We start from the raw sequence: 177,954 nt of genomic DNA, 5'->3' as shown, positions 1-177,954 counted from the left end.
GTGAGGCTTGACCATATAACACCCAAGCAATTTGCGTCGAAAGGCCAGATTGCGGTGTGTGAAGACGCAATGAACCGAAAGTTCGAGATTTCACAAAACACCGACAGCTGTCACATACCCAATTTGCTGAAGCGAGGCCCGCTGGCCACGACTCAGTACCCGAATTTCTTGACGACCATAGAGCATTGGAACCACCTGATCCCATCCCGAACTCAGCAGTGAAACGATGCATCGCCGATGGTAGTGTGGGGTTTCCCCATGTGAGAGTAGGTCATCGTCAAGATTAAATTCCGAAACCCCATTTGCGAGAGCAGATGGGGTTTTGTTTTGCACGGTCGAAAAGTGCGGAAAGATGCACGACAAATTTGCACAGTTATTTCTGAACCAGACCACTAGAATAGGCACCTAACCTTTTTTAGAGTCAGAGCCCTATCTATGCCGGATCCGGTTGATGCCCTTGAGGTGTCGGATTTACCACTGGACAACTTGTTGGCATGCCATGAGTGCGACTTGCTGATGCGCAAACCCGTGCTCGCCCTCGGTGAAAAAGCCCAATGCCCGCGTTGCGGTTATGAGCTCTACGCTCACCGCCATAACGTCGTTGAGCGCAGCCTCGCCCTGGTACTCGCCGCGCTGTTGCTCTACGTCCCGGCGAACTTTCTGCCCATCATGCAGCTCAATCTGCTCGGGCAGTCCTCAGAGGACACTGTGTGGAGTGGCGTAGTCGGTCTATTCGATACTGGGATGCAAGGCGTCGCCGCCGTGGTGTTCCTATGCAGCATGGGTATTCCGCTGCTCAAGCTGCTTTGCCAGCTGGCGGTGCTGCTCAGTATTCGTTGGAAGATCGGCCGTAGTTACGGCCTGCTGCTGTACCGCATTTACCACCATATGAAAGATTGGGGAATGTTGGAGGTCTACTTGATGGGCGTACTGGTGGCGATCGTGAAACTCGCCGACATGGCCTCAATCACCATCGGCCTGGGTCTGGTCTGCTTTGTCAGCCTATTAATGGTTCAGGTTCTGCTTGAGGTGGTGATGTCGCCGCACCAGATCTGGCAAGCACTGTCAGGGGAAGATGATCATGCGGGCGATTGATGCGGGCATTCTGATTTGTACTGAATGTCACGAGCTTAACAAACAAGAGCCTGACACCGATGAGCAAACCTGCACGCGATGCGGTGCGCTGATCCATGCCCGTCGCCCCAACAGCCTCATCCGTACCTGGGCCTTGCTGATCACGGCGGCCATTCTGTATATCCCCGCCAACCTGTTGCCGATCATGACCGTCAATTCCCTCGGCCAGGGCGAGCCCAGCACCATCATGGCCGGAGTCATCCAACTGGTGCAGCACGGCATGTTCCCGATTGCGGCTGTGGTGTTCATCGCCAGCATCCTGGTGCCGACGTTCAAGCTGGTGGGCATTGGCCTGTTACTGTTCTCGGTTCAACGTCACCAACCGCTTTCCGCGCAGCAGCGCATTATCATGTACCGCTTTATCGAATTCATTGGCCGCTGGTCCATGCTGGATATCTTCGTGATCGCCATTCTGGTGGCGGTCGTAAACTTTGGACGGCTTGCCAGCGTCGAGGCCAACCTTGGCGCCGCAGCGTTCGCCAGTGTGGTGATCTTGACGATGCTTGCCGCAGTAACTTTTGATCCCCGACTGATTTGGGATAACACGGAGTCGGACGACGACCATGAGTGATTTGCCTAAAGCTAAAACCCGCCCGGCCTCCAACTGGTCAGCCATTTGGGTTCTTCCCCTGATTGCCTTGATCATCGGTGGTTGGCTGGGGTGGCGTGCCTATTCCCAGCAGGGTATTGAGATCCAGGTGCGCTTTGAAAGCGGCGAAGGCATCCAGGCCAACAAAACCGAAGTGGTCTACAAAGGCATGTCCGTGGGTAAGGTCAAGACCCTTGCCCTTGACGACGAGGGCAATAATCGCGGGGTGATTGCCACCATTGAGATGAACAAGGATGTCGAGCAATACCTCAAGACCAACACGCGTTTCTGGCTGGTCAAGCCCAGTGTCAGTCTTGCCGGTATCACCGGCCTGGAAACCCTGGTCTCGGGTAACTACATCGCCGCCAGCCCCGGTGACGGTGAGCCCACACGCAAATTCAAGGCGCTCTCCGAAGAGCCGCCTTTGTCCGACGCCAAGCCTGGCCTGCACCTGACCATCAAGGCCGACCGCCTTGGCTCGCTCAACCGTGGCAGTCCGGTGTTCTATAAGCAGATACAGGTCGGCCAGGTCAAAAGCTACTTGCTCTCCGAGGACCAGAGCACCGTTGAGATCAAGGTCTACATCGAGCCGACCTACGCCAACCTTGTGCGCAAACACACCCGTTTCTGGAACGCCAGCGGCATCAGCATCGATGCCAATCTCTCCGGCGTGAAGGTGCGCAGTGAATCCCTCTCCAGCATCGTCGCCGGCGGCATTGCCTTCGCCACGCCGGAGAACCGCAAGGACAGCCCGCCGACCGATCCGAGCCTGCCGTTCCGCCTGTACGAAGATTTCGACGCGGCCGCTGCCGGTATCAAGGCCAAGGTCAAGCTCACGGACTTCGAAGGCCTGCAGGCCGGTCGTACACCGGTGATGTACAAAGGCATTCAGGTGGGCAGTCTGAAAACCTTGAAGATCGACCCGGACCTGTCCAGCGCCAACGCCGAGCTGACCCTCGACCCCTTGGCCGAAGACTACCTGGTTCAGGACACCCAGTTCTGGGTGGTCAAACCTTCCATCTCGCTCGCCGGCATTACCGGCCTGGAAGCCCTGGTCAAGGGTAATTACATCGCCATTCGTCCTGGCGACAAAGGCAGCGCCCCGCAACGCGAATTCGTCGCCCGCGCCAAGGCGCCGCCGCTGGACCTGCGTTCCCCGGGCCTGCACATGGTGTTGTTCACCGACAACCTCGGCTCCCTGGATGTCGGCAGCCCAATCCTCTACAAACAGGTCAAGGTCGGCTCGGTGCAGAGCTACCAGTTCTCGCGCAAGAACAAGCAGCTGGTGATCGGCGTTCATATCGAGAAGGAATACGAAAACCTGGTTAACGGTTCGACACGTTTCTGGAATGCCAGCGGCGTGACCCTGACCGGCGGCCTTACCGGTGGTATCCAGGTGAAGAGTGAGTCCCTGGCCAGCCTGATGGCCGGCGGTATTGCCTTCGAAACGCCGCAGCCGAACGTACCACTGAAAAAGCGCATTCCACGATTCCGCTTGTTTGCCGACCGTGAGGCGGCCAATCAGCATGGCACACTGGTAACCATCAAAGTCGACCGTGCTGACGGTATGCGTCCGGGCACACCGGTACGTTTCAAAGGCCTGGATGTGGGCAAGATCGAGAGCGTAGACCTCAGTGCCGATATGCAATCGGTGCTGCTCAGCGCACGTATTACCCAAGTAGCGGATCGCATCGCGCGCGTCGGCAGCCAGTTCTGGGTGGTCAAGCCAGAACTGGGCCTGATGAAAACCTCCAACCTGGAAACCCTGGTCACCGGGCAATACATCGAGGTGCAGCCGGCCGTGAAAAACGCCGGTCCGCAGAAGAGTTTCGTCGCACTGGCCCAACCCCCTGAAGCTGTCCGTCAGGAGGCTGGCCTGAGCCTGACACTCAGCGCCGCACGCCGTGGCTCGTTGAAGGAAGGTGTACCGGTGACCTACCGTGAAGTCACCGTGGGCAAAGTGACCGGCTACGAATTGGGCCAGACCGCCGACCGCGTGCTGATCCACATCCTCATCGAGCCCAAGTACGCGCCGCTGGTACGCAGTGGCAGCCGCTTCTGGAACACCAGCGGCTTCGGCCTCGACTTTGGCCTGTTCAAGGGCGCGACGGTGCGTACCGAATCCCTGGAGACGCTGGTGGCCGGCGGTATCGCCTTTGCCACGCCAGACGGCGAGCGCATGGGCAACGCCGCGCGGCCGCAGCAAACCTTCCCGCTGTTCGACAAATTCGAAGAGGAATGGCTGACCTGGGCACCGAAAATCCCACTCGGCAAATAAAGCTACAAAAAAGGCCGCGATCCAATGGATCGCGGCCTTTTTACATTTCAGCGCAAAGCGTCAGACTTCATCCAGTTCCGGCTCATCCGCCTGCACATTCACTGTCGCCTTCACCACATCATGGCGACGGATGTACTTCCAGTCCGCCTCATCGATGTAGATCCCGTTCGGCCCGCTGCCGCCTTCCAGGTCGATTGCTACCTGGGCAGACACCTGCGGCTTCACACTGGCGAGGATCGGCACAAAGCCCAGCTGCAAACTGGTTTCCAGCAACGCCGCCTGGTTCTTCTCATCGATATCCGCTGCTTCGTCGAGGTAGTACGGCAAGCGCACACGCCCGGCCTGGTCACGGTCCATCAAGTGCAGCAACAAGTACATGTTGGTCAGCGCCTTGATGGTCATGGTGGTGCCGTTGGACGCTGCGCCATCGATGTCGGTGTGAATCACCGGTTGACCGTGTACCTTGGTGATCTCGAAGGCCAGCTCGAACAGGTCCTTGAGGCCCAACTGGTTATGGTTGGCGGCCACCAGGCGGGCAAGGTATTCCTTGGCCTCTTCGTTCTTGTTGTCCTGCTCGGCACTTTGGCTGAGATCGAACACCGACAGGGTTTCGCCTTCTTCGTACTGGCCAGCACTGTGGATGATCTGGTCGATATGCTTGAGGGCTTCCTTGTTCGGCGCGAGCACGATGCGGAAGCTCTGCAGGTTGGACACCTGACGCTTGTTGATCTCGCGGTTGAACAGCGCCAGCTGGTGTTCCAGGCTGTCGTAGTCGCTGCGGATATTGCGCAGGGTTCGCGCAATGTCAGTGACCGCCGCGCGGCGCGCCTTGCCCAGTGTCAGCGCCTCATCGGTGCGGTGCGCATAAGCGTTGATCAACAATTGCAGACGACGCTCTACATCATCCTCGCTGTCGAACTTGGCCACGCCCTTGAGGCGCACCTGAGCATACAGCGCCTCGATCTGCCCATCGGCACGCAGCAAACCCTGCCAGCTGTCCTGATAGTCATTGAGCAGCGGCAGCAGGTTATCCATGGAGTCATCGACCGGGTCCATGAACGGCGTGCCGAACGGCAGGTCCGCCGGCAACAGTTGCCGACGGCGCAAGGCGTCATCCAGCGTGCGTTGCTTGGCTTCCATATCGCCGATCTGCCGGCCCACCAGTTGTAGCTTGGCGGACAGTTGCTGCACGCGTTCGGTAAAGGCGTCACTGGAACGCTTCAACTCATCCTGGGCCGCTTCCATCTGCGCCAGGTTTTCCAGTTTTTCGCCTTCCTCGGCACTCAGGGTTTGCGCGCGGCGGAAGTCTTCAAGAGCTTTTTGCGCATCCAGCACTTGCTGGTACAGCGCTTCGGTCTGGGTCTTGCTCGCAGCGCGGTCGGAGGCCACGGCTTGCTGGGTTTTCAGCTGCTTGAGTTCTTTCTCCAGGCGTTCCTTTTGGTCGCGCAACGCCGCGCGATCCGCCAGGGCCTGCAGCGCCGGTGGTTCGATGTGGGAGATGTCGATGGACAGCCCCGGCACTTCAAAACGCTCGCCCTTGAAGCCATCGAGGATCTGCTCCAGGGATTTGACCCACTGGCCGTCCTCGTCCAGGGTGATGCCGTGTTCACCCAATGGCAGGCTGAACAGCGAGCTGTTGAACAAGCGCATCAGGCGCTCGACGTCCTGCTGCGAAAACTCTTCGCGCAGCTTGGCATAGCTGTTGTTGTCGGCGTGATCAAGCTGCTGCTTGACCGACTTCAAGCGTTTTTCCAGGTCGCGCAGACGCTCGTCCAGATCCTCGGCGCTGAACTGCCGCGACTGCGCCAGGGCGCCCGCCAGTTCATCGTGAGCATCCTTGGCCGCCAGCAGTTGCTGCTCCAGCACCTTGACGTCATCCACCAGGGCAAAGCGATGCTTGAGCACCGACAACTCGCCCAGCCAACGCTGGATGCCGCTGATTTCCCGCTCCAGGCGCATCAGCTCCTGGGTGCCGCCGCGCTGGTCGTTCTGCAGTGCGTCCTGCTCGTTGCGGTAGTGCTCGGCCTGGATGGTCAGCTCTTCCTTGCGCGCACTGGCATAGTCCGACCAGGTGCCGAGCAGCGAATCCAGCAGCGGCGACAGGCGATGCAGCTTGCCGCGCAGGATGTCGCGCTGGCGAACGCCGTTGGCCAGGGCTTCCACCAGCGGGCCGGCTGCGACCAGGGAATTGTAGTCCTGCTCCATACGTCGTACGTCGCGGAAGGCTTCTTCGCACGCTGCGATGTAATCCACACTACCCGAACGCAGGCTGTGCTCGAACGCATCGAGGAACAGCTGCTTGAGCTTGGCCGCGGTGATTTCGCGCATGTGCAGCAGGTTGATAAACAACGCGCGGAAGGTTTTCAGGCTTTGCTCACTGGTGGAGCGCAGCGGGATCAGGGTCAGGTCCAGCGGGATCGACGTATGACCACCCACCAGCAAACGGCGCAGTTCATCCGGCTTGAGTTCGTAGGCTTTCAGGCCTTCGCGCTCAAGGTTGGTGAACAGCTCCTTCTGACGCAGGCAGGTGTCGTTTTTCTGATAGTGGGCCAGGTCCAGCTTGCCGGCATAGGCAAAGAACTGGTGCCCGAAACCGCCGCCCGGGCCACGCCCGACCACGCCTATTACGTGGGGGCCATGGGGCAGGGAGACTTCCACCAGGATGTAGCTGGTGTCGGTGGCGAAGTAGAAGCGCCGCGATTGCTCCAGGGTGTACTTGCCGAAACTCATGTCCGACATGCGCGCCAGGATCGGGAACTGCAAGGCGTTGATCGACGCGGATTTACCCAGGTTGTTGGCGCCATACACCGACAGCGGTTCTTCCAGCGGGAACAAGCCCAAGCTGTAGCCGGCGGTGTTCAATAGGGCGAAGCGGCGGATGCCGTAGCGTTCCTTACTCATGCGTCGGTCTCCTGTTCTTCGGCAATGGCGCGGGCCAGTGCGTCTTCTTCGCTTTCTTCCGCGAAGTCACTCAAGTCCAGCGGGTCATCGGTCTTCAGCAGCTTCTCATCGCTGTCTTCGTCGATGATCACCGGTGCCGGCAACGGCAACACGCTGTGCACGCTGGCCGCGAGGTCACGGTCTTGCTGCACCGACAGGCACACGTCGAGGAAGCGGTGCATCGGTGGCAGGAAGCGGTAGATACCGTTGTCTTCGCTGGCAAAACCCAGCTGGGTCATGCGGCGCATGATTTTTTCTTCGAGTTCTTCCTGGGTCTGCACTTCGGCCTGGATAAACAGGTCGCGGTACTTTTCCAGCAGGGACGGCAGTTCATCGCGGCCGAGGCTGCCACCGTCGAGCACGGCGATCGGGTCGCGGCCCTGGTCGGCCAGGTGCTCGACGATGATGAAGGTGAACAACGCCAGACGCTGGGCGGTCTTGTTGACCTGCGCACTGGCAATCGCGGAGTCCGGTACGAAGTAGTAGAAGCCACGGGTATCGCACACCAGCTCAAAGCCCAGGGCCTTGAACAGCGTGCGGTACTGGTCCTGGAAGTTCGACAGTTGCGCGTACAGCTCGGGGTCGCGGCGGCTGACGTGGTAACCCTTGAACAGCTCGCGAAAGATCGGCGCCAGCTGGGACAGTTCGGATAGATCAAGATGCATGAGGTGTACTCGCAGAATGCTCGGCGGCGTCGGTGCCGGCCGGGAGCAGGGCGAATGAGCGCAGGCTGACCTGGTGCTCGTGTGTGTGGTAGTCGCGGCGTTCCAGGCGCTCGCGCTTGAAGCGTTTCTCCCGCGATAGCCGCGAGAACCAGTACAGCAATTCGTCGGTGGCACCGTCCGGTTCCTGCTCCAGCAGCCAGGTCATCAGGTCCGGCATCGGCAGTGCGTCTTCGCAGCGCTCGAGCATTTCCTTGACCGTCCGCGGTGCGCGCTGGGCTTCGCCCTTGTGGGACTTGTGCGCCTTGGGGAACCGGGCCGGTTTCGGCTCGAAGTTTGCCAGGGCATACACATAGGCCTCGACCTGGCTGGCACTGCCGAGGAAGGTGCTTTGCGGTCGGGTAAACATCGGCATCGCCGCCTGCGGCACCGCGTCCAGGCCTTTACGGCGGATGGCCGACAGCGCCAGCGCCGCACCGCGGGTCACGGCGTTGTGCCGACGCGCTTCTTCGCGCAGCGGCAACAGCAGCTCGCGGGCATGCCGCAAGGTCAACTGGGCGCTGGTCTGCATTTCGAGGATGCGCGCGTGGGTGCGCAGCAGCATGTCGTCGTCCACCAGGTGGCCGAGGCGCTGTTGCTCGGTGAGCATGCGCAGCAGCACGTTTTCCACCTTGCGCACGCCTTGCTCGAAGGCACCGTCGGCGTTCACCAGCTGGATCATCGGTTCGACGTACTCGTCCCAGGTCGCCAGGACTTCGGCGTAACGCTGGCGCAGCGGGATCTGCCGGTCGCTGGTCTTGGCACGGTCGGCCACGGCCGCGAGGGCCTGTTCGTCGTTGGCGAGTTTTTTCAGTACGTCGCGTACGCGCATGTCCAGCAGGCGCAGTTGGCGGGCCAGGTCGTGACCATCACGGATGTCGAAGGCATCCTGGATATAACCGGCCAGGCGCTCCAGATGGCGCAGGTAGGCTTCGATTTCCAGGCACAGGCCAAGCCGGTGCTCCTTGCGAAGATAAGCCAGGAAGTCGTGGATCTGCGCATTGAGCTCGAAACGGTTCGGGCTCTTGGCGACAGGCACCAGGATGTCCAGGCGAATCCACACGTCCAGCAGGCTGGTGATGTCCTGGGGCGTGCTGTCCAGTTGTTGGGCGGCCAGTTGTGCGCGCAGCTCGCCGAGGCTCAGGGTGCCTTGGTCGAAGTGTTCGCACAGTGGCTCAAGTAAGGCCCAGTGTTCGGCGAGGGCGCGCAGGACGCGCTTGGGTTCGATCATGGGAATGGCCGGCTGGTTGGCGATTAAAAGTCGCGATTGTACTGCATCAGGCGCGGGATTTATCCACAGCCGGTCAGTGCACAGTGGGCGATTGTTACCGAACAGCGGTAGAATCCCCGCTCTTTACTTATCCACAAGTGGCCGAGCTGTGCTTATCGAGTCCCGACGTCGCGCTTACTTGACCGCCATGCAGGTGGTCAACTGGCTGCCCCGCACCGAACTGCCGTTCGCCGCCCCGTCGCGGCCCGAGCTGTTAGAGGCGCTTGAACCCTATGAGGCGTTCGAGGTTTCGGGGGAGGAGGCGGCTGCACCGGTGGCCATGGTCAAACCCGTACTGGAAGCTCGTCCTGCGGTTGAACGCGTCAAGGTCGAGGTGCCGCGCCCGGGGCCAATGGCCAAGCCCGTGGTGGCCGAAGCGGCTGCGCCGGTTGCCAAGGCCCCCGTGGTGCCGCCGCCACGCTTTGCCCTGCAGTTATTGCGGGCCGGGCGTTGCCTGCTATTGGTGGAGTTACCCACCGGCGAACGCTTCCAGACCCGCGACCCCGCCTACATGCTGCTCAAGGACATGCTGCGCGCCGCCGGCCTGCCCGACAGCCCGCAAATCGTCGGCGACCCGGTCCGTTGGCCGCTGCTGGTACGCGGCACCATGGACCAGGGCCCGGAAGCGGCGCGGGATTTCGTGCAAGGCTTCGTCTCGGCACGCCTGGAGGACGAACCCTGCGTGTGCCTGTGGCTGATCGGCCTGCCCGCCGTACGGTTTGCCGGTGAAGCGAACGCCGAAGCCTGGTACCGCGAACTGCAGGTCGAGGGCCTGGGTTCTGTATGGGCCCTGCCGGGCCTGGAATTATTAATGGAAGAGCCACAGCGTAAGGCTGATGTCTGGCAAGCCATGCGCCGGCTGATGGCGCGCTGGAAAACAACCGATGAGTGAGGCTTTATCCTTCCGCCCGATGACCGAGGCCGACCTCGACGCCGTGCTGAAAATCGAATACGCGGCGTTCAGCCACCCCTGGACCCGCGGGATCTTTCTCGACGGGCTGGGCAAGTACCAGATCTGGCTGATGTTCGAAGGCGAGCAGCAGGTGGGCCACGGCGTGGTGCAGATCATCCTCGATGAAGCGCATTTGCTGAACATCACCGTCAAGCCGGAAAACCAGGGCCGTGGCCTGGGTCTGGCACTGCTGGAACACCTGATGTCCCGCGCCTATGCCGCCAACGCGCGGGAATGCTTCCTGGAAGTGCGCGACAGCAATACCGGCGCGTTCCGCCTGTATGAGCGCTATGGCTTCAACGAGATTGGGCGTCGCCGGGACTACTACCCGGCTGTCGGCGGGCGCGAAGATGCGGTCGTCATGGCCTGCACCCTGATCGATTAAGCACACGAACCAATGTGGGAGGAGGGCAAGTCGAATCGTCGCACCGCCCCTCCCACATCTGGAGTTGCGCAGTGTCAGCGGTTTCCGTCTACCGGGTCCAGATCAGCCAGTTCCGCTTCATCCAGGCCATTGCCGCCGCCAATGTCATCTTCATCGACAATGCTCAAGTCAAAATCCGCCGGGTTGTCTTCGCCCGCCTCCCGAGCATCCCGCGCACCGTCTTCATGGATCAGGGTTTCCGGGCTCATATCATCATCGGTCGACTCATGATCCGCCGTTGAAGCCCCGGTCATTCCGGCCTCGCGCACCCGTTCGTCGGGCATCAGCTGTTCTCGCTCGCCACGGGGGATCTCATTGCCAATCTCCGCCGTCGGTTCTTCCTCGTCAAAATCCAGCTCGCGCATCGAGCCCATGCGGTCTTCGTTGTCGTCAATCGGTTCGGGCTGTGTAGCGCCGTAGGGACGTCGTGATTCAGTCATGGCCAATCCTCATACTGTGGGGCTTATAGTGTGTGGACAGGCATGGCCCCCCAAGATTCAAGTAATTGCCCGCCGGCTATCTTTATCATCGGCGTGACCCGGACGGGCGGTCGTCTGTCAAAGCTGCGCATCATTCCTGAGGCTTTCCCTGATGAACGAACTACAAGACCTGCTTGATAACAACGAACGCTGGGCGGATGCGATCAAACAGGAAGATCCCGAATTCTTCGCCAAGCTCGCCCGCCAGCAGACCCCTGAATACCTGTGGATCGGTTGTTCCGATGCGCGGGTACCGGCCAACGAGATCGTCGGCATGCTGCCCGGTGATCTGTTCGTACACCGCAATGTGGCCAACGTGGTGCTGCACACTGACCTCAATTGCCTGTCGGTGATCCAGTACGCCGTCGATGTGCTCAAGGTCAAACATATCCTCGTCACTGGCCACTATGGCTGCGGCGGCGTGCGCGCCTCGATGCAGGACCGCCAGTTCGGGCTGATCGACGGCTGGCTGCGCACCATCCGCGATCTCTACTACGAAAACCGTGACGTGCTGGCCCAGTTGCCGACCGAAGAAGAACGCGTGGACCGCATGTGCGAGCTGAACGTGATCCAGCAGGTGGCCAACGTCGGCCACACCAGCATTGTGCAAAATGCCTGGCACCGTGGGCAGAGCCTGTCGATCCACGGCTGCATCTACGGCATCAAGGACGGCCGTTGGAAGAGCTTGAACACCACCATCAGTGGCTTCGAGCAATTGCCGCCGCAGTATCGCCTGCGTCCGTTGGGCGAAGCCTAAGGCCGTTTGCGTTTGCGCCAACGGGTCATGAACGCCTGGCCCTCGGCGTTCAAACACTCTGTGCTGCCGGTGATCCAGCCCCGGCAGTTCAGTTCGCCGCATTGGCAGGCGAACTGTCGGAACAAGGTGTCCTCGGTACTGGCGTAGTCCAGAGTCAGCGGGGCGCCGGCGGGGATGGGCTGCACGGTCCAGAGTTCCAGGTAAGTGGTGTCGAAAAACACATTCGGGTTGCAGGAGTGTCGCAGCAGGCCGCAGAACCAGCTGTCATACAGGTGGATGCGGGCGGACAGCTGCAGCGTACGTGGGCGCCGCTCGTTCACGGCGTAACCGGACACCCGGGCAATGCGGACGCGGCCGTCAAAATCCACGCGAGCCCTGACGCCGCCGTCGCGCTCAACCTTAAAGTGCTTGGCCGAGGGATAGCCCTGTTCAACGCGCAGTGTCTTGAACGGGTACAAACCATCACTCACAGCGGTTTTAGCCTGGTCCATGGCTTGAGTTTTCATAACTCTCCTTGGTTAGGCTGCATCGACCTGCGGATGGTGGCTGACTACCAGTCTTGCAGCGGATGGGCCCGGCTCAAGACTCGCTGAACGTGGAGCCGATTTCTACTGTCAACTTTGACAGTAGAAATCGGATTTTTTTGCTGTCTACAGCGCAGGCGCCGTGATGCTGGGGGCGGGGGCTGCGTTCTTCAGCTGCTTGAGCTGCGTCTTGATCGAAGGCGTGGCGCATTTGGCGTTCGCCTGTTCCGGGGTCAGGTTGCGCACCGAGGTGTAGAACAATTCGCAGGTCTGTTCTTTGCGCGTGACCTGCCAGGTGTTCATGCAGGCCTTGAGCAGCACATTCGGATCGCTCGCGGGTTTCTGACCCATTCCGGCCTGCCAGCAGGCGGCGCTCAAGTCCTGGCCCATCACTTTCAAGCCGGCTTCGTCGGCTTTCTGCTCGTTACCGTCATAGGTGTCCGGGCTGGCCGCGTACCAGATGTAGCTGGGGTGGTTGGCGCCCAGCACCGATACGGTCCTGCCCGCGGCAGGGCTGATCTGTGCCAGGCCCAGCACACCCACGGTTTGCCCGTATTGCTGCTTGATCCAACTGCGCACCGGCGCGCCGAACGCGACCATTGGCAGCGAGCCGTTGGGGTGCAGGCTCAGTTCGCTGACCATGCGGGTCTGGTAGTCGGTGAAGTAGCCGTAGACGTTCTCCAGGTCCTTGCCCGCATTGGAAGGGGCGGCGATGGGGGCGATATCGATGATGGTCTGGTAGGCCGGGGTTTCAGTGGCCGGCACGCCGTTATCGGTGAGCAGGCTGGCCCAGCGGTCGGTGGTGGCCGACTCCAGGTAATCCTGGGCCTGGGTCAGCGAATAATCCGGCGGGAAATGCAGCAGCTCGATGCTCTTGCGGTTTTCCAGGGCCATGCCCAGTGGCAGGAACAGGTACCAGTTGTACGCCCACTTGCCGTCGCTGTTGAGTCTGCTCGCGCCCTGGTAGGCCAGGTCCGCGGTATTGAGCAGCGCGGTCAGGGGCTGGCCGTAACTGTCGGGTACACCGCTGAAGGTCGCTGCGAGCTGCCCTTCATGGTTCTTGACGCTGACCTTGGCTCGGCTGTAGCCATCGCGCTGCAGGCTTTGGTTCAGGTAGTGCTCGGCGGTCTGCTCCAGCGTCCATGGCCGAAAGCAGATCACATTGCAGTTATTGGGGTAAGCGAACAACTGGGTCACCCGTTGAGTGCTGCCCAGCGGTACTTCGATGTCGGCGTGTACGACCGCACTGGCCATCAGTGCGGCCAGGGTGAAGGACAACCTGGTCGGTTTGAACATACTTGATTCCTTGTCAGCGAAAGCCCGTCTGCGCGGGGTGAAAGCCCACCTCCTCACAGTAGCGGTTGGCCAGGAAAACCGCGTGCTAAATCGCCAGGCATGTCGCTATTGGATAAGCGTCCTACACGCTGAACTGCAACGCGTTGCTCAAATCCCCCATGGGTTTCTGGCCCCGGGCAATCATGGCGTCATCGCGTTGCTTGAGCCCGTCCAGGGTCTCCAGCTGGAAGACCCGCGTTATCAAGCGCAGGATCGACGCGGTGTCGTACACCGTATGGTCCACGGTGCCTTTGCGCGCGAAGGGCGAGACCACCAGCGCCGGAACCCGTGTGCCTGGGCCCCAGCGATCGCCTTTGGGCGGGGCGACGTGGTCCCACCAACCGCCGTTTTCATCGACGGTCACCACCACCACCATGTTTTTCCACTGCGGGCTTTCCTGCAGCACCTTCAAGGCGCGGACGATATGGCGGTCGCCCGACGCCACGTCGGCGTAACCGGCGTGCATATTCAGGTTGCCCTGGGGCTTGTAGAAACTCACCGCCGGTAGCTTGCCGGCCTGGGCGTCGGCGAAGAACTTATTGGTGCTCGCCTCATCGCCCAAACCGCCGTCGCGCAGGCGCTTGTCACGCTCGGCACGGTTCTCGGGGCCCTGCTGCTTGAAATAGTTGAACGGCTGGTGGTGGTACTGGAAGTTGGGGATCTTCGGGATACCGCCCGAATCCTTGAACTGGTCCAGCGTTGCCTGCCATGCCCCGGCGTACCACGCCCAGTCGACGTTCTTTTTCGACAACTTGTCGCCGATATGTTCGTGGGTCTGCGGCACCAGCACGTTGGGCAGGTCGGCTTTTGCGTAGTCCGGGTTTTCCGGGTCACGAATCCAGGTCGGCCAATACGGCGGCGCCAGGGTGTTCACGCCGTAGCCGTCCGGGGTCAGCGCGCTGGGGCCGAACTGCGGCGGGCCGGTCATGGCGCTGGCCGGGGATTTATCCAAGGGCTTGAGACGCGGGTCGGTGGGGTCATCGCTTTGCAGCGTGGCGATCTGCGCCTTGGCCACCGACTGCGCGGCATTCGGGTAGAACGGCGCGGTGGCGCTGATCAGGTATTGATGGTTGAGGAACGAGCCACCAAACGCGCCCTGGAAGAAGTTATCGCAGAGCACAAACTCCTTGGCCACATCCCACAGGCGCAGGGAATAACGGCTCTGGGCGTAATGGCCCATGACCAGGCCACCGGAGTCTGCCCAGGCGACGAAACCGTCGTTCTTGCCGCCGTTGATCTGCATCTGGTTCTGGTAGAACACGTGCCACAAGTCGCGAGTGACGAGGCTCAACGGCAGGTCTTCAGCGTTCGGGCCCTTGAGGGCGAACGGCGCGTTGGGCAGGTTTTCCTGGAATTGCACTTCGCTGGGGTAAGTCACCCCGTCCACGCTTTGCGGGCCCACTTGCAGCACACCGCCCCAGGCCGGGGGCAGGGTGGTCAACAGGCTGCCGTCGCGGTCGCGTTGCTGTGTGTCGGCGGCAGAAAGCGCCGACAGCGGTTTCTCAACGCCTGGGAAGTCCGCAAACAGATTGTTGAAGCTGCGGTTCTCGGCATAGATCACCACCACGGTCTTCACCTGGTCGTGCAAGGCCTTGTCCAGCTCCTGAGGCGTGAGCGGCCGCGCCACTGGCTTGCCGGGCGCCTCACTGCTGTTGCCGCAGGCACTCAAGGTCGCGCCAACCCCCAACACCGCCGCGCCCCCCAGGAAGCGCCGACGGCCGGTGTCTACCGGCGGTTGGGCCATGGAATCAGGGGAAGGGCGGTCTTCGTGATCATCACTCATTGCGGGGAGTCCTGGCTGGCGAGATGTTGCAAGATATTTCGCAGGACGGTATCAATGCAATGTGACGGAATTAAGGCAGCTGCAAGCTATGAGCCTCAAGCTTCAAGCTTCAAGCTTGAGGCTTGAGGCTTGAGGCTTGCAACTGATCCTACGGCATGACGGGCGGCAAATACTTCAATGTCGTCCCCAGCGCCCACAGCAGGAACAGCACCAACGGTGTGTGCACCAGCAACTGTACAAACGAAAACCCGATCAAATCCCGCGCCTTCAACCCCAGCACTCCCAGCAACGGCAGCATGTAGAACGGGTTGATCAGGTTCGGCAGCGCCTCGGCCGCGTTGTAGATCTGCACCGCCCAGCCCAGGTGGTATTGCAGGTCATTGGCCACTTGCATCACATAAGGCGCCTCAATGATCCACTTGCCGCCGCCCGACGGGATAAAGAAGCCCAGCACCGCCGAGTACACGCCCATCAGCAGTGCATACGTGTCGTGGGAGGCGATGGACGTGAAGAAGGTCGAGATATGGTGCGCCAGGGTCTGGCCGTCGCCGCCCTTGACCACGGTCATCAGCGCCGCAATCGAGCCGTACAACGGGAACTGGATCAATACGCCGGTGGTGGTCGGCACTGCACGGGCCACCGCATCGAGGAAGCTGCGCGGGCGCCAGTGCAGCAGGGCACCGACCATGATGAACAGGAAGTTGTAGGTGTTCAGCCCCGAAATCGCGCTGATCGCCGGCTTGGTCGAGAACTCATGGAACAACCAACCCGCCGCCAGCAATGCCAGCAGAATGGTCAGCAACGGGCTGTGTTCCAGCCATTCGCCGGGGCGGCCCGGTGGTTGCAGCTTGGGCAGGTTGAAGGCCGGGTCGACGCCACAGGCCTTGGCGTCACGGGCGCTGTTGGGGCCGGGCGCGGTGGCGTAGGCGATGATCAGCGACACCACTATCAGCGCCAGCAACAGTACGCCGGATTGCCACAGGAAGATGGTGTCGGTAAACGGGATCACCCCGGTGATCGACAGGATCGACGGAGGCAAGCTGGCCGGGTTGGCCTGCAATTGTGCGGCTGATGACGACAACCCCAGCGCCCACACCGCGCCCAACCCAAGATAGGCCGCCGCACCCGCAGCACGGTAGTCCATGCGCAAATCCGTACGACGGGCCAGCGCACGCACCAGCAAGCCACCGAACACCAGGGACAGGCCCCAGTTGAGCAATGACGCCACCATGGAGATCAACGCGACCCACGCCACGGCGGAGCGGCCGTTCTTCGGGATACGCGCCAGGCGGTCGATCAGCTTGACCGCCGGTGGCGAGCTGGCGACCACGTAGCCACCGATCACCACGAAGGCCATCTGCATGGTGAACGGGATCAGGCTCCAGAACCCGTCGCCAAAGGCCTTGGCGGCTTCGCTCGGCGCGGCGCCCATGCCCAGGGTCGCCACGGCGACGATGATCACGGCGAGGGCGGCAAACACCCAGGAGTCGGGGAACCAGCGCTCGGCAAAGTTCGAGCAGCGCAGGGCAAAGCGGGCATAGCGGCTTTCTTCGATAGCATCGGCCACGAGTCTTTCCTCTTGTAGTTATTATGGTGTCGGCAATTTTTCGGCATGTTCCTCCTCGGCCATTGATATGGGAATGCAGTTATCTTCATCGATCCATGAGGAAAACAAATATATCTGCCGCGATTGCCATCAACCGGCTCAGCTCATAACCTGCACGCCATTTTGTTTGTCTGCCGAGCCTCAACATGACTGCCACCTCTGTTCCACAGGCGCAGCGTTTTTCCCGCTCCGACTACAAGACCCTGGGCCTGGCCGCCCTGGGCGGAGCCTTGGAAATCTACGACTTCATTATCTTCGTGTTCTTCGCGCTGACCCTCAGCCAACTGTTCTTCCCGCCGGAAATGCCCGAGTGGCTGCGCTTGCTGCAAAGCTTCGGCATCTTCGTCACCGGTTACCTGGCGCGCCCGCTGGGCGGCATCCTGATGGCGCACTTCGCCGATCATCTGGGGCGCAAACGTGTGTTCAGCCTGAGCATCCTGATGATGGCGTTGCCCTGCCTGCTGATCGGGATCATGCCCACCTACGCACAGATCGGTTATTTCGCACCGCTGATCCTGCTGGTGCTGCGCGTGCTGCAGGGCGCGGCGGTGGGCGGTGAAGTACCCAGCGCCTGGACTTTCGTCGCCGAACACGCACCGCGCAACCATCGTGGTTATGCCCTGGGCTTCCTGCAAGCCGGCCTGACCTTCGGCTACCTGCTCGGCGCCCTCACCGCCACGCTGCTGGCGCAGGTCTTCACCCCGGCCGAAATCCTCGACTACGCCTGGCGCTTCCCCTTCCTGCTCGGCGGTGTGTTCGGCGTGATCGGCGTGTGGCTGCGGCGCTGGCTCAGCGAAACCCCGGTCTTCCTCGAAATGCAGGCTCGCCGCCAGGCCGCCGCCGAGCTGCCGCTGCGCACCGTACTGCGTGACCATCGCGCCGTACTGTTGCCGGCGATGATCCTCACCTGCGTGCTCACCTCCGCCGTGGTGGTGCTGGTGGTCATCACCCCGACCATGATGCAGAAAACCTTCGGCATGAGCCCCAGCCACACCTTTGCCTTGAGCGCCCTGGGCATTGTCTTCCTGAATATCGGCTGCGTCCTCGCCGGCCTGCTGGTAGACCGCATCGGTGCCTGGCGCGCGGTGCTGGTCTACAGCCTGCTGCTGCCGGTGGGTATTTTCCTGCTGTACGCCAGCCTGATCAGCGGCGGCATCTGGCTTGGCGCGGCGTACGCTGTGGCGGGCTTGAGTTGCGGGGTGGTGGGCGCGGTGCCATCGGTGATGGTCGGCCTGTTTCCGGCGCAGGTGCGGGTGTCGGGAATTTCCTTCACCTACAACATCGCTTACGCACTGTGGGCGAGTACCACGCCGCTGATGCTGATCGCGCTGATGCCGACCAGCCCGTGGATTTGCGTGGGGTATTGCGTGGTAATGGGCGCGGTGGGGGTGGTGTGTGTGGCGCTGTTTGGCAAGCGCCACACCTTGGCGGCCTGAAGGTCAGGTCAAGAAGTGCCACAGCACCAGCGTACCTACCAACCCGACCACCGAAACAATCGTCTGCAACACCGACCACACCCAAATCGTCTGCTTCAGCTGCAAGCCAAAGTACTCGCGCACCATCCAGAACCCCGCATCGTTGACGTGGCAGAAGAACACCGAGCCGGCGCCGATCGCCAGTGCCACCAGTGAGCTTTGTGTCGCCGCCAACCCGGCCATCATCGGTGCGAGGATGCCGGCGGTCGTGGTGGTGGCGACCGTGGCCGAGCCGGTGGCCTGGCGAAGGGCCACGGCGATCAACCAGGCCAGCAGCAGGTACGGCATGTGCGCGCCTTCGGCGACTTTGCTGATGGTTTGGCTGACGCCGGCATCCAGCAAGGTTTGCTTGAGGCCGCCGCCGGCGCCGATGGTCAGCAGCAATACGGCGATGGGGGCAAGGGCCTTGCGCAGGGTGTTGCCGACCTCAGCGCGCGGCATCCCGGCGGCCCAGCCCAGGCAGATCACGGCGGCGATCACTGCCAGGCCCAGGGCGATCAGCGGTTCGCCGAGGAATTTCAGGGTCAGGCCCACGCTGCTTTCCGCTGGCAGCGCGACTTTGGCCAAGGTGCTGCCGAGCATCAGAATCACCGGCAACAGAATGATCAGCAATGACACGCCAAAGCTCGGCTGGCGCGGGGCCTTGGGTGGGGCGCTGAACAACGCGCCGATGTCGGCCGGCTCATCCACATGCAGGCGCTTGGACAGCCAGTTGCCATAGAGCGGCCCGGCGAGGATCACCGCCGGCACCGCCAGGCAAAAGCCCAGCAACATGGTCAGGCCCAGGTCGGCGTGCAACGCGCCCACCGCAATCAGCGGCCCCGGGTGCGGTGGCATCAAGGCGTGCAGGGTGGTCATGCCCGCCAGCGCCGGGATGGCGATTTTCAACAGCGGCTGGTTCGAACGTTTGGCCATCACAAAGATGATTGGCACCATCATCACCAGGCCCACTTCGAAGAACAGCGGCAGGCCGATCACCATCGCCACCAGCGCCATCACCCATGGCAACGACTTGCCCTTGCCCAGCCCGAGCAGGGTGGTGGCGATGCGGTCGGCCGCGCCGGATTCCGCCATCAGCGCACCCAGCATCGAGCCCAGGGCAATGATGATCCCGGCCTCACCGAGGATCGCCCCGGCGCCCTTGCTGAAGGCCTTGGCCACCTCTTCCGCTGGCAGTCCGGCGCCGACCCCGGCGATAAAGGTGCCGATCAGGATCGACAGGAACGGCGGCAACTTGGTCGCGCTGATCAGCACGATGATGCTGGCGATGGCCAGCAGTACGCAGAGCATGAGGCGGGTGTCGTGAACCATCCACGCGGCAGTCGATAGCGCCAAGGCGAGACTCCTTATCGAACAGGTTGGGAAAATTGTTTCTTTTTGTTTCCTGCCCCAAAAGCATACCTGATAACACCCGCCCCAGAGCCATTGCTGTCGGATTTGTAATCTTTGCTCCACCGCCCTGATAAGTCGCGCCCGCTACATTTTCCCGGCTTTTACTTTATGGGCGTGGAACTCTCGTTATGGCAATTTCCGTTAGAAAGCTACTGGGGGCGACGCTGTTGTGGGGAGCTGCCAGCATTGCCCAGGCGCAAACCCTCACCCTCGACGCGGCCCTGCAAACTGCCTTCGCCAACAACCCTGACCTGGCGGCTGCGCAATGGGACATCGAGATCGCCGCGGGCGGTCGCCAGCAGGCCGGGCTGATCCCCAATCCGGTGGCGTCCTGGGATGCCGAAGACACACGTCGCGATACGCGCACCACCACCCTCAAGCTCAGCCAAACCCTGGAACTGGGTGGCAAGCGCGGTGCCCGCATTGACGTGGCGACGCGTGCCCAGGACGCCGCCGCACTGGCCTTGGAACAGCGCCGCAACACGTTGCGAGCCGAGGTGATCGACGGCTATTACGGTGCCCTGCGTGCCCAGGAACGTCTCGACCTGGCGCAACGCTCCCTGGCGTTGGCCGAGCGCGGCCTGGTGGTCGCCAACGGCCGCGTGACTGCTGGCAAATCCTCACCGGTGGAAGCCACGCGGGCCCAGGTGCAGTTGTCGGAGATCCGCCTCGAATTCAACCGCGCGCAAATGGGCCTCACCGACGCCTATCGCCGCCTGGCCGCCAGTACCGGCAGCGCGGCGACCGACTTCCAGGCCGTCGCCACGCCAAGCCACTCCACACCGCCGTTGCCGTCCGCCACGCACCTGTTGGCTCGCCTTGAACAGACCGCCGAACTGCGTCTGGCCGAACTGCAGATTGTGCAGAACGAAGCCAGCGTGGGTCTGGAAAAAGCCCAGCGTATTCCCGACCTGGATGTGTCCATTGGCAGTCAGTACGACGCCAGTGTGCGCGAGCGGGTGAACCTGGTCGGCGTATCGATGCCGATTCCGTTGTTCAACCGCAACCAGGGCAACGTACTTGCCGCCACGCGCCGTGCCGATCAGGCTCGCGACCAGCGCAACGCTGCTGAATTGCGTTTGCGCACCGAAACCCGCCAGGCCCTGGACCTGTGGCAAACCGCGAACAGCGAAGTCCGCGCATTCAACCAGCAGATCCTGCCCGCCGCCCAAAGCGCGGTGGACAGCGCCACCCGCGGCTTCGAGATGGGCAAGTTCAGCTTCCTCGACGTGCTCGACGCCCAGCGCACCCTGATCGCGGCGCGCACCCAATACCTTGCGGCCACCGCCCAGGCCACCGATGCCTGGCTGCGCATCGAACGGATTTACGGCGACCTCGCCCGGTTTTGATTTTTTCTGGAGTGCCTTATGAACAAACGACACGGCGTGGCGCTTGCCGTCGCCTTGGGCCTGATGCTGTCCGGCGTGGCCAACGCCGAGGAAGAAGAAGGCACGCTCGAGCTGACTGAACAACAAATCCAGGCCGCCGGCATCGAGCTCGCCGAGGCCCGACCCCGGTCGATCAGCACATTGCTGACGCTGCCGGGGGAGGTGCGTTTCGACGAAGACCGCACCTCGCATATCGTCCCGCGCGCGGCCGGTGTGGTGGAGTCGGTGAAGGTCAATCTTGGCCAGGCGGTGAAGAAGGGCGAGTTGCTCGCGGTGATCTCCAGCCAGCAGATTTCCGACCAGCGCAGTGAACTGGCTGCCAGCGAGCGTCGGGTTGAACTGGCGCGTATCACCTTCCAGCGTGAACGCCAGTTGTGGCAGGACAAAATCTCCGCCGAGCAGGATTACCTGCTGGCGCGCCAAACCCTGCAAGAAGCCGAAATCGCGCTGAACAATGCGCGCCAAAAAATGACCGCGCTCAGCGGCAACACCGTGCTGGCCGGCGGCAATCGTTACGAACTGCGTGCGCCGTTCGCAGGCGTGGTGGTGGAAAAGCACCTCGGTGTCGGCGAGGTGGTGAGCGAGACCAGCAACGCCTTCACGCTGTCTGACCTGTCCCAGGTGTGGGTCACCTTCGGCGTATTTCCCAAGGATTTGAACAAGGTCCGGCTCGGCAAACCGGTGAAAGTCAGCTCCACGGAAATGGGCACCGATGTGCTGGGCACCGTGGCCTATGTCGGCAATTTGCTCGGCGAGCAAACACGTACCGCCACCGTGCGTGTGACGGTGCCCAATCCCGACGACGCCTGGCGCCCAGGACTGTTCGTCACCGTGCAATTGGCCACCGACACCTACCAGGCCAAGGTCACCGTGCCGCAAACGGCGATCCAGACCGTCGAGGAAAAACCCTCGGTCTTCGTACGCACCCCTGACGGTTTTATCACCCGCCACCTCGAGCTTGGCGCCAGTGAAAACGGCTACGTCGAAGTGCGCCAGGGCCTGGAGGCCGGTGCTCAGGTGGCCACCACCGGCAGCTTCATCCTCAAGTCCGAATTGGGCAAGGGCTCGGCCGAGCACGCCCATTGATCCTGCGAGTGATTTCCCATGTTTGAGCGCCTTATCCAATTCGCCATCGAGCAGCGCATCATTGTGCTGCTGGCGGTGCTGTTGATGGCCGGTGTCGGCATTGCCAGCTATCAGAAACTGCCCATCGACGCGGTGCCCGACATCACCAATGTGCAGGTGCAGATCAACTCGGCGGCGGCCGGTTTTTCGCCGCTGGAGACCGAGCAGCGCATTACCTTTCCCATCGAAACCGCGATGGCCGGCTTGCCGGGGCTGCAGCAGACCCGTTCGCTGTCACGCTCCGGCTTGTCCCAGGTGACGGTGATCTTCAAGGACGGCACCGACCTGTTCTTCGCCCGCCAGTTGGTCAACGAGCGCCTGCAGGTTGCCCGCGAGCAATTGCCTGTGGGGATTGAAACCGCGATGGGGCCGATTTCCACCGGCCTCGGGGAAATTTTCCTGTGGACCGTGGAGGCCGAGGAGGGCGCACGCAAGGACGACGGCACGCCCTACACGCCGACCGACCTGCGGGTGATCCAGGACTGGATCATCAAGCCGCAACTGCGCAACGTGCCCGGTGTGGCCGAGATCAACACCATCGGCGGCTTCGCCAAGGAATACCAGATCGCCCCCGACCCCAAGCGCCTGGCGGCCTACAACCTGACCTTGAACGATCTGGTCACGGCGCTGGAACGCAACAACGCCAACGTCGGCGCCGGCTACATCGAGCGCAGCGGCGAGCAATTGTTGATCCGCGCGCCGGGGCAGGTGGCGTCCATCGACGACATCGCCAATATCGTCATCACCATGTCCGACGGCACACCGATCCGCGTGCGCAATGTCGCCCAGGTCGAGATCGGCCGTGAGCTGCGTACCGGTGCCGCCACGGAAAACGGCCGCGAAGTGGTGCTGGGCACGGTGTTCATGTTGATCGGAGAAAACAGCCGCACCGTGTCCCAGGCGGTGGCTTCCAGGCTCGAACAAATCAACCGCTCGCTGCCCGAAGGCGTGGTGGCGGTGACCGTCTACGACCGCACCAATCTCGTCGAAAAAGCCATTGCCACCGTGAAGAAAAATCTCTTCGAGGGTGCGCTGCTGGTGGTCGCGGTGCTGTTCCTGTTCCTCGGCAATATCCGCGCGGCGCTGATCACCGCGATGGTGATTCCCCTGGCGATGTTGTTCACCTTTACCGGCATGTTCACCCACAAAGTCAGCGCCAACCTGATGAGCCTCGGCGCGCTGGACTTCGGCATTATCGTCGACGGCGCGGTGGTGATCGTCGAGAACGCCATCCGCCGCCTGGCCCATGCGCAGCAGCGCCATGGGCGCCTGCTGACCCGCAGCGAGCGCCTGCACGAGGTGTTCGCGGCGGCCAAGGAAGCGCGGCGTGCGCTGATCTTCGGGCAACTGATCATCATGGTCGTGTACCTGCCGATCTTCGCCCTCACCGGGGTGGCCGGGAAGATGTTCCACCCCATGGCGTTTACCGTGGTAATCGCGTTGTTGGGGGCGATGATTTTGTCGGTGACCTTCGTGCCCGCGGCGATTGCGCTGTTCGTGACCGGCAAGGTCAAGGAAGAAGAAAACCTGGTGATGCGTACCGCGCGACGGGCCTATGGGCCGGTGCTGGATTGGGTGATGGCGCGCCGGCCACTGGTGTTCGGCTTGGCCGTGCTGACCATTGTTGCGTCGGGCGTGGTGGCCAGCCGCATGGGCAGTGAGTTTATTCCCAGCCTCAGCGAGGGCGACTTCGCCCAACAGGCCCTGCGCGTGCCCGGCACCAGCCTGACGCAATCGGTGCAGATGCAGCAGCAACTGGAAAAAACCTTGATGGCCCAGGTGCCGGAAATCGAACGGGTCTTCGCCCGTACCGGTACGGCGGAAATCGCCTCCGACCCGATGCCGCCGAATATTTCCGACAGCTACGTGATGCTTAAACCGAAGGCGCAATGGCCGGACCCGAACAAATCCCGCGAAAGCCTGATCGCCGATATCCAGCGCGCCAGTGCGATTGTGCCGGGCAGTGCGTACGAGTTGTCGCAACCGATCCAGCTGCGTTTCAACGAGCTGATTTCCGGGGTGCGCAGTGATGTGGCGGTGAAGGTATTCGGCGACGACATGGCGGTGCTCAACACCACCGCCGCAGACATTGCCGAGACCTTGCAAGGCCTCGATGGCGCTTCGGAAGTGAAGGTCGAACAGACGTCCGGTCTGCCGGTGCTGACCATCAATATCGACCGTGACAAAGCCGCGCGCTTTGGCCTGAATGTCGGCGATGTGCAGGACACCATTGCCGTCGCCGTCGGTGGGCGCCAGGCCGGTACGCTGTATGAAGGTGACCGGCGTTTCGACATGGTCGTGCGCTTGTCCGACGCGCTGCGTACTGATATCGACGGCTTGTCGCGGCTGTTGATTCCAGTGCCGGCGCTGGCCGGGAATGCGGCGGGGCAGTTGGGGTTCATTGCGTTGTCCCAGGTCGCCAGCCTGGACCTGGTGCTCGGCCCGAACCAGATCAGCCGCGAGAACGGCAAGCGCCTGGTGATCGTCAGTGCCAACGTGCGCGGGCGGGATATGGGGTCGTTCGTGGAAGAGGCCGAGGCGGCGATCACGGCGCAGGTGAAAGTGCCCGCGGGTTACTGGACCACCTGGGGCGGCCAGTTCGAACAGTTGAAGGAGGCTGCCGAGCGTTTGCAGATCGTGGTGCCGGTGGCGTTGCTGCTGGTGTTCGGGTTGCTGTTCATGATGTTCAACAACCTCAAGGACGGGTTGCTGGTGTTTACCGGGATTCCGTTCGCGTTGACCGGCGGGATCATGGCGCTGTGGTTGCGCGATATTCCACTGTCGATCTCGGCAGGCGTAGGCTTTATCGCCTTGTCCGGCGTGGCGGTGCTCAACGGCCTGGTGATGATTGCCTTCATCCGCAACCTGCGCGAGGAAGGGCGTTCGCTGTCGGTGGCTATCCACGAGGGCGCGCTGACCCGCCTGCGCCCGGTATTGATGACCGCGCTGGTGGCCTCCCTGGGGTTTATCCCCATGGCCCTGGCCACCGGCACCGGCGCCGAAGTGCAACGTCCGTTGGCGACGGTGGTGATCGGCGGGATCATTTCTTCTACCTTGCTGACCTTGCTGGTGCTGCCGGCGTTGTACCAGTGGGCCCATCGCCGTGAAGAGGAGGCTGCCTGAGTTCTTTAAAAGCACCGCAAAACAATGTGGGAGGGGGCTTGCCCCCGATGGCGGTGGGTCCGTTGATACATGTGTCAGCTGACACACTGCTATCGGGGGCAAGCCCCCTCCCACCCTAGACCTGCGCTGTTTTCAGGTGCAGGGGAAACACCAGGCTGAACCGTGTAAACCGGCCTGGCTGGCTGCTGACGTCGGCGTGCCCCTGATGCAGCTGCATGATCGACTGCACAATGGCCAGCCCCAGCCCCGTGCCACCTTCGGCGCGGGTACGGCTGCTGTCGGCGCGGTAGAAACGTTCGAACAGATGCGGCAGGTGGTGGGCTTCGATGCCACGCCCGGGGTTGCCCACCGACAACGCCACGCTCTGGTCGTAGGTCTCCACCAGCAGCAGCACGCTGGAGCCTTCGGGCGTATGGCGGATGGCATTGGACAGCAGGTTGGAAATCGCCCGCTGGATCATCAGGCGATCGCCCGTCACCCAGGCGTCGCCGCGCAGGCTGAGGGTCACGTGTTTATCTTCGGCGCTGAGGGCGAACAGCGCCATCACCCGTTGTGCTTCTTCGCCCAGTGACACCGGGCCAAACCCGGCTCGCGCCGCCGGATGGCTGACCTGGGCCAGGAACAGCATGTCGGAGACGATGCGCGACAGGCGTTCCATTTCCTCGGTGCAGGATTCCAGCCCCGCCTTGTACTCCTCCGAGGGCCGTTCGCGGGACAGGGTCACCTGGGCCTTGCCCATCAGGTTGGTCAGCGGCGCGCGCAGTTCGTGGGCGAGGTCGTCGGAGAACTGCGACAGCTGCTGCACACCGGCGTCCAGGCGACGCAGCATTACGTTGATGCTTTGCGCCAACTCGCCCAGCTCCTGGGGCAGGTTGTCGATGGACAAACGGTGGGTCAGGTCCTGGGTCGTTACCTGGGCCGCGACATGGCTGAACTGCTTCAACGGTGCCAACCCACGCTGCACCAGCCACCAGGCGCCCATGCCGATCAAGACCAGCAGCATCGGCAGGGCGATGAGGGTAGCGCGCAGGTAGGCACTCAGCAGGGCCTGGTCATCCCTGCGGTCCAGCGACAGCAACACCCGTACGCGCTCGCCGCTGGCCAGGCGCATCAGGCTGGAGGCACTGAGTACCTGGTTGCCGTCCTGGTCTTGCCAGTTGAGGTAACCGAGGGTTTCCCGGGGGGAGAAGTCGGTCAGCAACGGTTCCTGGGGTTTGGCACCGACACTGAGCAGCACCGCGTTATCGGGTGCGGTGCCGACGATGGTCAGGTAGAAATTGTCGTGGCCCATCACCAGGTCCAGCAACGAGTGGGGGCGGGCTTTGATTGCGTGGGTGTCCAGGCCCAGCGCGAGGCTGTGCTGGAGCTGTTCCATCTTGCTTTCCAGGCCTTTGCGCGCGAGCTTTTCCAGCTCATGGGTCAAGGCCAGGTAGGCCAGGGTCGCCAGCAGCACCACCAGCCCGGCGCCCATGAGGCTGACCGTCAGTCCCAGGCGCATCGACAGGCTGCTGGTCCTCATTGGCGCGCCTCCAGCACATAACCCACGCCGCGAATGGTGTGGATCAGCTTGACCTCGCTCTGGTCATCGACCTTGCCCCGCAGGCGGCTGATGGAGACCTCGACCACGTTGGTGTCGCAGTCGAAATTCATGTCCCACACCAGCGAGATGATCTGCGTGCGGGTCATCACCTCGCCGGCCTGGCGCATCAACACATGCAGCAGGGCGAACTCCTTGGTGGTCAGGTCGATGCGCCGGCTGCCGCGATAGGCGCGATGGCGGCGCGGGTCCAGCTCCAGGTCCGCGACGCGCAGCACATCCGGCAGCGGGATATGTTCGCTGCGGCGCAGCAAGGTGCGTACACGGGCCAGCAGTTCGGGGAACTCGAAGGGTTTGACCAGGTAATCGTCGGCGCCCATGTCCAGGCCCTTGATCTTGTCGGCCAGGCGGCCACGCGCGGTCAGCATCATCACGCGCTGGTTGCCGTCCCGGCGCAGTTGTTCCAGTACTTCCCAGCCGTCGGTGTTGGGCAGGTTCACGTCGAGGATCACCAGTTCGTAGGTGTGCTGCCGGGCCAGGTGCAGGCCGTCGATGCCGCTGGCGGCGCAATCGACGACGTAGCCACTTTCGGTCAGGCCTTGCTGCAAGTAATCGGCGGTTTTCTGCTCGTCCTCAACCACAAGGATACGCATGGGGATTTACCTTCAAGGAAAACGAAAGGAGATGGCCTCATAGAGGCTTGAATAGGCTGTAGGAAAACTCTGAAGCCTGAAGTAGCTTTAGGGTCAAGCCGTGTCAGGCCGGTGCGACGATTCGTCACTGGCCGGGCACGCAAAAAAAACGCCCCGGCTGGGGCGTATAAAATTCATCTCTGTTCCAAAGGAGCTACACAAAAGCCGCAGAGATGAGAGGTGTTCGATGCGCAGTATAAAAAGTGCAACTTAACGAGAAGGTGAGGCCGATATTACAGTTCTGACAGACTTCAACCTGTGAAGAGGTGTAGGGCATCGGCAAGTGAATGTAAGCGCGTCTTAAAGAATCGCCAGTGGGTATTCGACAATGACGCGGACTTCTTCAAGGTCGGACTCGAATGAACTCGAGCGCACGGTGGCCTGGCGCAGTCGCAGCGATAAATCTTTCAAGTTGCCGCTTTGCACCACGTACTTGGCTTCGATATCCCGCTCCCAGCGGCGTTGGTCGGTGAGCGGGTCGCCGGCGGCATCGCGGCGCATATACACCGCGTTGGCGTTGCTGTAGTCGGCGCCGGTACCCTTGCCGTAGCGGGTCATGAACGACAGGCCGGGAATGCCGAATGGCTGCATGTCCAGGTCGTAGCGCAGCATCCACGAGCGCTCCTTGGGCGAGTTGAAGTCGCTGTACTGGATCGAGTTGTTGAGGAAGATCGAGTCCGACTGACGCAGGTAATCGAAGTCGTCATCGCCGTTGTTGCGCTGGTGCGACACGGCCAGGCTGTGGGCGCCCACCTTCACGCCGAGCCGGGCGCTCCAGATGCTGTTATCGAATTCACCCAGCAGCTTTTTGCCTTCGTCCACGGCCTTGTAGTAGTTGATGTCGCCGAACAGCGAGACGTCTTCGTTCAGCGGGTAACTGGCGGCGCTGCCGACGTAGTACTGGTCCCAGGCGTCCTTCAGGCGGCTGCTGTACAGGCTCAGGCTCAGGTGTTTGTTCACGGTGTAGTCGCCGCCGAAGTAGCCGATCCAAGGTGAATCGACCGGGCCGGCGTAAAACGTTGCGAACCCTTTGTTCATGCCGCTTTCGTTGGGTTGGCTCATGCCGCTCAAACGCCCGCCCTGCAAGGTCAGGCCTTCCAGGCTGGTGTTCTGCAGGGTCACGCCACGGAAGCTTTCCGGCAACACCCGCGAATCGCCGTAGGCCACCACGGGGGTCAGCGGGAACACGTCGCCGGCCTTGATCACCGTGTCCAATACCCGCAGTTTCGCCGCGCCGCCGACCTTGCTGTAGTTGTCTTCGGGATGGTTGTTGCTGTCCACCGGCAGCACACCGAACGAGCCCTTGCCGCCGCTGCGGCCGGTGCCCGAGTCGAGTTTCACGCCGACCATGGCGAAGGCGTCCAGGCCAAACCCCACGGTGCCCTGGGTAAAGCCGGATTCGAATTTACCGATCAGTCCCTGGGCCCAGGCTTCGGAGTAGCCGTTACCGGTGGGGCTGGACTGGCCCTTGCGGTCATCGCGGTTGAAGTAAAAATTGCGCGCCAGCACGTTTACGCTGCTGCCTTCGATAAACCCTTCAGGTTTGTCTTCCGCGGCCACGGCTGCCAGGGGCAATGTGGCGATCAGTGAAAGGGGAAGGGTGTAGTAACGGATCCACATGTTTCGCTCCTCGGTGTTGGCAGTTATCAGCTTCTTATGGAGGCGGGCGTTCTTATTGATCGGGCCCGGGCTGATAGTTGCAAACCGTGGATAACGATTGGGTGGCGTGAACATTACAATTCTGGAAGCTCGTCGCCACCTAACAAATAAGTAATGTTCTGGTGAACATCGCGTCAGGGTTGGTTCGTTAGTCTCGGTACTGAACTTTCAGTCGAGGAACAGGTGATGAACTTTTATAAAACCGCTCTGGGTGTATTAACGGCCGTCCTGTCTTTCGGTGCATTAGCCGAAGGCGGCGGTGATCGCACCTTTGCCCTGATGATGGAGCGCAATGAAAAGGCCATGGCCGATTACGCCGTGAGAAACGGCAAGCCGGTGCCCCAAGTGCAGGCGTATCGCTATGGGATGAAGCTGGACATTGCCAAGGTGGTCAACGTGACGCCGCCGATCCGCGCGTGCAATACCGTGCCTTCGCGCATGACCTATGAAGACTCCAGCGGCAAGCTCACTACGCTGGAGTATCAAGTCATGGGCGTGTGCCGGAATAACGGCAGTTAGATTTGTTGGCGCTCAACGCCTAGGACAATTCGCTAACCAACTGTCGAGCTGATCCATAGGGCTGACGCTTGGGGTATCGTAGGTTTTTTCGTTTGAAGAGCCGATCCTCCATGAGCCCTACTCACTGCCGCCCCGTTCCGCTGTCCAAGGCCTACCGTTTGCTCAATCACGGGCCAACCGTGCTGGTGAGTGCGGCCCACAACGGCCAGCGCAATATCATGGCCGCCGCCTGGGCTATGCCGCTTGATTTCGAACCGCCGAAGGTCGCTGTGGTGTTGGACAAGGCCACCTGGACTCGCCAATTGCTGGAAGGCGCCGGCAGCTTCGTGCTGCAGGTGCCCTGTGTGGCCCAGGTCGACCTCGTGCAGACGGTCGGCAATACCACCGGCACCGAGCGTGACAAGTTCGCCGCTTATGGCCTGCAAACCTTCAGCGGTGAACACACGGAGGCGCCGTTGCTGGAAGGCTGTGTAGCCTGGCTGGAATGCCGCTTGCTCCCCGAGCCCCACAACCAGCAGGCCTATGACCTGTTCCTCGGCGAAGTGGTTGCGGCCTATGCCGACGAGCGTGTGTTCAGCGAAGGCCGCTGGCACTTCGAAGGGCATGATCAATTACGCACCTTGCACCATGTGGCGGGTGGGCATTTCCTGAGCATCGGCGAGCCCATCGATGGGCATTCGCTATAAGCGTACTCAGCGCCCGAGCATCTTCACCCATCGCGACGGCGGCATACCGTAGGTGCTGCGAAATTGCCGGGTCATATGGCTCTGGTCGGTGAAGCCGGCGGTCAGCGCCGCGTCCACCAGCGACTGCCCCTGTGCCAGCAGACTGCGCACCAGGTCCAGCCGGCGCATCGTCAGGTAGCGGTAGGGGCTGGTGCCGAACAGCACGCGAAAATCCCGCGACAATGCCCAGCGATCGCGGCCGGCGTGGTCGGCCATTTCGTCCAGGGTGATGCTGCGGCCCAGGGCGCTGTGGATAAACTCCCGGGCGCGCTCGGCGGCGACGTAATCGAACGCCTTGCGGCTGACGATGGCGCCCGCGGCGTTGCTCAGCGCGTGGGCCAGGTCGAACATCGCATCCTGTTCCTGCAACGGATCGATGGGGTTATCCAGGTTTTGCAGCAGCACATCGCTGGCGCGGAACAGCCTGGGGTCAGTGGACAAGCCGCCGGGGATAAACGGCAACGGCTTGCCGCCAAGGATCTGCTGGATCAGCGACGGCTCTACGTAAATCATTCGGTACTTGAAACCCTCGTCACTGCCGGCGTGACCGTCATGGGTCTCATCGGGGTGAAGCACCATGGTGGTGCCAGGCAGACTGTGGATCATGTCGCCGCGATAGTGAAAACTCTGCACGCCAGACAAGGTACGCCCGATGGCATAAGTGTCATGGCGATGGGGGTCGAAGGCGAAGCCGGCGAAGTACGCCTCGATACGGTCCAGGCCGCTGGCATGGGGGGCACGGTGCAGCCAGTCGAAGTTGGGGGTTGGTTTGCCCATGGTGGCTTGTCACAAAAAGAGGTGGAAACACGTTAACCCAGTCTGCATCCCTTGTCTGCCGGGGTCTTGTACGATTGTGCAGGTGGCGGGCGAGGTCTATGCTCCTTGCTCGTGCCCTGCGCTGATGGAACCGCCCAATGGAATTTATCAACCCTGCCTACGTGGCTCCCCTGGTCTCGCTGGCCCTGCTGTGGACGGTGGCGGTGGTGACGCCGGGTCCCAACTTCTTCAACACGGCACAGTTGGCTGCCAGTTGTTCGCGCCGCCATGGCGTGGTGGCTTCGGCGGGCGTGGCCACCGGCACGATCATGTGGGGGCTGGCGGGTGGCCTGGGCATCAAGTCGCTGTTTACCGCTGCGCCCATGTTGTACCTGGCGTTCAAGATCATCGGCGGCTGCTACCTGATTTACCTGGGGCTGAAACTGTTCAAGCGCTCGGCGCCGGCGATGGGCCAGAGCCTGTTGCCGGATGTACCCCGGCGCTCGCTGTTTTCCGCCTGGCGCCTGGGGTTGCTGGGCAACCTGTCCAACCCCAAGGCCGCGTTGTTCGTCGCCACCATCTTCGCGTCCACCATGCCACTGTCGCCATCCCCCGCGCTGCTGGCCCTGGCGGTGATCACCATGGCCAGCTTGTCGTTCAGCTGGTATGCCTGCGTGGCGCTGGTGTTTTCCAGCGAGCGCATGGCCAACCTCTACAGTCGTTCGCGCAAGTGGCTCGACCGTTTTGCCGGCGGTTGCTACGTGCTGTTCGGCGCCCATCTGGTAGCGAATCGCTGACCGTCCGTGGTAAGAAGCCTTACTTTCAACAGTGAGGCCGGGTCATGAGCAAGGTGCGGGTAGGGATTATTTTTGGTGGCCGTTCGGCCGAGCACGAAGTCTCGTTGCAGTCGGCGCGCAATATTGTCGATGCACTCGACCGCACACGCTTCGAGCCGGTTTTGATCGGCATCGACAAGGCCGGCCACTGGCACCTCAACGACACCTCGAACTTCCTGATCAACCAGGAAAACCCGGCACTCATCGCCCTCAACCAATCCAACCGCGAACTGGCGGTGGTGCCCGGCAAGGCCAGCCAGCAGGTGGTGGAAACCTCCGGCAACGGCCTGCTGGCACACATCGACGTGATCTTCCCCATTGTCCACGGCACCCTTGGCGAAGACGGCTGCCTGCAAGGCCTGTTGCGCATGGCTGACCTGCCTTTCGTCGGCTCCGACGTGCTCGGCTCGGCGGTGTGTATGGACAAGGACATCAGCAAACGCCTGCTGCGCGATGCCGGCATTGCGGTGACACCGTTCATCACCCTGACCCGCAGCAACGCCGCGCGCACTTCCTTTGACGCGGCGGTGAATAAACTCGGCCTGCCGATGTTCGTCAAACCGGCCAACCAGGGTTCTTCGGTGGGCGTGAGCAAGGTTGGCAACGAGGTCGAGTACCACGCCGCCGTTGAACTGGCCCTGGGTTTTGATCAAAAGGTGCTGGTGGAATCGGCGGTCCAGGGCCGGGAAATTGAATGCGCCGTGCTGGGCAACGAAAACCCTGTCGCCAGCGGCTGTGGCGAGATCGTGGTGAACAGCGGCTTTTACTCCTACGACAGCAAATACATCGACGGCCAGGCGGCCCAGGTGGTAGTGCCGGCCGACATCAGCCATGAATCCAGTGAGCGGATCCGCCGCTTGGCCCTTGAGGCGTTTGAGGTGTTGGGGTGCGCAGGGTTGGCGCGGGTCGATGTGTTCCTGACCGACGATGGTGAAGTGCTGATCAACGAAATCAACTCACTGCCCGGCTTCACCCGCATCAGCATGTACCCCAAGTTGTGGCAGGCAGCGGGCATGAGCTACAGCGAGCTGGTGAGCCGGTTGATTGAGCTGGCGTTGGAGCGGCATGCGGGGCGGAAGGGGTTGAAGATCAGCCGTTGAACGGATGGGGTTAATACCTGTGGCGAGGGAGCTTGCTCCCGTTGGGCCGCGAAGCGGCCCCAAAAATGGGACTGCTGCGCAGTCCAACGGGAGCAAGCGCCCTCGACACAAGGGGGCGTAGCTTCGTCAGGAGCTGCGAGCAATCCACGAATAAATCAACGTCTTCGCTTCCTCCGGCTGATGCGTCCTTCTGCGGTAGCTGGCAAACGTCGGCGACGTACAGTAGGTGCAGACCTCGCTCACGTCGATCTGCTCACGCTTGACGCCCGCCGCTTGCAGCAGCAACAACCCATACCCGCTCAAGTCAAACCACGCACTGCCTGCTTGCCTTGCATGGGGCGGATTGATTTGCGGGGACCGCAGCGGTGCCGGTTGCACGAAGCGCCACGGTGCCTGGGCGTGTTGCCACAGGTGCCCTTGGTCACTCTGGAACTCGGCGATAAAGCCTTCGCTCACTTCATAACAGCACGGCTTGATCGAGGGGCCGATAGCCACTTGCAGCTGGTCGGCTGCAATCCCTTCGGCGGCAAAGCGCTGCATGACGTTGGCGATAATCCCGCGTTGCAACCCCTTCCAGCCGCCATGGACTGCGGCCACCCGTTCGCCCGTTATCGACGCGAACAGAATGGGCAGGCAATCGGCGGTGATCACCGCGATCGGGTGAGCGTGGTGCGTCAACACACCATCGGCCTCGATCGTATTGGCCACCTGGCCCGCCTGCCATTCAATCACCGAGGCGCTGTGCACTTGTTTGCAGATGAATACTTCATCCGGGCGCAGTGGGTCATCGATCGAACAGAAACCGTGGTTGATGCCAGGGATGGCAGCGAGATTTTCAGCCTGATGCAAGGGATCACCTCCGTTCAATAAAGTCAGTCGCCGAGCGCTTCGCCTTCGCGCCGAGGGTCCGCGCCGCCGCTGAGCGACACCTTACCCTGGGCGTCCCGCTTGAGCACGATGGCCTGGATGCCGCTGGTCATGTCGATCTCGCTCAGCTCATGGCCCTTGTCCTTCAACACCTGCTTCAGGCCTGGGCTGAACAACCCGGCCTCCAGCTCGGTTGCCCCATTGCGGCTGCCGAAGTTGGGCAGGCCGATGGCGGCTTGCGGGTCGAGGTTCCAGTCGAGCATCGCCACCAGGGATTTGCTCACGTACTCGATGATTTGCGAGCCGCCCGGCGAACCGAGCGTGGCCAGCAATTCACCGCTCTCGCGGTCGAACACCAGGGTCGGCGCCATGGCCGAGCGCGGGCGTTTGCCGGGTTGCACGCGGTTGGCGACTGGCTGGCCGTTTTCTTCGGGGATGAATGAGAAGTCGGTCATCTGGTTATTGAGCAGGAAGCCCTGGACCATCACATGGGAACCGAACGCGGCTTCCACCGTGGTGGTCATCGACACGGCGCCGCCCAGGTCATCTACGGCGACGACTTGTGACGTGGAGATGCGCAGCGGCGAACGGTCCGGCGCGTACGCGACTTGAATACCGGCCGGTCGGCCTGGCTTGGCGATGCCCATGCTGCGCTCGCCGATCAGTGTGGCACGCTGTGCCAGGTAGTTCGGGGCCACGAGGCCGGCCACCGGCACCGGTGTGAAGTCCGCATCGGCCACGTACAGCGCGCGGTCGGCAAAAGCCAGGCGACCGGCTTCGGCAATCAGGTGCACGGCCTCGGGCGTGGGCTCAAGCCCGGCAGGCGAGGCGTTCTTTATCGGTGTCATCGGCGCAATCGCCAGATGCGGGTCGCGGGCTTCCAGGGCCTGCAATGTGCCGAGCATCTGCGCGACCGCAATCCCACCTGAGGACGGCGGCGGCATGCCGCAGATTTTCCAGCGTTTGTAATCGGTGCACAGCGGCGCGCGTTCCTGGGCGGCGTAGCCCTTGAGGTCGGCTTGAGTCAGGCTGCCGGCATTGCGGTTGCCCTGTACCTTGCGCGCAATCTCATCGGCAATCGGCCCGTGGTACAAGGCGTCCGGTCCTTCCTTGGCAATGCGTTTGAACACAGCGGCCAGCGCCGGGTTTTTCAGCCGTGTACCGGCGGCTTTTGGCGTGCCATCGGCATTCAGAAAGTAGGCTGCCATCTCCGGCGATTGAGGGATAAAGCGGTCAGCGGCGATCAGGCTGTGCAAGCGCGGTGAAATCGCGAAGCCCTGCTCCGACAAACGAATCGCCGGTTCGAACAGCTTGGCCCATTGCAGGCGGCCGGTCTTCCTATGGGCCATTTCCAGGGCCCGCAGCACCCCGGGCGTGCCCACCGAACGCCCGCCGATCTGCGCGTCGGTGAAGGCCATCGGCGTGCCGTCGGCCTTCAGGAACAACCGCTCGGTCGCCCCGGCCGGAGCCGTTTCCCGGCCGTCATAGGCGTGCACGTTTTTTCCATCCCACAGCATGATGAACGCACCGCCGCCAATGCCGGAGGATTGTGGTTCCACCAGGGTCAACACCGCCTGCATCGCAATGGCAGCGTCAATCGCCGAGCCGCCCTGGCGCAACATTTCGCGTCCGGCCTCGGCCGCCAGCGGGTTGGCGGCGGCGGCCATATGGCGCTCGGCATGGCGGGTGCTGAGGTCGGTGCGATAGCCCGAGCCCAACTCCGGTGCCGGTGGCTGTTCGTTGACCGGGGTGTGACAGGCAGCCAGGGTCAGGGCTGCCGCCATGAGCGATAGGTGGCGACGGGAAATCGAAAACACGTGCTGAACTCCGTTCATTGTGCGAATGATCTGTTGTCCTTGGGGCGCTGCGGTTTACAGGTAAATCGTGCCTTGCATGTACAACACTGCCTTGCCGGAAATAATCACGCGGTCGCCCTGCAGCTCGCAGTGCAACTGGCCCTTGCGCTGGCCCCCTTGCTCGGCCGTCAAGTGCGACTTGCCCAGGCGCTCGGCCCAGAACGGTGCCAGCGAGGTGTGTGCCGAGCCGGTGACCGGGTCTTCATCGATCCCCACATTCGGCCCGAACCAGCGTGAAATAAAATCAAACCGGGTGCTCTTGGCGGTGACTGCAATCCCGCGCTTGGGCAGGCCCTTGAGCCGCGCAAAGTCAGGCGTCAACGCGGCGACCTGGGCTTCGTCGTCCACCAGCACGATGTAGTCATCGGTGCTGAACACGTCGGCACTCTCGATCCCCAGGGCACTCAACATTCCAGCGGGCGGTTCGCAACGCTGTGGTTGCCGGGCGGGGAAGTCCATCGCCAGTTCATCGCCATTGCGCGTCACCCGAAGCTCGCCGCTGCGGGTGGCAAAGCGCAGTACCTGGGGTGCATCCGCCAGCGCGTGAATCAACACCCACGCCGTCGCCAGCGTGGCATGGCCGCACAGGTCGACTTCGACTTGCGGAGTAAACCAGCGCAACTCGTAGAACCCATCGCGGGGCACGAAGTAGGCGGTTTCGGAGAGGTTGTTTTCGGCGGCGATATGCTGCAGTTGCTCGTCGGGCAGCCACTCGGTGAGCGGGCACACCGCGGCAGGGTTGCCGCCGAAGGCATGTTGGCTGAAGGCGTCGACTTGGTAGATGTCCAGTTTCACCGTGAAGCACTCCGTGCGTGGGGGAGGCTGGACACTAACAGTGGTAAGTGAGTGCGTCAAAAGCGGCCTACCCCGGGATAGGCCGTGTGGCTCAGGCAATCAGAAGTCCCAGCGCGTGGTCAGCATGAAGTGACGTGGTGCGCCGTAGATGGCGGAGTTGTAGAAGCCCACGTTGGTGTAATAGGGCTTATCGAACACGTTATTGAGGTTCAGCGTGGTCGACAGGTTTTTCGTGAATTGGTAGCGCGTCATCAGGTCCACCACCCAGTAGGATTCCTGGGAAAATTTCTCGGTGGTGTCTTTGGGGCTGTTGTAGATGTCCTGCCACACCGTATTCTGCCAGCGCAGGCCACCGCCGACGCTGACTTTGTCCAGCTCGCCCTTGAGCTTGTAGATCGTGAACATGCTCACTTGATCCTCGGGCTCGAAGGTCGAGATTTTTTTGCCGGCGTCGTCGCGTACCACCTTGTGGGTGTAGCCACCCTGCAACTGCCAGCCTGGAGCGATCTCGCCGGACAGCTCCAGTTCGTAGCCCTTGGTCGTCGCGTCGGTGCCCTTGAAGGCAAAGTTGGGCGGTGTCGGGGTCTGGTTGTTGTACGCATCGTCGGGCAGGGAGCGGTTGCTTTCCTTCACCTCGAAGTACGCCAGGCTGGCGTTCAGGCGACCGTCGAGGAACTCACCCTTGAGGCCCACTTCATAGTTCTCGCCTTCGTCCGGGTCAATCAGCTTGCGGTTACGGTCGAGGTTGTAGCTTTCCTGGGGCATGAAGACATCGGTGTAGCTGACATAGGCCGACAGGTTGTCCGTGAGGTCATAGATGGCTCCGGCATAGGGAATGAAGCGTCCGGTTTCACGGTAGGTATCGGTACTGCCGGTCAGGGTGTAGTCGACCACGCGCCCGCCGAGCAACAGTTTCAGGTCGTTGGTGAGGTTCCAGCGGGTGGTGAGGTACATGCCGGTCTGGCGAATGGTGTCGTCGGTGACTTGGGAGGCCACGCCCCAGTCGGGCTTGGCCAGGTTGCCATGCCAGTTGACGTAGTCGACCAGGTTGGCGGTGGGGAAGGTTTCGTCCCAATAGCCCTTGCCCTTCCAGTGGGCGGTGCTGATGGATCCACCGATCACCAGGTCATGTTCACGCCCGAGGAAATTGAACGGGCCGCTGATATACAGGTCGGCCGAGTCGCTGGTGGTTTCGCCCTTGTAGCGCTGGGCGTTGATATTGGCGGTGCCGTCCGCCGCCGGCTGGTAGAACTGGATCGCACCCATCTGGGCGTCGTAGCCGTTGAGCTTGTGGTCCAGTTGCAGTTTGGTCACCCAGCCGTCGCCGAGGTCGTGCTCCAGGTTCGCGAACACCGTGCGGGTGTATTGCTGCCAACTGCTCCAATCAGTGGCATTGCTGAAGGAACGCTTGGCATTGTTCAACTCGCCGGCATGGTTGAACAGCGGGAAGCTGCCGGACCAAGTGGAGCCTTTGGGTTTGCTGTCCTGATAATCGGCGCCCACGGTGAGCAAGGTGTCGGGTGACAGGTCGAATTCGAGAATGCCGTAGAACACCGAGCTTTTGTTCGAGTAGCGGTCGATCCACGACTTGTTGTCCTGATAGGCCGCCACCGCACGCCCACGCACATTGCCGGTTTCGGTCAGCGGGCCGCTGACGTCCACTTCCGTGCGGTAGTGATCCCAGGTGCCCGCCGCCGTGGTGATGTGGCCGAGAAATTCCGCCGTAGGCTTCTTGCGCACCAGGTTGATGGTGCCGCCCAGGGAACCGGCGCCGCTGAGCAGGCCGGAGGCGCCCTTGAGCACTTCGACCCGGTCATAGATCGCCATGTCGCTCAGGGTGTTGCCCGCCGAATAGGCCACGTTGCGCACGGCCGAGGGAATACCGTCGTACTGGAAATTGTTGATCGAAAAACCGCGCGAGTAGTAATTGCTGCGGTCGGTGTCGTAGGCCGACACGGTAATGCCAGGGGTATGGCGCATCACGTCGTCGACACTGTCGAGGGCGAAGTCATCCATGTGCTGGCGCGTGACGACACTGATGGACTGCGGCGTTTCACGCGGGGTCAGCACCAGGCGCGTGGCCGTGGCGATGGTGCCCGGGGTGTAGGAGCCGGTGCCTTCGGTGACGGTGCCCAGTTGGTTGCTGATCACGGTGGTGGTGCCCAGTTGCAGGGCCGCGCCGGGTTGTGCGGTGCGGGTCAGTATGACTGCGTTGGGACCATTGAGCTCGAAGCTCAGGGACGTGCCTTTGAGTAACTGGGCCAGCGCCTCCAGGGCGGTCATGCGGCCGCTGACGCCAGGCGACTCGACGCCTTGGGCCAAGTCCGCCGCATAGGCAATTTGCAGCCCGCTCTGCACACTCAATTGATCCAGGGCATTGACCAGCGACTGACGCGCTATGGCAAAGCTGCGGGTATCTGCTGCTTCACGAATGGCCGGCTTGCCCGCCGGTTCCACGGCAACCGCAGTGCTGCACGCCAGGCAGACGGCAAGCGCAAGGATGCTACGGGCGTGGGTCGGATTGAGTGCTGGAAAGTGCATGTGAGCCCCGTTAGAAATAGGAATGATTTGCAAAGGCAAAGTTCTTGACGGGTTGAAGCTTCGAAAGCCGTAAAACTTTTTGCGACGGGGTCAGGGGCTCTGTATCAGCGAATAATCAGGATGCCACCCGGCAGGCGCTGGATGTGGGTGGAAGTGACTCTACTCAACGCCTGCACGATCGCGTGGGGGTCATCCAATTGGTAATTGCCGCTGACCCGCTCACCGGCAGCGGTATCGTTCAATAGCAGGATCGGTGAGGGGTAATAGCGACGGATCTCTGACAACACCTGTGCCAGCGGCGCGTTCTGGAACGACAGCCGTCCGTTGATCCAGGCCATCTGCTGTTCGCCACCTTCCAGGGACAGCGGTTGCAGATGCCCACCCAGCAACTGTTGCCAGTTGCCCGCCTGCAACAGGCTCTGTTCGCCCTTGCGGTTGGCGAAGCGCACCTGGCCTTGTCGCACGGCGACGGTGACGCCCGCGTCACGCTGGCTGACGCTGAATTGCGTGCCGACTACAGTCACGCTGGCCTCGGCGGTTTCGATGCTAAGAGGGCGCTCTGAGTCGTGTGCGGCTTCGACGTAGAGCTCGCCGCGCAGCAGCTTGATGCGGCGATGGGCGCCGTCGAAAGCGATACTGATGGCGCTGTGGCTGCCCAGCACGATGTGCGAGCCGTCCTCCAGGTCAAAGCGTTCCAACTGCGCAACGTCGGTCATGTGGTCAGCCTGCAGGCGCATCGGCACATCGGTCATCCAACCGATGCCCAGCGTGATCAACACGGCAGCGGCGACAGCCATAAAGCGTGTCTTGCGGTGCGTGGCGACTTGCGGGGCAGGGGGCAATTCCAGGTCGCCGGCGAGGTTTTTCAAGGCTTGCTCGAAGGCGCGGCTTTCCCACATCGCGGCCAGTTCCGCATACGCCGTGGCGTGCCGGGGATCCGCGTCGCGCCACTGCTCAAAGCGCTGGCGGGTGATGGGGTTGCGCACCGTCTCATCGCGCTGGGCGAACCAGTCGGTCGCCTGCTTACGTATGGCATCGGGGGTGTCGGCGCGATCAATCATGGTAGGTCGTTTGCTTGACGCAGGCAGTGAGGGCTTGGCGCAGATCTTTTTCCACCGTGCTCAACGACACCTGCAGGCGTTGGGCGATCTCGCTTTGGGACAGGTCATGCAATCGATGCAATACCAGGATTTGTTGCTGGCGTTTGGGCAAGGTAGCGAGCACCTGTTGAAACTGCAGCAGTTGTTGTTGGCCCTGGGCCTGGCTCTCCGGACCGGGTGCCGTGGTGGGCACCTCGACAACCAGGCTTTCGGCCAGATGACACTCATAGCGCCTTTTACTGCGCACACTGCGCAGATGATCAAAGGCCAGGTACTGCGCAGTTTGATAAAGAAACGGCTTCAAGTGTTCGATAGGGCGAGCGTACAGCGCTTTCGCCACCTTCAGGTAGGTTTCCTGGGCCAGGTCCTCCGCCTGGCTCGAACAGCCGACGACGCGCGACAGCATACGGATTAACGCACGGCGCTGCCCGATAAAAACGGCGCTGAGTTTTTCCTGATCCCCTGGCGTCCCTGTCTCCATGGCCCCGATACCCTGCTGCGGCGTTGCGCGAATAGCAGGCATACTAATGAGAAGTGGTCTCATTTGATAGGGTGGCGGGTGATTTGTTTGGAGAGCAGTCCTGCCGGGCATGTCATGGGTTCGACCGGCGCGTCAGCCCAGCCGCAATACCATAGCTCCACTGGCAATGATGCAGGCAGCCATGATGCGGCGGCCGGTCAGCCGCTCTTTGAGCACCAGTGCCGAGATCACCACGCCGAACAGAATGGAGGTCTCCCTGAGCGCCGAAACCGTGGCGATCGGTGCCGCCGTCATTGCCCAAAGTGCCAGGCCGTAGGACACGACGGTGCCGAAGCCACCGATAACACCTGGGCGCCAGTGGCGCGCCAGATAGCGGCAGAATTCGCGCCGCCTGACGGCAAATGCCCATACCGCAAGCGCGAGGCCGGTGAGCAGGAATATCCACAGCGTATAGGCCGCCGGGGCGCCGGATTTGCGCACACCCACACCGTCGATAAGGGTGTAGCCGGCGATGACCGCCGCGTTGACCAGCGCCAGGAGCATCCCTTTTCGCTGACCGATGCTGGGGGCGGCAGCCATGCTCAAAATGCCGATGCAGATGATGGCAATGCCGAGCCAGGCAAATGAGGACAAGGATTCGGACAACAGCCCCACGCTCGCTGTCGCCACCAGCAACGGCGCGGTGCCGCGCATGATCGGGTAGGTCTGGCTCATGTCGGCAATGCGGTAAGTCGAGGCGACCAGCACGAAATACACCACCTGCAAAATCACTGACGCGCCGATGAAGGGCCAACTTTCCTTGGCCGGCAGTTCCAGAAACGGAATGACCGTCGATGCGATCAGCGATGCAATGGACGCGATCATGCAGGTGGTCAGCAGCTTGTTGTCACCGCCCTTGACCACGGCATTCCAAGTAGCGTGCAACGCAGCGCCCAGCATGATGATTGCGAACACATCAAGGCTCATGAAGGGATGTCCTATGGGGCTCGGTTCTGTATCAAGGAGGTGGGGGCTGCGAGTATGCCCCAGGCACTTTCTTCAAGGCATAAAAAAACGCGCTACCTTTCGGTAAGCCGTTATCAGTAGAGGGTTACGCGTCAATTGAGGGCAAATGCTGTTCGATTACGCCTGGTCGCCCCATGCCCGGATATGTTTCAACGCCAGGCGTTATCGAGTAGCCCTGAATGAGATTTTTGCTCAGAACACCTGCAACAGTCGAACGTTGATGCGGGCGCTTTCCTTGAAGCCATTTTCCACCTCAAGGTCGCGCCCGAGCGCCACCAGCACCTGCGTCTTCGGGCGGATGAAGTAACTGCCACCCACGCTGATTTTTCGTTGCCGAGCTTCGTCGTCGCTGTCAACGCCATTGACTCGGGTCTCACCGCCCCAGGTCTGCGACAGGCCGACGAAAGCGTTGGCTCCGGGGGTGAACTGGTAACGCAAATATCCCTGCCCCTGGTAGAGCTGTTTCTGCTTGAGCGTGTCGCCGGCAGCGCCGTAGTTGTCGTTCTTGCCGTGGAACATGACGTCGCCGGTCAAGTCGACATACCAATTGTCGGTCAGCCCTTTGACGAAACCTACCTGCAAATCAAACTTCCAGCGGTTTTCCCCCAGATTGAGCGCGCGGTCGTGGCTATAGCTACCCGTTGGAAGGTACAGATAGGGTGCTATGGCTAGATAAGTGCGAGACGCTGAGTCGTTGATCAACCAGACTGGTGCGGCCAGGATAACGTCACCTACCCCGCTGGTCTTGCCCAGTGCACTCGTGTCGCGCCCGGCATCCAGCCGGCCAAACGGTACCAGGATCTGGGGGCCTACCGTCAGCCCGCCAATCGTGGTGTAGTGCACCAGCCTCCCGATACCGACATCCGAGACCAGCCGAGGATCCCGCGCCGTCTGCCGTCCCTGGGCATAGAGTTTGTTGCGCTCGGCATGCTGCAGGTACAGCAACCCCGCCGTCGTACCCTCCGGCGCCGGGACGAAATCACCGATGTCCACATCGATGGCGCGCGCGGTCATCGGCACCATCGTGATCATCGGTAGACAGGCCAAGGCCAATACCTTGTTCATGCTGCTCAGGGGCGAGTGAGTACCGGCCTTTGACACGTGGCCGGTCCTGCGGGCGACGCTGGAGAATGCTTGGGTCATTACGGAAGTCCTCTCTCGAGTAGTCATCTGTCATTGATCGGCCGGCGAAGTGCGGCGACACAGGACAGCGCGGCAGTGCGCATGACAACGATAGGGGGGACGCGCCCCAAGTCGCTTTGTTGGGGCGGTCATTCGTTGTGCTGGGAAGGACAGCTGCTCGGCGCTTACGCCTCGTGGCACGGGGGCCGCTTCAACTGCGTGCCTCTGCACCGGCCATGGCGTCGTAGGTCGGCGAGCGCAGCAGCGCATGGAGTTGCCGGCGGCGGACCCCCATGTTGCCGCCGTCGTACAGGGGAAAACACAGCGCGTCCTGCATCAGGCCGGCCAACGGGTAGAGGTCGGTGTAGGCATCGACACCGACAACGCGCATGGCATCGTAGACAGCCTGAACGCACAGTTCCGAACAGTGAACCTTGGTGATGATGGCCAGTTCGCGGCTGCGTCCCTGGGTGATATCAAGCTGGTGACAGGCTTTCCAGGTCAGGTAGCGCGCGGCCTCGATGTGCATCTTGATGTCGGCCAGCATGAAGCCAACGTTCTGGTGCTCAATCACAGGCACCGTGCCGGAGCGCTTGTCGGTGCGGGCAAACTTCAAGGCGACGTCGAAGGCCGCGCGCATCACACCTACGCAGGCCGCGCCGATGAGCGCCGCAGTCCAGGAGAAGGCATCTTCCACCATGGCAATGCCATCGCCCGGCTTGCCCACAATATTGGCCGCCGGCACGCGCACATTGTTGAAATGGATGCGCGGCGAGATCGTCGCGCGATGGCCGACGGTATCGAGAAAGCCCGCGATCTCGATGCCCTGGGCGCTGCCGGGCACCATGATGACCGCCAGCGATTGCTGCGGCGGCAGGGCCGCATCGGTGCGGCATATGACGCTGTACAGGTGCGCGCCTTTACCGTCCCAACCGGTACCGTTGGTGGTGTAGTGCTTTGCGCCGTTGATGACCCATTCGTCGCCTTCGAGGCGGGCGAATGTCTGCACGCCGGCGGAGGGGTCGGGGCTGTCGTAGTTAGCGCCGCCGGTGACCTCAGTGAAGGCCAGGGCGGCCAGGCGCGAGCCATCTTCGACGAAGTCCGGCAGGAAGCGGCGCTTCTGCTCCTCGGTGCCGTGGTGCAGCACCGCGTGCAAACCCAGACCGGTGCCCAGCAAGGCCGAAGGCAAGTTGACGTCGGCGGCGGCGAGTTCTTCGGCAGCCAAGGCAAAATCCAGCGTGGTCAGGGCGCTGCCGCCGAACGAGGCGGGCAGCAACGCCTTGATGAAGCCGGCGTCGACCATTGCATCGTAGAACGGCTGCGTGGCGTAGAACCGGTCTTCCGGTCGCGCGATTGGGGCGATGGTGGGGGCGACCTTGCTGAGGACTTCGGCGGCGAAGGTTCGCGCGCTTGCCTGTAAAGCCTTCTGTGATTCGGTGAGCTGGAAATCGATAGCCATGGGAAGCGACCTTTCTTGCGGTGGGTTAGGTAACGGACGACCCATCGTAGGCAGCCGGACTGCCTCGGTCTCGCTGGAGCGTGCAAGCCCAATTGACGATTTGCGCAAGGGCACCGGGCTTTCCCGACGGAGGTCGTGCCTTCTGCAGAAAGAGCCTATGGCGCGTGAATGCCCTTGGTTCTGGCGCGGACTTTGCGTCTTTCTGCCGCAGGTCACATGGGTTCAGTCCTGCGCCTGTTTATCCGGCGAAAACTGCACCGGCATGACGCATTCGCATTCCCGTCGTGCACAGCGCAGGCACAAGCGAAAATGCCGTGCCAGGGTGCCTGCAAGCCCATCAACCGACGACTTGCCTTTGCGTGCAAGACCAGTTGACGATCTGTGCAACAGGAGTAACACATGACACGTCTGAGCGGCCCGCCATACCGTGACATTGGCTCAGAAATCAGTCGCATGCTTGCGCTCGCGATGATTGTCTTTTGCGCCACTGAGGGGTGACCGCAGGATGCAAATCTGGACTACCGAAGCGTGCGTGCAGCGCGAAAGATTCAGCTACTGGCGTGAGGTCCTCTGCGAGGCCTTCGTCTCGCTCAATCCCATCCTCAAGCAAGAGCATGCAGGATCGGACTTCACGGGCGAGGTGAGCTCCCGGCCCCTCTCCATGAGCGCGCAGACCCGCGTGTTTTCCCGTGCGCAGTTCGTCCAACGACGCTGGGATGAAATCCGCCGCAACCCGGTCGAGTTCTGCTTCGCGAACTTCCAGTTGGAAGGGTCATGCGTGGTACGTCAGGATGGGCAGGAGACACTGGTGTTGCCCGGTGACTTCTCCGTCGTGGACTCCACGCGTCCCTACTTTCTCGATTTCAGGGAAGATTGGCGCGTGCTGTCATTCCGTATACCCAGGGAGCAACTGGTGTCCAGGCTCGCGGCACCGCGCCAGGCGACAGCGCGCTGCGTCAGTGGACAAGCGGGACTTGGATTGGTCGCGGCTCGCTTCGCCCGCTCACTTGAACAGATGGACGCCAGTGTCGGCCTACAGGCGCAGCATGGGCTCAGCGCCGCGCTCAACGGTGTCATCGCCGTCGCGCTGGGCGCCACGCTGGAGGCGCAGGAACAGGACCGGGTGCCGGTGCGGACAGCCTTCCGCCAGGCGGTCGAAACCTATATAGCCGATCATTTATCTGAACCCGGGCTCGGGCCGGACCTGCTTGCGGCGCGATTCAAGGTCTCGCGCCGGACACTCTATGGCCTGTTCGAGGAAGAGCCATTTTCCGTCAGTGGCCTGATCCGGGAGCTGCGCTTGCGGCACAGCGCGCGCGATCTCTGCAGTTCCGGTCATCCTGGCGTGCTCGCCGTAGCGCTGCGCTGGGGATTTAACGATGCCTCGCATTTCTCCCGGTTGTTCAAGCAGCGGTTCGGGATCTCCCCGCGCGGACTTGCAGCCAGCGTCGAAGGTGAAGCCAAACCAGGAACGAACAGTTTTGGATCGGTCCAGGATCTTCTGATCAGGTGAAGACAAGGTTCAGGAACTACAAAGGCGATCAAGGTGCGAGGTGCCGGGATGGGATGGGATGCGGCGCAGGGTGACCCGCGTTCATCTGTTGGTAGTCCCCGTTCATCACGGCGCGTTTCGCCATGAATATGGAGCCAGCGGTACTCCCCGGACTGACTTGTGGGGGCTATTTCTGAAAAGCATCAACTACCTCCAGTTTTGCTCACGAGGTGTTGAGGTCGTTCTCGCTCTTGATGCCCCGAGCATTGCGGTCTTCGAATGCCCGGGGACAGTCTGGCTTGGACTGGCGTCTGTCGACTCAGGCGGTCTGGTACAGACGGCGCTCGACCAGCCTGCTGTTACGCAGGCGATGCGTTGCCTTGGCACCGGCCAGCACGGCCAGGTCCAACAGCGGTTCGAGGATGACGACGGTCATGTAGGCACTGCCGAAGGTCAGGACTGACAGTGCGTTCTCTGCCGTGAAGCCCTTCCCGTAGAAGGCCCAGAAGGCAACCCAGGCGACGATGCCTGACTGGAAGGCCGTCGACAGGCCCAGTGCCTGGCGATAGCCCAGATCAACATAGGGCGTGTTTGGCGCGATGATACGCCGCGCCAGGGCAGCAACTGCCAACAGCGGTACCAAAAGGGTGGTGACGTTCATGCCGTACTGCGGCAGGTCGAATGGGGCGAAGAACAGCCCCTGGATTAACAGCCCCAAAGCGAGACCTACTGCTGCAGGTGCTGCACCGAACAACAGGAACAGCGTCGAGCCGAGTATGAGATGCACCTCCGAGACGCCAACCGGATGATGCGGTAGCAGTTCAAAGAAGCCAAACACCAGCGCCGTGGCGGCGGCGGCGCGAACTACCAGCGAGACGGCACCTCGTTCGCCAACGGCGTCCGCAACGAGTTTGACGGTGTAGGTGCCGACGCTTGCGGCGGTAACATAGCTCAACCAGAGTTTTCCGGCTTCCACGAGGCCAGGTTCGATATGCATGACGATGACTCCTTGGCCGCCTCTGCGGCTTGCTAGGTAAAAAAGGACAACAAAAAACTGCTCCTCCCTCAGTTAGAGGCTCGGCTGATCGCCACGGGCTCGCGATGCGGCAGATGCTCACCGGTGTGCCCGTGGGCCGGTGGACAGCTTGCATTGAGCAAAACCACCGGTTGTCCATGGGGAGTATTCAGGTAGGCCTGCCTCCATTCCTCGCCCCGCTGGACGATGTCCTCCATCCCGGTCAGGCCGAGGGTGGTGACCATTCTTTCCATGGCCGTGATCCATTGCCGGTAATAGGCGTCATTGACGCTTTCTCCGGGTTGCGCCGGGGCAGTCTTGATCTCTTCGCTGAATACCTGCACCCAGTCCTTCCAGGGGAACACGCCGGCTTGGTGCAAGTGCACCAGCAGGGAAAAAGCCTGAGCCTGCCAAGGCTTGTCGAACACCGGGCCTTCATCGTCGAGAGGGAGGCCGACCGCCTTGTAGTCGTGGCGCATGCTCGTGTTCATACGGCCTCCAGGTAGTTGTCCCATAGGTCGATGCACACACTGTCCGGTCGCCGTACTCCCCACAATTCCTCGGCACTGAAGCGTACGGCATAGACCTGCTGCGGCTGTTCGCCCAAACCGTGGGCCATCGTGTCCGGGGTAGCGAACGCGCCATGTGCAATCACGATTGTGCCGACCTTACCGCGCGCGTAGCGTGGCAGCCGGGTGTGATTGGTTGGGTTGAGGCACTTCGTCCGCACCCGGTCACCGACTCGGAATTGGCCGGGGACATCTTCTTTTGCCCGCGACGAGGCGCCGCCGAGCACTACGGCGTCGACGATGTCCGGAGTCAACACCGTGACGGGCTGTGTCGGTGGGGTTGGTTTGGCCGTACCCTGCAGTTCGGCGGTGCTGATGATGCCCTTTTCTGTCAGCAGGGTCTCGAAGGCGTGCAGCCAGTGCTCGTAGTAGCTCGACTGCAGGTATTCGGCCGGCTTCATGCGTTCGATGGCGTGGCGGAATTCGTCGACGTTGAAGTACCCGCCGACGAAGAGCGAGGCGAAGAGCGGAAAAACCCTGCGCTCCCAATCATGATGAAAGATGGGTTCGTGCTCTTCCGTGAGCACTGGGCCGAAGCCATGCATGCCGCCCAGGTCGTGTATACCATTCATGGGTTTTCTCCTTTTCAGGTTCAGGCTACTTGATCCGGATTCTTAGGCAGTCCGGTGCCGATCATGGCGTCGCGAGTCACGAGTTCGACCAGTTGTTCCTCGTTCCAGCCATCAGTACCCGCCGGACGTTCCGGCAATACCAGATAGCGCAGCTCAGCGCTGCTGTCCCAGACGCGAACTTCCTTGTCATCAGCAATCGTCAGACCGAACTCCGCCAGCACGCCGCGCGGGTCAATGACTATCCTCGAGCGATAAGGTGCGGACTTGTACCAGACCGGTGGCAGACCCAGGGTCGGCCACGGGTAGCAGGAGCACAGTGTGCATACCGTCACGTTGTGCACGGTCTGGCTGTTCTCCACGACCACCATGTCTTCACCCTGAACACCAGAAAAGCCCAACTCGGCGATGGCTGCGGTGCCATCTTCCAGCAGCCTGTGTTTGTACAGAGGGTCGAACCAGGCTTTCGCTATTACCTGGGCGCCGTTTCTCGGGCCGACCTTGTGTTGGTAGGTGTCCACCAAAGCATCCATGGCTACGGGATCGACCAGGCCCTTTTCCGTCAGCAGGGACTCGAGCGCTTTGACGCGTAGCGCTATGGCCTCCGGTGGCTCAGTGTGGTCGTGATCGTGATGATGTTCGTGCGTATGACTCATGTCTTTGCCCCCTCTGAAGTTGGTGAAATCGCTCCCTGCATTACTCGACGAGTGCAGCAATACCAGTATCCTGCGCCAGCTTTTTCACAGGTTACTTCCCTCGTTTCGGCCAAATTACCCCAACGCTTTTCATTCCTTTGGCGGGGTCCATTTCGGGGTGTGCGAGTACTACGTCGCGGTAGGAGGGGCTACCAATCACGGCGGGTTTAAACTTGATCAGAAAGTCATTGACCTCTTTGCGCAGGTCCGGTGCCAGATCGTAGTCGTTGTAGCATTCCTCAAGACAATCGAGCACGGCTTGCCAGTGCACCTCGGTAAGACCCATTCCGCGATGCGCGGTGACCATGTCCCTACCTCGGTATTTGGCGCTGCCACCCCAATGTTCAGAAAGGAAATCGACAAAGTTGATGTGTTCCTTCTGGAATGTTGATTCGGACATGTGGGCCCAGATATGGCCGATAGCGGGATGTCCCATGGTCTTCCTCAAAACTGCACCTGCGAACTGATAAATGACGTCGTAGCCCCCAAGACGCGCATAGAGGGAGGGCTGTTGTTCCACGGATGGTTGCTGGTCGGTCATGATGCGGTTTCTCCGTTTCGGCTGGGGACGATCTCATTCGCTCAATGTCGTGTTCCGCACGGTTGATAAAGGGCGCGAGAACTGGCGACGAATCCAAATTAGAGCTGCTGTCGAGCGCACGCTTTGCTGGCAAGGACAATCGTTTGGTCTGGACGGACAACGGCTTAGAAAAACCGTGCTTGCAGCAGATGCAGAATGCTGACATCGGAACTGGTCCTGCGACCATGGGTGTAGATATCGTCCGTGACTGGGGTTCTTTTATTTCTGTCTTGACCGGACGGTTCGCTGTTCTAGATCGCCGTGGACGTTGGTGTTTTACGATTGCTCCCATTCCATCGGCGTTGCAGCACCAAGGTCCCGAGTTGCAGCAGGTAAGTGGCAAATTCTTCGGGTGCCATGTCCCATCTGTGTAAAAACCAGGATGAATCGGATAGTCGCTGCTGTTCTCGTAGATGCATGAGACACCTCGTCATTTGTGTTTTTAGGGACACGGCATGGAGTGAACATTATCTAGGGGAGATGAAGTGTGCTTGGCTCGAATGGACAACCGTTTGGTTAAAAAGGACAGGTATAGATGTCCGGCATGCCAGTGGGCAGCGATGGTGCGGGTGGGGAGGGATAGACAGGGATAAACGGCCAGACACAAGAAAGCCCGCACGAGGCGGGCTTCTTGAGGTGATTCATAGACTGCTGTAGACATCTATGGATCGGTACTTGGTGGCTACACAGGGACTTGAACCCCGGACCCCAGCATTATGAATGCTATGCTCTAACCAACTGAGCTATGTAGCCAAGTGGCGCGCATTATTCGCGTAGAACGGGAATGCGTCAAGCATTTATTTTGAATTTTTATCTACGCTTTCAATTGTTTATCGGAAATGAGCGAGTTGGGCGACGAGTGGTTGCTGATTCGCTTCTCCTGTGAAGAGACGCCCATGTCGCCGAGCAATCTTCGACCGCCGCGCAAACCTGCCCGCCGCTCCTGCTGGCAGCTGGATTGATCGCCCGAGAGGCTTGGGGCTGATGTCCGGTGTTGGTGGGATCGGTGCGGTACTGTCAGGAGGCTGGGCGATCTGCCTGGCACGCACGAAAGAGGTCTGGTTCGGTTGGGCAGATATCCCTGTCGCCCAACGCTTGGCCAGTCAGCCGGATTTACGATTGAAACGGATTCTGGGTGGCGCGCTTGAGCTGTTCGCGTGCGCGCGACAATCGCGAGCGAACGGTGCCGATGGGGATGTCCAGTATGTCGGCTGTGTCCTGATAGCTGCCGTCGGTTTCCAGCGAGGCGTACATCGTCTTGCGCATTTCAGCCGGCAGGTGATCAATGGCGCTCAAGGTGTTCTCCAGGCGGCGGTTGATCTCAAACTCCCAATCCAGATTGTTGTTTTCTTCCTGTCCATGCCACAACGATTCATCAAATTCGCAATGCACGGGTTTGGCATACATGCGCCTGAAGTGGTTGCGAATCAGGTTTTGTGCGATGCCGCACATCCAGGTACTGAGCGAGGCGTTACCGCAGAAACGCTCGCGGTTGCGCCAGGCCTCCAGGTACGTCAGTTGCAGAAGATCATCCGCATCTTCGGGGTTGAGTACGCGCTTGTGAATGAAGCGCCTGAGTTTTTTCTGCTGGTCGTCTGTCAGGTGATGCATGAATTGAGGCGAGCTGCCAACGAGGTGAGCTAAAGCTTCAATGGGGAGATTCATGTTTTTTTTCCTTAGGGTAGACGCAGTCGAGCGGGTGTCGACAGGTCCCCTTAGCACTCCCTGTGCCAATTGAAAAAAATACATAACTATATGATTTACATATATAAATATTTTTAGCTGGTGGATTTTTATGCAGTGATTTGCATGGGGCGCTGCAGGCTTTTGCAAGTTTTTTCAAATTCGTAGTGAGCACGGATTTTGATGGAACTGCATGGGGAGACGTTGCCACACAGGGAAACACTCTTCCTGTACTGGCGTGTCCATGGAACAAGTATCCCGTAAAACAACTGACCCTCGTAACGATGTGCGAACCCACCCCTCTGAGGGTGAAGCGGTTGTCAGCCATGCCTCAGCGCAAGTGCACGCATCCGCGAAGGGTATCGATGAGCTTGCACATCTGTTTGGTCAGGAGGTGGAGCTCAACAGCCGGGCGCTGAGCGAACGGAAGATGGCGGTACGCGTGCTCCCGGCCGAGCAGCTTGTGCAACTTTATGATCAGTTGGGCCATCCGGCCAAGAAAACGCTGGCTTTCCTTTCACTGCTCTTCAGGCAGCAATTGCAGGACAGACCTACTGTCGAAAAATTGCTGAAGCTTGCGGACGGAGACCCGGCGCGCGCGTTCGTGGTGCTCAAGCATGTGGTGGCCAAGGCAGACAGCGAGGGCCGCCCGTCCGACACTACGTTGGCGCGCGATGCAATTGCCAAGCTTGAGGCTCGTTTCAAAGGGGAGATCCAGGCCGGCCTGAACATTGCCTTGGCATTGCAGTCGGCCGGGGTCGACCCGCAGGAGCGCCAGGCACTGCGTGTGCTCTACTATGCCAGTGTGGTCACGCGCCAGTCCCTGTCGACGATGATGCAGGCTTTGCTGGGTGTATACGGTGGTGAGCAGTTCCACGTCGGGCTCAAGGTGATGCGTAAGGCTTTGGCGGATGACATTGCGGCCTCCGTGTCGTCAATGCCCACACCCCTGTTGCGCACTTTGCTGCTGGGCCTGCGGGATTGCGGGCAGTTGAGCAGCGTATTGGGCGGTTGTCAGAAGCTGATCCAGCGCTTGAGTATCGAGCATAACGCCGTGAGCTTGTTGCAACGCCTGCTGGGGTATGCCGGTACCGGTATCGCTGTCGATGAATTGCTGCGGTTGGGGGACGAACTGGGAGGCGGTCCGCTTGACCGTCAACTGATGTCCCTCAATGCCCTTTACCCTCTGTTTCAGCAATTTCCCCTGGCATTGTGGTCCGAAAAGCGAATACGCCTGGAAACCCTGCAGGTCCTGCTGACGGTGATCGATGAACTGGACCGCACCTTGCGTGGACCCACACGGTATGCCGGTGAACCGAGGCTGATGACGTGACCGCTCTGTCGGCCATCAACCGTGGGTTGCTCAAAGTGGCACAACGCGCCGAGGTGCTGGGCGCCGTGGTGGTCATGGCCATCGTATTCATCTTTATCGTGCCGTTGCCCACCTGGCTGGTGGATATTCTGATCGCCCTCAATATCTGCATTTCGTGCCTGTTGATCGTGCTTGCGCTTTACCTGCCGGGCCCCCTGGCGTTTTCTTCGTTCCCCTCGATCCTGCTGTTGACCACCATGTTTCGACTGGCCCTGTCGATTGCAACCACGCGTCTGATCCTGCTGGAGCAGGATGCGGGTGACATCGTCGAGGCCTTCGGTAATTTCGTGGTGGGGGGCAACCTGGCGGTGGGGATGGTGATTTTCCTGATCCTGACCCTGGTTAACTTCCTGGTGATCACCAAAGGCTCGGAACGGGTTGCCGAGGTTGCGGCGCGGTTCAGCCTGGACGCGATGCCGGGCAAGCAGATGTCCATCGACAGTGACTTGCGTGCCGGCCTGATTGACGGCACACAAGCGCGGGACAAGCGCGAGCAGTTGTCCCGTGAGAGCCAGTTGTTCGGCGCGATGGACGGGGCCATGAAGTTCGTCAAGGGCGACGCTATCGCGGGGTTGATCATCGTCGTGGTCAACCTGTTGGGCGGCTTCTCTACGGGCATGTTCCAGCACGGATTGAGCGCTGCTGATTCAATGGCGTTGTATTCGGTGCTGACTATCGGCGATGGCCTGATTGCACAAATTCCGGCGCTGCTGATCTCCCTGACCGCCGGCATGATCATCACCCGCGTGGCGCCGGAGGGGCGTAAGGGCATCAGTAACATGGGCGCCGAAATTGCCCGGCAAATGACCAGCGAGCCCAAGAGCTGGGTCATCGCTTCGGTGGGCATGCTCGCGTTTGCGATAGTGCCCGGTATGCCGACCGGGGTATTTATCCTTATTTCGCTGATAACCGGCAGCCTTGGGTATTACCTGATGCGCCAGCGTCAGCGACAGGCAGAGCCCGCGGCCGCAGTCGCCGAAGCCGTGCGTCCCGAAGAGAACGGAAAAGAGGACTTGCGCGGGTTTGATCCGTCGCGCCCTTACCTGTTGCTGTTCCCCCCGGTTTTGCGTGGGACGCCTGAGGTGACGGAGCTTATTCATGGGATTCGCCAGTCCCGAAATGCACTGGTTGCCAATATCGGCCTGACCCTGCCGCCCTTCGAAGTCGAACTCGATGACTCGCTGGCCGCCGACGAAATGCGTTTTTGTGTGCATGAAGTGCCGATGGTCAAGGCCTCGGTTGTCAACTATCTGGCCGTTGAGCGTAACGCCTTGACGGTCGAGCCCGAGCATGGAATAGCCGGGCTGGCTGAGCGTGATGAACAGGACTGGGTCTGGCTGGCACCGGATGATCCACTGCTCGATGACCCGCAATTGGAACGCTTTACCGCGACCAGTCTGATCATCGAACGCATGAAGCAGGCCATGATGCTCAGCGGACCGCAGTTCCTGGGGATCCAGGAGAGCAAGTCGATCCTCAGCTGGCTGGAGCACAACCAGCCGGAACTGGTGCAGGAACTGCAACGAATCATGCCGCTGTCGCGCTTTTCGTCGGTGTTGCAACGCCTGGCCAGCGAGGGCGTGCCGCTGCGGGCCGTACGGCTGATTGTCGAATCGCTGATCGAGTATGGCCAGCATGAGCGTGAGCCGGAAGCATTGGCCGACTACGCGCGTATTGCGCTCAAGGCGCAGATTTTCCATCAGTACAGCGAGGCCGACGGCCTCCATGCCTGGCTGCTGTCACCGCACTCTGAAAACATCCTGCGTGAGGCATTGCGACAGACCCAGACCGGGGTGTTTTTTGCGCTTGACGATGAGCACAGCGCTGCGTTGATCAGCCTGCTCAACCAGGCCTTTACCTTAAGAGCCAAGAGCAAAAGTGTGCTGTTGGTGGCGCAGGACCTGCGAAGTCCCTTGCGTACCTTGCTGCTGGAAGAGTTCAACCATGTCCCGGTGCTGTCGTTTGCCGAGTTGGGGAGCTCTTCCAAGGTCAAGGTGCTGGGGCGCATTGACCTGGGCCAGGACGAGCTGATGCGTGGTGCGGTGGCATGAGTATTCGGCCATGGCCAGCGTGGAGATTGCGATGATGTTTGAGTTAAGGGTGCTTGATGGGCTGCGCCAGGGCGCAGCGTTGCCGTTATTTGGGGAGCGGTGGAGTATTGGTGCGCACGCGGACGCTGACCTGATGTTGAACGATCCGGGAGTCGTCGAGCAGCATGCGTGCCTGCGGTTTATCGACGCCAACTGGTTGGTGCAGGCCGAAGCCGGACTGTTGCGAGACCCCGAAGGCCAGGTACTGGCGCAGATCGCCAGACTTGAACTGAACGTGCCATTTACAGTGGGGGGGGTGCGGCTGTGCGTGACCTTGGCCGAGCAACCCTGGCCTCAACCCGCAGCCCCTGCGCCGGTAGCGCCGGTAGTGCCGCTACCGGCCGATGTGCCTGCGCAGGCGATGACGTTATCGTCAATCTCGCCCTCCCAGCAGAAGCGCCTGATCAGTCTGGTGCTGGTGGTGACGGTAATCATTGTGGCAGTGGGCATGGTCTCCACTGGGGAGCGTGAGGCGCAGGCTTCGCTGATGCCGCCCGCGGTGCAGAAACAGGAATTGGCTTCGTCTTTTGAAGTACGCCAGCAGTTGTTGAAGATGCTCAGCGAGCGTGAGTTGAGTCAGCGGGTCACCTTGCAAGTGATCAATGACCAGGTGGCGCTCAACGGAGAAGTCTCACAGGACGAGGTGGAGCTGGTAGCGCGCATGCTCAGCCGTTTTGGCGAGCAATTCGACAGCTCGGTGCCGGTGATCAGCCGTGTGCGTGTGCGCGACGGCACACTGCCATTCAGGATTGTGCAAATCGTCGGCGGGCCGAATGGTCACGTGGTCCTGGAAGAAGGCAGCCGACTGTTTGTGGGCGACGAAGTGGAAGGGCTGCGGCTGGTGCTGATCGACAACGGCAAAGTGGTTTTTGATGGTGCGCAGCGTTACGAGGTGCGCTGGTGAGTGCGGAACTGCAAGCTCGTCTGGACGCCTGGCAACAGCGTCAAGCCCAGTCACTGAGCACCTTTGCACCGGTGACGATGCGTGGCCGAATCCAGCGCGTCAACGGCATGCTGCTGCAGTGCCGGCTACCCCAGGCGCGTATCGGCGATTTGTGCCAGGTGGAAAAAAGTCCGGGCGACTACATGCTCGCCGAGATCATCGGCTTCGATCAGCAGGATGCGGTGCTCAGTGCCTTGGGTAATTTGGAAGGCGTGCGGGTAGGCGCTGGAGTGGAGCGCCTTGGGGTATCGCATCGAGTCCAGGTCAGCGAGGCCCTGTTGGGCCAGGTGCTGGATGGCTTCGGACGGCCGATTACGGGGCAGGGCGTGAGTGCGTTTGTCGAGGCTGACTTACCGGATACCAGTGCGGTGTTGTGTGAAGCGCCGTTGCCCACCGAGCGGCCGAGGATTAACCGTGCACTGGCCACCGGCGTGCGTTCGATCGATGGCCTGATGACGATTGGCGAGGGGCAGCGTGTAGGCCTGTTCGCCGGGGCCGGTTGTGGCAAGACCACCCTGCTGGCCGAGATCGCGCGTAACGTCGAGTGCGATGTCATCGTGTTCGGCCTGATCGGCGAGCGGGGGCGGGAGCTGCGTGAGTTTCTCGACCATGAGCTCGATGACCAGTTGCGCGCCAAGGCGGTACTGGTGTGCGCCACCTCCGATCGCTCCAGCATGGAGCGCGCCCGAGCCGCGTTCACGGCCACGGCATTGGCCGAAGGCTTTCGGCGCAAGGGGCAGCGGGTATTGCTGCTGATTGACTCCTTGACCCGTTTCGCCCGGGCCCAGCGTGAGATCGGCCTGGCTGCCGGCGAACCCCTGGGGCGCGGAGGTTTGCCTCCTTCGGTATACAGCCTGCTGCCACGACTGGTGGAGCGCGCCGGGTTGACGCGTGACGGTGTGATCACCGCGATCTATACGGTGCTGATTGAGCAGGACTCCATGAACGATCCGGTGGCCGATGAAGTTCGCTCGCTGCTCGATGGGCATATCGTGCTGTCCCGCAAGCTTGCCGAGCGTGGGCACTACCCGGCGGTGGATGTGTTGGCAAGTCTTTCTCGGATCTTGAGCAACGTCGCGGAGCCGGAGGACATCCAGGCGGGTACTGCATTGCGACGGTTGTTGTCGGCGTACCAACAGATCGAGCTGATGCTCAAGCTGGGGGAGTATCAACCCGGCAGCGATGCCCTGACCGATCTGGCGGTGGATAGCCGTCAGGCGGTCGACGGGTTCCTGCGTCAGGACCTGCGTGAGCCTACGCCGATGTTGACGACGCTGGAGCAACTTAAGGAGCTGACCGCCCATGTCCCATTCTGATGTGCTTCTCGGCGAGGTCGAGACGCTGCGGCGCCTGCGCAGGCACAGGGCTGACCGCGCCGAGCGTGCCCTGCGTGAGGCCAAGCGCGCCCAGCAGGCCCTGCTCGTGGATATCCAGCAGGCTAAGGATGTGCTTGAGCAGACTCGGCAGGAGGAGGCTCGGCAAAGTGCTGAATTGCTCAGTCAGCATCAGGGGCAGGTGCTGAGCCTGAAGGCCTTGAAATCCTGGGGCGCGCAGGAGCGCTCCCTATCTGCCAGTACTCAGCGGGAGATAGGCCAGTTGGAGGCATTGCGGGGACAGCAGGGGGAAAGCGAAAGTCGGGTTGGCAGTGCCCAGAAACACGTCACGGAGTGCCTGCGGCAGGTGGAAAAACTCCAGGAGTTATCCCTCTTACTGGCTCGGGAGCCGACATGACCCAGGTTTCAAATAAACCCACTGAGCGTCCGCGCCAGCGCGAGCCGCGGGAGGAGCGTGAGCCGGGGGCCACGACAGCCGTGTCCATGGAACTCGGGCGATTATTCACTCAATTTTTTACTGGAGACGATGGCGGCGCTGGTGCGGGGACTGCCTTGTCGGGCAAACAGGCGTCCGCCGGTATAGCCCTGATCGAGGCGCTTGCCGAGCAACTGGCGCCTCGTGTGCAGGCTGCGTCGCAGTGGCCGTTGCAGGCGGTGCTGTACTTGCCTCGCCTGGGGCGGATCAACGCCAGCGTGCGCCGCGAGCAGGGCGCCTGGACGATCGAGCTGGAGGCAGAGCAGGACGCTACGGCGCGCTGGCTTTGCGGTGTACGCCAACAGTGCGAGGGTCGATTCGCGGGAGCGCTGGGGCTGCCGGTGAACTTGCTTATGCCCAGCGTCGGTTGCGCATGCTGATGCCGGCGCTGACCTTTCCCTTGATTAATAGCGATACGGTTGCCGCGCGCCGTCGATTGGGGCGCGGCCTGCGCCTGCCGTTCACGGTGGCCGGGCAGGCCGGCGAGTTGCTGATTGAGCCCGGGCGTGCCCCAGCTGGCGGCAAGGCTTTGTGCTTTGAGACGGTGTGTGGCGTGCTGGCGCTTGTAGAAGCAGGGCCGTTGCTCAGTTTGATGGGGGAGTGCCCGGTGACCCTGTCCCAGGTTGGCAACGATCCGGACTCCTGGTTCTGGGCCTTGTACCAGTACCACATGAGTCCCCAGGTGCGGGCGCTGCTGGGTTATGTGCGCTTGCTGGAAACGGATCGCCCCAAGGGATTTGGCTGCCGGCTCAGTGTGACCCAGGGGGCGTCCCGGGTTGAAGGCTACCTATGGTTGACCCCCCAAAGTTTCCTGGCCTTGTGTGAGGCAGGGTCTTGGCGCGCCACTGCGGCAGCTTTGCCGACGCCGTTTCAACTGGCAATCGCCGTGACCCTGGGCCGCGTGCAGTTACCGATTGCGCAGGTGCGCAGCCTGCGTACCGGTGATGTGCTGGTGCTCGGCCCGTATTTTTTTTCCGCCCAAGGCAGCGGCTACGTGCAGGTTGGCAGGCAACGTTTGCATGGCCGCATTGACGATGACACCGGGCCGTTGTGCCTGACGCTTACTTCTATCGAGGACTCGTCTGTGGACGAAAATTTTGCAGCGCCCCATTACTCGGAGCATGAGGATGATGAACCGGTCGTGGATGTATTTGGCCACGAACCATTCGATGAGTTGAGCATGGCGCTGAATGTGCGTTGTGGAACGCTGAACCTTACCTTGGGCGAACTGCGTAACCTCGCGCCCGGTTCGGTGTTGGGCATTAGCGGTTACGCTCCCGGCATGGCCGGCCTGTATTACGGCGATCGGCCGATTGGCCAGGGGCAGTTGGTGGAAGTCGATGGGCGCCTGGGGTTGCAGTTGTCTCGCGTGATGTTCGGCCGATGAGTTTGCAGGGGATAGACCCCCTCATTCTGGCGGTATTCCTGGGGGCATTATCGCTGATGCCCATGCTGCTGATCGTCTGCACATCGTTCTTGAAGATCGTCATCGTGCTGATGATCACCCGCAACGCCATAGGTGTGCAGCAGGTACCGCCCAGCATGGCCATCAATGGCATCGCGTTGGCGGCCACGCTGTTCATCATGGCACCAGTGGGCTATGAGATCGCCGAGAGCGTCAAGGCATCGCCACTGGACATGAGTAACGTGCAAACGTTTCTGCAGACGGGCAATGAGGCCATCACACCGTTACGCGCATTCATGCTGCGCAATGTGGACCCGGATATATTGACGCATCTGCTGGAAAACACCACGCGCCTCTGGCCTCCACAAATGGCGCAGGAGGTGCAACGCGAAGATCTGATCCTGGTGATTCCGGCTTTCGTGTTGTCCCAGCTGCAGGCAGGGTTCGAGATCGGCTTCTTGATCTATATCCCCTTCATCGTGATCGACCTGATTGTTTCCAACCTGCTGCTGGCGCTGGGCATGCAGATGGTCTCGCCGATGACCATTTCCCTGCCGCTCAAATTGCTGTTGTTCGTATTGGTGTCGGGTTGGTCACGGTTGCTCGACAGCTTGTTCCTTTCCTATCTCTGAGTGGCGTATGGACCCGATTGTGCTGTTCAAGCAGGGCATGTTGCTGGTGGTGGTGCTGTCGGCACCGCCATTGATTGTGGCGGTGGTGGTGGGGGTGATGGTGTCTCTGGTGCAAGCATTGATGCAGATACAGGACCAGACGCTGCCTTTTGGCATCAAGCTGGTGGCGGTAGGGGTTACGTTGATCCTGACGGGGCGCTGGATTGGCGTGGAGTTGATCCAACTGATCAACTTGACCTTCGAGATGATTGGCCGCTCGGCCCGGAACTGAGGCCTCGCCCGTGTTGGCTTATCTTGATTTCCTTCCCAGTCTGATGATCGGCATGGCGCGAATCTACCCGTGCGGAATACTCGTGGCGGCGTTCTGTTTCCAGCATATACGCGGCATGCTCCGGCACATCCTTGTGATGGTCATGGCGCTGATGCCCGCGCCGGGTATTCATGCTGCGTTGACGGAGCAGGATTACTCAGCGTTTGTGCTCGCTGCATTGGCGCTCAAGGAGTTGGCGCTGGGAGTGTTGCTGGGGATGTTGCTTGCGATGCCGTTCTGGCTGTTCGAGTCGGTGGGGGCTTTGCTCGATAACCAGCGCGGAGCCTTGGCCGGTGGTCAGCTCAATCCTTCACTGGGGCCGGATGCGACGCCGATAGGGCATTTGTTCAAGCAATTGGCGATTTTTCTATTGATGGTCACCCTGGGGTTAGGCGCGTTGACTCAGGTGATCTGGGACAGTTACCTGATTTGGCCACCCACCGTATGGTTCCCACTCCCGGCGGCTGATGGCATGAGCGTATTTGTCGGCCTGCTGGGCGATACCTTCACCCATATGATGCTCTACGCTGCTCCCTTTATCGCGGTGCTGCTGTTGCTGGAGTTCGGCATCGCACTGCTGGGGGTCTACAGTCAGCAGCTACAGGTGAGTACGCTGGCGCCACCGGTCAAGTGCCTGGCGGGGATCGGTATTCTGCTGTTGTATTTTGCGCTGCTGCAGGACTTGATCGTGGGGAGTATGAGCCAGCTGAGTGACCTGAAGCACTCGCTGGGCCTTTTATTCAAGGCTCCGATGCCATGAGTGACTCGGGGGAAAAAAAGCACCCGGCGTCAGCCAAGAAGCTGCGTGACCAGCGCCAGAAAGGCCAGGTCGCTCAAAGTCAGGATGTGGCCAAGTTGATGGTGCTGGCGGCCATCAGCGAGATCGCCTTGTTCACCGCCGATACCAGCTTGCAACGTTTCCAGCAATTGATGGTGTTGCCGATCTCACGCCTGGACCAGCCCTTTGTACGGGCGTTGGAAGAAGTGCTGATTGAAGGCCTGGTGGTGTTCTTCTCATTCGGCCTGCTGATGGCCGGTGTGGCGATTGCTATGAAGCTGATCGCCAGTTGGATGCAGTTCGGATTGCTGTTTGCACCCGAGGCACTGAAGCTCGATTTCAATCGCCTCAACCCGATCAGCCAATTTAAACAATTCTTTTCTGCCCAGTCGCTGATGAATCTGTTGATGAGCATCGCCAAGGCGTTTCTTTTGGGGCTGATCGTATTCCTGGTGGTCTGGCCCTCTCTTGGGACGTTGATCAACCTGGCCAACAGCGATCTGCAAAGTTACCTCCTGGCATTGATCGCCCTGTTCCGCTATCTGCTGCATGCCTGTCTTGCATTGTTACTGGTACTGGCGGTTATCGATTTCACCTTGCAGAAGTACTTCTTCGCCAAGCGCATGCGCATGACCCAGGTCGAGGTCGTCAAAGAGTACAAGGATATGGAAGGCGACCCGCATGTGAAGGGCCAGCGCCGCGCGCTGGCGCAGCAATTGGCCCAGGAGGAACCGAAGGTCAAGCTGCCCAAGCTGGAGGAAGCCGACATGCTGGTAGTCAACCCGACCCACTTTGCTGTTGCCCTGTATTACCGCCCGGGCAAGACGCCGCTTCCGCTGCTGATCAGCAAAGGTACGGATGCCGTCGCCCGCCAGTTGATTGCGCAGGCGAAGGCCGCCGAGGTGCCGGTCATCCAATGCGTATGGCTGGCTCGCTTGCTCTATACCAAAGCGTTGGGAGCAAGCATTCCCCGCGAATCCTTGCAGGCTGTGGCACTGATCTATCGCACCTTGCGTGAGCTTGATGATGAAGCCAAGCGCGAAACGCTGGAATTGCCTGAGTTGGAACGTCGCTGATCAGCAGGTGGCGCGTGTGTCCAGGGCTTGGAGATTGGCCAGGGAAAGCATCCGGCTGAGGATTCCGTCGAGCGCATCGTTTGCAGCCGGCAGCGCGTGCCAGATTACCAAGGCATCCTGCGCGTCCAGGTAGATAAAACAACCATCGAACACCACGGCAAGCTCAAAGCGCCGCTCCAATACCTGCTGCAACTGCCCAGCCTGTAATGCTGAACGAGCGACGTGCAAGGCCATGCCCGGGCGTTTGCCGGCGTGCAGTGCACACGCTTTGATACCGGGAGCGAGCATCAGGTGAGCGGCAGCGCCACTCACCAGATTGTCCAGAAATACCTGGCGTTGATTGTCGGGCATTTCCTGGCGGCTCATCGTTCCAGCGAGATAGTCTGGTAATCCGCACGTTCCCCGGCGGGACCAGGCTCGGCACGCATCTGCGGTGGCCACCAGATCACCATCTTGTCCTTGCTCGATTGTGGGCGTGAGCAGGAGTCGCCCTTGCAGGTGGGCGTGCAGCCGGCGACAAGCAGTGCCGTTGCGATCAGGGTGACGCACAATAAGCGGTGTTTCATGGCGTGGCCTTCTGAGCAGGAGTAATCAAGGAGGGGCGGGGCACGCTGAGGTGTTCGTCCTTCACCACCGGGCGCATGGCGATAAACACCTCGGCTTCTTCACCCGGCTTGAGCCAGGCGCGCGGCCACACGCTGACGGCCAGGGTCTGCGAGTTGCTGCATTCCTTTTCGTCGATACGCACGTGGCGTTTGACCTGGTTGCGCAGGACCACTACCGCTACGTTGTAGTCCGGTGCCGCATACCATTGGCTGCGTTCGGTGTTCAGCGCGAGCAAGTCGCGGGTGCTGCACAAACTGTCCAGCCCCAGGGGCATTGGTGCCGCCTTGAAGGCCTTGGGCACTTTCCCGCTAACCATGTGCGCCAGGGTACTGATGATGTCGCTGCGCTTGATTACCGGCTGGTGAGGGCTGTAGCGCCGCGCCAACGGTGCGAGGGCTGCCTGCAATTCGACCTGGTCGGCCTGGGGCAGGTAGCGCGACGGATCGGCCTGGTCACCGATGACGCGCGGCGTGAGGATGAACAGGCGTTCACGTCGATTGTTCTGCCGTTCTGTCGAGGAAAACAGCGCCTTGCCCAGTAGCGGGATATCACCCAATAGGGGGACTTTGTTGCGCTTGTCGCTGCTTTCGGTGACGTGGAAACCACCGACCACCAGTGAGCGCTTTTCCGCCATGACGGCCTGGGTGCTGACCTTGCCTCGGCGTACATCGAGGTTGCCGGGAGTGGGGTTGGTTTCGTTGAAATTGCCATCTTCGATATCCACCGCCAAATGGATCTGGTGGCTGCCACGGCTGGTGATGACACGGGGGACCACCTGGAAGCTGGTGCCCACGGTGACCGGTAAAATGGTTGCATTCTCCCGGCCGGGGGTCAGGTACTGGGTGCGGTTGAAGTCGATGACCGCCGGTTGGTTTTCCAGGGTGAGCACCGAGGGGTTGGAGACCATGCTTGCCAGCCCCTTGGCTTCCAGCGCGCGTATATCTGCGTAGAAGCGCTCACGGTTCTCAATCGACACCTGCGAAGAGGTGCCCGGTGCCATATTGACGCCGCCACGGAATCGGCTGTTCTGAAACCCCCAGTTCACCCCGAACTCTCGCAATTGCGTGCGCTCGATATCGAGAATGATCGCGTCGATTTCCACCAGTTTGCGCGCGACATCGAGTTGAGTGATCAACTCTCGATACATGCCCTGCCGCTCAGGCAGGTCATAGATCAGCACAGTGTTATTGCGTACATCGGCTTCGACGCGAACCCTGCTGGGTGAGACCGGGGCTCGCGAGGTGAGTGTCGGGAGCGGATCCAACGGCCCGGTGTTAACGTTTGTACCCAGCATCTGCCCCAGTAAGGGGTTGCTCAATCGGGGAATGTTCGGTACGAGCGGCGCAGGCTGTGACGGGGAGGGTTGGTTCAGACTGTTGAGGGTCGAATTGGAACGCGGCTCCAGCAATCCACGCAGAATGCTGGCCACCCCCGGAATAGTGAGCTTCTCGCCGCGGTAATCCACTTGACGATCCGTCGCATTGGCGAATTTAAGCGGGAAACTCAGCACGCTCTGCTTTTCATCCGGAGAGCGGCGCTGGGTACTGAACTGTTTGATCTGCTCGATATAGCGTCGAGGGCCCGAAACCAGTACCACGCCGTCCTCGGGTAACTCGCCCCAACCGAAACGGCTATCGAGCAGGCCAATATCGGTGAGCGCTTGCTTAAGGTCGGCAATGGTCTCGGAAGAAACCTCCAGGCGCGCCGAGTCTTGCTGGTCCAGCGTGCTGATATAGAGGGTGTTGTTGTACAGGTACCATTGGAAACGGTGTTCTACCCCCAGCCGGTCGAGCATCGACTGCGGGGTATTGGCGCGAATCTTGCCGTTTACGTTGCCTTCCAGCAGGCCCTCGATATGTAGTTGTGTCCCAAAGGTCTGGGCGAAATCCTCCAGCACTTCCCGGAGGGGCTTATGTTCAGCTTCATAAGCGTAGGCGGTGTTTTTCCACTCGGGGGGGATGGCCGCCAGTGTGTTCCCTGCTGGAATCAGCAGCCAGGAAAGCAGGATAGCGTTACGCCAGGGAAATCCCTTGGGCGAAGCACGGCGTAAGCGACTGTGCTCGTGGTTCTTGTTATGCATTGCCGGTTCTCTGGTTAGTACGACAGTGAGCGTAGTGAGGTGGGTTTGAGGTTTTGGGGGGGGCGAGCAAGGCGCACGACTGTGGCGCGCCAGGTGTCGCGTTGGTTCAGCAGGGCTTCAAGGTAGCCGAGTACGTATGCCTCTCCCTGCCCACCTGGCAGTTTCTGGATCAACCACAGCTCACCGCTGTCCGCTTTTTGAGCCAGTGCGCCATGGAAGTGATTCAGGCTGGCAGCGCCCAGGCACATCCAGCGCTGCAAGGTGGCGGTGTCTGGGCGAGTCAAGGTCAGTTGAACACTCAGCACCAAAGCGTCTCCCTGACGATTCAGCATGATTTCGTCATCGCCCTCAAACAAACGGAGTTGTTCTTTGCCGCTGATTAACCAATCACGGACTAACGCTTGCATATTATTGGAAACTTTCAAAAGTGCTTTTGAGCAACATATGCGAAACACGCGTATGTTCCAGATATGCCATCTGGGACACGGTGCTCTTTACTGCAAGCTCATAAAATAACTTTGCATCAGCCTGCTCTTGAGATGTGAGGGCCCAGTGCTGTTTATAAAGTCTGTGGGCATTTTTGGCGTTTTTAGAAAGCTCCTCTGGAAGATTGTTGAAAATACTCATTAGTTACCCTCTTTATTATGTGGAGGTGCATGGGTTAATAAGATTTTGTCAAGGCTCGTTGTCGGTAATGCAAAGCGGATGCAATTAAATGTCTATCCGGTAGTCTCTCCCATGATTGAAAAAGGCATCGAGCATTGAATTCCAGCTGATACGGAAATCACCCTCGTCGGTTTTCAATACAAGTGTCTGAGCAGGGATTGTTTCGTCGTGGTGAAGCTTCCAGAGCGTGGCTTTGTGATGGGCGAGATACTGTTTTACCTCCTCAAAGTCTTGGGGGTGACAGAGAAGAGCCGCGTCGATCTCCTGAATCTGGTCCGCCAGCAATTGCTTCAGCAGGGCTGACAGCCGCTGAGGGGCTACCGTTTCGCCAAGCAGGCGTCTAATTGCTTGGTTGGTGATCGATGTTGCGTACTCCTCCAGGTTGTCACACATCGCTTGACGGTCACGTTCCCAGCGTTTGAATTGGGCGTCTGCACGTTGCCAGACATCCAGGGACGCCTTTTCCAGCAGAAGTTCGCACTGTCTCTCTGTCTGGTTTATCAGTTCATCGGCCTGTGCCTTGGCGTGGCTGATGAGCTGGTTGGCGTGCTCCCAGTTTGCAAGCTCCTCCCGGGGGATCAGGCAACGTGACAATCCCGAAGCATCCCTGGGCAATTCAACGGTGTATCGACATAACATCTCTGTTTTCCTTACGCGTTCGAGTCAAGGGACAGAGGGGCATTTGCCGATGTCGTCACGCGCCAGACTACGGCTTGCCAGAGCGTGTTCAGTCGGCTGCTTGAGTTTTCGAGTGAGATATTACTTTTCTCAACCGCACATACGCGGTTCCGGGGGAACCGCAATCGAAGGCGCTGCCACGTATCGGGTTCTATCCAGCTGGAAAGCAATTGCAGCGGATCAGCATCGGGCGACAGCATGGTAGGGGGCAGCGCCTTGGACAAACGCATGCACCACAGATGCTGACTTTCGCTCAACGGCGGCGCGGCCTCGGGATTGAACGTGCCGTGAACCAGTGTCAGCGCCAGGTTCAGTTGCTCCGTGGATGCGAGGGCCAGGCGAAGTACGGTGGGGTGGGGGGCCGGAGGCAAGCACGCGGCAATGCCTGTGAGACCATCCGGGGCGGAACGTCTGCTGTGATAAAGCACGCTAATTGAAGTGTACTTGTCACCTCTCCAGTCCTCGTGAGCGTGCTCCCAGGGAAACGCCCACCATTCAGCCCAGGCCAGGCGTTCACTCATTGAATGATCGAATCTAGGCGTCATGAGCTGGGCCAATCGGTTCCTGCGCTACTTGCGGCCCTCGCAGAAGAGGCTGACGTCGATTGAGCAGGAACAGTGTACCGGCCACGGATGACAACACGCCGAGAAGTGCCGCGATAACGCTACCTCGCCAAAAACCGAGATCATCGCTGGGCACCAGGAACGGGCCGAAATAAACCAGCCGTTGCTGCTCCTGATAAGTGGCAGCAGGCACAAAGATCACGCTGAGTTTCTGCAGGTTATCCACGGCTGTGGTCATGCCTGGAATGCTGCTCGCTACCATCCTGCGAACGCGTGCGCGGATATTATCGGGGTCCAGGCGTGGGTCATGCTTAATGAAGACTGATGCGGATGCAGGCTGGACCGGTTCCCCTGGCGCGATGCGTTCCGGCAATACCACGTGTACCCGGGCAATAATCACCCCGTCAATGTTGGACAAGGTGGCTTCTAGCTCTTGGGACAAGGCATAGATGTAGCGTGCCCGTTCTTCCAGTGGGGTAGAAATAACCCCTTCCTTGCGAAAGGTATCGCCCAGCGTCGTCCGCGCCATTCTAGGTAGCCCTGCGGCTTCCAATGTACGTACGGCGCGTCCAATATCGGTGGCGTTGACCGCCACGACGACACCGTCTTTGGCCGGGATTTTTTGGGCGCGAATATGTTTATCTGCCAATTCCGCGACCACCTCATTGGCTTCTTGCTCAGAAAGTTGCCGATGAAGTTCAACGCGGTCGCTGCAACCGTTTAACGTGCATACAAGAATAAAAAGCAGGGCGGCGGGCAGGGATTTAATCATGTTCACTATTGCATGTTACAGATTTTGTCGATGCATTGGCTTGTCTTGCCAAGGCTCTTTACTAACAGTTGGGTAGTGAGCGCCACATTAGAGAGTTCGCGCGGGTACTCTCTGAATTTTTCAGAGTCCATGCCTTTACTTGATGATTTCAGCGCCCGCGCGAGGCGGATTTTTTTATTTTCGATATAACTTGAATGCTCCGCCAGCATGGCTAATACAGCAGGGGGGGCGACGGCAGGCGTGCTGGCTTTCGAGCCTTCGAGCATTGACGCGAAGAAACTTACATCCGTGCTGGATATTGAGTTTTTCTGTGTAACATCAATGCCTCCGCGACGCTTATTCAGCGTTGAAAAATCAAATGCTTCTATCTGCATGTAGGGCCTGCGGTATGGGGGGCTGAAGCAGGTTGGTGATAATGGCGAATGCCGCATTTGCGATTTAAGCTCATATGGTACCTCCCCGGCTAATGAGCCAAGGAGGTGGTCCTGTTAGGCGCGGATTTCTTTAGCCGCGGCATACAAGCCTGCCTTCCTCCTTCCCTCCATAGTCTTTTCGAAAGTTTCTTTTGCGACTGCATCTGCGAGATCAGAGGCTCCCTCAGCAGCACCACCACCTCTAGCTCCCTGATTGGCACCATCGAGCAAAGGGGGGGTGTATTTGTTTGAATCGTACAAATTACTAGCGGATATACCAGCCATAATAAGACTCCGATCTTGATGTTTTGAACGTTGATTCACTTGTCATGAGTCAAGCTTCGTGGATGTCTGGAACTTTTTGTAACTTGAACCAGGCTGTGAGTAGGTGGCTCATGGGGCTAAACCGTTCCAAATAGGTTTGTGGCTATTTGTTTCTATATATGTGGTTTTTGAGTTGGATGGATGGAATTTACTGAATATTTAACAGTTCCCTTTGTCTTCAGGACAGTGGAATGTCCAATTTCTTCATCCTGTAGTACAGCGTGCGTTTTGCCATACCCAATTCAACCGCCACGGTATCCACGCAATACAGGTGGCGGTGCAGCGACTCTTCAATCAAGGCTTTTTCAATGTGCTGCAGGCGTGTCTTAAGGCTCACCTGGGCATCCTGCAGCTCGCTCACCGAGGTTGAAAACGGTGGCAGGCCCAGCACGAACCTCTTGGCCGTAGAACGTAACTCCCGAACATTACCCTGCCAGGTGTGGCACAGCAGTTGTTGCAGCAGCCCGTCGGTGGGCGGCGGGGCAGTGCGTTTGAACCGGTGGGCTTCCTGCTGAATCATCTCCAGGAACAGCGGGATGATGTGCTCTCGCCGATCACGCAAGGCTGGAAGCTGGATGTTGACGACATTCAGACGGAAGTACAGGTCGCGCCTGAAGGTTCCGAGTTCGACCATCTGGTGGAGCGATTGTTGGGCAGACGCGATCACACGCATGTCCACCGGGATGAAGCGGGTTGAGCCCAGGCGCTCCACCCCCCGCGACTCCAGCGCGCGCAGCAGTTTGGCTTGCAGGTTCAACGGCATGCTATCGATCTCATCGAGGTACAGGGTGCCGAGATGGGCTGCCTCGATAAAACCGGCACGGGACTGGATGGCGCCGGTATAGGCACCGCTGTTGACGCCGAACAATTGGCTTTCGGCGAGGCTATCAGGAATAGCCGCACAATTGACCGCGACAAAATTGCCCCGCCGTGTCGATAGGCGGTGAACCCGCTGCGCCAGGGTATCTTTGCCAGTGCCGGTTTCTCCCAGCAACAGTATGTCTATATTGAGGGGGGCCGTGCTGCTCAGTGTGTTTTCAATATCCGTGTCTTCGAAGAGTGAAGTATCTTTTTCATTTTCTCCAAGGGTGGAGACCGACATCGAAGAGTTCTTCATTATCGCTCGACTTCAGTGTTGAGAGGACAGTCTATGCTCGTCAATCAGGAATGAGGGTATAGAACTTATACTGGGATATTGACGTAAGTGTGGGCCGGAATAATGTAGGAAAATCCCGGCATTATTGAGGTTAAATTGTGCAACTGCCTGGCTGCATTAAAGGCGGGGGGGTAAGTAGGGGAAGTCTGGTAGTGAAGTGTGAACGATGCTTGTCCTATGTTAGGAAGTTTCACCCCAAAAAAAGCCGATGCAGTGCATCGGCTTTTTTATTTGTCGTAGACTTCGCAGGTAGCGTTTACACGTTAAAGCGGAAGTGCATCACATCGCCATCTTTAACAATGTATTCCTTACCTTCCAAACGCCATTTACCCGCTTCCTTGGCACCGGCCTCACCCTTGAACTGGATAAAGTCGTTGTAGGCGATCACTTCAGCGCGGATAAAGCCTTTTTCAAAGTCGGTGTGGATCACACCGGCAGCCTGTGGCGCAGTGGCGCCGACTTTTACGGTCCAGGCGCGGACTTCTTCGACACCGGCGGTGAAGTAGGTCTGCAGGTTGAGCATTTCGTAGCCGGCGCGGATCACGCGGTTCAGGCCAGGTTCTTCCAGGCCCAGGGCCTCAAGGAACATGTCTTTCTCTTCGCCGTCATCCAGCTCGGCGATTTCCGCTTCGATCTTGTTGCACACCGGCACCACGATAGCGCCTTCTTCGTCGGCAATAGCCTTGACCACGTCGAGCAAAGGGTTGTTCTCGAAGCCGTCTTCAGCGACGTTGGCGATGTACATCACAGGCTTGGTGGTCAGCAGGTGGAAACCCTTGACCACGGCCTTCTCGTCAGCGCCCATGGTCTTCATCAGGCTGCGTGCCGGCTTGCCCAGGGTGAAGTGCGCGATCAACTGTTCCAGCAGGCCTTTCTGGACCACTGCGTCCTTGTCGCCGCCTTTGGCGTTGCGCGCGACTTTCTGCAGTTGCTTCTCGCAGCTGTCGAGGTCGGCGAAGATCAGTTCCAGGTCGATGATCTCGATGTCGCGTTTCGGGTCGACGCTGTTGGAGACGTGAATCACGTTCTCGTCTTCAAAGCAGCGGACCACATGGGCGATGGCATCGGTTTCACGGATGTTGGCCAGGAACTTGTTGCCCAGGCCTTCACCTTTCGACGCGCCGGCTACCAGGCCTGCGATGTCGACGAACTCCATGGTGGTCGGCAGGATGCGCTTGGGATTGACGATGGCCGCCAGTGCGTCCAGGCGCGGATCGGGCATCGGCACGATGCCGCTGTTGGGTTCGATGGTGCAGAAGGGGAAGTTCTCCGCCGCAATACCGGACTTGGTCAAAGCGTTGAACAAGGTGGATTTGCCGACGTTGGGCAGGCCGACGATGCCGCAATTGAATCCCATGGTGTTTCCCCTCGGAAAAAAGTCAGGCCTTCTGGCTGTGCAGGTTTTTCATCGCGCGGTTCCATTCACCGGCGAAGATATCCGGCAGCACGCCGAGGGCAAAGTCGATGCTGGCATCGAGTTTTTCCTGTTCGGCGCGTGGCGCACGACCCAGGACGAAATTTGAAACCATACTGGCGACGCCTGGGTGGCCAATGCCGAGCCGCAGGCGGTAAAAAGTATTCTGATTGCCCAACTGCGCGATGATGTCGCGCAGGCCATTGTGCCCACCATGCCCGCCGCCTTGCTTGAGCTTGGCAACGCCGGGTGGCAGGTCCAGTTCGTCATGGGCCACCAGGATTTCCTCGGGTTTGATCCGGAAGAAGCCCGCAAGCGCCGCGACAGCCTGGCCGCTGCGGTTCATGTAGGTGGTGGGAATCAACAGGCGAACATCCTGACCCTGATGCGAGAAGCGTCCGGTCAGGCCAAAATATTTGCGATCGGCCACCAGGTTTACACCTTGTGCGTGGGCGATGCGCTCAACAAAAAGGGCCCCCGCGTTATGCCGGGTCTGTTCGTATTCGGCGCCTGGATTTCCCAGGCCAACGATCAGTTTAATGGCAGTCACGACAGGGGCCCTTCCTTTGGAGTTGTGGATAACATCGCCTGACCTGAGTGCGGCGAAAGTGGACGACAGGAGCTAACTTATCCAGAGATAAACTTCGCGTTATCGCCCGCTTTCTCGCTACGTTTCGGTCCGCGATGTTTCCTCAAGCTCCGGCAATACAGAGTGAATTACTCTGCAGCGCCTTCTTCAGCTTCTGGAGCAACGCGTGGAGCGTGTACGTTTGCAACAGCTTTGTCATCACCGTGAGCCAGTGCAACGAACTCAACGCCTTTAGGGGCCTTGAGGTCGGACAGGTGAACGATGTCGCCGATTTCCAGAGCCGACAGGTCGACTTCGATGAACTCAGGCAGGTCTTTCGGCAGGCAGGTCACTTCGATTTCAGCAACAACGTGCGAGACTTCGCCGCCTTTCTTGACCGGAGCTTCTTCACCCACGAAGTGCACAGGTACGATAGCGGTCAGTTTCTGACCTGCTACGACGCGTACGAAGTCAGCGTGCAGCACGTGGCCTTTAGCTGGGTGACGTTGCAGGGCCTTGATGATGACGTTCTGCTTTTTGCCACCAACGTTCAGCTCGATGATATGGCTGTAGGCCGCATCGTTTTCGAGCAGTTTGGCAACTTCTTTAGCCAGCATGCTGATGGATTCAGGGGCTTTGTCGCCACCGTAAACTACAGCTGGAACCAGGCTTGCGAGACGACGCAGGCGGCGGCTCGCACCTTTCCCCAGGTCGGAACGCACTTCAGCATTCAGAGTAAAATCGTTCATGTTGTATCTCCAAAATAACCACATTCGCCCCAGCGTTTGCGACCAGCGCTAAAGGCGATATGGGCAAAAAAGCCCCGCCCCAACAATATGCTGGGGCGGGGCGCTTTTCGTCAGTGAGGTGTTCCGAAGGTTTGACCCTTAGCGGAACATCGCGCTGATCGATTCTTCATTGCTGATGCGGCGAACCGCTTCGGCAACTACCGGTGCGATATCCAGTTGACGGATACGCGCACAGGCTTGAGCAGCGGCGGACAACGGGATGGTGTTGGTCACCACCAGTTCGTCCAGCACGGAGTTCTCGATGTTCTCGATCGCTCGGCCCGACAGCACAGGGTGTGTGCAGTAGGCGAAGACTTTAGCTGCACCGTGCTCTTTCAAGGCTTTGGCCGCGTGGCACAGGGTGCCGGCGGTGTCGACCATGTCATCAACCAGAATACAGGTACGCCCTTCGACATCACCGATGATATGCATCACTTCAGAGTGATTGGCTTTCTCGCGGCGTTTGTCGATGATCCCGAGGTCCACACCCAGGGATTTGGCAACAGCCCGTGCACGCACGACGCCACCAATGTCCGGGGATACGATCATCAGGTTTTCAAAGCGCTGGTCTTCGATGTCATCCACCAATACGGGGGAGCCGTAGATGTTATCTACCGGAATATCGAAGAACCCCTGGATTTGGTCAGCGTGCAGGTCAACCGTGAGCACACGGTCGATACCTACCACGGTCAGCATGTCAGCAACGACTTTCGCGCTGATAGCCACACGTGCGGAACGCGGACGGCGATCCTGGCGGGCATAACCAAAGTAAGGGATTACAGCTGTGATTCGAGTCGCTGAGGAGCGGCGGAAGGCATCAGCCATCACGACGAGTTCCATCAGGTTATCGTTGGTCGGAGCGCAGGTCGGCTGGATAATGAAGACGTCTTTACCGCGGACGTTTTCATTGATCTCGGCTGTAATTTCGCCGTCGGAGAATTTACCGACAGAGATGTCACCGAGAGGGATATGCAGCTGACGTACGACACGTCGAGCCAGATCGGGGTTGGCGTTCCCCGTAAAGACCATCATCTTGGACACGCGCAGTACCTAGAGGCTGAGGGTAACCTGGATGAGTATTAGAAAATGGCAGGGGCGGCTGGATTCGAACCAACGCATGGCAGGATCAAAACCTGCTGCCTTACCGCTTGGCGACGCCCCTGTATCTGTTGCAACGAGTACCCAGTACTCGATTCCTTTTAGAGCAGACTTTGCAGCTTGCGATGCAACATCGAAACGTTGCTTCCCTTTGCTACAAACCCTGTAAGGGTCTCTGTAAGAAGGGCCGAGACTTTATCAGCTTCAGCTTTGCTTGGGAAGCCCCCAAACACACAACTTCCAGTTCCGGTTAATTTTGCTTCGGTAAATTTACCTAACAAATTCAAAGCGTTACGTACCTCTGGATAACGCCTTGCTACAACCGGTAAGCAGTCATTTCGACTGTTTCCCTTGGGAACGGGGCGCACTTTAATGGGAGGAGAGTTACGTGTCAACAGCGGATCTGAAAAAATTTCTGCTGTACTTACAGATACTTGCGGGACAAGCACGACATACCACGGCTCTTCGGGGTATTCCGGGGTGAGTTTTTCCCCCACACCCTCAGCAAAAGCGGCGTGTCCACGCACGAAAACCGGGACGTCGGCGCCCAGCGTGAGGCCCAGCGCAGCCAGGCGATCATGGTCCCAGCCCAGTTGCCACAGATGGTTCAGACCCAGCAGTGTGGTCGCGGCATTCGAGCTGCCGCCACCGATTCCGCCACCCATGGGCAAAATCTTATCGATCCATATATCGATGCCCTGGGAACAGCCGGACTGCTCCTGGAGTTTTTTCGCGGCCCTCACGATCAGGTTGCTGTCGTGGGGCACGCCTTCGAATTCAGTGTGCAACTGGATCACGCCATCGTCGCGCAGGGCGAAGGTGAGCTCATCGCCGTAGTCGAGAAATTGAAACAGCGTCTGCAACTCGTGATAGCCGTCTTCACGGCGACCGAGGATGTGCAGCATCAGATTGAGTTTGGCCGGCGAGGGCAGGGTCAGTCTTTCTACGGCCACGTTATTGCCCCAACTTGCGCGGTTGCCAGTCCTTGATCACCAGCGTGACGTCAAGGTCGGTGCCATGCAGCTTGATGCGCTCTGGCAGCCAATAACCGCCCTGTTCCACGTAGCTGAGGTACTCGACCTGCCAGCCATCCTGTTCCAGCGTGGCCAGGCGACTGTCACCGTTGAGGCTCAGGCGGCTCTTGCTGTCCGGCGCGGGCAAGCCGCGGACCCACCACACCAGGTGCGAGACAGGCAGTTTCCAGCCAATCTGCTCTTCCAGCAGCGCTTCGGGCGAGGTGGCCTCGTAGCGACCCTGGTTGGCGACTTCGAGGCTGACTTGTCCCGGGCGACCGGTCAGGCGCGCGGCGCCACGCCCCAAGGGGCCGGACAAGCGAATGTCGTAGTAATCCTGGCGTTGCAGCCAGAACAAGGTGCCGCTGCCGGAATCTTTCGGTGCGCGGACCCCGACTTTGCCTTCGATCTGCCAGCCGTCGATGCTGCCGAGCTGATCCTTGTGCTGCTTCCATTGCGCCGGGTTGCCCTGGCCCTCAACGGATTCGCGGGCACCGAAGCCCGCGCAACCGGCGAGCAGGGCGATGAAGCTGAAAACGATAACGTGGCGCAAGAACATAAGCTTAAAGGGTCTCGGATCCGGTCAGGCGCTTGATGGTGCCGCGCAGGATGGGGCTTTCGGGTTGTTCCTTGAGGAATTTTTCCCAGATCTGGCGGGCTTCGCGCTGCTTGCCATTGGCCCACAGCACCTCGCCCAGGTGTGCAGCGACTTCCTGGTCGGGGAAGCGCTCCAGGGCCTGGCGCAGCAAGCGTTCGGCTTCGTCGAGGTTGCCCAGGCGATAGTTCACCCAACCCAGGCTGTCGAGTACCGCCGGGTCTTCCGGGTTGAGCTTGTGCGCCTGCTCGATCAATGCCTTGGCTTCGTCGTAGCGCGTGGTGCGGTCGGACAAGGTGTAGCCCAGGGCATTCAGGGCCATGGCGTTGTCCGGGTCGCGCTTGATGATCAGGCGCAGGTCTTTTTCCATCTGCGCCAGGTCATTGCGTTTTTCCGCCTGCATGGCGCGGGTATACAGCAGGTTCAAATCGTCGGGGAATTGCAGCAAGGCCTGTTGCAGCACCTTCCAGGCGCGCTCGCCCTGATTATTGGCTGACAAGGTCTCGGCCTGGATCAGGTAAAGCTGGATCGCGTAGTCCGGTTCGGCATCCCGCGCAGCGGCCAGGCGTTTTTCTGCCTCATCGGTACGCCCGTTGCTCATCAGGATGTCGGCCTGGCGCAGTTGGGCCGGCAGGTAGTCGTTGCCTGGGCCGACCTGTGCGTATTCGAGCAGGGCGGCCTGTGGGTCGCTGCGCTCTTCAGCGATGCGACCCAGGTTCAGGTGCGCCGAGTCGACATGGCTTTCGCGCTCGATCAGCTCTTCCAGGTAACCCTTGGCCTCGTCCCAGGCCTTGGCTTCCAGGCACACCAGCGCCAGGGAGTAACGCAGTTCATCGTCATCGGGGTATTGCTGGAGCAGGTTGGCGAACTGCACTTTAGCGTCCTCCATGCGGTCCTGCTCCACCAGCGTGCGCGCGTAAGTCAGGCGCAGGCGCTTGTCGTCCGGGTATTTCTTGATGCTTTTTTCCAGCAGTGGAATCGCTTCCTTGCCGCGGTTGAGGTTCTGCAGCAGGCGCGCGCGCAGCAGAATCGGCGCGATCTCGCCGTCTTCCGGCGGGTTCTGTTCCAGCAGCTTCAGTGCGGCTTCGGCTTCATCATCCTGTTGCAGCAGCAGGGCCTTGCCGAATATCAGTTGACTGTTCTTCGGGTGTTTTTGCAGCAGGCGGTCGAAACTCTTCATCAGGCCATTGCGGGTGTCCTGGTCGGTGTCGGCAGCCGACAGCGCGAGGAAGTCGAAATGGGTGTCGCCCTTGCCTTGCAGGACTTTCTCCATATAGACCATGGAGTCGTCATAACGCCCGGCCCGCGCCAATTGAATGGCGGCTGCCCGCTGGGCTTCCAGATCGTCCGGCGCGTTCTTTGCCCAGATCAGCGAAGTATCCAGCGCGGCCTGATCGGCCCCGAGGTACTCGGCAATGCGGAACGCCCGCTCGGAAATTCCCGGATCCTGGGTGTTGATGGCCTGGGTCACGTAGTTATCCAGCGCAATATCGAAGCGATTGCGCTGGCCGGCCAGTTCCGCACTGAGCAGGCTGAACACCGTTTCTTCACTGAACGAGGAATAAACCTTGGGCTTTTCAGGGGCGGGTGTGCTGTCTTCCACCGGCGGTGTACCGTCCGGCGACACGGGTGCCATGGCCTGGCAGCCGCTGAGGAAGACAAAAGCAAGGAGCAACGCGGAAGATCTATTCATATAGGAAGAGGACGACTAACCTGCGGTCGGATCATCATGACACAAGCCTTCGGCCAAACATAACCGAGTCTCAGTTGATGCCTTTATAGACACAAGGCATTAGGACAATAGACGACGGTGGTTGTTCTGAATCTTTCGAAGTAGGACAATTGTCGGCTTCCCGACATCATCAGCGATATTGAATGGCCTTCCTCGCACTCGGTATTAACCACAAGACTGCTTCCGTAGACGTGCGCGAGCGCGTGGCGTTTACGCCAGAGCAGTTGGTTGAGGCCTTGCAGCAGCTCTGCCGTCTCACCGACAGCCGCGAAGCTGCGATCCTTTCGACCTGCAATCGCAGTGAGCTTTATATAGAGCAGGAACATCTCTCGGCGGATGTGGTACTGCGCTGGCTGGCCGATTATCACCATTTGAGCCTCGAAGACCTGCGCGCGAGCGCCTATGTGCACGAAGACGATGCGGCAGTTCGTCACATGATGCGCGTGGCATCCGGCCTCGATTCGCTGGTGTTGGGCGAGCCGCAGATCCTGGGCCAGATGAAATCCGCCTACGCCGTGGCGCGCGAGGCCGGCACCGTCGGTCCGCTGCTGGGCCGTCTGTTCCAGGCCACCTTCAATTCCGCCAAGCAGGTGCGCACCGACACCGCCATCGGTGAAAACCCGGTGTCCGTGGCGTTTGCCGCCGTCAGCCTGGCCAAGCAGATTTTCAGCGACCTGCAGCGCAGCCAGGCGCTGTTGATCGGCGCCGGTGAGACCATCACCCTGGTTGCCCGCCACCTGCATGACCTGGGCGTGAAGCGTATCGTGGTCGCCAACCGTACCCTGGAGCGCGCCAGCATTCTCGCCGAGCAGTTCGGCGCCCATGCGGTGCTGCTGTCGGACATCCCGGCCGAACTGGTGCGCAGCGATATCGTCATCAGCTCCACCGCCAGCCAGCTACCGATCCTCGGCAAGGGCGCGGTGGAAAGCGCACTGAAACTGCGCAAGCACAAGCCGATCTTCATGGTCGACATTGCCGTTCCCCGGGATATCGAGCCCGAAGTCGGCGAGTTGGACGACGTTTACCTCTACAGCGTCGACGATCTCCATGAAGTGGTCGCCGAAAACCTCAAGAGTCGCCAGGGCGCTGCCCAGGCGGCTGAAGAGATGGTCAGCGTCGGTGCCGAAGAGTTCATGGTGCGCCTGCGTGAGCTGGCGGCGGTGGACGTGCTCAAGGCGTATCGTCAGCAGGGCGAACGCCTGCGTGATGAAGAGTTGATCAAGGCCCAGCGCCTGCTCGCCAACGGCAGCAGTGCCGAGGAAGTGCTGATGCAACTGGCCCGCGGCCTGACCAACAAGTTGCTGCATGCGCCCAGCGTACAATTAAAAAAACTGACTGCCGAAGGCCGCCTCGATGCGCTGGCCATGGCCCAGGAACTCTTTGCCCTCGGTGAGGGCGCGCCCAGCTCTTCGGATAAAAAATCGCAATGAAAGCGTCACTGCTCAATAAACTGGACGTGCTCCAGGACCGTTTCGAAGAACTGACCGCCTTGCTCGGCGACGGCGAAGTCATTTCCGATCAAACCAAGTTCCGCGCCTATTCCAAGGAATACGCCGAAGTTGAGCCCATTGTGGCCACGTACAAAAATCTCACCAAAGTGCAGGCCGACCTTGAAGGCGCCCAGGCGTTGCTCAAGGACAGCGACCCGGATATGCGTGAAATGGCCGTGGAAGAAGTCCGCGAGGCCAAGGAAAAGTTGGCCGAGTTGGAAGGCGACCTGCAGCGCATGCTGCTGCCCAAGGACCCCAACGACGGGCGCAATGTGTTCCTTGAAATCCGTGCCGGTACCGGCGGTGATGAAGCGGCGATTTTCTCCGGCGACCTGTTCCGCATGTATTCGCGTTATGCCGAGCGTCGCGGTTGGCGGGTCGAGATCCTGTCCGAGAACGAAGGTGAGCACGGCGGCTATAAAGAAGTCATCGCGCGGGTCGAAGGCGACAATGTCTATGGCAAGCTGAAGTTCGAGTCCGGTGCCCATCGTGTGCAGCGGGTTCCCGCGACGGAATCCCAAGGTCGCATCCACACCTCGGCCTGCACCGTGGCCGTGTTGCCCGAGCCGGACGAGCAGGAAGCCATCGAGATCAACCCGGCCGACCTGCGGGTCGATACCTACCGCTCGTCGGGCGCCGGTGGCCAGCACGTCAACAAGACGGATTCGGCGATTCGTATCACCCACTTGCCGTCGGGCATCGTGGTGGAGTGCCAGGAAGAACGTTCCCAGCATAAGAACCGTGCACGGGCCATGTCCTGGCTCTCGGCCAAGCTCAATGACCAGCAGACCAGCGCTGCCGCCAACGCGATTGCCAGCGAGCGCAAATTGCTGGTGGGCTCGGGCGACCGCTCCGAGCGCATCCGTACCTACAACTTTGCCCAGGGCCGGGTCACCGACCACCGGGTCAACCTCACCCTTTACTCCCTGGACGAGATTCTCGCCGGTGGCGTGGATGCGGTGATCGAGCCATTGCTCGCCGAATACCAGGCCGATCAGCTGGCGGCGATAGGTGAATAAATGACCATTATCGCCAGCCTGTTGCGCGCCGCCGACCTGCCCGACTCGCCCACGGCGCGCCTGGATGCCGAGTTATTGCTGGCGGCGGCCTTGGGCAAGTCCCGCAGCTACCTGCACACCTGGCCGGAAAAAATCGTCAGCAGCGAACACGCCCTGGTGTTTGCCGGCTACCTGCAACGCCGCCGCGCCGGCGAGCCGGTGGCCTATATCCTCGGTCAGCAAGGTTTCTGGAAGCTGGACCTGGAGGTCGCGCCCCACACGCTGATCCCGCGTCCGGACACCGAACTGCTGGTAGAAGCGGCCCTGGAATTGTTACCGGCCACACCGGTCAAGGTCCTCGACCTCGGCACCGGCAGCGGCGCCATCGCCCTGGCCCTGGCCAGCGAGCGTCCGGCCTGGCACGTCACGGCCGTCGACCGCGTGCTGGAAGCCGTGGCGCTGGCCGAACGCAATCGCCAGCGTCTGCACCTCCATAACGCCACGGTGCTCAACAGCCATTGGTTCAGCGCCCTGGCAGGCCACGCCTACGACCTGATCATCAGCAACCCGCCCTACATCGCCGCCAACGATCCGCACCTGGTGGCGGGCGATGTGCGTTTCGAGCCGGCCAGCGCCTTGGTGGCGGGCCATGATGGCCTGGATGACCTGCGGTTGATCATCGCCCAGGCCCCGGCCCATCTGAACGCGGCGGGTTGGCTGCTGCTGGAGCACGGTTACGACCAGGCTGGCGCGGTGCGCGACCTGTTGCTGAGCCAAGGCTTCGAGCAGGTGCACAGCCGCATCGACCTTGGCGGTCACGAACGTATCTCCCTGGGACGCCGGCCGTGCTGACCGATCAGGAGCTGTTGCGCTACAGCCGACAGATTCTGTTGCAGCATGTCGATATCGACGGCCAATTGCGCCTGAAAAACGGCCGTGCGTTGATCGTCGGCCTCGGTGGCCTGGGTGCCCCGGTGGCGATGTACCTGGCCGCCGCGGGGGTTGGTGAATTGCACCTGGCGGATTTCGACACCGTCGATCTCACCAATCTGCAACGCCAGATCATCCATGACACCGACAGCGTCGGGCAGGCCAAGGTCGATTCGGCCATGCGCCGCCTGAGCGCCCTCAACCCCGAAATCACATTGGTCGCCCACCCCATCGCGCTGGATGTCGATACCTTGGCGGCGGCGGTGGCGGGTGTGGACGTAGTGCTCGATTGCAGCGACAACTTCTCCACCCGCGAGGCCGTCAATGCCGCCTGCGTGGCGGCGGCCAGGCCATTGATCAGCGGCGCGGCGATTCGCCTTGAAGGGCAACTGTCGGTGTTCGATCCACGTCGTGCCGAAAGCCCCTGCTATCACTGTTTATACGGGCACGGCAGCGACACTGAACTGACCTGCAGCGAAGCGGGCGTGGTAGGCCCACTGGTGGGCCTGGTCGGTAGCCTGCAAGCCCTGGAGGCCCTGAAACTGCTGGCGGGTTTCGGCGAGCCGCTGGTAGGTCGCTTGTTGCTGATCGATGCGTTGACCACACGTTTTCGCGAACTGCGGGTCAAGCGTGATCCCGCTTGCAGTGTCTGCGGGACGCAACATGGGTAAGGACGCGCCAATCGGTGTGTTCGATTCCGGCGTCGGCGGCTTGTCGGTGCTGGCTGAGATTCAGCAATTGCTGCCCCATGAGTCCCTGTTGTACGTGGCCGATTGCGGGCATATCCCCTACGGCGAGAAAACCCCGGCGTTCATTCTTGAGCGTTCGCGGTCTGTCGCCGAATTTTTCCGCGAGCAGGGCGCCAAGGCTTTTGTGATCGCCTGCAACACCGCAACCGTGGCGGCCGTCGCGGATTTGCGCCAGGACTACCCCGATTGGCCCCTGGTGGGCATGGAGCCTGCGGTCAAACCCGCCGCGGCGGCCACGCGCAGTGGCGTGGTCGGGGTGCTCGCCACTACCGGTACCCTGCAAAGCGCCAAGTTCGCCGCGTTGCTCGATCGGTTTGCCACCGATGTGCGGGTGATCACCCAGCCGTGCCCGGGCCTGGTGGAGCTGATTGAGACCGGTGATCTGGACAGCCCGGCCCTACGTCAGTTGTTGCAGGGCTATATCGATCCGCTGCTCAGCGCCGGCTGTGACACCATCATCCTCGGCTGTACCCACTATCCCTTCCTCAAGCCGCTGCTGGCGCAGATGCTGCCCGCCAGCATCATCCTCATCGACACCGGCGCTGCTGTCGCGCGTCAGCTCATGCGTTTGCTCGGCGAACGCGACCTGCTGGCCCTCGGCGATCCTGAGCCTGCACAGTTCTGGACCAGTGGCGATGTGTATCACCTAAGAAATATCCTACCGACACTATGGAAACATTCTGCAGTTGTGCGAAGCTTCGGGTCGTGAAAATTTCGTGAAATGTCGCTGAACTTCTGAGTGTGCGTCAGCTTCTATAGCGAGATGGCCTGTAAAAAATCATACAACTTCGTTTTCAAAGGACTGTTTCTTATGAAGCGCTTGTTCTGTTTGGCCGCGATTGCGGCCGTAGTGGTGGGACACTCTGTTTCGGCCCAGGCTGCAGGCCTGGAGTTTGGGGTGGGCAGCACCAGCGATTCGACGTTGACCTATCGACTGGGCCTGACCTCGGATTGGGATAAAAGCTGGATGCAGAGTGACGTCGGTCGCCTGACCGGCTATTGGAGCGGCGCCTATACCTACTGGGAGGGTGATGACCGTGCAGGCGCCAGCAGCCTGTCGTTCTCGCCGGTATTTGTGTATGAGTTTGCCGGCCAGTCGGTCAAGCCCTACATCGAAGCCGGGATTGGCGTGGCAGTGTTTTCCCGTACCAAGCTGGAAGACAACAACATCGGCCAGGCTTTCCAGTTCGAAGACCGCCTGGGCTTTGGCCTGCGCTTCACCGGTGGGCATGAAGTCGGCATTCGCGCCACGCATTACTCCAATGCCGGGATCAGCAGCAATAACGATGGTGTAGAAAGCTACTCGCTGCACTACACCATGCCGCTGTAATTCCCAGGAACGCTGCAAGACAGTGTGGGAGGGGGCAAGCCCCCTCCCACATTTTGATCGTCATCAGCCTTCAGATCAGCGGTATGCCGTGGCGATGCCTTCGCGTTCGGTCAGGCACTCCGGTGCACCCATCTCGAACTCCCTACAGATCAGCGGCCGACGCTCGTAGATCGTGCACATCATCGTGTCCCGATCCAGTGCCGCGCACCAGCCGTCGTCCAGGCGCAGCATCACTTCACCGCCCCAATCGTCAGTGTCGATATAGCGCTCCGGCACGCCGGTGTCGGTGATCAGCATCACTTCCAGCTGGCAGCAGCAGGCCGCGCAGGTCGAGCAGGTGACGGCGGGTTCGGTGATTTGAATGTGGGGGATGTTGGTCATAGGCGCGCAGTGTAAGGCAAGCGGGTGACGCAGGTGTGAAAGGTCTGACAGGCGTCAGCGCGCCAGCCGGTGCAGTCCGACGAACACCACCGTCCAGAGCAGCGCCAGCCCCGTCATGGTGGGTAACAGTGGGTAGCCAAAATGCACGCCCGCCAACTGGCTGCCGGCGTAATACGACAACGGCCCGCCGATCGCCCCCAATGCGGCCGCACGCCACCAGGGCCGTGCACTCCAGGCCAGGCAATGGCGCAGGGTGGTGGCCAGTACCGCCCACAGCAGGATCAGCCAAAAGGGAATCAGCGGTCCGGGCTCGCTGAAGTGAAACACCCCCAGGCTGCGCAGCAACGTATCCAGTACCGTGCCCAGCAGCGTCACGCGGATAATCAGCGCGCCGTCGGTGGCCCACGAACTTATCCACAGCAGGTGGATTGCCAGCACCGCCAGTCCCACCAGCAACCAAGGGCTGTCGCCACCGAGTACGCAGGCAAACCACCCGCACTGGAACAGCACGGCATTGGCCAGTGGTTTAAGCACTGAAGCGCCCGAGCAACGGAGGGTTGATGGCCGACGGTTTGGCCAACAGCAATTGCGCCGTGCCAATAGTGCGTTCCATAAAGCCGCCCTCGCAGTAGCACAGGTAGAACTCCCACAACCGCAGGAAATATTCGTCGTAGCCCAACTCCGTCAGGCGGCCGTGGGCGTGGCGAAAGTTCTCGTGCCACAGGCGCAGGGTTCGCGCGTAGTGCAGGCCGAAGTCCTCCATGTGCAGCAGGTTCATGTCGGTGTCGCGGCTGACGATATGCAGCATGTTCTGCACACTGGGCAGGGCGCCGCCGGGGAAGATATAGCGCTGGATAAAGTCGACGCTGTTCTTCGCCTGCTCAAAGCGTTGCTCACGGATGGTGATGGCTTGCAGCAACATCAGGCCATCACGCTTGAGCAGGTGCGCGCACTGCTTGAAGTAGGTCGGCAGGAAGCGATGGCCCACCGCTTCGATCATTTCGATGGACACCAACTTGTCGTACTCGCCGGTCAGGTCGCGGTAGTCCTGCAGCAACAACGTGACCTGGTCTTGCAAGCCCAGGGCCGCGACGCGTTTTTCGGTGTAGGCGAACTGCTCTTTGGACAAGGTCGTGGTGGTGACCTTGCAGCCGTACTGCTGCGCCGCATACAGCGCCATGCTGCCCCAGCCGGTGCCGATTTCCAGCAGATGATCGGTGGGTTTGAGCGCGAGCTTCTGGCAGATGCGTTGCAGTTTGTTCAGTTGCGCCTGTTCCAGGCTGTCGTCGGGTGTCAGGAACTGCGCGGCCGAATACATCATGGTCGGGTCGAGGAACTCTGCGAACAGCTCATTGCCGAGGTCGTAGTGGGCGGCGATGTTTTTCTGCGAGCCCTTGCGCGTGTTGCGGTTGAGCCAGTGCAGGCCTTGGGTCAACGGCCGCGCCAGTCTCGCCAGGCCACCCTCCATCGCGTCGAGCACGTCCAGGTTACTCACCATCACCCGCACCACTGCGGTCAGGTCCGGGCTGCTCCAATACCCATGGATAAACGCTTCGCCGGCGCCGATGGAACCGTTGGCCGCCACCAGCCCCCATACCGCCGAATCGAGGATCTGGATTTCCCCCAGCAGGTGCGCTTCCCGTGCGCCGAATACCTGGCGCTCGCCGTCCTCGATCACCACCAACTGGCCATGGCGCAGTTGGCTGAGTTGGCGCAGCACGCCCTTGCGCAGCAACGCACTGGTCATGCCGTTGACGTTCAGGCGGTGGGTCTTGACCGATAAGCTAGGGGATTTCATGGCGTCGATCCTTGGTGTACCCGACAGCTGTGTGAGAGGCGCCGTCGGCGGCCTGATGGGGAAAAATCGGTGTGCGCTTGAGCAACAGGCGCAGGGCCTGCCAATAAATGGCCAGGCAGGTCTTGGCGGTCATCCACGGAAAGCGCCACAGGTAACGGTGCAGGCTGGCGCGGTTCAGCGTTTCCCTGTGCAGGCTCAAGGTGGCGTCGAAGACTTTCACCTCGCCCTGCCAATCGGCCATGTGCACGCCGAGCCTGGTGGCGGGCGGGCTGAAGCTCATGCGGTATTCCAGGTCGCGCGGCAAAAACGGCGACACGTGAAACGCCTTGGCCACGGCGAAGTGCTGGTGCTCCTGCGCACCGAGGGCCTGGGCCGGCAGCACGTAGTGATAGCGCTCGCGCCATGGGGTGTTGGTCACTTCGCACAGGATCGCGGCCAGTTGCCCATCGGCCTCGAAGCAGTAGAAGAAACTCACCGGATTAAAAGCCAGGCCCCAACTGCGAGCCTGGGTCAGCAGGCAGATAACGCCCAGGGGTGTATGCCCCAGGGCCTTGCCGACTTCCTGGCGCACGGCATCGCTCAAGGGCATGCCGTGGCGCGTAAATTCACGCAGGTAGTCCTGCTGGCGAAAACCGAAGGGCGCCAGTCGGCTTGCGCCGGCCAGGGGCGACAGCCCGAGCACTTGGTCTTGTTCGCTTAAGTCCAGGTACAGCAGGCCGATGCGGTAGCGAAAGGCGTGGGCCTTGGGTGCAAACCGCCGATGGGCGATCCAGCCGCTGTACAGGGCGCTGTTCACAGGCTTTCCCCGAAGGCTTCGGCTACGCGCAGGGCGCTGACGACGCCGTCTTCATGGAAGCCGTTGGCCCAATAGGCGCCGCAGTACCAGGTATGGCGTGTGCCGTTCAGCTCCTTCCAACGCGCTTGTGCGGCCACGGCGGCCAGGCTGTATTGCGGGTGGGCGTAGGTATAGCGCGCGAGGATCTTCAGCGGGTTGATCATCGACGTCTGGTTGAGGCTGACGCAAAAGGTGGTGGCGCTGTCGATGCCTTGCAGGATGTTCATGTCATAGGTGACCGCGGCCTGGGTCTGCGTGTCGCCGCTCAGCCGGTAGTTCCAGCTGGCCCAGGCCAGTTTGCGCTCGGGCAGCAGCCGCGTGTCGGTGTGCAGCACCACGTCATTGTCGGCGTAGGGCAGGGCGCCGAGGATCTCCCGCTCGGCCTGGCTCGGGTCGCCGAGCAGGGCCAGTGCCTGGTCGCTGTGGCAGGCGAACACCACCTTGTCGAAGGCTTCGGTGCCGGCGGCGCTGTAAATGATTACGCCCTCTGCGTCACGCTCGACCAGATGCACCGGGCAGTCGAGGCGGATCTGCTCGCGAAAGCTGCGGGTCAGCGGTTCGATATAACGGCTGGAGCCACCCTCGATCACGCACCACTGCGGCCGGTTGTTCACCGAGAGCAAACCGTGGTTCTTGAAGAAACGCACAAAGAACTGCAACGGGAAATCCAGCATGTCCGCCAGGGACATCGACCAGATCGCCGCGCCCATCGGTACGATGTAATGCCGGATAAACCGTGGCCCGTAGCCCCCGGCTTCGAGGTAGTCACCCAAGGTCATCCCGGCGCTGATGCGCTGTTCTTGCAGGTCCAGCGGGGCCTGGCGATTGAAGCGCAGGATGTCGCGCAACATGCCCCAGAAGCCTGGCGAGAGGATATTGCGGCGCTGGGCAAACAGGCTGTTGAGGTTGTTGCCGTTGTACTCGAAGCCGCTGCCCTGGTCGCACACCGAAAAGCTCATCTCGGTGGGTTTGAAGGTCACGCCGATCTGCCCCAGCAAGCGGATGAAGTTGGGGTAGGTCCAGTCGTTGAACACGATGAAGCCGGTGTCCACGGCATAGGCTTTGCCTTCGACAGTGACGTTGACCGTGTGGGTATGCCCGCCGATACGGTCGCCGGCTTCGAACAGGGTGATGTCGTGGCGGCGGCTGAGCAGGTAGGCACTGGTCAGGCCGGCGATACCGCTGCCGATAATGGCGATCTTCACAGGTCGTCCTTTTTCGGTGGCGGGCTGCGCAACATGCGTTTGCCGATGATCAATTGCGCGCGGTTCGGCAGTTTCGACAGCGGCCACAGCGTGGCGATAAACAGCGCTGGGAAGGCGATCTCCAGCGGGCGTTTTTCCAGCTTGGCGAAGATATGCCGCGCGGCCTTGTCGGCTGGCCAGCTCAGGGGCATGGGGAAGTCATTGCGCTCGGTGAGTGGGGTGTCGACGAAGCCCGGGCTGATCACCGTGACATCAATGTTTTCGGTCGACAGGCTGATGCGCAGGGATTCGAACAGGTAGCGCAGCCCGGCCTTGGACGCGCCATACGCCTCGGCCCGTGGCATCGGCAGGTAGGTCACGGCGCTGGCGACGCCCACTAGGTGTGGTGTGCGCCCGGCGCGCAACAATGGCAGCGCCGCTTCAATGCAGTAACTGCTGGCCAGCAGGTTGGTGCGCACCACGTGTTCGATAATCGAAGAATCGAATTGCCTGGCGTCGACATATTCACAGGTGCCGGCGTTGAGGATGACGGTGTCGACCGAACCCCAGGCCGCGCCGATGTGCTCACCGATCTCGCGCACGGTCTGGCTGTTGGTCAGGTCGCCGGCCACCACCAGCACCTGGCCGGGGTAACGTTGGGCGAGCGCTTCCAGCGGGCCTTTGGTGCGTGAACTGAGGGCCACGTGGGCGCCGCTGTTGAGCAGCTCCACGGCCAGCGCAGCACCGATGCCACTGCTGGCACCGGTCAGCCAATAACGACGGGGCGGCAGTGCGTTCATCCCACTCTCCTTTTCAACCAACTGACGACCCCGCCCAGCACGGGAAGGTGTTCGTACAACAGCGCGCCCGCATCGAAGTAATCGCGGTGGCGATACACCTTGTCACGCCACATCAGGTGCGAGCAGCCTTCCACGTAGATGACCTTGCCCTTGCCCAGGCGCGGGTGGCAGAAACTCATGTTCCAGCGCAGGTAGCCTTCGCCTTCGGCCACCTGGTCGAAACCATGGAAGTCGAAGCGCAGCTGGCTGACGTTGCTGTACAACTCGGCGAAATACGTGTGCAGCGCGGTCAGTCCATGGACTTCATGCAGTGGGTCAGTGAACGCGATGTCCTGGCTGTAGAGGCTGTCGAGCAGCTGCAGATTGTGCTTGTCCAGCGAGGCAAAGGCCTGGGCGAAGCGGCGCAGGAAGTCACTCATGTTCGGCGACCTCCTGGCGTGAAGGCAGGTTGCGAAAGGCTGCGAGGGCGCGTTCGCGGGATTTTTTCAGGTCGACAATCGAGCGCGGGTAATCCGCCACGCCAAACAGGCCGCCGAGCGCTTGCGGGTTGTGCACTTCCTTCTTGTTCAGCGTGGCCAGCTCCGGCAGCCAGCGCTTGATAAACACGCCGTCGCCGTCGAATTTTTCCGACTGGCTCAGCGGGCTGAAAATCCGGAAATACGGCGCCGAATCGGTGCCGGTGGATGAACTCCATTGCCAGCCGCCGTTGTTGGCGGCGAGGTCACCGTCGATCAGGTGGCGCATGAAGAAGCGCTCGCCTTCGCGCCAGTCGATCAACAGGTTCTTGGTCAGGAACATCGCCACTACCATGCGCAGGCGGTTATGCATCCAGCCGGTTTCCAGCAACTGGCGCATGGCGGCATCGATGATCGGCAGGCCGGTGCGCGCCTGTTGCCAGGCGGCGAGGTCCTCGGGCGCATCACGCCAGGCCAGGGCTTCGGTCTCGGGGCGGAAAGCGCGGTGACGGGAGACCCGTGGGTAACCGACCAGAATGTGCTTGTAGAACTCACGCCATAGCAACTCGTTGATCCAGGTGATGGCGCCGATGTCGCCGCTTTCGAACTCGCCCTGGTTGGTTTGCAGGGCGGCGTGCAGGCATTGGCGCGGCGAAACCACGCCGGCGGCCAGGTAGGCGGAGAGCTGGCTGGTGCCGGGCTTGGCCGGAAAATCCCGTTCGTCTTTGTAGTAGCTGATCTGCTGGTCGGCAAAGGCGTCGAGGCGGCGGCGGGCTTCGTCTTCGCCGGCGGGCCAGAGGGCGCGCAAGGTGTCGCTGGGCGGTTCGAAGCCGTCGACCTGTTCGGGAATCGGATCGCTCTTGAGCGTGAGCGCGGCTTGGGCCTTGGGCGTTACGACCCGACGTGGCAGGGCGCTGTGCAGGCGCGCGTAGCAGACCTTGCGGAACTGGCTGAACACCTGGAAGTAGGTGCCGGTCTTGGTCAGCACGCTGCCCGGTTGGAAAAGCAGTTGGTCCAGGTAACTATGGAACGTCACGCCGCCGGCTTCCAGCGTCTCAGCGACAGCTGCATCGCGACGGCTTTCATGGATGCCGTATTCCTCGTTGACGTGCACCGACTCTACGGCCAGTTCCCGGCACAGTTGACTCAACACGGCGGGAACCTGATCCCAGTCAGCGGCATGGCGGATCAGCAAGGGAATGTTCAGGGTGCCCAGGGCCTGGCTCAAGTGCTGCAGGTTGCGCAGCCAGAAATCCACTTTGCAGGGTGCATCGTCATGGGCCAGCCATTGCTCGGGCGTGACCAGGTACACGGCCGCCACCGGGCCTCGCTGGCAGGCCGCGGCCAGGGCGGTGTTGTCGTGAAGGCGCAAGTCGGTGCGCAGCCAGATCAAGTGCATTTAGATAAGTCCACGCTGGAGCAGGAGCTGTTGGGCCGACAACGGGTCTTCGGCCACGAACAATTGCGCAATGTCTTGGGTTAATACAGCCAGCTCGGCCTGGTGGATGCAGACCGTGGGGCCGACGAGCAGTTTTGCGCAATTGACGCCAGCCAGCAGTTTGCTCAGTGCCGGCAATTGCAGGGCCTTGCTCGAATACAGGAGCACGGCACGCGGTTGCAGGTGTTCCGCCGCCAGGGCCAGCTCGCCGGTGGGCAACGGCCAGTCGAAGACCTCCACCGGGCAATCGGCGCTGCTGGCCAGCCAGGCGCTGAGCCACAGGTGCGGCTCCAGGGGCAGGTCGGAGTGGTTGACCAGCAGCAGCGGCGCGCCGTGCAACTGCCGGTTGTTGTGGTAGATGCGTGCACCGAACTTGCTGCGCAGCCAGGACAGGAAAAACACCCGCTCCATCTGTGCGCCAAACTGGCCTTGCCAGCGCTGTTCCAGCTCCTGCAGCAACGGCAGCAGCAATTGCTCGCACAGGGTGCGCGGCGGGTACAGCGCCATCGCCTGGTTAAACACATCGTCCACCCGGCGTTCGGCCAGCTCGCTGACGGCCTGCACCAGGTTCTGGCGCAAGGCTTGCCATTCGTTCTCGACGGCATCGGGAAGGGCTTGGGCGGAATCGATCAGGCCTTTGACCTGGCTGACCGGTACGCCGCGATTGAGCCAGGTGAGGATGGTGTGGATGCGTTGGACATGGTCGGCATTGAACAGCCGATGGCCCTTGGGCGTGCGCTGGGGCACGATCAGGCCATAACGGCGTTCCCAGGCGCGCAGGGTCACGGCGTTGACGCCGGTCTGGCGCGCCACTTCGCGGATCGGCAGCCAGCCGTCTTCGAGGGCTTGGGCGATGTCTGCGCCGGGTTCGTCTTGCAAGATAGCGGTCATGACGCTTTTCATGGTTTAGATCGCATTCCGCAGGCTGAGATTTTCCGGGTGCGGCTGCAAGTAGGCCTGTTGCGCGATGTAGCGGTCCGGGTGTTGGCGAAAGTGATGCTTGAGCAGGGTCAACGGCACCACCAGCGGCACGATGCCCTGGTGGTACTGGCCGATGACCGTCTGCATTTCCTGTTTGTCATCGGCGCTAATGGTCTGCTTGAGGTAGCCGCTGATGTGTTGCAGCACATTGGTGTGGGTGCCGCGGGTAGCGCACTTTTTCAGGCCGGTCATCAAGTCGCTGAAATAGCAGGCGCCCAACTCGTCGAGGTTGACGTCCTTGGCCATGCTGCCGAGACGGTGGCCCAGGCTCTTGTAATGCATCAGGCTGTGGGCCATCAGCAAATACTTGTAGCGCGCGTGAAAAGCCAGCAGGCGGTGGCGGGTCAGGCCCTCGGCCAGCAGTTGCTGCCAACTGGCGTAGACGAAGACGCGGGTCAGGAAGTTTTCCCGCAGTACCGGGTCATTCAGGCGGCCATCTTCTTCCACAGGCAGGTTCGGGTGGCGCGCGCAGAACGCCTGGGCGTAAATGCCACGCCCGCCGCCCTCCACCGGCGCTCCGTTTTCACGGTAGACCTTGACGCGTTCCAGGCCGCAGGACGGCGACTTCTGCATGAAGATGTAGCCGCACAGGTCGGTGTGTTCGGCGGCCATTTTGCGGCCGTATGCGTCCAGCGGCGCAGTGACGTTCAGCTCGCGGTGTACGGTGCCGACGGCCTGGGGCTGTTCGGCATCGCCCACCAGGCGAATGGTTTCACGGGGGATACCCAGGCCGATCGCCACTTCCGGGCACAGCGGCACGAAGTCGAAGTACTCGGCGAGGACCTCGCTGCATAGCTGGGATTGCTTGTGACCGCCATTGAAACGCACGTTTTCGCCCAGCAGGCAGGCGCTGATGCCAATCTTCGGCTTGATGGACGGTGTGCTGGGCATGGCCAAACCTCTGCAAGATTCCTGTACAAGATCTGAAATCTGTACAACTAAATCTCATCATAGGTTTGATGCTGTACAAGTCAAATATTTTGTACAAGTATTTGCGCGGGGCTATTTCCAGCCGATTTGCCAAGCCTCGGCATTTTGCAGGGTTTGCCAGGCCAGGCGCTGGGCGCGCAGGGTCATCACGGCTTGCAACTCGATTTCCAGCACTGTGCCGTCTTCGTCACGAAACAGTTCGGTCACCAGAAAGTGTTTTTCCTTGTTGCGGGGCCGGGCTGCCGTCCACTTCGACAGCAGCAATTTGGCCGGGTTGATGCGGTTCATTGCAGGTGCTCGATCAACCGTCGCGCGGCTTCCTGGCCACTGAGCCACGCCCCTTCCACGCGCCCCGAGAGGCACCAGTCGCCACACACGTACAGGCCCAGGTCGGCGTCGGCCAGCACCCCGAACTCATGGGCGGCTGACGGCCGTGCGTAGAGCCAGCGGTGGGCCAGGCTGAAGGACGGTGCGGGCATGGCGCTGTGCAGCAATTCGGCGAAGGCGCCGTGCAGGTGTTCGATCACCGCGTCCTTGGACAGGTCCAGGTGGGCCTTGCTCCAGGTGCTGGTGGCATGCAGCACCCAGGTGTCGAGGGTCGTATCGCGCCCGGGCTTGCTGCGGTTGCGCGCCAGCCAGTCCAGCGGGCTGTCTTGCACGAAGCAGCCTTCCATGGGGGTATCCAGGGGCTTGTCGAAGGCCAGGGCAATGGCCCAGGTCGGGTCCATCTTCACGCCGGCGGCGGCACTCGCCAATTTGGGCGCTGCCGCCAGCAGGGCCGTGGCCTGGGGGGCGGGCGTGGCGATGATCACATGGCTGAACGGGCCGTGGTTTTCGCCGTCGGCATCCAACAGGTTCCAGTGTTGTTTGCCTTGGAACACCTCGGTGATCCGGCAGCCGAACTCCACCGGCAGGTCATCTAGCAGGGCGCGGGTGATGGCGCTCATGCGCGGCGTGCCGACCCAGCGGATCTGTTCATCGGGGGAGGGCGTGAGTTGGCCGGACTTGAAGTTGTACAGCTGGGGCTTCCATTGCTCGGCCCAGCCGTTGCTTTGCCAGCGCTGCACTTCGTTGACGAAGCGTCGGTCGCGGGCGGTGAAGTATTGGGCGCCCATGTCCAGTGCGCCGGCGTCGCTGCGTTTGCTGGACATGCGACCGCCGCTGCCGCGGCTTTTATCGAAGAGTTGTACAACGTGCCCGGCGTCTTGTAACGCTCGGGCGGCGGAGAGACCGGCGATGCCGGTGCCGATGATCGCGATGGGGACAGTCATGGGAGGCCTCGTTTTACCGTTGGGTACAGGCTACGCCGACACCAATAGCTGTACAATATTATTTTTTGGTATAAGTTTTGGCGTACCTGATCGCTTGGCGTGACCTATGGTTAAGCATGAGGCTTAAACAAAAGTCACGCTCGATTACAAATTGATCCCTGCTTATAAAATAGACTAGTGATCGGCGGCGAACGTTACATGAGGAGCGTCCCATGCATATTTTGCTGACCGGCGGTACCGGCCTGATCGGTCGTCAACTCTGCCAACACTGGATTGCCCAAGGTCATCGCCTGACGGTGTGGAGCCGCCATCCTGAGGACGTCGCACGGTTGTGCGGTGCAACGGTGCTGGGCGTGAGTCGTCTGGAGGAGGTGATTGGCGCGGTAGACGCGGTGGTCAACCTGGCGGGTGCGCCGATTGCTGACCGTCCCTGGACCCACAAACGCAAGGCGCTGCTCTGGAGCAGCCGCATCGGCTTGACCGAAACCCTGCTGGCCTGGCTCGAAAGCCAGGCGCAGAAGCCGGCGGTGCTGGTTTCCGGTTCGGCGGTGGGCTGGTACGGCGACGGTGGCGAGCGCGAACTGACCGAAGCCAGCGGGCCGGTACAGGACGATTTTCCCAGCCAACTGTGCATCGCCTGGGAAGAAACCGCCCAACGTGCCGAAGCGATGGGCATCCGCGTGGTGCTGGTGCGCACCGGCCTGGTACTGGCGGCCGAGGGCGGCTTTTTGTCGCGCCTGTTGCTGCCGTTCAAACTCGGGCTGGGCGGGCCTATCGGCAACGGGCGGCAGTGGATGCCGTGGGTTCATATCAAGGATCAAATCGCCCTGATTGATTTTCTTCTGCACAAGGATGACGCCAGCGGTCCTTATAATGCCTGCGCGCCGCACCCAGTGCGTAACCGCGAGTTCGCCAAGACATTGGGCCAGGCGCTGCACCGCCCGGCGTTCATGCCGATGCCGGCCTTTGCGTTGAAGGTGGGTTTGGGCGAGTTGTCCGGCTTGTTGCTGGGCGGCCAGAAAGCAATGCCCGAACGCCTGCTGGCGGCCGGTTTCACTTTCCAGTTCACTGAGTTGCGTGCGGCCTTGGACGACGTTTCCAGCCGCCGCTAAGAGATAGGATGTTGCATGACGGATCACGCGTTGTTACTGGTCAACCTGGGTTCACCGGCGTCCACTTCGGTGGCCGATGTGCGCAGCTACCTCAATCAGTTCCTGATGGACCCTTATGTCATCGATCTGCCGTGGCCGGTGCGGCGCTTGCTGGTGTCGCTGATCCTGATCAAGCGCCCCGAGCAATCGGCCCACGCTTACGCCTCGATCTGGTGGGACGAGGGCTCGCCGCTGGTGGTGCTCAGCCGTCGCCTGCAACAGCAGATGACCGCGCAATGGACCCAGGGGCCAGTGGAGTTGGCGATGCGTTATGGCGAGCCTTCCCTGGAAACGACCCTCACGCGGTTGGCCGCCCAAGGTATTCAAAAGGTCACCTTGGCGCCCTTGTACCCGCAATTTGCCGACAGCACCGTGACCACGGTGATTGAAGAAGCTAGGCGCGTGGTGCGTGACAAAAAGCTCAACGTACAGTTCTCGATCCTGCAGCCATTCTATGATCAGGCGGAATACCTCGACGCGTTGGCCGCCAGCGCCCGACCTTATATAGACGCGCATTACGACCACTTGCTGCTGAGCTTCCACGGCTTGCCCGAGCGCCATCTGACCAAGCTCGACCCGACCGGCCAGCATTGCTTCAAGGATGCGGACTGCTGCAGGAACGCCTCGCCTGAGGTGCTCGCGACCTGCTACCGCGCGCAATGCTTCAGCGTTGCCCGCGACTTCGCCGCGCGCCTGGGCTTGCCCAACGACAAATGGTCAGTGGCGTTCCAGTCGCGCCTGGGCCGTGCGAAGTGGATCGAACCCTACACCGAGGCACGCCTGGAAGCGCTGGCCCGTCAAGGGGTGAAAAAGCTGCTGGTGATGTGCCCGGCGTTTGTTGCCGACTGCATCGAGACCCTGGAAGAAATCGGTGATCGTGGTCGGGAGCAATTCCGCGAGGCGGGCGGTGAGGAGTTGGTGCTGGTGCCGTGTTTGAATGACGATCCGCAGTGGGCGGCGGCGCTCAATACCTTGTGTGAAAGAGCCCCGCTTTCGCTGTAATCACGTCATCCAACTGTGAGAGGGGCTTAACCCCTCTCACGTTTTTGATTGTGTTACAGGTTGAGGGTCAGGCTGACGGTGAGGTTGCGCGGTTCGCCGGGATTGACCCAGTAATTGCTGTAGGACCGCTCGTAGTACTTTTCATCAAACAGGTTGTTGAGATTCAGGCCCACGGTGACGCTCTGCGTGGCCTTGTAATGGGCCAGCAAGTCGACGGTGTGGTAGGCGGGCAATTCAAAGCGGCTGCCCGCTTCACCCGAGCGATCCCCCACATAGGTGAACGCCGCGCCCAGGTCTGAACCGCGCAGCGCGCCGTCCTGGAATTCATACACCCCCAACAGGCTGCCGCTGCGCTTGGCTACGCCGAGGATGCGGCTGCCCGCAGGAATGGCTTTATCACCCTTGGTCACTTCGGCGTCGATGTAGGCAAGCGCGCCGATCACGCGTACGGCATCGGTCAGTTGTCCTGTCAGTTGCAGGTCGAAGCCCTGGCTGCGTGCCTTGCCCATGGCGCGGTTGGTATTGGTGGCCGGGTCCAGGGCCAGCACGTTTTCCTTTTCGATATGGAAGGCGGCGAGGGTGGTGCTGAGGCGGTCGTCGAACAGCTCGCTCTTGATCCCCACCTCGTAGCCCACGCCTTCTTCGGGCTTGAAGGTGTTACCGCTGGCGTCCAGGCCGCTGTTGGGCTTGAACGAAGTGGAGGCGTTGGCGAATACGCCAACCTCTGGTGTCAGTTGATACAGCAGGCCGGCGCGCTGGGTAAGTGCGTCGTGGGTTTGCCGACTCTTGGCGTGGTTGCGGGTGAAGTCGTCGGTGCTCTGTTCGAAATGCTCGAAGCGCGCGCCGACCATGCCGCGCAAGCGGTCGGTGAAGATGATCTGGTCTTGTAGGTTCAGCGCCTGGCTTTTGGTCTGTTCGAAGAAGTCGGTGCCGGAACGTGCGCCATTGGGTTTGGGCTGGCCGTAGACCGGGTTGTAGAGGTCGATGGCGTAGGGGCTGCCGGCAATGGCGGTGACGCGCTCCTTCTTGCGGTAGTCCTCGTATTCGGTGCCGACCAGCAATTCATGCTGCCAACTGCCAAGGTCGAACAGACCGCGCAGTTCCAGTTGGGTGATGCTGTCGTGCCAACCCATGGAACGTTCGCGGTAACGGCGGTTGAGGGTGTGGCCGTCGGCGTTCAGCGCGCGGTTTTCCGAGGCGTCGCCCCACAGGCTGCCTTGCTTGTAGTGGCTGGCCAGGCGCAGTTTCCAGGCGTCGTTGAGATGATGCTCGAGGGTCGCCTGGATGCGGTTGTTGTGGTTGTCGATATCGCCGTCGTTGGGTTCGCCGAGGAAGGTGGAGCGTGATACGCCTGGGGCATCGACGATGCCCCGGTCGAAGGTGGAGCTGTGGCGTACGAATTCGCTTTCTACCAGCAGGTGGGTGTCCGGGTCCAGCTGCCAGCTGAATGAGGGCGCGACGAATACGCGCTTGCTCTCGACGTGATCGCGGAAACTGTTGTTGTCCTCCACTGCCAGGTTGACCCGCGACAGCAGGTCGCCCTCGCTGTCCAGCGGCGTATTGATATCGACGGCAGTGCGATAACGGTCCCAACTGCCCGCGCTGGTTTGCACGGTGGTGAAGGCTTCGGGCTGGGGCTTTTTGGTGACGATATTCACCGTGCCACCGGGATCACCGCGGCCGTACAGGCTGGCGGCGGGGCCCTTGAGTACTTCGATGCGCTCGATATTGGCCGCGTCCGGCGTGCTCGGGTAGCCGCGGTTGGCGCTGAAACCGTCCTGGTAGAACTCCGACGTGGTGAAGCCGCGCACGCTGTATTCGTAGAGGGTGAGGCCGCCAAAGTTGTTCTGCTTGGACACGCCGCCGGCAAACTCCAGGGCGCGTTCCACGTTGGTGCTGCCCAGGTCCGTGAGTACCGAGGCGGGAATCACACTGATGGATTGTGGGATGTCGCGCAGGGCGGTATCGGTTTTAGTCGCGCTGGCAGAGCGGGTGGCACGGTAGCCTTTGACCGGGCCGGTGGCGGATTCATAGGCGTCGGTGGTGACGCTGATGCTCTCCAGCTCAACGGTATTGTCTTCGGCAAAGGCGGGATCCAGCAGAAAACCCAAGGCTAGGCCAGCCAAGGGGACAAACGTTCGAGACGGCATGATAGAGCGTTCCAATAGCGATATTGAAACAATATAACATGACTGATGAGAATGGATTCGCTTTGAAATATGAGCTTACAGGTACCCGCGAACGGGTACCTGGCGAGGTGGTTTATTCCTCTTCCTTGACCGGTGCAGGGGGTGGACGCAGGCCGATCTCCGCCAGCAGCTTGATCTCTTTACCGTTGCGCATCACCTGGATCGCCACCTTGTCGGTCGGCTTGATCCGCGCCACCTGGTTCATCGACTTGCGCCCATCGCCGGCCGGTTCGCCGTTGATGCTGAGGATCACATCCCCCAGTTGCAGGCCGGCTTTCTGCGCCGGGCCATCGCGGAAAATCCCGGCAACCACGATGCCTGGGCGCCCGGTCAGGCCGAACGACTCGGCCAGTTCCTTGGTCAACGGCTGTACTTCGATCCCCAGCCAGCCGCGAATTACCTGGCCGTGCTCGATGATCGACTTCATCACTTCCATCGCCAGCTTCACCGGGATCGCAAAGCCGATGCCCTGGGAGCCGCCGGACTTGGAGAAAATCGCCGTGTTGATGCCGGTCAGGTTGCCATTGGCATCCACCAGTGCGCCGCCGGAGTTGCCCGGGTTGATCGCCGCATCAGTCTGGATAAAGTCCTCGTAGCTGTTCAGCCCCAGCTGGTTCCGTCCGGTGGCGCTGATGATGCCCATGGTCACCGTCTGGCCCACCCCGAACGGGTTGCCGATGGCCAGTGCCACATCACCCACCCGCAGCCCATCGGAGCGGCCGAGGGTGATGGAAGGCAGGCTTTTCAGATCGATCTTCAGGACCGCGAGGTCGGTTTCCGGGTCGCTGCCCACCACACGGGCGAGGGTTTCGCGGCCGTCACGCAGGGCCACCACAATCTGGTCGGCGCCGGTAGTCACGTGGTTATTGGTGAGGATGTAGCCTTCGGGGCTCATGATCACCCCGGAACCCAGGCTGGACTCCATGCGGCGCTGTTTGGGCCCGTTGTCACCGAAATAACGGCGGAACTGCGGGTCTTCAAACAACGGATGGGCCGGCTTGTTGATGACCTTGGTGGTGTACAGGTTGACCACCGCGGGAGCGGCGATGACCACCGCGTCCGCGTAAGTCACCGGGCCTTGCACCACCGAGCTGGTCTGGGGCGCCTGTTGCAGGTTCACATCAAGGCTGGGCAAGCCCACCCACTGGGGATAACGCTGAATAATCAGCATCGCGATCAGCACGCCAGCCAGCAATGGCCATCCAAAAAAACGCAGTGCCTTGAGCATCAAGTAAGTCCTGACAGGTTGCAGGGGGCGGGAGAGCGCCCATAATGTCGCGCATTATACGAGGCTGCGAGCGCCTCGGAACGGGATATTTAGGAGTCTTTTATGGCCGTCCCCCTTACCACCCTCGTCGAGGAAGCGGACCGCTACCTCGGCAGCGCAAAGATTGCCGATTACTGCCCCAATGGCCTGCAGGTCGAGGGGCGGCCGCAAGTGATGCGCATCGTCAGCGGCGTGACCGCCAGCCAGGCCCTGCTGGACGCGGCCGTCGAAGCCCAGGCCGATTTGATCCTGGTGCATCACGGTTATTTCTGGAAAGGCGAAAACCCCTGTATCACCGGCATGAAGCAACGCCGCCTGAAAACCCTGCTCAAGCACGACATCAGCCTGTTGGCCTACCACCTGCCACTGGACCTGCACCCCGACGTTGGCAACAACGTGCAACTCGCCCGACAGCTGGACATCACCGTCGAAGGCCCGCTGGACCCGAGCAACCCCAGGATCGTCGGCCTGGTCGGCTCGCTCGTCGAACCGCTGTCACCCCGCGACTTCGCCCGGCGTGTGCAGGACGTGATGGGCCGCGAGCCGCTGCTGATCGAAGGCAGCCAGATGATCCGCCGCGTCGGCTGGTGCACCGGTGGCGGCCAGGGTTACATCGACAACGCTATCGCCGCGGGCGTCGACCTGTTCCTGAGCGGTGAAGCCTCCGAGCAAACCTTCCACAGCGCCCGGGAAAACGACATCAGCTTTATCGCCGCCGGCCACCACGCCACCGAGCGCTACGGCGTACAGGCGCTGGGTGATTACCTGGCGCGGCGCTTCGCCCTGGAGCATCTGTTCATCGATTGCCCCAACCCGATTTGATGGCCAAACCTTGGGGCATATTGATATACCGTTTCGATCTAGCTGGCGCCCTGAATAGAAGAAGGTGCTGTGCTAGCATGCCCCGCTCTAACACGGCCCGCTGGCCGTCCATAAGATCGTTTTTCCGTGAGTAACCATGGTCGACAAACTGACGCATCTGAAACAGCTGGAGGCGGAAAGCATCCACATCATCCGCGAGGTCGCCGCCGAGTTCGATAACCCGGTGATGCTCTACTCGATCGGTAAAGACTCCGCCGTGATGCTGCACCTGGCGCGCAAGGCCTTCTTCCCGGGCAAGCTGCCGTTCCCGGTGATGCACGTCGACACCCGCTGGAAATTCCAGGAGATGTACAAGTTCCGCGACAAAATGGTCGAAGAGCTGGGCCTGGACCTGATCACCCACGTCAACCCGGATGGCGTGGCGCAGGGCATCAACCCGTTCACCCACGGCAGCGCCAAGCACACCGACATCATGAAGACCGAAGGCCTCAAGCAGGCCTTGGACAAGCATGGTTTCGACGCCGCCTTCGGCGGTGCCCGTCGCGATGAAGAGAAATCCCGTGCCAAAGAGCGCGTGTACTCGTTCCGCGACAGCAAGCACCGCTGGGACCCGAAGAACCAGCGCCCGGAGCTGTGGAACGTCTACAACGGCAACGTCAACAAGGGTGAGTCGATCCGTGTGTTCCCGCTGTCCAACTGGACCGAGCTGGACATCTGGCAGTACATCTACCTGGAAGGCATCCCGATCGTGCCGCTGTACTTCGCCGCCGAACGCGATGTCATCGAGAAGAACGGCACGTTGATCATGATCGACGACGACCGCATCCTCGAGCACTTGTCCGACGAAGACAAAGCCCGAATCGTCAAAAAGAAAGTACGTTTCCGTACCCTTGGCTGCTACCCGTTGACGGGCGCGGTGGAGTCCGAAGCCGAGACGCTGACGGACATCATTCAGGAAATGCTCCTGACGCGAACTTCCGAGCGCCAGGGCCGTGTCATCGACCACGATGGTGCCGGCTCGATGGAAGATAAAAAACGTCAAGGCTATTTCTAAGGGGCTGTCATGTCGCATCAATCTGATTTGATCAGCGAGGACATCCTCGCCTACCTGGGCCAGCACGAGCGCAAGGAAATGTTGCGCTTCCTGACCTGTGGCAATGTCGACGACGGCAAGAGCACCCTGATCGGGCGCCTGCTGCACGACTCCAAGATGATCTACGAAGATCACCTGGAAGCCATCACCCGTGACTCGAAAAAGTCCGGCACCACCGGTGACGACATCGACCTGGCGTTGCTGGTCGACGGCCTGCAGGCCGAGCGTGAGCAGGGCATCACCATCGATGTCGCCTACCGCTACTTCTCCACCGCCAAGCGCAAATTCATCATCGCCGACACCCCCGGCCATGAGCAGTACACCCGCAACATGGCCACCGGTGCCTCCACCTGTGACCTGGCGATCATCCTGATCGACGCGCGCTACGGCGTGCAGACCCAGACCCGTCGCCACAGCTATATCGCCTCGTTGCTGGGCATCAAGCACATCGTGATCGCCGTCAACAAGATGGACATCAATGGCTTTGACCAAAGCGTGTTCGAGTCGATCAAGGCCGATTACCTGAAGTTCGCCGAGGGCATCGCCTTCAAGCCGAGCACCATGGCATTCGTGCCGATGTCGGCGCTCAAGGGCGACAACGTGGTGAACAAGAGCGAGCATTCGCCCTGGTACACCGGCCAGTCGCTGATGGAGATCCTCGAGACCGTAGAGATCGCCAACGACCGCAACTACACCGACCTGCGTTTCCCGGTGCAGTACGTCAACCGTCCGAACCTGAACTTCCGTGGGTTCGCCGGCACCCTGGCCAGCGGCATCGTGCACAAGGGCGACGAAGTCGTGGTGCTGCCGTCGGGTAAGAGCAGCCGCGTCAAATCCATCGTCACCTTCGAAGGTGAGCTGGAACACGCCGGCCCAGGCCAGGCCGTGACCCTGACCATGGAAGACGAGATCGACATCTCCCGTGGCGACCTGCTGGTGCATGCCGACAACGTGCCGCAAGTGACCGACGCCTTCGACGCCATGCTGGTGTGGATGGCCGAAGAACCGATGCTGCCGGGCAAGAAATACGACATCAAGCGCGCCACCAGCTATGTGCCGGGTTCCATCACCAGCATCGTGCACCGTGTGGACGTGAACACCCTGGCCGAAGGCCCGGCGAGTTCGCTGCAGTTGAACGAGATCGGCCGGGTCAAGGTCAGCCTCGACGCCGCCATCGCGTTGGATGGCTATGACAGCAACCGCACCACCGGTGCGTTTATCGTCATCGACCGCTTGACCAACGGCACCGTGGGCGCGGGCATGATCATCGCACCGCCGATCACCCACGGCAGTGCGGCGCATCACGGCAAGTTGGCCCATGTCGCCACCGAGGAGCGCGCCCAGCGTTTCGGCCAGCAACCGGCCACCGTGTTGTTCAGCGGCCTGTCGGGCGCGGGCAAGAGCACCTTGGCCTATGCGGTCGAGCGCAAGCTGTTCGACATGGGGCGTGCGGTGTTCGTGCTGGATGGCCAGAACCTGCGTCACGACCTGAACAAGGGCTTGCCCCAGGACCGTGCCGGGCGTACCGAAAACTGGCGTCGTGCCGCTCACGTGGCGCGTCAGTTCAACGAAGCCGGCCTGCTGACCCTGGCCGCATTCGTCGCCCCGGATGCCGAAGGCCGTGAACAGGCCAAGGCGCTGATTGGCAGCGACCGCCTGCTGACCGTGTACGTACAGGCCTCCCCGCAGGTGTGTGCCGAGCGTGATCCGCAGGGCTTGTACGCGGCGGGTGGGGATAACATCCCTGGCGAATCCTTCCCGTACGACGTGCCGTTGAATGCCGACCTGGTAATCGATACCCAGGCCCTGTCACTGGAAGACAGCGTCAAGCAAGTGCTTGAACTGTTGCGCCAGCGCGGCGCGATCTAAATCTCGCTGCAGTCAAATGTGGGAGGGGGCTTGCCCCCGATAGCAGTGTGTCAGTCAGTACATCTGTCACTGATCCACCTCTATCGGGGGCAAGCCCCCTCCCACATTTTGTTCATCATTTGTCTGGAAAATCTTTGTGAAGTCGGTCCAGCAACGCATCCTTGGTTTCCCACAGCTGGTTGATCCACCCCTGGAACGCCAACCGATACTCCCCATCCTGCTCATAATTCCTGCCGATAAACTCGGCCGGAATCTGCACCTCTTCAAACTGCACCACAACCTCCTTCACATTCCCGCACAGCAGGTCCCAATACCCAGGACGTCCGCCAGGGTAGTGAATGGTCACATTGACCAGTGATTTCAGCTGTTCCCCCATGGCATCCAGCACAAACGCGATACCACCCGCCTTGGGCTTGAGCAGGTAACGAAACGGCGACTTCTGCTGCGCATGCTTGCCCGGTGTAAAACGCGTGCCTTCGGCAAAGTTGAAAATACCCACCGGGTTGTCGCGAAACTTCGCACAGGTCTTGCGAGTGGTTTCCAGGTCCTTGCCTTTCTTCTCCGGGTGCTTTTCCAGGTAGGCCTTGGTGTAGCGCTTCATGAAGGGAAAGCCCAGGGCCCACCACGCCAGGCCAATCACCGGCACCCAGATCAACTCCTGCTTGAGGAAGAATTTCAGCGGGCGAATCCGACGATTGAGCACGTATTGCAGGACCATGATGTCGACCCAGCTCTGGTGGTTGCTGGTCACCAGGTACGAGTGCTGGTAGTCCAGGCCTTCAAGACCTTTAAGGTGCCAACGGGTGCTGCGCACCAGGTTCATCCAACCCTTGTTGTTGGTGACCCAGGCTTCGTGGGTGTGGTTCATCAGCCATTCGCTGAAACGCTTGGCGAAGGGCAGCGCCTTGAACAGCGCCACGATAAACAGGAACGAACACAGCAGGATCGTATTCAGCGCCAACAGCAGCGAAGCGATCACCCCGCGTACGGCGGCAGGTAGAAAATCCAGCATTTAGATATCCATAGGTCGGTTGGCGGCTTGGATCGCAGTCAGCGCGATGGTGTACACGATGTCGTCGACCTGGGCACCCCGTGGCAGGTCGTTGACCGGTTTGCGCAGGCCTTGGAGCATCGGCCCCAGGCTGACGCAATCGGCGCTGCGTTGCACGGCCTTGTGCGTGGTGTTGCCGGTGTTCAGGTCCGGGAACACGAACACGGTGGCTTTGCCGGCGACCAGGCTGTCGGGGGCCAGTTGGCGGGCGACGGTTTCGTTGGCGGCGGCGTCGTATTGCAGCGGGCCGTCGATCAGCAGTGAGCTTTGCTGTTCATGGGCGAGCAGGGTGGCTTCGCGGACTTTCTCCACTTCCTCACCGCTGGCCGAGTCGCCGCTGGAGTAGCTGATCATCGCCACACGCGGAGTGATGCCGAAGGCAGCCGCCGAGTCGGCGCTTTGCAAGGCGATTTCCGCCAGTTCGGCGGCACTGGGGTGCGGGTTCATCACACAGTCGCCGTAGACCAGCACCTGCTCGGGGAACAGCATGAAGAACACCGACGACACCAGGGTGCAGCCCGGTGCGGTCTTGATCAACTGCAGGGCCGGGCGAATGGTGTTGGCGGTGGAGTGGATAACCCCGGAAACCAGGCCGTCCACTTCATCCAGTGCGAGCATCATGGTGGCGATCACCACGGTGTCTTCCAGTTGCTGCTCGGCCATCGGCGCATTCAGGCTCTTGCTCTTGCGCAGGGCAACCATGGGCTCCACGTAGCGCTGGCGAATCAGGTCCGGGTCGAGAATCTCCAGGCCTTCGGGCAATTCGATGCCCTGGGCGCGCGCGACGGCTTCCACGTCAGCCGGCTTGGCCAGCAGCACGCAGCGCGCGATGCCCCGGGCCTGGCAGATAGCGGCGGCTTGCACGGTCAGCGGCTCGCTGCCCTCGGGCAGCACAATGCGTTTGTTGGCCGCCTGGGCGCGCTGGATCAACTGGTAGCGGAATACCGCCGGTGACAGGCGCATCTCCCGTGGCGTGCCGCAGCGCTGGTGCAGCCAGCGCGCATCGAGGTGGCTGGCGACGAAATCGGTGATGATCTCCGCGCGCTCGCGGTCATCGATGGGGATTTCCTTGTTGAGGTTGTTGAGCAGGTTGGCGGTCTCGTAGGAACCGGTACTTACCGACAAAACCGGCAGCCCAGCCTGGAACGCGCCGCGGCACAGCTCCATGATGCGCGGGTCGGGCAGTGTGTCGCTGGTCAGCAGCAGGCCGGCCAGGGGCACGCCGTTGATCGCGGCCAGGCTGACGGCGAGGATGATGTCGTCACGGTCGCCGGGGGTCACCACCAGCACGCCGGGCTTGAGCAGCTCCACGGTGTTACGCATGGTGCGGGCGCAGATGATGATCTTGGTCATGCGCCGGGTTTCGTAGTCGCCGGCGTTGAGGATCTGCGCGCCCATCAGGTCGGCCACGTCGCGGGTGCGCGGCGCGTTGAGTTCCGGCTGGTAAGGAATGCAGCCGAGCAGGCGGAAATCACCGCTGCGCAGCAAGGGCGAATGCTCCTTGAGGCGCGCCGAGAAGGCTTCCATGCTTTCGTCGGTGCGCACCTTGTTCAGGATCACGCCGAGCACTTTCGGGTCTTTCGGGCCGCCGAACAACTGAGCCTGCAGTTCCACGCGGCCGGAGAGTTCGGTGAGCACTTCGTTTTCCGGGGCCGAGACCAGGATCACTTCCGCATCCAGGCTCTTGGCCAGGTGCAGGTTGACCCGGGCCGCATAGCTGGCGCTGCGGGTCGGTACCATGCCTTCGACGATCAGCACGTCCTTGCCCACGGCGGCTTGCTGGTAAAGGGTGATGATTTCTTCGAGCAGCTCGTCGAGCTGGCCGTCGCCCAGCATGCGTTCCACGTGAGCCAGGCCTAGCGGCTGTGGCGGCTTGAGGCCATGGGTGCGAGCCACCAGCTCGGTGGAGCGCTCAGGGCCGGTATCGCCGGGATGTGGTTGGGCAATCGGCTTGAAAAAACCGACTTTCAGGCCGGCTCGCTCAAGGGTGCGCACCAGCCCAAGGCTGATAGAGGTCAGACCCACACCAAAATCGGTGGGCGCGATAAAAAAAGTCTGCATGCGAATTCTCTGGAGGTGCATGGCTTCGGTGGCGCCCTATGGTTGAGTGCCTACCGGGAATCAGGCGCCAAGGTTATCGTTATTCGGGCGCTTGCGCACACCAGCCGCAGGCAAAGGGCTGGCCTATTTTTTCCAGGCGCTGCGCGGCGTCGAGTACCCAGGCGCGAGACTGCCATGGCGGCTGGTGGCGCAGGTGCTGGGTGTGGCCGCAGGACAGCCCGGCAACCCAGTGACCCTCCTCGTCCTGATGGAAACCGATGACCAAGGATGCCGTTGATCGGCCCCGTCCGTCCGGGTTCTGTTCGCTTTCGGGCAAATCCTTGTTTAGACTTGTCCGTTCTTCATTCTTATGCAAAAGGTCTCGCCCCATGACGATCGCCGCTAACAAGGCTGTCTCCATCGACTATACCCTGACCAACGACGCTGGTGAGGTCATCGACAGCTCAGCCGGCGGCGCGCCGCTGGTCTACCTGCAAGGCGCAGGTAACATCATCCCAGGCCTGGAAAAGGCTCTGGAAGGCAAGAGCGTTGGTGATGAGCTGACCGTTGCCGTAGAACCTGAAGATGCCTACGGCGAATACTCCGCCGAACTGGTCAGCACCCTGAGCCGCAGCATGTTCGAAGGTGTTGATGAGTTGGAAGTGGGCATGCAGTTCCACGCATCCGCGCCGGACGGTCAAATGCAGATCGTCACCATTCGTGACCTGGACGGCGACGACGTCACCGTCGACGGCAACCATCCTCTGGCTGGCCAGCGCCTGAACTTCCAAGTGAAGATCGTTGCCATCCGCGACGCTTCCCAGGAAGAAGTGGCCCACGGTCACGTCCACGGTGAAGGCGGTCATCACCATTGATTGATGTTTTGATCAAGTGGTAGCAAAAACGCCCCGACTGGTTCGGGGCGTTTTTTTGTGCGCTTGAAAATCTCTACCGGATACCCCCGCCACATTTTGATCGTGGTGTATTTTCAGGCACAAACAAAAATGCCCCAGACCTTTCGGTACGGGGCATTTCTTAACTGTTTCGCAACCGGGGTTGCGTTGCAGTTGCTACCACTTAGGCTGCAGCAGGAACGCTCAGAGCCTTGATGTGGCCATTCAGGCGGCTCTTATGACGAGCGGCCTTGTTCTTGTGGATGATGCCTTTATCGGCCATACGGTCGATAACTGGCACAGCCAGAACGTAAGCTGCTTGAGCTTTTTCAGCGTCTTTGGTGTCGATGGCTTTAACTACATTCTTGATGTAGGTACGAACCATGGAACGCAGGCTGGCGTTGTGGCTGCGACGCTTCTCAGCCTGTTTTGCACGTTTTTTGGCGGAAGGTGTGTTGGCCACCGTCGAGCTCCTCGAAAGACTTTTTAGGAAATAGCAAACAAAATAGGCCGCGAATCATGCCGATGACTTGATGTGTTGTCAAGGCCGGCTGATGCGAACTGCTGAGTGGTCGATCTGAAGAGGCGGGTGATTTATTTCCGGCGCTTGACCTGTAAACTCGCGAGCTTTGGCGCTGTGCTGTTGCAGGCGCGCAGTATCGCATAAGTAGGCGCTTAGTTCGCCTGCTCTTTATCTATAGGCGCAAACTCTTTCAATGAATCTGCTCAAATCGTTGGCCGCCGTCAGCTCTATCACGATGATCTCCCGGGTTTTGGGGTTTGTGCGTGACACCCTGCTGGCGCGTATTTTTGGCGCCAGCATGGCCACGGATGCGTTCTTTATTGCGTTCAAACTGCCCAACCTGCTGCGGCGGATCTTTGCCGAGGGCGCGTTTTCCCAGGCGTTCGTGCCGATTCTGGCCGAGTACAAGACCCAGCAGGGGGAGGAGGCGACCCGTACCTTCATTGCCTACGTCTCGGGCCTGCTCACCCTGGTGTTGATGCTGGTGACCCTCGTCGGCATGCTCGCCGCGCCCTGGGTGATCTGGGCCACGGCGCCGGGTTTTGCCAATACGCCGGAAAAATTCGCGCTGACCACTGACCTGTTGCGGGTGACCTTTCCTTATATATTGCTGATCTCGCTGTCATCCCTGGCCGGTGCGATCCTCAACACCTGGAACCGTTTCTCGGTGCCGGCGTTCGTGCCGACGCTGCTTAACGTCAGCATGATTATCTTTGCGCTGTTCCTGACACCTTACTTCGATCCACCGGTCATGGCCCTTGGCTGGGCCGTGCTGGCCGGTGGCCTGGCGCAATTGCTCTATCAACTGCCGCACCTGAAAAAGATCGGCATGCTCGTATTGCCGCGCCTGAACCTCAAGGACACCGGCGTCTGGCGCGTGATGCGCAATATGTTGCCGGCGATCCTTGGGGTGTCGGTGAGCCAGATTTCCCTGATCATCAACACCGCGTTCGCCTCGCTGCTGGTATCCGGCTCGGTGTCGTGGATGTATTACGCCGACCGCCTCATGGAACTGCCGTCCGGCGTACTGGGCGTAGCCCTCGGCACCATTTTGCTGCCGACGCTGGCACGCACCTATGCCAGCAAGGATCGCCAGGAATACTCGCGCATCCTCGATTGGGGCCTGCGCCTGTGCTTTGTGCTGGTGCTGCCGTGCGCACTGGCGTTGGGGATCCTGGCCGAGCCGCTGACAGTGTCGCTGTTCCAATACGGGCAATTCGATGCCCATGATGCGTTGATGACCCAGCATGCGCTGGTGGCCTATTCCGTCGGCCTGCTCGGCATCATCGTGATCAAGGTGCTGGCGCCTGGCTTCTACGCCCAGCAGAACATCCGCACGCCGGTAAAGATCGCGATCTTCACTCTGATCGTCACGCAACTGCTCAACCTGGTGTTTATTGGTCCGCTGGCCCACGCCGGCCTGGCCCTGGCCATCAGTGCCGGTGCGTGCATCAATGCCGGCCTGCTGTTTTATCAGCTGCGCAAACAACAGATGTTCCAGCCTCAGCCTGGCTGGGGCATGTTCGCCCTCAAGTTGCTGGTGGCGGTTGCGATGATGTCGGCGGTATTGCTCGGCCTGATGCACTTCATGCCGGCCTGGGATGAGGGGCATATGCTGGAGCGCTTCATGCGCCTGGGCGTGCTGGTCGTGGCCGGCGTGGTGGTGTACTTCGGGATGTTGCTGCTGCAAGGCTTCCGCCTGCGGGATTTCAATCGCAAGTCGTTGAGCTAGAGAGTTTGCCGCGATAAAACGGTTGTTTTATCGATTCGATCCATTTGCCCTGCGCTGTTGCCTGTCGTCCGGGGCCGGGTGTGGTTATAATCGACCACTTTATGAGCAAGAAGCGCGTTATGCAGCTGGTTCGAGGTCTCCACAACCTGCGCCCTGAGCATCGGGGCTGCGTCGCCACTATTGGCAACTTTGACGGTGTTCACCGTGGCCACCAGGCTATCCTGGCCCGGCTGCGCGAGCGTGCGGTCGAGTTGGGCGTACCCAGCTGCGTGGTGATATTCGAGCCGCAGCCGCGGGAATATTTCACCCCGGAAACGGCACCGGCACGTCTGGCCCGTCTGCGGGACAAGCTGCAACTGCTGGCCGAAGAAGGCGTGGACCGCGTCCTCTGCCTGGCTTTCAACCAGCGTTTGCAAAGTCTCAGCGCTGCCGAGTTCGTCGACCGCATACTGGTAGACGGCCTGGGCGTACAGCATTTGGAGGTCGGCGACGACTTCCGTTTTGGCTGCGACCGGGTCGGGGATTTCGAGTTCCTGCAACACGCCGGTATCACCCAGGGCTTTACCGTCGAAGCCGCGCAAACCGTCGAACTGGACGGCCTGCGCGTGAGCAGCACCCAGGTGCGTAACGCCCTGGCCGCTGCCGACTTCGCCTTGGCCGAGCGTTTGCTCGGTCGCCCGTTCCGCATTGCCGGGCGGGTTCTGCACGGCCAGAAGCTGGCGCGCCAACTGGGCACGCCAACCGCCAACGTGCAACTCAAGCGCCGCCGTGTGCCGCTGACCGGGGTTTACCTGGTGAGCGTCGACATCGACGGCCAATCGTGGCCGGGAGTCGCCAACATAGGCGTCAGGCCCACGGTTGCAGGTGATGGCAAGGCCCACCTGGAAGTTCATCTGTTGGATTTTGCCGGTGATCTGTATGACCGGCGTTTGACGGTGGTTTTCCACCAGAAGCTGCGTGAAGAGCAGCGTTTCGCCTCGCTTGAGGCGTTGAAAACGGCGATCAATGCGGATGTCGCCGCCGCCCGTGCACTAGCCGCACCTAGCGCCCATCGCTAACCGAAGAGCCTTAAATGACCGACTATAAAGCCACGTTAAACCTTCCGGACACCGCCTTCCCAATGAAGGCCGGCCTGCCACAGCGCGAACCGCAGATCCTGCAGCGCTGGGACAGTATTGGCCTGTACGGAAAGTTGCGCGAAATTGGCAAGGATCGTCCGAAATTCGTCCTGCACGACGGCCCTCCTTATGCCAACGGCACGATTCACATCGGTCATGCGCTGAACAAGATTCTCAAGGACATGATCCTGCGCTCGAAAACCCTGGCGGGTTTCGATGCGCCGTATGTCCCGGGTTGGGACTGCCACGGCCTGCCGATCGAACACAAGGTCGAAGTGACCTACGGCAAGAACCTGGGCGCGGATAAAACCCGCGAACTGTGCCGTGCCTACGCTGCCGAGCAGATCGAAGGGCAGAAGTCCGAGTTCATCCGCCTGGGTGTGCTGGGCGAGTGGGACAACCCGTACAAAACCATGAACTTCAAGAACGAGGCCGGTGAAATCCGTGCCTTGGCCGAAATCGTCAAGGGCGGTTTCGTGTTCAAGGGCCTCAAGCCCGTGAACTGGTGCTTCGATTGCGGCTCGGCCCTGGCTGAAGCGGAAGTCGAATACGAAGACAAGAAGTCCTCGACCATCGACGTGGCCTTCCCGATCGCCGACGATGCCAAGCTGGCCGAGGCCTTTGGCCTGGCAAGCCTGAGCAAGCCCGCGGCCATCGTGATCTGGACCACCACCCCGTGGACCATTCCCGCCAACCAGGCGCTGAACGTGCACCCGGAATTCACCTACGCCCTGGTGGACGTCGGTGATCGCCTGCTGGTGCTGGCCGAGGAAATGGTCGAAGCGTGCCTGGCGCGCTACGAACTGCAAGGTTCGGTGATCGCCACCACCACCGGTTCCGCGCTGGAGCTGATCAACTTCCGTCACCCGTTCTATGACCGTCTGTCGCCGGTGTACCTGGCTGACTACGTCGAGCTGGGTTCGGGTACGGGCATTGTTCACTGCTCGCCTGCCTATGGCGTGGACGACTTCGTGATCTGCAAGAAGTACGGCATGGTCAACGACGAGATCATCAACCCGGTGCAAAGCAACGGTGTTTATGTGCCGTCGCTGGAGTTCTTCGGCGGCCAGTTCATCTTCAAGGCCGACCAGCCGATCATCGACAAGCTGCGTGAAGTCGGTGCGCTGATGCAAACCGACACCATCAAGCACAGCTACATGCACTGCTGGCGCCACAAGACCCCGCTGATCTACCGCGCCACCGCGCAATGGTTCATCGGCATGGACAAGGAGCCAGCCAGCGGCGATACCCTGCGTGTACGCTCGCTCAAAGCCATCGAAGACACCCGGTTCGTCCCGGCCTGGGGCCAGGCGCGCCTGCACTCGATGATCGCCAACCGTCCGGACTGGTGCATCTCCCGCCAGCGTAACTGGGGCGTGCCGATCCCGTTCTTCCTCAACAAGGAAAGCGGCGAGCTGCACCCACGCACCGTCGAACTGATGGAAGTGGTGGCCCAGCGTGTCGAACAGGAAGGCATCGAAGCCTGGTTCAAGCTGGACGCCGCCGAGTTGCTGGGCGACGAGGCACCGCTGTACGACAAGATCAGCGACACCCTGGACGTATGGTTCGACTCGGGCACCACCCACTGGCACGTGCTGCGCGGCTCGCACCCGATGGGTCACGAGACCGGCCCGCGTGCCGACCTGTACCTGGAGGGCTCCGACCAACATCGGGGCTGGTTCCACTCGTCGCTGCTGACCGGTTGCGCCATCGACAACCACGCGCCATACCGCGAGCTGCTGACCCACGGGTTCACCGTCGACGAGACGGGCCGCAAGATGTCCAAGTCGCTGAAGAACGTGATCGAGCCGAAAAAGATCAACGACACCTTGGGCGCCGACATCATGCGACTGTGGGTGGCGTCGACCGATTACTCCGGCGAGATCGCCGTGTCGGACCAGATCCTGGCCCGTAGCGCCGATGCCTACCGCCGTATCCGTAATACCGCGCGCTTCCTGCTGTCGAACCTGACCGGTTTCAACCCGGCCACCGACCTCCTGCCGACCGAGGAAATGCTCGCCCTGGACCGTTGGGCCGTGGACCGTACCCTGTTGCTGCAGCGCGAGTTGCAGGAGCACTACGGTGAATACCGCTTCTGGAACGTGTACTCCAAGATCCACAACTTCTGTGTGCAGGAGCTGGGTGGTTTCTACCTCGACATCATCAAGGACCGCCAGTACACCACCGGTGCCAACAGCAAGGCCCGCCGTTCGGCGCAGACCGCGCTGTACCACATCTCCGAAGCGCTGGTGCGCTGGATCGCACCGATCCTGGCCTTCACCGCCGACGAACTGTGGGAATACCTGCCGGGCGAGCGTAACGAGTCCGTCATGCTCAATACCTGGTACGAAGGCTTGACCGAGCTGCCGGCCGACTTCGAACTGGGCCGCGAGTACTGGGAAGGCGTAATGGCCGTCAAGGTTGCGGTGAACAAGGAGCTGGAGGTTCAGCGTGCGGCCAAGGCCGTCGGTGGCAACCTCCAGGCCGAAGTCACCCTGTTTGCCGAGGAAGGCCTGACTGCCGACCTGACCAAGCTGAGCAACGAGCTGCGCTTCGTGTTGATCACTTCCACAGCGAGCCTGGCACCGTTTGCCCAGGCACCGGCGGATGCCGTGGCCACCGAAGTGCCGGGCCTCAAGCTCAAGGTGGTCAAGTCGGCCTTCCCTAAGTGCGCCCGCTGCTGGCACTGCCGTGAAGATGTCGGGGTGAACCCTGAACATCCGGAAATCTGCGGTCGTTGCGTCGACAACATCTCCGGTGAAGGCGAGGTTCGCCACTATGCCTAATGCAGCCAGTCGTTTCGGACGCCTGGGCTGGCTCGTACTGAGCGTGCTGGTCCTGGTCATCGACCAGGTCAGCAAGGCTCACTTCGAGGGCTCCCTGGAAATGTTCCAGCAAATCGTGGTGATCCCGGATTACTTCAGCTGGACCCTGGCCTACAACACCGGCGCCGCCTTCAGCTTCCTGGCTGACGGCGGCGGCTGGCAGCGCTGGCTGTTCGCCCTGATCGCCGTGGTGGTCAGTGGGGTGCTCGTGGTCTGGCTCAAACGCCTGGGCCGCGATGACACCTGGCTGGCCATCGCCTTGGCCCTGGTGCTGGGCGGCGCCCTGGGCAACCTGTACGACCGTATTGCCCTGGGCCATGTGATCGACTTCATCCTGGTGCATTGGCAGAACCGCCATTACTTCCCGGCGTTCAATTTTGCCGACAGCGCCATCACCGTCGGTGCAATCATGCTGGCGCTGGACATGTTCAAAAGTAAGAAAACCGGAGAGACCGTCAATGACTGATCAGGTATTGGCTGAGCAACGCATCGGCCAGAACACGGAAGTCACCTTGCATTTCGCACTGCGCCTGGAGAATGGCGACACGGTCGACAGCACGTTCGACAAAGCCCCGGCGACCTTCAAGGTCGGCGACGGCAACCTGTTACCGGGTTTTGAAGCGGCACTGTTCGGTTTCAAGGCTGGCGACAAGCGCACCCTGCAGATCCTGCCGGAAAACGCCTTTGGCCAGCCCAACCCGCAAAACCTGCAGATTATCCCGCGTTCGCAGTTCCAGGACATGGACCTGTCGGAAGGCCTGCTAGTGATCTTCAACGATGCGGCGAATACCGAACTGCCCGGTGTGGTCAAAACCTTCGATGACGCGCAGGTAACCATCGACTTCAACCACCCGTTGGCCGGTAAAACCTTGACGTTCGACGTTGAAATCATCGACGTTAAAGCTCTTTGATCAACGCCCCGATCTAAAATGTGGGAGGGGGCAAGCCCGCTCCCGCCTTTGGTCGCCATTGTCAGTTCAGTAGCATCAACTCTGGCCCAAGCGCCAGACACGAGGCACAGCATGCAAATCAAACTCGCCAACCCCCGTGGCTTCTGCGCCGGTGTGGACCGGGCGATCGAAATCGTCAACCGCGCCCTGGAAGTCTTCGGGCCGCCGATCTATGTGCGCCATGAGGTCGTCCATAACAAGTTCGTGGTCGAAGACCTGCGTGCACGTGGCGCCATCTTTGTCGAAGAACTGGAGCAGGTGCCGGACGACGTTATCGTTATCTTCAGCGCCCACGGTGTTTCCCAGGCCGTACGTACCGAAGCGGCCGGTCGTGGCCTGAAAGTATTCGACGCCACCTGTCCGCTGGTCACCAAGGTACATATCGAAGTCGCGCGCTACAGCCGTGATGGTCGCGAATGCATCCTGATTGGCCATGCCGGTCACCCGGAAGTCGAAGGCACCATGGGCCAATACGACGGCAGCAATGGTGGCGCCATCTACCTTGTGGAAGACGAAAAAGACGTCGCCAGCTTGCAGGTTCACAACCCTGAGCGTTTGGCGTTCGTGACCCAGACCACCTTGTCCATGGACGACACCAGCCGCGTCATCGACGCGCTGCGCAGCCGCTTCCCGGCCATTGGTGGGCCACGCAAGGACGACATCTGCTACGCCACCCAAAACCGCCAGGATGCAGTCAAACAGTTGGCCGATGAATGCGATGTAGTGCTGGTGGTCGGCAGTCCTAACAGCTCCAATTCCAACCGCCTGCGCGAATTGGCCGAACGCATGGCGACACCGGCGTACCTGATCGACGGTGCTGAAGATATGCAGCGCAGCTGGTTCGATGGTGTCGAGCGTATTGGCATCACGGCGGGCGCTTCGGCCCCGGAAGTCCTGGTGCGCGGCGTTATCCAGCAGTTGCATGCATGGGGGGCTACGGGCGCCGATGAGTTGGCCGGTCGTGAAGAGAACATCACTTTCTCCATGCCCAAGGAGCTGCGGGTTCGCTCGCTGCTCTGAATGCCAGGGTGCCGGAGTAACTTCGGCACAATGCCTGTTCGGCTCTATCGCTGCGCAGGCTGATGCGCCCACTGGGCGCCAGCACCACCTGGTACAGGCTGTTTGCCGAGTCCGCGGCGCATATATGTACAGTGCCCGCACGAAAACCTCCCCCAGCAAATACTGGCTCGCCCAATCCGCTGAAGCGTACCTGGCTTTTGACCGGTCCATTCCCGACGATCGGCACCCGTCCGCTGCCCTGGCGCTCCAGTAACACCGGGTTGTCGTCGTCCAGATGGCCACGCCCGCTTACATCCAGCACGACCCGCCAACCCCGGCTCCAGTCATCGTCCAGTGCGTGGATGACCACCGCACGGTTACGCGTGATGGCTTCAGTGCGTGCGAAGCGAAATCCATTTGTCAGTGATTGCGCCGCGCTTTGTCGCTGCTGTGATTCCAGCAGGCCGATGAAACTGGGCGTAGCCAGATGCGCCAGGATGCCGCTCACGATCAGTCCGAGCAGCAGTTCGATCAGGGTGAAACCTCGTTGCTCCATAGGCCGTCCCTCCGTGGGCGCGTGTACATACAGGGTTGAAACATAGGTATAGCGTCCGGCTCGGAGTGTCGAATGATGGCCTTTATGTCCAAAGTATTTCCCTTTGTTCCGTAACCGGCGCCGGCGAAAAAGCGACGCTAGTCTTGGGGGCGCAGCAGGGTTTTCCTGCTTTTTTCGGCCCTCGACACGGATGACGACGGTAATGCCTGCCTGCCTGAAAACCTGTTTCTTCCCGACTTTTCCTCGGTGCCAAATCGGCATGACATTGATCGAAGTGCTGGTGGCGGTGCTGATTCTCGCCATTGGGCTGTTAGGTGCAGTGATGCTCCAGCTCAACGCCCTCAAGTACACCGACAGTTCGAGGATGACCAGCCAGGCCAGTTTCATCGCCTACGATATGCTCGACCGAATCCGTGCCAATTCCGGTGCCGACTACTCGTTGCGTCGTGGCGCTCGAGCGCCGGCCAGTACCGCGACCACCAGCGTGCGTGACGTGGACCTGCATGATTTCGAGGCCAATATTCGCGGTTTTGCCGGGGAGAGCGGCAAAGGCTCTGTGGCGGTCAGTGCAGATGAAGTGACTGTCAGTATCAGTTGGGATGACAGCCGGGGTGCAAACACGCCTGGCGCGCGGGAAACCTTCACCCTGACCAGTCGCATCGACAATGAGCCGGGGGTGATGCAATGAGGCATCGGGTTAGAGGTTTCAGCCTGGTGGAATTGTTGCTGGCCCTGGCCGTCGGTTTGGTGCTGGTGCTTGGCGGGAGCCAGGTGCTGATCAATTCCCGAGCGACCCACGCCAGCCAGCAGGCGGCCATGTTGCTGCAGGATGATGCGCGGTTTGTGCTTGGCAAGATGATCCGGGATATTCGCCAGGCGGGCATGTTTGGCTGTTTGGCCCCGGCCTTTATCGAGAATGCCCCGCCAGCCTTTGAAAGGCCAGTCAGCTGGAATACCGGGGGCAGTTCAAAGTCGCTGACGCTGGTCACTGCCGATGTGGGCGGCGGCAGGCCTGACTGGACGGTGCTCTCCGACTGCACTGCTGGTGCCCAAGCCTATTCAGGCAGCTCACCTGCGCCTGCTCCCGGGCAGATTCGTTTTGCGATTCGGCAACTGACCTACACCTTCGAGGCGGGCCAGTTGAAAGTCAGCACGCTTGCCGCGCCGGCCAAGGCTGTGTTGGTGGATAACGTACGGGCTTTCGATGTCAGTTTCGGCGTGGCTGCCAGCCCGTCGTCAGTTCGGGTTGTGCGTTATGACGCTATCCCGACCGATGAGTCCTTGATCCGCAGTGTGCGCATCCGCATGACGTTGCAAGACCCGACGGGGCGGGTAAAAGATCAAACCTACAGCGTCGTGGCGGCGCTGCGAAACCGTGTGGGCTAGGGCGACCATGGTGTTTGCCGGGGGTGTTTCTTCGCGGCAGGGGGGGATGGTCCTGCTGATAAGCCTGGTGTTTTTGCTGTTGTTGTCGTTGATCAGCCTGTCTTCGATACAGGGGGCGGTCACCCAGCAAAAGATCACCGGTAGCCTGTGGCACCGCAACCAGTCGCTGCAAACCGCAGAAAGTGGTTTGAGGCTGGGAGAGCAAGGTGTGAGGCGAAAGGGCGCAGCCTTGCCGCAGTGTCAGTCGATCGCTGCCTGTGGGCCACCGGATGAAGCGTTTTCGGTGGTGGGTGCCGGGCCCCATCCTGTGTCATCGGTTAACTGGGTTGCCATCAAGGGTGGGCTCTACGGTATTCAATCCCTGGGGCCGGGTGTAGGGCTGCCGCATGTGCCGCCGCAAACCCTGGCGACGTTGTACCGGATAACAGCGGTCGGGCTCAGTGGCCAATCGCGCACGGTATTGGAGAGCGTGTATGCGCGGGTGGAGGAGGAGAGTGGCTCGCGATTTCGGCGGGTTTCGTGGCGGCAACTTCAATAAGGAGCAATGGAATGGGCATGGACAGCCAGGGTTTTACCCTGATCGAGCTATTGATCGCCGTAGCGATCATCGCGTTTCTGGCAGGAATCGCTTATCCCGGGTACACCGGCCATGTGAAAAAGGTCTATCGCGCGGAAATCGTCGCGCTGTTGACCGAGCAGGCTCAGCACCTGGAGCGGTTTCATATGAGGAACGGCACTTTTATTGACGCAAGCGGCGTCAGTACGGGCAATGATCGCTATAGAATCACCGCAGCGTTGAACCCTCAGGATTTCTACCTGGTTGCTACACCGGGCGCCGATTCGGTGATGGCCGGCGACCCTTGCGGTGACTTCAGCCTGGACAGCAGCGGTGCGCGTGGCAATCCGGGTGCGGCACCTGAAATGTCGCGCCAGACATGCTGGGGGCAATGATGAGGGTGCTGGATGATTGGGCGCCGGGCGCGTTTATTCCTATTTATCGACTGGATCAAATGATGGCTAAGCAACAGCAAGTGGTGATTGTCGGTGGCGGGGTCATCGGCTTGTTGACGGCGTTCAATCTGGCGACCCAGGGGCAGGCTGTGATCCTGCTGGAGCGTGCCGGTGTGGGGCAGGAGTCGTCATGGGCGGGCGGAGGCATTGTTTCGCCACTGTATCCGTGGCGCTATAGCCCGGCGGTCACAGCGTTGGCCCATTGGTCCCAGGATTTTTATCCGCAACTGGCTGAGCGGCTGTTTGCCGCTACCGGTGTCGACCCGGAGGTCCATACCACGGGGTTGTACTGGCTGGACCTGGACGATGAAGCCGAGGCGCTGGACTGGGCTGCTCGTGAAGGGCGGCCTTTGAGCAAGGTCGATGTGTCTGCCGCCCATGACGCGGTTCCTGTCTTGGGTGGCGGGTATTCCCAGGCGATCTATATGGCCAACGTGGCCAACGTGCGCAACCCGCGCCTGGTCAAATCCCTGAAGGCCGCGCTATTGGCCCTGCCTGCCGTCACCGTTCACGAACAGTGCGCAGTGACTGGTTTTGTTCTGGATGGCGGCAACGTAGTGGGCGTGGATACGGCAGAGGGACCGATTCTGGGGGATCAGGTGGTGCTTGCCGCGGGGGCGTGGAGCGGCGAATTGCTCGGCACACTGGGCTTGGCGCTGCCGGTAGAGCCGGTCAAGGGGCAGATGATTTTGTACAAATGCGCGTCGGACTTCCTGTCGAGCATGGTCCTGGCCAAAGGGCGTTATGCAATCCCTCGACGCGACGGGCACATCCTCATCGGCAGCACGCTGGAACATGAGGGGTTCGACAAGACGCCCACCGACAGCGCGCTGGAAAGCCTCAAGGCCTCGGCTGTGGAACTGATTCCCGCCCTGGCCGACGCCGAAGTGGTGGGGCATTGGGCCGGCTTGCGGCCCGGCTCGCCGGAGGGCATCCCCTATATCGGCCGGGTACCCGGCTTCAACGGGCTGTGGCTCAACTGCGGGCATTACCGCAACGGGTTGGTCCTGGCGCCGGCATCGTGCCAGTTATTTGTCGATTTGCTACTGGAGCGTGCGCCGATCATCGATCCGGCACCCTATGCCCCCGAAGGTCGGATCAACGCTGGATAGACTTCGGTCCTTGCTCCAGATGCGCCTGGGTGCAATACCACTCCTGGCGCGAACTCAGGGCGCGATCCTGCGGCAAGTGCACACCGCAGTGTGCGCAGCGCACCATCAACGCAGCGCCGGGCTCGCTGGTGCGTTGCTGCCTGGCGGTCGGGCTTTTGAATTTGCGCCAGAACCATACCGCGGCAGCAATAACGGCAATCCAGAACAGAAGACGAAGCATGATGGGCGGTTTCTCGATAAGGAATGCGCCAGTTTAGCCAAGGACGTGGCAGGCGCACAGCGCAATAATCCTTGCCCATAAAAAAGGAGCCCCGAAAGGCTCCTTTTTGCGTTGCGTCGACAGGCTCAGTCGAACACACCGAAGGTCATGTAGCTGAACCACGAGCGGTCCTGGTTGTTGCCCAGGGCCTGCGGCTCTTCTTCTTCGATCACGTCGCCGTTCTCGTCGTGCGGCTTGAGGTCCGAAGGAATGGCTTCCTTGGCATCCTGGAACTGCTTGATCACGTCCTGGTTGGCGCGAGTTTCGCCCGGCGGCAACGGCGGACGCGACTCGATCAGGCCCAGGGTGTACTTGCTCAGCCACGAGCGGTTGTCCGCTTCGGCAACCTGAGGCACGAACTGGCCGTCTTTCAGGCTCGGGTGATCAGGGTAGTTGAGCTTCAGGGTTTCCAGGCTGGTGCTGGCCAAGTCGTCCAGGTGCAGGCGCTGGTAAGCTTCGGTCATCACCGCCAGGCCGTCACCCACGGATGGGGTTTCCTGGAAGTTTTCCACGACATAGCGACCACGGTTGGCGGCAGCTACATACGCCTGGCGGGTCAGGTAGTAGTGGGCCACGTGGATTTCGTAGGAAGCCAGCAGGTTGCGCAGGTAGATCATGCGCTGCTTGGCGTCCGGCGCGTAGCGGCTGTTTGGGTAGCGGCTGGTCAACTGGGCGAACTCGTTGTAGGAGTCGCGAGCGGCGCCTGGGTCTCGCTTGGTCATGTCCAGTGGCAGGAAGCGCGCCAGCAGGCCAACATCCTGGTCGAACGAGGTCAGGCCCTTCATGTAGTAGGCGTAGTCCACGTTCGGGTGTTGCGGGTGCAGGCGGATGAAGCGCTCGGCAGCGGACTTGGCAGCCTCCGGCTCGGCGTTCTTGTAGTTGGCGTAGATCAGCTCAAGCTGGGCCTGGTCGGCGTAGCGCCCGAACGGATAGCGCGACTCCAGGGCCTTCAGCTTCGCTGTGGCGCTGGTGTAGCTATTATTGTCCAAGTCTTTCTGTGCCAGTTGGTACAGCTCGACTTCGCTCAGGTTTTCGTCGACGACTTCCTTTGTTGACGAGCAAGCAGCAGTCATGGCGAGGATGGCGATCAGCAGCAGGTGTTTCACTTGCATGGCGGCTTGCGTCCCTATGACGGCCGCTGTCTTGGGCGGGGCCGTCCTGTTATGATGAGCGCCCCGTTGAAAGCCTCGGGGCAAAAGACGCCGTATTTAACCACAAGCGCGCAGCCGAAACCAAAGGCTGTGCCACGCCTAGTCTGAGCATGTCCGATAAAATTGAACTTCGCGCAGAGGTGCCGTCCGAATTGGGCGGCCAACGCCTCGATCAAGTCGCCGCACAATTATTCGCTGAGCACTCGCGCTCGCGCCTTTCCGCCTGGATCAAAGACGGCCGCCTGACTGTGGATGGAGCGGTTATCCGCCCGCGAGACATAGTCCATGGCGGTGCGATTCTTGAGCTGACTGCCGAGCAGGAAGCCCAGGGAGAATGGGTCGCCCAGGACATCGAGCTGGACATCGTCTATGAAGACGACGACATCCTGGTCATCAACAAACCCGCAGGCCTGGTGGTTCACCCGGCGGCCGGGCACGCTGATGGCACCTTGCTCAATGCCCTGTTGCACCACATCCCCGACATCGTCAACGTGCCGCGTTGCGGCATCGTGCACCGTCTGGACAAGGACACCACTGGCTTGATGGTGGTGGCCAAGACCATTCAGGCGCAGACGCAACTGGTTACGCAATTGCAGAGCCGTAGCGTCAGTCGTATCTACGAATGCATCGTGATCGGTGTGGTCGTGGCTGGCGGCAAGATCAATGCCCCGATCGGTCGCCACGGCCAGCAGCGCCAGCGTATGGCGGTGATGGAAGGCGGCAAGCAGGCGGTGAGCCACTACCGCGTGCTGGAGCGTTTCCGTTCCCACACCCATGTGCGGGTCAAGCTGGAAACCGGTCGTACCCACCAGATTCGCGTGCATATGGCCCACATCAACTTCCCGTTGGTGGGCGATCCGGCCTATGGCGGCCGCTTCCGCATTCCGCCTGCGGCGAGCCAGACCATGGTCGAATCGCTCAAGACGTTCCCGCGCCAGGCCTTACATGCACGTTTCCTGGAGCTGGACCATCCGACGAGCGGTAAGCGCATGAGCTGGGAATCGCCACTTCCAGACGATTTTGTCTGGTTGCTGTCGCTGCTCAAGCAGGATCGCGAGGCGTTTGTCGGATGAATGACTGGCTGATTCCTGACTGGCCCGCGCCTGTCGGGGTGAAAGCCTGTGTGACTACCCGTACGGGCGGCGTCAGCCAGGCGCCGTTCGACAGCCTTAACCTGGGCGATCACGTTGAGGACAGCCTTGAGGCCGTCCTTGAGAATCGTCGTCGCCTTACCGAAGCCTTCGATATTCAGCCGGCCTGGCTGCGCCAGGTCCATGGCGTGGATGTGGTCGAGGCCGACCCTGGCCGCACCGCCGAAGCCGACGGTAGCTGGAGCAGCACCCCCGGCATCGCCTGCACCGCGATGACCGCCGATTGCCTGCCTGCGTTGTTCTGCAACCGTGCCGGCACTCGTGTGGCTGCGGCCCATGCCGGTTGGCGTGGGCTGGCGGCGGGCGTGCTGGAGGCAGCCTTCGAAAGCCTCAATGCAGAGCCCTCGGACATCCTGGTATGGCTGGGCCCGGCGATTGGCCCGCAAGCCTTTGAGGTTGGCCCTGAAGTGCGTGAAGCCTTCATGCAGCACCTGCCGACAACTGCCGAAGCCTTTGTACCAAGCCTCAATCCAGGCAAATTCATGGCCGACATCTATCAGTTGGCCCGCCTGCGCCTTGCTGCGCGGGGTGTCACCGCTGTTTATGGTGGTGGCTTCTGCACCGTGAGCGACCCACGCTTCTTTTCGTACCGGCGCAGCCCCCGCACCGGACGTTTTGCCTCCCTTGTCTGGCTTGAACGCTAGACTCTGCTGATCTGGGTCAACGCTGATCCATATCAACCGCCGCTCGCTTGAATCTTCCAGAATCCACCCCATCTATAAGGGTATCTGGCAGGTTTCTTCATTCAGGATGTTTTATAGCTCCGGCCTGCTCAAAAGGAAGGTGACTAATGCGTATTGATCGTTTAACCAGCAAATTGCAGTTGGCCTTATCGGACTCCCAATCCTTGGCGGTGGGTCTTGACCACCCGGCCATTGAGCCTGCGCACTTGATGCAGGCACTCCTGGAACAGCAAGGTGGTTCTATCAAGCCCTTGCTGATGCAGGTGGGCTTTGATGTCAACAGCCTGCGCAAGGAGTTGAGCAAAGAGCTCGACCAACTGCCGAAAATCCAAAACCCTACCGGCGACGTGAATATGTCGCAGGATCTGGCGCGCCTGCTTAACCAGGCCGACCGCCTGGCCCAGCAGAAAGGTGATCAGTTCATCTCCAGCGAACTGGTGCTGCTCGCCGCCATGGACGAGAACAGCAAGCTTGGCAAGTTGTTGCTCGGCCAAGGTGTGAGCAAGAAAGCCCTGGAAAACGCCATCAACAACCTGCGTGGCGGTGATGCGGTTAACGACCCTAACCACGAGGAGTCGCGCCAGGCCCTGGACAAGTACACCGTCGACCTGACCAAGCGTGCCGAAGAGGGCAAGCTTGACCCGGTGATCGGCCGTGACGATGAAATTCGTCGCACCATCCAGGTTCTGCAGCGTCGCACCAAGAACAACCCGGTGTTGATCGGTGAACCTGGCGTGGGTAAAACCGCGATTGCCGAAGGCCTGGCCCAACGCATCATCAATGGTGAAGTGCCGGACGGCCTTAAAGGCAAGCGCCTGCTGTCCCTGGATATGGGGTCATTGATCGCCGGTGCAAAGTTCCGCGGTGAATTCGAAGAGCGCCTGAAATCCCTGCTTAATGAACTGTCGAAGCAGGAAGGGCAGATCATTCTGTTTATCGACGAACTGCACACCATGGTCGGCGCCGGTAAAGGCGAGGGCTCCATGGATGCTGGCAACATGCTCAAGCCCGCCTTGGCGCGGGGTGAACTGCATTGTGTCGGTGCTACCACGCTTAACGAATATCGCCAGTACATTGAGAAAGATGCGGCCCTTGAGCGGCGTTTCCAGAAAGTCCTGGTGGAAGAGCCGAGCGAAGAGGACACCATCGCGATCCTGCGGGGCCTGAAAGAGCGCTACGAGGTCCACCATAAAGTGGCGATCACCGACGGTGCGATCATTGCGGCGGCCAAGTTGAGCCATCGCTACATTACCGACCGTCAATTGCCGGACAAGGCCATCGACTTGATCGACGAAGCGGCCAGCCGCATTCGCATGGAGATCGACTCCAAGCCGGAAGTGCTCGACCGCCTTGATCGTCGCCTGATTCAACTGAAAGTCGAATCCCAGGCCCTCAAGAAAGAAGAGGACGACGCGGCCAAGAAACGCCTGGAAAAACTCCAGGAGGAAATCGTCCGCCTGGAGCGCGAGTATTCGGACCTCGAAGAAATCTGGACCTCGGAAAAAGCCGAAGTACAGGGCTCTGCGCAGATCCAGCAAAAGATCGAGCAGTCGCGCCAGGAGTTGGAAGCCGCACGTCGTAAAGGCGACCTGAACCGCATGGCTGAGTTGCAGTACGGGGTGATCCCGGACCTGGAACGCAGCCTGCAAATGGTCGACCAGCACGGTAAGGCTGAAAATCAGCTGTTGCGCAGCAAGGTGACCGAGGAAGAAATCGCCGAAGTCGTGTCCAAGTGGACCGGCATCCCGGTGTCGAAAATGCTCGAAGGCGAGCGTGACAAGCTGCTGAAGATGGAGCACCTGTTGCACCAGCGCGTGATCGGCCAGGAAGAGGCCGTCGTGGCGGTGTCCAACGCGGTACGGCGTTCCCGCGCCGGCTTGTCCGACCCCAACCGTCCGAGCGGCTCGTTCATGTTCCTCGGCCCGACCGGTGTGGGTAAGACCGAGCTGTGCAAGGCCCTGGCCGAGTTCCTCTTTGATACTGAAGAGGCCATGGTACGGATCGACATGTCCGAGTTCATGGAGAAACATTCGGTGGCTCGCCTGATCGGGGCTCCACCAGGCTATGTGGGCTACGAGGAGGGCGGTTACCTGACCGAGGCCGTGCGGCGTAAGCCTTACTCGGTGATCCTGCTGGATGAGGTCGAGAAGGCTCACCCGGACGTGTTCAATATCTTGCTGCAAGTGTTGGAAGATGGACGACTCACGGACAGCCACGGGCGCACTGTGGACTTCCGCAACACGGTGATCGTGATGACCTCCAACCTGGGCTCTGCGCAGATCCAGGAACTGGTAGGTGATCGTGAGGCCCAGCGTGCTGCTGTAATGGATGCATTGACCACGCACTTCCGCCCGGAATTCATCAACCGGGTCGACGAAGTGGTGATCTTCGAGCCATTGGCGCGGGATCAGATCGCGGGCATCACCGAGATCCAGTTGGGGCGTCTGCGCGGTCGCCTGGCGGAACGCGAGTTGTCGCTGGAGCTGAGCCGCGAGGCGTTGGACAAGCTGATCGCGGTCGGTTACGACCCGGTGTATGGCGCACGGCCTTTGAAACGTGCGATCCAGCGCTGGATCGAGAACCCGCTGGCGCAGTTGATCCTGTCGGGCAGCTTTATGCCGGGCACCAGCGTCGAGGCGACTGTGGAGAACGACGAAATCGTCTTCCACTGAGCCCGGAATGCACTGCAATAAGAGAAGGCCCTGCATCCCAGGGCCTTTTTTTTCGATAGGGCGTTGAACTGTAAGGCAAAGGCTTGTAAAGTGCGCCCCGCAGCAACGTCAGCCCACGGGTTTCTTCTCCCCAAGAAGAAATCAGAAAGAAGCGCAAATCATTGTCTTAAAAGCAATTTAAAGGGTTGACAGGGGTTTTTAAGATTGTAGAATAGCGCGCCTCAGAGACGCTAACGTAGCGATACGGACAGGGTCGAAGAGAAGGTTACACAGCAGTAAAAGTTGTACTTTGAAATATGTAGTTCCGTGATAGCTCAGTCGGTAGAGCAAATGACTGTTAATCATTGGGTCCCAGGTTCGAGTCCTGGTCACGGAGCCAATTTCAAACCGGGGTATAGCGCAGTCCGGTAGCGCGCCTGCTTTGGGAGCAGGATGTCGGGAGTTCGAATCCCCCTACCCCGACCATATTTGGGTCGTTAGCTCAGTTGGTAGAGCAGTTGGCTTTTAACCAATTGGTCGTAGGTTCGAATCCCACACGACCCACCATTTTTGAGACCAGTTAACGCTGGAATCGAATCTTAAGATCAGAGGCCAAAAGCGCTGATCGAAGAAGGCGACTGAAAGGTCGCCTTTTTTTTACCGGGGTATAGCGCAGTCCGGTAGCGCGCCTGCTTTGGGAGCAGGATGTCAGGAGTTCGAATCCCCTTACCCCGACCATATTAAAAATCCTCGTATCGAAAGATGCGGGGATTTTTTTTGCCTGGAATTATCTCAAGTCCAACACACAACCAATGTGGGAGGGAGCAAGCCCCCCACATTGGCCAGTCCCACAAGGGACTCTGTTGTTAGTGAAGCTTCAGGCGTGGTTCAGTCCCGCGTCCGATCTTGCTGCCCAACATCAGCATCGCCGTGCGGAAGAAGCCATACAGCGCCATCTGGTGCATGCGGTACAGCGACACATAGAACATCCGCGCCAGCCAGCCTTCCAGCATCACGCTGCCGGTCAGGTTGCCCATCAGGTTACCCACCGCCGAGAACCGCGACAGCGAGATCAGCGACCCATAGTCGGTGTACTTGTACGCCGGCAGGTCCTTGCCCTCGATACGCAGTTTCAATGACTTGGCCAGCAAGGAGGCCTGTTGGTGCGCGGCCTGGGCCCGTGGCGGCACATTGCGGTCGGTGTCCGGTTGCGGGCACGCGGCGCAGTCGCCAAAGGCGAAGATGTTTTCATCGCGGGTGGTTTGCAGCGTCGGCAGTACTTGCAGTTGATTGATGCGGTTGGTTTCCAGGCCATCGATGTCCTTGAGGAAAGCCGGGGCACGAATCCCGGCGGCCCACACCTTGAGACTGGCAGGAATGACCTGGCCACTGCTGGTGATCAATGCGTCGGCGGTCACTTCGCTGACCGCTGAGTTGGTCAGCACCGTCACCCCGAGCTTTTCCAGGGTTTTATGCACAGGCCCGCCAATCCGCTCCGGCAAGGCAGGCAGTACACGAGGGCCGGCTTCGATCAGGGTGATGTGCATGTTTTCCGGCTTGATGCGATCCAGGCCGTACGCAGCCAGCTCGTGGGCCGCGTTATGCAGCTCTGCGGCCAGCTCGACGCCCGTTGCGCCCGCACCGACGATGGCGACGCTGATCTTTTCCACCACATCGGTCTGCCCGGCATGGGCGCGCAGGTAGTGGTTGAGCAGCTGTTGGTGGAAACGCTCGGCCTGCTTGCGGGTATCGAGGAACAGGCAGTGCTGCGCCGCGCCCTCGGTGCCGAAATCGTTGGTGGTGCTGCCTACCGCAATCACCAGGCTGTCATAGCCCAGCACGCGTGCAGGCACCAGTTCGCGGCCTTCTTCGTCGAGGGTGGCGGCCAGCTGGATTTTCTTCTGCTCACGGTCGAGCCCGCTCATGCGCCCCAGTTGGAACTCGAAGTGGTTCCATTTGGCCTGGGCGACGTAATTGAGTTCGTCTTCCGAAGAGTTCAGTGAGCCGGCAGCGACTTCGTGCAGCAAAGGCTTCCAGATATGGGTGAGGTTGGCGTCCACCAGCGTGATGCTGGCGGTGCCGCGCTTGCCCAGAGTCTTACCCAGGCGGGTAGCCAACTCCAGGCCGCCGGCGCCGCCGCCGACGATAATAATACGATGGGTCATGGGGGTATCTCGCAAGGCTAAAGGAAATCGGAGCAGTTACCCTCGCGAGCGCCAGGCAGCTCATAGCGTCAGGTAACTCAAAAGGCGGCTGAGCAGGCCGAGCCCGATCACCACCACCAGCACCACACCAAGGAGCAGCCACGGCCGGAAAGGCTTGCGCTCGACTCGGTTCTGGGAGAGTTGCAGGTACTCTTCGACATGCTGTTGGTCGTCGGGGTTCAGGCGGCTGGTCATATAAGGCCTCGTCAGGTAGACGTTGCAAAAGGGCGCCACGTTACAGTGGGGGATCAGAGGCTGATGCCCACGTCGAACACTATGCTGCGCCCCAGGTTGTTGCGCAAGAAATCCGGCGCGTCCGGGTGGGCGAACAGCACCCGGGCAAATGTCGGCCCCACCAGCGACAGCGAGCGCCAGCCCTGGCGCAAGTATTCGGTGGGCGGTGGAAAGTGGCTGTTGAGGTCGAGCACTTCGCGCTTGAGGCTGGTGAACGCGACGATATCCAATTCGCCCAGGTCCATCCCGCGCTCTTTGTAGTTATGGGCCTTCTTGCGCAACGTGGGCGCCAGGCGCAGCAGGAATTCATGGGCGGGGATGCGCCGCGGCTTGGCTTCGCGCCGTACCAGCTGGCTCAGGGAGAATGCACTGCGTCGACGCAATAGTTCGTCACGCCATTCGTCGTTCAGGCGGCGCCCTTCATCCAGCACGAAAAACACCTCGAAACTGGCATCGCGAAACAACACATCGGGCGGTTCTTGCCCGGCGGGGTGAAACTCTTCGGCGCGATAGGGCACATTCAAGCCTTGCAACAGGCGCTGGCAGACCCAACGCTCACGCTCCCATTTGCGGGCATTGGACAGGAACGCATTGGCTTGTTCGGCCGCTACGGTGAGCAGGCGCAAGTAATCTGAGTCATCCATGCCTGCAGCTTAGCGTCCAAATGATGACCGCAGGAAGTCCTGCTGCAAAAGCCAGGGTGTAGACTGGCCTTTCAAGCGTAATTCCCCCCATATGAGGAGCGTGCGGTGAAGTGTCTGGTGGTGCTGTTGCTGAGTGTTTTACCGGTATGGGCGCAGGCTGTTGAAGTGGGCGAGCGCCTTGCTCCCTGGACTTTGCTCGATCAATTCGACCAAGCCTATACCCTCGATAACCAGGCACGGATTCTGTTGGTGGCGCGCAGCATGGACGCGGCCAAGCTGGTCGACGCGGCGCTGCAAGGCCAACCTGCAGGCTACCTCGAAGCGCGGCATGCGGTGTTCGTTGCTGACATCCAGCGCATGCCTCGACTGATCGCCAAATTGTTCGCGGTACCGGCCATGCAATCCTACAACTACCGGGTCATGCTGGACCGTGATGCACGTATCGCCCCGCGTTATCCCGCGGCGGCGGATAAAGTGTTGTGGCTGCAGTTGGATAACGGTAAGTTGGTTTCCCAACATGAATACGGCACCGCTGTCGAATTGCGCCAGGCCCTGGAGCAGGTGAAGCCGTGATCAGTGCCGCAGTGCTGGCGCCCACAACCCTCGGCATCGGCTGGCTGTTGTATGCACCTGTACTGCTGTGGGCGATCCTGCGTTCGCCCTGGGTGGAGTTGTTTGCCGACCGGCGGCGCCAGCATTTGCTGTTCGGTACGGTGTTCGCGCTGTTCATGTTGTGGCTGGTAAGACGGGATTTCGACACCGGTGTGTCCTACCACTTTATCGGTATGACCGCCGTAACCCTGCTGTTGGATTGGCCCCTGGCCATAGTCGGTGGTTTTGCCGCCCAGTTCGGGTTAATGCTGCTTGGACGCCAGGACCTGGCAGCCCTTGGCATCAATGGCCTGCTGCTGGTCGTGCTGCCGGTGCTGGTCACCGAGGGCTGTGCGCTTGTGGTCGAGCGAGCGCAGCCACGCAATCCCTTCGTGTATATCTTCTGCTCCGGTTTTTTTGCTGCCGCACTGTCTGCCTTGGTTTGCCTGCTGCTGGGGTTGGGATTGTTGTGGTTCGACGGTCGTTTTGCCATGCCGGAATGGCTGGAGGATTTCGTCGGCTACCTGTGGTTGATCATCTTCCCCGAAGCCTTTATCAACGGCATGGTGATCAGCGCCCTGGTGGTGTTTTGTCCGGAATGGCTGGAGACATTCAACCGCACACGCTACCTCTCGGCACCCTGGAAGGATGACGAATCGCAGCGTTGACCCAGATCAAATCCCGCGCAGCCGAGCAGGCCCATGCTCTGCGAAATTTTCCTAGGCAAGGCGGGAGCACGAATCATGAGTGTGTACGAGTGGGCACGGCAGGAGTTGCGCAGGAGCCAGGATGCGGCACAGGAAATCGGTTTCGACCCGGGCTTGACCCTGCGCGCCATGCTCAGCGCGGTGGTGCAGCAGAGCAAGGGCGTACGCAGCTTCGAAGACCTGGCCGACGAGCTGCAATACCTCGCAGAAAACCTCGACGACCAGCAGGAATACGCCTTTATGCGGCCTTAGTGGCGTGGCGGCAAGTCTTCGGAAAACAGCTCGTCTTCGGCATCCGGCGCCACGGGAATCTTGTGTTCCTCGGCGGCCCACGCGCCCAGGTCGATGAGTTTGCAACGGTCCGAGCAGAACGGCCGGTTGGGGTTGGCTGCATTCCATTCCACGGGTGCACCGCAGGTTGGGCAGTCGACGGTCAAGGGTTGGCTCATGATCGGCCTCCACGCAAAGTAAGGTAAAAGTGGTGCAGTCGCTCGACCTCGCTGTGCAGCCAGGCGAGGTCCTGGTCATTGACCAGCACGTCATCGGCATGGTTCAGGCGGTCTTCACGGCTGGACTGTGCCTTGAGAATTGCCTGAACCTGTTGTTCGCTGATGCCGTCGCGCTGCAGGGTACGCTGAATCTGCAGCGATTGCGGCACGTCGATCACCAGGATGCGCTGGGTCATGCTGTACTGACCGGATTCGATCAGCAGCGGGGACACCAGGATCGCGTAAGGCGAGCGGGCGCGAGCCAGGTGACTGCGAATCTCCTCGCCAATCAACGGGTGCAGCAACGCTTCCAGCCAGCGGCGCTCTTCGGGCACCTCAAAGATCAGCTTGCGCAACGCGGCGCGGTCCAACTGGCCGTCAGGCTGCAATACGCCAGCACCAAAATGCTCGGCGATGCGGGCCAGCGCCGGCCGGCCGGGTTCGACCACCCAGCGCGCGGCGTGATCGGCGTCCACCAGGTCAATGCCCAGGTCGATAAAGTGCTGGGCTGCCGCACTTTTACCGCTGCCGATGCCACCGGTGAGGCCGAGAATCCAAGGTGTTGCAACAGGAGAGGTCATCTGAAACCGACAGACTGCAAATAGAAGTCGGTTATTTGACCACCCCAGAGCAATGCAATCCAGCCGGCAATTGCCAGATACGGACCAAACGGCATCGGCGTGGACGCCAGGGTCTTGCGCAGGCGCATCAGGATCAACCCGACAAACACCCCCACCAGCGACGACATCAACAGTGTCATCGGCAATATCTGCCAGCCGCCCCAGGCGCCGAGCAAGGCCAGTAACTTGAAATCACCGTGGCCCATGCCGTCTTTGCCGGTGGCCAGCTTGAACAGCCAGAACACGCTCCACAGGCTCATATAGCCGATCACGGTGCCCCATAGTGCGTCGGGTAATGTCGTCAGTAATCCGAAGCTGTTGACGATCAGCCCCAGCCACAGCAATGGCAGCACCAGCACATCAGGCAGCAACTGGTGGTCCGCGTCGATCAGGCTCATTGCCAGCAACCCCCAACTCAACACCAGCACCGCTGCGGCCTGCCAGCCAAAGCCGAAATGCCAGGCGACCCAGGCCGAGATCAACCCACAGGCGAGTTCCGTGAAAGGGTAGCGGGGGCTGATGGCTCCCTGGCAATGGGCGCAGCGCCCCCTGAGCATCAGGTAGCTGAGCAGTGGGATATTTTCCCACGGCCGGATGGGATGGTCACAGTGTGGGCAGCATGAGTTGGGGTGCATCAGGTTGTAGGTCGGCCCGCCAGGTTCGGCAGGCAAACCGAGCACTTCATGGGCCTGGGCACGCCATTCCCGTTCGAGCATTTTTGGCAGGCGCCAGACCAGCACGTTGAGGAAACTGCCGACGATCAGCCCCAGTACCAGCGCGATGGTGACAAAGGCCAATGGGTGCTCGTTCAGCAGCAGGCTCAAAATGCACTCCCCAGCTGGAAGACCGGCAGGTACATGGCGATGACCAGCGCGCCGACGATGCCCCCCAGCACCACCATGATCAATGGCTCCATCAGGCTGGTGAGGTTGTCGACCTGGTTGTCCACGTCAGCCTCATAGTGGTTGGCGACCTTTTCCAGCATGTGTTCCAGGGTGCCCGACTCTTCGCCGATCGCCGTCAGTTGGATTGCCATGCCGGGAAACAGGCCGCTGTTGAGCATGGATTGATTCAGTTGCATGCCGTTGGATACATCGTGACGCATATGTTCGATTGCCTGTTTGAACGGGTCGTTTCCCACGGCGCCGGCGACTGAATCCAATGCCTGGACCAGTGGAACACCGGCGGCGAAGGTCGTGGAGAGCGTGCGGGCGTAGCGGGCCACGGCGGATTTTGTCAGCAGTTTGCCTGCCAGGGGCGCTTTCAACAAACCTGTGTCCAGCCAGTAGCGAAAGCCCGACGAAGCCCGATAGGCCTGGCGCAGCCCAGCGGCTCCCGCGACTATGCCCAATACCAGCATCCACCATGCGTGCTGCATGAACGCCGACAGGGCGATCACGTGCAAGGTAAATGCCGGCAGTTTGCCGTCGACTCCGGCGAACAGGGCCTGGAACTGCGGTACCACGTGGACCAGCAGTATGCCGGTGACCAGGCTGGCAACCACCAGGACAGCAATGGGGTAGGTCATGGCCTTTTTGATCCTGGCCTTGAGCTGTTCACTCTTTTCCCGGTGGATCGCCACCCTTTCCAGCAGTGTCTCAAGCGCCCCGGCCTGTTCGCCGGCGGCCACCAGGTTGCAGTACAGCTCATCGAAATAACGCGGTTGTTTGCGTAATGCCTCAGCCAGGCTACTGCCGGCGGCGATCGCCTGTTTAAGTCCCAGCACCTGCTCACGCACAGCGCGATTGTCGACGCCTTCGCTGATGATGTCGAAGGCTTGCAGGAGTGGAACCCCAGCCTTCAGCAGCGTAGCCAGTTGACGCGTGAACAGCGTGATGTCAGTCGCTTTGACTGATGGGGTGAGGCTTGGCAGGAGCGGGGATTGCTTGCGCACACGACCGGGGCTGATCCCTTGCTGGCGCAGTTGTGCCTTGACCAGGGCTGCGTTGTGCCCCTTGGTTTGCCCGGACACCCTGCGCCCTTTGCGGTTGATGCCTTCCCAGGCGTAAGTCGTTGAAGCGTTGTCCATGTCGCGGTTCCGCATACAGGCTGTCGAAGATTTATAGCTTAGTCAGGTGACGGATTCGGGCATGCCGATGGCGCAGGATAAAAATGTCAGAATGTGCGTCTTGAGCGCGATTGGCCGCTTGCGGGTGAGTACACTGGCGCCGTTGCAAAAACGGGGTGCAGGACGCGCCTTGTCATGAGTTCTATTCGGGAGAGTGAATGTGATACGTCAGAAAGGCTTTACCTTGATCGAGTTGTTGATCGTCGTGGCAATCATCGGCATTTTGGCCACCATCGGCCTGCCCATGTACACCACCCACCAGGCCAAGGCCAAGTTCACTGCCGGCCTGGCCGAAATTGCCGCGTTGAAGGCCGGTTACGAAGACACCATCAACCAGGGCACCGTACCTACCGTGGCCTTGATCGGCGGCACCAGCCCTACGGCCAACTGCAAGATCGATGTGGCAGGCGATGTGGCCACGGGGGCGGGCTCCATCAGCTGTGAAATACTCGACGCACCGGCACCGGTGCTGGGCAAGACCATCACCCTGGTCCGCAGCGCCGCCGGCTGGAAGTGCGCGACGACCGCTGAAGCGAAATATGCCGGCAAGGGCTGCGGCGCCGACGGGGCATAACTGCTAAACCATCCACAGGGAAGTAGAGGTGGCCGATGGTGTTATCCGTACAGCAGCGAGGCGGTGTTTTCCTGGTAGCAGCGGTGTGCCTGTTGAGTGTCGGGATTTGTGCGCCGTTCGGCGGGCATGATCTACAGCGTGTCATGCAAATTGCCATCGGGTTTTGCGCGGTGCTGTATGGGTTATCGGTTACTTCCACTGAACCTTGGGTAGACAGGCCCACTGCCTGGGGCGTGGTGCTGGTTGTGGGGCTGGGCGTGCTGTCGTCGGCGCTGGCCCATCAGCCGCTGTGGGCGCTTACCGAAGTGGCGCTGTTTGTCAGCTGCGCGGCGATTGCCGTCGCCTTTGCCCTGGTTCGTCGTCACGGCGGCGAGCCTTTGGATCGCGTGCTGATCCTGGTTGTGGTGTTGCTGTGCCTGATCAAGTCGCTCCAGTATCTGTATGCCGGTACGCTGGCGTTCACCAGCGGCGAGCGCATACTGGATCCTGACCGACTGCTCTCCGGCTTTTCCAACAAGCGTTTCTACGGACAGTTTCAGACATTTACCTTGCCATTGCTGGCGCTGCCTTTGCTGATACCCAATGTCTCCCGCGCCTTGCGGGGGATGGTGTTTGCGTTGCTGTGTGTCTGGTGGCTGATAGCAATCAGCGGCGGTACGCGGGGTACCTGGCTTGGCATGGGCGTGGCGGGCGTGGTGTTGGCGCTGCTTGGGCCATGGGGGCGTCGCTGGCTGGGCTGGCAATTGGTCGCGGTGTCGGTTGGGCTGTTGCTGTATTGGCTGATATTCACGGGGCTGGCGGGTTACCTGGGGATTGAGCTCACCAGTGATGCCGCAGATCGCCTCACCACCTCGCTGTCGGGACGGGGCCCGATCTGGTGGCAGGCGTGGCATATGCTCGTCGAGCGACCGTGGCTTGGTTACGGACCGATGCATTTTGCCGATATTGCCAACAGGATTGCCGCTCATCCCCATCAGGCGATTCTGCAATGGGCCAGCGAATGGGGTGTGCCCTCGGCGCTGTGCGTGGCGGTGTTGGCATGGCGAGGCGGCTGGACCACCTTGGCTGTGCTGCGCGAGCGAGCGCTGTCCGCCGCGCGGGTTGACCTGCTGCGCTTGTGCCTGTTTGCGGCGTTGGTGGGGGCGCTGGTGCAGTCCATGGTCGATGGCGTGATCGTGATGCCCAACTCCCAGGTCTGGTTGGCGCTGGTGGTGGGCTGGCTGATGGCGCTGCATGAGTTGCGCGTGCCAGCAAGCGCTGCGCTGCCGTTGGCGCGGAACCTATGGAAAGCCTTGGGTGTGTTGGCCGTTGGTCTGTTGGTATTTATCGCGGTGCGTGATGTGCCTCACCTCCAACAAGCCCAGCAGCAGTACCAGGACCGCAAAGGTAATTACCTGCAACCACGCTTCTGGGCTCAGGGGGTGATTGTCCGTTGAAGGGTGCAAGTTGCCGGACGCCCAATGCGGTGCTAGCTTTAGCCCACCGCCCGTGTAGCTCAGTTGGTAGAGCAGCGCACTCGTAACGCGAAGGTCGCAGGTTCGATTCCTGTCTCGGGCAAAAAGGCAATACCGCTTCAAAGGCAATGTTTTCAGATGATCCCAGAATGGTTCTGAAGGCCAGACGAGTTGGCACGTGTGCCCGCTCTTTTGTATCTGCGCAACCTTGATGACCCAGATGCATCCCCATTCCTCGATCTAAGAGAACGACATGACCACGACTGAAATGACCCAGGAAGTTCGGCATCAAGCAGCCCTCGAAAAATACCTTGAGGAATCGCCGCAGCTCAAAGAAGAGATCAAGGACCTGAGCGCCGATGATCAGCGCGACCAGATCCAGTGGGCGTTTGAGGACGAGGCCGAGAGCCAGGGCTTCCAGCCTTGGGAACTGACCCTCAAGTACACCTCGACGCCGGAAGAGTTCGAAGCGGCACGGTTGGCCTTGCACAAAGAGGCGGCCGAGGTGCTGGGTGTCGAATGGGAAGAGTATTGCGAGATGAATGACCTGGTCGTTTAGACGCTGCTGCAAGTTTCAAGCTGCAAGTTGGAACGCAGCCCTCTTGCAGCTTGAAGCTCACCGCTTGCCTCTCCTCAGATACTGAGGCGCATCGACAAATCCACCGCCTTCACATCCTTGGTCATCGCACCAATGGAGATGTAGTCCACCCCCGTCTCCGCGATAGGCAGCAGGGTGCTTTCATTGATCCCGCCGCTGGCTTCCAGCTTGGCCTTGCCGCCGTTCAGGCGCACGGCTTCACGCATATCTTCCAGGCTCAATTCGTCGAGCATGACGATGTCGGCGCCCGCCGCCAGCGCTTCGCGCAGTTCGTCCAGGCTCTCCACTTCGATTTCCACCGGCTTGCCGGGTGCAATCTTGTGGGCGGCGCTGATGGCTTGGGCAATCCCGCCGCTGGCAGCGATGTGGTTTTCCTTGATCAGGAACGCGTCATACAAACCGATACGGTGGTTGTGGCAGCCACCGCAGGTCACCGCGTATTTCTGCGCCAGGCGCAGGCCGGGCAGGGTTTTTCGAGTGTCCAGCAGCTTGACCTGGGTGCTGGCGACAAAATCCGCCAGGAACCGGGCGCGGGTGGCGACCCCGGACAGCAACTGCAGGAAGTTCAGGGCAGAGCGCTCGCCACTGAGCAGCGAACGCGCCGGCCCCTCCAGATGGAACAGTGCCTGGTTGGGGCTGACACGTTCGCCGTCGGCCACCTGCCAGTGCACGGCGACCCGTGGGTCCAGTTGGCGGAATACGGCATCCACCCACGCAGTGCCGGCGATGACGGCGGCGTCGCGGGTAATGATGGTGGCCGTGGCCAGCCGTTCGGCCGGGATCAACTGTGCGGTGATGTCGCCGCTGCCGATGTCTTCCAGGAGTGCGCGGCGCACGTTGGCTTCGATTTCGGCGGTGAGGTCGGCAAGACGGAGGTTCGGCATAACAGGCTCCACAAACAAAGTGTCCCGATTATAGGGGCAGCGTGCGTTTGAACCCAGGCTCACCACTCATTTACAGCGCAATGTCAGAGTTTGCTGGCGCAAGGGCACTCATTTGCAAGATAATCTCGCGCCTTGCAATTGGCGTCATAGCTTTGACGTCCTGGTGATAACCGGTTATCCACAGCCTTATTGGGCCTGTACCCGATCTTTCCCCAACGCTTTACCGCCGTTTCAGGAGGCCAGGATGCACAATGACGGAAAGGTGGTGCCAATCAACAAGGCACAAGCCACGCCATCGCCGCTCGCGCGCCTGCCGGTGGTGGTGCTGCAGGTTCGCGACAAGGCGGCGCAGCAGTTGCAGCAGGGTTTACAGGAATTGTTCGATAACGCCGACGACACCTTGTTCGAAATGGCCGACAAGGCCCGCAGCAACGTGGACCACCATATCTTCTTTGAAGCCATGCGCGACCTGCGCCTCAAGCGCAAGAATTTCGAGCGCGTGTTCATGGAGCGGCTGTTCGAAGCCTTTGGCAACCTGGGGCTGGCGGGCCGTGGTGAACTTCAGTTGGTGCCGGTGGTGTCCTATGACGCGGCCTCAGGCACGTCCAAGGATGACCTGGAAAAAGCCGTCGCGCTTGAGGCCATGCTGGGCCGGGTGCGCCACCGCGACGGCCTGGCGCTGGCGCAACTCACGGCACGCTTGAGTGCCTTGCTCGGCAATCGCCTGGACGACAGTGAGAACCCCCTGGGTCCGGCGCTGCTGTGCGAGTTTTTCCTGCGTGCCGGGCGTAGCCTGGGCGTGGAGATCCGCGTCAAGCTGATCATGCTCAAGCTGTTTGAAAAGTACGTACTCAGTGATGCTGACCAACTGTACGGTGAAGCCAATCAGCTGCTGGTCGCGACCGGCGTGTTGCCGGAACTCAAGGCCGCGCCGTCCCGCCGCCCCTGTGGCCGTGCCGCCCGTGATCATCAGCGTGAAGAGGTATTGCCGAGCACCGACCAACACGTCGACGAAAATGGCCAGCAAGCCTTCAGCGCCTTGCAGGCGTTGTTGACCGTCGTGCGCGGTAGCGTGTCGCCTACCCTTGAAGCCAGTGCCGAACCCCAGCCCATCGCCACCCGCGATCTGCTGCGGCTGTTATCCCATTTGCAGCAGTACGTCCCGGAGCCGGAAGCCGAGGATGATTTCGACCTGCGTAACCAGCTCGAGCAGTTGCTCACCCGTGTCAGCGTCAAGAGTGGCAAGTCGCGGGTGGTGGAGGATGCGGATGAAGATGTGATCAACCTGATCGCCCTGCTGTTCGAATTCATCCTCAATGACCGCGCAGTGCCGGACGCCTTCAAGGCCTTGATCGGCCGCCTGCAGATCCCGATGCTGAAAGTGGCGGTGCTGGACAAGAGCTTTTTCAGTCGCCCCGGTCATCCGGCTCGGCGCCTGTTGAATGAAATCGCTACCACCGCCATGGGCTGGAGCCCGGTCGATGACTTCCAGCGCGACAGCCTGTACCTGCGCATAGAGCAGGTGGTTCAGCGTTTACTCAATGAGTTTGTTGAAGATCCGGCGATTTTTTCCCAATTGCTGACTGAATTCACTGCGTTCACTGCCGATGAGCGTCGTCGCAGCGAATTGCTTGAACAGCACACCCGCCATGCTGAAGAAGGGCGCGTGCGCACAGAAGCGGCGCGGGCACGGGTGGCCGAGGTACTGAATCGACGGATGCTGGGCAAGGTTTTACCGCAGGCAGTGGTGCAGTTCCTGCAACAGGCCTGGAGCCAGGTGCTGTTGCTGGCCAGCCTCAAGCACGGCGAGCAGTCGGTGCAATGGCAAGCAGGGCTGCGCACCATGGATGAGCTGATCTGGAGTGTCAGCCTGCCGGCAGACACTGAAGCCGGGGTGCACTTGCTGGAGCAGTTGCCCGGGTTGCTCAAGGCACTGCGCGACGGGTTGACCAGCGCTGCATTCGACCCCTTCAGCACCCGTGATTTTTTTGTGCGCTTGCAGACCCTGCATGTCCGGCCGCCCGAGGGTGGCGATGGATGGCTCGAAGTGCGTGAACCCTTTGTGTTCAGCGTACTGCCGCTGGATCCCGTCGAGGGCCTGCCGGAGGATGATCCGGACCTGGCCAAGGTGCACCAATTGCGAGTCGGTGACTGGGTCGTGTTCCAGCAGGGCCAGGCAGGCACCCTGCGGTGCAAGCTGACGGCGATCATGGCGCCGGCCAACACCTATATTTTCGTCGGCCGTACCGGGCTCAAGGTCCTGGAGAAAAGTGCCGGCCAACTGGCGATGGCATTCAAGCGTGGCGCGCTGCATAACCTGGACGATGAGCCGTTGTTCGAGCGGGCGCTGGCGGCGGTGGTGGGCAAGCTGCGTCAACTCAATCGCGGCAAGTGATCGCAACCACGGGGTCGAACGCGGCATACTGGTCACACTTAGTCACGTTCAAGGATCCTGTATGCAGTTGGACCCCGCCAGCGGCTGGTGCCAGGGCATTCGCCATTGCCCTTCACCCAACTTCAACGAGCGCCCGGCAGGCGAAATCTCACTGTTGGTGGTGCATAACATCAGCCTGCCACCCGCGCAGTTCGCTACCGGCAAAGTGCAGGAGTTTTTCCAGAATCGCCTGGACGTCACGGAACATCCCTACTTTGAAGGGATTGCCGACCTACGGGTGTCTGCGCATTTTCTGATTGAGCGCGATGGCACCGTGACGCAGTTTGTGTCCTGCATAGACCGGGCCTGGCATGCCGGGGTTTCGTGTTTCGAAGGGCGTGAGACGTGCAATGACTTTTCCCTGGGCATAGAGCTTGAAGGTACGGATGATTTGCCGTTCACCAACCCCCAGTATGTGTCGCTGATCGATCTGACACGGCAGTTGCTGGCAGCTTATCCAGGTATTACGCCGCAGCGTATCTGCGGCCATAGCGATATCGCTCCGGGGCGTAAGACCGATCCCGGCCCCGCTTTTGATTGGGTGCGCTTTCGCAGCGCCCTGCAGGATGGAGGACACGCACGATGAGTTTTCTGGTGTTGGTGCTGGCCGTGTGGATCGAGAAGTTCTCGGCCCTGCGCCAGCGGTTGCAGCGTGATGGCGGCTGGTTGCGCGAATTGGCCAAATTGGAGTCGAGCCCGCGCATGGGCAAGCAGCCGTGGCTGATTCTGGTCCTGCTGGTGTTGCTGCCGGTGGCGTTGCTGGCGTTGTTGCTGCTGGTGCTGGAACCGGTGGCCTATGGTTTGTTGGCGCTGCCGGTGCACTTGCTGGTGGTGATCTACAGCCTGGGCCGTGGCGATCTATTGGCTGGGCTGGGGCCGTTTCGCGATGCCTGGCGCCGTGGTGACCTGCAGGCGGCCGAACATGTGGCCGAGCGCGACCTGAAGCTGGGCGCCGACAGCGGCGAGCAACTGCTGGAGCGCGTCCAGGGCCATCTGTTGTGGCAGGCCTACCAGAGCTTCTTTGCCGTGATTTTCTGGTACTTCCTGTTGGGGCCGGTCGCCGCGCTGGCCTATCGACTGCTGGCGCTCGCCAGTGAGCATAGCCACAACCCTCTGGTGGCCGAGCGCGCCGGGCAATTGCGTCACGCGTTCGACTGGCTGCCGGTGCGCCTGCTGGCGGCCAGCTTTGCGCTGGTGGGCAACTTCGTCGCGGTCAGTCGTGTCATGCTCCACGAGTTGCTGAGCTGGGACATCAGCGCCGCGCAACTGGTGGAAAAAGTCGGCCTGGTCGCCGCTGAAATCCCGCCTCCGGCCGTGGGTGCAGACGGTATCAACAGCCTGGATCGCCTGTGGGAACTGCTGCTGCGTGCGGCGGTGCTGTGGTATGCCGGTTTCGCCATTTGGACCGTGTTGCCTTGACTCCTGTGCTGAGCGGGCTTGTCGAATCGTCGCACCGCCCGCGCCGGGCCGCGTAGCAGCCCGCTGCAATCCTCGTCCGTTAACTTTACGTTACAAAACTCCCTTTCAAATTGAGCTATACAGACAGAGCGCCAAATAGTGGCTTTCTGCCGCCGCCCTGCGCCCGAATAAAAATAAAACAAAGAAAAGGGAGGTCACCTGTGAAGAGCTTGCTCTATCCCGCCGTCGCGCTGATGAACCGTCTGAGCTTCGGCATGAAGTTCAGCCTGATCAGCGTGCTGTTCCTGCTGCCGATGCTGGCTACCAACTATTACCTGGTGCGTGATTCCTGGCGCGAATTCCAGGGCACCCGTGTCGAGCTGCAAAGCCTGGATTTGCTCGGCAGCAGCCTGGTCCTGCGCCGTGACCTGGAAACCCTGAATAACCAGGTGCAGATCAACGCAATACTTGGCCAGTCCGGCAAGGCCGCTGACCTTGAGGGCAAGATCAGCGCCCTGGAGCAGAGCGTGCTCGCCCGCCTGCAAGGCCTCACCCCGATGGCTGCCGAACCTGAGCAAATCGCTGCCTTTGAAGGTAAGCGTGACGAACTGATCACCGCCTTCCAGGCCCAGCAACAGGAAAGCTCGCTGCAGAGCAAAAGTGCGTTGATCGGCAAGTTGCTCAACAAGGCCCAGATGCTCAGCCAGATCATTGCCAGCCAGTCTGGCTTGAGCCGCGACCCCCAGAGTGACTTGCGCCAACTCAGCGAGCTGATCACCAGTGTCACCCCGCAGGTCACCCAGACCTTGGGAGAAGGCCGGGCGATGGGGGCCTACTCCCTGGGCCAGGGTTTTCTCAACTCATCTTCCAGTACCCGCTTCGACGAACTGCTGCAACAGTTGGAAAAGCTCCAGGCCGAATACGCCTTGAAATTGCAGGATGTCCTGGGCTCCAGCAACGCCGCGCACGCGGCGCTCGACAGCCTGGCCAAGGCCAGCAATACCAGCCTCAAGCACGGCAGTGAATTGTTCGAAGAGCAGGTGGTGATGGCCGAAACCCTTGATGCGCCCTGGCAGGGTTTCTATGACAGCGTCAGCCAATTGATGGAGCACACCTATCAGCTCGATGACGCCACCCTGATGTTCCTCGGGCAGCAGCTGGAGCAGCGCCTGGCGCAGAACCGTACGCACATGGTGGTGCTGGTCTCGGCGCTGACGGCAGTGTTTTTGCTGATCTTCTACCTGTATGCGGGGTTCTACGCGTCTACGCGCACCACGTTACGGCGCCTGGGGGCGATGATGGACAAGGTGGCCGCCGGCGACATGACCGTTACCTTTGTTGCCCAAAGCCGCGATGAGTTGGGCGACCTGGGCCAAGTGTTCAACGGCACCGTGGCGAAAATCCATGATTTGATCGAGCGCGTCGGGCATACCGTCAGCCAGGTCGAATTACAGGCCGGCCAAGTGGAAACGGTCTCGGCCCGGAGCAATCAGGCGGTCTCTGGCCAGCGCATGCAGATTGAGCAGGTGGCGACGGCCATGAACCAAATGTCTTCCACCGCCCAGGAAGTGGCGCGCAGTGCCGCGGCGGCGGTCAGCAGCGCCCACAGCGTCAACGATGAAACCGTCAATGGCCGCGGCCTGGTGCAATCCCAGCAGGACAGCATTGGGCGGCTGGCCTCGGAGATCGACCAGTCGGTAAGGGTGATCAACCAGTTGGCCACCGACAGCCAGTCCATCAGCAGCGTCCTGGAGGTGATCAAGAGCATCGCCGAGCAAACCAACCTGCTGGCGCTCAATGCGGCCATCGAGGCCGCACGGGCCGGTGAGCAGGGACGCGGCTTTGCCGTGGTGGCCGACGAGGTGCGAACCCTGGCCCGGCGGACCCAGCATTCCACCGAAGAAATCGAACACATGATCAGCCGCCTGCACAGCGGCGTGGCGGCGGCCGTGAAGGCCATGGGCACCAGCCATGAAATGGCCAGCGGCACCGTGGAACAGTCGGACAAGGTCCAGCAAGCCCTGGAAAATATCCTCGGTGCCGTGGGCATGATCGTCGATCAGAATCAGCAGATCGCCGCGGCGGTGGAGCAGCAGACCGCCGTCGCCCATGACATCGACCAGAATATCGTCGAAATCAATCGTGCCGGCGAGCATGCTGCCCAAGGCGCGCATCAGACTGAAGCGGCGAGCCGGCAGCTGTCGATACAGGTGATCGAGTTGAAACAACTGATCGGGGCCTTTCGTGTGTAAGGCGATGGCGTAGGATTGGTCTTGGGTTGGTGTAGTGCCTGTCCTGATTTCCTGGAGTGCCTTTTTTGCGCGGGTGAATGAGTGAAGATTTGTGTCACTCAATCAAGGTCCAAGGGAGGCATGACAATGACCACTGCAGTCGGCGTCAAGGGGCACTGCGCCCATTGCGACATCACGTTCGAACTCAAGCCTTGGCAGTTGAATGCCATCGCCATTGAAGAACCCTTTGATTGCCCGTATTGCCAGCGCGTCCTGGAGTTGAACTGCCCCCGGCAGTTGCGACATTTCAAGGCGCTGGACCACTGGGCGCTGGTACGCCCGAGCATGGCCGTGCTGACCTGCGTGGTGCTGATCGTGGCGCTGGTGACGGAGTGGATTGGCCTGATCAGTGTGGTCGGGCAGCTCAACGTGTCATTGGTGGTGCTGCTGGTGCACTTCCTGGTGCTGCGCTATGTCCGCCATCGGCAGCGCATGACCTTGAACCTGCAAGCGGTGACCCCGGTACTACCAATTGAACAGCTCGCACGCATTGCGTGTGCTCGCCTCGGCCAACGCTAGGGGGCTGGTGCCCATGCGCTCGGCCAGGGCAGTGCAGATCGCCGGCAGGTGCTGCGGGCTGTTGCGTTGGCCCGGGTACATGGCCGGCGCCATGTCGGGGGCGTCGGTTTCCAGTACGACCGCGTTCAGCGGCAGCTGTGCCAGCACTTTATGCATGCGCAGGGCCTGGGGCCATGTGGCTGCGCCGCCCAGGCCGAGCTTGAATCCGAGCTTGATGTATTCATGGGCTTCTTCCCGGCTGCCGGCAAACGCGTGGATGATGCCGCCCCGTGGCAGGCGGATGCGCTTGAGCGTGGCGATCACGGCCGCGTGGCTGCGGCGTACGTGGAGCAGCGCCGGCAGTTGGAAGTCCACCGCCAGTTTGAGCTGGGCTTCGAACAGGCCCTGCTGGCCTTCGCGATCCAGCTGTTCGAGAAAGTAATCCAGGCCGATCTCACCTACCGCGCAGAGCTGTCGATGGCCGCGCAGGCGGGTCAACCAGTCGCCCAACTCCATCAGGTCGGCGGGCTTGTGCTCATCGAGGTACACCGGATGCAGGCCAAAGGCCGCGAACAAACCGGCATCCGCCCGCACCAGATCCCACAGCCGCTGCCAGTTCTGCTGATACACCCCCAGCACCACCATGCGCCGCACGCCCAACTCACGGCTGTGGGCGAGGACTTCCCGGCGATCGCTGTCGAAGTCCGGGAAGTCCAGGTGGGTGTGGGTGTCGATCAGCTCCACGCTCAGGCCTCGTGGATACGCTGCTTGAAGGTCCGGCCGATGGCGTGCACGCCCGGGTGGTACTGTTCTTCTTCAATGGCGGCCAGGGCCAGGCGCAGGGCGGTGTCGGCAATCAGCTGATGTTGCTGGGCCATGGCGTTGACCGGCAGCGGCAGGAAGTCCAGCAACTGGGTGTCACCAAACGTGCCCAGGCGCAGCGGGCGTGACTTGAGCGGGAAGTCATGCAGTGCGTCGAACACGCCTTGCAGCAGCACGTAGGACGTGGTCACCAAGGCGTCAGGCAAGTGCCCCAGTTGATGCAGAAGTTGCTCCATCAACTGTCGGCCACAGTCGCGGCTGAAGGCTTCGCCGTGTTCGACGATGACCTCGCCGGTGAAACCGTCAAGCGCTTCACGGAAACCGGCCGCACGCTCCTGGCTGATGCTCAGCTCGGGCCGCGCGCCAATCAGCACGATCTGCTTGGGCAACGGTTGCAGCAAGCTGCTGGTCAGTTGCTGGCAGGCCTGGCGGTCGTCGCTGACCACCGAGCAGAACTGGTCCGCCCCCATCACCCGGTCGATGGCAATCACCGGCAAACCCTTGGCTTGCAGCTCGCGGTAACTGTCATCGCTGGCCGGCAGGCAGCTGGCGACGAACAGCGCGTCGCAACGGCGGGCGCGGAACAGTTGCAGCAGTTGGCGCTCGCTGTCGGCTTCATCGTCTGAGCTGGCGATCAGCAACTGATAGCCGCGGGCCCGTGCACCTTGCTCCAGCAGCTTGGCGATGCGTGCGTAACTGGGGTTTTCAAGGTCCGGGAGGATGAACCCCAGGGTACGGGTATGCCGGCTGCGCAGCCCGGCGGCCTGGGGGTTGGGCGTAAAGCCATGGGCTTCGACCACGGCACGCACGCGCTCGACGGTCGCGCTGCTGATGCGTTGCTGTGCGGCTTTGCCATTGATGACATAGCTGGCGGTGGTCACGGACACACCGGCCAGACGTGCGATATCACTGAGTTTCAAACCGGGATTTCCTTGTTTTTTGGAGCTCGCCCCGACATTTTGTCCAATCGTAACCGATTCCTGCACACGACTAATGTCCCAGCTCAAGTGCCGAGTGGTCCTTCAAGGATGCGCAATTAACGCGTAACCTGCCATAAATTCTAGATTAAACGTTTCAGCCAGCGTATTTTTACGACGTTAGCCACTGAGTGCCTACTGCCAATTGACTGCTCAGTCAGCTAGTCCGGAACACCATTACACTGTTTTATTCAAAACAATACCTAGTGCGTCCATCGCACTAACTAGGAGAACGGCATGCTTGAGCTCACTGTAGAGCAGATATCCATGGGCCAGGTGGCTGTGGATAAGTCTGCTGCCTTGCACCTGCTCGCTGACAAACTGGTGGCCGATGGCCTGGTCGCCGAGGGATATCTCAGCGGCTTGCAAGCCCGTGAAGCCCAAGGCTCGACCTTTCTTGGCCAAGGTATTGCCATCCCCCATGGCACCCCCGAAACCCGCGACCAGGTGTTTTCCACCGGTGTGCGCCTGTTGCAGTTCCCCGAAGGCGTGGACTGGGGCGATGGGCAGATTGTGTACCTGGCCATTGGTATTGCCGCCAAATCCGACGAACACCTGCGCCTGCTGCAACTGCTCACCCGCGCCCTCGGTGAAACCGACCTGGGCCAGGCGCTGCGTCGCGCCGGCACGGCTGAAGCCTTGCTGAAACTGCTGCAGGGCGCACCCCAGGAGCTGGCGCTGGACGCGCAGATGATCAGCCTGGGCGTGTCTGCCGATGACTTCGAAGAGCTTGTCTGGAGAGGCGCACGCCTGCTGCGCCAGGCCGATTGCGTCAGCAATGGGTTTGCCGCTGTGTTGCAGCAGGTCGATGCGCTGCCCCTGGGCGATGGCCTGTGGTGGCTGCACAGCGAGCAGACGGTCAAGCGCCCGGGTCTGGCGTTTGTCACGCCCGATAAGCCCATGCGCTACCTCGGCCAGCCCCTAAACGGTCTGTTCTGCCTGGCCAGCCTGGGTGAAGCCCATCAGGCCTTGCTTGAACGCTTGTGCGCCTTGTTGATTGAAGGTCGTGGCCAGGAATTGGGCCGCGCCACCAGCAGTCGAGCGGTGCTCGAAGTGCTCGGCGGCGAGCTGCCACCTGACTGGCCCAGCGCCCGCATCACCCTGGCCAACGCCCACGGCCTGCATGCGCGGCCGGCAAAGATCCTCGCGCAGTTGGCAAAGAGTTTTGACGGCGACATCCGTGTGCGCATCGTCGATGGCCCGGTGGGCGCGGTCTCGGTAAAAAGCCTGAGCAAGCTGCTGAGCCTTGGCGCCCGGCGCGGCCAGGTGCTGGAGTTTGTTGCTGAACCGACGATTGCCGGCGATGCGTTGCCCGCGCTGCTGGCCGCCGTCGAAGAGGGACTGGGCGAAGAGGTCGAGCCACTGCCGACCGTGAGCGCACAGCCCGAAGCCCTTGATATTGCGCCAGTGATCAGCGCGCCACAGGCCGGCAGCCAGCTCCAGGCCATCGCCGCGGCGCCGGGCATTGCCATTGGTCCTGCACATATCCAGATTCAACAGGTGTTCGATTACCCCTTGCGCGGTGAGTCCTCGGCCATTGAGCGCCAGCGCCTGCAAGATGCCCTGGCCGATGTGCGCCGCGATATCCAGGGCCTCATCGAGCGCAGCCAGGCCAAAGCCATCCGTGAGATTTTCATCACCCACCAGGAAATGCTCGACGACCCGGAGCTAACCGACGAAGTCGACACCCGTCTCAAGCAAGGCGAAAGCGCCGAAGCCGCCTGGATGAGTGTGATCGAGGCCGCCGCCAAGCAACAGGAGTCGCTGCAGGACGCACTGCTCGCCGAGCGCGCCGCCGACCTGCGTGACATTGGTCGCCGGGTGCTGGCGCAACTGTGCGGCATCGAGACGGCCCAGGAGCCCACCGAACCCTACATTTTGGTGATGGACGAAGTCGGCCCTTCAGACGTCGCGCGCCTGGATCCGACGCGTGTCGCCGGCATCCTTACCGCCCGTGGCGGCGCAACGGCCCACAGTGCCATTGTCGCCCGCGCCCTTGGCATCCCCGCGTTGGTAGGCGCCGGCCCGGCGGTGTTGCTGCTGGCCTCAGGTACGTCGCTGCTGCTGGATGGCCAGCGCGGTCGCCTGCATGTAGACCCCGACGCAGCCACCCTGCAACGCGCCACCGTCGAGCGCGATACCCGTGAGCAACGCTTGCAGGCCGCCTCGGCCCAGCGCCACGAGCCGGCGCTGACCCGCGATGGTCACGCCGTGGAGGTGTTCGCCAATATCGGCGAAAGCGCCGGTGTGGCCAGCGCCGTGGAGCAGGGCGCCGAAGGCATTGGCCTGCTGCGCACCGAACTGATTTTCATGGCCCATCCGCAAGCCCCGGATGAAGCCACCCAGGAAGCCGAGTACCGCCGTGTGCTCGACGGCCTGGGGGGCCGCCCGCTGGTGGTGCGCACCCTCGATGTGGGCGGCGATAAACCGCTGCCGTATTGGCCGATTGCCGAGGAAGAAAACCCCTTCCTCGGCGTACGCGGTATTCGCCTGACCCTGCAACGCCCGCAGATCATGGAAGCGCAATTACGCGCACTGCTGCGCTCGGCGGATAACCGCCCGCTGCGCATCATGTTCCCCATGGTCGGCAGCGTGGATGAGTGGCGTGCCGCCCGCGACATGACCGAACGCCTGCGCCTGGAAATCCCGGTGGCTGACCTGCAACTGGGGATCATGATCGAAGTGCCGTCCGCCGCGCTGTTGGCGCCGGTGCTGGCCAAGGAAGTGGACTTCTTCAGTGTTGGCACCAACGACCTGACCCAGTACACCCTCGCCATCGACCGTGGCCACCCGACCTTGTCGGCCCAGGCCGATGGCCTGCACCCGGCGGTGCTGCAACTGATCGACATCACCGTGCGTGCGGCCCATGCCCATGGCAAATGGGTCGGGGTGTGCGGCGAACTGGCGGCGGACCCGCTGGCGGTGCCGGTGCTGGTCGGCCTGGGTGTGGATGAGTTGAGCGTGTCGGCCCGCAGCATTCCCGAAGTGAAGGCGCGGGTGCGTGAATTCAGTCTGAGCGAGGCCCAGGGCCTGGCGCAAAAAGCACTGGCGGTGGGTTCGCCCGCCGAAGTGCGTGCCCTTGTGGAGGCCGTGTAGATGGCAAGGATTCTGACCCTGACGCTGAACCCGGCGTTGGACCTGACGGTACGCCTGGCGCGCCTGGAACCGGGTGAAGTCAACCGCAGCGAAACCCTGCTCACCCATGCCGCCGGCAAGGGCGTGAATGTGGCGCAAGTCTTGGCCGACCTGGGCCATCAAGTGACCGTGGGCGGTTTTCTCGGCGAGGACAATCCCCAAGCCTTCGAGGCGCTGATTGCACAACGTGGTTTTGCCGACGCGTTTATCCGCGTGCCCGGCGAAACCCGCAGCAATATCAAGATTGCCGAGCAGGACGGCCGGGTCACCGACATCAATGCGCCGGGGCCGTTGGTCAGTGAGCAGGCGCAGCAAGCGTTGCTCGACCAATTGACGCGCATTGCGCCGGGCCATGATGCGGTGGTCGTCGCCGGCAGCTTGCCGTGTGGCGTCAGCCCGCAGTGGTTGCAGGGGCTGTTGGAACACCTGAAGCGTCTGGGCTTGAAAGTCGCCCTGGACACCAGCGGCGAGGCGCTGCGTGCCGGTCTCAAGGCGGCCCCGTGGTTGATCAAACCCAATACCGAAGAGCTCGCCGAGGCCCTGGGCGATGCCACCAACGTCATCAGCCAACTGCATCAGCAGGGCGTTGAACATGTGGTCGTCTCCGACGGCGCCGCGGGCGTGAGCTGGTACAGCCGGGCTGCGACCCTGCATGCCACGCCGCCCAAGGTGACAGTGGCCAGTACGGTAGGCGCCGGCGACTCGCTGCTGGCCGGGATGCTTCACGGTTTGCTTGAGTCTGAAGCGCCTGAACAAACCCTGCGTCGCGCCACGGCAATTGCCGCCATGGCGGTGACACAGATCGGTTTCGGCATCCGCGACGCCGCGCAGCTGGCGCGTCTTGAAAGCGGCGTCGCTGTACGCCCGCTGACAGAACAATAAGAGGGTTTGTCATGAAGTTAGCCATTGTTACCGCCTGCCCCAACGGCATGGTCACCAGTGTGCTGTGCGCCCGCTTGTTGGACGCTGCCGCGCAACGCCAGGGCTGGAGCACCAGCGTCGAGGTGGTGGACGTACAGCGCCCGGAGCGCCAGTTGTCCCAGGCCACCATCGACGACGCCGAATGGGTGTTGCTGGTCAGCAGCACGGCGGTGGATATGCAGCGGTTTGTCGGCAAGCGGGTGTTCCAGAGCACACCGGCCCAGGCGCTGGCGGATGTCGAGGCGGTGTTGCGCCGGGGCGCGCAGGAGGCCGAGGTCTACATTGCGACGGCACAGGCAGCTCAAAATGCGCCGCGTATCGTGGCCGTCACGGCCTGCCCCACCGGTGTGGCCCATACCTTCATGGCCGCCGAAGCCTTGCAGCAGACGGCCAAACGCCTGGGCTATGACTTGCAGGTCGAGACCCAAGGCTCGGTCGGTGCGCGTACGCCGTTGAGCCCCGAGGCCATCGCCGACGCCGATGTGGTACTGCTGGCGGCCGACATCGAAGTGGCCACCGAGCGTTTCGCCGGCAAGAAGATCTACCGTTGCGGCACCGGTATTGCGCTCAAGCAATCCGAGGCGACCCTCAACAAGGCCCTGGCCGAAGGCGCGGTGGAAAGTGCCGCCAGCGGTGCCGTGGCCAAGAAAGAAAAAACCGGCGTCTACAAACACCTGCTGACCGGTGTGTCGTTCATGTTGCCGATGGTGGTGGCGGGCGGTTTGCTGATCGCCTTGTCGTTCGTGTTCGGCATTCATGCGTTTGAACAGGAAGGCACCCTGGCCGCTGCGCTGAAAACCGTCGGCGATCGTGCCTTTATGCTGATGGTGCCGCTGCTGGCGGGTTATATCGCTTACTCGATTGCCGACCGTCCGGGCATTGCTCCCGGCATGATCGGTGGTCTGTTGGCGGGTACGTTGGGGGCAGGGTTTATCGGCGGGATATTCGCCGGTTTTCTCGCCGGTTATTGCGTCAAGCTGATCACCCGTGCGGTGAAGTTGCCGCAGAGCCTGGAAGCACTCAAGCCGATCCTGATCATCCCGTTGCTGGCAAGCCTGTTCACGGGCCTGGCGATGATCTACCTGGTGGGGCCGCCGGTGGCGCGCATGCTCACAGGCCTGACCGATTTTCTCGCGACCATGGGCACCACCAATGCGGTGCTGCTGGGCATCTTGTTGGGCGGCATGATGTGTGTCGATCTGGGCGGGCCGATCAACAAGGCGGCGTATGCGTTTTCCGTCGGCTTGCTGGCGGCACAGAGCGGCGCACCGATGGCCGCGACCATGGCCGCCGGCATGGTGCCGCCAATCGGCATGGGCATCGCCACGTTCCTGGCGCGACGCAAGTTCGCCCAGACCGAACGCGAGGCCGGCAAGGCCGCGATGATCCTGGGCATGTGCTTTATCTCCGAAGGCGCGATCCCGTTTGCCGCCAAGGACCCGCTGCGCGTGATCCCGGCCAGCATCGCCGGTGGCGCGTTGACCGGGGCGCTGTCGATGTACTTCGGCTGCAAACTGGCAGCGCCCCACGGCGGCCTGTTTGTGCTGGTGATCCCGAATGCGATGAACCACGCGCTGCTGTACCTGCTGGCAATCGTTGCCGGCAGCCTGCTGACCGGTTTGGTGTATGCGCTGATCAAGCGTCCGGAAGCGGTGGAGCTGGCTGTCGCACCGGTGTCATAAGCGCATGCTTTAGTGGCCCTTTTGATACTCAAGAGGGCACCTGCATGAGCCACTTCGATCTCGGCCGTCGCCGTGTGATGCAAGCCGTCGGCGCCGGCCTGTTGCTGCCGGGCCTGGCCCCGGCGGTGATCGCGTCGGTCAAGGACCGGCCGCAACTCACCGACGGCGTGCAGTCCGGCGACCTGCTCGGTGATCGCGCGATGATCTGGAGCCGCAGCGACCGCCCGGCGCGCATGGTGGTGGAGTGGGACACCCGCAGCGTATTCAGCAACCCGCGCAAATTCGTCTCGCCCCTGGCCGACAGCCGCACCGATTTTACCGCCCGCGTCGAACTCACCGGGCTGCCCGCCGACCAGGCGATTTTCTACCGCGTGCACTTTGAAGACGCCCAGACCGGCGTCGCCAGCGAGCCGTGGTTCGGCCACCTGCGCAGCGTGCCGCAACAACGCCGCGACATCCGGTTTGTGTGGAGCGGCGACACCGTCGGCCAAGGCTTTGGCATCAACCCTGACATCGGCGGTATGCGCATCTACGAAGCCATGCGCCTGCGCCTGCCGGACTTCTTTATCCACAGCGGCGACACCATCTACGCCGACGGCCCGGTGCCCGCGCAATTGCCTACCGAGGGCGGGCGCATCTGGCGCAATATCACCACCGAAGCCAAGAGCAAGGTCGCCGAAACCCTCGACGAATATCGCGGCAACTACCGCTACAACCTGCTGGACGAAAACGTGCGCCGCTTCAATGCCGAGGTGCCGCAGATCTGGCAGTGGGATGACCATGAAGTGGTGAATAACTGGTCGCCCGGCAAGCAACTCGACGAGCGCTACCAGACCAAGGACATCAACACCTTGGTGGGCCACGCACGCCAGGCCTGGCTGGAGTATTCACCCATGCGCCGGCAAAGCGCAGACGGCGGCGGGCGGATTTATCGCAAGCTCAGTTATGGCCCGTTGCTGGATGTATTCGTGCTCGACATGCGCAGCTATCGCGGCCCCAACGATGACAACCTGGGTGGTGAAAAACCCTTCCTCGGCCGCGAGCAGTTGGACTGGCTCAAGCGCGAACTCAAGGCCTCCCAGGCCCAATGGAAGGTGATCGCCGCCGACATGCCCATCGGCCTCGGCGTGCCCGACGGCGAAGTCAGCCCCGGCGTGCCGCGCTGGGAAGCCATCGCCAACAATGACCCTGGCCCGGCGCAGGGCCGCGAGCTGGAAATCGCCGAATTACTCGGCTTTCTGCGCGCGCAGAAAGTGCGCAACCATGTGTGGCTGACGGCGGATGTGCATTACTGCGCGGCCCATCACTACCACCCGGATCGGGCGGCGTTCCAGGATTTCGAGCCGTTCTGGGAGTTTGTCGCCGGGCCTCTGAATGCGGGCAGCTTCGGCCCCAATCCACTGGATAAAACCTTTGGCCCTGAGGTGGTGTTCGAGAAGGCCCCGCCTGCGCAGAACACCTCGCCGTTTGCCGGGTTTCAGTTTTTTGGCGAAGTGCAGATTGATGGACAGACAGCGGAGTTGACCGTGATTTTACGCGACCTGGATGGGGTCTCGGTATTCGAACAGAAGCTGCAACCGGCCTGACCTGAAATGCAATCTAAATGTGGGAGGGGACAAGCCCCCTCCCACATTGGATCACATCAGTAGACATCCCGGCGGTAGCGCCCCTGTTCGATCAAGCGCTCCACCACCTCACTCCCGAGGATGTCGACCAGTGCCTGGTCCACGCCCGTCGCCATCCCCTGCAAGCTGCCGCACACATAAATCGCCGCGCCGTCCGCGAGCCATTTACGCAGGACATCGGCGGATTCACGCAGGCGATCCTGCACGTAGATTTTCTCCTCCTGATCCCGGGAAAACGCCAGGTCCAGCAGGGCCAGGTCACCACTGGCCAGCCAGCCTTGCAGCTCGTCCCGGCACAGGTAGTCGTGGGCGAGGGTGCGTTCGCCGAACAGTAGCCAGTTGCGCTGCTGGCCATCGGCAATGCGCGCCTTGAGCAAGCTGCGCAAACCGGCCAGGCCGGTGCCGTTACCCAGCAGGATCAATGGCACCGGCGCCTCCGGCAGGTGGAAGCCACTGTTGCGGCGCAGGCGCAGGCTGATTGCCGAGCCAATGGCCGCATGTTCGGTGAGCCAGCCCGAGCCCACACCCAGGCTGCCATCGGGGTGGCGTTCCTGGCGCACGATCAATTCCAGCACGCCGTCGCTGGCGATCGAGGCGATGGAGTATTCGCGCATGCCCAGGGGCGCGAGCGCGTTCACCAGCGCTTGAGCGTGCAGGCCGACCAGGTGCGCCCGGTTGTCCGGCAGTTGGCGGGTCGCAAGGGCCTGGTTGAGGGTGTGTGGCAGGCCGTCGATCAGCACGCCGTCAGTGCCGATCAGCCCCAGGCCTTCGAGGAAGTGCTCGATGGCCCACGGGCAATTGCGCGGCAGGATTTCCACCAGGTCGCCGGCCAGCCAGTTTTGTTTCGATGGCGATGTGAGGCCCAGCAGGAAGACGTCCGAGCTGGCGCTGCCGGGGTTGAGCAGGGTGCGCTGGCTCAGCGTCCAGTTTTCATACTGGGCGGTCGGCCAGGCGGCGACGGGTGCCTGGCCCGTCAGCTGTCCAAGCTGTTGTTGCCAGTGCAGCAGGGCGGCGCTGTCGCCGCTGTCCACTTCCACCGGGGCGAACAGTGGGTTGCCACCCTGGTGGGTCAGCCAGAAATGCAGGCGCCGGGCAAAGCCGCAGAAGTGTTGGTACTGGCGATCACCCAGGGCCAGTACCGAGTAGTTCAGGCCTTTGAGTGACAGATCCTGGCCGAGCACGCTGCGCTCGAACCCTCGGGCACTGTCGGGGGCTTCGCCGTCGCCGAAGGTGCTGACGACGAACAGCGCGTTTTCCGACTGGCGCAAGTCGTCCTGGCTGACACTGCCCAGAGGCTGCACCTTCACCGGCAGGCCGGCTGCCTGCAATTGTCCGGCGGTCTGCCAGGCCAGTTGCTCGGCAAACCCGCTCTGGCTGGCAAAGCCGATCAGCCAGGCCGGGGCATCACTGTGGTTGGCATTGAGGCCTTTGCGTGCGTCGCGTACCTGGCGTTTTTTGCGCCGACGGTCCAGGTACAGCAGCCAGCCGGTGATGAAGAACAGCGGCATGAGCAGCGAGCTGACGGTGAGGATAATGCGCCCCGCCAGGCCGAAATAACTGCCGGTGTGCAGCGCATAGATACTGGTGAGTAACTGCGACTTGAAGGTTTTGCCGGCGTACGGGTCATGGGATTTGACCTCGCCGGTAGCCGGGTCCAGGTTGATCTGGTTCAGTGCGCGGTCGTGGGGGGAGTCTTTGAGCAGGTAATAGACGATGGCGGGTTGCCCGGCGACGGCTGGCATGCGGATGTTATAGGCACTCAAGCCTGGGCCGGCGTTGCTGTAGATGCTGCTCCAGATCGCGTCGTAGTTGGCCACCGGTGCCGGGCCTTCGGGCGGTGGGCCGCGCTTGCGCATCCGTTCATTCTGCGGTGCGTCGGACAGCAGTTTGGTCAGGCCCTGGCTGTACCAGTCGTAGGACCAGGACAGGCCGGTCAGCGCCGCCAACAGGTAGGCCAGCAGGCACCAGGTGCCGAACACCGAATGCAAATCCCAGTTGAAGCTGCGGCCCTTTTTGCGCCAGTCCAGCGTCAGCCAGGCACGCCAGTTGGCAACCTGGCGCGGCCAGCGCAGGTACAGGCCGGACAGGCAGAAGAACACCAGGATCAGCGTGCAGGCGCCGGTGATCTGCCGGCCGGTTTCGCCCATGGCCAGGAAGCGGTGCAGTTGCAGGATAAAGCCGAGTACATCCTGGCCGACCGCGTCGCCCATGTAGTCGCCGGTGTAGGGGTCGAAATAGCGCATCTGGCCACGGCGCTCGCCCGGCGGTGGGGTGAAGAACACGCGGGCGGCGTTGCCGCTTTCGCTTTCCACCCACAGCATGGACACGGCCTTGCCTTCGGTGGCTTCCAGCTTGCGCACCAGCTCGGCGGGCGGCAGCACGCCGGCTTCGCGTTTCTCCACGCTCAACACGCTCGGGTTGAGCGCCCGCAGGATCTCATCCTGAAACGAGACCGCAGCCCCGGTGATCCCCATCAAGGCCAGCACCAGCCCGGCAGTAATGCCGAAGAACCAGTGCAACTGGAACAGGGTTTTCTTCAACACGTCGGACCGCCTCGTCTATCTGAATATGTAGGGCACGGCGCGCATTATGCCGTGGGTTGTCGAGAAACATTCTGTTTGACACGCAAAAGCCCCACGCATCCGATGCGTGGGGCTTTGTGGGCTGCTGACCGTTTAGAAGTGGAAGCTTGTGGACAGCAGCGCCGTGCGGCCCGCCGCCTGGTTGGCGAAGTGCGAGGCGTAGGCTTTGTCGTAGTAGGTCTTGTCTGTCAGGTTCTGCACGTTCAATTGCAGGTCGACGTGTTTGCTCAGCTTATAGCTGGCCATGGCGTCGTAGCGGGTGTAGGAGGGCACATACACGGTGTTGGCCGCATCGCCGTAAACCTGATCGACGTAGAACGCGCCACCGCCGATGGTCAGCTTCGGGGTCAGGTCATAGGTGGTCCACAGGCTGAACGAGTTCTCCGGCGTGTTGGGCATTTGGTTGCCTTTGTTGGAACCGGCCTGGACGACGCCCTGGCGGTTGCCGTTTTTGCCTGGGTCAACCAGTTCGGCTTTCAGGTAGCTGTAGCCGGCGAAGACTTGCCACTGTTCGGTGATCTTGCCGCTGGCGGACAGTTCCAGGCCATCGACCCGCGACTCGCCTGCCGTTTCGTAGGTGTTGGAGTCCACCAGGATGCGGGTGTTTTTCTTCTCTGTGCGGAACACTGCGGCAGACAGGGACAGGCGGTTGTGGAACAGGTCCCACTTGGTGCCCAGCTCGTAGTTGACGGTTTCTTCGGGCTTGAGGTCGCTGGTGTTGATGCCGGTAGGAATCGCATTGCTGTCGACTCCTTCGCCCACCAGTCCACCTGCCGGTGATGCCGAGGTCGCGTAGGAGGTGTAGATGCTGCCGTTCTCCAAAGGCTTCCAGACCAGGCCGGCCTGCCAGTTGAAGAACTGGCTGTCGTCCTTGACCTTGCTGCGCGCCCTGACCGTCGAGGTCGGTACGGCGTTGGTGTTGGCTTCGGTGTCGAAGGTGTCGTAGCGCAGGCCGACGTTCAGCAGCCATTTCGGATCGAGTTCGATGGTGTCGAACACATAGGCGGCACGGCTGGTGGCCTTGGTGTTGGTGCCGTTGTAATTGCGCGCGATGTTGCCGGTCCAGGCGTCGTCCGGATTCGGGTTGCTCAGCGAGGTGCACTGTCCACCCCGGCCGCCGCTGGCCACGGTGCACGTCGGGTTGCTGTTCGGTGTGACGGTGTAACCGCTGACGCGGGTTTCTTCGCCGGTGAATTCCAGGCCGGTGGAGTAGCTGTGCTTGAAGCCAAGCGCCTGGAAGTTGCCGAACAGATCTGTCTGGTTGGTGGTGGTCGTGGTGGTGGAGACGCGAGTGTTCGCGCGACGCCACACCGTGCCGAAACGGTTGACGTTGCGTTGGCTATCGTCCGGCTGCGTGAGCACGTAGTCCTGACCGGTGCTGCCATGGCGCAGGGTGTTTTTCAGCGTCATGTCGTCGTTCAGGTCGTGCTCGATGGAGAACGTGCTGATGTCCGCGCGGGTCTTGCGGAAGTCGCGGTCCTTGAGACCGTAGAAGTTATTGCTGTCGCCGCCGTCGGTGGGTTTGTCGTGCGCATGAGTGGTGGCGGTCGAAGAGCTGTAGCCATACGGAATGCCCGAATCCGGCAGGTCATTGCTTTCCATATGGTAGTAGCTGAGGTTGACGCGGGTCGGCGTGCCCAGGCCGAAGGTCAGCGATGGGGCCACGCCCCAGCGGTCGTAATTGACCGCGTCACGGCCAGCCACGTTCTGTTCGTGGCTCATCAGGTTCAGGCGGAACGCGGCGCTGTCGTCGAGGAACTGACGGTTCACATCGAGTACATAGCGGCGGGTCTGGTCGGAACCGTAAGTGAAGCCGCCGTTGGTGAAGTCCCGGGCTTGCGGGGTCTTGCTCACCAGGTTGAGGCTGCCACCGGCCGAGCCACGACCGCCGAAGGAGGAGTTCGGGCCTTTGCTGACTTCGATGGACTCGATGTCGAAAATCTCACGGCTCTGGCCGCCGGTGTCGCGCACGCCGTCCAGGTAGGTGTCGCCCTGGGCGTCGAAACCACGGATGAATGGACGGTCGCCCTGCGGGTTGCCGCCTTCGCCGGCGCCGAAGGTAATCCCCGGCACGGTGCGCAGGGCATCCTGCAGCGAGGTGGCGGCGGTGTCCTTGAGGACTTGTTGTGGCACCACGGTCACCGAGCGCGGCGTGTCCACCAACGGCGCGGTGTATTTTTGCGACGAGGCTTTTTCGACCTGGTACGCGGTGTTGTCCTGTTCTTCGCCGGTGATGCTGGTGGCGCCGAGGGCGATGCTGTTGCGCTGGCCTTTTTGTTCAGTGTCTTCGGCCGCCTGCGCCAGATGGGCGACAGAGCTGGCGCTCAGCGCAACGCCGATGGCCGAAGCCAGCATGCGGGGTGAGCCAACAGGTGTTTTTGTGGTGGTGCGCGACATGACGTGTCCTTTCCCCAAGGAGGTGAGGCCGCGGAATATAGGGCGAACAAGACTTTCTATCAATTGCGATACATTACTATTCGCACTGAATTTACATTCTTTACACTTTTGCCTTACGGTTTTTACGTTCTCGTTCGTCTCCGGCGTTTTACAGAGCGGATAAGAATCAATACCATTGGCGCCTCTTTGCCTACAGGTATTGCCCCATGCTGCTGCACATTCCCGGCCTGTTCTCTCGCGAGGAAGTGCAGCGCATCCGCCACGCCCTGGAAACCGCAGATTGGGCCGATGGCAAAATCACCGCCGGGCACCAGTCCGCCAAAGCCAAGCACAACCTGCAGTTGCCCGAAGGCCACCCGCTGGCCAAGGAGATCGGCGCGGCAATGCTCGAACGGTTGTGGAAAAATCCTCTGTTTATGTCAGCGGCGTTACCGCACAAGGTCTTCCCGCCGCTGCTCAATTGCTACACGGCCGGCGGCAGCTTCGATTTCCATATCGACAATGCCGTGCGCCAGGCCAGGGGCAGCCATGAGCGGGTGCGTACGGACCTGTCGTCCACGCTGTTCTTCAGCGATCCGAATGACTATGACGGCGGCGAACTGGAGATCCAGGACACTTTCGGCCTGCAGCGCGTGAAGTTGCCGGCCGGCGATATGGTGCTGTACCCAGGCTCCAGCCTGCACAAAGTCAATGCCGTGACCCGAGGTGCGCGCTATGCCGCGTTTTTCTGGACCCAAAGCCTGGTGCGTGAAGACAGCCAGCGTACGCTGCTGTTCGAGATGGACGGCGCCATCCAGCAACTGAGCCGTGATGTCCCCGACCACCCTGGGTTGATCCAGCTCACCGGCACCTATCACAACCTGTTGCGTCGCTGGGTCGAGGTCTGACATGGGCTTTTTATTGCGCCGCGAAGAAGTGCTCAACGTTGAGCAATTGCAGGGCATGCTCGACGGCTCGCCTGTGCATGCGGCCCAGGCGATTCTGATCGCGGCCAAGGAGGGCGTGGTGGATGCCCAGGCCTTGCTCGGGCAAATCCTGCTGGAAGGCCGCGGTATTGCGCGCGACGAAGCGCTGGCGCTGCGGTGGTTCCAGATTGCGGCGCAGGGCGGGCATTTAATGGCGCGCAATATGGCCGGGCGTTGCCTTGAGCATGGCTGGGGGTGTGTCATCGACGAAGCGGCGGCTGCGCGGGAATACCGCTTGGCGGCAGACGCGGGATTGGATTGGGGCCAGTACAACTATGCCAATCTGCTGGCGACGGGCCGGGGTGTTGCCGAGAACCCGCAGCACGCGCTGTCCTTGTATCGGCAAGCCGCAGAGCAGGGGCATGCCAAGTCGATGAACCTGCTGGGGCGCTACCTGGAAGACGCTCAGTTTTGCCCGAGGGACCTGGAGGCGGCTGTGGAGTGGTATCGACGCTCAGCCGAGGCCGGGGATTTTCGCGGGCAGTTCAGTTACGCGGCGGTTTTGGCCGACAGGGGCCAGGTCGAGGCGGCGCTGGAGTGGTTGCGCAAGGCGCTGGCGGGCGGAAATCTGAAGTTCCTGCGAACAGCCCACAAGGCCTTGGCGGCGGCGAGTGATCCGCGGGTTCGAGCGCTGGCCGAGGCCTTCCGCCAACGGGCCGTGAGCCTTGCCTGAGGCAAAAAAAAACCCATGACATGTCATGGGTTTCTTGTGTGCGGCCGTCTTACACGTAGAACGACTTCAACGGCGGAAAGCCATTGAACTCAACTGCGCTGTAGCTGGTGGTGTAGGCACCGGTCGACAACCAGTACAAACGATCACCAATCGCCAGGTTCAGCGGCAGGCCGTACTTGTAGTTTTCGTACATGATGTCGGCGCTGTCGCAGGTCGGGCCGGCGATGACCACTTCTTCCATCTCGCCTTTCTTCTCGGTCCAGATCGGGAACTTGATGGCTTCGTCCATGGTTTCGATCAGGCCGGAGAACTTGCCCACATCCGTGTACACCCAGCGCTCGACGGCGGTACGGGATTTACGGGCAACCAATACCACTTCACTGACCAGGATGCCGGCGTTGGCAATCAACGAGCGGCCCGGCTCGAGGATGATTTCCGGCAGGTCATCGCCGAAGTCTTCCTTGAGGAAGCGGATGATTTCTTCGGCGTAGGTTTCCAGGCTGTTGGTGCGGGTGATGTAGTTGGCCGGGAAGCCGCCGCCCATGTTGATCAGCTTGAGGTGGATGCCGTCTTCTTCCTTCAGGCGCTCGAAGATCACCTTGACCTTGGCGATTGCCGCGTCCCACACGCTGATGTCGCGTTGCTGCGAGCCAACGTGGAACGAAATGCCGTAGGGCACCAGGCCCAGGTCACGGGCCAGGATCAGCAGGTCCATGGCCATGTCGGTCTGGCAGCCGAATTTGCGCGACAGAGGCCAGTCAGCCGTGGTCGAGCCTTCGGTGAGGATACGTACATACACTTTCGAACCCGGCGCGGCCTTGGCGATGTTGCGCAGGTCGGCTTCGGAGTCGGTGGAGAACAGGCGCACGCCCTTCTCGTAGAAGTAGCGGATGTCCTTGGATTTCTTGATGGTGTTGCCGTAGCTGATACGGTCGGCGCTGACGCCGCGGTCCATGACCTTGTCCAGCTCGTAGATCGAGGCGATGTCGAAGCTCGAGCCCTTGTCTTTCAACAGGTCGATGATCTCCACGGCCGGGTTGGCCTTGACCGCGTAATACACCTTGGCGAATTCGAAACCGGCGCGCAGGTCATCGTAGGCCTGGCTGATCATCGCGGTGTCGATCACCACGAACGGGGTTTCCTGTTTGTCGGCGAACGCCTTCATTTTGTCAAAAGTGGCGCGCGCGAAATAATCTTCGACGTTGATCGACATGCTGGGAACTCCTAAGGGCAAACTAAAATTAGCAATGGGTGCAAATGAACGTCCTCCGTATCCCCACTTTGGTTCGCCTACTTCCCAAGGCATGTCGCCGAAAGCAAAAAGGCCATGGGATCAACTGCGTCCCTTGGCCTTGCTGTCTCGTCGTCAGTACTTGAGCCGGATGGATCGTTTCCAGCATGGACGTTCGGCGCGAACTTTAGGGCGTGAGGGGCTTGAGATCAACTAAAAATGTCGCGTTTTTGCACGCGTTCGTCGCGCGATGGCGTGCAGCTACTTATGTAACCGACAGGTGTGACGGATTGATGTTCCCCAAAAGGGGAAATTTGAAGGGGATTCAGCGCTTTCGTGGCGAAGGAGCAAGTGCCTTTGCCACGAAGGCTATCAGCGTGGGCCAGTCAGCCAGCGAACGGAATCAGCGTGAAGCTATGGGTCTTCTTAATGTCCGGGTATTGCTGTGTGGAAACGGTAAATACAACAGTCGTAGTGTTCTGTACATTTTTCACCGTCAGCTTAGCGTTCAATGGCCCCGGACCTGAAGCGAAGCTGGCCCCGGATGTGCTTGTACTCCAAGTTGTGGTGACGTTTGGAATCGCGGTGCCGCGTTCGTCCACGAGCTGGGCAGCGATCATCAATGTGAAGTCGTTGCCTTGTTTGACACGCTGTGGATCAGCGATTCCACCGATGATCATTGCCGCTGGGGCCCGGGGTTCTTCCCCAGAAATTGGAGTGGCCGATTCTTTCGTACTCATAGGGAGCCTCGTAGGTTCAAGACGTTAGGTGCAAGAGCGTTTCGATGTGTCGAGGCGCATTGGAACCTATTCCTGAATCCTTGGAACCTGTGAGTTCTGACAGTCTTTAAGGCTTAGTTAGAATAATATTTGCGCGGCTTATTGCGTCCTGACTCGGCTCATGCACTGCCGGGTTTGTGGAAAACTCGAACAGTGATGGGCCGTTTCAACGTGAATGGGTCTAACTGTGCGTCAGCTCAAGGCTGTCTCAGCCGGCGAAACGATACTGGTCTTGCCCCCACGGGACTTACCGGAACTCAGGTACTCGGCAATCGACTCCTGGGTCACCTCACCCAGGAACACCCTCTCCGCATCCATTACCGGCAGCCACGAGCGGTTGAACTCGTACATACGCGACAACAGGATGCGCAAATGCTCGTCATACGCCGCCGTGGCGTTGAACTCGCGCAGGTACTGGCCGCAGGTACCGGTCTGACGGTGCAGGTCGCGACGGCGTACATAGCCGAGCGCCTTGTTCTCGGCGCACGTGACTACCACATAGCGGCGGTCAGTTTCGTCCATCAGCTCCAGGGCATCGGCCACCGGGGTTTCCGGGCTCACCGACGGGGCGTTGTCGGCCGCATCTTCAGCCTTCACCAGCAACAGGCGCTTGAGGGTGCTGTCCTGGCCCACGAAGTTGCTGACGAACTCATCGGCCGGATGGGCCAGCAGGGTGTCCGGATGGTCGATCTGCAGCAGCTTGCCGGCGCGGAAGATGGCGATCTTGTCACCCAGCTTGATGGCTTCGTCGATGTCGTGGCTGACCATGATCACGGTCTTGTTCAGCGCCCGTTGCATCTCGAAGAACTCGTTCTGGATCATCTCGCGGTTGATCGGGTCGACCGCGCCGAACGGCTCATCCATCAGCAGCAATGGGGCATCGGCCGCCAGTGCACGAATCACGCCGATGCGCTGTTGCTGGCCGCCCGACAGTTCACGCGGGTAGCGATGCAGGTACTGCTTGGGTTCCAGCTTGATCATGCTCATCAACTCGCGGGCGCGGTCGTGGCATTTCTGCTTGTCCCAGCCCAGCAGCTTGGGCACGACCACGATGTTTTCCTCGATGGTCATGTTCGGGAACAGGCCGATCTGCTGGATCACGTAGCCGATGTTGCGGCGCAGGGTCACTTCGTCGAGGTCGGTGGTGTCTTCGCCGTTGATCAGGATCTTGCCCGAGGTGGGCTTGATCAGGCGGTTGATCATTTTCAGCGTGGTGCTCTTGCCGCAGCCCGAAGGGCCGAGGAACACGCAAATCTCGCCTTCGTTGACGGTCAGGCTTACGTCGTTCACGGCCGAAACAGTTTTGCCGTTGCTTTGAAAAGTCTTGGTCAGGTTTTGAAGTTCGATCATTTGAGCAGTCCTTTTGGAGTCAGCGAGCGTTGCAGCCATTGCAGAAGCAGGTCGGCGAAGATGGCCAGGAGACTGACCAGCACGGCGCCGACGATCAGCATCGACATGTCGCTGCGGCTGATGGAAGCCAGAATAAGTACACCCAGGCCACCGGCGCCGATGGTGGCGGCGATGGTCATGACGCCAATGTTCATCACCACGGCGGTACGCACGCCGGCGAGGATCACCGGCACGGCGATGGGCAGTTCGACCATGCGCAGGCGCTGGCCGAAGGTCATGCCGATGCCTTTGGCGGCTTCGCGAATGCCCGGTTCGACGCCGGTGAGGGCCAGGTAGGTGTTACGCATGATCGGCAGCAGGGAGTAGAGGAACACGGCGGTGATCGCCGGCATCGGCCCCAGGCCCTGGCCGAATTTGGAGTAGAACGGCAGCAGCAGGCCGAACAGGGCGATGGACGGTACGGTCAGCAGCACCGTGGCGCTGGCTTGCAACGGGCCGGCGAGGGTTGGGAAGCGGGTCATCAGCACGCCGAGGGGCACGCCGACGACAATCGCCAGGATCACCGCGATACCGACCAGGGTGATGTGCTGCCAGGTCAGGTGCAGGACCTGGGCCCAATCAAGATGGGAAAAGGCGTTCAGGAATTCCATGTCTTCTCCTTCTTAGTTGATCGGATGTTGGCGCAGGAAATCGGCGGCAACAGCGGATGGGCTTTCATGGTCGACGTCGACCCGCGCGTTCAACTCACGCATGGTCTTGTCGTCGAACAGCGCGGCCAGTGGCGCAAGGTCTGCGGCCAGCTGCGGGTGTGCGTCGAGGTAAACCTGGCGTACCACGGGGGCTGCGGTGTAGTCCGGGAAGTAGTGCTTGTCGTCTTCCAGCAGCTTCAACTTGAACGCGTTCAGGCGACCGTCGGTGGTGTAGACCAGGCCGGCAAACACCTGGCCGTTACGCAGCGCGGTGTAGACCAGGCCGGCGTCCATCTGCCGGGTGTTTTTGCGCGTCAGGTTCATGTCATACAGCTTGACCATGCCGGCCAGGCCGTCGGAGCGGTTGGCGAACTCGGTGTCCAGGGCCACCAGGCGGTGTTCCTTGGTGTCTTTCGCCATGGCGTTGGTGAGGTCGCTGATGCTGTTGATCTCTGGATGCTCCTCGGCCACTTTCTCGGGCAGTGCCAGAGCGTAGGTGTTGCTGAATCGCGACGGCGACAGCCAGACCAGGCCTTTTTTCGCGTCGAGCTCTTTCACTCGGGCGTAGGACTGTTCGCTGTCGAGCTTCTCATCGACATGGTTGTAGGCCACCAGCGACACGCCGGTGTATTCCCAGATCAGGTCCAGTTGCCCGCTTTCCTGGGCACTGCGCGCCAGGTTGCTGCCCAGGCCGCCGGTCACGCGGGTGTCGTAACCCTTGGTGCGCAGGTACTGGGAAGTGATTTCGGCCAGCAGGGTTTGTTCGGTAAACACCCGGGCGCCGATGCGGATCACGGGTTTTTCAGCGGCTTGCGCAAAACCTGCAAACAGCAGGACGCAGCTCAATATCAAGGTCAGTTTTTTCATGTGAATTCCTTTGCCAAGCCTTAAGACGGACGCAACCCGCGTTCCAGCCAGAGGCGGCTGGCCATGGTCACCAGACCGTCGAGCAGCAATGCCAGCAGCGCGGTGCATGCGGCACCGAGCAGCAGTTGCGGCTGATTGTTCAGGGCGATGCCGGGGAAAATCAGGCTGCCCAGGCTATTGGCACCGATCAGGAACGCCAGCGGCGCGGTACCGACGTTGATCGCCAGGGCCACGCGCACACCGCCGATGATGATCGGCACGGCGTTCGGCAATTCGACGCGAAACAGCACCTGGCGCGGGGTCATGCCGATGCCGGTGGCGGCTTCTTTCAGCGAGCCTTGAACGTTTTTGAGGCCTTCGTAGGTGTTGCGCACGATGGGCAACAAGGAGGCGAGGAACAGTGCGAAGATGGCCGGGCCGCTGCCGATGCCGAGGACGCCGAGGGCGATGGCCAGTACGGCCAGGGGTGGGACGGTGTTGCCGATGTTGAAGATCTGCATGAAGCGTTCTGCGCGCCCGACCATGTTCGGTCGGCTGAGCAGGATACCGGCGGGGATGCCCACAACGAGGGCGGCCAGCATGGAGACTAGAACCAGGATCAAATGAGCTTGCAGGTAAAACAACAAATCGTCGCGGTACAGTTCGATCGTGTTGATGCCGATCCAGTGGACCAGCAGGGCCAGGAGAGCGACGACAACCACTCCTCCTATCAGCCCTTTGCCATAGCGAATAGCCACAGGCGGACTCCTTTTTTCTTTTGTCGGCGACCACATTTCCGAGCGGCAATGCCATTCCTGGCTGCCTCTGAATGTGGTCGCGAAAAGCAGCTCGCCAATACCGGCAACGCGGTATCAAATCGAGCCATGAGCGCAGCCTCGTCAGGCTAACTTGCTGATTTTTCAGCCCCTGTTACGAGTGCGGTAGCAGGGGAGTGGACGTCTCTACCTTTTAAAAGGTTCCATACTTGGCAGCATTTAGCCACCCCCAATGGGGTGAACGGTGGTCCGGCACCTGCGGTTTGCGCTATACTCGCCGCCCTTTTTTGACTCACCTGCCAGGCGATTTCCCATGACCCACCAGGCCGCCGAAGTCGCGAAACGCCGCACTTTCGCCATTATTTCCCACCCCGATGCCGGTAAAACCACCATCACCGAGAAGCTCCTGCTGATGGGCAAGGCGATCGCAGTGGCCGGCACGGTGAAATCGCGCAAATCCGACCGCCATGCCACCTCCGACTGGATGGAAATGGAAAAACAACGGGGTATTTCCATTACCACGTCGGTCATGCAGTTCCCGTATCGCGATCACATGGTCAACCTGCTCGACACCCCGGGCCACGAAGACTTCTCCGAAGACACCTACCGCACCCTGACCGCGGTGGACTCGGCACTGATGGTCCTCGACGGCGGTAAGGGCGTCGAGCCACGTACCATCGCGCTGATGGACGTATGCCGGCTGCGTGATACGCCGATTGTCAGCTTCATCAACAAACTTGACCGTGATATCCGCGACCCGATCGAATTGCTGGATGAAATCGAAGCCGTCCTGAAGATCAAGGCTGCGCCGATCACCTGGCCGATCGGTTGCTACCGCGACTTCAAGGGCGTGTACCACCTGGCCGACGACTACATCATTGTCTATACCGCCGGCCATGGTCATGAGCGCACCGATGTGAAAATCATCGAGAAGCTCGACTCCGACGAAGCCCGCGCCCACCTGGGTGACGAGTACGACCGCTTTGTCGACCAGTTGGAACTGGTGCAGGGCGCCTGCCATGAGTTCAACCAGCAGGAGTTCCTCGACGGCCAACTCACCCCGGTGTTCTTCGGCACCGCCCTGGGCAACTTCGGCGTCGACCACGTGCTCGACGCCGTCGTGAACTGGGCACCGAAGCCGCTGGCCCGTGTCGCCAACGAGCGCACCGTGGAACCGGTGGAAGAGAAATTCACCGGCTTCGTGTTCAAGATCCAGGCGAACATGGACCCCAAGCACCGCGACCGTATTGCCTTCATGCGCATCTGCTCGGGCAAGTACGAAAAAGGCATGAAGATGCGCCACGTGCGCACCGGCAAGGACGTGCGCATCGGCGACGCCCTGACGTTCTTCTCCTCCGAGCGTGAACAGCTCGAAGAGGCCTACGCCGGCGACATCATCGGCCTGCACAACCACGGCACCATCCAGATCGGCGACACCTTCACCGAAGGTGAAACGCTGGGCTTCACCGGTATCCCGCACTTCGCCCCGGAACTGTTCCGCCGCGTGCGCCTGCGCGATCCGCTGAAATCCAAGCAACTGCGCCAAGGCCTGCAGCAACTGGCGGAAGAGGGCGCTACCCAGGTGTTCTTCCCCGAGCGCAGCAACGACATCATCCTCGGCGCCGTGGGTGTGCTGCAGTTCGATGTGGTCGCCAGCCGCTTGAAAGAGGAATACAAGGTCGAATGCTCCTACGAGCCGATCACCGTGTACTCCGCGCGCTGGATCGAATGCGCCGATAAGAAGAAGCTGGAAGAGTTCTCCAACAAGGCCGTGGAAAACCTCGCGCTCGATGGCGGCGGTCACCTGACCTACCTGGCCCCGACCCGGGTCAACCTGGCGCTGATGGAAGAGCGCTGGCCGGATGTGAAATTCCGCGCGACCCGCGAGCACCACTAAGGTCTGAGCGCCGAAAACAAAATGTGGGAGGGGGCAAGCCCCCTCCCACATTTTTTTCTCCTCCAGGCATGGGATTGGCGAGAATCCGGCATCGGGTCTAGCGTTTAACCACCGACTGCAAAGGAGATCACCGTGCGAAATGCTCAACGCGCCATTCCCCTGGTGTTGCTGGCCGTCCTGGGGCTGACGTCCCTTCCGGCACTGGCGGGCGCAGGAGTGCCGCAGTGGAAAGACACCGGCCCGGTCACCAAGAAAAAGCAGAACGAGGTCAACTCCGGCAGTTGGCAACCCCAGGCCCAGCCTGCGCCCAAGGAAGATGCAGAAAACCCCTATAACGAAGGGGAAGACAGCGAAACCTATGACGATGGTGACACCTGACGCGCGAGTGGCATAAAACCAGGATCGGAACTAGCTTAATTCACAGCGACGGTCGAACGCCGGCGCGGGTGATTCACTGACTGGACGGAAATTGACCATGAGTATTTTTCAACGTTTAGTGATGTTGCTAAAAGTGCTGGTGATGTTATCGCTGGGGATCTCCTCTGCATGGGCTAATACCGCAGTGCAGAGCCAGGTCCCAGGGTTCGTAGCGGCGAAAACGGCGCAGGCGGGTGGTTTACAACTGGCCAAGAGCGAGTCGGAGCCCGGTGATGAGGACCAGGGTGGCTCCAAGGATGACGATGACCAACAGGCCCCTGCGGACGATGATGACACTGAGGGTGACAGCGATACCTGAGTCGAGCTGAAAAAAAAGCCCCACCTACCGGACTGATGCGCAATCCGACGGGTGGGGCGGTAGAACTCATGTCATGCCCTGGACTGAACCTCCAGGGCATTTTTATTGCTGGGTCAGGCCACAAACTGCTCCGCGTAGTGGCACGCCACCTGGCGGTTATCCAAGGCGCGCAGTTGCGGTTCCTCGCTGCTGCAACGTGCCGTCGCATACGGGCAGCGCTTGTGGAACGCGCAGCCCGGCGGCGGGTTCAGTGGGTTGGGCAACTCGCCAACGATTTTGATCTTCGGTTTGTTCGGATCCGGATGAATGGTCGGGGTGGCCGAGAGGAGCGCCTGGGTGTACGGATGCAGGGGGCGTGCGTAGATGTCCTCCTTGGGGCCCACTTCCACCGGACGGCCGAGGTACATCACCATCACATCGTCGGCGACGTGCTGCACCACCGCCAGGTTGTGGGAGATGAACACGTAGGCGGTGTTGAATTCCTGCTGCAGGTCCATGAACAGGTTGAGCACCTGGGCCTGGATCGACACGTCCAGCGCCGAGGTGGGTTCATCCGCCACCAGCACTTTCGGTTGCAGCATCATCGCGCGGGCCAGGGCGATCCGCTGGCGCTGGCCACCGGAGAACATGTGCGGGTAACGCTGGTAATGCTCAGGGCGCAGGCCCACTTGCTTCATCATCGCCTGCACTTTCTCGCGGCGTTCGGCGGCGGACAGGTTGGTGTTGATCAGCAGCGGCTCGCCCAGTTGATCACCGACCTTCTGGCGTGGGTTCAATGAGGCATACGGGCTCTGGAACACCATCTGCACGTCTTTGCGCAATTGCTTGCGCTGGGCCTTGTCGGCACCGGCGACTTCCTGGCCGGCGATTTTCAAGGAGCCGGACGATGGTTCTTCAATCAGCGTCAATGCACGGGCCAGGGTGGATTTGCCGCAACCCGACTCGCCTACAACCGCGAGGGTCTTGCCGGCTTCCAGTTCGAAGGACACGCCGTTGAGGGCACGCACGGTGGCGTGGCCCTTGAACAGGCCACGGGACACTTCGTAATGACGGGTCAGGTCGCGGGCAGTAAGAACGACGGCCATTACGCCACCTCCTGGTTCAAGGGGTAGAAGCAGCGCGCAAGGCTGTTGCTTTTCGGATCAAGGCCGGGCCGCTGGGCACGGCAGCTTTCCTGCACATACGGGCAGCGTGGCGACAGCAGGCAACCCTGCGGGCGGTCATAGCGGCCGGGCACGATACCCGGCAGCGTGGCCAGGCGCGTGGCGCCGAGGCTGTGCTCGGGGATCGCCTTGAGCAGCGCTTCGCTGTACGGGTGCGCCGGGATATCGAACAACTGCGGCACCTGGCCGACTTCCACGGCTTGTCCGGCGTACATCACGCACACGCGCTGGGCGGTTTCAGCCACGACCGCGAGGTCGTGGGTGATCAGTACCAGGCCCATGTTCTGCTCTTTTTGCAGGGCCAGGAGCAGGTCCATGATTTGCGCTTGAATGGTGACGTCCAACGCCGTGGTCGGTTCGTCGGCGATCAGCAGTTTCGGCTCGCCGGCAATCGCCATGGCGATGGCTACTCGCTGGCTCATACCGCCGGACAGTTGGTGCGGGTAGGCGTCCATACGGCTGGCGGCGCCCGGGATCTCGACTTTTTCCAACAGCTCGATGGCGCGCTTGCGGGCTTGCTTGCCGGACATCTTCAGGTGCAGGCGCAGCACTTCTTCGATCTGGAAACCCACGGTGTAGCTGGGGTTCAGCGCGGTCATCGGGTCCTGGAACACCATCGCCAGGTCTTTGCCGACGATCTGGCGGCGCTGGCGGTTGCTCAGCTTGAGCATGTCCTTGCCGTCGAAGTTCAGGGCGTCGGCGGTGACGATGCCGGGGTGCTCGATCAGCCCCATCAGCGCCATCATGGTCACGGATTTACCCGAGCCCGACTCGCCAACAATGGCCAGGACTTCGCCCTTGTCGACGGCAATGTCGAGGCCATCGACCACCGGCACGGCGGTCTTGTCGCCGAAGCGGACGTTGAGATTCTTGATTTCTAACAGTGACATGGGAATCTCCTCAGGCGGCGTTCTTGAGTTTCGGGTCCAGCGCGTCGCGCAGGCCGTCACCCATCAAGTTGATTGCCAGCACGCTGAGCAAAATGGTCAGGCCAGGCAGGCTCACCACCCACCAGGCGCGTTCGATGTAGTCACGGGCCGAAGCCAGCATGGTGCCCCACTCCGGGGTTGGCGGTTGTACGCCAAGGCCAAGGAAGCCCAGGGCCGCGGCATCGAGGATCGCCGAAGAGAAACTCAGGGTCGCCTGCACGATCAGCGGCGCCATGCAGTTAGGCAGCACGGTGATGAACATCAGGCGGGGCAGGCCGGCGCCGGCGAGGCGGGCGGCAGTCACGTAGTCACGGTTCAGCTCGCCCATCACCGCAGCGCGGGTCAGACGTACGTAGGACGGCAGCGACACGATGGCGATGGCGATCACGGTGTTGATCAGCCCAGGGCCGAGGATCGCGACAATCGCAACCGCCAGCAGCAGCGAGGGCAGGGCCAGCATGATGTCCATCAGGCGCATGATGGTCGGGCCGAGCAGGCGCGGGAAGAAACCGGCGAACAGACCCAGCAGGATGCCCGGGATCAGCGACATCACCACCGACGACAAGCCGATCAGCAAGGACAGGCGCGAGCCCTGGATCAGGCGCGAGAGCAGGTCGCGGCCCAGTTCGTCGGTGCCGAGCAGGAACTGGATCTGCCCGCCTTCCAGCCACGACGGCGGGGTCAGCAGGAAATCGCGGTATTGCTCGCTCGGGTTATGCGGCGCTACCCAGGGGGCGAAGATCGCGCAGAACACGATCAGCAACATGAACAGCAGGCCGGCAACCGCGCCCTTGTTCTTGGAAAAGGCTTGCCAGAATTCTTTGTACGGTGACGGGTACAGCAGGCTTTGATCGACTGCTGACACTTGAGTAGGTGTGGTCATGGTCATGATCTCAGCGCTGGTGACGGATGCGTGGGTTGGCGAAGCCGTAGAGGATGTCCACCACGAAATTCACCAGGATCACCAGACAGGCGATCAGCAGGATGCCGTTTTGCACCACCGGGTAGTCCCGCGCGCCGATGGCTTCGATCAGCCATTTGCCGATACCGGGCCACGAGAAGATGGTTTCGGTCAGCACCGCACCGGCCAGCAGGGTGCCGACTTGCAGGCCGACCACGGTGAGTACCGGGATCAGCGCGTTACGCAGGCCGTGCACGAACACCACGCGCGCCGGCGACAGGCCCTTGGCCTTGGCGGTGCGGATGTAGTCTTCGCGCAGCACTTCGAGCATGGATGAACGGGTCATCCGCGCGATCACTGCCAACGGGATGGTGCCGAGCACGATGGCCGGCAGGATCAGGTGGTGCAGCGCATCCCAGAACGCGTCCGGCTCGTCGGCCAGCAGGGTGTCGATCAGCATGAAGCCGGTGCGCGGCTCGATGTCGTAGAGCAGGTCGATACGTCCGGACACCGGGGTCCAGCCCAGGCTCACGGAGAAGAACATGATCAGGATCAGGCCCCACCAGAAGATCGGCATCGAATAGCCCGCCAGGGAGATGCCCATCACCCCGTGGTCGAACAGGGATCCTCGCTTGAGTGCCGCGATCACCCCGGCCAACAGGCCCAGGATGCCGGCGAACAACAGGGCGGCCATGGACAGTTCCAGGGTCGCCGGGAAGAGGGCGGTGAACTCGGTCCACACGCTGGTACGGGTACGCAGGGATTCGCCAAGGTCGCCGTGGGCGAGCTTGCCGACGTAGTCCAGGTATTGCGCGTACAGCGGCTTGTTAAGGCCAAGGCGTTCCATTGCCTGTGCGTGCATCTCGGGGTCGACGCGCCGCTCGCCCATCATGACTTCGACAGGGTCGCCAGGGATCATGCGTATCAACGCAAACGTGAGCAACGTGATGCCGAAAAACGTGGGGATCAATAACCCCAGTCGGCGGGCAATAAAACTAAACATCTTGTGGTGTACCTCAATCAGCCGGTTAGGCAGGTTCGGCACCGTCCTGGTGGGCGGTGCCGAGCGTTTCTCTTATTTACTTCACCTGGGTGGTGGCGAAGTTATTGTTCGTCAGAGGGCTTTGGGTATAACCCTCGACGTTCTTGCGCATGGCGGTGAACATTTTCGGGTATGCCATGGGAATCCACGGTTGGTCCTTGTCGAAAACCTCCAGGGCTTGTTGATAGAGTGCGGCCCGCTGCTGGGGTTCAGCGTCGGCGCGGGCCTTATCGATCAAGTCCTGAAACTCTTTGTTACACCAGCGGGCGTAGTTTTCGCCGTTTTTCGCTGCATCGCAACTCAGGTTCGGCGTAAGGAAGTTATCCGGGTCCCCGTTATCCCCGGCCCAGCCGGCGGAAACCATGTCGTGCTCGCCGGCTTTGGCGCGCTTGAGCATTTCGCCCCATTCCATGACCTTGATGTTCACTTTCAGGCCGATCTGCGCCAGATCCGCCTGCATGCGCTGGGCGCCGAGCATCGGGTTGGGGTTGGTCGGGCCACCGCCGTTACGGGTAAACAGGGTGAACTCGGTGCCTTCCGGTACACCGGCTTCCTTGAGCAGGGCACGGGCCTTGTCCAGGTCGCGTTCAGGGTTTTTCAGCTTATCGTTGAAGCCCAACAGGGTCGGCGGATACGGGCCGGTGGCATCCACGGCGTTGCCTTTGCCATACAGGGATTCGTTGTAGCCTTTCTTGTCGAACGCGATGTTGATCGCGTGACGCACCCGCGCGTCGCTCATGTACTTGTGGGTGGTGTTCAGGGCGGTGTATGCGGTGGTCATCGCCGCCAGTTCGGCGACCTTCAGGTTCGGGTCTTTCTTGATGCTGGGAAGGTCGTCGGGCTTGGGATACAGCGCGATCTGGCATTCGTTGGCCTTGAGCTTCTGCAGGCGCACGTTGTTGTCGACCGCAATGGCAAGGATCAACGGATCGGCCGGAGGCTTGCCACGGAAGTACTCCGGGTTGGCCTTGAAGCGCACCTGAGCGTCCTTCTGGTAGCGTGTGAAAATGAACGGGCCGGTGCCGATCGGCTTGCTGTTGAGCTCTTCGGTCTTGCCGGCGGCGAGTAGCTTGTCGGCGTACTCGGCGGAGTGGATGGCGGTGAACGGCATCGCGACATCGGCCAGGAACGGTGCCTCAGGGCGGGTCAGGGTGAAGACCACGGTATGGTCATCGGTCTTCTCCACGCTCTTGAGCAGTTCCTTGAAGCCCATGCTTTCAAAGTACGGGTAGCCCACGCTGGATTTGTTGTGCCACGGGTGTTTCGGGTCCAGTTGACGCTGGAAGCTCCAGAGCACGTCGTCTGCATTCATGTTGCGCGTGGGTTTGAAGTAGTCGGTGGTGTGGAACTTGACGTCGTCGCGCAGATGAAATGTATAGGTCAGGCCGTCGTCACTGATTTCCCAGGAAGTGGCGAGCGCTGGCACGATCTCGGTGGTGCCGGGCTTGAAGTCCACCAGGCGGTTGAACATGGTTTCGGCGGCGGCATCGGCGGTGACGGCCGTGGTGTACAGGACCGGGTCAAAACCCTCCGGGCTGGCTTCGGTGCAGACCACCAGGGGTTTGGCCGATACGCCGATAGCCACGCTTAACAGCGCAGCGGCAACGGCAGCTTGTAGCGGGAGCATTTTCATTCAGAGCCCTCTGCAATCGATGGGACCAGACAAGCGTAGACGGCAGGCTCGTCCTGAGCCTGCCGTCTACCTGGTGCTAGTTAAAGAATGTTGAACGGGATGGTGGTGACCAGGCGGAACTCTTTGATGTTGCCGTCAGCCTGTTGTGCGCTGGCGCGGTGAGTCACGTAGGTGCCACGGATGGTGGTGGCCTTGAGTGGGCCGCTCTGAATCGCGTAGGACGTGCCAACCCCGTATTCCTGGTGTTTCTCGCCGTCCATCAGGCGCAGGTCGCTGCGGCTCTCACCGGCAGTACCATAGGCGGTACCGTTGTAGTGAGTACCGTCGATGCCCCAGCCGCGCGCCGAGTAGACGTTGAACTTCAGGCCCGGCACGCCGTATTCGGCCATGTTGATGCCGTAGGCGATCTGGAAGGACTTCTCGTTCGGGCTGTTGAAGTCGGAGGTCAGGGAGTTGGCCAGGTAGATGCCGTTGGTTTCGTGCAGGTAGTCGAAGTACTCGTCACCGTTAACTTCCTGGTACGAGAAGGTCAGGCTATGGGCCTGGTGGGTCAGCCCCAGGGACAACGAGTAAGTGTCGTTGTCGATGTTGCCCATCTTCTTGCTGCCGGTGTCGGTGGTTTTGTAGTAGTTCAGGCCGGTGGTCAGTGCCAGGGTCTGTGCATCACCCAATTCGTGGGTGGCACCGAAGTAGTACTGGTTCCAGAAGTCTTCGACGTTAGCGGCGAATACGCTGGTTTTCAGGCTCTTGAACGGCTGGTAGTTGAAGCCCAGGGTTTTGACCTTGTCGGTTTCCTGGCCATTGCCGTACTCGGAACGGAATTTCGACAGGCTTTGTTCGGTTCGCGGCGAAACGCGATCAAAGATGCCGCCCTGGAACGACAGGTTGCTGAACTCTTCGCTGTTGAAGCTCACACCCTCGAAGCTCGAAGGCAGGGCACGGTTGCCGATGGTATCGACGATTCCGCTGCTGAAGTTCTGGCGACCGGCGGTCAAGGTGGTGTTGGACACGCGGAACTTGACGTTCGCCAGGCCCAGTTTGCTCCACTGGCCTACTGCATCGCCGTCGGAGTCAGCCAGGGTACGGTTGGAACCGCCCTTGATATCACGCTTGCTGCGGTCCAGGACCACGGCGTTGTAAGCCGCGACTTCGGTCGCCACCCCCACGGTGCCTTGGGTGAAGCCCGAGGAGTAGTTGAGGATGGTGCCTTGTACCCAGTTTGTGCGGTTTGCGTCGGTGCGCGTCTGATTGTGTTTCTCATAGGAGAAACGCTGGCCACGGAATTTCTTCTCGCTGGAGTACCAGTTACGGGTTGTACCGCCCAGGCTTTGACCGTCAATAAAGCCTTTGGCCTCGCTTTGGGCGCTGGCGCCGGCCAATGTGGTCGGAACGAAGTCCTGGCTGGCGGGTTCAGCATAGGCGGTGGCCGTGATGCTGCTGATGGCCAAGGCCAGAAGCGCTTTGCTGCTCAGTTTCATGGGTTGAAGCTCCTTTGGTTCTCTTTTTAATGCCGGTCTTTTTTGGTGATCCGGCTATTGGGTGTGTAACTCGATCAAGCTGGTGCAAACGTTTGCTGTAGGAAAAATCCCAACAAAAGGCTGCGCGTTTACGAGAGAGCCAACTTCGCTCCCTGCAATCCGGTTATTTTCTTATGGGGTAATGCTGACGCCCGAGAACACGTTGCGGCCGAACGGGCTTACTTTGAAGCCTTCGACTTTGGCGCTTAACGGCTGGTTGACCGTCGAGTGGGCGACGGGTGTGATCGGCACCTGCTGCTTGAGCAGTTGTTGCGCCTGTTTGTACAGAACAGTCCTTTGTTCGCGGTCGGTCACGACCTTGGCTTGCTTGATCAGCTTGTCGTACGCCGGGTCACACCACATGGAGTAGTTGTTCCCGCCGATGGCGTCGCAGCTGTAGAGGGTGCCCAGCCAGTTGTCCGGATCGCCGTTGTCGCCGGTCCAGCCGATCAGGCTGACATCGTGCTCACCGTTCTTGGTGCGCTTGATGTATTCGCCCCACTCGTAGCTGACGATCTTGACCTTCAGTCCGATCCTGGCCCAGTCGCTTTGCAGCATCTCGGCCATCAGCTTGGCGTTGGGATTGTACGGCCGTTGCACCGGCATCGCCCACAGGGTGATCTCGGTACCTTCCTTCACGCCGGCGGCCTTGAGCAGTTCCTTGGCTTTTTCCGGGTTGTAGGCGGCGTCCTTGATGCTGTCGTCGTAGGACCATTGGGTCGGCGGCATGGCATTGACTGCCAACTGCCCCGCGCCCTGGTATACGGCGTTGAGGATGCTCTGCTTGTTCACCGCCATGTCCAGCGCCTGGCGCACTTCGAGCTGGTCGAACGGCTTGTGGCGCACGTTGTAGGCGATGTAGCCCAAGTTGAAGCCCGGCTTGGTCAGCAGTTGCAGGTTCGGATCGGCCTTGAGCGCGTCGACGTCGGCCGGGCGCGGGTGCAGGGTGACCTGGCATTCGCCGGCCTTGAGCTTTTGCACGCGCACCGAGGCGTCGGTGTTGATGGCAAAAATCAGCTGGTCCAGCTTGACCTTGCTCGGGTCCCAGTACTGTTTGTTGCCCACATAACGGATCTGCGAGTCTTTCTGATAGCGCTGGAAGACAAAGGGACCAGTGCCGATCGGCTTCTGGTTGATGTCGCTGGGCTTGCCTTCCTTGAGCAACTGCTCGGCGTATTCGGCCGACAGGATGGCGGCAAAGCTCATGGCGATGTTCTGCACGAACGCAGCGTCGACCGAGTTCAGCGTCATCACCACGGTATGCGGGTCGGTTTTCTCGACCTTGGCAATGTTCTTGTTCAGGCTCATCCCGTTGAAATACGGAAACTCGGTGGGGTAGGCCTTGCGAAACGGGTGGTCGGGGTCAAGCATGCGATTGAAGGTGAACAGCACGTCGTCGGCGTTGAAATCCCGCGTCGGCTTGAATTCCTTGTTGCTGTGGAATTTCACCCCTTCACGCAGGTGAAAGGTGTAGGTCAGGCCGTCTTCGGAAATATCCCACTTGGTCGCCAGTCCAGGTACGACGTTGGTCGCTCCCTTTTCAAACTCAACCAGGCGGTTGTACAGCGGCTCGGCCACATCGTTATCGGTGGCGGTGGTGTACTGCGCGGTGTCGAACCCTGCCGGGCTGCCTTCAGAGCAGAACACCAGGCTCTTCTTGTCGGCCGCCTGGCCCATCGTGGCTACAGCCAGCAGGCTGGTGCCAAAAATTGCGGATAGAACGGTGGTATGGCGCATGACGATCCCGATCCTTGTTTGTAGTTGTCATCAGCAAGCAATCACCCTGGCGTAGTGCCAGGGGGACATTACTGATCCCACACACAGCAAGTGCCTTTCCCAGGTTGGAGCCTCTGCTGTCCTACGACGGTATGGGTCGCGGACTGCGCAGTAAATGCGCCAAATTGGACTGACCTTGTAGGCAAAAGAGCTACTTGTCGCAGTTCGCAGCTGTAGGAAGCGGCGATTACGAACGTGGTCTATTTCCTACGGTCCAGGCGGATGCAATAACGGCGACGTTATGAAACGTCGCCGTCATTGGTCCTTACTTGCCGCTTACGCTCACGCCATAGAAGGAGTTCAGGCCAAACGGGCTGATCTTGAAGTCCTGTACGGTGTTGCGCATGGGTTGATACACCGTCGAGTGCGCGATAGGTGTCATCGGGACTGCATCTTTGAGGATATGTTGCGCCTGCTTATACAGCTCGGTGCGTTTGGCGACGTCCGACGTAGCCTTGGCTTCTTTCACGACGCCGTCGAATTTCTTGTCGCACCACTTGGAGAAGTTGTTACCGGCCAGGGAGTCGCAGCCGAACAGCACGTTCAGCCAGTTGTCCGGGTCACCATTGTCGCCGCTCCAGCCAATGATCATGGCCTGGTTCTCGCCGCCTTTGGAGCGTTTGATGTACTCGCCCCACTCGTAGCTGGTGATCTTGACCTTCAGGCCGATCTTGGACCAGTCGTTTTGCAGCATTTCGGCCATCAGCTTGGCGTTCGGGTTGTACGGACGCTGAACCGGCATCGCCCACAGAACGATCTCGGTACCTTCCTTGATACCCGCTTCCTTGAGCAGCGCCTTGGCTTTCTCGGGATCGTACTTGGCGTCCTTGATAGTGGTGTCGTAGGACCATTGGGTTGGCGGCATGGCGTTGACCGCCAGTTGGCCTGCGCCCTGGTAGACGGAGTCGATGATCTGCTGCTTGTTCACCGACATGTCCAGCGCCTGGCGCACGCGCAGGTCAGCCAGCGGGTTGGGCTGGTCGCTGCCCTTGACCTTGTCCATGACGTTGTAGGCGACATAGCCCAGGTTGAAACCGGCCTGGTGCGGCAGTTTCAGGTCCTTGTCTTCACCCAGCGCCTTGAGGTCGGCCGGACGTGGGAACAGGGTGATCTGGCACTCGTTTTTCTTCAGCTTCTGGATACGCACCGACGGATCGGTGGTGATGGCGAAGATCAGGTTATCGATCTTCACGTCCTCAGGTTTCCAGTAGTCCTTGTTGCCGGTGTAGCGAATGTTCGAGTCTTTCTGGTAGCTCTTGAATACGAACGGGCCAGTACCGACCGGCTTCTGGTTGATGTCCTGGGGCGTGCCGTTTTTCAACAGCTGGGCGGCGTATTCGGCCGACTGGATGGAAGCGAAGCTCATGGCCAGGTTCTGGATGAAGGCGGCGTCCACGGTGCCAAGGGTGAACTTGACGGTGTGGGCATCGACCTTCTCGATGTTCTTGATGTTGGTGTCCATCCCCATGTCCGTGAAGTACGGGAACTCGGTGGGGTAGGCCTTACGGAATGGATCGTCTTTGTTGATCATCCGGTTGAAGGTGAACAGGACGTCGTCAGCCGAGAATTCACGAGTCGGCTTGAAGTACGGGGTGGTATGGAACTTGACGCCTTCGCGCAGGTGGAAGGTGTAGGTCAGGCCATCCGGGGACACGTCCCAGCTGGTGGCCAGGCCAGGAACAACGGCGGTGCCGCCGCGTTCGAATTGGCTCAGACGGTTGAACATGGTTTCGGCCGAAGCATCGAAGTCTGTTCCGGTGGTGTACTGGCCTGGGTCGAAACCGGCCGGGCTCCCTTCGGAGCAGAACACCAGGTTAGTCGCCGCTTGGGCGAATGGGGCCGCGGCCATAAGGCCGGCGCTCACTAATAACGGAAGGACTGCGTGTTTAAGCATGTTGGCCTCATGATTTGTTGTCATTTTTGGTGGTGAGGGCGACCTCGTGAGTCGGCCTGCGGATACTTATGCAGGCGCCATACCCATTGCAAGATGCTGAACCGTCGCAAGGCGGAAAGAGTGGTACGAACGTACAGGAATGTCGCAATTATGAAAGTTTTGACATATTTGAGCTTATTTATAGGTTTTTTTCGGTGCAGGAGGTGCACCAGGAAGGGTCAACCGAGGCGTCTGGCGCACTCGGTTGGGGCATTGCTGTTACTTATCTAGACTCACGCCGTAGAACGGTGTCAGCCCAAAGGGGCTGATCTTGAAGTCCTTCACTTCCTTGCGCAGGGGTTGGAAAACCGTCGAGTTCGCAATGGGCGTTATAGGTACTTGTTCCTTAAGAATTTTTTGTGCCTGTTGATACCACTTGATGCGTTGTTCGCGGTCACTGCTGACCTTGGCCTGCTGCACCAGTTTGTCGTAGGCCGGGTTACACCATTTGGCGTAGTTGCTGCCCTTGACCGCGGCACAACTGTAGAGCACGCCGAGCCAGTTATCCGGGTCGCCGTTGTCGCCGGTCCAGCCATAAATCATCGCATCGTGCTCGCCATTTTTGGCGCGCTTGATGTACTCGCCCCATTCATAGCTGACGATATTGGCCTTGATGCCGACTTTCTCCCAATCCTGCTGGATCATTTGGGCCGACATGCGCGCGTTCGGGTTGGAAGCGCGCTGGACGGTCATTGCCCACAGGTTGATGGTAGTGCCCGGTGCAACCCCTGCTTCTTTTAGTAGCGCGCGGGCCTTGGTCGGATCGTGCGGGGCATCCTTGATGGTCGGGTCATAAGACCACTGCGCGGGTGGCAGTGCATTCTGCGCCAATTGTCCGGCGCCCTGGTAAACCGCCTTGATGATCGCCGGCTTGTCGATGGCCATGTCCAGGGCCTGGCGCACCTTGAGTTGGTCCAGCGGTGGGTGGGTCACGTTATAAGCCAGGAAGCCCAGGTTAAAACCGGCTTGCTGCAGCACGCGCAGGTTGGGGTCCTGCTTCATCACCTCGATGTCCGACGGGCGCGGGTAGCCGCTGACCTGGCATTCGCCGGCCTTGAGTTTTTGCAGGCGCGACGCAGCGTCCGGGGTGATGGCGAACACCAGGTTGTCGAGTTTCACATCCTCGGGTTTCCAGTACTGCTTATTCGCCACGTAGCGAATCTGCGAGTCCTTCTGGTAGCGCTTGAACACAAACGGCCCGGTGCCCACCGGCTTCTGGTTGATGTCTTCGGCCTTGCCTTCCTTCATTAGCTGGGCGGCGTACTCGGCCGATTGCACGGAGGCGAAACTCATGGCCAGGTTCTGCACGAACGAGGCATCGACGTTGTTCAGGTTGAATCGCACAGTGTGCTCGTCGAGTTTGTCGACGCTCTTGATCGTGGTGTTCAGGCCCATGTCGGTGAAATACGGCGATTCGGAAGGGTAGGCTTTGCGGAACGGGCTCTCGGCATCCAGCAGGCGATTGAAGGTAAACAGCACATCATCCGCATTGAAATCGCGGCTGGGTTTAAAGAAGTCAGTGGTGTGGAACTTGACGCCATCGCGCAGGTGGAAGGTGTAGGCCAGGCCATCCTCGGACACCTCCCAGCGTGTGGCCAGGCCCGGTTCGACTTCGGTGCCGCCACGCTTGAATTGGGTCAGGCGGTTGAACACGGTTTCGGCGGATGCATCGAAGTCGGTGCCGCTGGTGTACTGGCTGGGGTCGAACCCGGCGGGGCTGGCTTCGGAGCAGTAGACCAGGGTACTGGCTGCGTGGGCCATCGGCATAAAGGCCAGCAGGCCAGCGGTGAGGAGCAGCGGTTTTAAGGCAGTTCTTGGCATGGAGACCCCTGAAGTGGCTGTCATATAAAAGCTGCGCGAACGAAAACGGCGGTCACCGAGGTTACCGCCGTTTGGGGCATGAGGTAAGAGGCATGCTTGTGCGGTTGATCAAGTCGGCGTGACGGAAACCTCCATGGTAGTCGGGGCGTCTTTATCGATAGCATAACTGGAGTCCAGCTCGTTGCTCTCCCTGATGGTAAAGGTTCGTTTGATGACCACGTCCACGCCCTTGACTTCGCTGGGTTCGACATCCGGATTCAAGAGACGTCCTTTGGATATCACGCTGACCTTGGTGACGTTGGTGGAAGGATCGTGATCGATTTGAAAGGTCGTATCCGTAGCGCTGAACAGATAAGGCTCTTTCAGAACCGCATGGCTGTTCAAGTCGACTACACCTGGGCCGGTTGCTCCCTGGTGGGCTACTTCGGAGATCCTGGCACGCAGTTCCGGATCGGGAATGGCAGCTTCAAAGCGGTCTATGCTTCCTCTCATAAGAAGATCGGCGGTTTCTGCCGAGACTTCCTGCCCTGCTTCGCGTAGTTCTTTTATTTGCTTGTTGATGTCGATTTCCGTGCGAATTCCCCCGTTATTTATTGCGTAGGGGTT

Annotated in this window: 165 protein-coding genes, 7 tRNA genes, 1 rRNA gene and 2 pseudogenes; 79 read left to right on the top strand and 96 right to left on the bottom strand. The window is 60.8% G+C overall.

Annotated elements, in window-relative coordinates; all coding sequences use genetic code 11:
- Positions 1-167 precede the first annotated feature (167 nt).
- The 4 genes from rrf (at position 168) to BM416_RS19335 (ending at position 4,001) form a co-directional block, all read left to right on the top strand.
- Positions 168-283: ribosomal RNA gene (gene rrf / locus BM416_RS19350) — 5S ribosomal RNA — on the top strand.
- A 152-nt stretch (positions 284-435) separates the two neighbouring features.
- Positions 436-1,095: a paraquat-inducible protein A gene (locus BM416_RS19345; RefSeq protein ID WP_092489083.1), complete on the top strand. Its 660-nt coding sequence runs from the start codon at positions 436-438 to the stop codon at positions 1,093-1,095.
- Positions 1,082-1,705, top strand: coding sequence for a paraquat-inducible protein A (locus BM416_RS19340; protein WP_092489082.1), 624 nt, complete (start codon positions 1,082-1,084; stop codon positions 1,703-1,705). The genes BM416_RS19345 and BM416_RS19340 overlap by 14 nt, the downstream gene beginning before the upstream one ends.
- Positions 1,698-4,001 (top strand): PqiB family protein, encoded by a 2,304-nt coding sequence (locus BM416_RS19335; RefSeq protein WP_092489081.1) that lies wholly within the window; start codon positions 1,698-1,700, stop codon positions 3,999-4,001. The genes BM416_RS19340 and BM416_RS19335 overlap by 8 nt, the downstream gene beginning before the upstream one ends.
- Before the next feature lie 60 nt (positions 4,002-4,061).
- Here BM416_RS19335 and mksF read toward each other — a convergent pair whose 3' ends face one another.
- Genes mksF through mksB form a run of 3 tightly spaced genes read right to left on the bottom strand, consistent with a single transcriptional unit; the run spans position 4,062 to position 8,873 of the window.
- Positions 4,062-6,902: an Mks condensin complex protein MksF gene (mksF, locus tag BM416_RS19330; protein WP_092489080.1), complete on the bottom strand. Its 2,841-nt coding sequence runs from the start codon at positions 6,900-6,902 to the stop codon at positions 4,062-4,064.
- Complete coding sequence (gene mksE, locus BM416_RS19325) at positions 6,899-7,606, bottom strand: Mks condensin complex protein MksE (RefSeq protein ID WP_027606956.1); 708 nt, start codon at positions 7,604-7,606, stop codon at positions 6,899-6,901. The genes mksF and mksE overlap by 4 nt, the downstream gene beginning before the upstream one ends.
- The gene (gene mksB / locus BM416_RS19320) at positions 7,596-8,873 is read right to left on the bottom strand and encodes an Mks condensin complex protein MksB (protein WP_027606955.1); all 1,278 of its coding nucleotides are present in this window, start codon (positions 8,871-8,873) and stop codon (positions 7,596-7,598) included. Before mksB ends, mksE begins: the two co-directional genes overlap by 11 nt.
- Positions 8,874-9,060: 187 nt before the next feature.
- Between mksB and BM416_RS19315 the strand changes: the two genes are divergently transcribed.
- Both BM416_RS19315 and rimI read left to right on the top strand, forming a co-directional pair.
- On the top strand, positions 9,061-9,804 hold the full coding sequence (locus tag BM416_RS19315) for an energy transducer TonB (protein WP_092489079.1): 744 nt from the start codon (positions 9,061-9,063) through the stop codon (positions 9,802-9,804).
- Positions 9,797-10,249, top strand: coding sequence for a ribosomal protein S18-alanine N-acetyltransferase (gene rimI / locus BM416_RS19310; RefSeq protein ID WP_049710157.1), 453 nt, complete (start codon positions 9,797-9,799; stop codon positions 10,247-10,249). The genes BM416_RS19315 and rimI overlap by 8 nt, the downstream gene beginning before the upstream one ends.
- 74 nt (positions 10,250-10,323) lie before the next feature.
- On the opposite strand, the gene BM416_RS19305 is transcribed toward rimI, so the two are convergent.
- Positions 10,324-10,728, bottom strand: a complete 405-nt coding sequence (locus BM416_RS19305) for a serine kinase/phosphatase (RefSeq protein ID WP_092489078.1) — start codon at positions 10,726-10,728, stop codon at positions 10,324-10,326.
- A gap of 151 nt (positions 10,729-10,879) precedes the next feature.
- Between BM416_RS19305 and can the strand changes: the two genes are divergently transcribed.
- Positions 10,880-11,524 carry a carbonate dehydratase gene (can, locus tag BM416_RS19300; protein ID WP_003188288.1) on the top strand — a complete coding sequence of 215 codons (645 nt, stop codon included), beginning with the start codon at positions 10,880-10,882 and terminating at the stop codon, positions 11,522-11,524.
- Here the strand turns inward: can and BM416_RS19295 are convergent.
- The 4 genes from BM416_RS19295 to BM416_RS19280 form a co-directional block, all read right to left on the bottom strand.
- Entirely contained in the window at positions 11,521-12,030 is a 510-nt protein-coding gene (locus BM416_RS19295) for an SET domain-containing protein-lysine N-methyltransferase (RefSeq protein WP_092489077.1), read from the bottom strand. The two genes, can and BM416_RS19295, sit on opposite strands and share 4 nt — an antisense overlap.
- Positions 12,031-12,174: 144 nt before the next feature.
- Complete coding sequence (locus tag BM416_RS19290) at positions 12,175-13,344, bottom strand: hypothetical protein (protein ID WP_027606951.1); 1,170 nt, start codon at positions 13,342-13,344, stop codon at positions 12,175-12,177.
- A 121-nt stretch (positions 13,345-13,465) separates the two neighbouring features.
- Positions 13,466-15,166, bottom strand: a complete 1,701-nt coding sequence (locus BM416_RS19285) for an acid phosphatase (RefSeq protein ID WP_092489076.1) — start codon at positions 15,164-15,166, stop codon at positions 13,466-13,468.
- A 148-nt stretch (positions 15,167-15,314) separates the two neighbouring features.
- Positions 15,315-16,733 (bottom strand): short-chain fatty acid transporter, encoded by a 1,419-nt coding sequence (locus tag BM416_RS19280; protein WP_092489075.1) that lies wholly within the window; start codon positions 16,731-16,733, stop codon positions 15,315-15,317.
- Between the two features lie 185 nt (positions 16,734-16,918).
- Between BM416_RS19280 and BM416_RS19275 the strand changes: the two genes are divergently transcribed.
- Positions 16,919-18,208 (top strand): MFS transporter, encoded by a 1,290-nt coding sequence (locus BM416_RS19275; protein WP_092489074.1) that lies wholly within the window; start codon positions 16,919-16,921, stop codon positions 18,206-18,208.
- Between the two features lie 3 nt (positions 18,209-18,211).
- On the opposite strand, the gene BM416_RS19270 is transcribed toward BM416_RS19275, so the two are convergent.
- Positions 18,212-19,582, bottom strand: coding sequence for a GntT/GntP/DsdX family permease (locus BM416_RS19270; RefSeq protein ID WP_092489073.1), 1,371 nt, complete (start codon positions 19,580-19,582; stop codon positions 18,212-18,214).
- 185 nt (positions 19,583-19,767) lie between these two features.
- Here BM416_RS19270 and BM416_RS19265 point away from each other — a divergent pair, with 185 nt between their 5' ends.
- The 3 genes from BM416_RS19265 to BM416_RS19255 are packed head-to-tail and all read left to right on the top strand — an operon-like array spanning position 19,768 to position 25,275.
- Entirely contained in the window at positions 19,768-20,988 is a 1,221-nt protein-coding gene (locus tag BM416_RS19265) for a TolC family protein (protein ID WP_092489072.1), read from the top strand.
- An 18-nt stretch (positions 20,989-21,006) separates the two neighbouring features.
- Positions 21,007-22,113 (top strand): efflux RND transporter periplasmic adaptor subunit, encoded by a 1,107-nt coding sequence (locus tag BM416_RS19260; RefSeq protein WP_092489071.1) that lies wholly within the window; start codon positions 21,007-21,009, stop codon positions 22,111-22,113.
- Positions 22,114-22,131: 18 nt separating this feature from the next.
- Complete coding sequence (locus BM416_RS19255) at positions 22,132-25,275, top strand: CusA/CzcA family heavy metal efflux RND transporter (protein WP_092489070.1); 3,144 nt, start codon at positions 22,132-22,134, stop codon at positions 25,273-25,275.
- Between the two features lie 115 nt (positions 25,276-25,390).
- Here BM416_RS19255 and BM416_RS19250 read toward each other — a convergent pair whose 3' ends face one another.
- The 3 genes from BM416_RS19250 to BM416_RS19240 all read right to left on the bottom strand — a co-directional run bounded on the left by BM416_RS19250 (position 25,391) and on the right by BM416_RS19240 (position 29,124).
- Positions 25,391-26,794, bottom strand: coding sequence for a heavy metal sensor histidine kinase (locus tag BM416_RS19250; protein WP_092489069.1), 1,404 nt, complete (start codon positions 26,792-26,794; stop codon positions 25,391-25,393).
- Positions 26,791-27,465, bottom strand: coding sequence for a heavy metal response regulator transcription factor (locus tag BM416_RS19245; protein ID WP_027606942.1), 675 nt, complete (start codon positions 27,463-27,465; stop codon positions 26,791-26,793). The genes BM416_RS19250 and BM416_RS19245 overlap by 4 nt, the downstream gene beginning before the upstream one ends.
- A gap of 339 nt (positions 27,466-27,804) precedes the next feature.
- On the bottom strand, positions 27,805-29,124 hold the full coding sequence (locus BM416_RS19240; RefSeq protein WP_092489068.1) for an OprD family porin: 1,320 nt from the start codon (positions 29,122-29,124) through the stop codon (positions 27,805-27,807).
- 225 nt (positions 29,125-29,349) lie between these two features.
- Here BM416_RS19240 and BM416_RS19235 point away from each other — a divergent pair, with 225 nt between their 5' ends.
- Entirely contained in the window at positions 29,350-29,682 is a 333-nt protein-coding gene (locus tag BM416_RS19235; RefSeq protein WP_092489067.1) for a DUF2790 domain-containing protein, read from the top strand.
- Between the two features lie 110 nt (positions 29,683-29,792).
- On the top strand, positions 29,793-30,368 hold the full coding sequence (locus BM416_RS19230; RefSeq protein WP_092489066.1) for a flavin reductase family protein: 576 nt from the start codon (positions 29,793-29,795) through the stop codon (positions 30,366-30,368).
- 6 nt (positions 30,369-30,374) lie between these two features.
- On the opposite strand, the gene BM416_RS19225 is transcribed toward BM416_RS19230, so the two are convergent.
- Positions 30,375-31,184: an AraC family transcriptional regulator gene (locus BM416_RS19225; RefSeq protein ID WP_092489065.1), complete on the bottom strand. Its 810-nt coding sequence runs from the start codon at positions 31,182-31,184 to the stop codon at positions 30,375-30,377.
- 137 nt (positions 31,185-31,321) lie between these two features.
- On the opposite strand from BM416_RS19225, the gene BM416_RS19220 reads away from it, so the two are divergent.
- Together BM416_RS19220 and ddlA are read left to right on the top strand one after the other, a co-directional pair.
- Positions 31,322-31,960, top strand: a complete 639-nt coding sequence (locus BM416_RS19220) for a LysE family transporter (RefSeq protein ID WP_092489064.1) — start codon at positions 31,322-31,324, stop codon at positions 31,958-31,960.
- Between the two features lie 44 nt (positions 31,961-32,004).
- Positions 32,005-33,099: a D-alanine--D-alanine ligase gene (ddlA, locus tag BM416_RS19215; protein ID WP_092489063.1), complete on the top strand. Its 1,095-nt coding sequence runs from the start codon at positions 32,005-32,007 to the stop codon at positions 33,097-33,099.
- A gap of 126 nt (positions 33,100-33,225) precedes the next feature.
- Here ddlA and pgeF (BM416_RS19210) read toward each other — a convergent pair whose 3' ends face one another.
- From pgeF (BM416_RS19210) to BM416_RS19170, 9 genes are all read right to left on the bottom strand, one after another.
- Positions 33,226-33,948, bottom strand: a complete 723-nt coding sequence (gene pgeF, locus BM416_RS19210; RefSeq protein ID WP_092489062.1) for a peptidoglycan editing factor PgeF — start codon at positions 33,946-33,948, stop codon at positions 33,226-33,228.
- Positions 33,949-33,971: 23 nt separating this feature from the next.
- The gene (gene ggt, locus BM416_RS19205; protein WP_092489061.1) at positions 33,972-35,801 is read right to left on the bottom strand and encodes a gamma-glutamyltransferase; all 1,830 of its coding nucleotides are present in this window, start codon (positions 35,799-35,801) and stop codon (positions 33,972-33,974) included.
- A 36-nt stretch (positions 35,802-35,837) separates the two neighbouring features.
- On the bottom strand, positions 35,838-36,617 hold the full coding sequence (locus BM416_RS19200) for a PhzF family phenazine biosynthesis protein (protein ID WP_092489060.1): 780 nt from the start codon (positions 36,615-36,617) through the stop codon (positions 35,838-35,840).
- A gap of 99 nt (positions 36,618-36,716) precedes the next feature.
- The gene (locus BM416_RS19195) at positions 36,717-39,158 is read right to left on the bottom strand and encodes a TonB-dependent siderophore receptor (RefSeq protein WP_092489059.1); all 2,442 of its coding nucleotides are present in this window, start codon (positions 39,156-39,158) and stop codon (positions 36,717-36,719) included.
- 104 nt (positions 39,159-39,262) lie between these two features.
- Positions 39,263-40,219 (bottom strand): FecR family protein, encoded by a 957-nt coding sequence (locus BM416_RS19190; RefSeq protein ID WP_092489058.1) that lies wholly within the window; start codon positions 40,217-40,219, stop codon positions 39,263-39,265.
- Positions 40,212-40,739, bottom strand: a complete 528-nt coding sequence (locus BM416_RS19185; protein WP_092489091.1) for an RNA polymerase sigma factor — start codon at positions 40,737-40,739, stop codon at positions 40,212-40,214. Before BM416_RS19185 ends, BM416_RS19190 begins: the two co-directional genes overlap by 8 nt.
- 132 nt (positions 40,740-40,871) lie before the next feature.
- On the bottom strand, positions 40,872-41,705 hold the full coding sequence (locus tag BM416_RS19180; protein ID WP_092489057.1) for an EamA family transporter: 834 nt from the start codon (positions 41,703-41,705) through the stop codon (positions 40,872-40,874).
- Positions 41,706-41,936: 231 nt separating this feature from the next.
- Positions 41,937-42,887, bottom strand: coding sequence for a transporter (locus tag BM416_RS19175; protein ID WP_092489056.1), 951 nt, complete (start codon positions 42,885-42,887; stop codon positions 41,937-41,939).
- A gap of 190 nt (positions 42,888-43,077) precedes the next feature.
- A complete protein-coding gene (locus BM416_RS19170) occupies positions 43,078-44,325 on the bottom strand; it encodes an acyl-CoA dehydrogenase family protein (RefSeq protein WP_092489055.1) in 1,248 nt (415 codons plus the stop codon).
- Positions 44,326-44,830: 505 nt separating this feature from the next.
- Between BM416_RS19170 and BM416_RS19165 the strand changes: the two genes are divergently transcribed.
- Positions 44,831-45,838: a helix-turn-helix domain-containing protein gene (locus tag BM416_RS19165; RefSeq protein WP_092489054.1), complete on the top strand. Its 1,008-nt coding sequence runs from the start codon at positions 44,831-44,833 to the stop codon at positions 45,836-45,838.
- A gap of 298 nt (positions 45,839-46,136) precedes the next feature.
- On the opposite strand, the gene BM416_RS19160 is transcribed toward BM416_RS19165, so the two are convergent.
- The 7 genes from BM416_RS19160 to BM416_RS19130 all read right to left on the bottom strand — a co-directional run bounded on the left by BM416_RS19160 (position 46,137) and on the right by BM416_RS19130 (position 50,910).
- Positions 46,137-46,814: an energy-coupling factor ABC transporter permease gene (locus tag BM416_RS19160; RefSeq protein WP_092489053.1), complete on the bottom strand. Its 678-nt coding sequence runs from the start codon at positions 46,812-46,814 to the stop codon at positions 46,137-46,139.
- A gap of 68 nt (positions 46,815-46,882) precedes the next feature.
- Positions 46,883-47,323 carry a nitrile hydratase accessory protein gene (locus BM416_RS19155; RefSeq protein WP_092489052.1) on the bottom strand — a complete coding sequence of 147 codons (441 nt, stop codon included), beginning with the start codon at positions 47,321-47,323 and terminating at the stop codon, positions 46,883-46,885.
- Positions 47,320-47,973: a nitrile hydratase subunit beta gene (nthB, locus tag BM416_RS19150; RefSeq protein ID WP_092489051.1), complete on the bottom strand. Its 654-nt coding sequence runs from the start codon at positions 47,971-47,973 to the stop codon at positions 47,320-47,322. Before nthB ends, BM416_RS19155 begins: the two co-directional genes overlap by 4 nt.
- Positions 47,974-47,993: 20 nt before the next feature.
- On the bottom strand, positions 47,994-48,626 hold the full coding sequence (gene nthA, locus BM416_RS19145) for a nitrile hydratase subunit alpha (RefSeq protein ID WP_092489090.1): 633 nt from the start codon (positions 48,624-48,626) through the stop codon (positions 47,994-47,996).
- Between the two features lie 91 nt (positions 48,627-48,717).
- Positions 48,718-49,206: a group I truncated hemoglobin gene (locus BM416_RS19140; RefSeq protein ID WP_027606923.1), complete on the bottom strand. Its 489-nt coding sequence runs from the start codon at positions 49,204-49,206 to the stop codon at positions 48,718-48,720.
- A gap of 715 nt (positions 49,207-49,921) precedes the next feature.
- Positions 49,922-49,998 (bottom strand) — tRNA-Met (locus tag BM416_RS19135).
- Positions 49,999-50,358: 360 nt separating this feature from the next.
- On the bottom strand, positions 50,359-50,910 hold the full coding sequence (locus BM416_RS19130) for an RNA polymerase sigma factor (protein ID WP_092489050.1): 552 nt from the start codon (positions 50,908-50,910) through the stop codon (positions 50,359-50,361).
- Between the two features lie 262 nt (positions 50,911-51,172).
- Here BM416_RS19130 and sctW point away from each other — a divergent pair, with 262 nt between their 5' ends.
- From sctW to sctU, 11 genes are read left to right on the top strand one after another with little or no spacing between them, the layout of a single operon-like run.
- Positions 51,173-52,261 (top strand): type III secretion system gatekeeper subunit SctW, encoded by a 1,089-nt coding sequence (sctW, locus tag BM416_RS19125; RefSeq protein ID WP_175539083.1) that lies wholly within the window; start codon positions 51,173-51,175, stop codon positions 52,259-52,261.
- Complete coding sequence (gene sctV, locus BM416_RS19120) at positions 52,258-54,351, top strand: type III secretion system export apparatus subunit SctV (protein ID WP_092489048.1); 2,094 nt, start codon at positions 52,258-52,260, stop codon at positions 54,349-54,351. Before sctW ends, sctV begins: the two co-directional genes overlap by 4 nt.
- Positions 54,352-54,385: 34 nt before the next feature.
- Positions 54,386-55,294, top strand: a complete 909-nt coding sequence (locus BM416_RS19115; RefSeq protein WP_092489089.1) for an FHA domain-containing protein — start codon at positions 54,386-54,388, stop codon at positions 55,292-55,294.
- Positions 55,291-56,649 carry a FliI/YscN family ATPase gene (locus BM416_RS19110; protein ID WP_092489047.1) on the top strand — a complete coding sequence of 453 codons (1,359 nt, stop codon included), beginning with the start codon at positions 55,291-55,293 and terminating at the stop codon, positions 56,647-56,649. Before BM416_RS19115 ends, BM416_RS19110 begins: the two co-directional genes overlap by 4 nt.
- Positions 56,636-57,064: a type III secretion system stalk subunit SctO gene (locus tag BM416_RS19105; protein WP_092489046.1), complete on the top strand. Its 429-nt coding sequence runs from the start codon at positions 56,636-56,638 to the stop codon at positions 57,062-57,064. The genes BM416_RS19110 and BM416_RS19105 overlap by 14 nt, the downstream gene beginning before the upstream one ends.
- Positions 57,061-57,522, top strand: coding sequence for a type III secretion system HrpP C-terminal domain-containing protein (locus BM416_RS19100; protein ID WP_065924017.1), 462 nt, complete (start codon positions 57,061-57,063; stop codon positions 57,520-57,522). The genes BM416_RS19105 and BM416_RS19100 overlap by 4 nt, the downstream gene beginning before the upstream one ends.
- Complete coding sequence (locus tag BM416_RS19095; RefSeq protein ID WP_092489045.1) at positions 57,516-58,529, top strand: FliM/FliN family flagellar motor switch protein; 1,014 nt, start codon at positions 57,516-57,518, stop codon at positions 58,527-58,529. Before BM416_RS19100 ends, BM416_RS19095 begins: the two co-directional genes overlap by 7 nt.
- Complete coding sequence (sctR, locus tag BM416_RS19090; RefSeq protein WP_065924019.1) at positions 58,526-59,179, top strand: type III secretion system export apparatus subunit SctR; 654 nt, start codon at positions 58,526-58,528, stop codon at positions 59,177-59,179. The genes BM416_RS19095 and sctR overlap by 4 nt, the downstream gene beginning before the upstream one ends.
- Before the next feature lie 7 nt (positions 59,180-59,186).
- Entirely contained in the window at positions 59,187-59,450 is a 264-nt protein-coding gene (gene sctS / locus BM416_RS19085; RefSeq protein ID WP_092489044.1) for a type III secretion system export apparatus subunit SctS, read from the top strand.
- A 10-nt stretch (positions 59,451-59,460) separates the two neighbouring features.
- Positions 59,461-60,249: a type III secretion system export apparatus subunit SctT gene (gene sctT / locus BM416_RS19080; RefSeq protein WP_092489043.1), complete on the top strand. Its 789-nt coding sequence runs from the start codon at positions 59,461-59,463 to the stop codon at positions 60,247-60,249.
- Positions 60,246-61,343 (top strand): type III secretion system export apparatus subunit SctU, encoded by a 1,098-nt coding sequence (gene sctU, locus BM416_RS19075; protein ID WP_092489042.1) that lies wholly within the window; start codon positions 60,246-60,248, stop codon positions 61,341-61,343. The genes sctT and sctU overlap by 4 nt, the downstream gene beginning before the upstream one ends.
- Here sctU and BM416_RS19070 read toward each other — a convergent pair whose 3' ends face one another.
- The 18 genes from BM416_RS19070 to BM416_RS18985 form a co-directional block, all read right to left on the bottom strand.
- Entirely contained in the window at positions 61,344-61,694 is a 351-nt protein-coding gene (locus BM416_RS19070) for a transcriptional regulator (protein WP_092489088.1), read from the bottom strand. It lies immediately after the preceding gene.
- Between the two features lie 11 nt (positions 61,695-61,705).
- On the bottom strand, positions 61,706-61,909 hold the full coding sequence (gene hrpT, locus BM416_RS19065; protein WP_065924022.1) for an HrpT family type III secretion system protein: 204 nt from the start codon (positions 61,907-61,909) through the stop codon (positions 61,706-61,708).
- A complete protein-coding gene (sctC, locus tag BM416_RS19060) occupies positions 61,906-64,029 on the bottom strand; it encodes a type III secretion system outer membrane ring subunit SctC (RefSeq protein ID WP_092489041.1) in 2,124 nt (707 codons plus the stop codon). Before sctC ends, hrpT begins: the two co-directional genes overlap by 4 nt.
- A 14-nt stretch (positions 64,030-64,043) precedes the next feature.
- Positions 64,044-64,436, bottom strand: a complete 393-nt coding sequence (locus BM416_RS19055) for a type III secretion protein (protein WP_092489040.1) — start codon at positions 64,434-64,436, stop codon at positions 64,044-64,046.
- Position 64,437: 1 nt separating this feature from the next.
- Positions 64,438-64,656: a hypothetical protein gene (locus BM416_RS19050; protein ID WP_092489039.1), complete on the bottom strand. Its 219-nt coding sequence runs from the start codon at positions 64,654-64,656 to the stop codon at positions 64,438-64,440.
- An 84-nt stretch (positions 64,657-64,740) separates the two neighbouring features.
- Positions 64,741-65,334 carry a type III secretion system stator protein SctL gene (sctL, locus tag BM416_RS19045; RefSeq protein WP_092489038.1) on the bottom strand — a complete coding sequence of 198 codons (594 nt, stop codon included), beginning with the start codon at positions 65,332-65,334 and terminating at the stop codon, positions 64,741-64,743.
- Between the two features lie 11 nt (positions 65,335-65,345).
- Entirely contained in the window at positions 65,346-65,894 is a 549-nt protein-coding gene (locus BM416_RS19040) for a type III secretion protein (protein ID WP_092489087.1), read from the bottom strand.
- Positions 65,895-65,907: 13 nt separating this feature from the next.
- Positions 65,908-66,708 carry a type III secretion system inner membrane ring lipoprotein SctJ gene (gene sctJ, locus BM416_RS19035; RefSeq protein WP_065924027.1) on the bottom strand — a complete coding sequence of 267 codons (801 nt, stop codon included), beginning with the start codon at positions 66,706-66,708 and terminating at the stop codon, positions 65,908-65,910.
- Positions 66,709-66,713: 5 nt separating this feature from the next.
- Positions 66,714-67,082, bottom strand: a complete 369-nt coding sequence (locus BM416_RS19030) for an EscI/YscI/HrpB family type III secretion system inner rod protein (protein ID WP_092489037.1) — start codon at positions 67,080-67,082, stop codon at positions 66,714-66,716.
- A 541-nt stretch (positions 67,083-67,623) separates the two neighbouring features.
- A complete protein-coding gene (locus BM416_RS19025) occupies positions 67,624-68,547 on the bottom strand; it encodes a sigma 54-interacting transcriptional regulator (protein ID WP_092489036.1) in 924 nt (307 codons plus the stop codon).
- Positions 68,548-68,857: 310 nt separating this feature from the next.
- Positions 68,858-69,958 (bottom strand): redox-regulated ATPase YchF, encoded by a 1,101-nt coding sequence (ychF, locus tag BM416_RS19020; protein WP_027606890.1) that lies wholly within the window; start codon positions 69,956-69,958, stop codon positions 68,858-68,860.
- 22 nt (positions 69,959-69,980) lie between these two features.
- The gene (gene pth / locus BM416_RS19015; RefSeq protein ID WP_003208389.1) at positions 69,981-70,565 is read right to left on the bottom strand and encodes an aminoacyl-tRNA hydrolase; all 585 of its coding nucleotides are present in this window, start codon (positions 70,563-70,565) and stop codon (positions 69,981-69,983) included.
- A 167-nt stretch (positions 70,566-70,732) separates the two neighbouring features.
- Positions 70,733-71,332, bottom strand: a complete 600-nt coding sequence (locus BM416_RS19010) for a 50S ribosomal protein L25/general stress protein Ctc (RefSeq protein WP_053131856.1) — start codon at positions 71,330-71,332, stop codon at positions 70,733-70,735.
- A 138-nt stretch (positions 71,333-71,470) separates the two neighbouring features.
- A complete protein-coding gene (locus tag BM416_RS19005) occupies positions 71,471-72,412 on the bottom strand; it encodes a ribose-phosphate pyrophosphokinase (RefSeq protein WP_003171603.1) in 942 nt (313 codons plus the stop codon).
- Positions 72,413-72,458: 46 nt separating this feature from the next.
- Positions 72,459-72,533 (bottom strand) — tRNA-Gln (locus tag BM416_RS19000).
- Between the two features lie 37 nt (positions 72,534-72,570).
- Positions 72,571-73,374 (bottom strand): 4-(cytidine 5'-diphospho)-2-C-methyl-D-erythritol kinase, encoded by an 804-nt coding sequence (ispE, locus tag BM416_RS18995; RefSeq protein WP_205885421.1) that lies wholly within the window; start codon positions 73,372-73,374, stop codon positions 72,571-72,573.
- Positions 73,375-73,423: 49 nt separating this feature from the next.
- Positions 73,424-74,041, bottom strand: coding sequence for a lipoprotein insertase outer membrane protein LolB (lolB, locus tag BM416_RS18990; RefSeq protein WP_027606887.1), 618 nt, complete (start codon positions 74,039-74,041; stop codon positions 73,424-73,426).
- Between the two features lie 4 nt (positions 74,042-74,045).
- Positions 74,046-75,770 carry a tetratricopeptide repeat protein gene (locus BM416_RS18985; protein WP_092489034.1) on the bottom strand — a complete coding sequence of 575 codons (1,725 nt, stop codon included), beginning with the start codon at positions 75,768-75,770 and terminating at the stop codon, positions 74,046-74,048.
- Positions 75,771-75,952: 182 nt separating this feature from the next.
- On the opposite strand from BM416_RS18985, the gene hemA reads away from it, so the two are divergent.
- The 6 genes from hemA (at position 75,953) to BM416_RS18955 (ending at position 81,306) form a co-directional block, all read left to right on the top strand.
- A complete protein-coding gene (gene hemA, locus BM416_RS18980) occupies positions 75,953-77,239 on the top strand; it encodes a glutamyl-tRNA reductase (RefSeq protein WP_053131843.1) in 1,287 nt (428 codons plus the stop codon).
- A complete protein-coding gene (gene prfA, locus BM416_RS18975; RefSeq protein WP_027606884.1) occupies positions 77,236-78,318 on the top strand; it encodes a peptide chain release factor 1 in 1,083 nt (360 codons plus the stop codon). Before hemA ends, prfA begins: the two co-directional genes overlap by 4 nt.
- Positions 78,319-79,149, top strand: coding sequence for a peptide chain release factor N(5)-glutamine methyltransferase (gene prmC / locus BM416_RS18970; RefSeq protein ID WP_092489033.1), 831 nt, complete (start codon positions 78,319-78,321; stop codon positions 79,147-79,149).
- Positions 79,143-79,898: a molybdopterin-synthase adenylyltransferase MoeB gene (locus BM416_RS18965; RefSeq protein ID WP_092489032.1), complete on the top strand. Its 756-nt coding sequence runs from the start codon at positions 79,143-79,145 to the stop codon at positions 79,896-79,898. The genes prmC and BM416_RS18965 overlap by 7 nt, the downstream gene beginning before the upstream one ends.
- Positions 79,891-80,685 carry a glutamate racemase gene (murI, locus tag BM416_RS18960; RefSeq protein ID WP_092489031.1) on the top strand — a complete coding sequence of 265 codons (795 nt, stop codon included), beginning with the start codon at positions 79,891-79,893 and terminating at the stop codon, positions 80,683-80,685. The genes BM416_RS18965 and murI overlap by 8 nt, the downstream gene beginning before the upstream one ends.
- Positions 80,686-80,787: 102 nt before the next feature.
- The gene (locus tag BM416_RS18955; protein ID WP_027606880.1) at positions 80,788-81,306 is read left to right on the top strand and encodes an acyloxyacyl hydrolase; all 519 of its coding nucleotides are present in this window, start codon (positions 80,788-80,790) and stop codon (positions 81,304-81,306) included.
- A gap of 75 nt (positions 81,307-81,381) precedes the next feature.
- On the opposite strand, the gene BM416_RS18950 is transcribed toward BM416_RS18955, so the two are convergent.
- The 12 genes from BM416_RS18950 to BM416_RS18895 form a co-directional block, all read right to left on the bottom strand.
- Positions 81,382-81,687, bottom strand: coding sequence for a YkgJ family cysteine cluster protein (locus tag BM416_RS18950; protein ID WP_027606879.1), 306 nt, complete (start codon positions 81,685-81,687; stop codon positions 81,382-81,384).
- A gap of 54 nt (positions 81,688-81,741) precedes the next feature.
- Complete coding sequence (locus tag BM416_RS18945; protein WP_092489030.1) at positions 81,742-82,221, bottom strand: DUF2878 domain-containing protein; 480 nt, start codon at positions 82,219-82,221, stop codon at positions 81,742-81,744.
- Positions 82,214-83,485, bottom strand: coding sequence for an SAM-dependent methyltransferase (locus BM416_RS18940; RefSeq protein ID WP_092489029.1), 1,272 nt, complete (start codon positions 83,483-83,485; stop codon positions 82,214-82,216). Before BM416_RS18940 ends, BM416_RS18945 begins: the two co-directional genes overlap by 8 nt.
- On the bottom strand, positions 83,472-84,281 hold the full coding sequence (locus BM416_RS18935; protein WP_092489028.1) for a DUF1365 domain-containing protein: 810 nt from the start codon (positions 84,279-84,281) through the stop codon (positions 83,472-83,474). The genes BM416_RS18940 and BM416_RS18935 overlap by 14 nt, the downstream gene beginning before the upstream one ends.
- Positions 84,278-85,525, bottom strand: a complete 1,248-nt coding sequence (locus tag BM416_RS18930) for an NAD(P)/FAD-dependent oxidoreductase (protein WP_092489027.1) — start codon at positions 85,523-85,525, stop codon at positions 84,278-84,280. The genes BM416_RS18935 and BM416_RS18930 overlap by 4 nt, the downstream gene beginning before the upstream one ends.
- Complete coding sequence (locus BM416_RS18925) at positions 85,522-86,304, bottom strand: SDR family NAD(P)-dependent oxidoreductase (RefSeq protein WP_092489026.1); 783 nt, start codon at positions 86,302-86,304, stop codon at positions 85,522-85,524. The genes BM416_RS18930 and BM416_RS18925 overlap by 4 nt, the downstream gene beginning before the upstream one ends.
- Positions 86,301-86,723, bottom strand: a complete 423-nt coding sequence (locus BM416_RS18920; RefSeq protein ID WP_092489025.1) for a nuclear transport factor 2 family protein — start codon at positions 86,721-86,723, stop codon at positions 86,301-86,303. The genes BM416_RS18925 and BM416_RS18920 overlap by 4 nt, the downstream gene beginning before the upstream one ends.
- Entirely contained in the window at positions 86,716-88,158 is a 1,443-nt protein-coding gene (gene phrB, locus BM416_RS18915) for a deoxyribodipyrimidine photo-lyase (RefSeq protein WP_092489024.1), read from the bottom strand. The genes BM416_RS18920 and phrB overlap by 8 nt, the downstream gene beginning before the upstream one ends.
- Entirely contained in the window at positions 88,159-89,088 is a 930-nt protein-coding gene (locus BM416_RS18910) for a MerR family transcriptional regulator (RefSeq protein ID WP_092489023.1), read from the bottom strand.
- A 15-nt stretch (positions 89,089-89,103) separates the two neighbouring features.
- The gene (locus BM416_RS18905; RefSeq protein WP_092489022.1) at positions 89,104-90,069 is read right to left on the bottom strand and encodes a YbgA family protein; all 966 of its coding nucleotides are present in this window, start codon (positions 90,067-90,069) and stop codon (positions 89,104-89,106) included.
- 111 nt (positions 90,070-90,180) lie between these two features.
- Positions 90,181-90,396, bottom strand: coding sequence for a TIGR02450 family Trp-rich protein (locus BM416_RS18900; protein ID WP_027606869.1), 216 nt, complete (start codon positions 90,394-90,396; stop codon positions 90,181-90,183).
- On the bottom strand, positions 90,393-91,379 hold the full coding sequence (locus BM416_RS18895) for an NAD(P)/FAD-dependent oxidoreductase (protein ID WP_027606868.1): 987 nt from the start codon (positions 91,377-91,379) through the stop codon (positions 90,393-90,395). The genes BM416_RS18900 and BM416_RS18895 overlap by 4 nt, the downstream gene beginning before the upstream one ends.
- A gap of 212 nt (positions 91,380-91,591) precedes the next feature.
- Here BM416_RS18895 and BM416_RS18890 point away from each other — a divergent pair, with 212 nt between their 5' ends.
- Both BM416_RS18890 and hemH read left to right on the top strand, forming a co-directional pair.
- Positions 91,592-92,491, top strand: a complete 900-nt coding sequence (locus BM416_RS18890; protein ID WP_092489021.1) for a TIGR01777 family oxidoreductase — start codon at positions 91,592-91,594, stop codon at positions 92,489-92,491.
- A gap of 15 nt (positions 92,492-92,506) precedes the next feature.
- Positions 92,507-93,532 (top strand): ferrochelatase, encoded by a 1,026-nt coding sequence (gene hemH, locus BM416_RS18885; RefSeq protein ID WP_092489020.1) that lies wholly within the window; start codon positions 92,507-92,509, stop codon positions 93,530-93,532.
- A 53-nt stretch (positions 93,533-93,585) separates the two neighbouring features.
- Here hemH and BM416_RS18880 read toward each other — a convergent pair whose 3' ends face one another.
- Both BM416_RS18880 and algW read right to left on the bottom strand, forming a co-directional pair.
- Positions 93,586-95,682, bottom strand: coding sequence for a TonB-dependent siderophore receptor (locus BM416_RS18880; protein WP_092489019.1), 2,097 nt, complete (start codon positions 95,680-95,682; stop codon positions 93,586-93,588).
- A gap of 112 nt (positions 95,683-95,794) precedes the next feature.
- Positions 95,795-96,949 carry a Do family serine endopeptidase AlgW gene (gene algW / locus BM416_RS18875; RefSeq protein ID WP_027606864.1) on the bottom strand — a complete coding sequence of 385 codons (1,155 nt, stop codon included), beginning with the start codon at positions 96,947-96,949 and terminating at the stop codon, positions 95,795-95,797.
- Between the two features lie 102 nt (positions 96,950-97,051).
- On the opposite strand from algW, the gene BM416_RS18870 reads away from it, so the two are divergent.
- The 3 genes from BM416_RS18870 (at position 97,052) to cysN (ending at position 100,772) form a co-directional block, all read left to right on the top strand.
- Entirely contained in the window at positions 97,052-97,810 is a 759-nt protein-coding gene (locus tag BM416_RS18870) for a Nif3-like dinuclear metal center hexameric protein (RefSeq protein WP_092489018.1), read from the top strand.
- Positions 97,811-97,946: 136 nt separating this feature from the next.
- Positions 97,947-98,864 carry a sulfate adenylyltransferase subunit CysD gene (gene cysD, locus BM416_RS18865; protein ID WP_017137614.1) on the top strand — a complete coding sequence of 306 codons (918 nt, stop codon included), beginning with the start codon at positions 97,947-97,949 and terminating at the stop codon, positions 98,862-98,864.
- 9 nt (positions 98,865-98,873) lie between these two features.
- Positions 98,874-100,772 carry a sulfate adenylyltransferase subunit CysN gene (gene cysN, locus BM416_RS18860; RefSeq protein ID WP_092489017.1) on the top strand — a complete coding sequence of 633 codons (1,899 nt, stop codon included), beginning with the start codon at positions 98,874-98,876 and terminating at the stop codon, positions 100,770-100,772.
- 115 nt (positions 100,773-100,887) lie between these two features.
- Here the strand turns inward: cysN and BM416_RS18855 are convergent, their stop codons facing one another.
- The 3 genes from BM416_RS18855 to BM416_RS18845 all read right to left on the bottom strand — a co-directional run bounded on the left by BM416_RS18855 (position 100,888) and on the right by BM416_RS18845 (position 104,254).
- On the bottom strand, positions 100,888-101,784 hold the full coding sequence (locus BM416_RS18855; protein WP_092489016.1) for an acyltransferase: 897 nt from the start codon (positions 101,782-101,784) through the stop codon (positions 100,888-100,890).
- A complete protein-coding gene (gene pta / locus BM416_RS18850; protein WP_027606860.1) occupies positions 101,785-103,884 on the bottom strand; it encodes a phosphate acetyltransferase in 2,100 nt (699 codons plus the stop codon).
- Positions 103,885-103,963: 79 nt separating this feature from the next.
- Entirely contained in the window at positions 103,964-104,254 is a 291-nt protein-coding gene (locus tag BM416_RS18845) for a DUF3565 domain-containing protein (RefSeq protein ID WP_313904232.1), read from the bottom strand.
- Between BM416_RS18845 and BM416_RS18840 the strand changes: the two genes are divergently transcribed.
- Complete coding sequence (locus BM416_RS18840) at positions 104,253-104,738, top strand: FKBP-type peptidyl-prolyl cis-trans isomerase (RefSeq protein WP_027606858.1); 486 nt, start codon at positions 104,253-104,255, stop codon at positions 104,736-104,738. The genes BM416_RS18845 and BM416_RS18840 overlap by 2 nt on opposite strands.
- Before the next feature lie 202 nt (positions 104,739-104,940).
- On the opposite strand, the gene rpsT is transcribed toward BM416_RS18840, so the two are convergent.
- Positions 104,941-105,219 carry a 30S ribosomal protein S20 gene (rpsT, locus tag BM416_RS18835; RefSeq protein ID WP_003188401.1) on the bottom strand — a complete coding sequence of 93 codons (279 nt, stop codon included), beginning with the start codon at positions 105,217-105,219 and terminating at the stop codon, positions 104,941-104,943.
- A gap of 253 nt (positions 105,220-105,472) precedes the next feature.
- Here rpsT and murJ point away from each other — a divergent pair, with 253 nt between their 5' ends.
- The 6 genes from murJ (at position 105,473) to ispH (ending at position 112,924) form a co-directional block, all read left to right on the top strand.
- Entirely contained in the window at positions 105,473-107,011 is a 1,539-nt protein-coding gene (gene murJ, locus BM416_RS18825; RefSeq protein WP_092358832.1) for a murein biosynthesis integral membrane protein MurJ, read from the top strand.
- A gap of 119 nt (positions 107,012-107,130) precedes the next feature.
- The gene (gene ribF / locus BM416_RS18820) at positions 107,131-108,069 is read left to right on the top strand and encodes a bifunctional riboflavin kinase/FAD synthetase (protein WP_065924072.1); all 939 of its coding nucleotides are present in this window, start codon (positions 107,131-107,133) and stop codon (positions 108,067-108,069) included.
- A 14-nt stretch (positions 108,070-108,083) separates the two neighbouring features.
- Positions 108,084-110,915, top strand: a complete 2,832-nt coding sequence (gene ileS / locus BM416_RS18815; RefSeq protein ID WP_092489013.1) for an isoleucine--tRNA ligase — start codon at positions 108,084-108,086, stop codon at positions 110,913-110,915.
- Complete coding sequence (gene lspA, locus BM416_RS18810) at positions 110,908-111,420, top strand: signal peptidase II (protein WP_065948459.1); 513 nt, start codon at positions 110,908-110,910, stop codon at positions 111,418-111,420. The genes ileS and lspA overlap by 8 nt, the downstream gene beginning before the upstream one ends.
- 7 nt (positions 111,421-111,427) lie before the next feature.
- Entirely contained in the window at positions 111,428-111,865 is a 438-nt protein-coding gene (fkpB, locus tag BM416_RS18805; RefSeq protein WP_175472328.1) for an FKBP-type peptidyl-prolyl cis-trans isomerase, read from the top strand.
- A 111-nt stretch (positions 111,866-111,976) separates the two neighbouring features.
- The gene (gene ispH, locus BM416_RS18800; RefSeq protein WP_027606852.1) at positions 111,977-112,924 is read left to right on the top strand and encodes a 4-hydroxy-3-methylbut-2-enyl diphosphate reductase; all 948 of its coding nucleotides are present in this window, start codon (positions 111,977-111,979) and stop codon (positions 112,922-112,924) included.
- Here the strand turns inward: ispH and BM416_RS18795 are convergent.
- Positions 112,878-113,459: a GspH/FimT family pseudopilin gene (locus BM416_RS18795; RefSeq protein WP_092489012.1), complete on the bottom strand. Its 582-nt coding sequence runs from the start codon at positions 113,457-113,459 to the stop codon at positions 112,878-112,880. The genes ispH and BM416_RS18795 overlap by 47 nt on opposite strands.
- Positions 113,460-113,661: 202 nt before the next feature.
- Between BM416_RS18795 and pilV the strand changes: the two genes are divergently transcribed.
- From pilV to thiO, 5 genes are all read left to right on the top strand, one after another.
- A complete protein-coding gene (pilV, locus tag BM416_RS18790) occupies positions 113,662-114,147 on the top strand; it encodes a type IV pilus modification protein PilV (RefSeq protein WP_092489011.1) in 486 nt (161 codons plus the stop codon).
- Positions 114,144-114,845, top strand: coding sequence for a prepilin-type N-terminal cleavage/methylation domain-containing protein (locus tag BM416_RS18785; RefSeq protein WP_092489010.1), 702 nt, complete (start codon positions 114,144-114,146; stop codon positions 114,843-114,845). Before pilV ends, BM416_RS18785 begins: the two co-directional genes overlap by 4 nt.
- A 7-nt stretch (positions 114,846-114,852) precedes the next feature.
- Positions 114,853-115,383, top strand: coding sequence for a PilX N-terminal domain-containing pilus assembly protein (locus BM416_RS18780; protein WP_092489086.1), 531 nt, complete (start codon positions 114,853-114,855; stop codon positions 115,381-115,383).
- An 11-nt stretch (positions 115,384-115,394) separates the two neighbouring features.
- Positions 115,395-115,796: a type IV pilin protein gene (locus BM416_RS18775; protein ID WP_092489009.1), complete on the top strand. Its 402-nt coding sequence runs from the start codon at positions 115,395-115,397 to the stop codon at positions 115,794-115,796.
- 62 nt (positions 115,797-115,858) lie between these two features.
- The gene (gene thiO, locus BM416_RS18770) at positions 115,859-116,968 is read left to right on the top strand and encodes a glycine oxidase ThiO (protein ID WP_092489085.1); all 1,110 of its coding nucleotides are present in this window, start codon (positions 115,859-115,861) and stop codon (positions 116,966-116,968) included.
- Here thiO and BM416_RS18765 read toward each other — a convergent pair.
- Both BM416_RS18765 and BM416_RS18760 read right to left on the bottom strand, forming a co-directional pair.
- The gene (locus tag BM416_RS18765; protein WP_027606845.1) at positions 116,955-117,188 is read right to left on the bottom strand and encodes a PP0621 family protein; all 234 of its coding nucleotides are present in this window, start codon (positions 117,186-117,188) and stop codon (positions 116,955-116,957) included. The genes thiO and BM416_RS18765 overlap by 14 nt on opposite strands.
- Positions 117,189-117,313: 125 nt before the next feature.
- Positions 117,314-118,339, bottom strand: a complete 1,026-nt coding sequence (locus BM416_RS18760; protein ID WP_027606844.1) for an outer membrane protein assembly factor BamD — start codon at positions 118,337-118,339, stop codon at positions 117,314-117,316.
- Between the two features lie 149 nt (positions 118,340-118,488).
- Between BM416_RS18760 and rluD the strand changes: the two genes are divergently transcribed.
- The 7 genes from rluD to BM416_RS18725 all read left to right on the top strand — a co-directional run bounded on the left by rluD (position 118,489) and on the right by BM416_RS18725 (position 123,601).
- Positions 118,489-119,451, top strand: coding sequence for a 23S rRNA pseudouridine(1911/1915/1917) synthase RluD (gene rluD / locus BM416_RS18755; RefSeq protein ID WP_027606843.1), 963 nt, complete (start codon positions 118,489-118,491; stop codon positions 119,449-119,451).
- On the top strand, positions 119,448-120,173 hold the full coding sequence (pgeF, locus tag BM416_RS18750) for a peptidoglycan editing factor PgeF (protein ID WP_092489008.1): 726 nt from the start codon (positions 119,448-119,450) through the stop codon (positions 120,171-120,173). Before rluD ends, pgeF (BM416_RS18750) begins: the two co-directional genes overlap by 4 nt.
- Positions 120,174-120,319: 146 nt before the next feature.
- Entirely contained in the window at positions 120,320-122,884 is a 2,565-nt protein-coding gene (gene clpB / locus BM416_RS18745; protein WP_027606841.1) for an ATP-dependent chaperone ClpB, read from the top strand.
- A gap of 303 nt (positions 122,885-123,187) precedes the next feature.
- Positions 123,188-123,263 (top strand) — tRNA-Asn (locus BM416_RS18740).
- A gap of 9 nt (positions 123,264-123,272) precedes the next feature.
- Positions 123,273-123,349 (top strand) — tRNA-Pro (locus tag BM416_RS18735).
- Between the two features lie 5 nt (positions 123,350-123,354).
- A tRNA-Lys gene (locus BM416_RS18730) sits at positions 123,355-123,430 on the top strand.
- Between the two features lie 94 nt (positions 123,431-123,524).
- Positions 123,525-123,601 (top strand) — tRNA-Pro (locus BM416_RS18725).
- 128 nt (positions 123,602-123,729) lie between these two features.
- On the opposite strand, the gene BM416_RS18720 is transcribed toward BM416_RS18725, so the two are convergent.
- The 3 genes from BM416_RS18720 to BM416_RS18710 are packed head-to-tail and all read right to left on the bottom strand — an operon-like array spanning position 123,730 to position 125,945.
- A complete protein-coding gene (locus BM416_RS18720) occupies positions 123,730-125,028 on the bottom strand; it encodes an NAD(P)/FAD-dependent oxidoreductase (protein ID WP_092489007.1) in 1,299 nt (432 codons plus the stop codon).
- Between the two features lie 60 nt (positions 125,029-125,088).
- Positions 125,089-125,262: a DUF3094 family protein gene (locus BM416_RS18715; protein WP_016976295.1), complete on the bottom strand. Its 174-nt coding sequence runs from the start codon at positions 125,260-125,262 to the stop codon at positions 125,089-125,091.
- Between the two features lie 53 nt (positions 125,263-125,315).
- Positions 125,316-125,945, bottom strand: coding sequence for a DUF1780 domain-containing protein (locus BM416_RS18710; RefSeq protein ID WP_027604891.1), 630 nt, complete (start codon positions 125,943-125,945; stop codon positions 125,316-125,318).
- Positions 125,946-126,050: 105 nt separating this feature from the next.
- Here BM416_RS18710 and BM416_RS18705 point away from each other — a divergent pair, with 105 nt between their 5' ends.
- The 3 genes from BM416_RS18705 (at position 126,051) to BM416_RS18695 (ending at position 127,495) form a co-directional block, all read left to right on the top strand.
- Positions 126,051-126,518 carry an FAD/FMN-containing dehydrogenase gene (locus BM416_RS18705; protein WP_092489006.1) on the top strand — a complete coding sequence of 156 codons (468 nt, stop codon included), beginning with the start codon at positions 126,051-126,053 and terminating at the stop codon, positions 126,516-126,518.
- Positions 126,515-127,204: an energy-coupling factor ABC transporter permease gene (locus BM416_RS18700; protein WP_092489005.1), complete on the top strand. Its 690-nt coding sequence runs from the start codon at positions 126,515-126,517 to the stop codon at positions 127,202-127,204. Before BM416_RS18705 ends, BM416_RS18700 begins: the two co-directional genes overlap by 4 nt.
- A 75-nt stretch (positions 127,205-127,279) precedes the next feature.
- A complete protein-coding gene (locus BM416_RS18695; RefSeq protein WP_003171680.1) occupies positions 127,280-127,495 on the top strand; it encodes a hypothetical protein in 216 nt (71 codons plus the stop codon).
- Here BM416_RS18695 and yacG read toward each other — a convergent pair.
- From yacG to BM416_RS18675, 4 genes are read right to left on the bottom strand one after another with little or no spacing between them, the layout of a single operon-like run.
- Positions 127,492-127,692 (bottom strand): DNA gyrase inhibitor YacG, encoded by a 201-nt coding sequence (gene yacG, locus BM416_RS18690; protein WP_027604888.1) that lies wholly within the window; start codon positions 127,690-127,692, stop codon positions 127,492-127,494. The two genes, BM416_RS18695 and yacG, sit on opposite strands and share 4 nt — an antisense overlap.
- A complete protein-coding gene (coaE, locus tag BM416_RS18685) occupies positions 127,689-128,312 on the bottom strand; it encodes a dephospho-CoA kinase (protein WP_092489004.1) in 624 nt (207 codons plus the stop codon). Before coaE ends, yacG begins: the two co-directional genes overlap by 4 nt.
- Positions 128,309-129,175, bottom strand: coding sequence for a prepilin peptidase (locus BM416_RS18680; RefSeq protein ID WP_092489003.1), 867 nt, complete (start codon positions 129,173-129,175; stop codon positions 128,309-128,311). Before BM416_RS18680 ends, coaE begins: the two co-directional genes overlap by 4 nt.
- Complete coding sequence (locus BM416_RS18675) at positions 129,172-130,380, bottom strand: type II secretion system F family protein (protein WP_092489002.1); 1,209 nt, start codon at positions 130,378-130,380, stop codon at positions 129,172-129,174. Before BM416_RS18675 ends, BM416_RS18680 begins: the two co-directional genes overlap by 4 nt.
- Before the next feature lie 202 nt (positions 130,381-130,582).
- Here BM416_RS18675 and BM416_RS18670 point away from each other — a divergent pair, with 202 nt between their 5' ends.
- The 4 genes from BM416_RS18670 to BM416_RS18655 all read left to right on the top strand — a co-directional run bounded on the left by BM416_RS18670 (position 130,583) and on the right by BM416_RS18655 (position 133,006).
- On the top strand, positions 130,583-130,993 hold the full coding sequence (locus BM416_RS18670; RefSeq protein ID WP_092489084.1) for a pilin: 411 nt from the start codon (positions 130,583-130,585) through the stop codon (positions 130,991-130,993).
- Positions 130,994-131,028: 35 nt separating this feature from the next.
- Positions 131,029-132,429 (top strand): O-antigen ligase family protein, encoded by a 1,401-nt coding sequence (locus BM416_RS18665; RefSeq protein WP_092489001.1) that lies wholly within the window; start codon positions 131,029-131,031, stop codon positions 132,427-132,429.
- Positions 132,430-132,477: 48 nt separating this feature from the next.
- Positions 132,478-132,550 (top strand) — tRNA-Thr (locus tag BM416_RS18660).
- Between the two features lie 150 nt (positions 132,551-132,700).
- The gene (locus BM416_RS18655; protein WP_027604882.1) at positions 132,701-133,006 is read left to right on the top strand and encodes a DUF6388 family protein; all 306 of its coding nucleotides are present in this window, start codon (positions 132,701-132,703) and stop codon (positions 133,004-133,006) included.
- Between the two features lie 74 nt (positions 133,007-133,080).
- On the opposite strand, the gene nadC is transcribed toward BM416_RS18655, so the two are convergent.
- Positions 133,081-133,929: a carboxylating nicotinate-nucleotide diphosphorylase gene (gene nadC, locus BM416_RS18650; protein WP_027604881.1), complete on the bottom strand. Its 849-nt coding sequence runs from the start codon at positions 133,927-133,929 to the stop codon at positions 133,081-133,083.
- 244 nt (positions 133,930-134,173) lie between these two features.
- Between nadC and BM416_RS18645 the strand changes: the two genes are divergently transcribed.
- From BM416_RS18645 to BM416_RS18625, 6 genes and pseudogenes are all read left to right on the top strand, one after another.
- Positions 134,174-136,324 (top strand): DUF1631 domain-containing protein, encoded by a 2,151-nt coding sequence (locus tag BM416_RS18645; RefSeq protein ID WP_092489000.1) that lies wholly within the window; start codon positions 134,174-134,176, stop codon positions 136,322-136,324.
- Between the two features lie 61 nt (positions 136,325-136,385).
- Positions 136,386-136,949, top strand: coding sequence for a 1,6-anhydro-N-acetylmuramyl-L-alanine amidase AmpD (gene ampD, locus BM416_RS18640; protein WP_092358802.1), 564 nt, complete (start codon positions 136,386-136,388; stop codon positions 136,947-136,949).
- A complete protein-coding gene (gene ampE, locus BM416_RS18635) occupies positions 136,946-137,782 on the top strand; it encodes a regulatory signaling modulator protein AmpE (protein WP_092488999.1) in 837 nt (278 codons plus the stop codon). The genes ampD and ampE overlap by 4 nt, the downstream gene beginning before the upstream one ends.
- Before the next feature lie 233 nt (positions 137,783-138,015).
- A pseudogene (locus tag BM416_RS31240) lies at positions 138,016-139,107 on the top strand (methyl-accepting chemotaxis protein); the annotation flags it as partial.
- Complete coding sequence (locus tag BM416_RS31235) at positions 139,084-140,013, top strand: methyl-accepting chemotaxis protein (protein WP_371856059.1); 930 nt, start codon at positions 139,084-139,086, stop codon at positions 140,011-140,013. The pseudogene BM416_RS31240 and the gene BM416_RS31235, both read left to right, overlap by 24 nt.
- Positions 140,014-140,139: 126 nt before the next feature.
- Positions 140,140-140,571 (top strand): hypothetical protein, encoded by a 432-nt coding sequence (locus tag BM416_RS18625; protein ID WP_092488997.1) that lies wholly within the window; start codon positions 140,140-140,142, stop codon positions 140,569-140,571.
- Here BM416_RS18625 and BM416_RS18620 read toward each other — a convergent pair.
- Both BM416_RS18620 and cra read right to left on the bottom strand, forming a co-directional pair.
- Complete coding sequence (locus BM416_RS18620) at positions 140,518-141,294, bottom strand: TatD family hydrolase (RefSeq protein WP_092488996.1); 777 nt, start codon at positions 141,292-141,294, stop codon at positions 140,518-140,520. The two genes, BM416_RS18625 and BM416_RS18620, sit on opposite strands and share 54 nt — an antisense overlap.
- A gap of 2 nt (positions 141,295-141,296) precedes the next feature.
- Positions 141,297-142,292, bottom strand: coding sequence for a catabolite repressor/activator (cra, locus tag BM416_RS18615; protein ID WP_092488995.1), 996 nt, complete (start codon positions 142,290-142,292; stop codon positions 141,297-141,299).
- A gap of 294 nt (positions 142,293-142,586) precedes the next feature.
- Between cra and ptsP the strand changes: the two genes are divergently transcribed.
- From ptsP to BM416_RS18595, 4 genes are read left to right on the top strand one after another with little or no spacing between them, the layout of a single operon-like run.
- Entirely contained in the window at positions 142,587-145,445 is a 2,859-nt protein-coding gene (gene ptsP, locus BM416_RS18610; RefSeq protein ID WP_092488994.1) for a phosphoenolpyruvate--protein phosphotransferase, read from the top strand.
- Complete coding sequence (gene pfkB / locus BM416_RS18605; RefSeq protein ID WP_092488993.1) at positions 145,446-146,366, top strand: 1-phosphofructokinase; 921 nt, start codon at positions 145,446-145,448, stop codon at positions 146,364-146,366. It abuts the gene before it with no gap.
- A gap of 11 nt (positions 146,367-146,377) precedes the next feature.
- Positions 146,378-148,087: a PTS fructose-like transporter subunit IIB gene (locus BM416_RS18600; protein ID WP_092488992.1), complete on the top strand. Its 1,710-nt coding sequence runs from the start codon at positions 146,378-146,380 to the stop codon at positions 148,085-148,087.
- A 44-nt stretch (positions 148,088-148,131) separates the two neighbouring features.
- Entirely contained in the window at positions 148,132-149,673 is a 1,542-nt protein-coding gene (locus BM416_RS18595) for an alkaline phosphatase D family protein (protein WP_092488991.1), read from the top strand.
- Between the two features lie 56 nt (positions 149,674-149,729).
- Here the strand turns inward: BM416_RS18595 and BM416_RS18590 are convergent, their stop codons facing one another.
- Both BM416_RS18590 and BM416_RS18585 read right to left on the bottom strand, forming a co-directional pair.
- Positions 149,730-152,255: a PepSY domain-containing protein gene (locus BM416_RS18590; protein ID WP_092488990.1), complete on the bottom strand. Its 2,526-nt coding sequence runs from the start codon at positions 152,253-152,255 to the stop codon at positions 149,730-149,732.
- A 132-nt stretch (positions 152,256-152,387) separates the two neighbouring features.
- Entirely contained in the window at positions 152,388-154,691 is a 2,304-nt protein-coding gene (locus BM416_RS18585; protein WP_092488989.1) for a TonB-dependent receptor, read from the bottom strand.
- A 206-nt stretch (positions 154,692-154,897) separates the two neighbouring features.
- Between BM416_RS18585 and BM416_RS18580 the strand changes: the two genes are divergently transcribed.
- On the top strand, positions 154,898-155,578 hold the full coding sequence (locus tag BM416_RS18580) for a Fe2+-dependent dioxygenase (RefSeq protein WP_092488988.1): 681 nt from the start codon (positions 154,898-154,900) through the stop codon (positions 155,576-155,578).
- Between the two features lies 1 nt (position 155,579).
- Entirely contained in the window at positions 155,580-156,329 is a 750-nt protein-coding gene (locus tag BM416_RS18575; RefSeq protein ID WP_092488987.1) for a tetratricopeptide repeat protein, read from the top strand.
- A 49-nt stretch (positions 156,330-156,378) separates the two neighbouring features.
- Here BM416_RS18575 and BM416_RS18570 read toward each other — a convergent pair whose 3' ends face one another.
- From BM416_RS18570 to BM416_RS18545, 6 genes are all read right to left on the bottom strand, one after another.
- Entirely contained in the window at positions 156,379-157,542 is a 1,164-nt protein-coding gene (locus tag BM416_RS18570) for a type III PLP-dependent enzyme (RefSeq protein WP_014716890.1), read from the bottom strand.
- Between the two features lie 404 nt (positions 157,543-157,946).
- Positions 157,947-158,300, bottom strand: coding sequence for a hypothetical protein (locus BM416_RS18565; protein ID WP_092488986.1), 354 nt, complete (start codon positions 158,298-158,300; stop codon positions 157,947-157,949).
- Between the two features lie 231 nt (positions 158,301-158,531).
- Positions 158,532-159,689, bottom strand: coding sequence for an osmoprotectant ABC transporter ATP-binding protein OsmV (locus BM416_RS18560; protein WP_032886218.1), 1,158 nt, complete (start codon positions 159,687-159,689; stop codon positions 158,532-158,534).
- Positions 159,686-160,339 (bottom strand): ABC transporter permease, encoded by a 654-nt coding sequence (locus BM416_RS18555; RefSeq protein WP_027604864.1) that lies wholly within the window; start codon positions 160,337-160,339, stop codon positions 159,686-159,688. Before BM416_RS18555 ends, BM416_RS18560 begins: the two co-directional genes overlap by 4 nt.
- Before the next feature lie 12 nt (positions 160,340-160,351).
- Positions 160,352-161,245 (bottom strand): glycine betaine ABC transporter substrate-binding protein, encoded by an 894-nt coding sequence (locus BM416_RS18550; protein WP_092488985.1) that lies wholly within the window; start codon positions 161,243-161,245, stop codon positions 160,352-160,354.
- A gap of 20 nt (positions 161,246-161,265) precedes the next feature.
- Entirely contained in the window at positions 161,266-162,018 is a 753-nt protein-coding gene (locus BM416_RS18545; RefSeq protein WP_262382155.1) for an ABC transporter permease, read from the bottom strand.
- Between the two features lie 295 nt (positions 162,019-162,313).
- Here BM416_RS18545 and BM416_RS18540 point away from each other — a divergent pair, with 295 nt between their 5' ends.
- From BM416_RS18540 to BM416_RS18530, 3 genes are all read left to right on the top strand, one after another.
- The gene (locus BM416_RS18540; protein WP_027604861.1) at positions 162,314-163,897 is read left to right on the top strand and encodes a peptide chain release factor 3; all 1,584 of its coding nucleotides are present in this window, start codon (positions 162,314-162,316) and stop codon (positions 163,895-163,897) included.
- A gap of 132 nt (positions 163,898-164,029) precedes the next feature.
- Positions 164,030-164,275 carry a hypothetical protein gene (locus BM416_RS18535; RefSeq protein ID WP_092488984.1) on the top strand — a complete coding sequence of 82 codons (246 nt, stop codon included), beginning with the start codon at positions 164,030-164,032 and terminating at the stop codon, positions 164,273-164,275.
- A gap of 97 nt (positions 164,276-164,372) precedes the next feature.
- On the top strand, positions 164,373-164,633 hold the full coding sequence (locus tag BM416_RS18530; protein WP_092488983.1) for a hypothetical protein: 261 nt from the start codon (positions 164,373-164,375) through the stop codon (positions 164,631-164,633).
- A gap of 113 nt (positions 164,634-164,746) precedes the next feature.
- Here the strand turns inward: BM416_RS18530 and BM416_RS18525 are convergent, their stop codons facing one another.
- The 10 genes and pseudogenes from BM416_RS18525 to BM416_RS30625 all read right to left on the bottom strand — a co-directional run.
- Positions 164,747-165,718, bottom strand: coding sequence for a peptide ABC transporter ATP-binding protein (locus tag BM416_RS18525; RefSeq protein WP_016971590.1), 972 nt, complete (start codon positions 165,716-165,718; stop codon positions 164,747-164,749).
- A complete protein-coding gene (locus BM416_RS18520; protein WP_065938502.1) occupies positions 165,718-166,686 on the bottom strand; it encodes an ABC transporter ATP-binding protein in 969 nt (322 codons plus the stop codon). Before BM416_RS18520 ends, BM416_RS18525 begins: the two co-directional genes overlap by 1 nt.
- Before the next feature lie 10 nt (positions 166,687-166,696).
- Positions 166,697-167,608, bottom strand: a complete 912-nt coding sequence (locus BM416_RS18515; RefSeq protein ID WP_027604858.1) for an ABC transporter permease subunit — start codon at positions 167,606-167,608, stop codon at positions 166,697-166,699.
- A gap of 10 nt (positions 167,609-167,618) precedes the next feature.
- Complete coding sequence (locus BM416_RS18510; protein WP_003215992.1) at positions 167,619-168,629, bottom strand: ABC transporter permease subunit; 1,011 nt, start codon at positions 168,627-168,629, stop codon at positions 167,619-167,621.
- A 76-nt stretch (positions 168,630-168,705) separates the two neighbouring features.
- A complete protein-coding gene (locus BM416_RS18505; RefSeq protein ID WP_027604857.1) occupies positions 168,706-170,301 on the bottom strand; it encodes an ABC transporter substrate-binding protein in 1,596 nt (531 codons plus the stop codon).
- A gap of 80 nt (positions 170,302-170,381) precedes the next feature.
- Complete coding sequence (locus BM416_RS18500; RefSeq protein ID WP_092488982.1) at positions 170,382-171,779, bottom strand: OprD family porin; 1,398 nt, start codon at positions 171,777-171,779, stop codon at positions 170,382-170,384.
- 171 nt (positions 171,780-171,950) lie between these two features.
- Positions 171,951-173,495, bottom strand: a complete 1,545-nt coding sequence (locus tag BM416_RS18495; RefSeq protein ID WP_370671244.1) for an ABC transporter substrate-binding protein — start codon at positions 173,493-173,495, stop codon at positions 171,951-171,953.
- A gap of 364 nt (positions 173,496-173,859) precedes the next feature.
- Positions 173,860-175,488, bottom strand: a complete 1,629-nt coding sequence (locus BM416_RS18490) for an ABC transporter substrate-binding protein (protein WP_092488981.1) — start codon at positions 175,486-175,488, stop codon at positions 173,860-173,862.
- A gap of 258 nt (positions 175,489-175,746) precedes the next feature.
- Positions 175,747-177,348, bottom strand: a complete 1,602-nt coding sequence (locus BM416_RS18485; RefSeq protein WP_092488980.1) for an ABC transporter substrate-binding protein — start codon at positions 177,346-177,348, stop codon at positions 175,747-175,749.
- Between the two features lie 108 nt (positions 177,349-177,456).
- Positions 177,457-177,954 (bottom strand): annotated as a pseudogene (locus tag BM416_RS30625) (hypothetical protein); the annotation flags it as partial.

This window comes from Pseudomonas sp. NFACC42-2, from assembly GCF_900116055.1.
GTDB classification, from domain to species: Bacteria; Pseudomonadota; Gammaproteobacteria; order Pseudomonadales; family Pseudomonadaceae; genus Aquipseudomonas; species Aquipseudomonas marginalis.
Note: the sequence above shows the minus strand (reverse complement) of the source record. Positions and strands in the feature narration are given on the sequence as shown.

Bases quoted from the DNA above. Each gene is read 5' to 3' on its own strand.
- BM416_RS19345 (WP_092489083.1), top strand. From the start codon at position 436: ATGCCGGATCCGGTTGATGCCCTTGAGGTGTCGGATTTACCACTGGAC.
- BM416_RS19340 (WP_092489082.1), top strand. From the start codon at position 1,082: ATGCGGGCGATTGATGCGGGCATTCTGATTTGTACTGAATGTCACGAG.
- BM416_RS19335 (WP_092489081.1), top strand. From the start codon at position 1,698: ATGAGTGATTTGCCTAAAGCTAAAACCCGCCCGGCCTCCAACTGGTCA.
- mksF (WP_092489080.1), bottom strand. From the start codon at position 6,902: ATGAGTAAGGAACGCTACGGCATCCGCCGCTTCGCCCTATTGAACACC.
- mksE (WP_027606956.1), bottom strand. From the start codon at position 7,606: ATGCATCTTGATCTATCCGAACTGTCCCAGCTGGCGCCGATCTTTCGC.
- mksB (WP_027606955.1), bottom strand. From the start codon at position 8,873: ATGATCGAACCCAAGCGCGTCCTGCGCGCCCTCGCCGAACACTGGGCC.
- BM416_RS19315 (WP_092489079.1), top strand. From the start codon at position 9,061: ATGCAGGTGGTCAACTGGCTGCCCCGCACCGAACTGCCGTTCGCCGCC.
- rimI (WP_049710157.1), top strand. From the start codon at position 9,797: ATGAGTGAGGCTTTATCCTTCCGCCCGATGACCGAGGCCGACCTCGAC.
- BM416_RS19305 (WP_092489078.1), bottom strand. From the start codon at position 10,728: ATGACTGAATCACGACGTCCCTACGGCGCTACACAGCCCGAACCGATT.
- can (WP_003188288.1), top strand. From the start codon at position 10,880: ATGAACGAACTACAAGACCTGCTTGATAACAACGAACGCTGGGCGGAT.
- BM416_RS19295 (WP_092489077.1), bottom strand. From the start codon at position 12,030: ATGAAAACTCAAGCCATGGACCAGGCTAAAACCGCTGTGAGTGATGGT.
- BM416_RS19290 (WP_027606951.1), bottom strand. From the start codon at position 13,344: ATGTTCAAACCGACCAGGTTGTCCTTCACCCTGGCCGCACTGATGGCC.
- BM416_RS19285 (WP_092489076.1), bottom strand. From the start codon at position 15,166: ATGAGTGATGATCACGAAGACCGCCCTTCCCCTGATTCCATGGCCCAA.
- BM416_RS19275 (WP_092489074.1), top strand. From the start codon at position 16,919: ATGACTGCCACCTCTGTTCCACAGGCGCAGCGTTTTTCCCGCTCCGAC.
- BM416_RS19265 (WP_092489072.1), top strand. From the start codon at position 19,768: ATGGCAATTTCCGTTAGAAAGCTACTGGGGGCGACGCTGTTGTGGGGA.
- BM416_RS19260 (WP_092489071.1), top strand. From the start codon at position 21,007: ATGAACAAACGACACGGCGTGGCGCTTGCCGTCGCCTTGGGCCTGATG.
- BM416_RS19255 (WP_092489070.1), top strand. From the start codon at position 22,132: ATGTTTGAGCGCCTTATCCAATTCGCCATCGAGCAGCGCATCATTGTG.
- BM416_RS19250 (WP_092489069.1), bottom strand. From the start codon at position 26,794: ATGAGGACCAGCAGCCTGTCGATGCGCCTGGGACTGACGGTCAGCCTC.
- BM416_RS19245 (WP_027606942.1), bottom strand. From the start codon at position 27,465: ATGCGTATCCTTGTGGTTGAGGACGAGCAGAAAACCGCCGATTACTTG.
- BM416_RS19240 (WP_092489068.1), bottom strand. From the start codon at position 29,124: ATGTGGATCCGTTACTACACCCTTCCCCTTTCACTGATCGCCACATTG.
- BM416_RS19235 (WP_092489067.1), top strand. From the start codon at position 29,350: ATGAACTTTTATAAAACCGCTCTGGGTGTATTAACGGCCGTCCTGTCT.
- BM416_RS19230 (WP_092489066.1), top strand. From the start codon at position 29,793: ATGAGCCCTACTCACTGCCGCCCCGTTCCGCTGTCCAAGGCCTACCGT.
- BM416_RS19225 (WP_092489065.1), bottom strand. From the start codon at position 31,184: ATGGGCAAACCAACCCCCAACTTCGACTGGCTGCACCGTGCCCCCCAT.
- BM416_RS19220 (WP_092489064.1), top strand. From the start codon at position 31,322: ATGGAATTTATCAACCCTGCCTACGTGGCTCCCCTGGTCTCGCTGGCC.
- ddlA (WP_092489063.1), top strand. From the start codon at position 32,005: ATGAGCAAGGTGCGGGTAGGGATTATTTTTGGTGGCCGTTCGGCCGAG.
- ggt (WP_092489061.1), bottom strand. From the start codon at position 35,801: ATGAACGGAGTTCAGCACGTGTTTTCGATTTCCCGTCGCCACCTATCG.
- BM416_RS19195 (WP_092489059.1), bottom strand. From the start codon at position 39,158: ATGCACTTTCCAGCACTCAATCCGACCCACGCCCGTAGCATCCTTGCG.
- BM416_RS19190 (WP_092489058.1), bottom strand. From the start codon at position 40,219: ATGATTGATCGCGCCGACACCCCCGATGCCATACGTAAGCAGGCGACC.
- BM416_RS19185 (WP_092489091.1), bottom strand. From the start codon at position 40,739: ATGGAGACAGGGACGCCAGGGGATCAGGAAAAACTCAGCGCCGTTTTT.
- BM416_RS19180 (WP_092489057.1), bottom strand. From the start codon at position 41,705: ATGAGCCTTGATGTGTTCGCAATCATCATGCTGGGCGCTGCGTTGCAC.
- BM416_RS19175 (WP_092489056.1), bottom strand. From the start codon at position 42,887: ATGACCCAAGCATTCTCCAGCGTCGCCCGCAGGACCGGCCACGTGTCA.
- BM416_RS19170 (WP_092489055.1), bottom strand. From the start codon at position 44,325: ATGGCTATCGATTTCCAGCTCACCGAATCACAGAAGGCTTTACAGGCA.
- BM416_RS19165 (WP_092489054.1), top strand. From the start codon at position 44,831: ATGCAAATCTGGACTACCGAAGCGTGCGTGCAGCGCGAAAGATTCAGC.
- BM416_RS19160 (WP_092489053.1), bottom strand. From the start codon at position 46,814: ATGCATATCGAACCTGGCCTCGTGGAAGCCGGAAAACTCTGGTTGAGC.
- BM416_RS19155 (WP_092489052.1), bottom strand. From the start codon at position 47,323: ATGAACACGAGCATGCGCCACGACTACAAGGCGGTCGGCCTCCCTCTC.
- nthB (WP_092489051.1), bottom strand. From the start codon at position 47,973: ATGAATGGTATACACGACCTGGGCGGCATGCATGGCTTCGGCCCAGTG.
- nthA (WP_092489090.1), bottom strand. From the start codon at position 48,626: ATGAGTCATACGCACGAACATCATCACGATCACGACCACACTGAGCCA.
- BM416_RS19140 (WP_027606923.1), bottom strand. From the start codon at position 49,206: ATGACCGACCAGCAACCATCCGTGGAACAACAGCCCTCCCTCTATGCG.
- BM416_RS19130 (WP_092489050.1), bottom strand. From the start codon at position 50,910: ATGAATCTCCCCATTGAAGCTTTAGCTCACCTCGTTGGCAGCTCGCCT.
- sctW (WP_175539083.1), top strand. From the start codon at position 51,173: ATGGAACAAGTATCCCGTAAAACAACTGACCCTCGTAACGATGTGCGA.
- BM416_RS19115 (WP_092489089.1), top strand. From the start codon at position 54,386: ATGTTTGAGTTAAGGGTGCTTGATGGGCTGCGCCAGGGCGCAGCGTTG.
- BM416_RS19105 (WP_092489046.1), top strand. From the start codon at position 56,636: ATGTCCCATTCTGATGTGCTTCTCGGCGAGGTCGAGACGCTGCGGCGC.
- BM416_RS19100 (WP_065924017.1), top strand. From the start codon at position 57,061: ATGACCCAGGTTTCAAATAAACCCACTGAGCGTCCGCGCCAGCGCGAG.
- BM416_RS19095 (WP_092489045.1), top strand. From the start codon at position 57,516: ATGCTGATGCCGGCGCTGACCTTTCCCTTGATTAATAGCGATACGGTT.
- sctR (WP_065924019.1), top strand. From the start codon at position 58,526: ATGAGTTTGCAGGGGATAGACCCCCTCATTCTGGCGGTATTCCTGGGG.
- sctS (WP_092489044.1), top strand. From the start codon at position 59,187: ATGGACCCGATTGTGCTGTTCAAGCAGGGCATGTTGCTGGTGGTGGTG.
- sctU (WP_092489042.1), top strand. From the start codon at position 60,246: ATGAGTGACTCGGGGGAAAAAAAGCACCCGGCGTCAGCCAAGAAGCTG.
- BM416_RS19070 (WP_092489088.1), bottom strand. From the start codon at position 61,694: ATGCCCGACAATCAACGCCAGGTATTTCTGGACAATCTGGTGAGTGGC.
- hrpT (WP_065924022.1), bottom strand. From the start codon at position 61,909: ATGAAACACCGCTTATTGTGCGTCACCCTGATCGCAACGGCACTGCTT.
- sctC (WP_092489041.1), bottom strand. From the start codon at position 64,029: ATGCATAACAAGAACCACGAGCACAGTCGCTTACGCCGTGCTTCGCCC.
- BM416_RS19055 (WP_092489040.1), bottom strand. From the start codon at position 64,436: ATGCAAGCGTTAGTCCGTGATTGGTTAATCAGCGGCAAAGAACAACTC.
- BM416_RS19050 (WP_092489039.1), bottom strand. From the start codon at position 64,656: ATGAGTATTTTCAACAATCTTCCAGAGGAGCTTTCTAAAAACGCCAAA.
- sctL (WP_092489038.1), bottom strand. From the start codon at position 65,334: ATGTTATGTCGATACACCGTTGAATTGCCCAGGGATGCTTCGGGATTG.
- BM416_RS19040 (WP_092489087.1), bottom strand. From the start codon at position 65,894: ATGAGTGAACGCCTGGCCTGGGCTGAATGGTGGGCGTTTCCCTGGGAG.
- sctJ (WP_065924027.1), bottom strand. From the start codon at position 66,708: ATGATTAAATCCCTGCCCGCCGCCCTGCTTTTTATTCTTGTATGCACG.
- BM416_RS19030 (WP_092489037.1), bottom strand. From the start codon at position 67,082: ATGCAGATAGAAGCATTTGATTTTTCAACGCTGAATAAGCGTCGCGGA.
- BM416_RS19025 (WP_092489036.1), bottom strand. From the start codon at position 68,547: ATGTCGGTCTCCACCCTTGGAGAAAATGAAAAAGATACTTCACTCTTC.
- ychF (WP_027606890.1), bottom strand. From the start codon at position 69,958: ATGGGATTCAATTGCGGCATCGTCGGCCTGCCCAACGTCGGCAAATCC.
- BM416_RS19010 (WP_053131856.1), bottom strand. From the start codon at position 71,332: ATGAACGATTTTACTCTGAATGCTGAAGTGCGTTCCGACCTGGGGAAA.
- ispE (WP_205885421.1), bottom strand. From the start codon at position 73,374: ATGCTGCACATCCTCGGTCGCCGTGAAGACGGCTATCACGAGTTGCAG.
- lolB (WP_027606887.1), bottom strand. From the start codon at position 74,041: ATGTTCTTGCGCCACGTTATCGTTTTCAGCTTCATCGCCCTGCTCGCC.
- BM416_RS18985 (WP_092489034.1), bottom strand. From the start codon at position 75,770: ATGAATAGATCTTCCGCGTTGCTCCTTGCTTTTGTCTTCCTCAGCGGC.
- hemA (WP_053131843.1), top strand. From the start codon at position 75,953: ATGGCCTTCCTCGCACTCGGTATTAACCACAAGACTGCTTCCGTAGAC.
- prfA (WP_027606884.1), top strand. From the start codon at position 77,236: ATGAAAGCGTCACTGCTCAATAAACTGGACGTGCTCCAGGACCGTTTC.
- prmC (WP_092489033.1), top strand. From the start codon at position 78,319: ATGACCATTATCGCCAGCCTGTTGCGCGCCGCCGACCTGCCCGACTCG.
- murI (WP_092489031.1), top strand. From the start codon at position 79,891: ATGGGTAAGGACGCGCCAATCGGTGTGTTCGATTCCGGCGTCGGCGGC.
- BM416_RS18955 (WP_027606880.1), top strand. From the start codon at position 80,788: ATGAAGCGCTTGTTCTGTTTGGCCGCGATTGCGGCCGTAGTGGTGGGA.
- BM416_RS18950 (WP_027606879.1), bottom strand. From the start codon at position 81,687: ATGACCAACATCCCCCACATTCAAATCACCGAACCCGCCGTCACCTGC.
- BM416_RS18940 (WP_092489029.1), bottom strand. From the start codon at position 83,485: ATGAAATCCCCTAGCTTATCGGTCAAGACCCACCGCCTGAACGTCAAC.
- BM416_RS18925 (WP_092489026.1), bottom strand. From the start codon at position 86,304: ATGAACGCACTGCCGCCCCGTCGTTATTGGCTGACCGGTGCCAGCAGT.
- BM416_RS18920 (WP_092489025.1), bottom strand. From the start codon at position 86,723: ATGAGTGACTTCCTGCGCCGCTTCGCCCAGGCCTTTGCCTCGCTGGAC.
- phrB (WP_092489024.1), bottom strand. From the start codon at position 88,158: ATGCACTTGATCTGGCTGCGCACCGACTTGCGCCTTCACGACAACACC.
- BM416_RS18910 (WP_092489023.1), bottom strand. From the start codon at position 89,088: ATGACCGCTATCTTGCAAGACGAACCCGGCGCAGACATCGCCCAAGCC.
- BM416_RS18905 (WP_092489022.1), bottom strand. From the start codon at position 90,069: ATGCCCAGCACACCGTCCATCAAGCCGAAGATTGGCATCAGCGCCTGC.
- BM416_RS18900 (WP_027606869.1), bottom strand. From the start codon at position 90,396: ATGAACCGCATCAACCCGGCCAAATTGCTGCTGTCGAAGTGGACGGCA.
- BM416_RS18895 (WP_027606868.1), bottom strand. From the start codon at position 91,379: ATGACTGTCCCCATCGCGATCATCGGCACCGGCATCGCCGGTCTCTCC.
- BM416_RS18890 (WP_092489021.1), top strand. From the start codon at position 91,592: ATGCATATTTTGCTGACCGGCGGTACCGGCCTGATCGGTCGTCAACTC.
- hemH (WP_092489020.1), top strand. From the start codon at position 92,507: ATGACGGATCACGCGTTGTTACTGGTCAACCTGGGTTCACCGGCGTCC.
- BM416_RS18880 (WP_092489019.1), bottom strand. From the start codon at position 95,682: ATGCCGTCTCGAACGTTTGTCCCCTTGGCTGGCCTAGCCTTGGGTTTT.
- algW (WP_027606864.1), bottom strand. From the start codon at position 96,949: ATGCTCAAGGCACTGCGTTTTTTTGGATGGCCATTGCTGGCTGGCGTG.
- BM416_RS18870 (WP_092489018.1), top strand. From the start codon at position 97,052: ATGGCCGTCCCCCTTACCACCCTCGTCGAGGAAGCGGACCGCTACCTC.
- cysD (WP_017137614.1), top strand. From the start codon at position 97,947: ATGGTCGACAAACTGACGCATCTGAAACAGCTGGAGGCGGAAAGCATC.
- cysN (WP_092489017.1), top strand. From the start codon at position 98,874: ATGTCGCATCAATCTGATTTGATCAGCGAGGACATCCTCGCCTACCTG.
- BM416_RS18855 (WP_092489016.1), bottom strand. From the start codon at position 101,784: ATGCTGGATTTTCTACCTGCCGCCGTACGCGGGGTGATCGCTTCGCTG.
- pta (WP_027606860.1), bottom strand. From the start codon at position 103,884: ATGCAGACTTTTTTTATCGCGCCCACCGATTTTGGTGTGGGTCTGACC.
- BM416_RS18840 (WP_027606858.1), top strand. From the start codon at position 104,253: ATGACGATCGCCGCTAACAAGGCTGTCTCCATCGACTATACCCTGACC.
- BM416_RS18845 (WP_313904232.1), bottom strand. From the start codon at position 104,254: ATGGGGCGAGACCTTTTGCATAAGAATGAAGAACGGACAAGTCTAAAC.
- murJ (WP_092358832.1), top strand. From the start codon at position 105,473: ATGAATCTGCTCAAATCGTTGGCCGCCGTCAGCTCTATCACGATGATC.
- ribF (WP_065924072.1), top strand. From the start codon at position 107,131: ATGCAGCTGGTTCGAGGTCTCCACAACCTGCGCCCTGAGCATCGGGGC.
- ileS (WP_092489013.1), top strand. From the start codon at position 108,084: ATGACCGACTATAAAGCCACGTTAAACCTTCCGGACACCGCCTTCCCA.
- lspA (WP_065948459.1), top strand. From the start codon at position 110,908: ATGCCTAATGCAGCCAGTCGTTTCGGACGCCTGGGCTGGCTCGTACTG.
- ispH (WP_027606852.1), top strand. From the start codon at position 111,977: ATGCAAATCAAACTCGCCAACCCCCGTGGCTTCTGCGCCGGTGTGGAC.
- BM416_RS18795 (WP_092489012.1), bottom strand. From the start codon at position 113,459: ATGGAGCAACGAGGTTTCACCCTGATCGAACTGCTGCTCGGACTGATC.
- pilV (WP_092489011.1), top strand. From the start codon at position 113,662: ATGCCTGCCTGCCTGAAAACCTGTTTCTTCCCGACTTTTCCTCGGTGC.
- BM416_RS18785 (WP_092489010.1), top strand. From the start codon at position 114,144: ATGAGGCATCGGGTTAGAGGTTTCAGCCTGGTGGAATTGTTGCTGGCC.
- BM416_RS18780 (WP_092489086.1), top strand. From the start codon at position 114,853: ATGGTGTTTGCCGGGGGTGTTTCTTCGCGGCAGGGGGGGATGGTCCTG.
- BM416_RS18775 (WP_092489009.1), top strand. From the start codon at position 115,395: ATGGGCATGGACAGCCAGGGTTTTACCCTGATCGAGCTATTGATCGCC.
- thiO (WP_092489085.1), top strand. From the start codon at position 115,859: ATGGCTAAGCAACAGCAAGTGGTGATTGTCGGTGGCGGGGTCATCGGC.
- BM416_RS18765 (WP_027606845.1), bottom strand. From the start codon at position 117,188: ATGCTTCGTCTTCTGTTCTGGATTGCCGTTATTGCTGCCGCGGTATGG.
- BM416_RS18760 (WP_027606844.1), bottom strand. From the start codon at position 118,339: ATGCAAGTGAAACACCTGCTGCTGATCGCCATCCTCGCCATGACTGCT.
- rluD (WP_027606843.1), top strand. From the start codon at position 118,489: ATGTCCGATAAAATTGAACTTCGCGCAGAGGTGCCGTCCGAATTGGGC.
- pgeF (WP_092489008.1), top strand. From the start codon at position 119,448: ATGAATGACTGGCTGATTCCTGACTGGCCCGCGCCTGTCGGGGTGAAA.
- clpB (WP_027606841.1), top strand. From the start codon at position 120,320: ATGCGTATTGATCGTTTAACCAGCAAATTGCAGTTGGCCTTATCGGAC.
- BM416_RS18720 (WP_092489007.1), bottom strand. From the start codon at position 125,028: ATGACCCATCGTATTATTATCGTCGGCGGCGGCGCCGGCGGCCTGGAG.
- BM416_RS18715 (WP_016976295.1), bottom strand. From the start codon at position 125,262: ATGACCAGCCGCCTGAACCCCGACGACCAACAGCATGTCGAAGAGTAC.
- BM416_RS18710 (WP_027604891.1), bottom strand. From the start codon at position 125,945: ATGGATGACTCAGATTACTTGCGCCTGCTCACCGTAGCGGCCGAACAA.
- BM416_RS18695 (WP_003171680.1), top strand. From the start codon at position 127,280: ATGAGTGTGTACGAGTGGGCACGGCAGGAGTTGCGCAGGAGCCAGGAT.
- yacG (WP_027604888.1), bottom strand. From the start codon at position 127,692: ATGAGCCAACCCTTGACCGTCGACTGCCCAACCTGCGGTGCACCCGTG.
- coaE (WP_092489004.1), bottom strand. From the start codon at position 128,312: ATGACCTCTCCTGTTGCAACACCTTGGATTCTCGGCCTCACCGGTGGC.
- BM416_RS18675 (WP_092489002.1), bottom strand. From the start codon at position 130,380: ATGGACAACGCTTCAACGACTTACGCCTGGGAAGGCATCAACCGCAAA.
- BM416_RS18665 (WP_092489001.1), top strand. From the start codon at position 131,029: ATGGTGTTATCCGTACAGCAGCGAGGCGGTGTTTTCCTGGTAGCAGCG.
- BM416_RS18655 (WP_027604882.1), top strand. From the start codon at position 132,701: ATGACCACGACTGAAATGACCCAGGAAGTTCGGCATCAAGCAGCCCTC.
- nadC (WP_027604881.1), bottom strand. From the start codon at position 133,929: ATGCCGAACCTCCGTCTTGCCGACCTCACCGCCGAAATCGAAGCCAAC.
- BM416_RS18645 (WP_092489000.1), top strand. From the start codon at position 134,174: ATGCACAATGACGGAAAGGTGGTGCCAATCAACAAGGCACAAGCCACG.
- ampD (WP_092358802.1), top strand. From the start codon at position 136,386: ATGCAGTTGGACCCCGCCAGCGGCTGGTGCCAGGGCATTCGCCATTGC.
- ampE (WP_092488999.1), top strand. From the start codon at position 136,946: ATGAGTTTTCTGGTGTTGGTGCTGGCCGTGTGGATCGAGAAGTTCTCG.
- BM416_RS31235 (WP_371856059.1), top strand. From the start codon at position 139,084: ATGACCGTTACCTTTGTTGCCCAAAGCCGCGATGAGTTGGGCGACCTG.
- BM416_RS18625 (WP_092488997.1), top strand. From the start codon at position 140,140: ATGACCACTGCAGTCGGCGTCAAGGGGCACTGCGCCCATTGCGACATC.
- ptsP (WP_092488994.1), top strand. From the start codon at position 142,587: ATGCTTGAGCTCACTGTAGAGCAGATATCCATGGGCCAGGTGGCTGTG.
- pfkB (WP_092488993.1), top strand. From the start codon at position 145,446: ATGGCAAGGATTCTGACCCTGACGCTGAACCCGGCGTTGGACCTGACG.
- BM416_RS18600 (WP_092488992.1), top strand. From the start codon at position 146,378: ATGAAGTTAGCCATTGTTACCGCCTGCCCCAACGGCATGGTCACCAGT.
- BM416_RS18595 (WP_092488991.1), top strand. From the start codon at position 148,132: ATGAGCCACTTCGATCTCGGCCGTCGCCGTGTGATGCAAGCCGTCGGC.
- BM416_RS18585 (WP_092488989.1), bottom strand. From the start codon at position 154,691: ATGTCGCGCACCACCACAAAAACACCTGTTGGCTCACCCCGCATGCTG.
- BM416_RS18580 (WP_092488988.1), top strand. From the start codon at position 154,898: ATGCTGCTGCACATTCCCGGCCTGTTCTCTCGCGAGGAAGTGCAGCGC.
- BM416_RS18575 (WP_092488987.1), top strand. From the start codon at position 155,580: ATGGGCTTTTTATTGCGCCGCGAAGAAGTGCTCAACGTTGAGCAATTG.
- BM416_RS18570 (WP_014716890.1), bottom strand. From the start codon at position 157,542: ATGTCGATCAACGTCGAAGATTATTTCGCGCGCGCCACTTTTGACAAA.
- BM416_RS18565 (WP_092488986.1), bottom strand. From the start codon at position 158,300: ATGAGTACGAAAGAATCGGCCACTCCAATTTCTGGGGAAGAACCCCGG.
- BM416_RS18560 (WP_032886218.1), bottom strand. From the start codon at position 159,689: ATGATCGAACTTCAAAACCTGACCAAGACTTTTCAAAGCAACGGCAAA.
- BM416_RS18555 (WP_027604864.1), bottom strand. From the start codon at position 160,339: ATGGAATTCCTGAACGCCTTTTCCCATCTTGATTGGGCCCAGGTCCTG.
- BM416_RS18550 (WP_092488985.1), bottom strand. From the start codon at position 161,245: ATGAAAAAACTGACCTTGATATTGAGCTGCGTCCTGCTGTTTGCAGGT.
- BM416_RS18545 (WP_262382155.1), bottom strand. From the start codon at position 162,018: ATGTGGTCGCCGACAAAAGAAAAAAGGAGTCCGCCTGTGGCTATTCGC.
- BM416_RS18540 (WP_027604861.1), top strand. From the start codon at position 162,314: ATGACCCACCAGGCCGCCGAAGTCGCGAAACGCCGCACTTTCGCCATT.
- BM416_RS18530 (WP_092488983.1), top strand. From the start codon at position 164,373: ATGAGTATTTTTCAACGTTTAGTGATGTTGCTAAAAGTGCTGGTGATG.
- BM416_RS18525 (WP_016971590.1), bottom strand. From the start codon at position 165,718: ATGGCCGTCGTTCTTACTGCCCGCGACCTGACCCGTCATTACGAAGTG.
- BM416_RS18520 (WP_065938502.1), bottom strand. From the start codon at position 166,686: ATGTCACTGTTAGAAATCAAGAATCTCAACGTCCGCTTCGGCGACAAG.
- BM416_RS18515 (WP_027604858.1), bottom strand. From the start codon at position 167,608: ATGACCACACCTACTCAAGTGTCAGCAGTCGATCAAAGCCTGCTGTAC.
- BM416_RS18510 (WP_003215992.1), bottom strand. From the start codon at position 168,629: ATGTTTAGTTTTATTGCCCGCCGACTGGGGTTATTGATCCCCACGTTT.
- BM416_RS18505 (WP_027604857.1), bottom strand. From the start codon at position 170,301: ATGAAAATGCTCCCGCTACAAGCTGCCGTTGCCGCTGCGCTGTTAAGC.
- BM416_RS18500 (WP_092488982.1), bottom strand. From the start codon at position 171,779: ATGAAACTGAGCAGCAAAGCGCTTCTGGCCTTGGCCATCAGCAGCATC.
- BM416_RS18495 (WP_370671244.1), bottom strand. From the start codon at position 173,495: ATGGGCCAGGCGGCCGACAAGAAGAGCCTGGTGTTCTGCTCTGAAGGC.
- BM416_RS18490 (WP_092488981.1), bottom strand. From the start codon at position 175,488: ATGCTTAAACACGCAGTCCTTCCGTTATTAGTGAGCGCCGGCCTTATG.
- BM416_RS18485 (WP_092488980.1), bottom strand. From the start codon at position 177,348: ATGCCAAGAACTGCCTTAAAACCGCTGCTCCTCACCGCTGGCCTGCTG.